This is a genomic window from Polaribacter sp. KT25b, from assembly GCF_900105145.1.
Lineage (GTDB): Bacteria > Bacteroidota > Bacteroidia > Flavobacteriales > Flavobacteriaceae > Polaribacter.
The window spans coordinates 2,553,015-2,783,700 of record NZ_LT629752.1 but is presented as its reverse complement, the minus strand read 5'-3'; the positions used below and the strand labels follow the sequence as shown (position 1 = coordinate 2,783,700).

Annotated in this window: 179 protein-coding genes, 8 tRNA genes and 1 pseudogene (1 of these 188 running past the window's edge); 86 read left to right on the top strand and 102 right to left on the bottom strand. The window is 29.9% G+C overall.

The annotated features are described in order from the left end of the window. Both guaA and BLT70_RS11950 read left to right on the top strand, forming a co-directional pair. Positions 1-1,101, top strand: partial view of a glutamine-hydrolyzing GMP synthase gene (gene guaA, locus BLT70_RS11955; RefSeq protein WP_091894711.1) — the 3' portion only. 435 nt of this gene lie to the left of the window's left edge; 1,101 of the gene's 1,536 nt are visible here — the last part of the coding sequence; its start codon lies off the left edge, out of view; its stop codon occupies positions 1,099-1,101. 5 nt (positions 1,102-1,106) lie between these two features. After that, positions 1,107-2,717, top strand: a complete 1,611-nt coding sequence (locus BLT70_RS11950) for a LysM peptidoglycan-binding domain-containing protein (RefSeq protein ID WP_231962690.1) — start codon at positions 1,107-1,109, stop codon at positions 2,715-2,717. Positions 2,718-2,812: 95 nt separating this feature from the next. Here BLT70_RS11950 and BLT70_RS11945 read toward each other — a convergent pair whose 3' ends face one another. The 30 genes from BLT70_RS11945 to BLT70_RS11810 all read right to left on the bottom strand — a co-directional run bounded on the left by BLT70_RS11945 (position 2,813) and on the right by BLT70_RS11810 (position 29,571). Continuing rightward, entirely contained in the window at positions 2,813-3,328 is a 516-nt protein-coding gene (locus BLT70_RS11945; protein ID WP_091894707.1) for a hypothetical protein, read from the bottom strand. Positions 3,329-3,471: 143 nt separating this feature from the next. Then, entirely contained in the window at positions 3,472-6,609 is a 3,138-nt protein-coding gene (gene ccsA / locus BLT70_RS11940; RefSeq protein WP_091894705.1) for a cytochrome c biogenesis protein CcsA, read from the bottom strand. 170 nt (positions 6,610-6,779) lie between these two features. After that, on the bottom strand, positions 6,780-8,354 hold the full coding sequence (locus tag BLT70_RS11935; RefSeq protein WP_091894703.1) for a methylmalonyl-CoA mutase family protein: 1,575 nt from the start codon (positions 8,352-8,354) through the stop codon (positions 6,780-6,782). Further along, on the bottom strand, positions 8,347-9,702 hold the full coding sequence (locus BLT70_RS11930) for a methylmalonyl-CoA mutase subunit beta (protein WP_091894701.1): 1,356 nt from the start codon (positions 9,700-9,702) through the stop codon (positions 8,347-8,349). The genes BLT70_RS11935 and BLT70_RS11930 overlap by 8 nt, the downstream gene beginning before the upstream one ends. After that, on the bottom strand, positions 9,702-10,022 hold the full coding sequence (locus tag BLT70_RS11925; RefSeq protein ID WP_091894699.1) for a septum formation initiator family protein: 321 nt from the start codon (positions 10,020-10,022) through the stop codon (positions 9,702-9,704). The genes BLT70_RS11930 and BLT70_RS11925 overlap by 1 nt, the downstream gene beginning before the upstream one ends. Continuing rightward, positions 10,023-10,628 carry a uridine kinase gene (gene udk / locus BLT70_RS11920; protein WP_091897654.1) on the bottom strand — a complete coding sequence of 202 codons (606 nt, stop codon included), beginning with the start codon at positions 10,626-10,628 and terminating at the stop codon, positions 10,023-10,025. It abuts the gene before it with no gap. 47 nt (positions 10,629-10,675) lie between these two features. Beyond that, positions 10,676-11,986 carry an AarF/ABC1/UbiB kinase family protein gene (locus tag BLT70_RS11915; RefSeq protein ID WP_091894697.1) on the bottom strand — a complete coding sequence of 437 codons (1,311 nt, stop codon included), beginning with the start codon at positions 11,984-11,986 and terminating at the stop codon, positions 10,676-10,678. Positions 11,987-11,988: 2 nt separating this feature from the next. Further along, positions 11,989-12,654, bottom strand: coding sequence for a TetR family transcriptional regulator C-terminal domain-containing protein (locus tag BLT70_RS11910; protein WP_091894695.1), 666 nt, complete (start codon positions 12,652-12,654; stop codon positions 11,989-11,991). Between the two features lie 120 nt (positions 12,655-12,774). Next, the gene (locus BLT70_RS11905; RefSeq protein ID WP_091894693.1) at positions 12,775-13,065 is read right to left on the bottom strand and encodes a hypothetical protein; all 291 of its coding nucleotides are present in this window, start codon (positions 13,063-13,065) and stop codon (positions 12,775-12,777) included. Between the two features lie 30 nt (positions 13,066-13,095). Next, a complete protein-coding gene (locus BLT70_RS11900) occupies positions 13,096-13,962 on the bottom strand; it encodes a hypothetical protein (RefSeq protein ID WP_091894691.1) in 867 nt (288 codons plus the stop codon). A 76-nt stretch (positions 13,963-14,038) separates the two neighbouring features. After that, positions 14,039-14,299, bottom strand: coding sequence for a hypothetical protein (locus BLT70_RS11895; protein ID WP_157691900.1), 261 nt, complete (start codon positions 14,297-14,299; stop codon positions 14,039-14,041). Positions 14,300-14,528: 229 nt separating this feature from the next. Then, on the bottom strand, positions 14,529-15,332 hold the full coding sequence (locus tag BLT70_RS11890; RefSeq protein ID WP_091894687.1) for a BTAD domain-containing putative transcriptional regulator: 804 nt from the start codon (positions 15,330-15,332) through the stop codon (positions 14,529-14,531). Positions 15,333-15,339: 7 nt separating this feature from the next. Next, on the bottom strand, positions 15,340-15,852 hold the full coding sequence (locus BLT70_RS11885) for a hypothetical protein (RefSeq protein WP_091894685.1): 513 nt from the start codon (positions 15,850-15,852) through the stop codon (positions 15,340-15,342). Positions 15,853-15,862: 10 nt separating this feature from the next. After that, positions 15,863-16,864 carry an NAD(P)H-dependent glycerol-3-phosphate dehydrogenase gene (locus BLT70_RS11880; protein ID WP_091894683.1) on the bottom strand — a complete coding sequence of 334 codons (1,002 nt, stop codon included), beginning with the start codon at positions 16,862-16,864 and terminating at the stop codon, positions 15,863-15,865. A gap of 13 nt (positions 16,865-16,877) precedes the next feature. Then, positions 16,878-20,123 carry an HAD-IB family hydrolase gene (locus BLT70_RS11875; RefSeq protein ID WP_091894681.1) on the bottom strand — a complete coding sequence of 1,082 codons (3,246 nt, stop codon included), beginning with the start codon at positions 20,121-20,123 and terminating at the stop codon, positions 16,878-16,880. A 2-nt stretch (positions 20,124-20,125) separates the two neighbouring features. Next, entirely contained in the window at positions 20,126-21,286 is a 1,161-nt protein-coding gene (locus BLT70_RS11870; protein ID WP_091894679.1) for an alpha/beta fold hydrolase, read from the bottom strand. A 3-nt stretch (positions 21,287-21,289) separates the two neighbouring features. Beyond that, the gene (locus BLT70_RS11865) at positions 21,290-22,231 is read right to left on the bottom strand and encodes an alpha/beta hydrolase (RefSeq protein WP_091894678.1); all 942 of its coding nucleotides are present in this window, start codon (positions 22,229-22,231) and stop codon (positions 21,290-21,292) included. Then, complete coding sequence (locus BLT70_RS17480) at positions 22,231-23,682, bottom strand: WS/DGAT domain-containing protein (RefSeq protein ID WP_197678363.1); 1,452 nt, start codon at positions 23,680-23,682, stop codon at positions 22,231-22,233. The genes BLT70_RS11865 and BLT70_RS17480 overlap by 1 nt, the downstream gene beginning before the upstream one ends. Before the next feature lie 14 nt (positions 23,683-23,696). After that, entirely contained in the window at positions 23,697-24,065 is a 369-nt protein-coding gene (locus tag BLT70_RS17475) for a wax ester/triacylglycerol synthase domain-containing protein (protein ID WP_197678362.1), read from the bottom strand. Between the two features lie 187 nt (positions 24,066-24,252). Continuing rightward, a tRNA-Thr gene (locus BLT70_RS11855) sits at positions 24,253-24,326 on the bottom strand. 79 nt (positions 24,327-24,405) lie between these two features. Next, positions 24,406-25,713, bottom strand: coding sequence for a deoxyribodipyrimidine photo-lyase (locus tag BLT70_RS11850; RefSeq protein ID WP_091897652.1), 1,308 nt, complete (start codon positions 25,711-25,713; stop codon positions 24,406-24,408). Positions 25,714-25,735: 22 nt separating this feature from the next. Beyond that, positions 25,736-26,200: an SRPBCC family protein gene (locus BLT70_RS11845; RefSeq protein WP_091894676.1), complete on the bottom strand. Its 465-nt coding sequence runs from the start codon at positions 26,198-26,200 to the stop codon at positions 25,736-25,738. A gap of 1 nt (position 26,201) precedes the next feature. Continuing rightward, a complete protein-coding gene (locus tag BLT70_RS11840) occupies positions 26,202-26,663 on the bottom strand; it encodes a TspO/MBR family protein (RefSeq protein ID WP_091894674.1) in 462 nt (153 codons plus the stop codon). Further along, positions 26,663-26,833, bottom strand: coding sequence for a Lacal_2735 family protein (locus BLT70_RS17170; protein ID WP_157691899.1), 171 nt, complete (start codon positions 26,831-26,833; stop codon positions 26,663-26,665). Before BLT70_RS17170 ends, BLT70_RS11840 begins: the two co-directional genes overlap by 1 nt. Positions 26,834-26,838: 5 nt before the next feature. After that, positions 26,839-27,309: a glutathione peroxidase gene (locus BLT70_RS11835; RefSeq protein ID WP_091894672.1), complete on the bottom strand. Its 471-nt coding sequence runs from the start codon at positions 27,307-27,309 to the stop codon at positions 26,839-26,841. Positions 27,310-27,326: 17 nt separating this feature from the next. Beyond that, complete coding sequence (locus tag BLT70_RS11830) at positions 27,327-28,010, bottom strand: SDR family NAD(P)-dependent oxidoreductase (protein ID WP_091894670.1); 684 nt, start codon at positions 28,008-28,010, stop codon at positions 27,327-27,329. Positions 28,011-28,016: 6 nt separating this feature from the next. After that, complete coding sequence (locus tag BLT70_RS11825) at positions 28,017-28,232, bottom strand: hypothetical protein (RefSeq protein ID WP_091894668.1); 216 nt, start codon at positions 28,230-28,232, stop codon at positions 28,017-28,019. A 77-nt stretch (positions 28,233-28,309) separates the two neighbouring features. Beyond that, on the bottom strand, positions 28,310-28,537 hold the full coding sequence (locus BLT70_RS11820) for a hypothetical protein (RefSeq protein ID WP_091894666.1): 228 nt from the start codon (positions 28,535-28,537) through the stop codon (positions 28,310-28,312). A gap of 3 nt (positions 28,538-28,540) precedes the next feature. After that, positions 28,541-29,239, bottom strand: a complete 699-nt coding sequence (folE, locus tag BLT70_RS11815; RefSeq protein WP_091894664.1) for a GTP cyclohydrolase I FolE — start codon at positions 29,237-29,239, stop codon at positions 28,541-28,543. 59 nt (positions 29,240-29,298) lie between these two features. Further along, positions 29,299-29,571 carry a TIGR03643 family protein gene (locus BLT70_RS11810; protein ID WP_091894662.1) on the bottom strand — a complete coding sequence of 91 codons (273 nt, stop codon included), beginning with the start codon at positions 29,569-29,571 and terminating at the stop codon, positions 29,299-29,301. 271 nt (positions 29,572-29,842) lie between these two features. Between BLT70_RS11810 and BLT70_RS11805 the strand changes: the two genes are divergently transcribed. From BLT70_RS11805 to BLT70_RS11725, 17 genes are all read left to right on the top strand, one after another. Then, positions 29,843-30,229, top strand: a complete 387-nt coding sequence (locus tag BLT70_RS11805) for a hypothetical protein (RefSeq protein ID WP_091894660.1) — start codon at positions 29,843-29,845, stop codon at positions 30,227-30,229. Between the two features lie 14 nt (positions 30,230-30,243). Next, positions 30,244-31,932 (top strand): AarF/ABC1/UbiB kinase family protein, encoded by a 1,689-nt coding sequence (locus tag BLT70_RS11800; protein ID WP_091894659.1) that lies wholly within the window; start codon positions 30,244-30,246, stop codon positions 31,930-31,932. A gap of 24 nt (positions 31,933-31,956) precedes the next feature. Continuing rightward, positions 31,957-33,225, top strand: a complete 1,269-nt coding sequence (locus BLT70_RS11795; RefSeq protein WP_091894657.1) for an MgtC/SapB family protein — start codon at positions 31,957-31,959, stop codon at positions 33,223-33,225. A 180-nt stretch (positions 33,226-33,405) separates the two neighbouring features. After that, the gene (locus BLT70_RS11790) at positions 33,406-33,915 is read left to right on the top strand and encodes a ferritin (RefSeq protein WP_091894655.1); all 510 of its coding nucleotides are present in this window, start codon (positions 33,406-33,408) and stop codon (positions 33,913-33,915) included. 47 nt (positions 33,916-33,962) lie between these two features. Continuing rightward, the gene (locus BLT70_RS11785) at positions 33,963-34,778 is read left to right on the top strand and encodes a DUF1269 domain-containing protein (RefSeq protein WP_091894653.1); all 816 of its coding nucleotides are present in this window, start codon (positions 33,963-33,965) and stop codon (positions 34,776-34,778) included. 47 nt (positions 34,779-34,825) lie between these two features. Beyond that, positions 34,826-35,536: a 2,3-diphosphoglycerate-dependent phosphoglycerate mutase gene (locus tag BLT70_RS11780; protein WP_091894651.1), complete on the top strand. Its 711-nt coding sequence runs from the start codon at positions 34,826-34,828 to the stop codon at positions 35,534-35,536. 10 nt (positions 35,537-35,546) lie between these two features. Further along, positions 35,547-36,047 (top strand): hypothetical protein, encoded by a 501-nt coding sequence (locus BLT70_RS11775; RefSeq protein WP_157691898.1) that lies wholly within the window; start codon positions 35,547-35,549, stop codon positions 36,045-36,047. Between the two features lie 20 nt (positions 36,048-36,067). Continuing rightward, positions 36,068-36,637, top strand: a complete 570-nt coding sequence (locus BLT70_RS11770) for an HdeD family acid-resistance protein (protein ID WP_091894647.1) — start codon at positions 36,068-36,070, stop codon at positions 36,635-36,637. Positions 36,638-36,829: 192 nt separating this feature from the next. After that, the gene (locus BLT70_RS11765; protein ID WP_091894645.1) at positions 36,830-38,422 is read left to right on the top strand and encodes an oleate hydratase; all 1,593 of its coding nucleotides are present in this window, start codon (positions 36,830-36,832) and stop codon (positions 38,420-38,422) included. Positions 38,423-38,476: 54 nt separating this feature from the next. Further along, positions 38,477-40,069 (top strand): oleate hydratase, encoded by a 1,593-nt coding sequence (locus tag BLT70_RS11760; protein ID WP_091894643.1) that lies wholly within the window; start codon positions 38,477-38,479, stop codon positions 40,067-40,069. Between the two features lie 27 nt (positions 40,070-40,096). Beyond that, positions 40,097-40,726, top strand: a complete 630-nt coding sequence (locus BLT70_RS11755; protein WP_091894641.1) for a DUF2238 domain-containing protein — start codon at positions 40,097-40,099, stop codon at positions 40,724-40,726. A gap of 128 nt (positions 40,727-40,854) precedes the next feature. Continuing rightward, positions 40,855-41,331 carry a Dps family protein gene (locus tag BLT70_RS11750; RefSeq protein WP_091894640.1) on the top strand — a complete coding sequence of 159 codons (477 nt, stop codon included), beginning with the start codon at positions 40,855-40,857 and terminating at the stop codon, positions 41,329-41,331. Positions 41,332-41,456: 125 nt separating this feature from the next. Then, complete coding sequence (locus BLT70_RS11745) at positions 41,457-42,806, top strand: ferric reductase-like transmembrane domain-containing protein (RefSeq protein ID WP_091894638.1); 1,350 nt, start codon at positions 41,457-41,459, stop codon at positions 42,804-42,806. Positions 42,807-43,319: 513 nt separating this feature from the next. After that, positions 43,320-43,973, top strand: coding sequence for a BON domain-containing protein (locus tag BLT70_RS11740; protein ID WP_091894636.1), 654 nt, complete (start codon positions 43,320-43,322; stop codon positions 43,971-43,973). A gap of 258 nt (positions 43,974-44,231) precedes the next feature. Continuing rightward, the gene (locus BLT70_RS11735; protein ID WP_091894634.1) at positions 44,232-45,128 is read left to right on the top strand and encodes a 3-hydroxyacyl-CoA dehydrogenase; all 897 of its coding nucleotides are present in this window, start codon (positions 44,232-44,234) and stop codon (positions 45,126-45,128) included. 31 nt (positions 45,129-45,159) lie between these two features. Further along, positions 45,160-45,813 (top strand): BON domain-containing protein, encoded by a 654-nt coding sequence (locus BLT70_RS11730; RefSeq protein ID WP_091894632.1) that lies wholly within the window; start codon positions 45,160-45,162, stop codon positions 45,811-45,813. 6 nt (positions 45,814-45,819) lie between these two features. Continuing rightward, positions 45,820-46,587, top strand: a complete 768-nt coding sequence (locus tag BLT70_RS11725) for an exodeoxyribonuclease III (protein ID WP_368086337.1) — start codon at positions 45,820-45,822, stop codon at positions 46,585-46,587. A gap of 316 nt (positions 46,588-46,903) precedes the next feature. On the opposite strand, the gene BLT70_RS11720 is transcribed toward BLT70_RS11725, so the two are convergent. Next, positions 46,904-47,548, bottom strand: a complete 645-nt coding sequence (locus BLT70_RS11720; RefSeq protein WP_091894628.1) for a carboxymuconolactone decarboxylase family protein — start codon at positions 47,546-47,548, stop codon at positions 46,904-46,906. 151 nt (positions 47,549-47,699) lie between these two features. Beyond that, on the bottom strand, positions 47,700-47,885 hold the full coding sequence (locus BLT70_RS11715; RefSeq protein WP_368086356.1) for a dodecin family protein: 186 nt from the start codon (positions 47,883-47,885) through the stop codon (positions 47,700-47,702). Positions 47,886-48,165: 280 nt separating this feature from the next. Here BLT70_RS11715 and BLT70_RS11710 point away from each other — a divergent pair, with 280 nt between their 5' ends. Together BLT70_RS11710 and BLT70_RS11705 are read left to right on the top strand one after the other, a co-directional pair. After that, positions 48,166-48,711 carry a hypothetical protein gene (locus tag BLT70_RS11710; RefSeq protein WP_091894626.1) on the top strand — a complete coding sequence of 182 codons (546 nt, stop codon included), beginning with the start codon at positions 48,166-48,168 and terminating at the stop codon, positions 48,709-48,711. A gap of 197 nt (positions 48,712-48,908) precedes the next feature. After that, positions 48,909-49,769: a universal stress protein gene (locus BLT70_RS11705; protein WP_091894624.1), complete on the top strand. Its 861-nt coding sequence runs from the start codon at positions 48,909-48,911 to the stop codon at positions 49,767-49,769. A gap of 50 nt (positions 49,770-49,819) precedes the next feature. Here the strand turns inward: BLT70_RS11705 and BLT70_RS11700 are convergent, their stop codons facing one another. Then, complete coding sequence (locus tag BLT70_RS11700) at positions 49,820-50,314, bottom strand: hypothetical protein (RefSeq protein ID WP_091894622.1); 495 nt, start codon at positions 50,312-50,314, stop codon at positions 49,820-49,822. 221 nt (positions 50,315-50,535) lie between these two features. On the opposite strand from BLT70_RS11700, the gene BLT70_RS11695 reads away from it, so the two are divergent. Genes BLT70_RS11695 through BLT70_RS17605 form a run of 3 tightly spaced genes read left to right on the top strand, consistent with a single transcriptional unit; the run spans position 50,536 to position 51,429 of the window. Continuing rightward, positions 50,536-50,862, top strand: a complete 327-nt coding sequence (locus BLT70_RS11695) for a YtxH domain-containing protein (protein WP_091894620.1) — start codon at positions 50,536-50,538, stop codon at positions 50,860-50,862. Between the two features lie 5 nt (positions 50,863-50,867). After that, positions 50,868-51,227, top strand: coding sequence for a hypothetical protein (locus BLT70_RS11690; RefSeq protein ID WP_091894618.1), 360 nt, complete (start codon positions 50,868-50,870; stop codon positions 51,225-51,227). After that, positions 51,211-51,429, top strand: coding sequence for a DUF6327 family protein (locus tag BLT70_RS17605; protein ID WP_368086336.1), 219 nt, complete (start codon positions 51,211-51,213; stop codon positions 51,427-51,429). The genes BLT70_RS11690 and BLT70_RS17605 overlap by 17 nt, the downstream gene beginning before the upstream one ends. 51 nt (positions 51,430-51,480) lie before the next feature. Here BLT70_RS17605 and BLT70_RS11680 read toward each other — a convergent pair whose 3' ends face one another. The 11 genes and pseudogenes from BLT70_RS11680 to BLT70_RS11625 form a co-directional block, all read right to left on the bottom strand. Then, positions 51,481-52,551 (bottom strand): response regulator, encoded by a 1,071-nt coding sequence (locus BLT70_RS11680; RefSeq protein ID WP_091894615.1) that lies wholly within the window; start codon positions 52,549-52,551, stop codon positions 51,481-51,483. Further along, on the bottom strand, positions 52,529-55,318 hold the full coding sequence (locus BLT70_RS11675) for a PAS domain-containing protein (protein ID WP_091894613.1): 2,790 nt from the start codon (positions 55,316-55,318) through the stop codon (positions 52,529-52,531). Before BLT70_RS11675 ends, BLT70_RS11680 begins: the two co-directional genes overlap by 23 nt. Before the next feature lie 380 nt (positions 55,319-55,698). Beyond that, positions 55,699-57,120, bottom strand: coding sequence for an SDR family oxidoreductase (locus BLT70_RS11670; RefSeq protein WP_091894611.1), 1,422 nt, complete (start codon positions 57,118-57,120; stop codon positions 55,699-55,701). Then, positions 57,117-57,749, bottom strand: a complete 633-nt coding sequence (locus BLT70_RS11665; RefSeq protein WP_091894609.1) for a flavin reductase family protein — start codon at positions 57,747-57,749, stop codon at positions 57,117-57,119. Before BLT70_RS11665 ends, BLT70_RS11670 begins: the two co-directional genes overlap by 4 nt. Positions 57,750-57,840: 91 nt before the next feature. Further along, positions 57,841-58,133 (bottom strand): annotated as a pseudogene (locus BLT70_RS11655) (RteC domain-containing protein). Positions 58,134-58,851: 718 nt separating this feature from the next. Next, entirely contained in the window at positions 58,852-60,666 is a 1,815-nt protein-coding gene (locus BLT70_RS11650) for an arylsulfatase (protein ID WP_091894603.1), read from the bottom strand. A 58-nt stretch (positions 60,667-60,724) separates the two neighbouring features. After that, complete coding sequence (locus tag BLT70_RS11645; RefSeq protein WP_091894601.1) at positions 60,725-62,128, bottom strand: sulfatase; 1,404 nt, start codon at positions 62,126-62,128, stop codon at positions 60,725-60,727. A 7-nt stretch (positions 62,129-62,135) separates the two neighbouring features. Then, positions 62,136-63,677 carry an arylsulfatase gene (locus BLT70_RS11640; protein WP_091894599.1) on the bottom strand — a complete coding sequence of 514 codons (1,542 nt, stop codon included), beginning with the start codon at positions 63,675-63,677 and terminating at the stop codon, positions 62,136-62,138. A 4-nt stretch (positions 63,678-63,681) separates the two neighbouring features. After that, the gene (locus tag BLT70_RS11635) at positions 63,682-64,830 is read right to left on the bottom strand and encodes a putative glycoside hydrolase (protein ID WP_091894597.1); all 1,149 of its coding nucleotides are present in this window, start codon (positions 64,828-64,830) and stop codon (positions 63,682-63,684) included. 11 nt (positions 64,831-64,841) lie between these two features. Beyond that, positions 64,842-66,647, bottom strand: a complete 1,806-nt coding sequence (locus tag BLT70_RS11630) for an alpha-L-fucosidase (protein WP_091894594.1) — start codon at positions 66,645-66,647, stop codon at positions 64,842-64,844. A gap of 113 nt (positions 66,648-66,760) precedes the next feature. Next, complete coding sequence (locus BLT70_RS11625; RefSeq protein WP_091894592.1) at positions 66,761-69,880, bottom strand: TonB-dependent receptor; 3,120 nt, start codon at positions 69,878-69,880, stop codon at positions 66,761-66,763. A 314-nt stretch (positions 69,881-70,194) separates the two neighbouring features. Here BLT70_RS11625 and BLT70_RS11620 point away from each other — a divergent pair, with 314 nt between their 5' ends. From BLT70_RS11620 to BLT70_RS11570, 11 genes are all read left to right on the top strand, one after another. Next, a complete protein-coding gene (locus tag BLT70_RS11620) occupies positions 70,195-71,712 on the top strand; it encodes an alpha-L-fucosidase (protein WP_091894590.1) in 1,518 nt (505 codons plus the stop codon). A gap of 12 nt (positions 71,713-71,724) precedes the next feature. Beyond that, positions 71,725-72,918, top strand: a complete 1,194-nt coding sequence (locus tag BLT70_RS11615) for a putative glycoside hydrolase (RefSeq protein ID WP_091894588.1) — start codon at positions 71,725-71,727, stop codon at positions 72,916-72,918. Between the two features lie 39 nt (positions 72,919-72,957). Then, a complete protein-coding gene (locus BLT70_RS11610) occupies positions 72,958-74,883 on the top strand; it encodes a sulfatase (protein ID WP_091894586.1) in 1,926 nt (641 codons plus the stop codon). Between the two features lie 11 nt (positions 74,884-74,894). Next, entirely contained in the window at positions 74,895-76,823 is a 1,929-nt protein-coding gene (locus BLT70_RS11605) for a sulfatase (RefSeq protein ID WP_091894584.1), read from the top strand. Between the two features lie 101 nt (positions 76,824-76,924). Further along, entirely contained in the window at positions 76,925-78,403 is a 1,479-nt protein-coding gene (locus tag BLT70_RS11600) for an arylsulfatase (protein ID WP_091894582.1), read from the top strand. A 12-nt stretch (positions 78,404-78,415) separates the two neighbouring features. After that, a complete protein-coding gene (locus BLT70_RS11595) occupies positions 78,416-80,296 on the top strand; it encodes an alpha-L-fucosidase (protein WP_091894580.1) in 1,881 nt (626 codons plus the stop codon). A 13-nt stretch (positions 80,297-80,309) separates the two neighbouring features. Further along, positions 80,310-81,917, top strand: a complete 1,608-nt coding sequence (locus BLT70_RS11590) for an arylsulfatase (protein ID WP_091894578.1) — start codon at positions 80,310-80,312, stop codon at positions 81,915-81,917. A gap of 33 nt (positions 81,918-81,950) precedes the next feature. Continuing rightward, positions 81,951-83,447 carry a sulfatase-like hydrolase/transferase gene (locus BLT70_RS11585; RefSeq protein ID WP_091894577.1) on the top strand — a complete coding sequence of 499 codons (1,497 nt, stop codon included), beginning with the start codon at positions 81,951-81,953 and terminating at the stop codon, positions 83,445-83,447. 15 nt (positions 83,448-83,462) lie between these two features. Continuing rightward, entirely contained in the window at positions 83,463-84,602 is a 1,140-nt protein-coding gene (locus BLT70_RS11580) for an alpha/beta hydrolase fold domain-containing protein (protein ID WP_091894575.1), read from the top strand. 193 nt (positions 84,603-84,795) lie between these two features. Beyond that, positions 84,796-86,349, top strand: coding sequence for an arylsulfatase (locus BLT70_RS11575; RefSeq protein ID WP_091894573.1), 1,554 nt, complete (start codon positions 84,796-84,798; stop codon positions 86,347-86,349). 18 nt (positions 86,350-86,367) lie between these two features. Then, positions 86,368-88,371 carry a T9SS type A sorting domain-containing protein gene (locus BLT70_RS11570; RefSeq protein ID WP_091894571.1) on the top strand — a complete coding sequence of 668 codons (2,004 nt, stop codon included), beginning with the start codon at positions 86,368-86,370 and terminating at the stop codon, positions 88,369-88,371. Between the two features lie 126 nt (positions 88,372-88,497). Here the strand turns inward: BLT70_RS11570 and BLT70_RS11565 are convergent, their stop codons facing one another. The 4 genes from BLT70_RS11565 to BLT70_RS11550 form a co-directional block, all read right to left on the bottom strand. Next, entirely contained in the window at positions 88,498-91,275 is a 2,778-nt protein-coding gene (locus BLT70_RS11565) for a chitobiase/beta-hexosaminidase C-terminal domain-containing protein (RefSeq protein ID WP_172824414.1), read from the bottom strand. 94 nt (positions 91,276-91,369) lie between these two features. Continuing rightward, positions 91,370-92,953, bottom strand: a complete 1,584-nt coding sequence (locus tag BLT70_RS11560) for a hypothetical protein (protein WP_197678360.1) — start codon at positions 92,951-92,953, stop codon at positions 91,370-91,372. Positions 92,954-92,998: 45 nt separating this feature from the next. Continuing rightward, positions 92,999-95,554, bottom strand: coding sequence for a right-handed parallel beta-helix repeat-containing protein (locus tag BLT70_RS11555; RefSeq protein WP_091894568.1), 2,556 nt, complete (start codon positions 95,552-95,554; stop codon positions 92,999-93,001). Between the two features lie 42 nt (positions 95,555-95,596). Then, on the bottom strand, positions 95,597-97,120 hold the full coding sequence (locus BLT70_RS11550) for an arylsulfatase (RefSeq protein WP_091894566.1): 1,524 nt from the start codon (positions 97,118-97,120) through the stop codon (positions 95,597-95,599). 326 nt (positions 97,121-97,446) lie between these two features. Between BLT70_RS11550 and BLT70_RS11545 the strand changes: the two genes are divergently transcribed. The 5 genes from BLT70_RS11545 to BLT70_RS11525 all read left to right on the top strand — a co-directional run bounded on the left by BLT70_RS11545 (position 97,447) and on the right by BLT70_RS11525 (position 108,444). Then, a complete protein-coding gene (locus BLT70_RS11545) occupies positions 97,447-99,822 on the top strand; it encodes a glycoside hydrolase family 95-like protein (RefSeq protein WP_091894564.1) in 2,376 nt (791 codons plus the stop codon). Positions 99,823-99,830: 8 nt separating this feature from the next. Further along, on the top strand, positions 99,831-101,366 hold the full coding sequence (locus BLT70_RS11540; RefSeq protein WP_091894562.1) for a sulfatase-like hydrolase/transferase: 1,536 nt from the start codon (positions 99,831-99,833) through the stop codon (positions 101,364-101,366). Between the two features lie 24 nt (positions 101,367-101,390). Next, the gene (locus BLT70_RS11535; protein ID WP_197678359.1) at positions 101,391-103,229 is read left to right on the top strand and encodes a sulfatase; all 1,839 of its coding nucleotides are present in this window, start codon (positions 101,391-101,393) and stop codon (positions 103,227-103,229) included. Positions 103,230-103,326: 97 nt separating this feature from the next. Beyond that, positions 103,327-105,318 (top strand): T9SS type A sorting domain-containing protein, encoded by a 1,992-nt coding sequence (locus BLT70_RS11530; RefSeq protein ID WP_091894560.1) that lies wholly within the window; start codon positions 103,327-103,329, stop codon positions 105,316-105,318. Between the two features lie 138 nt (positions 105,319-105,456). Beyond that, positions 105,457-108,444, top strand: coding sequence for a sulfatase-like hydrolase/transferase (locus BLT70_RS11525; RefSeq protein ID WP_091894558.1), 2,988 nt, complete (start codon positions 105,457-105,459; stop codon positions 108,442-108,444). 610 nt (positions 108,445-109,054) lie between these two features. Here the strand turns inward: BLT70_RS11525 and BLT70_RS11520 are convergent. From BLT70_RS11520 to BLT70_RS11485, 8 genes are all read right to left on the bottom strand, one after another. Then, the gene (locus tag BLT70_RS11520; RefSeq protein WP_091894556.1) at positions 109,055-110,968 is read right to left on the bottom strand and encodes a sulfatase; all 1,914 of its coding nucleotides are present in this window, start codon (positions 110,966-110,968) and stop codon (positions 109,055-109,057) included. A gap of 205 nt (positions 110,969-111,173) precedes the next feature. After that, positions 111,174-112,604 (bottom strand): T9SS type A sorting domain-containing protein, encoded by a 1,431-nt coding sequence (locus BLT70_RS11515; protein WP_091894554.1) that lies wholly within the window; start codon positions 112,602-112,604, stop codon positions 111,174-111,176. A 148-nt stretch (positions 112,605-112,752) separates the two neighbouring features. Beyond that, positions 112,753-112,926: a T9SS type A sorting domain-containing protein gene (locus BLT70_RS17600; protein WP_368086355.1), complete on the bottom strand. Its 174-nt coding sequence runs from the start codon at positions 112,924-112,926 to the stop codon at positions 112,753-112,755. Positions 112,927-113,591: 665 nt separating this feature from the next. Further along, positions 113,592-116,897 carry a T9SS type A sorting domain-containing protein gene (locus BLT70_RS11505; RefSeq protein WP_091894550.1) on the bottom strand — a complete coding sequence of 1,102 codons (3,306 nt, stop codon included), beginning with the start codon at positions 116,895-116,897 and terminating at the stop codon, positions 113,592-113,594. Positions 116,898-117,396: 499 nt separating this feature from the next. Then, positions 117,397-117,738, bottom strand: coding sequence for a hypothetical protein (locus tag BLT70_RS11500; protein ID WP_091894548.1), 342 nt, complete (start codon positions 117,736-117,738; stop codon positions 117,397-117,399). A 318-nt stretch (positions 117,739-118,056) separates the two neighbouring features. Next, positions 118,057-121,011 carry a T9SS type A sorting domain-containing protein gene (locus BLT70_RS11495; RefSeq protein ID WP_157691896.1) on the bottom strand — a complete coding sequence of 985 codons (2,955 nt, stop codon included), beginning with the start codon at positions 121,009-121,011 and terminating at the stop codon, positions 118,057-118,059. A gap of 654 nt (positions 121,012-121,665) precedes the next feature. Then, positions 121,666-125,796 (bottom strand): two-component regulator propeller domain-containing protein, encoded by a 4,131-nt coding sequence (locus tag BLT70_RS11490; RefSeq protein ID WP_091894544.1) that lies wholly within the window; start codon positions 125,794-125,796, stop codon positions 121,666-121,668. A gap of 480 nt (positions 125,797-126,276) precedes the next feature. Beyond that, positions 126,277-126,351: transfer RNA gene (locus BLT70_RS11485), tRNA-Pro, on the bottom strand. Between the two features lie 190 nt (positions 126,352-126,541). Between BLT70_RS11485 and trxB the strand changes: the two genes are divergently transcribed. Further along, positions 126,542-127,489 (top strand): thioredoxin-disulfide reductase, encoded by a 948-nt coding sequence (trxB, locus tag BLT70_RS11480; RefSeq protein ID WP_091894542.1) that lies wholly within the window; start codon positions 126,542-126,544, stop codon positions 127,487-127,489. A 127-nt stretch (positions 127,490-127,616) separates the two neighbouring features. Here the strand turns inward: trxB and BLT70_RS11475 are convergent, their stop codons facing one another. After that, the gene (locus tag BLT70_RS11475) at positions 127,617-128,063 is read right to left on the bottom strand and encodes a KTSC domain-containing protein (protein ID WP_091894540.1); all 447 of its coding nucleotides are present in this window, start codon (positions 128,061-128,063) and stop codon (positions 127,617-127,619) included. Between the two features lie 235 nt (positions 128,064-128,298). Between BLT70_RS11475 and BLT70_RS11470 the strand changes: the two genes are divergently transcribed. Beyond that, positions 128,299-129,066, top strand: a complete 768-nt coding sequence (locus tag BLT70_RS11470) for a sigma-70 family RNA polymerase sigma factor (RefSeq protein ID WP_091894538.1) — start codon at positions 128,299-128,301, stop codon at positions 129,064-129,066. A 141-nt stretch (positions 129,067-129,207) separates the two neighbouring features. On the opposite strand, the gene BLT70_RS11465 is transcribed toward BLT70_RS11470, so the two are convergent. The 7 genes from BLT70_RS11465 to BLT70_RS11435 form a co-directional block, all read right to left on the bottom strand. Continuing rightward, positions 129,208-130,023 (bottom strand): 5'-nucleotidase, lipoprotein e(P4) family, encoded by an 816-nt coding sequence (locus BLT70_RS11465; RefSeq protein WP_091894536.1) that lies wholly within the window; start codon positions 130,021-130,023, stop codon positions 129,208-129,210. A gap of 181 nt (positions 130,024-130,204) precedes the next feature. Further along, a complete protein-coding gene (locus BLT70_RS11460) occupies positions 130,205-130,447 on the bottom strand; it encodes a hypothetical protein (protein WP_091894534.1) in 243 nt (80 codons plus the stop codon). Positions 130,448-130,605: 158 nt separating this feature from the next. After that, a complete protein-coding gene (locus BLT70_RS11455; RefSeq protein WP_091894532.1) occupies positions 130,606-131,565 on the bottom strand; it encodes a M28 family peptidase in 960 nt (319 codons plus the stop codon). Positions 131,566-131,706: 141 nt separating this feature from the next. Continuing rightward, positions 131,707-133,515, bottom strand: coding sequence for an acyl-CoA dehydrogenase family protein (locus BLT70_RS11450; RefSeq protein ID WP_091894530.1), 1,809 nt, complete (start codon positions 133,513-133,515; stop codon positions 131,707-131,709). Between the two features lie 20 nt (positions 133,516-133,535). Beyond that, the gene (locus BLT70_RS11445; RefSeq protein ID WP_091894528.1) at positions 133,536-134,726 is read right to left on the bottom strand and encodes an acetyl-CoA C-acyltransferase; all 1,191 of its coding nucleotides are present in this window, start codon (positions 134,724-134,726) and stop codon (positions 133,536-133,538) included. 4 nt (positions 134,727-134,730) lie between these two features. Further along, positions 134,731-137,136 (bottom strand): 3-hydroxyacyl-CoA dehydrogenase/enoyl-CoA hydratase family protein, encoded by a 2,406-nt coding sequence (locus tag BLT70_RS11440; RefSeq protein WP_091897640.1) that lies wholly within the window; start codon positions 137,134-137,136, stop codon positions 134,731-134,733. Positions 137,137-137,155: 19 nt separating this feature from the next. Further along, positions 137,156-137,617 (bottom strand): MarR family winged helix-turn-helix transcriptional regulator, encoded by a 462-nt coding sequence (locus BLT70_RS11435; RefSeq protein WP_091894526.1) that lies wholly within the window; start codon positions 137,615-137,617, stop codon positions 137,156-137,158. Between the two features lie 259 nt (positions 137,618-137,876). Between BLT70_RS11435 and BLT70_RS11430 the strand changes: the two genes are divergently transcribed. The 4 genes from BLT70_RS11430 to BLT70_RS11415 all read left to right on the top strand — a co-directional run bounded on the left by BLT70_RS11430 (position 137,877) and on the right by BLT70_RS11415 (position 142,274). Then, positions 137,877-138,806 carry an ABC transporter ATP-binding protein gene (locus tag BLT70_RS11430; RefSeq protein ID WP_091894524.1) on the top strand — a complete coding sequence of 310 codons (930 nt, stop codon included), beginning with the start codon at positions 137,877-137,879 and terminating at the stop codon, positions 138,804-138,806. 4 nt (positions 138,807-138,810) lie between these two features. Further along, positions 138,811-140,136, top strand: a complete 1,326-nt coding sequence (locus BLT70_RS11425; RefSeq protein WP_091894522.1) for an ABC transporter permease — start codon at positions 138,811-138,813, stop codon at positions 140,134-140,136. After that, positions 140,137-141,000, top strand: a complete 864-nt coding sequence (locus BLT70_RS11420; RefSeq protein ID WP_091894520.1) for a mechanosensitive ion channel family protein — start codon at positions 140,137-140,139, stop codon at positions 140,998-141,000. Positions 141,001-141,110: 110 nt separating this feature from the next. Beyond that, positions 141,111-142,274 carry a sigma-54 dependent transcriptional regulator gene (locus BLT70_RS11415; protein WP_091894518.1) on the top strand — a complete coding sequence of 388 codons (1,164 nt, stop codon included), beginning with the start codon at positions 141,111-141,113 and terminating at the stop codon, positions 142,272-142,274. Here BLT70_RS11415 and BLT70_RS11410 read toward each other — a convergent pair. Continuing rightward, positions 142,252-142,752 carry an ankyrin repeat domain-containing protein gene (locus BLT70_RS11410; RefSeq protein ID WP_091894516.1) on the bottom strand — a complete coding sequence of 167 codons (501 nt, stop codon included), beginning with the start codon at positions 142,750-142,752 and terminating at the stop codon, positions 142,252-142,254. The genes BLT70_RS11415 and BLT70_RS11410 overlap by 23 nt on opposite strands. A 64-nt stretch (positions 142,753-142,816) precedes the next feature. After that, on the bottom strand, positions 142,817-144,991 hold the full coding sequence (gene katG, locus BLT70_RS11405; RefSeq protein WP_091894514.1) for a catalase/peroxidase HPI: 2,175 nt from the start codon (positions 144,989-144,991) through the stop codon (positions 142,817-142,819). A gap of 296 nt (positions 144,992-145,287) precedes the next feature. Between katG and BLT70_RS11400 the strand changes: the two genes are divergently transcribed. The 3 genes from BLT70_RS11400 to BLT70_RS11390 all read left to right on the top strand — a co-directional run bounded on the left by BLT70_RS11400 (position 145,288) and on the right by BLT70_RS11390 (position 146,592). Then, positions 145,288-145,929 (top strand): peroxiredoxin, encoded by a 642-nt coding sequence (locus BLT70_RS11400; RefSeq protein WP_091894512.1) that lies wholly within the window; start codon positions 145,288-145,290, stop codon positions 145,927-145,929. Positions 145,930-146,023: 94 nt separating this feature from the next. Next, positions 146,024-146,332 carry a co-chaperone YbbN gene (locus tag BLT70_RS11395; protein ID WP_091894510.1) on the top strand — a complete coding sequence of 103 codons (309 nt, stop codon included), beginning with the start codon at positions 146,024-146,026 and terminating at the stop codon, positions 146,330-146,332. Between the two features lie 2 nt (positions 146,333-146,334). Continuing rightward, entirely contained in the window at positions 146,335-146,592 is a 258-nt protein-coding gene (locus BLT70_RS11390) for a hypothetical protein (RefSeq protein WP_091894508.1), read from the top strand. A 54-nt stretch (positions 146,593-146,646) separates the two neighbouring features. Here the strand turns inward: BLT70_RS11390 and BLT70_RS11385 are convergent, their stop codons facing one another. Next, positions 146,647-147,423, bottom strand: coding sequence for an SGNH/GDSL hydrolase family protein (locus tag BLT70_RS11385; RefSeq protein WP_091894506.1), 777 nt, complete (start codon positions 147,421-147,423; stop codon positions 146,647-146,649). Next, positions 147,413-147,586, bottom strand: a complete 174-nt coding sequence (locus BLT70_RS17240; RefSeq protein WP_172824413.1) for a hypothetical protein — start codon at positions 147,584-147,586, stop codon at positions 147,413-147,415. Before BLT70_RS17240 ends, BLT70_RS11385 begins: the two co-directional genes overlap by 11 nt. A gap of 161 nt (positions 147,587-147,747) precedes the next feature. Between BLT70_RS17240 and BLT70_RS11380 the strand changes: the two genes are divergently transcribed. From BLT70_RS11380 to BLT70_RS11365, 4 genes are all read left to right on the top strand, one after another. Continuing rightward, complete coding sequence (locus BLT70_RS11380; RefSeq protein WP_172824412.1) at positions 147,748-148,605, top strand: PPK2 family polyphosphate kinase; 858 nt, start codon at positions 147,748-147,750, stop codon at positions 148,603-148,605. A 101-nt stretch (positions 148,606-148,706) separates the two neighbouring features. Further along, positions 148,707-149,534 (top strand): 3'-5' exonuclease, encoded by an 828-nt coding sequence (locus BLT70_RS11375; protein ID WP_091894502.1) that lies wholly within the window; start codon positions 148,707-148,709, stop codon positions 149,532-149,534. Between the two features lie 96 nt (positions 149,535-149,630). Further along, positions 149,631-150,116 (top strand): ABC transporter ATPase, encoded by a 486-nt coding sequence (locus BLT70_RS11370; RefSeq protein ID WP_091894500.1) that lies wholly within the window; start codon positions 149,631-149,633, stop codon positions 150,114-150,116. Positions 150,117-150,253: 137 nt separating this feature from the next. Beyond that, positions 150,254-153,172 carry a glycoside hydrolase family 3 N-terminal domain-containing protein gene (locus BLT70_RS11365; protein ID WP_091894498.1) on the top strand — a complete coding sequence of 973 codons (2,919 nt, stop codon included), beginning with the start codon at positions 150,254-150,256 and terminating at the stop codon, positions 153,170-153,172. A gap of 58 nt (positions 153,173-153,230) precedes the next feature. Here BLT70_RS11365 and BLT70_RS11360 read toward each other — a convergent pair whose 3' ends face one another. The 6 genes from BLT70_RS11360 to BLT70_RS11335 all read right to left on the bottom strand — a co-directional run bounded on the left by BLT70_RS11360 (position 153,231) and on the right by BLT70_RS11335 (position 158,953). Continuing rightward, positions 153,231-154,322: a lysophospholipid acyltransferase family protein gene (locus tag BLT70_RS11360; RefSeq protein ID WP_091894496.1), complete on the bottom strand. Its 1,092-nt coding sequence runs from the start codon at positions 154,320-154,322 to the stop codon at positions 153,231-153,233. Between the two features lie 4 nt (positions 154,323-154,326). Further along, on the bottom strand, positions 154,327-155,235 hold the full coding sequence (locus BLT70_RS11355; RefSeq protein WP_091894494.1) for a bile acid:sodium symporter family protein: 909 nt from the start codon (positions 155,233-155,235) through the stop codon (positions 154,327-154,329). A gap of 113 nt (positions 155,236-155,348) precedes the next feature. Then, on the bottom strand, positions 155,349-155,990 hold the full coding sequence (locus BLT70_RS11350) for a DUF4159 domain-containing protein (protein ID WP_091894492.1): 642 nt from the start codon (positions 155,988-155,990) through the stop codon (positions 155,349-155,351). Between the two features lie 44 nt (positions 155,991-156,034). Beyond that, positions 156,035-156,742, bottom strand: a complete 708-nt coding sequence (locus tag BLT70_RS11345; RefSeq protein ID WP_091894490.1) for a 16S rRNA (uracil(1498)-N(3))-methyltransferase — start codon at positions 156,740-156,742, stop codon at positions 156,035-156,037. A gap of 64 nt (positions 156,743-156,806) precedes the next feature. Continuing rightward, the gene (locus BLT70_RS11340; RefSeq protein WP_091894488.1) at positions 156,807-157,928 is read right to left on the bottom strand and encodes a GTP cyclohydrolase; all 1,122 of its coding nucleotides are present in this window, start codon (positions 157,926-157,928) and stop codon (positions 156,807-156,809) included. Between the two features lie 14 nt (positions 157,929-157,942). Beyond that, the gene (locus tag BLT70_RS11335) at positions 157,943-158,953 is read right to left on the bottom strand and encodes a transporter (RefSeq protein WP_091894486.1); all 1,011 of its coding nucleotides are present in this window, start codon (positions 158,951-158,953) and stop codon (positions 157,943-157,945) included. 177 nt (positions 158,954-159,130) lie between these two features. Here BLT70_RS11335 and BLT70_RS11330 point away from each other — a divergent pair, with 177 nt between their 5' ends. Continuing rightward, positions 159,131-159,385: a DUF4834 family protein gene (locus tag BLT70_RS11330; protein WP_091894484.1), complete on the top strand. Its 255-nt coding sequence runs from the start codon at positions 159,131-159,133 to the stop codon at positions 159,383-159,385. A gap of 88 nt (positions 159,386-159,473) precedes the next feature. Then, positions 159,474-161,885, top strand: a complete 2,412-nt coding sequence (locus BLT70_RS11325; RefSeq protein ID WP_091894482.1) for a YfhO family protein — start codon at positions 159,474-159,476, stop codon at positions 161,883-161,885. Here the strand turns inward: BLT70_RS11325 and BLT70_RS11320 are convergent, their stop codons facing one another. Then, entirely contained in the window at positions 161,886-163,574 is a 1,689-nt protein-coding gene (locus BLT70_RS11320) for an AraC family transcriptional regulator (protein WP_091894480.1), read from the bottom strand. A gap of 399 nt (positions 163,575-163,973) precedes the next feature. Here BLT70_RS11320 and BLT70_RS11315 point away from each other — a divergent pair, with 399 nt between their 5' ends. The 3 genes from BLT70_RS11315 to BLT70_RS11305 are packed head-to-tail and all read left to right on the top strand — an operon-like array spanning position 163,974 to position 167,924. Further along, a complete protein-coding gene (locus tag BLT70_RS11315) occupies positions 163,974-165,164 on the top strand; it encodes a glycosyltransferase family 4 protein (RefSeq protein WP_091894478.1) in 1,191 nt (396 codons plus the stop codon). Continuing rightward, positions 165,161-166,420, top strand: coding sequence for a glycosyltransferase family 4 protein (locus BLT70_RS11310; protein WP_091894476.1), 1,260 nt, complete (start codon positions 165,161-165,163; stop codon positions 166,418-166,420). Before BLT70_RS11315 ends, BLT70_RS11310 begins: the two co-directional genes overlap by 4 nt. Before the next feature lie 7 nt (positions 166,421-166,427). Further along, positions 166,428-167,924 (top strand): lipopolysaccharide biosynthesis protein, encoded by a 1,497-nt coding sequence (locus BLT70_RS11305; protein ID WP_091894474.1) that lies wholly within the window; start codon positions 166,428-166,430, stop codon positions 167,922-167,924. Here BLT70_RS11305 and BLT70_RS11300 read toward each other — a convergent pair. The 10 genes from BLT70_RS11300 to BLT70_RS11255 form a co-directional block, all read right to left on the bottom strand. Continuing rightward, positions 167,905-168,210, bottom strand: a complete 306-nt coding sequence (locus BLT70_RS11300) for a DUF6122 family protein (RefSeq protein WP_091894472.1) — start codon at positions 168,208-168,210, stop codon at positions 167,905-167,907. The genes BLT70_RS11305 and BLT70_RS11300 overlap by 20 nt on opposite strands. Before the next feature lie 126 nt (positions 168,211-168,336). Continuing rightward, positions 168,337-168,912 (bottom strand): Crp/Fnr family transcriptional regulator, encoded by a 576-nt coding sequence (locus tag BLT70_RS11295; protein WP_157691895.1) that lies wholly within the window; start codon positions 168,910-168,912, stop codon positions 168,337-168,339. A 69-nt stretch (positions 168,913-168,981) separates the two neighbouring features. Further along, entirely contained in the window at positions 168,982-169,578 is a 597-nt protein-coding gene (locus tag BLT70_RS11290; RefSeq protein WP_091894469.1) for a WbqC family protein, read from the bottom strand. Positions 169,579-169,586: 8 nt separating this feature from the next. After that, positions 169,587-171,287: a signal peptidase I gene (gene lepB, locus BLT70_RS11285; protein ID WP_091894467.1), complete on the bottom strand. Its 1,701-nt coding sequence runs from the start codon at positions 171,285-171,287 to the stop codon at positions 169,587-169,589. Between the two features lie 78 nt (positions 171,288-171,365). Next, the gene (gene dapB / locus BLT70_RS11280) at positions 171,366-172,067 is read right to left on the bottom strand and encodes a 4-hydroxy-tetrahydrodipicolinate reductase (protein WP_091894465.1); all 702 of its coding nucleotides are present in this window, start codon (positions 172,065-172,067) and stop codon (positions 171,366-171,368) included. 1 nt (position 172,068) lies between these two features. After that, positions 172,069-172,668: a DUF5683 domain-containing protein gene (locus BLT70_RS11275; protein ID WP_091894463.1), complete on the bottom strand. Its 600-nt coding sequence runs from the start codon at positions 172,666-172,668 to the stop codon at positions 172,069-172,071. Beyond that, on the bottom strand, positions 172,669-173,553 hold the full coding sequence (locus BLT70_RS11270; protein WP_091894461.1) for a ParB/RepB/Spo0J family partition protein: 885 nt from the start codon (positions 173,551-173,553) through the stop codon (positions 172,669-172,671). Then, a complete protein-coding gene (locus tag BLT70_RS11265; protein ID WP_091894459.1) occupies positions 173,554-174,318 on the bottom strand; it encodes a ParA family protein in 765 nt (254 codons plus the stop codon). Between the two features lie 184 nt (positions 174,319-174,502). Further along, positions 174,503-175,969 (bottom strand): aminoacyl-histidine dipeptidase, encoded by a 1,467-nt coding sequence (locus BLT70_RS11260; RefSeq protein WP_091894457.1) that lies wholly within the window; start codon positions 175,967-175,969, stop codon positions 174,503-174,505. A gap of 84 nt (positions 175,970-176,053) precedes the next feature. Further along, positions 176,054-176,686: an NAD(P)H-dependent oxidoreductase gene (locus BLT70_RS11255; protein WP_091894455.1), complete on the bottom strand. Its 633-nt coding sequence runs from the start codon at positions 176,684-176,686 to the stop codon at positions 176,054-176,056. Positions 176,687-176,795: 109 nt separating this feature from the next. Between BLT70_RS11255 and BLT70_RS11250 the strand changes: the two genes are divergently transcribed. Next, the gene (locus BLT70_RS11250; RefSeq protein WP_091894453.1) at positions 176,796-178,070 is read left to right on the top strand and encodes a DUF2851 family protein; all 1,275 of its coding nucleotides are present in this window, start codon (positions 176,796-176,798) and stop codon (positions 178,068-178,070) included. Between the two features lie 21 nt (positions 178,071-178,091). Here the strand turns inward: BLT70_RS11250 and BLT70_RS11245 are convergent, their stop codons facing one another. From BLT70_RS11245 to BLT70_RS11220, 6 genes are all read right to left on the bottom strand, one after another. Beyond that, entirely contained in the window at positions 178,092-180,518 is a 2,427-nt protein-coding gene (locus BLT70_RS11245) for a zinc-dependent metalloprotease (RefSeq protein WP_091894451.1), read from the bottom strand. 125 nt (positions 180,519-180,643) lie between these two features. Next, a complete protein-coding gene (locus BLT70_RS11240) occupies positions 180,644-183,097 on the bottom strand; it encodes a thiamine pyrophosphate-dependent enzyme (RefSeq protein WP_091894449.1) in 2,454 nt (817 codons plus the stop codon). Between the two features lie 183 nt (positions 183,098-183,280). Then, a complete protein-coding gene (locus BLT70_RS11235) occupies positions 183,281-184,918 on the bottom strand; it encodes a hypothetical protein (RefSeq protein WP_091894447.1) in 1,638 nt (545 codons plus the stop codon). Between the two features lie 10 nt (positions 184,919-184,928). Then, positions 184,929-185,609 carry a hypothetical protein gene (locus tag BLT70_RS11230; protein ID WP_091894445.1) on the bottom strand — a complete coding sequence of 227 codons (681 nt, stop codon included), beginning with the start codon at positions 185,607-185,609 and terminating at the stop codon, positions 184,929-184,931. 107 nt (positions 185,610-185,716) lie between these two features. Beyond that, positions 185,717-188,527, bottom strand: coding sequence for an aminopeptidase (locus tag BLT70_RS11225; RefSeq protein WP_091894443.1), 2,811 nt, complete (start codon positions 188,525-188,527; stop codon positions 185,717-185,719). A 45-nt stretch (positions 188,528-188,572) separates the two neighbouring features. Then, positions 188,573-189,280, bottom strand: coding sequence for a TIGR00730 family Rossman fold protein (locus BLT70_RS11220; RefSeq protein ID WP_091894440.1), 708 nt, complete (start codon positions 189,278-189,280; stop codon positions 188,573-188,575). A gap of 140 nt (positions 189,281-189,420) precedes the next feature. Here BLT70_RS11220 and BLT70_RS11215 point away from each other — a divergent pair, with 140 nt between their 5' ends. Further along, complete coding sequence (locus BLT70_RS11215) at positions 189,421-193,200, top strand: transglutaminase domain-containing protein (protein ID WP_091894438.1); 3,780 nt, start codon at positions 189,421-189,423, stop codon at positions 193,198-193,200. A 2-nt stretch (positions 193,201-193,202) separates the two neighbouring features. On the opposite strand, the gene uvrA is transcribed toward BLT70_RS11215, so the two are convergent. Continuing rightward, positions 193,203-196,025 carry an excinuclease ABC subunit UvrA gene (uvrA, locus tag BLT70_RS11210; RefSeq protein WP_091894436.1) on the bottom strand — a complete coding sequence of 941 codons (2,823 nt, stop codon included), beginning with the start codon at positions 196,023-196,025 and terminating at the stop codon, positions 193,203-193,205. A 112-nt stretch (positions 196,026-196,137) separates the two neighbouring features. Between uvrA and BLT70_RS11205 the strand changes: the two genes are divergently transcribed. The 25 genes from BLT70_RS11205 to BLT70_RS11085 all read left to right on the top strand — a co-directional run bounded on the left by BLT70_RS11205 (position 196,138) and on the right by BLT70_RS11085 (position 218,506). Further along, complete coding sequence (locus tag BLT70_RS11205; RefSeq protein ID WP_091894434.1) at positions 196,138-196,365, top strand: PspC family transcriptional regulator; 228 nt, start codon at positions 196,138-196,140, stop codon at positions 196,363-196,365. A 3-nt stretch (positions 196,366-196,368) separates the two neighbouring features. After that, positions 196,369-197,373 (top strand): TrkA family potassium uptake protein, encoded by a 1,005-nt coding sequence (locus tag BLT70_RS11200; RefSeq protein WP_091894432.1) that lies wholly within the window; start codon positions 196,369-196,371, stop codon positions 197,371-197,373. A 62-nt stretch (positions 197,374-197,435) separates the two neighbouring features. Next, on the top strand, positions 197,436-198,335 hold the full coding sequence (locus BLT70_RS11195) for an NAD(P)-dependent oxidoreductase (RefSeq protein WP_091894430.1): 900 nt from the start codon (positions 197,436-197,438) through the stop codon (positions 198,333-198,335). 89 nt (positions 198,336-198,424) lie between these two features. Continuing rightward, on the top strand, positions 198,425-200,005 hold the full coding sequence (locus BLT70_RS11190; protein WP_091894428.1) for a sodium:alanine symporter family protein: 1,581 nt from the start codon (positions 198,425-198,427) through the stop codon (positions 200,003-200,005). Between the two features lie 642 nt (positions 200,006-200,647). Next, the gene (locus tag BLT70_RS11185) at positions 200,648-200,905 is read left to right on the top strand and encodes an alanine:cation symporter family protein (protein WP_091894426.1); all 258 of its coding nucleotides are present in this window, start codon (positions 200,648-200,650) and stop codon (positions 200,903-200,905) included. A 32-nt stretch (positions 200,906-200,937) separates the two neighbouring features. Further along, complete coding sequence (locus tag BLT70_RS11180; RefSeq protein WP_091894425.1) at positions 200,938-201,831, top strand: helix-hairpin-helix domain-containing protein; 894 nt, start codon at positions 200,938-200,940, stop codon at positions 201,829-201,831. Positions 201,832-201,853: 22 nt separating this feature from the next. Next, the gene (locus BLT70_RS11175) at positions 201,854-203,020 is read left to right on the top strand and encodes an acyl-CoA dehydrogenase family protein (RefSeq protein ID WP_091894423.1); all 1,167 of its coding nucleotides are present in this window, start codon (positions 201,854-201,856) and stop codon (positions 203,018-203,020) included. Positions 203,021-203,399: 379 nt separating this feature from the next. Further along, positions 203,400-203,597 (top strand): 30S ribosomal protein S21, encoded by a 198-nt coding sequence (gene rpsU / locus BLT70_RS11170; RefSeq protein WP_091894421.1) that lies wholly within the window; start codon positions 203,400-203,402, stop codon positions 203,595-203,597. 117 nt (positions 203,598-203,714) lie between these two features. Then, positions 203,715-204,605 (top strand): tyrosine-type recombinase/integrase, encoded by an 891-nt coding sequence (locus tag BLT70_RS11165; protein WP_091894419.1) that lies wholly within the window; start codon positions 203,715-203,717, stop codon positions 204,603-204,605. A 3-nt stretch (positions 204,606-204,608) separates the two neighbouring features. Beyond that, positions 204,609-204,917 (top strand): ribosome-associated translation inhibitor RaiA, encoded by a 309-nt coding sequence (gene raiA / locus BLT70_RS11160; protein WP_091894417.1) that lies wholly within the window; start codon positions 204,609-204,611, stop codon positions 204,915-204,917. Between the two features lie 105 nt (positions 204,918-205,022). Then, positions 205,023-205,096, top strand: a tRNA-Thr gene (locus BLT70_RS11155). Positions 205,097-205,139: 43 nt separating this feature from the next. Next, positions 205,140-205,221: transfer RNA gene (locus tag BLT70_RS11150), tRNA-Tyr, on the top strand. Between the two features lie 15 nt (positions 205,222-205,236). Next, positions 205,237-205,309 (top strand) — tRNA-Gly (locus BLT70_RS11145). Between the two features lie 15 nt (positions 205,310-205,324). Continuing rightward, positions 205,325-205,397: transfer RNA gene (locus BLT70_RS11140), tRNA-Thr, on the top strand. Positions 205,398-205,457: 60 nt separating this feature from the next. Beyond that, a complete protein-coding gene (tuf, locus tag BLT70_RS11135) occupies positions 205,458-206,645 on the top strand; it encodes an elongation factor Tu (protein ID WP_091894415.1) in 1,188 nt (395 codons plus the stop codon). 79 nt (positions 206,646-206,724) lie between these two features. Beyond that, positions 206,725-206,796 (top strand) — tRNA-Trp (locus BLT70_RS11130). Positions 206,797-206,816: 20 nt separating this feature from the next. Continuing rightward, entirely contained in the window at positions 206,817-207,005 is a 189-nt protein-coding gene (gene secE / locus BLT70_RS11125) for a preprotein translocase subunit SecE (RefSeq protein WP_091894413.1), read from the top strand. Between the two features lie 11 nt (positions 207,006-207,016). Next, on the top strand, positions 207,017-207,565 hold the full coding sequence (gene nusG, locus BLT70_RS11120; RefSeq protein WP_091894411.1) for a transcription termination/antitermination protein NusG: 549 nt from the start codon (positions 207,017-207,019) through the stop codon (positions 207,563-207,565). A gap of 73 nt (positions 207,566-207,638) precedes the next feature. Further along, positions 207,639-208,076 (top strand): 50S ribosomal protein L11, encoded by a 438-nt coding sequence (rplK, locus tag BLT70_RS11115; RefSeq protein WP_091894409.1) that lies wholly within the window; start codon positions 207,639-207,641, stop codon positions 208,074-208,076. 20 nt (positions 208,077-208,096) lie between these two features. Next, positions 208,097-208,786, top strand: a complete 690-nt coding sequence (gene rplA, locus BLT70_RS11110; RefSeq protein WP_091894408.1) for a 50S ribosomal protein L1 — start codon at positions 208,097-208,099, stop codon at positions 208,784-208,786. A gap of 19 nt (positions 208,787-208,805) precedes the next feature. Continuing rightward, positions 208,806-209,321: a 50S ribosomal protein L10 gene (rplJ, locus tag BLT70_RS11105; protein WP_091894406.1), complete on the top strand. Its 516-nt coding sequence runs from the start codon at positions 208,806-208,808 to the stop codon at positions 209,319-209,321. 50 nt (positions 209,322-209,371) lie between these two features. Next, entirely contained in the window at positions 209,372-209,746 is a 375-nt protein-coding gene (gene rplL / locus BLT70_RS11100) for a 50S ribosomal protein L7/L12 (RefSeq protein WP_091894404.1), read from the top strand. Positions 209,747-209,890: 144 nt separating this feature from the next. Next, positions 209,891-213,700 carry a DNA-directed RNA polymerase subunit beta gene (gene rpoB / locus BLT70_RS11095; protein ID WP_091894402.1) on the top strand — a complete coding sequence of 1,270 codons (3,810 nt, stop codon included), beginning with the start codon at positions 209,891-209,893 and terminating at the stop codon, positions 213,698-213,700. A gap of 91 nt (positions 213,701-213,791) precedes the next feature. Further along, positions 213,792-218,066 (top strand): DNA-directed RNA polymerase subunit beta', encoded by a 4,275-nt coding sequence (gene rpoC, locus BLT70_RS11090; RefSeq protein WP_091894400.1) that lies wholly within the window; start codon positions 213,792-213,794, stop codon positions 218,064-218,066. A 128-nt stretch (positions 218,067-218,194) separates the two neighbouring features. Then, a complete protein-coding gene (locus tag BLT70_RS11085; protein ID WP_091894398.1) occupies positions 218,195-218,506 on the top strand; it encodes a DUF3467 domain-containing protein in 312 nt (103 codons plus the stop codon). A 183-nt stretch (positions 218,507-218,689) separates the two neighbouring features. On the opposite strand, the gene BLT70_RS11080 is transcribed toward BLT70_RS11085, so the two are convergent. Both BLT70_RS11080 and aroC read right to left on the bottom strand, forming a co-directional pair. Then, positions 218,690-219,784 carry a heparan-alpha-glucosaminide N-acetyltransferase domain-containing protein gene (locus tag BLT70_RS11080; protein WP_091894396.1) on the bottom strand — a complete coding sequence of 365 codons (1,095 nt, stop codon included), beginning with the start codon at positions 219,782-219,784 and terminating at the stop codon, positions 218,690-218,692. A 134-nt stretch (positions 219,785-219,918) separates the two neighbouring features. Then, the gene (gene aroC, locus BLT70_RS11075; protein WP_091894394.1) at positions 219,919-220,983 is read right to left on the bottom strand and encodes a chorismate synthase; all 1,065 of its coding nucleotides are present in this window, start codon (positions 220,981-220,983) and stop codon (positions 219,919-219,921) included. Between the two features lie 229 nt (positions 220,984-221,212). Here aroC and BLT70_RS11070 point away from each other — a divergent pair. Then, positions 221,213-221,297 (top strand) — tRNA-Ser (locus tag BLT70_RS11070). 172 nt (positions 221,298-221,469) lie between these two features. On the opposite strand, the gene BLT70_RS11065 is transcribed toward BLT70_RS11070, so the two are convergent. From BLT70_RS11065 to BLT70_RS11030, 8 genes are all read right to left on the bottom strand, one after another. Next, positions 221,470-222,177 (bottom strand): M48 family metallopeptidase, encoded by a 708-nt coding sequence (locus BLT70_RS11065; protein WP_091894392.1) that lies wholly within the window; start codon positions 222,175-222,177, stop codon positions 221,470-221,472. 3 nt (positions 222,178-222,180) lie between these two features. Further along, complete coding sequence (locus tag BLT70_RS11060) at positions 222,181-225,435, bottom strand: type I restriction endonuclease subunit R (protein WP_091894390.1); 3,255 nt, start codon at positions 225,433-225,435, stop codon at positions 222,181-222,183. Between the two features lie 167 nt (positions 225,436-225,602). After that, on the bottom strand, positions 225,603-226,115 hold the full coding sequence (locus BLT70_RS11055; protein WP_231962686.1) for a hypothetical protein: 513 nt from the start codon (positions 226,113-226,115) through the stop codon (positions 225,603-225,605). Beyond that, a complete protein-coding gene (locus BLT70_RS11050; RefSeq protein WP_091894386.1) occupies positions 226,115-226,852 on the bottom strand; it encodes a DUF3800 domain-containing protein in 738 nt (245 codons plus the stop codon). The genes BLT70_RS11055 and BLT70_RS11050 overlap by 1 nt, the downstream gene beginning before the upstream one ends. Position 226,853: 1 nt before the next feature. Then, positions 226,854-228,110, bottom strand: coding sequence for a restriction endonuclease subunit S (locus BLT70_RS11045; protein WP_157691894.1), 1,257 nt, complete (start codon positions 228,108-228,110; stop codon positions 226,854-226,856). A 1-nt stretch (position 228,111) separates the two neighbouring features. Beyond that, positions 228,112-229,596 carry a type I restriction-modification system subunit M gene (locus BLT70_RS11040; RefSeq protein WP_091894385.1) on the bottom strand — a complete coding sequence of 495 codons (1,485 nt, stop codon included), beginning with the start codon at positions 229,594-229,596 and terminating at the stop codon, positions 228,112-228,114. 51 nt (positions 229,597-229,647) lie between these two features. Then, positions 229,648-229,872 (bottom strand): DUF2188 domain-containing protein, encoded by a 225-nt coding sequence (locus tag BLT70_RS11035; RefSeq protein ID WP_091894383.1) that lies wholly within the window; start codon positions 229,870-229,872, stop codon positions 229,648-229,650. Between the two features lie 210 nt (positions 229,873-230,082). Next, positions 230,083-230,652, bottom strand: a complete 570-nt coding sequence (locus BLT70_RS11030; RefSeq protein WP_091894381.1) for a restriction endonuclease subunit S — start codon at positions 230,650-230,652, stop codon at positions 230,083-230,085. Between the last annotated feature and the right edge of the window lie 34 nt (positions 230,653-230,686).

Sequence of the window (230,686 nt, the reverse complement as noted above, 5' to 3'; positions counted from 1 at the left end):
AGTACTAAAGATGTAGAAAATGCAGCTTATAAAATTGATGGCGAAGATACATTTGCTATTCAGTTTCATCCAGAAGTTTATCATTCTAAAGACGGAAAACAATTATTGGCAAACTTTTTGGTAGATATTGCAAAAGTTGCACAAACTTGGACACCAGATTCTTTTGTAGAAAGTACGGTAGCAGACATTAGAGCAAAAGTTGGAAATGATAAAGTTGTTTTAGGACTTTCTGGAGGAGTAGATTCTACAGTTGCAGCTGTTTTATTACACAAAGCAATCGGAAAAAACTTGTATTGTATTTTTGTAAATAATGGTTTGTTGCGTAAAAATGAGTTCGAAAGTGTACTTACACAATACGAAGGCATGGGTTTAAACGTTAAAGGTGTAGATGCATCGCAACGTTTTTTAGATAAATTAGCAGGTATTTCTGATCCGGAAGGAAAAAGAAAAGCAATTGGTAGTACTTTTATTGATGTTTTTGATGATGAAGCTCATCATATTAAAGATGTAAAATGGTTAGCTCAAGGAACAATTTATCCTGATGTTATTGAATCTGTTTCTGTCAATGGAGGTCCATCAGCAACGATAAAAAGTCATCATAATGTTGGCGGATTGCCAGATTATATGAAGTTAAAAATTGTGGAGCCTTTAAAAATGATTTTTAAAGACGAAGTAAGAAGAGTAGGAGCATCGATGGGAATTGATCCAGAATTATTAGGACGTCATCCTTTTCCTGGGCCTGGTTTAGGAATTAGAATTTTAGGAGATATTACCGCAGAAAAAGTGCGTATTTTACAAGAAGTTGATGCTATTTTTATAAACGGATTAAAAGAGGATGGTTTGTATGATAAAGTGTGGCAAGCTGGTGCAATGTTATTACCTGTAAACTCTGTTGGAGTGATGGGCGATGAACGAACGTATGAAAAAGTTGTTGCCTTAAGAGCTGTAGAAAGTACAGACGGAATGACTGCTGATTGGGTAGATTTACCTTATAAATTTTTGCAAAAAACATCAAACAAAATTATAAATCAAGTAAAAGGAGTTAATAGAGTTGTGTATGACATCAGCTCAAAGCCACCTGCAACTATAGAATGGGAATAGAACATATGAAACATTTAAAATTTTTTATTTTTTTATGTATTTTAACGTTTACCGTTTCTTGCGGTCAACAAAATAGATACATACAGTACAAAGTTAAAAAAGGCGAAACAATCTATACTATTGCCAAGAATTTAAACATGAAAGAGAAGGATTTAATTCGTTTAAATCCTGATGTAAATGGCGGTTTAAGAGCAGATTCTTTTATAGTAGTGCCAGAAAAAAGTTTAAATTATTATAATTCTAAAAAATTAAATGAAGATACAGATATTGTTGATGCTGAATCTATTTCTGTTGAGGAAGAAATTATTGATGAGAAAACAAAACTTATCAATGAATTAAAAGAAAGGTTTGTTATTCATGAAATACAGAAAGGTGAAACTTTTTATAGTTTAAGTAAAGCTTTTAATGTTTCTAGAGGAGAATTATTATTGTTAAATCCGGAATTAGTAGAAGGTTTAAAAGTTGGTCAAATCTTAAAAATTAGAGAAATACCAGTTAGTGCTATTACAGATGTTACTTTTTATGAAGATTATATTCAGCCAAATACTTCTTTAAAAGTAGCGTTATTATTGCCTTTTAAAGCAGACCAGTATAATATTGATACTCTTGCACCAAAAGAAATATTTTCTAAAAATGCAACATTGGTAAATATTGCAACCGATTTTTATTTGGGTGCAGAAATTGCTGTAGATTCTTTAAGAAATAGAGGTGTTGCTATAGAGCTAAATGTTTTTGATACAGGAGATAGAAACACTACAGAGATAAGAAGTATTCTTGCGAATAGAGATTTTAATAATAATGATGTTGTTATTGGACCTTTATATTCAGAAGAAGTACAAATGGTTGCTAATAATGTAAATATTCCAGTTGTTTTTCCTGTATATTCTAATAAACAATCTGAGTTTTCATCTTCAAATATTGTAAAAACTTCTCCAGATAAAAGTATCTTTAGATTAGAATTAGAAAGATATATCAAAGAGAATTTTGATCACGGAAATATTATAATTGTGAGTGATGATAAAGCTGCTTCTTTAGAAACTAGTAGAATTTTAAAATCTTCTTTACAAACTAAAATTGATGCAAGTAGTATACATCTTTTAACACCAGATAAAGGGTATATTGCAAAATCTAGGTTTTCTCAGATTTTAAAACCAAATGCAAAAAATTGGGTTATTTTGGCTTCAGATAGTAATTTAATTATTGCTGATGTTATTAATAGTTTAATAAGTTTACCAGAAGAAACAACAGCTAAAGTTTTTACTTTTGATAAGAGCAGTGTTTATGAAAATGTTGATAACAGAAAATTAGCAAAAATTGGTTTTACATATGTAAGCGACGAGTTTGTTGATGAAAACTCTATGGAAACCAGCGCTTTTAATACTCAATATTATAAAAAGAATAATACGTTGCCTTCTTTTTATGCTACTAAAGGATTTGATATTACGTACGATATTTTAGTAAGATTAGCTTCTGGAAATGATTTAAAATCAACTTTTAAAGAAGGCGCAACTTCTAGAATTGAAACAAGGTTTGATTATAGAAATAACAATACAGAAAATCAAGGTTTATTTATTGTGCAATACAATAAAGATTTAACTTTAACGAAGCTTAAATAATGAGGTTTAAGTTTTAATAGTAAATTTCTTTAAAATAAGAAATAAAAAAAAATCCGCTTTTTAGCGGATTTTTTTTATATCAGAAAATGAGAAAGTTAGATTTTTTTCATCTGTTGTTTCATCATTTGTATTTGTTCTTTTAACATGCCATGTTTGTCTAATTTTTTAGCTTCAGACATTAAATTAGTTGCTTCACGTTTACGTCTTTTGGTCATTGCAATTCCTGCTAATTGTAGTTTTGCCATTGCCAAATCATGATCCATAGATAAACCTAATTTTACAGCTTTACGCAAATATTTTTCTGCTTGTGTAATATTTGTTTGGCTTAACATAATACCATGTAAATAATTATAATATCCTTGTTGCTTAGTAATTAAAGCAGCTTCTGGGTTTTTAATATAGCTTAACCATTTTTGAGCTGCAGGAAAATTTTGTTTACGTAATTGTAAAAAGGCTAATAAAATAAATTCATTTTTAAAATAAAATAAAACAAAAATTCCGGCAAGTAATAAAATGGAAATTCCGTTCATAATATTTCCTAAGCTAAATTGATAAATAGCCCAAGCTGAGATTAAACCAGCTAATACTAATTTTATGTTTTTATGAAACATTGTATGTTTTTTTTGTAACCCGATAAAACTCCTCGGATAATCGTTTTTATTAAATGAAATGCAAAAATACATTTTAAAATGAAAATACCCACAAGCTTTTTATATTGAATCGACTTCAGTGTAAGAAAACTTGTAGATATGCATTATTTTTTATAATATTTTTTATACTTTATAGAAGCAAATATCAATAATGCTATTATAAAACCAATGTATATAAAAGCTTCTTTTGGTGTTACTGCTTTATCTCCACTTGCATAAGAATGCAAACCAGATAAGTAGAAATTTACTCCAAAATAAGTCATCATTATTGATAAATAAGCAAATGCTGATGCAAAATTAAATGATAAACGACCACGTAAACCAGGAATTAAACGCATGTGCAATACAAAAGCGTAAATCATAATAGAAATTAACGCCCAAGTTTCTTTTGGATCCCAACCCCAATAACGTCCCCAACTTTCATTTGCCCACATTCCGCCAAGGAAATTACCAATTGTTAACATAACCAAACCAACAGTTACAGCCATTTCGTTAATAATTGTTAATTCTTTAATGTTTACATCCATTCGCTTTTTATTTTTTTCGGTTGTAAAAGCAATTAAAATTAAAGAAACAATTCCTAAAATCATTCCTAAAGAAAAAGGTCCATAACTAGCCACAATAATAGAAACGTGTACTAATAACCACCAAGAATTTAAAACTGGTTGTAAGTTTGCAATTTCTGGATCTAACCAATTTTGATGTGCAAAAAGTAAAATAATTGCAGCTAAAAAAGTAGTTGCACCAATAGTTAAAGCAGATTTTCGTCCTAAGTATAAACCAAACAGCATTGTTGCCCAAGCAACATAAATAATAGATTCGTAAGCATTACTCCAAGGCGCATTTCCGCTTATATACCATCTCGAAGCCAATCCGAAAGTGTGAAAAATAAAACTTAATAGAATAAGTGTAATTAAGCCTTTTATAATGTAAGTTAGTACTTTAGATTTGTAATAAAATATTTTAAGAATTTCAATAAAAATTAAAAGTAAGCCTAGAAAAAGATAGAAAAAAGCACTTAATTTAAAGATACCTAATTTGTTATAGGTAATTTCTAAATCGATTTTACTTTCTGATGGATACACTGCTGCTCCGTATTTTTTCTGATAATTTTTAATTCCATCTAAAATCTGATCTGCTTTTGTATAATCTCCAGTTCTTTTTGAAGTTTGCAAAAGCTGCATATAAAGCGGTAATAACTTCGGAATATATAAAGAATCTGATGTTTGTATAATTTTGCTATTTGCTACTTCTGGATGAGAAATCCATTTGTTATTTTCATCACCTGGAATCGGATAAATTTTTAAAACATTACCACTTAAAGCACTTGTAAATAACCAAAGTCTTCTACCTATTTTAATAACATCTTTTTCAAATTTATTTTGGATGTTTTTCTTTTGAGCTTCCGTAATATAAGAGTCAATTTTAGATTGTCCTCTTTCATCATAAAAGTCAGAAAGACGTGCATATTTTGCATCTTTTTCTACGCCAATTATTTCTCTTATTTTAGTATTTCCTTTTTCTAAATAAATAGCAGGCACTTCAAACCATAATCTTGGGCTTTCTAAAATAGATAGTAAAACTTGACTAGGTTGCATACCGTGTAAAACCTCACTCTGGCTTACTTTTCTTACCAATTCTGATGCAAAAGTATGAGCAGGTTTCATTCTACCACCAGCATCTTGAATTACCAATTTGTTAAATTTTTCTGCGTGTTTTAAAGAAACTTCATTTGCTTTTAAAATGGAATCAATTTGTTGGTCTGTAACTCTTTTTTGCTGATGTGTATCAGCCTGTTGACTGTAGCTGAAAGAAGACAGGAAAACAGCAAACATTACAGACAGTGTTAATTTCTTTTTTCTGATTTTTTTCAAAGTATTTTTTAAATCATCAAAACGTGTATGTTTAGCAAAGAGAATACAAATTAAACCAGTGTACAGCAAAGAATATCCGAAATAAGTAATAAAAGTTCCCCAAAAATCATGATTTACAGATAAATGAGTTTGTTCTTTTTCTCCTGATAAATCATAACTAGATTGAAAAAATTTATATCCTTTATGATCTAAAATATGATTCATAAAAATGCGAAAATCAAAACTTTCTTTTGCATCAATTACCGTAACTTCACTTGCATAAGACGCGGCACTTTCTGATCCTGGATATTTTTCTAATTGAAAATCATTTAATTTTACGCTAAACGGAGTCTCTAAAATTTTAGAGCCATACCACATTCTAAAATTTAGGTCGTTAACACTAACTTGTTCAAAGTTATCATTATTATATTTTCCACCAGAAAGTTCAACTCTTTTGGTTTCATTATTAGAGGTAACATCTAAGATAATAACATCTAGTTTTTTATCATCTTTTGGCCCGCTAATAGTTTGCATAGTTCCTTTACTTGGTTCATTTGGAGCAACAAATGGCAAGCCAGCAACATTGTATAGCGCACGTAATTTAAAATCTTGAATACTGTCTTTTTTTAAGCTTCCAGTAGCTTGTGTTGCCATTATTTGATAATTACCATCAGATTTTGCAACAATTTTTAAAGAATCATTTCTTTTAAAAATATTGATAGAAGCATTATTATCCGTAGAATTATAACCGACTAAAATATTATGAATATTTTGTACAGTTCCAGATTTTATATAATGTTCATGTCTACTTCCGCTAGATGATTCTACCAAAAATAGATGCTCAACGCCATTTTTATCTTCTACTAATTTTTTTTCTGCCCACGGAATGTAATCTACTAAATCTACTTTGTATTCTTTTTCTCTAAAGTCATCAGAAAACCCCCAAGAATTTGAGCCCCAAGCAGAAAGTAAAATTGGTTTATGTATTGTTTTTTGATCTTTGTTATCATCAACAATAACATTTACATAATTTGTTTCTGATAAAAACTGGTTGGTTGTTTCACCTTCATTAATTAACATAATGCCTTCGTAACCAACATATCTTGTTACACCAGCGCCAATAATTATAAATAAGAACGCTAAATGGAACATTAAAACTGCCCATTTTTCTTTTTTGTATAATCTGTATCTAAATATATTTCCAAAAAAATTGATCACAAAAAACACCATAATAGTCTCAAACCACCAAGTGTTATAAACGAGTGCTTTAGAGGTTTGTGTTCCAAAATCATTTTCTATAAAAGTTGCAACTCCCATTGATGTGGCAAAAAGGATAAATAAAACTGCCATTAATCTTGTAGAGTAGAGGAAATTAAAAATATTTTTCATCTTTATTTAGTGCTTTTTAAAGTGTTGCAAAAATAGGGATAAAAGCAACAAGACTTGATACAGAGAAGTTCTTTTTTGGTGTTAAGAACTGTTAAAAATTAAATAAAAAGTTGTTTTTAAATTAGTTTATTTTCGTAAATAAAATCAATAAAAATTATTGATTCAAAAATTTACAATTTTGTGGAAGTTTTATAGCTGTTAAATCCAATCTCTAAAGCATTAGAAATTTCACTTAAAGTAGCGCTATTTCTTGCAGCTTTTACAGTTAAATCTAAAAGGTTTTCTTTTCCTGATTTTGCAGCTTTAGTTAAATTAGCCAAAGAATTTTTAACTTTTTCTGGATTTCTATTTGCTTTTAAAAGTTGTAATTTTTCTATTTGAGATTTTCTCACGGCATCAGAATCAATTTTAGAAACACGTAAAGAATCTTCTTGTTTTAGTTGATGTTTATTTACATCAATAAGAACTTCTTTACTCATAATAATTTTTGTTTGCTTTTTTGTAGCAGTTTCTTCAATTCTCTTTTTTGGAATACCCTTTTCAATGGCTTTGGTTAATCCGCCTAAATCATTAACTTCTTTTAGTAAACTCCAAGCTCTATTCGCAATTTCTTCTGTTAGTTTTTCTATACGAAAACTGCCCGCCCAAGGATCTACAGTTTTAGTAATATGTGTTTCCTGTTGTAAAAATAGTTGTGTATCTTTAGTAAGTATATTAGAATAATCTTTAAGAAAAGCATTCGATTCGTTTAATGTATTTGTGTATAAACTTTCTGTACCGCCAAAAGCTGCAGCCATTGCTTCTATAGTAGTTCTGGCAATTTTATTAAAAGGATCTTGCGCTTTTAAAGACGAGTTATTTGTTTTGCAATGAGTTCTTAATGCAAACGAATTTTGATTTTTAGGATTGAATTGTTTTACAATTTTTGCCCACAACATTCTTGCAGCTCTTAATTTTGCTATTTCTGTAAAATGATCCATGCCAATTGCCCAAAAGAAAGATAATTTTGAGGCAATAGTATCAATGTCAATTCCTGCTTCAATGCTTTTTTTTATGAATTCTAAACCTTTAGAAAATGTATAAGCCAATTCAATTTCTGCAGTAGTATTAGCTTCTTGCATATGAAAACCAGAAATAGAAAAGGAGTTAAATTTTGGCATTTTATTACTTGTATATTTAAAAATATCAGTAAAAATTTTCATTGATAGATTAGGAGAAACAATGTCTGTTTCTTTAACCATGAGATCCTTTAAAACATCATATTGAATGATTCCAGAAAGTTGATCAAGAGGAACTTCTTGTTCTTCTGCGGCAACAATATAAAATGCTAAAAGGGGTAGAATTGCGTCATTCGATGTTATAGAAACCGAGATTTTATCTAAAGGAACTTGATAAAACAACATCTTCATGTCTTCTACAGAATCTATGTTAACACTTGTTTTGCTAACAAGGTTTTTTAGAATTTCATCATCAGAATCATAAGTATTTTGTGTTTCGACATTAAAAGTAATAGATAATTCTTTTAAGTGAGTTTCTGGATTTTTTTTGTAAAAAATATTGCCTTCTTTAGCGGAAGAAAAACTAATACATTGCCTAATTTCCCAGGGTTTTTTAATGTACATTGTTGCGTAAATACCTCTTAAATTTGGCGCAATTCCTGCTACAAAATCTTCATGTTTAAAGTTTTGTTGAGGTTCTAAATTCGAACTTTTTAGTTTGATATGTTCAAATGATTTTCTAGGCATTTTCTTGTGCTAATCTTTCTTTTTCTATAGATTCAGAAAGACGTTTTCTATTAATTGGTGTAATTAATGTTTTTATATTTCTTTGTTTTACAAAAGGATACAACTCTAATTCTCCCTTCATTTTATCAGCTGAATTAGTGTGTATATTTGTGCCCAATAAAACAATGTTTTTATTGATAAAATTTTCTTCTTCGGTTAAAGCATTTTCTTGTATTTTCTTTTGGATGATTCCCGCTTTTAATTGATGTAAAAATCCGCCAACTTTTTCTATTTGTTTAAAAATTGTTAATGCGTTCTCTGCTAATTGATTTGTAATTGCTTCAATATAATAAGTGCCGTTAGCAAAATTTTGAGCATCAGAAAAATCACTTTCTTGTTGTAAAATTAACAATTGATTTCTAGAAATTCGTTCGCCAAGTTCATTAGATTTATGAAACATAGCATCATATGAAACATTAGAAATGGTGTTTGATCCACCTATAATAGCACTCATACATTCGGATGTTGTTCGCAACATATTTACATTATAATTGTACAATGTTTTGTTTCTTAAACTTGGTTTGGTAAAAATATGAGCTTCAATATTTTTTAGATCATATTCATTTAAAAGTGTTTCCCAAAGAATTCTAAAAGCTCTTAATTTTGCAATTTCGAAAAAATAATTGCTCCCTACAGCAAAATTAAAATTTATTTTAGTGGCTACATCTTTTCCAAAATCATGTAAATATTCATTTGCGTGTGCTAAGGTATACGCTAATTGTTGAACAATATTTGCTCCTGAGTTTTGATATAAATCTGCAGAAACTGAAATGCAATTTTTAGTTGCTAAAACGATGTTTTCTAACTTTTTTTGATCTTCTTTTAAGTTGACAAACCAATTGCCACTTTCTGCTAAATTGCCAATACTATCCGTTTGAAAAAAAGTATTTTCTGAATTGCAATATTTAGAAAGTTCTATTTGAAAATGATCATCTAAAAAAGAAAACTGAAAATAAATTATAGTTGATTTTACTTCAATTTTATGTAAAACTTTATGATAATCAAATTTTTTATCTGCCTTAAATTGGATGGAATTTGCGCCTCTTTTTAAAGCATCTATTGCTAAAAAATTAGCTATTTTTTCATCATGAATAAAAATTGTTTGACAAATATTAAATTTTTTTTTTGGAAGATTTATTTTTGAATTTGTTCTGTCTTCTTTTGTGTAAAAAGGTTTTACAAGAATGCCTTCATCGGTTTTATACAATAAGGTTTCATTATAATCTGCGCCATTTAAATCTACTTGAATTTTTTGTTTCCAAGCAGCAGCAGTTACTGGTTCAAAATCATCAAATAGAAAAGTACTCATTATTTTTTTATAGTGTCAAATTCAATAATATAAATGTCTTCGTTTTCTTTTTTCATTAAATATTTTTCTCTAGCAAAACGTTCTAGTTTTAAAGAATCTTGTAAGTTTTTTATCATTTCTTTATCAGAATCAAGCTTTTCTTCATAAAAAGTAATTGTACTTTCTAAATCTTCAATTTCTTTGTTAAATTCTCTATGTGTTAAATATGAATTTTCATCAAAAAAAAGCATCCAAATTATAAAAGGAATAAAAATTATTACAAAAGTATTTGTAAGAATTTTAAAGATTGGATTCTTTTTTAAATTGCTAAAAAAACTCATTTATAAACGGTCATTTATTACTGTTCTTACAACATCTATAGCAACTGTATTGTGTTTGTTATTAGGAATAATAATATCAGCAAAATTTTTAGTTGGTTCTATGAATTGTTGATGCATAGGTTTTAAAGTGTCTTGGTATCTGTTTAAAACTTCATCAATATCTCTTCCTCTTTCGGTAATATCTCTTCTAATTCTTCTAATTAAACGCTCGTCTGTATCTGCGTGAACAAATATTTTTATGTCAAATAACTTTCTTAAAGCTTCGTTATTTAAAATTAATATTCCTTCAACAATAACCACTTTTCTAGGGTGTGTTTTTATAGTATCTGTAGTTCTGTTATGCGTTACAAAAGAGTAAACTGGTTGCTCGATCGTTTTACCTAATCTTAATTTTTTTAAGTGTTTAACTATTAATTCAAAATCGATTGCTCTTGGGTGATCAAAATTAATTTTTGATCTTTCCTCATAAGATAAATTAAACGTTTCGTTGTAGTAAGAATCTTGAGAAATTACACAAACTTCATCTGTAGGTAATTGTTTAATAATTTGATTTACAACAGTAGTTTTTCCGCTTCCTGTTCCGCCGGCAATTCCTATAATTAACATATATTTTAATTGATTTTTTTTAATTATTTGTAAAAACAATAGAGTCTTTAAAAAGTGTTAAAGTTATTGATTTTTATGTCTTTAGCTTTTAAATCGAACATTAAATTATACAAGCCAAAAAAGGTTCTGTTCATATAAATAAAATGTTTAGAACCTCTACTTGCATTGTAAGATCTCAATTCTGTGCTTTTAGAAAATCGTTCGCCAAATTCTGTTATTTGACCAAAAAATTCCTCATCAGAAAAGTCGAAAGTTTCTACATGAAAAGGTTGCGTAAAAATAGTTAACATTTCATGAAACATTGCGCTAAAAAAGGTCAATTCTTCTTTGCTATCTGTTTCTAATAAAATTTCTAATTCATACATTTTTTCTTCAAAAAGTGCTTTGTCTGCTAATGTTTCTTTGCGTGCTAAAACAAAATACGGATTGTAAAAATCTATTGGAATAGATTTCATACAACCAAAATCTAAAGCAATTAATTTATAATCTTTAGAAATTAAGAAGTTTCCAGGATGTGGATCTGCATGTACTTTCTTTAAATTGTGAATTTGAAACATGTAAAAATCCCAGAGGGCTTGCCCTAAAGCATTTCCTCTTTCTTGATTTTTGTTGATGTCTGTAAATTCTGATAAATGAATTCCATGCATCCAATCCATGGTTATGATCTGTTTTGACGATAAATCCTTATAATAATTAGGAAAAGTAAGATTAGGGATATTTTTGCAAGCATTTACTATTTCTATACTTTGTTCAACTTCTAAAACGTAATCTGTTTCTTCTAATAATTTATCTTGAACTTCAAAAAAATAATCATCAGACATTTTACCTTTCATATTAAACATTCTAATAACAAAAGGTTTTAGCATTGCTAAATCAGATTTTATACTGTCTGCAACTCCTGGATATTGAATTTTTACAGCCAATTCTTGTCCATCTTTTTCAGCTTTATGAACTTGACCAATACTAGCTGCGTTAAAAGCTTTTACATCAAATTGATCATAAATTTCTGATGGAAATTTTCCAAAACTCTTTTTAAAAGTTTTTAAAACCAATGCTTCAGAAAGCGGTGGAACAGAAAATTGTGCCAAAGAAAATTTTTCTACATAAGCTCTTGGCAAAATGCTTTTATCCATGCTTAACATTTGTGCAACTTTAAGCGGGCTACCTTTTAAATCTTTTAAGCTATCGTAAATATCTTCTGCATTCGATTTATTTAGTTTATCTCTAGCATCTTCTTCAGAATTTACAATTTTATCACCAAAATATTTTAAATAATTTACACCAACTTTAGCACCTGTTTGCACTAATTTAGAAGCACGTTGAATTTTAGAAATCGGAATTTTACTAGCTTTTTTCATATCTAATTGGCTTTTTTCTGAATTTTTTCTTTGTAAACAAACTTTCCTAGGTCAAATGCATTTTTTAAAAATTTGTTTTCTATAAGCTCAAAGCTAGTATTTATAGATTTTTCTATAAAAATATCTGTTTTTTCAAAAGATTCTGATGAGTCTTCTAACCAAAACTGAATGGTTAAGTAGAGTTGAATCCAAGCAGATTCGTTAACAAATTTTCTTTGTATTTTTTCTAAACCATCAATTGGTAAAATACTTTCTGATAAATCTAAATTATTAACAAAAGCAATAAAATGTTTCTTTAAACCAGAAAGTGCACTAAAAGATTTTAGCTGATTTTTACAGCCTTTTAATGCAATTAAAACGTATTCTCTATTAAGATTTAAGTTCTCGAAAAAAGTAAAATATAAGCTAATTAATTTGTTTTTTTTATCAAAAGAAAGAAACTCTTCACTTTCATTTAAAACTTCTATCGAGTTTTTAAAAAGTTCTTTAAAAACTGTTTTTTCTACATTTTTTAAAGATTTAAAATGACTGTAAAAGAGAGCAACATCTAAATCTACATTTTCGCAAAAGTCGTCAACATCTGTTGGTTTTTGTTTGTTTTCTATCACAAAATCCATGTATAATGTTAGCACATCTATTTTAGAAATATTTTTCTTCTTTTTAGCCATATAAAGTTTTAAAGTGCAAAAATACGAAACGTTTTGTTGTCTAAAGAAAAACAAACTAGATAAAACAAAAAAAACCAAGTTAAATAATAACTTGGTTTTTTAGAAAGTTTATAATGTTGTTTAAGCAAAAATTTTGCCCAATCTTTTTTTACCACTTACTAGTTGCTTTTTGTAAGATTCTAGCGTATCAAAAACTAAATTTTGTTGATTATCTAATAAATGAACTCCGCCTTTTAATGCTTTGTCTAAAACTTGTTGCCATTCGCTTGCGATGGTTATAGAATCTGTAACTACTTCTTCGGTAGTGTTTAAAGCAAAGTCATTTGCTTTTTTTACAGAAGTTTTAGCAGTATCTAAAACCTTATTAACTGTATCTGTAAATTTTACGTTATTTGTTTTTTTTGTGCTCATAATAGTTTTTTTTATGTGATATTATATAAATTATAATTCTCCTTTTAAAGCTAAAGTAGCTTGTGCTTTCCAACCTTCTAAGTCATAAATTTTAGCATTAATTCCTGCGCCAATTAATAAGTTTGTTAAGTCTTTAACCGTCATTTTAGAAATTTGATTATAAGCAGTAATGTTTAAATCATTTAAGTTTTTTTCTAAAACTGGTCCAATACCTTTAATTACTTTTAAATCATTGGTAACATCTGTTTTTTCAACAATTACTTTTTCTACGACTACTTCTTTTTTAACAACTACTTTCTTTTTTGGAGTTGTCTTTTTTGGAGTCGCTTTTTGGGTAGTAGTTTTTTTAGTCGAAGCTTTTTTTGGCTTAGTTATTTCGTCTATTTTTTCATCAACATCATCAAGAATATCTTCCGTGTAATCTTCAATTTTATCTTTTACATTTTCTATAGTTTCAGAAATATTCTTTTTTAATTTAGAAGACATTTTTTCTGCTTTCTTTACCAATTTATTGCTAGAAACTTCTTTCTCAATTTTGTCTTTCATCGCTTCAGCCTTTTCAATTAAAGGATTTTCTGAAATCATTTTCTTAGCATTTTCAACCATTTTTGGATCGTAACCAACCAAAGTTTTTAAACGCTCTGTACTATTTTCTAACTGACCTTTAATAGATTCTGCAGTATCGACAACCATATTAATTTGTTGTTTTGTTAAAGGTTCTGTTTTCTTTATTAATTTGGCTGTTAATTTTTGCCATTTTTCACCAGTTTTTACTGTGGTTTCGATTGCATTAAAAGAAGCGTCGATTAAATCGCTGTTTATTTTTTTAACAATTGCTTTTGCTTTGCCTAATGTATCTTCTTTTTTTATTTCTTTTTTTGACTTTTTAGTTGCCATGATATATATGTTTTTAAGTTGTTTTTTTAATTGATATTACAAATTTAATATATGTGAGTTGCAAATGAGTTACAAACTAGTTTTTGCTGAAAAAATCTAATGTTTTATTTAAGTTTCTCCAAATCATTCCTTTCTCTTTTTCTAAATTGTTAAAGAGATTATCTTGTTGTTTTGCAGAGAATTTTAAACCATGTTTTATAGTTTTTGATGTAATTTTTTGTAAATTCTCTACAGAATCAATTGACTTAGAAACTATCTTTTCGGTAGTTTTTAAAGCAAAATCGTTTAACTTTAAAGTATTTTCCTTTATGCTTTTTGTTGAGATAATTTCCATCATTTTGTGTATTGATATTTATTATAGTACAAATATAAAACGTGTGAGTTGCAAATGAGTTACAATGATGGTTATGAGAAACGAATTACACTAATTGGTAGGTTTTTTGGGTCTTTATTATTTTAGTATTTATTTTTTAAATTTCAAATTATATTCTTGAAATATGAAATTGAAGAAATAGTAAGGAATTTTTGTTATTCGTGAGATTTGTGTCTTATTTTTTCTGATAAAATCAATGTATGTTTTCAATCTCGTTCAATAGTTTTTTAGTTTCAGGAAGCGGCGAAATTCCATATTCTTCTTCTAAAATAACCTCACATTTTAGATACGTTTTTATAGCTTGTGGTCTGTTGCCTCTAATAATATAGGCTTGCATTTGTATTCTGTAAGCATCTTCCCAAGTTGCATCAATAGCCAAGGCTTTTTGTGCCAAACGAATACTTTCTAACGGGTTTTCTTGCAATAAAATTTCGGCTAATGTTATATAAGTTCCTAAAATTAAAAGTTGGGTTTTTTCTCTTTCTTCGGATGTCCAATCTTCAAAAATTCGGTTAGGTAAATAAGAGCCTTTGTATAAATCTATTGCAGCTTTGTAGGCAATTTTAGACACCGTTTTATCAATAATTAAAGATTCATTACCAATAATAATGTATTTTTCTAATGCTTCAACATCAATCCAAACTTTTTTTAAATCAATTTGATAGCTAACACCTTGTCTTATAATGTATTCAGATTCTGTTCTAGAAAGTCTTTTGGGTTCCAGCACTTTATTAATTCCGTGTAAAGCAACTTTAAAATCACGATCATTCCAATCTTCCCAAAGTCCGTCCATAATTTTTTCTTTATGAAGTGCATTTCTTTGGCGATTAGAAACTAAATATTGTAATAATTGAATTGTTTTATCTCTTGCCCATTCTTTGTTGTCAACCTTTTGGTGATTTCTCCACACACAAAAATGCCCTAAAGTTTCAATGCGAATTTTTGCATCTTTTTTAAAGGTTTGTAATTCTTGTAGTTGTAGTAGAGAGTTAGACATAGAGTAACTATTTCTTTTTTATAGCGTCTATTTTGGTAGTAAGTTTTGTTATTTCTGATGATAAGTTTTCTATCTGATTTTGAATTTTATTAAAATCAGATCTTGATGCATTTCGCCATTGATCAATTTGTACTTTCTCAGATATTTCGTCTCCAATTAAACTTATTTTATCTTGAATTTCATCTTGCAAATGAGTAAACTGTTTCTTCGGATCTTTTAACGTATCTCTAATTACTTTTGGACCAAAATCTTTAATAGTTTTCCACATAGAAAGACTTTTCTGAATAATATTTTCTTGTTCTTCAGTCGTTTTATGCTTGGTTGCTTCTTCTGTTAATTCGCTTAATTTTTGCTGCATAAAAAGCAATGCATCATTAAAATCAGAAAAACGTTTTTCATCACCATCTTGAATGTGAGAAATTTTACCACGCCATTGTAATTTAGATTCGCCATTTTCCTCAAAAATTTGTTGATTAAAACGAACCATAAAAGAGGCTGTTTGATCTTGTTTTTTTGTCATCACTTTAATTTTAACCTGGTTCTTTTTCAGAGCCAGTTTCATATTTTAATAAACCTTTAAAAGCATCATTTACATTATTGCCTTCATAAAGCACTTTGTAAATCTCTTTAGCTATTGGCATGTCAATTTTATAACGTTTAGCAAGTTCCATTACAACTTTTGCAGTTTTTACACCTTCTGCAATTTCATCCATTTCGTCAATAATTTGTTCTAAACTTTTACCTCTTCCTAATTGAAAGCCAACATGATGGTTTCTACTTTTAGAACTAGAACAAGTTGCAACTAAATCTCCCATTCCTGCTAAGCCAGCAAATGTGCTTTTTTTACCTCCCATGGCAATTCCTAATCGTGTAAGTTCTGCCAAACCTCTAGTTATAATTGCAGCACGTGTATTATCGCCAGCATTAGAACCATCACCCATTCCTGTCGCAATTGCATAAATATTTTTTAATGCTCCGCCTAATTCACACCCAATAACATCATCATTTGTGTACACGCGAAATAAACCCGAATTAAAAACAGGTTGTAAACTTTTTGCAATTGAATGATCTACCATTGCAATTACTGCAGCCGCAGCTTTTCCAAAATGAATTTCCTTGGCTAAATTAGGGCCTGTTAAAACTCCAATAGGATGTCCAGGCATTAATTCTTCAATTACTTCTGTCATTCGCATTTTTGTACTCATTTCTAAACCTTTTGCTAAATTTATTATTGGTACCCAAGGTCTAATATAAGGTTTTGCTTCTATTAAAACTTCCCGTAAACTTTGTGAAGGAACGCCCATAACAATAACATCTGCATTTTCTACAGTTTCTTTTATTGAAGTTGATGCTCTTAAAGTATCTGTTAATTTTGCGTTTGGTAAATATTTTTTATTAGTATGATGCTCGTTTATTTCATTTACTATTTCTTGGTTTCTTGCCCAAATAATAGTTGGGCTATTTTTTGCAGTTAAAGATGCAACAGTTGTTCCCCAAGAACCACCGCCTAATAAGCCAACTTTTAGTTTCATAATTTAAGTTTTATTAGTTTTCTAATTCCTTTAAAAATAAATTCCTTACATCATTTAAATATATATTTATATTTTTTGGTTTCCATTCAGAAGTATCAATTGGGTCTAAAATAACTACTTCAATGTGTGTAGGGTTAAACATTTTACTTCCTTTTGGCATTGCCATATATGCATTTTTAATAACAATTGGCACAATTGGTACGCCACCTTTCATTGCTAAATGAAAAGCACCTTTTTTAAATTCGCCTAAAGTTTTACTACCACTTCTAGTTCCTTCTGGAGCAATTGCAACAGAGGTTCCTTTTTTTAGAATTTCTGAAGCATTTTTCATTGATTCTAAAGCTTTCCTTTTGTTAGATCTGTCTATAAAAATTGCGCCCATTGCTTTAAATATTGGACCAAAAGGAGTTATTTCTAACTCTTTTTTTGCGATCCCAGTAACATCTTTTCTTAATAATTTTAAGATGATAAAAAAGTCTGCCGAAGATTGATGATTAAAACAAAAAACGGCCGGTCTGTGATCTTCTAAATTGTGTTTGTTTTTTACAACAATATCTAAACCTGCTAATCTAGTACCTAAATCGCCAATACTAGAAATAGTAGTGTTTATACCTTCTTTATGAGACATTGATAATGTTCCTTTAATAATTCCTTTTAATGCAGAAGGGTATAAACTTGAGGCAGCTAAGCCAGTTCTTAAACCGTTAACCAAAGGTATTTTTTTTGTTTCTTTAAAACGAAGAATTTTCCAATCATTTTCAAAAGCTAATTGTGATAATTTATGATCAGCGTTTGTCGCTATTGGTTTTCCTACAATTTCTAAAAGAGGATAATCGTCAATACTATCAGTATAGAAAAAACTTTTAGACAAATCAATATTATTTGCTTTTGCAAATTTTCTTCCAGCTCTTGCTTTTCCTTCTTGCCAACACATTTCTGAAATTACACCCGTAAATTTCCCTTTTCTAACTTCCATTTCTGTGCAGAAAATATCTTTTATGCCAAGCTCATTTGCAATTGGTGTTATTTGGTAGCGAGTTGCAGCAGAAATAATCACAACTTTATGTCCTTTTTCTATGTGTGTGGCTATTAAGTTTATGGCTTCAGGATAAATTGTATTTGCTAAATAATCATGATATACTTCTTCTCCTAAATCTATAAATTGTTTTTCTTTAATGCCTTTTACACCTAAAGCAGAAATTTTTGTAAGCATTTCAAAATCCCTATTTCCAGCAGCATACACTAAAACGGTTGCAAATTGAGAAAGCAATTCTTTGGCTGTAGATTTACCACTTAATAAACGTGTTTTTAAAAATTGTTTGGCAGAAAAATCATTAATTAATGTTTTGTCTAAATCAAAAAATGCAGCAATATGTGCGCCTTCTTCATCTTCTAAAACATCTTTAGAAACACTATCTAAATCTGCTCCCGGAACAGTTGCTGTTTCCCCATTTTTTTTGTTGATTAATTTCTTAGTATTTAGAATTTCTAGTTTTTGTAAAAAATGCAAACGTTCTGTAAGATTGTCTAGCAAATCCATCCAAATATCTAATTCTTTGGTGTCTATTTTTTTATCAACAGGAGTCAATTTACTGTTTTTTGCTAAACGTAAAGCACTAATTAAAAAAGGTTTGGATATACTATCTAATCTGCTTATTCTATTTTGCCAGTGTAATTCTTTTCCTTTAAAAAGACATAGTTCTATAAATTCATCTTCAGAAAAATCATCCTCTAAATCCCAAGAATGTAAAGTATGACAAACTACTTTTTTGGCTTCTAAATAAATTAATAATAATCCTTTAGAAACAAACAATTCTTGCCTAGAAAGTAAGCTGTTTATATCGCCTTTTGGGTCACTTATTATGGCTCTCCAGTTTTTATCAAACAACAATAACTCAGCTTCAATTTCGCTACTAAATTTAGGTTTGTTAGTGTAGAAAAACTCGAATTTAAAAAGATTTCTTAATCGCATTATTTCTGTCCAAAAAGAAAGAATTCTATCCGAAGATTCTTCATCTTTTATTTTAACCAAAGCCATTTCTATAAAGGCTCTGTGATACAGATGGACAGAAGCCATATTTGCATAATACGTTGCAGATAAAAATTCTGTTGGTGCTAAACTATATTGGGTTTTATAACCTGCTTTATTTTTTTGAATAATGCCTGAACTCTGCAATAAATTCAATGCTTTTTGTACGGATGCGGCTATGCTTTTACCTCGTTCAATTAAAACATCTTTTTTACGTTGTTCAATATAATTCATTAATTTAATGACACTAAATTCTATCTCACTTTTGGTCAATGAAAAGTTGTTTAGTAATACATTACAAACTAATGAAACTGTAGTTACAGGAGTAATCATGTTTGCTTTATGTATCAATTCAAAAGCAAAACGAGGCAAAGAATTAGTGTCTGAATAACTATCTTCTTCAATATCTGGAATGATGGCATTCTGATGTGCAGCAGCGTCTACAGGTTCGCCAAATCTTATGGCTGCTTTGCCATATTGATTTCCTAATTTTTTAAAATAATTGATGAAGGAACCAATATTTTCAGATTTTTTTGCAACACCTTTTCCTTCTTCTGTCATTTCTTTTACATCCGGAATTAAATCATACACAATAGAAACAGGAACATATTTTATGTTTCTTGTGCTTTCTTTTTCACCTTCCATAATGTATTTTAAAATCCCCATTTGTGGATATACAATCTTGCCTGTTCTAGAACGTGTACCTTCTATATTCCACGTTAAATGATCGCCATTTTCTATCAAACAAGAAATGTAATGCCTTAAAGCAGCTTTGTAAATTTGGTCTTCTTTAAAACTTCTTCGGATAAAAATTAAACCCGAGTTTTTTCCTAATTGTTTAAATCCAGGAACCGCTAAATTAATTCCTCCAAAAGTATACGGAATTGGCATTCCGTAACGCGCTAAAGTAGATACTAAAACAACAGTATCTAAATAGGTTTTGTGTGTTAAAATGAACGCAACTGAGTTTTGTCGCATTAATTTCATCAAACTTTTTATTTCTTTTGGATCAATATCTATTTTGTTATTATACGCTTTAGACATCATAAATTGAAACCCTTTTACAGATAACATATTTGCAATAGGATGTTGTTGCGAATATAATTCTGTAATACATTCTGCTCCTTTTTTTTGAATTTCAGAAAATAAAACTTTTTGCTCTTTAGCAATTGTTTTAAGGTTTTCTTGAAACTTCGGATGCTCTATAATGTTCTTTATGTGATGTTCCATAATTAACTAAAAAAGAGGTTCGTAAATTTTGATATTCCTTTTTGTTCCCAAAATTCAGGAAAAAATAAACTTTCTATTTTAGTTGTAATTCCCTTTGGTTTTTTGCCAGTAATATTTGTGTTTAAAGAATTGGCAACTGTTAATAAAACCGAAGCATTTGCGCCCATACCACAATGACTGCCAAAAACTTCGATATTGTTTATATCTTTTCTTAATGTTTCTGCTTCCATACAGTGTTTCCAAGGTAAAAGACCATCGGTTTTTGTATAAATACAAGTTACTGGTACATCCGGAATTTCTTCTAATTCTTTAATAAACTTATCGTTTCTTTCTCTTAGTTTTCGTCCTCTTAAAAATTCTAAAGACCTAACTAAAGGAGTTTTCATATTTTTAACGCCCCAAACAGGAGAACCAATTGTAATTAATTGTTCCACTTTTTCTGGATGTCTGTTGGCAATTATTTTAGCGAAAATACCACCGCCACTCCAGCCAACAAGACTTACTTTTTCTTGATGTTTTTCGTAAATTTCATCTAGTTTTTCTATCAATTTTGGCAATGATTTTGAGTTAATCATATTTACGCCTAAATCCCATTTGTAAGTTTTAAAACCTACGGATCTTAAATATTTTCTAACAAAAGCAGTAGAATTATCGTTGCCTAAATAAGGAGGCATCAGTAAAACGGGTTTGTTTTTGCTTGCTTTGTGTTTTGGTATAAATGGATAAACGCCAAACATTGAAACCCATTCTACAACAGATCTTGTTTCTAACAATACATTAAAGAGGGGAGGAGATTCTATTCTTTTGTTTATTTCATCAACCTTTTCTTTAAAGGTTTTTAAAACTTGATTCGCTATATCATTTGTTCCTTTTTTTGTGGCTTCAATTTTGCTAATTCTTTCTAAAACAATATTTAAAGTCACATAATCTCTGTCTGGTCCAAAATCTTCACAGACAGAAATACATTCATTTAATAAAGTATTTACTTCTTTTTTTATTAATTTACTTTCATCAATAAGGCCAACAATCATTTTTTCGAAAGGATGAAGTTCAAACTTTAAAATAACGATTTCTTTTGCTTTTTTTAAAGTCATGCCTTTAGACATTGCAACTTTTAAAGCAAGCTTTGTAAAAGATGTATAGAGTATTTTGTTATTTTCCATTTTTTAAATTTTAGCCTTCATTCTTTCTTTTAGCCAATTAATGACATCATGTTCAACTTCATCTTTATTTATTTCGTTTAACATTTCATGTCTGCCTCCTTCATACAAATTTAATGTAAGGTCTTTAATATCCGCTTTTTTGTAAGCATTTACCACTTTTATCACACCTTTTCCCATTTCACCAACAGGATCTTTATCACCAGAAAAAATTAAAATGGGTAAATCTTTTGGTGTGTTTTTAAAAGTTTTAGTTTCATTAACTTTTTTAGTTCCTTTTAAAATATCTCTAAAAACACTTAAAGAAAAATCTTCAATTCTTAACGGATCTGCTTCAAATAAATCTACTTGATGCTCATCGCTACTAATCCAGTCTACATTTGTTCTGTTGGGTTTAAATTTTTTATTAAATTGTGTAAAAAACAAATTTTTAAGTAATTCATTACTTCGGTGTTTGCCATTTAATTTTCCTAAAAATTTAGCGCTTATAAGTCCAAAAGAACCAATTCCTTTCATAAAACTTGCAGTTCCAGATAAAATTAAAGCATCTAAATCATCACCATATTTAGTAACATAATTTCTACTTAATAAAGAACCCATGCTGTGACCAAACAGAATTATTTTTTTATTCGGATGTTCTTTTTTGATGATTTCTGTAAGTTGACGCATATCATTTAAAGCATCTAAAAAATAATCATCGCCATCATAATACCCTAAATAATCATGGTTTTTTACTGATTTACCATGAATTCTATGATCGTTTGCATACACTTCATAACCTTCATTTTGTAATGTTGTTGCAAAGTGTTGATATCTACCTGCATGTTCGCCAACTCCATGAGAAATTTGTACAATTCCTTTTAAAGTACTGTTTTTTTTTGATGGCCATTTGTAATAAAAAATGGTTTTATCATCAATCGTTCTATATGTGTTGGTACTAAAACTCATTAATTTTTTTCTAAAAATTCAGAAAGTATTTGTGAGAATTTATCAATATTCTTTTTTGTACCAGTAAAAAATAATCTTTCTTGAATAATGGCTTCTTCTAATAATAAATTCTTTTTATGAAGATTGATGAGGTAATTGTCATCAATTATAATTTTTACAGAAGGTTTTGCTGTTTTTTTCTTTTTTACAGAAACGGTTTCTTTTAAAACTGCTAGTTGATAGTTAATTTCTGATTCACCTAAATTTAGATGAAAATCATACAAACCAATTATTTGTTCTCTTAGATTTTTATCAGCAATTAAATACTTTTTAAATGCGGTAAAAAATACTGAGCTTTTAATTTTTTTTACTTTTTCAACAGTTTTTTGTTTTTCTTTTGTTAAAATAAGTGCTTCTAGTTCATTTGCAGATTCTCTAATATATCTAGAAAATTTATCGGCATCTGGCATTGTTTTAGCATCAGAAGTTGTTGTTATAGAAACTAAACCATTGTAACTAAACGCGGCTATAATCAAACCAAAACCATCTAAAACGGGTGCTAAGCCAAAAATTCCTACCACTTTATGGCCTTTTAAATAAAGCGGATTTTGTGGGCCAGGAACATTGGTAATAGTAACATTAAATGGCGGTCTATGGAATTCTTTAATATTGTATTTGCTATACAAACTTGCCGCTAAATTTGCCAACCCAAAAGGCATAGCATCTGCCATTTTAGAAAGTGTTTTAGCGCCAACAGCTTTGTGTTTAGATTTTCCTAAACTAGTTTGCTCTTGTATAAAATCTAAGCGGTCTAAAGGGTTTTTAATATGTGTACCAATTTTAATGAACATATTAGAAATCTGATTATTCATTTTTTGTTCTTCGCCTTTTGTGCGAATAGAAATAGGAACATTTGCAACCAAAGGTTGTACTGGTAATTTTTCTTTTTCTTCTAAATAACGTCTAATTGCACCAGCACAAATTGCTAAAATTAAATCGTTAACACTAACATCTATAATTTTGCGAAGTTTGTTTATTCTGTCGAAAGCTAAAATAGCTGTTCCCCAAGTTCTTTTAGGAGAAACACATTCATTAAAAATAGTTTTTGGAGTAGAGTAAGAGCTTTTAAACGAAGTTCTTTTTACTCTTAATTGATTATTCATTTTTACTTTAAGGAAAGAAAATGCAGTTTCACCAATTAATTTAGGAACTTTAAACGGGTTTTTAAAAAAACTATAGGAACTTTTTATTAATAAACTAATTTCATCTGGTAAAGGTTCTGGTTCAAAAGGTTTAGGAGATGAAGGCTTTTTTTCTTTCTCTTCTTTGTTTTTATCAAATAAAATACTCATTAATCCAACTCCAGAGCTTCCATCTATCATTACATGATGTATTTTAGACAAAATTGCAATAGAACCTTTTGGTACTTGTGCAACTTCGTCTAAGCCTTCTATAAAATCAATAGACCACAAAGGTTTTCTTAAATCTAAAGGGCTGCTAAAAAAGAAGAAGTCATTTCTCTTAAAGTTTTCCAGTTTGCAGGATTTGGAAGTTTTAATCTATTGATGTGTAAATCGATGTCAAAATTAGGATCATCTACCCAATAAGGATAGTCTAAATTCATTGGTACATTTAAAAGCCTTTTTCTAAACTTTGGAATTAAATGCAGTTTTGAGGCTACTATTTCTTTAAAATCATTGAATTCTATGGAACCTTCTACTATAGTTAAAGTTGCAACATGCATAGTGCTAGTTGGAGATTCTGCATATAAAAACGTTGCGTCTTGTCCAGATATTTGTTGCATAGAACTATCTAAAACTTCTTGTAAAAGATCTTTAATTACCTTTTTAGCCATGTTTCTATGATTTTATGTTAGAATTAGTGTAAAAATTAAGGATAAAATAATTTTTATCTTAAAATTTTCACAACTCTGCAAGATAAAGAATTTTGAGCAGATTTTCTAATTTGAAAGTAGTAGAATTAAGAGGTTATTCTATAAAAAAAAGTCTCAAAAAATAATTTTTTGAGACTTTTAATATTTGAGCCGATGGAGGGACTCGAACCCACGACCTGCTGATTACAAATCAGCTGCTCTAGCCAGCTGAGCTACATCGGCTTTTATTTTGAGTGCGCAAATTAAATACTAAAATTAATATCTAGCAAGATAAAAATGATTTTTTTTCAATCAAATAAAATTAAAATTTTTGTAGAGCTGTTTTGTAGGTTTTTAAACAACGTTCTCTTGCCATTTTATGTTCTACAATTTGCGTAGAATACGTGAGTTCTTGAAACTCTGGAACCCATTTTTTGATATATTCTAAGTTTTTATCAAACTTTAAAATCTGAGTTGTTGGATTAAAAATTCTAAAATATGGCGATGCATCAACACCAGTACCAGCAACCCATTGCCAATTACCAATATTACTTGATTGCTCATAATCGTGCAATTTTTCTGCAAAATAAGCTTCACCCCATCTCCAATCTATCAATAAATGTTTGCATAAAAAACTACCAACTAACATTCTAACTCTGTTATGCATAAAACCTGTTTGGTTTAATTCTCTCATACCTGCATCAACTAGTGGGTAGCCTGTTTCTCCTTTGCACCAAGCATTAAATTCATCTTCGTTATTTCGCCATAAAATGCGGTCGTATTGCGGTTTAAAACTATCTTTTACTGTGTGTGGAAAATGCCATAGAATTTGCATAAAAAATTCGCGCCAAATTAATTCTTTTAAGAAAGTAATATTGTTGCTTTTTGAAGCTTTTTCAACCATTTTTCTGATGCTCACTGTTCCGAAACGTAAATGAGTTCCTAGTTTTGAAGTACTGTTTTTTGCAGGGAAATTTCTAGTTTCTTCGTAGCTATCAATTAAACTATCGTTTATTTTATAGGATTCAACTTTTATAGAGGATTTTGTAAACCCAATATCTTTTAATGATAAAAATTGATGAGTTTCACTTTTGATGAAATTTTCTAACTTTTCATCCGAAGGAAAAAACTGAATTCCTTTTGAGTGAAAAGCTTCCAGCCATTTTTTAGAGTACGGAGTGTACACTTTATAAGGAGTTCCGTCTTTTTTTACAATTTCATTTCTTTCAAAAATTACTTGGTCTTTAAATGTTTTAAAAATGATGTTTTTTGACGCTAAAAAATCTTTAATTTCTAAATCTCTTTTTAGTGCATAAGGCTCATAATCATGATTTGTAAAAACAGTATTAATTATATATTTTTCTGATAAATCTTTAAAAATATCCATCGGTTTTCCATGAAATACAGAAAGTCCGCTATTTATTTCTAAAAGTTGTTGGTTAATGTTTTTTAATTCCTGATGAATAAATGAAACACGTGCATCCTCTTTTGGTAGTTTTTTAAGAATATCTTCATCAAAAATAAAAATAGGAAGTACTTTTTTATCCGAAGAAAGCGCGTGAAATAAACCACAATTATCATCTAAACGTAAATCTCTTCTAAACCAAAAAATGTTAATTGTTGTTTTCATGTATTTTATAGATTTTAGTGATTTATTTATGCTCCCCAAAAAGTTCAATCAACTTTTTTTGTCTGTAAGCAAAGATTTCTTCTAGTTTTGGTTTTACTAAAAAAGGATGAATTAATTGCCCTAAAAATCCCATAGGAACTTTGTAATCAATAATATCTTCCATTTCTACGCCGCCATCAATTTCTTTAATAAAATGTTTGTGATGCCATAAAGCATAAGGTCCAAAACGTTGTTCATCTACAAAATAATTCAAGTCTTTTACATGTGTAATTTCGGTTACCCATTTGGTTTTTATTCCAAAAATTGGAGTAACAATATATTGAATTATTTGACCTGCAAACATTGGTTTTTCTGCTCCAGAAAGAATATCAAAACTCATATAATCTGGCGTAATTGTCTTTAAGTTTTTTGGACTTGATAAAAACTTCCAAGCTTTTTCTAAAGTTATTGGTAGTTTCTGTTTTCTGTGGAAAGTGTAAATTTTCATTTTAATTATGGATTAAAACATAAAGATTTAATGAGGTTGCAATACATAACCAAATCATGTAAGGCACTAATAAAAATTTATAATTGTTCGTTTTATTGCTTAGTTTAAAGAAGTAATAAAATAGGAGAGAAGTTAATAAAACAATAGTTATCAAACCAAATAATACCAAGTGTTGATTGAAGAAAATATAGTTCCAACTTACGTTTAAAATAAACTGAAATAGAAAAACGAGTTTTAATTTTTGAGAATTATCTTCTATAAATAATTTCCCTAAATAGATAGAAAAACAAATCATAATTAATGTCCAAGCAACACCAAAAACCCAACCTGGAGGTGTCCAAGGAGCTTGATTTAAATTTGTATACCATTCGGTTAAAGGTCCATTATTCATTAACCAACTTCCAATGGCTAAGCCTCCAAAATTGATGAATAAAAATAAGATGGTTAATTTAAATTGTTTCATTATTTAGCTTGAATTTTTTCTATTTTTTTAAGAATAGCATCTGCTTCAAAATATTTTTGATCGCTATCACTTCTATTTATAGATTGTAATTTAAAACCTTCTTCCATTAATTTCTTATAAGAATCTTGTAGTTTTTCAACTTCAGATTTCTTTTTAAATAAATTAAACATGATTTTTATTTTAAGTGTTTGGTAATTTTTTTGCTTAAAGGTTTTGTGATAGAAAAGTAATAATCAATCAATTTACCCTCTTTATCAACAAGGTATTTTTGAAAATTCCATTTTACAGAAGAACTCTTTTTACCATTCATTTTTTTTGATGTAAGCCAAGTATATAATGGATGTTGATTTTCTCCTCTTACATCAATTTTTTCTGTCATCAAAAACGAAACACCATAATTTACTTGACAAAATTCAGTAATTTCATCGGCTTTACCTGGTTCTTGTTTTCCAAATTGATTACAAGGAACGCCAATAACAATTAAGTTGTCTTTGTACGTTTTACTTAAAGTTTCTAAATCTTTATATTGTGGTGTAAAGCCGCATTTAGAAGCAACATTTACAAAAAGTATATATTTGTTTTTAAAGTCTAAGAGTTTGATAGGTTTACCTTGTAAACTATCAATTTTTATATCGTAAAGATTCATTAGTAAGAGTAATTAGGTTAAATTTTAAAGCTTACAATTCCGCAATCGAGTTCAAAAATTTGACCAGAAATTGATTTTGCTTTATCAGAAATTAAAAAAGTTGCCATGTCTGCAACTTCCTCTGGATTCAAGAATTTTTTAAGCGGATGACGTTCTTTAATGCTTTCTATCATTCTGTCATTTCTTAAAAGTTTTGCAGCTAAATCTGTATCTGTAACAGTTGGTGCAATTGCATTTACTCTAATTGTTGGTGCTAATTCTGCGCCTAAAGATTTTGTTAAACCTTCTACAGCAGATTTTGCAGCAGCAACACTTGCATGAAACGGCATGCCTAATTTTGCAGCAACTGTACTAAATAATAAAATTGAAGGATTTGTGCCTTTTTTTAGAGCAGGCAAAAAGTGCTGAATTGCTTTTACAGCAGCAACAACATTAATTTCAAAATCAGTCCTAAAATCTTCTAGTTTTAACCTAGAAATAGGTTTTAAATTGATGCTACCTGGACAAAAAATAAGAGTATCTATTTGGTCAGTTTTAGGTAACTCATCAGTAAGAATATTGCAAGAAAAATGAGTAAGATTATTATGAGAAAGTAGAGGTACAGACCTACTTATATTAATTACTTGGTTTTTATCAACCAAAGATTTAATAATTGCTTTTCCAATTCCTTTACTTCCTCCAATTACTACTATTTTCTTCATTTGCTTTTAAGGTCTTCCTTTCAAGCGCTTTTCTATCTTTTGTTTTACAGCAGTTAAGCGCTTCATTAGATCCATCATTTCTGGATCTTTTTCTGATTTATAAACTTCATTAAGCTCTAAAATAAGTGCTTTTACTTCTCTAGATGCTAAAATTCTGTCGCTAGTTGTTTTAAATGAGAATTTTCTGTTCTCAAATTCTATAGCTCTTTCAATTAAATTCATTTCTTGTTTTTTCCTAAATTTTACTAATTTGTGAATATAATTATAAAAGTTAGAAAAGCAAGAAAAAAATTAATTTTTTAAGCCGCCGTTAAAGGTTTTCCTTTTAAACGTTTCTCAATTCGTTGTTTTATAGCGGTTAAACGCTTCATGATGTCCATTATTTTTTTGTCTTTATTTTCTTTATAAAGCTCATTTAAACTTAATATTAATGATTTTGCTTCTCTAGCAGCCAAAATTCTGTCGCTAGTTGTAGGAAATCTCATTTTTCTATTCTCGAACTCTAGTGCTTTTTTAATTATATCCATTATTTAATATTTTAAAGTGTTTTGTAATTCTGCTATTTTTTCTGATGAGTTAAAATCGCCACCAAAATATGAAGTTACTGTAGATGATGTGTCGTCTTTTATACCTCTAGATGACACACATAAATGTTTAGCATCTATAATAACAGCAACGTTTTCTGTTTGTAAAATTGTTTTTAATTCTTCTGCAATTTGGTTTGTTAAACGCTCTTGTACTTGTGGTCTTTTTGCAAAATATTGTACAATTCTATTTAATTTTGATAAACCTATTATTTTTCCTGATGAAATATATGCAACATGTGCTTTACCAATAATGGGCACAAAGTGATGCTCGCAATTTGAGTAGAAAGAAATGTTCTTTTCTACCAACATTTGGTTGTATTGATACTTATTATCAAACAAGGCAACTTTTGGTTTATTTGCAGGATTTAATCCAGAGAAAATTTCATCAATATACATTTTTGCAACTCTTTTAGGCGTTCCTTGTAGAGAATCATCAGTTAAATCTAAACCCATAACATTCATAATTTCAGAAAAAAGGGAAGCTATTTTTTCTTTCTTTTCTTCATCAGAAATAGCAAAAGCGTTTGGTTTCATTGGGGTTTCTAAACCTGTGTATAAATGGTCGTCTCCAATTTCTTCAAAAGAAAATCCATTTAACTTTTGCTCTAATTCTTTTTCTTTAAGTGTTACTTCTGTAATCATTTTATTGTCTTTTTAATGTGCTGTCTTTAAGTACCCTAAACTTATAAGCAAAGCACGATTTATCTTTTTGATATAGAGTTATTTGTAATTGTTCGTTGTCTTGAGCATTTAAATCTACCTTTTTTAAATACTCTTAGTTTGTCGTGTTTAGTTTTTCTTTCTTGCACTCTTTGTCTCCAATTTTTAAAGCTTTTTAGCTTTAATTCTCTTCTCATTAAATCTATAACATCTTGTTCTTTTAAACCAAATTGAAATTGTATTGCTTCAAAAGTTGTCCTGTCTTCCCAAGCCATTTCTATAATTCGGTCAATTGCTATACTATCTAATTGCATTAATGATTCTATTTATATTATTAACAAAAAGAATAGTTTTCTTTTTTTTTATGTGTTGTGTTCTAAAGTTTAGTCAAATCTACAAAAATGTTTAACATTAATTATTAAATGTTAAACAAAAATAATGATGCAGCTATAAGGATTCCTTATAATTAACAATTTTGAGTTATTATTTGATCAAAAAGAATAATTGCCTTTGTACTGACACAAGTCATTTTAAAAATGCTTATAATTCTTAATCTTTGATACTTAATGTAAAAAAGATAAAATCATGGAAACAAAAATTTTATATAATTCGAATATGCATTTTGAGCATGTACTATGGAAACGTGAACTTGACTTTTGGATTGATGAGTTAAAAACATTTAATAACAGATTGAGTGAGCTTGTAACAAGATGGACTGATAAAAATGTGCTTGCACGATTAGAACATTATCAAAATGAATTTATTCTTCATGGAGGTGTAATTGAAGATTTACAAGAAGCTATTGAAGAACATGAAATGCGTATTGCAGGACAAAGTGAATCTGGATTTAATGCGATAGATACTAAATTAGCAAGAAAACATGTTGAATTTAGAAATCGCATAGAAACTGAAAGAGAGATTTATGCAGATCTTAAAAAAAAGTTTTTTAGATTTTTAGAAGAGTATATGTAAAATTAGCATTACTTATGGCAAGCATAAAACTTTTGAATAAGAAGCAAATTATAAGGTATCATAAACTTTTTGGTATACTCACAAAGTATGGTTTTGAAGATATTATGGCTCATAATAAGCTTAAGAAATTAGTTCCTAAAAGTTATCTCACAAATCATCCAGATGCTCAAAAACTACTCTCGTTTACAAAGTTTGAAAGAATAAGAATGGTTTTAGAAGAGCTTGGGCCAACGTATGTTAAACTTGGTCAGATTTTTAGTAATAGAGATGATATGCTGCCGCCAGATTTAATTAAAGAATTGGCAAAATTGCAAGACCATGTACCTGAACTTAAAAATTTTAATGTAAATGAAGTTGTAGAAAAGGAGCTTGGAATTTCTATTTCAGAACATTTTATATCTATAAATCCAAAACCAATTGCTGCTGCCTCATTGGCGCAAGTGCATAAAGCAAAATTACTAACAGGTGAAAATGTAGTTTTAAAAATTCAAAGACCAGATATTCAAGAAGTAATTGAATCAGATATTTTGGTAATGAAACAAGTTGCTAAGACTTTGCAAAAATATAGTAGTCAAGCTAAAGCATTTCAACCAATGCTAATTGTTACATCGTTTGAAAAAAGCATAAGGGAAGAACTTCAGTTTTTAAAAGAAGTTGGTAATATGGAAAGATTTACCAAAAATTTTGAAGGTAATGAAGCTATTTATGTTCCAAAAGCTTATAGAAATTTGTGTACAGATAAACTTATCTGTATGGAGTTTATCACTGGTGTAAAAGTATCAGAAATAGCAACTTTAAACTCCTTAAATATAAATCCTGTTAAAGTAGCAAAAGTTGGTGTAGATTTATATTTGCAACAAGTAATAGAGTATGGTTTTTTTCATGCAGATCCACATCCAGGAAACATTTTTGTCTTAACAGAAAATCAACAAATTTGTTTTATAGATTTTGGAATGATGGGAAGCATTATGCCAAATGATAAAGAGGCTTTAAGTAATCTTTTAATCTATTTTTTAAAAAAAGATGTTCAGAAAATTATTACCGTACTAGAAAGGGTAGCTGTAAAAGTTGAGGTTTCTGATTATAAAAAATTAAAGTATGATTTATATGAATTAGTAGAAGGATTTAGTGATACCTCTCTTCAGGATATTAAATTAAGTACTATTCTTACTCAGTTTAAAACTATTTTATATGAGAACAAAATAACGCTACCACATTATTTGTATATGCTTATAAGAGCTTTGATAATTATTGAAGGTGTTGGTCTTAAATTAGATCCTGCTTTTAGTATTACAGATAATTTACAACCCTACACTTCTAAAATTACGAAAAAGCGTTTTAGTATTAAAAGATTATTTAAAAAGAACCTAAATCGGTTACAAGATATTAGTGATCTGATAGAAGTATTACCTAATGATATTAATACAATTTTAAAGAAAATAAAAGAAGGTAAATTAGTTATTGTTCATGAGCATAAAGGACTTAACGAATTTCAGGAAACAATAAATAAATCTGTTAATCGATTGGTTTTTGCTGTTATAATAGCTGCTTTGTCTATAGGGTCTTCCATTTTAGTAATTGCAAAAATGCCTCCTTTGGTAAATGGCATACCGTTATTAGGAGCTATTGGGTTTTTATTATCAGCAATATTGGGTTTTTATATTCTGATTTCTATTTTCAGAAATAATCAATTTAAAAATTGATTCACATTAAATTGAAATAAATTTATGGATGCATTTCAAGGAGTAATTAAATTTGTAGACCCTTACATTTTAGGCGTATTAATAAGTTTGGGAATAGGACTTATAATTGGTCTGGAAAGAGAATATGACAAACTAAAAGAAGAGAAAGGTATTGCCGGAATTAGAACTTTTCCAATAGTTACCATTCTTGGTTTTTCATTAGGTATTCTTACAAAAACATTTACTGTTTGGCTATTGATTATTGGTTTAGGAGCTTTTATTTTATTTTTAGCCTCCAATCATTTTTCTCAGAAACAAGAAGAATATGGTCATGGTTTAACTACAAACTTGGCCTTAATTGCAACTTTTGTTTTAGGTACAATGGTTTCATCTCAATTTTATAGAGATGCAGTAGCAACAGCAGTTATTATAGTAACATTACTTTCTCTTAAAACCAGATTTCGTTCGGTTATTAGCAATATTACATCCGAAGAACTTTTTGCATTTATAAAGTTTTCCATAATTGCTTTGTTGATATTACCTTTTCTACCAAACAAAACCTATGGTGCAGACAAATTAATAAATCCTTTTGAAATTGGTTCCATTGTAGTTATTGTCTCTTTTTTAAATTTTATAGGCTATTTTTTAGTGAAATTTGTAGGTTCTAAAAGAGGAATTATTCTTACGGCAATTCTTGGCGGATTAATTTCAAGTACAGCAGTTGCTTGGAATTATGCATCAAGAAGTAAGGAATTTCCAGAGCTTTCTAAAAAATACAGTGCAGGAATCATTATAGCTTCAGCAATTATGTTTCCAAGACTTGCTTTATTGGCTTATATTTTTAATACTGATATTTTAAAATATTTGGCAATTCCATTTGGTATCTTAACAATAGTATGTGTTATCGCTACTTTAATATTGATGAGAAGAGATGATAATAAACCAGACACCAAAATTAAATTAGGCAATCCTTTAAATATTTTAAATGCTATTGGATTTGGTTTTATTTATGTAATTATTCTTTTTGCTGTTTTTTATAGCAATCAGTTTTTTGGAGAAAGTGGTTTATATTATTCTGCTTTAATTGCAGGTTTGGCAGATACAGATGCTATAACTATAAGTATGTCAAAATTTTCTTTAGATGGCGAAAATTTACAACTGGCATCATCAGTAATAATTGCTGCTACTATTAGTAATATGTTAGTAAAATTAATAATTACATTATTTAAAGGGTCTACATCTGCAAAGAAAATAATTGGCTGTGCGTTTGGGTCTGTTATTTTAATCGGAATTATTTATATTCTTCTTAATTAAGGGTACTAATTAACCTAATTTCTTCTCATTTCTTTTTTTGTTTCTGTAGAATGAAAAAATATTTTTATCAGATTGACCTAAGTCAGTGTGCTCTTTTCTATAACTCTTTAATTTTGATGTGTAATTACTTATTTACTATTAAGTAATCTTACTATTAGACGGATTTTAAAAATAAATAAAATGAAAACAAAATCAGAATTTTTAAGTGGAGAAATGGTTGATCTATTAAACTATAGAGTAGAGCAAGAAGAGTATTCTTCTAGATTATATTTATCAATGTCTACTTGGTTAGATGATGAAGGTTTTGCAGGTGCAGCTAAGTTATTTAAACAATATAGTAATGAAGAACTTGTACACGCAACTAAGGCAAAAAAAATGCTTTTGGCAAATGGAATAAGACCAATTACACCTGCCTTAAAACAACCAAAACAAGATTATTTAAGTCTTCCTGATGTAATTATTGCGGCATTAGCACATGAAAAAGAAATTACCAGACAATGTTATGATCTTACTAAAGTAGCACATAAAGAAGGAAATTTTATGGTAGTAGAATTAGGTTTATGGTATTGTAAAGAGCAAGCAGAAGAACTTAATAAAGTACAATATTTAATAGGTCGTTTAGAAGCTTTTGGCGAAGAATTAAGCATGTTAAGAGAGCTAGATGAAGAAATGGGAGAATTAGCAGATTAGTTTGATAATTAAATTGAGATAAATAATAATATTAAAAATCAAATAAAATGTCACACATTATAATCGTTTCTTTTAAAGAAGAAACAAAAGCAATTGATGCTTTGCATAAAATTAAAGAATTAGATGATTATGGAGATATTACGCTCTATGAAGATATGATGATTCGTAAAAAAGAAAACAATCAATACCAAGTACTAAACGATGAAACAGAAGGTGAAGGATGGAGAACTTTTACAGGAATGGCTCTTGGAGGTCTTATTGGCGCAATAGCAGGACCTGTAGGGTTAATTATAGGACTTTATTCTGGAACATTAGTAGGTGCTATTTTTGATGGTAGTCATTTTAATTTTGAGAAAAATTTTATTCAGAAAGTTAGTAATAAAATGGAAATTGGTGAAATTGTGATTATCGCAGAAGTAAATGAAGATAGTGATATTTTTATTGATAATGCTATGAAACCTTTTAGTTCAGAAATTATAAGAAGTGAAGCAGAAATAGAATATGATATTTATGTAGATGAACATATTGAAGATCTAGAAGATAAAATTGAAGATGAACGCGAAAAAATTAAAAAAGCTACAAAAGAAGAAAAAGTAAAAATTAATACTAAAATAGCCAATTTAAAAGCAAAAAGAAATGCTAAGATAGCAGAATTAGAAGCAAAAAGAAAATCGACTTTAGAGGAAATAAAGAATAAAACCAAAGTTCGAATTAACAAATTAGAAGCGAGTCTTAAAGGTTATGAGGATTCTATTTCCGATTCAATTACTAAAGCAAAAGTAAATAGAATTCAGAAAAAAATTAATAAACAAAAATCGAAATTAAGTAAACTTAACAAACTTTTAGAAGAAGTTCTTCTTTAAGGTGAAGTACTTAAAAATTCATTTTTATTAAACAATAAAAAAGGATAATGGGAAAGTTGATTCTTGTAAGACATGGAAAAAGTGTTTGGAATTTAGCAAATAGATTTACAGGATGGACCGATATTGATATAGCGCCAGAAGGTGTAGAAGAAGCCAAAATAGCTGGTGAGCTTATTAGAGATCATCATATATCAATAGACATTTGTTTTTCATCTTATTTAAAAAGAGCAATAAAAACAGGTGAAATTATTTTAGAAACTGCAAATATGATGCAAGTAGATTTTATTAAAAGTTGGAAGCTAAATGAACGTAATTATGGTGCTTGGCAAGGAAGAAATAAAGAAGATGTAAAAAACGAAGTTGGAGCAGAATTGTTTTGGAAAATTAGGAGAGGGTTTAGTACACCGCCTCCTAGTTTATCAATTGATGATGAAAGGCATCCAAAATTTGACCCAAAATACAATCATGTTTCTATAAATGATTTACCTAGAAGTGAATCTTTAGAGCAAACAAAAGAAAGAACTGTTCAATATTTCTTTGAAGCCATTGTACCAGAATTAGTAAAAGGAAAAACGGTTTTAGTTTCGGCTCATGGTAATTCTAATCGTGCTTTAATAGGTCATATTGAAAATATTGTTTCTTCGGATATGCCAAAAGTTGAAGTAAAAACGGGCGTTTTAAACATCTATGAGTTTAACAATAATATGAGTTTAAAAGAGCAATATAAATTAGAACAATTAAGTGAATTAAAAATTTAAACATAAAGATATGAAAACAAATATTTTATCCTTAACCATAATGATATTTATGGCAGGAACACTTTTAACAAGTTGTGGACAAGCATCTAAAAAAGATGCAAATTCTGTTAAAGAAGACGTAAAAGAGCTCAATAAAGATTTAGTAAAAGGAGCAAAGGATACTAATGTAGAAATTAAAACTGCTGTTAAAGCTAATTGGGAACAATTTAAAACTTCATCAGATTTAGCAATTGAAAATACAGAAAAACAGATTGAAGTTTTAAGAACTAAAATAGCTAATGCTAATAAAAGTGAAAAAGAAAAGTTAACAAAAGCTCTTGATAAGTTAGAACAAAAAAATAAAGAACTTAAAGAAAAGTTAGCAAAACGTGGCAAAGAGTTTAAAGAAAATATGATTGATTTTAATGAGTCTGCTAAAGAAAATGAGCAAAAATTCGAAAGAGAATTTACACATGATATGAATGAATTAGGAGCCGCTTTAAAGGATCTCTTTAAAAACAATGTGCAGTAATTTTTATAAAAAATAAAATTATGGCAACTACAATTATAAGTTCAGCACAATCTGTAGTAAAAAATTGGTGGATTTCTTTATTACTAGGAATTCTATACATTATTGCAGGAGTTTGGGTTTTTCAAACACCAATAGCAAGTTATGTGTCATTAAGTATTGTTTTTAGTGTATTCATATTTGTTTCAGGTATTTCTCAAATTATATTTTCAATTTCTAATAAAGATGATATTGAAGGTTGGGGTTGGTATCTCGCAGGTGGTATTTTAGATTTAATGGTAGGAATATTATTAATCTCTCATCCATTAATGACAATGACAATTTTACCATTTTACGTTGGTTTCTGGTTATTATTTCAAGGTTTTATGGTTATTGGTTTGTCCTTTCAATTTAAATCTGCTGATGTACCTAACTGGGGATGGCTTTTGTTTTTAGGAATTATGACTTTACTGTTTTCATTTCTTCTATTAGCGAACCCAATTTTTGCGGGTTTAAGTATTATTTATATGACTGCTTTTGCCTTTATAAGTGCAGGTATATCTAGAATATTTCTAGCAATTGGTTTAAAAAAAGTTAAGAACACTTTTAAATAAGAGTACTTAAAAAAAAGTAGTGTTATAACTATAAAAAGGTATAAGTTTTTTTAATTAAGTCTGTTGTTTGTTACTCTAAGGATGAACACCTGAGTTAATAACAAACATTAAAAACTGACTTATAAAAAACTCGCGACCAGTTATAACGCTACTTTTTGATACACATTATGATAATTATAAAATATAGAAATAATGAAAGTAAAAACAAAAGAAACTAAAGCCTATTTAGTAGGTGGAGGTATCGGATCTATGGCAGCTGCTTCATTTATGATCAGAGATGCTAAGATTCCTGGAGAAAATATTACAATTTATGAAGAATTACCTGTATTGGGTGGTGTTTTGGATGCAGCTGGTAATGCAGAAAGTGGTTACTCAATGCGCGGAGGACGTATGTTATGTGCGGATATTTATGAGTGCATGTGGTCACTAATGAAAACGATTCCATCATTAACAGACCCTAATAAATCTGTTTATGATGAAACTGTAGAATTCAATAAAGTAGTTAAAACAGATGCTCATGCACGTATTATCAATAAAAATCGTGCAGTTCCTGATCTTTCTTCATTGGGTTTATCAATGCACAATCGTTTTGAACTTTTGAGACTATTAGAAACTAGTGAGGAAAAACTTGGTAATGATAGAATTACAGATTGGTTATCGCCAGAACTTTTAGAATCAAATTTTTGGTACATGTGGATTACGTCATTTGCTTTTGAACCTTGGCATAGTGCTGTAGAGTTTAAACGCTATATGCATCGTTTTTTAAAGCAGTTTACACAAATTGCAACTATGGGAGGGATTTCACGTACCGTATACAATGAATATGATTCAATTGTACGTCCTCTAGAAGCATGGTTGGTAGAAAAAGGAGTTAAGATTTTAAAAGGACACAAGGTTACCGACTTAAATCTCGATTTTGATGATGAAGATGGCAAATGGGCTGTAAATAAGCTAGAATACGTTTATAAAGGAAAAACAGAAACGATTCCTATTAGTAAGAATGATTTGGTGTTTTTCCAAAATGGTTCTATGGGAGACGCAACTAGTATTGGGTCAATGACAAGCCCACCAAAACATTTAACAAAAGAAGATAGTAAAGGTTGGGTGCTATGGGAAAAACTTGCAAAAGGACGTCCAGAATTTGGAAATCCTGCTGTATTTAATTCTAGCATACCAGAATCTAATTGGGAGTCATTTATCGTAACCTTAAAAGACCCTGTGTTTTTTGATAAAATGGAAGAATTAACAGGTAACAAACATGGTACAGGTGCACTAGTTACTTTCAAAGATTCAAATTGGTTATTGTCAATAGTACTTAAACACCAAAGACGTTACCCACAACAACCAGATGGTGTACAAGTGTTTTGGGGCTATTCTTTAAGACCAGATCGCATTGGTGACTTTGTTAGTAAATCAATGACAGATTGTAATGGTAAAGATATTCTCAAAGAAATTTGTGGTCACCTTCGCTTTGATATGGATGAGGTGTTTTCAAAAGCAACTTGTATTCCTTGCAAAATGCCATATATCACTAGTATGTTTATGCCTCGTACAAATACGGATAGACCATTACCAGTGCCAAAAACATCAAGAAATTTGGCCTTTGTAAGTCAGTTTGTAGAAATACCATACGATACTGTTTTTACCGTTGAATATTCTGTTAGAGCAGCACAGATGGCAGTTTATGAATTATTGGATATTGATTTGGAAATTCCACCAATTACACGACACGACAAAAATTTAAAAGTGAATCTTGAAGCAGCTCTTAGAACATTAAAAAATTAAGTAACAAGTCCTCAAGAAAGGTAGTCGCTTTTCTTGAGGAAAAAAAATAAAATTATGAAGCGACATAAAAACAAAAATCCAAAAGACGCTAAAGTATATCTCATTGGAAGCGGAATAGCGTCGCTTGCAAGTGCTGTTTATTTGGTTAAAGACGCTGGTTTGCAAGGAAAAAATATTCATATTTTAGAAAAAGACAATATTCTTGGTGGTGCTTTAGATGGCGCAGGAAATGAAGAAGACGGTTATGTGGTTAGAGGAGGAAGAATGCACGAAAAACATTATGAGTGCTACTGGGATTTACTATCCTATATTCCATCTTTAGAAGACCCTAAGGTTTCTGTAAGAGATGAATCGTTTGAATTTAATGAGAGGTTTGTGTCAAATGGAAAAGCGAGGTTATTAAAAGAAGGAAAAAAACTAGATGTTTCTTCCTATGGACTTTCACTTAAACAGCAAGCAGATTTCTTAAAACTATTAATGACGTCTGAAAAATTATTAGAGAACAAAAGAATTGAAGATTGGTATGATCACGATTTTTTTGAAACTAATTTCTGGTACATATGGTCTACAATGTTTGCTTTTCAAAAATGGAGTAGTGTTGCAGAAATGAGAAGATACATGAGACGTTTAATTCATTTAGTAGATGGACTTTATCGTTTAGGAGGTGTAATGCGTACAAAATATAATCAGTACGATTCAGTAGTGCGTCCTATGAAAAAATATCTAGAAGACAGAGGTGTTAACTTTGATATGGAATGTGAGGTTATTGATGTCGATTTTGATTTGTCATCAGATAAAAAAACAGCGACTGTAATACATTTAAAAGATAAGAATGAAATAGTACTTGGTGAAAACGATTACGTTTTTATTACCAATGGTTCTATAACCGATAGTACAGATAATGGTGCTTGGGATAGACCTTCAAAACTCAAGGGAGTTGCAGAATCTGGGTCTTGGAAACTATGGAAAAACATAGCTAAAAAAGATGAGGCTTTTGGTAATCCTGGTGTTTTCTGTGACAATATAGATTTACAAAAATGGTATTCATTTACAGCAACATTAAAAGATAGTACTTTCCATGATTATATGGAGAATTTTTCGGGTAATGTTGATGGTACAGGTGGTTTAGTAACTATGACTGATTCTAATTGGTTGATGTCTATAGTTATTGCACGTCAACCACATTTTCCAAATCAACCCAAAGATGTTAAGGTGTTTTGGGGATATGGTTTATATCCAGATAGAAAAGGAAATTATGTTAATAAAACGATGGCAGAATGTACAGGTGAAGAAATCTTAGAAGAGCTTTGGTATCATTTAAAAATTCAGAATTTAATGAAGCCTATTGTGTCTGCAGGAAAAGTAAACTGTATACCTACAGCAATGCCATTTATCGACAGCTTATTTATGCCAAGAGCGTATGGAGATAGACCAGAAGTTTTAGTAGAAGGCGCATCTAATTTTGCCTTTTTAGGTCAGTTTGCAGAGGTACCAAAAGATATTGTATTTACGGTAGAATATTCTGTAAGAACTGCGCAAACTGCAGTTTATGGATTGTTTGAAACAGGAAAAAAAGTAATTCCTGTTTATCCTTCAATTCATGAAGCAAAATCGCTCATTAAAGCCGCGAAATCAATTAGTAGGTAGTAACTTATAATTTAGAATTATTTTGAAATGAAATTGCAAAGCAGTGTTATAACTGTAATCGGACATAAGCTTTTTTGGTATGGTTTGTTGTTTTGTATCGTTTGGGTAAATTCCCTAATAGGTACTACAGACATTAAGAATTGGCTTATAGAAAATACGTTAACCGTAATAGCACTGCTTTTTTTATTTTTTATGTATAAAAAATATCGTTTTAGTAATTTTAGTTACTTTCTTATATGTCTGTTTTTATGCCTGCATGTTTATGGTTCTAAATATACGTATGCAGAGAATTTATTTGGATTTTGGCTTCAAGATATATTTCATTCTTCAAGAAATCATTATGATAGATTAGTGCATTTCTGTTTTGGGTTTTTACTTTATTATCCTTTACAAGAAATTTTTATACAGTGGATTAAAATACCAAAGTATATCGCATTAAAAATACCAATTCTAATTATTATTTCTGCAAGTGCTTTGTACGAAATTATAGAATGGCTAGTTGCCGATGTTTTTTTTGTAGAAGAAGGTATTTCTTATTTAGGTACTCAAGGTGATGTTTGGGATGCTCAGAAAGATATGTCGGTTGCATTTTTAGGAGTTGTTTTTGCTGCTGTTTTGTGTCATGGTTGTAAACTTATTTATACAGCAAAAGATTGATGGTTAGAGTTTTACGGAATTTATTAGTTTTATTGAAAATGTTAAAAATATAATCTATCCTGACCTAGGTCAGGGTATTGTTTTTAAATATCTAATAACTTTATACGCTCATTAAAATACTTAATAAAATGAAAATAGCAAACATCGGTATTTCATCAAAAAATAAACAAAATTTAGCAGATCAACTATCAAAAGTATTAGCAGACGAATTTGTACTCTATTCAAAAACATTAAATTTCCACTGGAATATTGAAGGACCAGATTTTCATTCTGTACATCTTTATCTAGAAACTTTATATGAAGAACAACAAGAAGTTGTTGATACTGTTGCAGAAAAAATACGTATGCTTGGTCATTTTGTGCCTGCAACTTTAGAAAAGTATTTAGAATTAACACATTTAACAGAAAAAACAAAAGGAAAAAATGATAGTCAAAGTATATTTTCTGAATTGTTAGAAGATCACGAAAGTATTATTATTTTTCTTAGAGAAGAAATAAAGCCTATTGTAGAAAAATGGCATGCAGAAGGTATTAGCGATTACATTACAGGACTAATGGAGCAACATGAAAAGACTGCTTGGATGCTAAGGTCTCATTTAGAGTGAATTATTACTTACTTACTTACTTACTTACTTACTTACTTACTTATGAAGTGGATAAAAAACTCAAACAATACTTAGCTATTTGGGTTTTTGATTAGATAAAATTAAATTTTAATATTATAATAACCATGCTTAGAAATATTAAACGTTTGCTTTGGGGATTACTTGTTGGAGTAACTGTTTTGTGGATATTGGCAAATGTTCCTTTTCCTGATACAATTACAAGCAAGATTATTCGTCATTTATCTATTCAATATTCGGGTGTCATAGGTATTGGAGTTATGAGTGTTGCTATGATACTTGCACTTCGTCCCGTTTGGTTAGAACCTATACTTGGTGGATTGGATAAATCCTACAGGCTTCACAAATGGTTGGGAATTGTTGGTTTAGCAGCAGCTATTTTTCACTGGATAGCTACTAAAGCTCCCTATTGGTTATCAAGCCTTGGTTTAATAGCAGGTGGTCGAGGTCGTGGTGGTGGGCCAGATTCAAAATCAGATTCACTTAATCAGATTCAGGCATTTTTTGATGGTCTTCATAATCCAGCAAAGTTTATTGGAGAATGGGCATTCTATGGATTGGTTTTTTTAATTGTATTGGCATTAATTAAACGATTTCCCTACCGACTTTTTGCGAAGACTCACACGTTAATAGCTGTGGTTTATTTAGCTTTAGTTTTTCACACAGTTGTATTATTAGATTTTGCGTCATGGACACAACCATTGGGTATTATAATGGCACTTTTATTAGTTGCAGGTGTACTTTCAGCCATACTTGTATTAACGCGTCAAGTTGGTAAACGACGAAAGGTTGAGGGAACTATTGTAGAGCAGTATTATTATCCAAAGATGAAGGTGTTAGAAACTTTAATTCTATTAAAAGATGGCTGGAAAGGACACAAGAGTGGACAGTTTGCTTTTGTTAGTTTTGATAAAAAGGAAGGACAGCATCCTTATACAATTGCTTCTGACTGGAATCCAAATAATCCTACTATTATGTTTATCACCAAAGCATTGGGAGATTATACAAATCACTTGCCCGAAAAATTGAATATTGGAGATAAAGCAGTTATAGAAGGTCCTTATGGTTGTTTTACTTTTGATGATGAAGCGAAACGTCAAATTTGGATTGGTGGCGGAATTGGTATTACACCTTTTATTGCTCGAATGAAACATCTTGCCCATAATCCAACATCTAAACCAATTGATTTATTTCATTGTGTTAGTGAATTAGAACCAGATGCGTTGAATAAATTAACTGCTGATGCTAAAGCTGCTAATGTAAACCTACATATTACAATAGACAAAATAGATGGTCATTTATCTGGAGAAAAGCTACGTAAAATAGTACCTGATTGGAAGTCTGCTAGCGTTTGGTTTTGTGGTCCTGTTAGGTTTGGAAAAGCTATGCATAAAGATTTATTGAAAAACGGACTACCTCTTAAAAGGTTTCATCAAGAGCTCTTTAGTATGCGTTGATAAGTATAAATTACAAAAAAAAGAGATTAAGAATTAATATATAAAAAAAAATCAAAAAAATAGTAAGTATTGTATTCTTACTCACAATAATAGCTTGTGTACGAAAAGAACAAGTACCAGCATTAGATGAAAATGGAAATGAGAAAATAAAGGAAACTAAAATATATATTTTTAAAAACGCTCTTGTTTCTGTTGAACGTAGTAAAGTAGATTCATTAAAATTATCAGATGGCGAAATCCATTATTATGAAGTGATTTATCTTCTTGAAATGGGGAATTAATTGGATACAGGCCAAATCACTTTCCGAGTTGGCAGGTGGCTATTTGGTAACATTACATTCTGATTTAGAAAATGAATTTGTTTTCAATCATTATAGATTATGATAAACTACCTAAATAAAATTGTGCTCTTTGTTAAAATTTTCAAAAAATATTTTAGACTGATTTGGGTCAGTGTCAGTGTTTTATAATCACAATACCTTTGGTCTATTATTAATTAAAATATATAATATTATGAGAACAGATTTAAGTATTAAAGAAGATGTTTTGGATGAACTAGAATGGCAACCAAGCATAGATGAAACACAAATTGGTGTAATTGTTAATGATGGTATTGTAACTCTAACAGGAACTGTAGATAGTTATGCAAAAAAAAGAGAAGCAGAAAAAGCAGCTAAAAGTGTATTTGGGGTAAAAGCAGTAGCAGAAGATATTGTGGTTAAATATGCTACAACTTCGCATAAATCTGATACAGAAATTGCAGAAGCAGCAGTAAGCGCATTAAAATGGAATATTTCTGTACCTGAAAATAAAATTGATGTTAAAGTAGAAGATGGTTGGATTTATTTAACTGGAGAAGTAATGTGGGCTTTTCAAAAAAATGCTGCTAAAAAAGCTGTGCAGAACTTAACAAGTGTAAAATACGTAGTAAATAATATTACATTAAAAAATAATATTGATACTAGTGATATTAAAGACAAAATTAAAAAAGCATTTGAGCGTTCTGCAGATATTGATGCAAAAGATATAACTGTTAAAGCAGATGGTCATACTGTAAAATTAACAGGTAAAGTACATTCATTAAAAGAAAAAGATGAAGCTAGAAATACAGCCTATTATGCTCCTGGAGTTTGGACTGTAGATAATGAATTAGAAGTTGTTTACTAACTCTTAAAAAAAGATTATAAGAAATAATGATGTTATTTTTTATAGAGAATTGCCCTAATTCAGTTAAATGAGTTAGGGCAATTTTTTATACTGATTCAGATCAGTTGTTAATATAATTGACTGTATTAATTTTGAAGTAAGTTTATTTATCAGATATAAAAAAATGAAATAATATTAATGATTATTGTTTTTTAAATCAATAAAAAACTGCGTGATTATTTGAGGTAAAAAATATAAGAATAAGTTAAAACTATAAAAATGAATTATAAAAATATAACTATTGCAGGAAGTGGTGTTTTAGGATACCAAATTGCATTTCAAACCGCTTTTCATGGGTTTCATGTAACTGTTTATGATATTAATGATGTCGTTTTAGAAAAAGCAAAAAACAAATTTAATAGTTTAAGTATAGCTTATAAAAATGATTTAAATGCAACACAAAAACAGCTTGATGAAACATATCAAAACCTGAGTTACACTTCAGATTTGACGGAAGCTGTAAAAAATGCAGATTTATTGATAGAAGCTGTGCCAGAAAATCCAACATTAAAAATTGATTTTTATAAAAAGTTGGCTAAAGTAGCGCCAGAAAAAACTGTTTTTGTAACCAATTCTTCAACTCTTTTGCCTAGTCATTTTGCAGAAGCAACAGGAAGACCTTCTAAGTTTTTAGCATTGTATTTTGCAAATAGTATTTGGATTCATAATACAGCAGAAATTATGGGACATTCTACAACAGATCCAAAAGTTTTTAAAGATATAGTAGCTTTTGCTAAATCAATTAATATGTTAGCGCTGCCTTTAAAAAAAGAACAACCAGGTTACATTCTTAATTCTTTGTTAGTGCCTTTGTTAAGTGCTGCAACAAATTTATTGGTAAATGAAATTGCAGATTCTGAAATTATAGATAAAACTTGGATGAAAGCAACAGGAGCTCCATTAGGTCCTTTTGGTATTTTAGATGTTGTTGGTATTACAACAGCTTATAATATTAATAAAATGGCTGCAGAAAATACAAAAGATGAGTTAAAAATAAAAACAGCAAAATATCTAAAAGAAAATTTTATTGATAAAAATAAATTAGGGGTTTCAACAGGAGAAGGGTTTTATAAATATCCCAATCCTGTTTTTAAAAAGTCAGATTTTTTAGAATAATTTAGAAGTATAATCATGAAATTTAAAAAAAATGAAAACAGATTTAGAAATTAAAAATGATGTATTAGAAGAATTAACTTGGTTGCCATATGTTTATGAAAACCAAATTGGAGTAATTGTAAAAGATGGCGTTGTAACACTTAATGGTCTTGTTTTTTCTTATCCAATTAAACTAGCAGTTGAAAAAGCTGTAAAAAACATAGTAGGTGTAAAGGCTTTTGCAGAAGAACTAAAAGTAGGATATATTTCATCACTCAACAAAAATGACACAGAAATTGCAAATTCGGCAATAAATGCGATAGAATGGAACGCTTCTGTACCTAATAATAAAGTAATTGTAGAGGTTCAAAATGGATGGATTACACTTTCTGGAACTCTTGAGCATGCTTTTCAAAGAGATGCAGCAAAACGCACAGTAGGAGGTTTAACAGGTGTAAAAGGAGTAACAAATTTAATTATATTAGAACAAGCTGAAAAGTCAAATGATATAGAAGAAAAAATTATAAAAGCTTTTAATCGTTCTTCAATTATTGATGCAGAAGGTATAAAAGTAGAAACTACTAATCATGCTGTAAAATTATCAGGTAAAGTACATTCGCTTGCGCAAAAAGAAGAAGCTCAAAAAACAGCATTTAATGCACCTGGAGTTTATGAAGTACAAAATGAGTTGAAGGTAGAATACTAAATCTAAATGATGAAGATAGTTTCTTGGAATGTAAATGGCATAAGAGCTTTAGTAAAAAAGGATTTATTTAAAGCTATAGAAATTTTAAGCCCAGATATTTTATGTTTACAAGAAACAAGAGCACAAAATCAGGAAATTGAAGAAGCCTTATTACCACTTAAAAATTATAGAAAGTATTTTAATTCTGCAGAAAAAAAAGGATATTCAGGAACCGCTATTTTAAGTAAATCAAAATCCATTTTAAGTGATAATTTTGTAAATATTTCAGCAAAAAAACAAGAAGGAAGAATACAATGTGTAGCGTTTGAAAACTTTTATTTGGTAAATGTTTATGTGCCTAATTCTGGACAAAAATTAGAACGGTTGAATTTTAGAAAACAATGGGATATTGATTTTCTCAACTATATAAAAGATTTAGAGAAAACAAAACCCGTTATTATTTGTGGCGATTTTAATGTTGCCCATAAAGCAATAGATCTTAAAAATGACAAATCTAACTACAATAAAACGGCAGGTTATACACAAATTGAAATTGATGGAATCGATCATTTAATCAAAGCAGGTTTTATAGATTCCTTTAGATATTTTTATCCAGATAAGATTGCTTATACATTTTGGAGTTATCGTTTTAAATCGAGAGAGAGGAATACGGGTTGGAGAATTGATTATTTTCTGATAAGTAAATCTTTGATAAAAAAAGTGAAAGGAGTTGCTATTTATTCAGATATTTTTGGTTCTGATCATTGCCCAATCTCTTTAGAAATTGATGTTTGAATTGATAAAAGGAATTAAATTTTATATGATTAATTGAAATAAAGTAGAAAACAAAAGAGGCTTTTTAATGAATGTCAAATTTTGATTTTTAAAACACAATCTTTTTAAAACTGATTATCATACAAAAACATATTTAATAGATTAGAACAAATAGAAAATTCTTGTAAAGATTTTGAAGTTTCTAGAATGCGTGTTAAAAAAGCAAAATAAAAATTGAGTTTAATAGTGAAGTCTAAAAAATAAATTACTAATTAAGTTTTAGTTTATTCACTAAAAAATTACTGGGTTAAATTTTCGTGTATTAAAATTCGTTTTGTTATTCTGATGAACTTTTATCAAACCTACTATTTGGTAAGCCAATTAAACTTCTTAAAAGACCATGAATAATTGCAATTGGCAATAAAAAAACTCCTATTATTAATGTTCCAAGTTCAAAAAATAAGGAACTATCTTTATATGGTTTTCCTTTTAATCTAGCTTGAAAAGCACTAAACGGAATGCCGAATATATTACCAACAGTCATTATTTGAATAACAGAAAGTATAATATTTGCATTTTTATTTCCATATTCTTTTACAATTGAATCGAAAGCGTATTTTTTAGGATAACCTCTAGTGTCTGCATAATATTGAGCAAACATAATTGCTTTAGCTTCTTCTGGTTTTATAAAATGATTTTCACCACTTAAAAAACTACTTATTTCTTCGCCACTCATGCCTTGACGCAAAGCCATTTTAGTGTGTCCATAAGAGCAAATGACACAACCATTTACTTCAGTTACCGCTAATTGTAATCGTTTTACAAAATCATTATCAATTAATTTATTTTTACTGTTTTCCATCATTTTTATAATGGCTCTTGGTAGATAAACAGAAGCACTATACAATTCACCTAAACTAAATTTATTTTTAAACTCGGTTTGTAATTTTATAGCTTTAGGTTTTTGGGTGTCTGTTTTCATTTTTTGAAGATATCAATTATTATTTTAACTAACTTTTTTTACTTGATGTTTATAAAATAAATGAATTTAATAAAGAGGATTCTAAAAAAGCAAGGCAGTAATATATTTGCATTTTAAGAATCCTCTTTATTCATTAGTTTTTTAATTACTACTAATCCATAATTTCAAAAGTTACTTTAGTGGTTATACCATATTGTACAACTTGATTATCGCTAACTTTTGCTTCCATATCTTTTATGTAAACAGATTTAATAATTTTTACTGTTTTGGAAACTTCAGAAACAACATTTTTAACAGCATCATCAAAACTTACGGTAGAATTTCCTAATACTTCAATTACTTTTAATACTGATATAACATCTTATTTTTATTATTAATAATTATCAAAAATATAAGTAATTGATTATGTGTAAAATGACCTGAGTCAGACTGAGAATAGATTTAAAATTTATTTAGTTAAAGACTATTTTTTTGATGTTTCGTCTTTAAAAGTTTTTCACTTAATTTAAAAAAAAACACCAACTGATTGAGGTCATTTTGCCTATTTTCTAATCGTTATAAATTAGTAGTGCAATTACAGAAGCATAAAATATTTAATTAATTAAAATTTTAAAAAAATGAAAAAAATTATTCTAGGACTATTTTTAATCGGATTGGCAATACAATCTTATAGTCAAGAAGTGCTTTTTCAGGCAAAAATTAAAAAAGAAAAAGTGCCAATAGCAGTTATTGAGTCAGTTGGCGAAGAATTTGGATATTTAGAAGAAATTGAATTTTTTGCAGTACCAATAGTATTCATAGAAGAAGATGTATATATAAATAGCACTATTAATTCTGATGAAGATTATGAAACTTATCAAGTAGTTCTAAAAGCAAAAAATACTATAATTACTGCTACTTACGATAAAGAAGGTAAGTTATATAGTACTGTTGAGGTTGGTAAAGATATAGAGCCAGCTATTGAAGTTAAAGATGCAATGTTAAGTGCGTTTCCTGGTTGGGTTATAACAAAAGATCGTTATAAAATGACTCATTATTCTGGCAAACAAAAAAAAGAACGCTATAAATTTATTATTGCAAAAGGAAAAAGCGAAAAAGTAGTGTATATGAATGGAACTGGAGAAATCTTAAAAGTTCACAAAAAAATAAATTTAGAACTTTAAAATAAGTTTTAAAAAAATTACAATATTACTATTTATACTCAAAAAAAGATTGTGTAAAATTTGTTAGTTGATACGTGAACTTATTAAAATAAGTTCAGGAAAAAAGGGAGACTTTATTTGGTTGGCTCCCTTTTTTTTACAATTTAGAAATCCTTTTAGGATTTATTGATAATTTTTAATAATACATTCTGTTTAAAATGGAAAAAAGAATTTTATGTTATACTGATTTTTCTAAAAATGCATTAAATGCAATTCAGTATACAAGTAAGCTTTATGAGCAACAACCTTGCGTGTTTTATATTTTAAATGCTTTTCAAGCCGGAAAAGATGCATCAGATATTGAGGCATTAATACCAGAAACAGATAATGAAACTTATATATTAGATAAGAAAACATCCGAAGCGGGATTAAAAACAATAATAAATACTTTAAATTCTACTTCCAAAAGCACAAAGCATACTTATAAAACGATATCAAGTTTTAATTCTTTGTTATTTTCTTTAAAAGACGCTATAAAAAATAACGCTATAGATTTACTTGTTTTAGGATCTAAAAATACATTTAAGGAGGAAGAAGATGAAAATGTTCCGCTTGTAGATATAACAGAATATATTACAGAATGTTCCATTTTGATAGTTCCTAGTGATCACAAATTTAACGGACTTGATAAAATTGTACTTCCTATTGATTATGATGAAGCTTTACATGAAACCAATTTTTCTGAAATTCTTACTATTGCCAAATTACATCAATCAGAAATAAATATTTTACACATAAAAAAAGAACATCAATTGGATGAAGATCAGTTAGAAAATAAAAATAAACTAGCATCAATTTTGGTAGGACTAAAATATAATTTTCATACTCTTAAACGTATGAATGTAAATAAAGGGATTAATCTTTTTATAGAAGATGATACCTATAGTCTCATTGTTTTTATAAAAGGGAAAGTTGGTTTTATTAGTAATGAACTGCCAAGACCTTTGTTAAAAGAATTAGATTCTCATTTGTCTTTACCAGTATTGGTTATTAATGATCTTATTTTAGTAGAAAATTAGCGGTTTTTTTAGTAATAAAAAATTATTAAATTGATAAGATTATTAAGTCCTTATTTGTGGCTAAAGGAGCTTAATTTCCTTTTTATTTGATTTATTTCAGTATCATATCCTCTTACTATAAATAAATAATTTCCTCTGTGTAAAGCTTCTAAATAAAAAGAAGTTCTTTCTTTATTTATTCCTAAACCTCTTAAAATACCAAAAGGACCAGTTAACATAACGCCTATTTTTTTATGCTCTACTTCTTGTAAAAACATAGAAACAAGAAAACCTGCAATAAAAATAGTACCAATATTTGGGTTTGAAAGAATGCCAAAATCTAAAGGAGGTTCAAACAACGCAAGGCATTTTTTTTCCATTGATTTTTCTAAATTAATTTCATTTAATTTATCATCCAAATTTTCTTCATCAAGCTTACCAATAATTGTTACTTGCAGATTGTTGTTTTTTAATTTTTTAAGAATATTTACCGCTTTTTCAATTTGCTGAAATTCTGGATATGATTTTAATATAACTTCTTTATGTTGTGCTTCTGGAGTTTTCATTATAATTAAATAATGGTAATAAAATTACTCATCGTTTTTCAAATTTACTCTGATTTACTTAAAGAGGTAATGACCTAAGTCAGATGTGTGTTTTTATAGTTTTTTTAATTTTTTACTAGATTGACTTAGGTCATTCTATGAGTGTATAAGTTGAACTAAATTTGATATAGAAATTAAATTATGAACTCGCTTGCCTTTGGGTAAGTTTAAAAAATAAAATCATGTCAAACAATAATGAAAACACATTGTTAGCGCTATTAGCTGGAGCAGCAATAGGAGCAGGAATTGGCGTTTTGTATGCGCCAGATAAAGGTAAAAATACTAGAGGAAAAATTAAACACAAAGCAGAAGATATTAAGCACGATATTTCTGAACGTGTAAATCATGCCAAAGCAGATCTTACAAAATCTGTAAATGAAAAAAAACAGGAAATTAAAGAAAAACTAGATGAAACTATTTCTCACATGAATGGTAAAGCAGAAGATATCATTGCTAGTTTAGAAAGAAAGTTAGAAGAACTTAAAAAAATGGAGCCTCAGCAAAAATAATTATTATGGCTTTTAAAGAATTAAAAGAAAACGTATTAGAAGCAGATATTAATATTCAAGAATATTTTAAAAATAGTGAAGCTTATATTAAGCTTAAAAGTTTTAAAGTACTTATGCTTTGTATAACTTACATGTCTAAAATGCTGATAATTGGTGTTTTGGTAGCTATGTCTTTGTTAATAATATCTTTTGCTGTTGCTTTTAGGTTGGCACAGGTTTTAGAAAATACGTTTTATGGTTTTTTAATTGTTGGGTTATTTTATGTATTGGTAGTTTTGGTTTTTTATTTTTTTAGAGATAAACTAAATAGACCGTTGTTAAGAAAGTTTTCAAATTATTATTTTATAAATGATGATGTCAAATAGTTATAATTCTTTTGAAGAAATAAATAATCAGTTAAAAATTTTGAGTCTGAAAAAACAGATTAATAAACAACATATTAAACTTAATTTTCAAAACTCAAAAACTATCTTTAATGTTACTAATCTCAAAAACGAATTTAAAAGAGCGTTTCAAGAACAGTTACTCTCGTATGTAATTAATAATTTGTTAAAAAGATTTAGGTAACACAAAAGGGATTTTTGCTAAATAATTTTTGATGAAAATCCCTTTTTTATATTATCCAAATTCTACTATTTGTTTAAGGGTTTGTTTATCTAGTAAAACTATTTTTCTATTGGTTTCTATGCCAATTAAACCTTCGTTTTTAAATTCAGTAAGCATTCTAATTGCTGTTTCTGTAGCTGTACCAATTAGGCCAGCAAAATCTTCTCTAGGCATGCTAATTCCTTTATGATTATTATCTTTAATCATTCCTTTATGGTCTAATTCTAAAAGAGCTTTTGCAGTTCGTTGTCTAACAGTTGCATAAGCCATATCAACCAAATGCTCTTGCAAGTCAATTAAATTATTAGACATTATATCAATAAATTTATTTGAAACTTCTTTATTTTCATATAAAAGTCTGATAAAATCTGCTTTTGGAATTGAAAAAATCTCAGCATCTTCTAAAATACTTGCAGTTTCTATGTATAATCCTTTTTCACTTAATAGCGATAATTGACCTATAAAATCTCCGGCACTATATAAACCAGTAACAAATTCTTTTCCAGATTCTGTAGTTCTAAAAGTTTTTACGTTTCCGCTTTTAATTAAAAATAATTGATGTGCTGCTGTTCCTTCAGTAAAAATACAATCTTTTTTAATATACTTTTCAGCACTTTGATCTTTAGATAATTCTTCTAGATTTAAATATGCTGTTGCTTCGTTTAAAAACTCGTTAATTCCTTCAACATTTTTAGAGAATTTTTTTATTAAAAAATTATTTTTTTTAATTCTACATTCTATTGCATCGATTAATTCATTCTCTTCAAAAGGTTTCGTTAAATAGTCATCAGCGCCAAGATTCATTCCTTTTCTTACATCAATTTTTTCTGATTTAGCAGTTAGAAAAATAAAAGGAATACTTGCGGTTTTAGGTTTTTTACTTAAATTTTCAAACACGCCATAACCATCTAAAACAGGCATCATAATATCACAAATAATAATATCAGGATTAAATTCAAGAGCTTTTTCTACGCCTATTTTTCCGTTTTCGGCAGTAATAACAGAGTAATTTTCTAATTCAAGAATATCAGCAGTATTTTCTCTAACATCTTTATTGTCTTCAATTAATAATATTTTTTTCATCTTTTTTTTCTTTTAAAGGAAACTCTAAATAAAAAGTTGACCCTTTATTTAACTCACTCTTAAAGTTAATGGTGCCATCCATTAAATCTGTATACTGTTTTACAATATTTAAACCTAAACCAGTTCCTTGAATATTTGCAGCATTATCTGCTCTATAAAATCGTTGAAACATATTTGCTTGATCTTCTTGCGGTATTCCTATACCTTGGTCTATTATTTTTATGTTTACAAGTTTATTATTAGGCGTTACTTTAATAATTATTTCTTGGTTTTCTTCGGAGTATTTTATGGCGTTAGATAGTAAATTATGAATTATATGTTTTAAAAGTTTAGGGTCTAAAACCACTTTAATTATAGAATTTTCATATTGTAAAGTAATTATTTGACCATTTTTTTTGATATTATTAATTTCTTCTATTAAAAGTTTTAAGAAATCAATTAAATTAAAAGTTGTTGGTTGCGCCACAACTTTTCCTTCTTGTAATTTTCCTAAAGAAAGAAAATCATTTAAGATTACTACTAAATCTTTAACATTAGACCTAATTTTAGAAACATAATTTATTCTTTTATCTTCTTTGCCAACTCCGTTCTGCTTTTCAATTAAAATTGCTGATGATAAAATAGCACTTAATGGTGTTCTAAATTCATGAGAAGCCATAGAGATAAAACGCGATTTTAATTCACTTAATTCTCTTTCTTTTTTTAATGTATTTAGGATGTCTATTTCTACTTGTTTTTGTTCAAAAATATTATTATAAACCAATAAAGCTCGTTTAATTATTTTTTCATTGTTAAATAACGGAGTTGTATTTACCAAATAAGGTATACCTTTAAATTCTATTTCGAAAGAGAGGTGTTTACCACTAAGTGTTTTTTTTATGTTTTCTTTTAATCTAGTTTTTCGTTCTTCAGAAAAAACTTGAATCTTGTCAATTTTGGTTCCATCAACAACTACGCCTCTCATTTCCATTTTATCAAGCTCCTCACCTTCAATATAATCAATACAGTAATTCTCATTTACAACCATAATAAGACCTCTAGGAAAGTTTTTAGAAATGTTTGTTAATAATAACTTACTCGTTAATGCACTGCGTTCTGCCTCATCAGTTATTAATATTTGATCTTCGAGATTTAAATTAGATTCTACTAGTTTTTGTACTGTAGTTGTAAGTTCTTTAGTTCGTTCTGTAACTTTTTCTTCTAATTTTATAGTGTAGTTACGCAATTTCTCTTCACTTTCAATTAATTTTTCTTCAGCTTTTTTTTGCTTCGTAATGTTATTTGTTACACCTATTATTCTAATTGGTTTTCCATGATTATTTTTAAAAATTTTACCTTTTTCATGTAACCAATGAATAGAAGAATCAGCATGAATTACTCTATATTCTAGAGTGTAATTTTTAGTTTTTTTTATAGCTTCTAATATTGTTCGTTTTACTCTTTCTTTGTCTTCTGGATGAATTTTATTTAAAAAAGATTCATAAGTTGCAGTATTTTCATTGTTTTTAATGCCAAATAATGAGTTTTGATATCTGTCTCTTTCTATTTTATTGGTAATTAAATTCCAATCCCAAGAACCAAACTCACCAGCTTCTAAAGTTAGTCTTAGTCTTTGTTCTTTTTCTAAAATAAATTTTTCTACATTTTTACTTTTTGTAATATTACGTATAATAGATAAAAAATTACCTTCATCTGTTTGTACTATTCTAGCTTCTATATGTTTCAGTTTATCTTTAATGCTAAGCGAATATTCTATAATTTGAGTTTTTTTCGTTTTTTCACAATTATCAAAGCTTTTTCTTATTTTTTCACAAACATCTTTTGGTAGAATTTTATCTATATTTTGACCAATATTTTCATTGTAGGCTATTGCAAGTTCATCTCCTTCGGATGAATGAATTTCAAGATAATTACCATTTTTGTCGTAAAGAACCATTAAATCTGGCAAAGCCTCTAATATCGCTTGGTTTTTTTCTTGACTACTTTTTAGTTTATATTCAATTTTTTTATGCTTAGTAATATCTTGTATGGTTCCATACATTTCCTTTGGATTACTATCTTCATCAAATAAAATTTTTCCTTTTGCTATAATGTATCTTATTTCTCCATTTGGTCTTATAATTCTTTTTTGATATTTGTATGGTTTGTAGCTTTTAATAGCATTATCAATTTCTTTTAATGTTTTTTTTCTGTCATCTGGATGCGTAAAACTTAGAACAGTTTTGTTGTTAAGACGTTCATCACCTGGAGTTAGTCCGTAAATTCTATAAAATTCATCAGACCAGTTTCTTTCATCGGTTTTTAAATTCCAAGACCAATTGGCTACATGAGCAAGTCGTTGTGCTTCAGCCTTTCTAAACTCGCTAATTGCCAGTTTTTGTTTATCAGATTGTTGTTTTGTATTATCAATTAAAAAGACAATTACAATTGGTTTATTGTTTAAGGTTGTTAAGCTTAAATTTATTTCTATAGGAAATGCAGATCCATTTTTTTTAACTCCAATAGAATTTAAGTTTAAATTAATTCCATCTAATTTGGGTTTTTGTTCAAATTTTTCTCTTTGTTTTTTTATTGTTTTTTTAATTTTCTCTGGAATAAGAGTTTCTATCTTTTTTTCTAGTATTTCATCAGCATTATAACCAAACATTTTTTGGCATTTAGCATTTGCATTTATTATAAAATCGGCATTATTAATTACTAAGATACCTTGATGAGAAGCATTGAAAATTTTTTGTAAAAGAGCTATATTTTCTATGTTCTCATTCATTTTATTAGGTTAAGATATTTAATTTATAAATTGTTATTTATACTTTTAAACACTTCTATTTTTTTAAAGAAACAGAATCCATTTTTAAGAGAATACCCAGTAAATACAAATCAGAAAAATTAAAATTGAAGTAGTTTAATATTGATTTGTTTTTTTTTATTTAATTGATACTCAATTAACCTAACAAAATTAAAGTAACATTCTATCAATTAATATGATTTTGGTCATAAAATAAATTTAGAAACTGAAACTGTTTCAAATAAAAGATTTTTTTCTAATTTATAGAATATCAGAAATAATTAAATGCGGTAAGTTTTTTAAGTAATTTGATTATGAAGTTGCTTCTAAAGAATGTTTGAATTTTAGTATCATTCAAAAAATTATTTGTTGATGTTGTTAATCATTCCATTAAAAACAAACCAGTGAAAAGGCATTACCGAATACCAATACAATCTGCCAGCCAAGCCATGGGGTCTAAAAGTTGCTGTTTGATATAAAATTCCGTTTTCAATTCTAAACTCTAACCAAGCTTCACCAGGTAAAATCATTTCTGCGTAGAGTAGTAGTTTGCCTTTTTCTTTATCAGCATAAATAACACGCCAAAAATCTAAAGCATCTCCGGCATTTAATTCAGATGGATGTCTTCTTCCTCTGCGTAAACCTGCACCACCAAAAAGTTGATCTACAAATCCACGAATTTTCCATAGAAAAGTGCCATAATACCAACCTGTTTCACCACCAATTGCCCAAATTTTGTTTAAAACAGTTTTTTTATTTTTAACCTTTCGCTTTTTAAAATCTTTAAAACATCCATATTCTGGAACATTTATAAATTCATGCACATAATTTTTTAATTTTCCACTGCTGATGTAAGAATCTTTCCAGCTAGAAATAATACTATTTTGTTCAATTTTTTTAAAAGCCAATTCAACAGCTTCTTTGTAAGATATTGGGTTAATATCTAATATTTTATTGATATCACTTTTATTTCCAATTACTTCTACGCCCATCGAATTTACCAAAGTACGTGCTAATTTATATGAAGTTGAGGTAACAAAATAGAGCCAATAAGAAGATAATCCAGGAGTCATTACCGGAATAGTAATAATCCATCTTTTTAATTTACGTACTTCTGCAAATTGTAATAACATGGTTTTGTAGGTCATTATTTCTGGGCCAAAAATATCATAAGAAGTATTATATAATTCTTCTTTATTTAAGGCTTTGTGCAAAAATGATAACACATCTCTAATAGATAAAGGTTGGGTTTTTGTGTTTAGCCATTTAGGCGTAATCATAAAGGGCAATTTTTCTACAATATCTCGAATAATTTCAAAGGATGAACTTCCAGAACCAACTATAATTCCTGCTTTAAAAGTGGTTAAAGCATACTTTTTTGATGCCAAAGCTTCTTCTACATTTTTTCTTGACAATAGATGTTTCGAGAGTTTCGTGTCATTGGTAATTCCGCTTAAATAAATTACTTGTTTTATAGAGGTTTTTTCTGCAAATTGTTTAAAATTAAAAGCACATTTTTCTTCTAAAACATGAAATTCTTTTGCAGAATTAGACATAGAATGTATTAAATAATAAGCTGCATCAATATCTTTAGAAATTGAATCTAAAGTTTCTTTGTTTAAAAAATCGGCTTCTACAAGTGTTATGTTTTTTTGTTCTTTATAATAATTTTGAGCTCTTTTTTTATCTCTAACAGGGCACACAATTGTATGACCATCATTTAATAATAAAGGAATTAATCTTTTACCAATATAACCTGTTGCACCTGTTACAAGAATTTTCATGATATTTTATTTAAATCTTTTGGCCTTTGATATGAAAGCCTTTTTTTGAATTTAGGAATTGCATACGTGTCTAAACCATTTATTGTAGCAATATTACCTTTAGATAAATTGATAAGTCCGTCTTCTTCAAGTAATTCATCATTTATGTATAATTCTTGAATTTGAGCAACAATCAAAATAACATCATTTGAAGAAACATAAATTTCTTCAATAAATTTCATGCTCATTTGAACGGGAGAATTTTTTACAAATGGCGCTTTAAATTTGCCTTTAAATTCTGGCTCTAAATTAGTCATATTAAATTCAGAAATCTCTTTTGGGTATTTTGCGGATGTATGATGTGCGTCTTCAATACTATCTTCCCAAATATGATTAATGGTAAAAATGCCAGTTTCTTTAATGTTTTTATAAGTATCTCTGGGTACTGTAGTTGGTCTTAAAATAAAACCCAAAGTTGGTGGGTTAGAACCTAAATGAGTAACAGAACTAAAAACAGCAACATTATAAATACCATTATCAGAAATTGAACCTAATAAATTTGCCGATTTAAAACCAGAACAACTATTTATCAAGTTGATTTTGTATATTTTATTGAGGTTTAGAATGTCAGTAATATTAAAAAATTGCATGTTTTTATTTTAATTTTACAAACAAAGATACAAATTGTTTAATTTATTTAAATATAAATTAAACAAAATATATGGTTTTGATAATTATTTTTTAAAGAAACTTGGTTCTTTTTGTGCACCTATTTTTAATCTCTGAATAGGTTTTATAGTAATTGTAAAGGTGAATGTTAAACAATGAAGAGAAAAAACTAACTAATTTTTTGTATTGATATTGCCTGTATTTATTACACCAGCAATTTTTAATGCATAAATTAATTTTACTAAAACAGTTTTTGAAGCTTTCCATTTTAAAGAACTTTTAAATGTTTTATTATTATCATCAAAAATGCCTGAAGAAATATTATTAAGTGTATTGATTTCCTTTTTGTAAAAATTGGTTAGCAAATCATACGCTATTACTTCTGCAGCTAGCGTATTGTGACTTGTGTAAAAATTCTGAATCTAAATGCACTGATATATCTGAAGAAAATATATGTGGTCTAGAAAAGTACTTTTATGTTTGTAAGATCTATAGAATTCTAAATTTTTACGATTTTTTACCTCTATTTTTTTTAAGTAATTTTTTAGAATAGAATTTGTGGTATTTGGCTTACTTACTTTATATTTTAACTGATTATTATAAAAATAAAATCAGCATATACTCTGTTTTACTACTTAAAGAAATGAATTTCTTCATTTTTATTTTCAAAGTTTCTAATTCTAATATTTATTCCTAAATCGCAAAGAATTTCTTTTGATTGGTCGATTTGGAGTTTTAGTTTTACTCTTTTTGTTATTTTTTTAATTCATGTTCTTTTTGTTGAACGAAATATTGTACAACTAAAGTGATGTGATTTTTATTTTCTTTCATTTTTTTTGGTTTAATTTTCATTTAATTACTTTACATACTCTTTTTCATTTTTGTTTAAAACAAAAAAGATATGACCGTCGCCATATCTTTTTGTTATAATATTTTTTTTAAAATTAAAATTTAGCAGCTGTAATTTCGATAATTTTTTTTTGGAATTACTTAAATCACAATTTTAAATATTAGAAACTAATTTAATTTTCAACTATTAAGCTTATGAATTATCGTATTAAAAACAACTGTAAATATTTTTAATTATAGTCTGTAAACCCTTATATAAAAAGCTCCCCAATCTACATTTTTATCATTTGTAAACCATGCACTCATATTTGTCTTTCCTTTGGTAAAATTACCTTTGAAACTTAAGGTTTTTGCTCCATTTTCTATTTTTAAGGATTGTTCCCAAGCACCAATTTTTACACCACCAGATTTAAAATTCATACTTCTACCATCACTAATTGATTCTGTAGATATTGTTGCTTCCCTTCCTTTTACAGCATCATTAATAGCTATACCAGACTCAAATGGCCATCTACTTAATTCTATTTGATAAGTTCCAGATTGTTCAAATTCTACGGTAAATTCTCCTCCTAAAGGGTTCTTTTTAGCTTCTCTAATATAATTCTGATTCCATGGAATTTTAGAATCGTGAATATGTGTATCGTGACACGTTAACTCAATAGGGTTTTGATTATCTGAGCCTAAAATAATAATAGGAAACAGGTTAAATTCTGAAGATACGGAACTCCACCATTCATTATAAAAACCTCGCATTTTTTCTACCTTTTCTGGAAATTGCTTTGCAATATCATTTTCTTGACCTGGATCTTTAGCAATATCATACAATTCTGTACCATTCACCAATCTCATTTTGTCAGACATTACAGCACTTTTTCTCCATTTTATAGGACTTTGTACACGTTGAGAATCTGTAATTAAGTATTCTCTTCCAATGGTTTTTGCAGTTCCTAAAAGCAAAGAAGAAATATCTGAACCATCAATTTTCTTTTGTCTTTCTGGAAAATCCAAATCACACAAAGTTGCTAATGTTGGTAAAATATCTAAATGAGCTGTTAAATCGGTAACATCTTTTCCTCCGTTAATATTTTTACCTGGGTATGATATAAAAAACGGAACTCTATGTCCGCCTTCATACTCGCTATTTTTAGTTCCTTTCATTCCACCGTTGAAACCGTATAATTTACCTCCTACAGTTTTATACCCAGAAGCAGTTCCGTTATCTGTCATAAAAATAACAATCGTATTGTCTGCAATCTTTAAATCTTCAAGTTTCTTTTGTAGTTTCGCAAAATTGTCATCTACATTGGTAATCATTCCGTAAAATACTTTTTGAAACTCCGGAATGTCTAAATCTTTGTATTTGTTATAATAGTCTTCTGGAACATTATAAGGTAGGTGAGGTGCGTTTGTAGAAATATAAGCGAAAAATGGTTGGTCTTTCTTTTCTTCAATATATTTTATAGCTTCATCAAACCAAACATCTGTACAATATCCTTCATATTTGGTTGGTACTCCATTTTTAAAATACGTATCATCAAAATAATCATTATCCCAATAATCAGGAGTCTGGCCAACACCACCACCTCCATGAGAAATAGTGTATTTAAAACCTTTATCTTGTGGTCTAGAAGGGTAGGTGTCTCCCAAATGCCATTTACCAAACATGGCAGTTTCGTAACCATTTTCATTAAAAACATCCGCCATAGTTACCTCGTCTTTTCTTAAAATAGAAACGCCACCAATTGTATGCCAAACACCAACTCTATCTGCATATCTACCGGTCATTAAACCAGATCTAGAAGGTGCACAAGTTGGGCCAACATGAAAATCTGTTAATCTAACAGATTCATCATGAAATTTATTTAAAGCAGGCGTTTTTACCAATGTATTTCCATGCGCCCCAATATCTCCATAACCTTGATCATCTGTAATAACAATAATTACATTCGGTTTTTTGGTTACTTTAGAATCTGTAATTTTTTTAGACTGAGATGTACACGAAAATGCAATTCCTACAAGAGTAATTAGCAATACTAATTTTTTATTCATTTTAATTTATTTTAAAAAGTAGATAGTAATCTTTTGTTTTATTAAACAGTTTTTAAACCTAATTAGGCAAACTTTTTTTCCAATCTTTCCACAAGGTTTTAAGCTCGTTTACAATTTCTTCATTATTTTCTGCTAAATTATTTTTTTCAAACGGGTCTTTTGGGATATTATATAATTCTACTTTATTAATTTTATCATTAAACAACAATTTCCAATCACCTTTTCTAACAGCTCCTTCTGCCCAATGATTTGTTTTTACTTTTGGAAAACGCCATTCCCAGAACAAAGGTTTTGTTCTTTCAAAACTTTTATTATCTAAAATTGTTGCAATATTTTCCCCATCAATTCCATAGTCTTTAGGTAATTCTATCTGCGCTAAATTGGCAAATGTTGGTAATAAATCTACTGTAGAAAGTACACTTGTAGAATCTACCTTGTTTGCTGCTACACGGTTTTTCCATTTTACAATAAATGGCACAACAACTCCACCTTCGTAAATGTCTACTTTTCTACCTTTTAAACCTGCGGTAGAACCTGCTTTTAAGGAAGCTCCATAAGCAGCAGGGCCATTATCACTAGAAAAAATTACGAGTGTATTCTCATCCATTCCCATTTCTAACAAAGATTTTAATAATCTTCCAACATGAAAATCGGCATCTTTTAAAACAGCATAATACGTTTCTTTGCTTGGAGATAAACCTTTAAAATCTTTACGCTGTTCTTCTGAAGGCCAAAGTGGTGTGTGTGGATCTTTCAACCAAAGATTTATAAACATTGGTTGTTTTCCTTTGTTTTTTTTGATAAAATTAAGGGTTTCATCTACAGCAACTTTACTAGAACTTTGTACCCAAAGTGTATCATTATCCATATATCTTGTAGTTGGCCATTTTTTATCACCTTTCCAAGTTGGTCCATTCCCGTTCCAAACTCTAGCCTCATCATAACCATACGTTTTAGGTTCTGGAGCATTAGGATCGCCATTAGGCAACCCACCACCACCTAAATGCCATTTACCAAAATGAGCTGTTTTATACCCTGCTTTTTGCATGGTTTTTGGTAAATAAACAGGTAAAGAATCGTCTAAATAATCTGGCATATTTCTTTTTACATTTAAAGCATGTCCGGCTAAATGACCATGAACGCGATGTCTTGCCGGAAAATGACCTGTTATAACCGAAGTTCTACTTGGAGAACAAACACCACTAGTAACATGGAATTGTGTATACCTTGTACCCTCGGAAGCCATTTTATCTATATTTGGAGTGACGACCTCTTTGTTACCATAAACACCTAAATCTCCAAAACCCCAATCATCTGCAAAAATAAAAATGATGTTTGGCCTTTCTTCATTTGCTGCAATACTCTCTTTTTCTATTGTAGTTTCTTTTTTAGTCTTATTGCAAGAAAGCATAGTAACTAAAACTATCACCAATGATATAGACTTTAATAAACTCATTTTCATTTTAATATTAGTTTTTAAAAGTTTCTGTTTTTTGTTGATTGATGAAATCTGCTGCTAATTCTTTTACTTTTTCTGGAAATTGACTTGCTAAATTAGTAGATTGTCCGATATCGTCTTTAAGATTAAAGAGTTGTACAGTATCCTTAGCTTTTTCAAAACGTTGTCCTTCTTCAAACCATTTAGGTATTCTTGAGTGGTATCCGTCTTTATTATTAATGTACAACCAATCGCCTTTTCTAATTGCGTATTTAGATGTAAATGTATTTTGTACAAGTACCTCTCTAACTGGTTTACTTGTGTCTGTTAACCAAACATCAGAAAAATTATAACTATCGTGCTGAAAACCTTTCGGTAAATCGCTATTTGTAATAGTTGCTAAAGTATTTAGAATGTCAATCTGACTAAATAATTGAGTGTTTTTTGTTCCTGATTTTATTCTATTTGGCCATTTTACAATAAAAGGCACATGATGTCCACCTTCATAAACATCTCTTTTTACACCTCTAAAGGGATTAGAACTGTTATGATTGTAATTTTTTATGCGTTCGTAAGCATATCTTTCAGAGCCATTATCAGACGTAAAAATAACAATGGTATTTTCATCTGCTTTTATCAATTTTAAAGCCTCTAAAATTTGGCCAACTGCATCATCTGTTTGGTACATCCAATCACCATAAGGTCCTGCTTTACTTTTTCCTCTAAATTCTTCATTAGGAATTATTGGTGCATGTGGAGAAGGAAATGCCATGTACAAAAAGAAAGGTTTTTGTGCATTTTCTTGATTTTTTATAAAGGTTACAGCAGAGCTTGTAACGGTAGGTAAAACTTTGTAAAAATCCCAATCTTTAACTGCTGGTCCTGGTCTTAATTCCCAATTACCTTCTAAAGCAAATTCTTCTTTTGGATGTTGTAGTGTTAATGTTGGTACTTCTGTAACCTTGTCATTTTTGATCCAAGTATATGGAGGAAAGTTAATAGTTCCATCACCAAAATAAGAATCAAACCCAATAGATAAAGGTCCACCAGGAATTTTTTTATTCCAATCATACGCTTGTGCTGGCCAAATTTCTAATTCCTTTTTTCTTCGTATTATTTTTTCTTTCTGAGTAAAATCTTTTTTTCTGATAGCTTCCCAGTCCCAACCTAAATGCCATTTACCAATAGCTGCTGTATGATAACCATTTTCTTTAAGAATTTTAGGCAAAGTAACCTGATTTTCTTTAAAAACAGTGGGTCCCATAGAATGTACAATGTCATTAAAATCTCGCCAATGATATCTACCCGTTAAAAGTGCATATCTACTTGGTGTACAAATACCAGAAGAACTATGCGCATCTGACATTAGCATACCTTCTCTTGCTAATTGATCTAAATTTGGCGTAGGTATTTTAGATTCTGGGTTTTGAATTTCTAAATCTCCATATCCCATATCATCAGCATAAAAAATGATAATATTAGGTTTACTTATTTCGTTTGGTAATTTTGTTTTCTTTTGACAAGATGATAAAACTATCAATATCAATAAATAAAAATAGCTAGTTAATTTCATAATTCTATTTTTTCCAGTCGATTCTTGATTTCTTGTTTTCTAAATCTACCCAAACACTTGCATGTTCGTAATTTCTAGTTAAAATCCAACCGTTTGTTTGCATGTCATCTAAAGGTTTCCCTAAAGGTTTATCAAATTCTGGGTACCATAAAAGTGATCCCATTTCTAATCGATAGCCCCAATTATAAATTAAATAAGAATGTTTTTGTGCTCCTGCCAAAAAAGATGCTAAAGCAAAATTTAAGTGTTCTTTAGAAATTTGCTCTTTTTCTTTTTCTGATTTCGCCATAAAACCTTTGTTTAACCAAGCATTTTCTGGCCACGATTTAAAAACGACAATTTTACCGGTTTTGCCAGCTGCTTCCATTTCTTGAATATCTTTTAGCATACTTTCTTTTGTTTTGCTATTGAAATACCCAAAATGCTCAATCATAATAGCATCTGTATTCTCGGGAAAATCATTTCCTGCATTTCTTAGTGGAGTAGAACGAATTCCGTTGTAAACAATAATTTTATCATCACCAATTTTAGCTCTAGTTTCTTTAATTAAATCTTTTAAACCTTGCTGAATTGCATTGTATTTTTCTACGCCCCATAATCGTTTATTTCCTGGGCTGGTTACTTGATTTAGTGCATCAAAGAAAACTCCGTCTATGTTCTTATTCTCTAAATTTTCTTTGGCAACATCAGACCACCAATTTCTAAAATCAGGATTAGACAAATCATAGCGTTTCATTTTATTGTCTTTTAAATCGAACTCGCCTGTTGCTGTTTTTAGCCACCAATCTTCTTTTGTTTGATATTCGTCATGTGCTTTATACATAGAATAATCTAAAAAAGCATTCCAATAAAAAACCACTTTTACATCTTTATTCAGCTTTTTTAAAACTTTAGCATCTGCAGCAATTGATTCTTCAGAATATTTATATTTTGGAAAACCATGTGCCTTTTCTAATACCACAAAATTGGAATGGCTAGCAATAAATTTTGCCTCTTTTTTTGTTAAAAGATCTCCTTTTTTTCCGAAGTGAAAAGCTACAGGAACTTTATCCCAACTAAAAGCTGGATAATATGAGTCGTTTTGAGAAAATGCTGTTTGCACTAAAAATAAACAAATTAGTAACAAAGATATATGTGAAAAAGGGGTTTTCATTATTCTTGTATTTATTTGATTGGTCTTAATTTTAGAGATTTTAAACTTGATGTTTTTTTATCTCCTTCAACTAAAGATGTTGTAATTGTATGTAATCCTGGAGTTTTAAATTCTAAGATACCCATGCTGTAAAAAACATACTTTTCTGTAGCTGCTTGTTGGTTTTGTACTGTTATACCTTCATCTGTAACAGTTTTCCATACCAATCTTTTCTTACCTGCATACGATAAATCTAAGTAATAGTAACCGGCTTCTTTAACATCAATATTCCATGTTATTGTTCCGTTTTCTTTCCAATCACTAACTTGATCAGCATGTTTCCATTCACCAAACTTTTCCATCCAACGTTTGTTAGATTGAGTTGCATTTTTAGCTTCTCCAAATTCTGTAATTAAAACAGTATCGGTATTTGGATACACACCTAAAGAATTATCTTCTACTAAAATTGTATCATCTTCATTAAACTTTACTTCAATAACAGAAATTAAATCATCTGGTGCTTTATAAGGCACATCAAAAGAAACCCAATCAGTATCATCACTTTGATTAAACTTCACTTTTTTGTTTTTCCCTTTAGGATTAACAATATATGCTGATTTAATTTTAGTTTTTAATCCTGGTAAGTATAATTTACCGTCTGTAGGCCATTCCGAAACCGCTAAAAACATAGAGTTGTCTTTAGTTGTAACATCTCCCCAAGGTAATTTGTAACTCCATGGAGATGGATTAGCGTTATAAACAACTTGAGAATATTTCTTTAACCAATCTCCAGATTCTCTTAAGAATTTTGCGCCAATTTCTGGAATAACACCCATTTGATTTGGACCTACATTAAATAAGTAAGTACCACCTCTTGCAACAGTTTCTATAACTCTTCCTAAAATTACTTTAGGACTCTTAAAGTTGTTATCATACCAAGCATAAGACCATGAATCATTGTTTGTATCTGCAGTTTCCCATAATCCTTTAATTTTTTTTGTAGGCACCTCCATATCTCCAACACTAGCATAGTCTCCTAAACCATAACCAACTCTACTACACATCATTGCTTTTGGTTGTAATTCTCTTACCATATCAGCTAATTCTACCACATATTTTTCCTCCATATCACCTGGAGTATCAAACCAAACAAAATCAATTTGTCCGTAGTTAGAACATATTTCTTTTACTTGTGGCTTACATTTATTGTAGAAATAATCTTCAAATGTAGCTTCTTTTCCATTTTCATCAACTTTAGGGCCTCTTGTTCCACCTGGCGCAGTCCAATCTTGGTTGTGTGAGTAATAGAAACCGAAACCTAAGCCTAATTCATGACAAGCATCTGATAATTCATGCATAGGATCTCTACCAAATGGTGTAGCTTTTACAATATTAAAATCACTTGCTTTACTATCAAACATAGCAAATCCTTCGTGATGTTTACTTGTAATAATAATGTATTTCATACCAGCATCTTTTGCTAGTTGAGCAATTGCTTTAGCATCAAATCCTGTTGGATTAAAATCATTAGCAACTTTTTTATAATCCTCTACAGGAATACCTGCCATTCTTGGATTCATAATCCACTCTCCAATACCATAATATGTTTTATTCTCCCAAACACCTGCTAGGTTTGAAAATAACCCCCAATGAATAAACATTCCGTAATTACCTTCATCAAACAATTTTGCTTTTCCACTTTTTAAAGCATCTCCAGAAACTTTCGTTTCTCCCCACATTTCTTCCATTCCTTTTTCTTTAGGTTCTTGAGAATTTATATCTGAGACACCGATAAAGAGTACTAAAATGGAAAAAAATAAATATCCTTTTTTTAACATGTATGTATTCTAATTAAATTTACTTTTATTTTATATCAATTATCTTATTCTTGAGAGGCAGTAAAGACTACTTCATTAATGACTCTCAAGAAAAAATAGCATTACTTTTTTTATTAAAACTTATACCTCATCGTTAATTTCCAAATTGGGTTTCTAGCATAGTAAGCTGAAAAATTTCTAGTATCACCTCCTTGAAATCTACGAATATCTTCACCTGTAAGGTTAGATACTCCTGCACTAAGTTGTAATTTTTTATTTAATAAATTCTTTCTAACGGTAATTCCAAGAGTAGTATTTCCTTCAGTATAGTGTGGTTCATCTGCACGTGTATTTCCTCCAATAGCCCCTAAATTACTCAAGTAATCACCTCTATAAGCTGCCGTAAACCTTACAGAAAAACCAGATCGTTCATAATACAAAGTTCCATTAGCATTATGCTTAGCTGTACCAGGAAAACCATCAGCTTGCTCCCCTAAATCTCCGTCAAATTCACTTTCAACGTAAGAATAATTAGCTTTTACACCAAAATCTTTTGCAAAACCAGGTAAAAAAGAAAGGTGTTGATTCAATCCTACTTCAAAACCATAAATTTGTCCATCTGTAATATTTATTGGCTTGGTTATGTCAAACAACAAACCAGTTAAATCATCAGTACCGCCTGTTCCATCAGGTAATGCTATCCCTAATAATTCTTCTCCTGGATATGCTTGATCTGGTGTTACTGCTTTTACGATGTAATTTTTAAGATTTTTATAAAAAGCACTAAAAATAAAAGCACCTCCGTTGTTAGTATAAAACTCTAAAGTAGTATCATACATCCATGCTGTATAAGGTTTTAAATCTGGATTACCAGATACAATAGTTCCTCTTAATTCCGAATTAGCTAAGTCTGCTGCATCTGCAGGGGCAATATTAGTTAGAAAAGTAATCTCATTGTTTGGAATTAAATCAACAAACTTTGGTCTTGAAACTCCTTGGTAAGCACTAAATCTTAATTTTGTTCTTTTTTGTAACGTAAAATTGGCATTAAAGCTAGGTAATACATCCCATCTAGAAGTTTCTACTTCATAATAAAAATTCTCTATCGAAAACTCATCCAAATCATCGCCAGTATCTGCATCTTCAAATGCTACCCCACTAAATCCTCTTGATTTATTTTGTGTTCTTACAGCTCTAACTCCAAAATTAAAACTTACAGGAAGCTTAAGAAGCGCTGTTTTTATATCCATTTGTGTATAAAAATCGGTACTAGCTTCATTTGCACCGTAGGATCTTCTAGCATCAAAACCTAGATTATTTTCTTCTGCTTTTACGTCTTTTAAATCTACATCAAAATCAAAAATACTTCCTCCATCAACATCAGAATAACCTGGCATTAAATCTAGTACAGCTTGCCCCGGAACTTTAACCCATCCGTTTTCTAAACCTGCAACATTACCTTCATTAAAACCTACGCCTGTAATCTCTCCTAAAAGATCGGTATAAGCACCACTTGAATTTAGGTCAGCCACAATACCTCCATATAAACCACTTAATTGATCACTATCCGTATGTGAAGAAGTTGTTTGCCTAGCTTCAAAATCAGTTTCCGCATATCTAGCTCCAAAAGATATTATTGATTTTTTATCTAACTTATATTCAAAATCAACTTTTGCTGCATAATTATACCCTTTAGTTCTAATAAGTCTACGTGAAACTCTATTAAGATCGAAAGAAGCTGGATCAAAAGCCTCTACTGGCAGTCCATAATCAGGAGTGTTTCCTCTCAAATCAATATCCAAACTTGTTTGATCATACCCTCCATTACGTCCTTGAACTCTGTGAGTTATTTGTGTTAAATTTTGAAAATAATCTAAATCTGAATACGAAATATCTGAAATGATTTTTAATTTTCTTGTTGGTTTATATGTTGTATTTAAACCAACTATATTATTGGTTGAGTGATTGTCATAAAATTGATTTGCATTTGTAATGGTAGTCCTAACATTGTCTTCTGAAGAAGGACTAATATAAGTTAATATATTACCATTAAAATCAAGATCTCCTTCATTAAAAATATGGTTTCCTCCTAATAATTGAGTACTTCCTGTACTTCCCAAGCCTATCTGAAATTGCTGTCTATCTGAATTAGCTTCTACAGTTGTTCGAGTATAGTCTAATACCATATCTATTTCTTTTATTGGTCTCCATTGTATAGCTGCAGATGTTGCAAAACGCACTTGATTGGTTCTTAACAATGAATTATTAATGGTTCTTCCAACAATTACATCAGAATATTCTGTCCCATTTTCATCTGTAAGGTTTATACCCTGAGTAATCCCTCTTAAAGAAGCTTCATCTTTTATATTGTCTTCATCAGCATAAATAACTGAAAGAGCAACACCTAGTTTTTCATTTATTTTCGTTCCATAAACACCTGAAAATCTATGACCAAAATCAAGATCTTCAATTGTAGAATTAGATGCACCTCTTACATTTATACTGGCAAAATAATTCTTCTTTCTATATTTTGCGTCTAATGGTCTTATCGTTTGAAAATCTACAGTACCTCCAAGATTCGTTGAAACTTCTTTAGCCTGCGTTGTCTTATGAATTCTTGCTCCCGAAATAATTTCGGTAGGGATCACATTTAAATTAAACTTTCTAAAATCTGATTTCCCTTCATTACCTGCAGAGATTGGTGTACGTCCATTCATTGTTACACCAACAAATTGCGGCCCTATTCCTCTAATAGAAACTCTATCTCCAGAAACTCCATCTACATCTCTTTCTATTTGTACACCTGCAACTCTTTGCAAAGCGTCTGCTGCGTTGGTGTCTGAGAAATTTCCAATATCTTCTGGAGTAATCGCTTCTATTACTGTAGCGGCATCTCTTTTAGCTCTTACTTCAGATATATTAGAAGCACGGATTCCTGTAATCACAATTTCTGTTAAAGATTGTGTATCAGCCTTCATCTGAACATTGATTATTTTTTTACCAGCAATTACACTTTCTACTGTCTTATAACCTAAATAAGAAAACATCAATACGGCGCCTTCTTTCTTTACCTTTATTCTATATTCTCCATCCATATCAGATACTGCCCCAGTAGTAGTACCTTTAACAATGATACTTACCCCTGGTAAAGTAACATTGTTTTCATCTGTTACTACACCTGTAATTACTTTTTCTTGCGAAAAAGCAAATGATGACATCAAAAGAGCAGCAATAATAGTTAATAATTTTTTCATCTTTTTTTGTTTTAGCTTTGCATTATTTGGTGGTGCTAATTTCTAACTTATTTAAACAAATGGTCTTCTTATTTCAATCATTTCTTTGCTCATTTTAAAAAACAACTAGTAATATACCTTGGTTTTCGTACTATATATAAGGTATTTAAAGAAAATATTGGTTTTAATAGTATCTCATTTTTTTATTTTCTAAAAAGCCTTTTTCTCCTTATTGTTATTGATATTTATTTTTTACAGCAAAAAAATGATGGAATAGAGAATCGTTTGTTAATAGGTAAATAGTTACTTTGTTTACCTGATAAATGAATTAAGTAATGAAGAAATTTACAACAATCCTTTTTTTAACATTAAGTGCAACTTTTGTTTTCTGTCAGAATAATCAGTTTCAAAAAACAATTGCTCCCAATTGGGAATCCATGGCAAAAAACTATCAGGTGCCAGAATGGTTTCAAGATGGTAAAATTGGCGTTTGGATGCATTGGGGAATTCCTTCGTCTATTGATGAAAATAGAATAGAAGATGGATCGCATTATGGAAGAAGAATGTATGGTGATACAGATTACGATGCTAGAAACGAACCAGACAGAATGAGAACTGTAAAATTAACCAAATGGCATACAGAAAGATATGGGAAACCATCTGAATTTGGTTATGAAAAATTTATAAAAGACTTTAAAGCAGAAAACTTTAATGCCAATGAAATTGTAAAGTTTGTGAAAGAATGTGGTGCTCGTTTTATTATGCCAGTGGCAACGCATCATGATAATTTTGATATGTATGATTCTTTTTTTCCTTGGAACTCTGTTAAAATGGGGCCGAAAAAGGACATTCTTAGAGAATGGAAAAATGCTGCAACAAAATATGATTTAAAATTCGGAGTTTCAACTCATTTATATTGGTCTCCTCGTTTTTTTAGAACTGCAAGAAAATTTCAGAAAGAAGGTACTCCAGAATGGGAATTCTTTAATATGGATTATGATTCTTTCGAATTTGCTAGCCAAGATAGTTGGAACGAACATTGGTACAAACGTTCTTGGGATTTGATAGAGAAATATGATCCAGATATGTTTAATAACGATTCTCCTTATCCAACAATAAAAACCGGAAAAGGATTGGGTGTTAAATTATTTTCTGATTACTTAAATAGAGATTTAAAAGAGAATAACGGAAAACAAACAACCGTTTTATCTTTTAAAGATATAAAAAAGAATAAAGCGGCATTTACTTACAACTTAGAAAGAGGTATGTTTGGTGAACAACAAAAATATCCATGGATTTGGGCAACCGATTTATCTGGAAGTTGGTTTTATAGAAAGAATTCTTTTACCAAAATGTCTTTAGATGTATTAATTGGTAATGCTATTGATGCCATAAGTAAAAATGGTGTGGTTATGATTAACATTGCTTTAAAAGGCGATGGAACGATTCCTGATAATCAAATAAAAATGTTGTCTGATTTTGGTGCATTTGTAAAAATTAATCAAGATGGAATTTACAACACCAGACCTTGGAAAATTTATGGTGAAGGTCCTTTAAAAATAGTTACTAAAAGAGCCGGTGAGAATCTAAAAAAATTCTCTGAAAAAGACATTCGTATTACGACAAAAGATGGAAATCTTTTTGCTTTTGTTTTAGCAGCACCAACAGAAGATGTTTTAATTAAAACACTACATAAAGGTGGTGTTTTACAAAAGAAAATAAAAGAAATTAAATTACTAGGAAGTGATGAGAAAGTTACTTGGCAGCAAGAAAAAGAGGGATTAATTATTAAAAATAACTTTAAGAAATTACCGAATCAGCCAGCTATTTGTTTTAAAATATTTTTAAACTAATTTATATCAAAAATGGATTCTAAATTTTCATTTTTATTAATTGTTTTAACACTTACTTTAGGTTCGTGTAAAGCGCAAAATGTAGATACTTCTACTATAAATTTGGTGAAAAATAAGTTACCAGAATTTTCTTGGGATAAAATGCCATTGTATATGCATTTACGCAAATCAACTTCTTTTTCTAATAAAGAGATTCAATATTTATCAAAATTTCCATTAATCACTTTTGAAAAAACAACAGGAAGCAAAACTTTTGGGTCTACAGAAAAAGGAACTATTAAAGCGGCAAAAGCTGTAAAAAAACTCAATCCGAATGCTAAAATAGTATACTATAAGAATGTAGTTATCAATTGGGGAGGCTATTCTGAAGATGAAAATTTTTTATACGAACACCCAGAAGCTTTATTAATCAATGCCAAAGGACAAAAAGCGGTAATGCCAAATGGCAAAACAGGATTCTTTGACATATCAGAAGAATACGTGCGTAAGTATTGGTTACAACATGTGAAAAAGGTTACTGAAAATCCATTTATTGATGGTGTTTTTTTAGATGCTAATATAAAAGTACTAGTGCCAGGTTTTTTTAATAGTCGTGTTGGAGAAGAAAAGCAAGAAGCTATTAAATCTGGTTACTTATCAATGATGACTGATTTAGAATCACAATTAGGAGATGATAATTTACTCATAGCAAATATTCTTCGTGTTCGTCCAGAATTTGAAGATTCGGGTAGAGCATACTTAAAATTCTTTGACGGCTCTTATATAGAAGGTTTTGAGCATGAAAGTTTTGGCATGGCTTATGAAGATTACCTAGCACAGGGAATAGAAGCTGTACAAAAATCTGCAAGAGAAGGAAAAGTAATAGCCATGTCTCTTGGTATTGGCAAAGGATTAAAAAATGCCGAAGCAGGTATTGATGATGTTAGAAAAAAAGTAAGTAAACATGAAGATTTTTCAAAGCGCTTAGAGTATCTATTAGCTATTTTTTTAGTTTGTGCAGAAAAATACAGTTATGTTTATCCGCATGATGGCTATGGAACTGAAAAATCTGCTGTTTGGTTAAAAACGTTTCCACAATATGAAAAGCCTTTAGGAAAACCTTTGGGTTTTGCAAAACGCGAAGGCTACATCTATACCAGAAAATTTGAACATGTAGATGTCTGGTTAGATATCAAAAATAAAACATCAAAATTAAACTATAAATAAAACTTTACGTCCTAGAATTAATATAACAAATTAAAAAAAATGAAATCAATTTTAACATCACTAGCAATTTTATTGTTCTTTTCTAATCATGTTATTAGTCAAGAAAAAAAGGATTTAATAAAACCCAATGTTATTATTTTTTATGCTGATGATTTAGGTTGGCAGGATACAGAAATAAATAATTTAGACGAACCAAGCCCATGGGAAACGCCTAATATTTCAAAATTAGCTGAAGATGCTGTAAACTTTACAAACGGATATTCTCCTGCACCTACTTGTGCACCATCTAGATGTGCTGTTTTAAGTGGGTTACATCCTACTAAAACAGGAGTAACACACGTTGCTGGAGGGCAAATGCCTAACGCAGAACAAAGCCCAAACTATATATCACCTTTTTTTGAAGGAGGATTGTTTCCAAAACATTTTACAATTGCGGAAGCTTTAAAAATGAATGGATATACAACAGGACATATTGGAAAATGGCATGCAGGACATGATGATTCTCAAAAATCAAAAAACCAAGGTTTTGATTTTGTTCATGAATCTAGAGGAGCACATCAAGGACCTAAAAAACCAGACAATCGTTTGAATACATTTGCAACAAGAGCAAAGAATGATCCTTACCGTTTAAGTGATGAAAAATATCCTCCTTTTACCAAAGATTCTCCAGAAGGAATTTCATACCCATATGATGAAATTACTGAAAATGCTCTTAAATTTATTGGTGAAAGTAAAAACGAACCTTTCTTTTTATATTTAGCACATTGGATGGTTCATTCTCCAATTCACACTAAAAACCGCGAGTTATTACAATATTACTGTGATAAGTTAGGAATTGATTTTCCAACAAAAGATGTTCCTGTAACTACAGAAGGTCAAACAAATCCTTATTTTGGATCTATGGTAACCACTTTAGACTGGAGTTTAGGACGTGTTGTAGACTTACTAAAGAAAACAGACGACCCTAGAAATCCTGGTAAAAAACTTTATGAAACTACTTACATCTTTTTCTCTTCGGATAATGGAGCTGTTGAACATGTAGGTAAAGAAATTGTAACGGATAACTTTCCTTTAGATGAAGGAAAAAAATATGCGCAAGAAGGAGGTATTAGAGTGCCAATGCTAATTTCTGGACCAAGTATACCAAAAGGAAAAGTATATGATGGGTTGGTAAATCAATTAGATTTTTATCCAACAATTTTAGACCTTACAAATAGTAAGATACCAGCGAAGTACAGTTCCGATTTAGATGGATTAGATATTTCCGGAGTTTTGTTAAATAATGAAACTGTTATCAAAAATAACAATGGAGAACCAAGAAAAGATTTATGGTGGCATTTTCCTCACAATCGTGAATTTCAAATGCAATCTGCAATAAGAGCGGGAGATTATAAATTGTATAAAAACCATGTAAAAGGTAATTATGAATTATACCGTTTGTACAAAAATGGTGAAAGAGCAGATTTAGAAGAGAAATTTGATATTGCAGAACAGTCTCCAAAGATTGTTAAAGATTTATCTACAAGATTAGAAAAGTATTTAAAAGAGTACGACGCTAAATTCCCTTATAAAAATCCTTCAAAAATAAAAGGAGAACCAGAAAATGTAGCTACTATTCCAAAAATTAAAACAGATTCTTTTGATGCTTCATCACGTGAAATTACAGTTACATTAGAAAAAGGGAACTCTAAAGTTATTGAGTTTTATGGATTGATATCTTACAAAGATTTACATGCTGTTTCAAAAAATGGAAAACAAAGAAAAGTGCACGAACCTTTTACAAAATTAGAAGGAGAATTTAATAAAAATACATCAGAATATACCTTAACACTTCCTGTTGGAGTAACAGAAGCAGGTATCATTTTTATAGATGAAAACAGATTTATGGTTAAAAGTAAATTTCATGTTTTAAAAGCACCTAAAAAATCTAAAAAAGTTAAGAAAAACAGAAAAAATAAAAATTAAAACACTTACAAATGAAAAATAAAACAAATCTTTTAGGTTTATTATTCTTATCACTATTTGTATCTAATACAATGTATAGTCAAAGGAATTCTAAATTAATAAAACCAAATGTCATCATTTTTTATGCAGATGATTTAGGTTGGCAAGACGTACAATTAAATGACCTGGATGAGCCGTGTGCTTGGGATACGCCAAACATTGCAAAACTGGCAAAAGATGCCATCAACTTTACGAATGCATATTCTCCAGCACCTACTTGTGCTCCATCAAGATCTGCACTTTTAAGTGGATTGCATCCCGCTAAAACAGGGATAACCAATGTGAGTGGAGGTGGAATTCCTAAGGCTCAGAGATCTGAAAAGTACATGAGTCCTTATTTTCCTGAAGGTTTAATGCCAGAAAACTTTACCATTGCTGAAGCTTTAAAAATGAATGGTTATAAAACCGGACATGTTGGAAAATGGCATGCAGGAGCAATGGATATACAGAGCTCTAAAAATCAAGGTTTTGATTTTGCGCATGAATCTAGAGGGGCACACACAGGACCTAAAAAACCAGACACTCGTTTGACTGTATTTGCTACAAATGATGCTAATGATCCATACCGTTTAAGTAAAGAAAAATATTTTCCTTTTACAAAGGAAAACCCTAAAGGAATTTCTTATCCAACGGATGCCGTTACAGAAAATGCACTTAAATTTATTACCGAAAGTAAAGAGCAACCTTTCTTTTTATATTTAGCACATTGGATGGTGCATTATCCAATTCACTCAAAAAACCGCGCATTACTAGACTATTATTGTGATAAATTAGGCGTAGAGCTTCCAGAAGTAGATGCTGAATGGACTAAAGAAGGTCAGAACAATCCTTATTTTGGGGCTATGGTTACCACCTTAGATTGGAGTTTAGGGCGTGTTGTAGATTTGTTAAAGAAAACAGATGACCCTAGAAATCCTGGTAAAAAATTATACGAAACTACGTATATCTTCTTTTCATCGGATAATGGTGGAGCGGAAACTCGTAAGGCAGAAGTAATGTCTGACAATGCTCCTTTAGATAAAGGTAAAAAATATTCTGAAGAAGGTGGTATTAGAGTTCCAATGCTTATTTCTGGACCAAGTATTCCAAAGGAAAAAACAAAAGATGTTTTAATCAATCAATTAGACTTTTATCCAACCATTTTAAACCTGACAAATAGTGAAATACCTTCTAAATATAGTGATGATTTAGACGGATTAGATATTTCTAAGGTATTGTTAAATAACGAAAAGGATGTAAAAGATAGCAACGGAAACCCTAGAGAAGATTTATGGTGGCACTATCCTTATGGAGACGATGTTAAAAATCAATCGGCTATAAGATCTGGAGACTATAAATTGTATAAAAACTTTAATTCTGGCAAATATGTATTGCATCGTTTGTATAAAGATGGAAAGCGATATGATTTAGAAGAACAACATGATATTGCAGCAGAATCTCCTGAAATTGTTAAGAAGTTAGCTGCTAAACTAGAAAAGTATCTTAAAGATTACGATGCTAAGCTGCCATATAAAGACCCTTCTAAATTTAAAAACGAAGAAGATGCAGCCGCTATTCCGGTTATTGTGAATGATGTTTTTGATGCGAATTCTCGTACAGTTACTATTCAATTAGAGAAAGGAAAATCAAATGTGATTGAAAGTTATGCGCTTATTAAAATTTCTGATAAACCAAGTGCTACAGGAAAGAAAAAATTACACACAACATACATAAAAGTACCTTTAGAGTCTAGTAAAGATAAATTAGAATACACTGTTAATGTTCCAAAAGAGGCACATGAATGTGGCGTTATTTTTATTGATGAAAATAGATTTATGGTGAAAAGTAAATTTCATGAGTTAATAAAGGCTCCTAAAAAAGGAAAGAAAAAAAATAAAAAGAAAACGAAAAAAAAGAATTAAGCTCTTAAAGGAAGTGAAAATATAGAATAGGTCTTTCATAGAGTAATATTCTTTTTATGGAAAAAAGAATTTCATAAAGCCAAATACTAAAAACAGGAAATATGAAAAATATCGTTACTACTTGTTTTTTGTGTTTCCTGTTTTTATCAAAAATAGCGTATTTACAAGAAAACATTAAAAAACTAAAAAACAGTAAACCAAATATCATCTTTGTAATGACAGATGATCAAGGTATGGGAGATTTCTCTTGTATGGGGAATCAAGTTGTAAAAACGCCAAATATTGATGCTTTTTATCAAAAATCAACACGTTTTACAGAATACCATGTAAGCCCTACTTGCGCGCCAACAAGAGCAGCATTAATGAGTGGTAACCATGAGTTTAGAGCAGGTGTAACGCATACAATATTAGAACGTGAAAGAATGGCTTTGGACGTTTACACACTTCCACAAGTGATGCAATCTGCAGGTTATAAAACAGGTCTTTTTGGCAAATGGCATTTAGGAGATGGAGATGAATATCTCCCTCAAAATAGAGGTTTTGATGAAGTATTGATGCATGGTGCTGGAGGTATTGGTCAAGTAAGTTTAGGAGATTTCCCTGCGAATAAAGAAAACTTATATTTTGACAATGTCTTACTTCACAATAAAACGATTGTAAAAACGAAAGGCTTTTGTACGGATGTGTTTTTTGATGCAGGATTGGCTTGGACAAAACAACAAATCGATGCTAATAAACCATATTTTACGTATTTATCATTAAATGCACCTCATGCTCCATTAATTGCTCCAGAATCTTATAAAAAACGTTTCTTAGAACTGGGTTATGATGAAGGTACTGCTGGAAGATATGGAATGATTGAAAACATTGATGATAATTTTGGAAGGTTGATAAAAAAACTGAAAGAATGGGATGTTTTAGATAATACGTTAATAATTTTTACAACAGATAATGGTGCAACACATTTAGGAGGAACTTTAAATGGGAAAAAAGTAAAACATTTTAATGCCAATCTTAAAGGTGGAAAAAATTCGCCTAATGAAGGTGGAAATCACGTACCTCTTTTCTTTTACTGGAAAGGCGTTTTATCCGAAGGAAAAGATATCAACCAACTTACAGCTCATATAGATTTATACAAAACCTTTACAGAATTGGCTGGCGCTAAATTGCCAGAAACAATGCAATCTTTAAAAGGATTATCGTTAATTCCATTATTAGAAAACACAGCAACAACCTGGGAAGACCGTTTGTTATTTACACATTGTGGAAGATGGAAAACAGGGAAAGTAGAAGAAGCTAAATATACTAAAATGGCTATAAGAAGTCAGCAATGGCGTTTTGTAAACAATAAAGAATTGTATGATGTTATTAACGACCCTGGAGAACGCAATAATGTTGCAGCAGAAAACCCAGAAGTGATTACTAAATTTGAAGAACCTTATAACAAATGGTGGTCTTCCTCTATTCCATTTATGATAAACGAAAATAGAAAAAGAGTAAAAAAGCAGCCACTTCATACAAAATATTATAAGCAATTAGAGGAAAAAGGAATTTTAGAATGGAATCCTAAATTTGATTAAAATTCACCAAAGATGAATACTATAAAAAATATTTTAAGAATGAAATTAACAAGTTATACTTTTTTAATAGCGCTGTTTTTGATTTCTGTATCCTGTAAAACCAATGTTGACTCTACTGCTTTAAATCATCAAGTATTTGACCAAACTAATAATTGGATAGTATTAAATAAAGTTGATGCAAAAAAAGAAGGCAACACATATTCTTGGAACTTTAATGTAAAACATCCTTCTGAATATGTACTTCAAATGGTTTCTAGTGGAGAAATATCCGAAGATAATAATTCTGCAAAAGTAAAGATTGATAAACAAGAGTTTGAAGAATCACTCTTAGAAAACTACGTAATTAACTCGAATGAGATCGTTTCAGAATTCAAAAGCAAAATTCAATTTAAAAATACAGGAGAACAGAAGATTTCAATAACAACTGATACAAATTTTAAAACGGTAAGAATTATTCCTCATTATAAAAAACCAATTGGTTCTGGTAACTATCATCAAGAATGGTTATCAATGCACAATTCTGATGAAAAACAAAAAGCATTAAAACGTTTTAAAGAAGCAAAGTTAGGAATGTTTATTCACTGGGGATTATATTCTGAAATTGGCGGAATATGGAAAGGAACTAAAATTAATAACTCTCCTTATCCAGGTCCAAAAGTTGCAGAATGGTTAATGTATGCGTTTCAAATTCCAAGAGGAGAATATAAGGAGCTCGCAAAAACGTTTAATCCTGATAAATCATTTGCACAAAATGTAGCGAAACTAGCCAAAGATGTTGGCATGAAATACATCGTCATCACCTCTAAACACCACGATGGATTTGCTTTGTTCGACTCTAAAAGTTCAGAATTTGACATAGTTGATGCAACTCCATATAAAGCAGATATTGTTAAAGAACTGTATGACGCCTGTTTAAAAGAAGGTATCGATTTTGGAGTATATTATTCTCATGGAAATGATTGGATGGATGGTGCTGATGGTAATTATACCAACGTTAAAAAGGTAAATGATTCTTTAGGAATATATACACATCCAACAGGTAAAAACTTATGGGATCCAAGTAAAAACACACATAAAGAATACCTACAAAACAAAGCATATCCTCAAGTAAAAGAACTTTTAAATGTATTGCCCGAATTGCGTTTAATTTGGTTTGATGGAACTGGTTTTATCACCGAAGAACAAGCATTTCAGTTTTATAAATTGGTTTATGATATCAATCCAAATGTAGTAGTAAACAGAAGAGTTGGTTATGCGTTTGGAGATTATTTAGATGCTGGAGATAATAAGATTCCTTCTGCATCAGAAAAGTTAGAAAAATATTGGGAAACTTGTGGAACAACAAACAATTCTTGGGGTTATAAATCTTATGATAAAGACTGGAAAAGCCCAAAAGAATTGTTATACTACTTTGTTGATATTTTATCAAAAGGAGGAAATTACTTATTAAATATTGGACCTGATGGAAAAGGAAATGTACCAGAAACAAGCGCCCAAAATTTGCGTGAAATGGGTAAATGGATTCATCAAAATGCTGATGCTGTTTATGGAACATCTCGTTGGAAAACACCCAATGAAGGTCAAGAAGAAACACTTTTAGATGGTACAGGTCATAGAGCTGCTAAAGGTTTTGAAAGAAAATTCACTTCCAAAGATTTTTGGTTTACAACAAAAGAAAATAAAGTATATGCTATTTCTTTAACAAATACAGAGGGAGATGTCCTTATAAGATCACTGAGAAAAGGTGAAGGAGATATTGAACAAGTAAAGTTATTAGGAAGCGATAAAACCCTTAAATGGGATCAAAATAAAAACGGATTAAAAACTACTGTAATCGGATTACCAAAAAATGCGCTTGGTTATGTTATAGAAGTTACTTTAAAAAATAATTAAACTAAATTACATCATGAAAAGTATATTGACTCAAATTTTTCAAATACGATTTCTACTTTTAACAGTATTACTAATTACTACAAATTGTGCTAGTAGCCAGACATCAAAAAAGGAAGATCAAAAAAAACCAAACATTATCTACATTTTAGCTGATGATTTAGGTATTGGTGATGTTAGTCTTTATAATGAAAAAAGTAAAATACAAACGCCCAATTTAGATAAAATGGGTAAAGAAGGTATGCAATTTACAGATGCACATACCTCTTCTGCTGTGTGTACACCAACCAGATATGGTATTTTAACAGGACGATACAATTGGCGAACACCTTTAAAAGAATTTGTTACTTGGGGGAATTCACCGAGTTTAATTCAGAAAAACAGATTAACAGTTGCACAATTACTAAAAGATAATGGCTATAAAACAGCAAGTATAGGAAAATGGCATTTAGGTTTAAACTGGACAATGAAAAATGACAGTCCAGAGTTTGATCATTTTTCAGACAAATCTGAGCGTTTAAATTTCAAAAATATTGATTATAGTAAACCTTTAAAATTTGGACCTAATGATATGGGATTTGATTATTCTTATATGATTTCAGCCTCTTTAAATATGCCTCCTTTTGTGTATATAGAAAACAATAAGGCAACTATGATTCCTACAAAAATAACAGAGAGAAGCAGAAAAAAATATCCTTTTAGCAGTTGGATAAAAGGAGATGTTGCTGATGATTTTAAACATGAAGAAGTACTTCCAAATGTTGTAAAAAAATCGATTTCATTTATTAAAGAGAATGCCAATAAAGAAAAACCTTTTTTTATGTATATTCCATTGCCTTCTCCACATAATCCTGTGTTACCAATTGTTCCATGGAAAGGACAAAGTGAAATTGGCAGTCCTTATGCAGATTTTGTAATTATGATTGATGATTTAATGGGCACTATTTTTAAAACATTAAAAGAACAAGGAATAGACGAAAATACAATAGTCATTTTTACAAGTGATAATGGGTATGCTACTACCAATGATTTAAAAACTTTAAAACAGCACAAACACAGTCCTAGTTATATTTACAGCGGTTACAAAGGAAGCTTTTTAGAAGGTGGACATAGAGTGCCGTTTTTAGTAAAATGGCCTGGAAAAATTAAACCAAATTCGGTTTCTGATGTAACCTTATGTACTACAGATTTTATGGCAACTTGTGCAGACATTATTAACTATGATTTTAAAGATAATGAAGCCGAAGATAGCTACAGTATGTTACCATTATTAACAAATAAAGGAACCTTTTTAAGAGACGCAACGATTCATCATGATAAATATGGAGTTTTTGCCATCAGAAAAGGGGATTGGAAATTAATTGTATCGCCAAATTCTGGAATTTCGGCTTCAGGTGAAACTAAAAAACATAAAGATATTTCAGCAGATGAGATTCTATACAATTTAAAAAAGGATATCAAAGAGCGAAATAACGTTGCAGATCAGTTCCCAGAAAAGGTAAAAGAATTAAAAGAACTATTAAGCCAACAAATTATAAACGGAAGAAGTACGCCTGGGAAAGCTCAAAATAACGATGCTATTACAGGTGAATGGCCTCAAGCAAATTTTGCATTTAAAAAATAAAATCACATATAAAAATTAAAATAAAAGACACAAATGAAAATATTCAAATTTCTTTTCATATTAGTTTTAGCAATCTCTTGTAAGTCTCATGCTACAATCAAAAAACAAGATACTATTGTTAAAAACACCGCTCCTAATATTGTTTATATTTTAGCAGATGATATGGGGTATGGAGACCTTTCCTCTTTAAATTCAGAGTCAGGAATTCAAACACCTCATATGGATAAAATATTAAAAGAGGGCGTTCATTTTACAGATGCGCATACAAACTCTTCTGTCTGTACACCAACTAGATATGGTATCATTACAGGACGTTATGCTTGGAGAAGCTCCTTGAAAAAAGGGGTTTTAAATGGTTATAAACCAGCTTTAATTGAAGAAAGCAGACCAACAGTTGCCTCTTATCTTAAAAGCAATGGTTATACAACCGCTTGTGTTGGAAAATGGCATATCGGTTTAGATATGCAACCGAAAGATGGAGACAGATCTATAAAAGCTAAAGATGGATTGAGTAATGTAGATTTTTCGAAAAGAATAAAAGACCCAAGTTATTTAGGGTTTGATTATTCATACATTATTCCTGCTTCTTTAGACATTCCCCCTTATCTTTATATCGAAAATGGAAAAGCTGTAGAATTACCTACAGAATATACAACAGAGAAAAGAAAAGGTAGAGGTCTTAGTTGGAGACCAGGAGAAAAAGCACCTAGTTTTGTTTTTGATCAAGTATTAGATAATTTTACAAAAAAATCGGTTTCTTTTATTGATGATCAAAAAAAAACAGATTCACCTTTCTTTCTTTATTTTGCGTTAACAGCACCTCATACTCCTTGGTTGCCGGTAGGTGATGCTGTTGGTAAATCTAAAGCAGGCGATTATGGCGATTATGTTACTATGGTAGATGATGCTGTAGGTGCAGTTGTTACTGCGTTAGAAAAATCTGGTCAATTAGAAAACACATTAATTATTGTTACTTCTGATAACGGATCTAATTGGACAGAAAGAGATAAACAAAAATTTGCACACCGCGCAAATTACATATACAAAGGGCAAAAAGCAGATATTTACGAAGGTGGACATAGAGTGCCTTATATTGCAAAATGGCCAGGTGTAATTCCTGCAGGATTAGAATCGAATCAATTAATGTGTACAACAGATTTATTTGCTACTTTATCTGGTATTTTAAATCTACCAAAAGTAGAAAAAGGAGCTGATGATAGTTATAACATGTGGCCTGCTTATACTTCTAATATAAAAACACCAATTAGAGAAGCGGTAGTACATCATTCTATGTACGGCATGTTTTCTATTAGAAAAGGAAAGTGGAAATACACTCCAGAATTAGGTTCAGGTGGTTTTACAAAACCAAAAAATGTAGAAGCAAAACCCAATGAAGCTACAGGAACTTTATATGATATAATTAATGATCCAGAAGAAAAAAACAATTTGTATAAAGAAAATCCAGAAGTGGTTGCAGAATTAAGTAGTCTTTTAGAAAAGTATAAAAAACAAGGGTATAGTAATAAATAGGAATACAGCAGAATTATGACACAATCTAGAAAATTTAATTTTTCATTAGTAATTCTATGTATCACATTTCCTTTTTTAAAAGGAATTGCGCAATCAGATGATCAATCTAACGGAGCGTATCGTGAAGTTTATATTAAGAAAACTTGGGAAAGGTTAGATGAAAACAAAGACGGTGAATTTACGGAGGAGGATAACAAACGCATCTGGAAACATTTAAATAAATTATTAGACAGTAACGGAGATGCCCTAATTAGCTTTGAAGAATTTTCGACTAAAAAGCAAGTTCCGTATTTGAAGACAGAGGGAAAAAGAAAGTTAAATGTTCTGTACAAAGTTACCAAAGAAGAGGATTTATATTTAGATATTTATTATCCTAAAACGTTAAAAGAAGGAGAGAAATTACCCGTAGTGATATACACACATGGAGGTGGATGGGCAGCAGGTAGCAGACACGGAGCAGCGAATGCTTCTTTTAAAACTGTACATACAGCACTTTTAGAAAAAGGATTTTGTGTGGTTTCTGTAAGTTATAGACTTTGGAAAAATGGAGGAAACACTACCATGAGAGATTGCGTGATAGACAGTAAAGATGCTATGCGTTATTTGTCTAAACATAACAAAGAATTAGGAATTGATGCCAATCGTTTTTTCTCATTTGGAGATTCTGCAGGTGGTCAAATAGCACAAATGTTATTACTAAGTCCTCCTGAAAGTTTAAAAGGAGAAAAATCATTAGAAAAATACACCTATAAAATGATTGCAGGCGTTTCTTGGTATGGCCCTTGCGATTTTGAAGATATTAGTTTATTCAATCATGATGATAGCCCAAATTTTAAAGATAGATTTGGTGCAAGAATAACAAAACCAGATACCAAACCGAAAGATAAATTATTGCTCTATAAGGAAATGAGTCCGATTAATTATTTACATAAAAACAGTGCTCCGTTATTAATGATTCAAGGAGACAAAGACACTACCATTCCAGTAAAACACGCTTATTATATGGCAGAAAAAGCGAATGAGTTTGGCGCACCTGTAACCACATTAATTGTAAAAAATGCAGGACATAATTGGCGAAAAGTTGGTGCGGATATTAATCCTAATAGAGGAAATATTGAACAAAGTACTATTGATTATTTTGTTTCTCATTTATAATTAATTAAAGCAAATAAACGATTGAATAGAGAAACTATTGTTTTTAGTTTAGCTTTAAATTTGTTTATAGACTTGTAAAAATTATGATAAATGACACGATTGTGTATGCATTCTTAAAATACTATTAACGTTAGTAGTTTAGTCTGTTTAAAAGTATAACTATTTAAAAAGTATAACATAAAGTAAAATAATCATGAATAAATTTAGTTTTTTTAATGTAAAATTAGTTTTTTTAGTAATGTTGGTATCCGTTTTGTCCTCATGTGCACAAAATAAATCAGCAATTGCACAAAACAAATCAATTAAACCAAACATCGTATTTATACTATGTGATGATTTAGGCTATGGAGATGTACAAAGTTTAGCTCCAGAAACAAGTAAAATTAAAACCCCTCATATAGATAAGTTAAACCAAGAAGGGATGACATTTACAGATGCGCATTCTGGTGCATCCGTTTGTACACCTACACGTTATGGAATTATGACAGGGCGTTATAGTTGGCGAACAAAATTACAAAGCGGAGTAGTGTCTGGTTTTGCTCCAAACTTAATTAAAGAAGATCGCCCTACCGTTGGTAACTTTTTAGGAACTGAAGGTTATCATACGGCTATTATTGGTAAATGGCACATGAATTTTCAATACATTGATCCTATTTCGAAAGAAGTAATTAGAAAAAAAGGTAGAAATTTACCACCTGTAGGAGCTACAATTCCAGATGGACCTATCAATAGAGGATTTGATTATTACCATGGTTTTCATCATGCAGGTAGTATGAAAGCAGTTCTAGAAAACGACAAAGTAATTCTTCATGAAGATGAAATTAATATGTTGCCTCGTTTAACAACAAAATCTGTAGAATACATTAATAATCAAGCAAAAAATAAAGATGGAAAACCATTTTTTCTATATGTGCCTTTAGGGTCGCCACATACACCAATATTACCTTCTAAAGAATGGCAAGGTAAAAGTGGGCTTGGAGCTTATGCAGATTTTGTAATGCAAACAGATGCAACAGTAGGTGCAATTACAAAAGCATTAAAAGATAATGGTTTTTCTGAAAATACATTGGTAATTTTTAGTAGTGATAATGGTGCTTCTAAAGCAGCAAATATAAAAGGACTTGCTAAACAAGGACATATTGTAAGTGCGGGGTATCGTGGTTCAAAATCAGATTTATGGGATGGTGGACATCGTGTGCCTTTTATTGTAAGATGGCCAGGAAAAGTAGAAGCGGGTTCTGTAAATAATGATTTAATCTGTTTAACAGATATATTTGCTACTTTTTCAGATATCATAAATGTTGCTGTACCCAGCAAAAGTGGTGAAGATAGTGTAAGTTTTTTACCAGCACTAAATGGAGAAGCTATCAATAGCACGAGAGCTGGTGTAATCCATCATTCAATTTCTGGACATTTTGGGTATAGACAAGGAAAATGGAAATTGTTATTGTCTAGAGGTTCAGGAGGTTGGAGTTCACCACAAGAAGATGATACTACATTAGATAATATGCCAATAGCACAATTATATGATATGGAAAACGATGCAGCCGAAACAACTAACTTATATTTAGAGCGTCCAGAAATTGCTGAAAAGCTATTACAGCTTTTAGAAAATGATATTAAAAATGGAAGAAGTACAACAGGGGAGTTTTCTCAAAATGATATTGATAATATAATTTTATGGAAAAAAAGAACTGTTAGTAGAAGTAAGAAAGCAAAAAATAAAAAGAAGAAGTCTAAAAAATAATTTTATCTATAAAATTAAATGTCAAAACTAAAGATTTTATTATTGTTACTATTTTTTCTTTTATTAGGAAATAGAACTCTTGCGCAACATCTTTGGTATGAAAACGAAACAGGTACGGAAAATATAACATTTTCAAGAACAGTAGATGGTACTTTTACTACAGCTGAAACAAATCCAGATGTTAGTGGAGTAAATACAAATACAAAAAGTTCTAAGTTTGTTAGAGATGCAGATGTAAATAGAGGATTTACCTATTTTCAGTTGTTTACCCCGCTAACAACTGCTTCAAAATATACAGTAACTTTAAAAGCTTACATAGATGTTGCCACTTCAGATTTATCGTCTGAACCAAATCGTTTACGTATCTATTTACGAAATACCACTACTGGAGATTTTAAACAGATAACAAAAACATTTACAGTAGGTAAAGCATGGGAAAAGTTTTCTTTTGTTTTTGATAAAGCTGATTTCACAACAGAAGGTTTAGGAAGCGGAGGGTATAATCAATTAGACATTGGTTTTGGAAACGGACAAGAATCAACATCTGCAATAAATTATTTTATAGATCAAATTCACGGATCCATACCCCAAGTACCTTTAAAAGATGTGCTTAAAGGTTCTTGGGGAGGTCGTTTTTACGTAAGGGCTGGTGAAGATTTAGATGACTATGTTGATAATAAAGGTTATAATTATATTGCAGGAGCGCAAGAAATTGCAGACAGTTATCCTACAATGGGGCATGTAATAACCAATGCTACCAATAATGCTAATTCACAATTATGGACTTTAAGAACAAATCCTAATGTAGATGAGGTAATGGGAGCCGAAAATTCTATTGTAGATGAAGAATTTGTACCGAGTTTAGCTAATGAACAAATTATTATCGATGTTATTGACATCTTCAAAAATTCAGGTAAAAAAGTTATTTTATATGTAAATACGCAAAGTCCAGCAAATAGAGCTACAGCTGCAGGAGCAGTAGCTTGGAATAATTATGTAGATACATATTTTGCTGGTGATGGTCATGCAGCATGGATGAACTATTGTGAAGGTTATATAAAACGTTTTACAGAAATAGGAGTTGATGGATATTGGTTTGATTCATTTGGAAGTTATAATATAAATAATAGTCTTGGAAATGCTGATGTTGCTAGTACTACAGAACAAAGAGCTGAATTTGTAGCAATGATTCGTAATGCAGCTCCTAATGCTATTATCACAACGAACATTGATAAAGATTCTTTTGTTGATGAAAACGGAGATTTAATATTGGTAGATACTGATGGAATTGATGAATCGGTAGGTGTTGATGGAACTGGTGATGATCCTAATAGAGATTATACTATTATAAAGATGACAGCAACGAACTCTTGGTCAGATTTTACAGCAGGACATATTACACCTTTAGGACAAGGAGCTCCTCCTAATTCTTGGGCTTATGAAGAGTTTACAATATCAGATATTGAAGAATCATCAATATCTATATATGAAGGAACAAAACAAACATTAAAACATTTCTTTTTACCGCTAAGAGCCACTTGGTCTAGCGAAAGATCAGATTTAATGTTTGATAATGAACAAGCGTATCGTTTTGCGAAAAGAATTACAGATGCAGGAGGATCCGTTACTTTTTCAAACACAACAGCTACAGATGGTACTACATCAGAAGATGAAGTAGAAATATTAACATTTATGGATCAACAATTTGCTATTAATGCAGATGCAACTGTTTATGAACGTCCGGAAGGGGCATTTCTTGTTGGAGAAGATCAAAGCCTATCTATAGCGTCTAATTTGAGTGATGATATCTCTCTTAAAGTATTTCCGAATCCAGTAAAAGATGTTTTTAAATTATCTAAAGAATTCAATTCTCTTACAATCTATGCAATTACAGGTGAAAAAATATTACAATTTTCAGGAAATAAAGAAAGTTTTGACGTTTCAAGCTTAAATCCTGGATTCTACATAATCAAGGCATATGTAAATAATAATTTTGAAGTAATTAGATTTCTTAAAAGATAATTGTTTCAGGAAGAGTTTTCTTTCCTTTGATATAAATAAGTATATTGTAAAAAATTAAACCTCAATTAGAATTATCTAATTGAGGTTTAGTTTTTATTCATGAAATAGAATTTACTCCAAATAAACTTAAGGAATGGTTACCTCAAACACTTTAGAACCATAATCTCTTACGGCAGTAATCTTTACGGTTTGTCCTGAATATTCTTTTAGGAACTTTTGTAAATGTGCAATATTTGAAATTTTATGTTTGTTTAATTTTTGAATCACCCAATCTTTGTTCAATCCGGCATCCAACCACATTTTCGCTTTTTTATTATCTAATGACTCAATATAACAACCAAAATTATATCCACCTGTTGCATCTATTAAATCTGGATCATCTGCAATGTTAATTAACAAAGCTCCATTCACTTCTTTTTGAAGTGCTTTTTTAATTTTGGTAGTCTTTCCTTCAACAACAGTTTCTTCTGCATATTTACCAGCTAGTAAAGTGGCTAACCAACTTGGGTAGGTAACTTTTTCAACTTTTGTAAATTCAACTTCGTTTGTAAAACCAACTGGAATTCCATTTGAATCAAAGGTTCTAGCGCTCAACAATGTTGATTGGTTAATTTTAAATGGCTTTGAATATTTTAACGAACTCATTGTCGGTTCTGATCCATCTGTAGTATAATAAACATTAGATTTTTTTCCTGCTCTAATATCGGCCCTTAAGCTTACAATAGTTTCGTTTTCAAAATCACCTCCAAATGGTAATATACGTGTCATTGTATGACCGAACTGATCCATTGGGAAGTTTTTAAATCCTGTTTTTAATGCAGGAGAATTTTCTTCAACTTGATAATTTCCGTTGATTGGATCTACAAAATTTGGATTTGCTGAAACAGCGTTTAAATCATATCCTTCTTTATTCCAAGCTTCCATGTTCTGATTTGGGGACATCTCAAAATTATCAGGATAATTAACGTTCCAATACGTGTTGTTGTCATAGTTTTCACTCCATTTAACTTTTTTAGACAATCCTACTCCACGAATAAAGTTTTTAGTAGGTGTATTTTTACCAGGCAATGTACCAGCAATCACAAAAATGTTTTTATAAATTTCATCTTCTGAATGTTCAGGCCATACATGCCATCCTGAAGGAACTGCACTTACGGTAATATTATTATACACTTTACGTCCCATACCATCTCTTAATTTAATGGTAGACCCTAAGTTTAAGTTGTTATAGATTTCGTAATAACTAGAACCATCATCTAAATCAATCGTCCAGTTTCCTGCACTAATAGATTTTCTATAATTGGCTATTTTGTTATTTCGTAAAATTGTGTTGTCAATAGCATCCAATCTTGTCAATTCCTTTATAAAATGCTCATTCGTTCCTCTACCACCTTTCCATTGTCTTTCTCGTCCCCAAGAATTAAAAGGTCCATGTTCTCCTGTTTCTCTAACGGTTTCCCAAATATCATTAAATTCAATAAGGTGTCCTCCCCAAGTACCATCGTTGATACATATTCCTGCACGCGGACAGTTATAAATGGTATTATGTGAAGCTGTTATTTTATGACTCATAGAAATGTAAACACCCGCCACTTGTTTACCAACATCACCAAAATCGTGCATAATACTGTTTTCAACAACACATTCTTTTGGGTAATCAGGTGTTTTAGGTCCTGCTTCTAAATCCATGTTTTCACGCATCGCATTCCAGTTTTTCCCATGAAGTAATCTGTCATCCCACGTTTGATAAAAACGAACTGCTTTAGGAGAACCAACAAAACATACGGCACTTTCTCCGGTGTGTACAAATCGACAACCGCTTACTTTATTGTTACGATTGTAAGCACTCATAAATACACCATTTCCTCCTACATACTCAAAATTACAGTCTTCAATTAACAGGTTTTCTGTACCTTCCATAAAAATGGTTCCACCTCTGTGAACAGCCCAATCTCCACGAGCAACAGGCTCATAAGCCTCCATAAACGTATAATTGGTTTGTGTAAAATGGAATCCTTTAAACTGAATGTTTTTTACAGGTGCTTCTTTAGTTCCTTTTAATTGAATAATATCTGCTATAACGGGTACTTCAATTTTAACGTCACTTAATTTTACGTCTTGCATCGGATAATAGTAAAGCGTACTAGTTTTGTTGTCTAAAAACCATTCACCAGGAACATCTAGTTCTTCAAAAATATTTTCTACGAAATAGTAAGACGCATGATTTTTTTTACCTCCAATACCATGTGTTCTCTGTAGTTGCCAACCACCTTCGTTAAGGTATATTCTACTTTCTTCTTTATTGATTGATTTAAGTCTGTACTGCATATTTCCCCAGTTATGACTTTGGAAACTATGCACAATTCCTGTTTCAGTATTGCTCCATGTTTTATCCGAAAAAGTTTCAGGATCGTATGAAAACCATTTATCATATCGTTTGTCTGTACCACCTGTGACTTGAAGGTATCCTTTTCCGTCACGAAGTGGGTTTTCGTAATCATAATTAGGAAAACGTGCTCTTACCTGGCGAACATCATCAACAAATAATTGATCCATAGACAATCCACTTGGAACTTGAGTTTTATAAATCCCTCCTTTGTGTTTTTTCCATTTTAAAGATGCTAATTGACGAGAGCCTTTTATAACAACCTTTTCTCCTGGAATTGCAGAAAATACAACTGGTTTTTTTGTTGTTCCTGAAAATTCGCTATCCAAGGTAAGCGTTTCATCAATATAATATTCCCCTGCAGAAAACCATACGGTTACAGTTTCTTTACCTGCATATTTTTTTACTTCTTGAAAAGCTCTTTTAAAGCTTAAATAAGGACTGTTTTTTGTGCCTGAATTCGCATCATTTCCTTTGGGAGATACATAAATATCCTTCGCAAAAGAATTACTAAGCATGAACAGAACCAGAAGAATTGTTAATAAATTTCTGTTTATTATCATCTTATAAAATTTAATTTTCGTTTTAAATACGAGTGGTGATTTTTAAATCTTATTTCTCAAATGAAACAACTACCTTATCTAAAATTGGTTTTGATTCATTTTCCGTTGTATCCGTCATTTTAACCTCAAATTGAAATCCATATCCTTTAGGTAAGTCTGAAAAATTCATTTGCGCAGGAGTTTTTTCAATTTGCTTAGAGAAACCTTTGATATAATCATATTGTTCTTTCACAACTTGCCAATCACTCCACTCATTAACGAGTCCGTCATTAGTGGTATCTACACCCATTCTTACTTCTACAGTCTCCACCCAAGGACCAGTACTTACATAATCATTTCTTGTTTGCGTAAGCAAGTAATATTTACCTTCTGCAAACATGATATCTGGATCTGGATGTCCTTGACCAATGTTTCCACAAAACTCAAATTTTTTATTGATGTTATCAGACGTAAACCAAGCAACACTCATATGTTTACCACCTGTCTTACCTGCTGGATCATAATCTGCGAATAAATAATATTGACCACCAATAGAAATAGAAGCCCAATCTCCAAAAGAATTTTGTTCTGGCTCATGGATTTCGTATTTACCAAAAGAAACGACGTCTCCTTTTTTAATTCTTTGTCTCGGAATATCAACAGGTGACGCTTTTCCAGGATAGTTATCAGGGTCTTCCTTAAACCAATGCGGATGTGCATATTCAGCAAATTTACCAGTTGGTTTGGTACGTTCATCTACAGGAGGATTTAAAATTTTAAAATCATTAAAACCATCTTTACTAACAGCATGAGTTGCTAAGGGCGAATCCCAAGCATGCGTAGAAGCATCAATAGGCGACCAATCTTCAGCTATAATATGAAAATTACCTTCTAAATCTCTAATAACTGCACAATCTGAACCATCTGAAGGATCCTTAAAAGCCATGCCCATTTTTTTACCAACAATACCATCAGTTAAGTTTTCATCAATAAGTAAATGCGGATCTTGATCGTTTGGGAAATCGTAATAGAAATAAAATTTTCCATCAATATATTCTGCAGAAGTTACCCAACGAGAAGACATGTCTGATATAGGTCCATAATGCACCCAGTTTTTCATATCGATACTATGCCAAGCATGATATCCCTTTAACGGTTTTTTTAATCCTGATGGAGCATCAAATTGATTTTTAAGATGTGTTGTTTTTAACACCACATCATACCCTTTTAAGATGGTATCCTTACTTTTAAAATCATTCGGTCGTTTATTATTCTTTCTAGTATCATATTTACCAAACATCCAGTAATTTCCATCTCCTAACTGCAATGCCACAGGGGCATCACCTAAATTTGCTGGTGCTGCAGTAGGGATTTGTTCCCAATTTAACCATTCTGGTGATTGAGAAAAGGTAATGGATTTTGCAGCTCGTTTTTTTGCAAACTTTTTCATGGAGCTTTTGAAAACGGCTTCCTTTTCAGTAGGAATTACTTTTCCTTTGCTGATTTCTAAATTTGTTTTTGTAGCTATATTCGCTTGCCAGTCTTCTTGAGACTCAAGGGTCCAAGTATTTTGTGCTTGTAGCGCTCCGTTTACAGTAAATAAAGCAAATGTAAGCAGTAAAAAAGCTTTGTTTATTTGTGTTCTGTTTTTCATTTTTATTATATTATTTTTTAGATTAAAAGAATTTTACGGTATTATTTATTTTGTAAAAGAAAAAGCAACTGGTTTTTGATGTCTCCATACTTTAACATTATGTTCTTTAGCATTTAGACGGCTCATCGTTCTTACAAAAGATTTCTCATCCGCTATTTTTTCTGAATTTAATTCTATCACAACATCATCCACTTTAAATCCCATTTTAGCCAATTTACTATTCTTAGGAACAGAAACCAGTAACACTCCATAAGTGTCAAACATTCCTGTTGCAGAAAGTTCTGCTTCCGTTTCTAGTGTTTTAAATTTAGCTCCCATGAACCCTTTCAACTTTGACTTCACAAATACATTAGAGGCTATTTCTTTAGGTGCAAGAATTTTAGGTTTCATTGCCAAATTTTTCAATTTATCAGAAGTAACACCAAAACCAGACATCGGAAAGTTTTTAAATCCAAGACTTAATGCTGCTGATTTATTTGAGACGGTAAAGTCGCCATGTTGAGGTTTTCCTGCAAAAAGAACATTACCATACAAACTTTCAGCATCGTCCTGTGTTTGTTCTTGTGCACCATAAGCAGGTACAACATTTTTAGAATCAGGATTGTGAACGAAATTGAAATTTCTAGTTCCTCCCCAAAGCGTTGGGTTACTAGATTTGTACACTGTTCCGCCCCATAGAATATTTCTTTCAAAAATATCATTTGTTGGTTTTGGGTAGGGTACATTACAGGTGTATCCTCTGCCTAAAATTACATTATTTGTAACCGTACGATGATATCCTTCACGTGTTTTAATACCTCCAGATAGACTTATATTATTGTAGATCTCATAATTGGTAGATCCATCATCCAAATCAATATCCCAACCATGATCACATTGCATTCTATTGTTACGAATAATAGTGGTCTGATAAGCATCCCACAAAGGAGCATTTGGATACTTTTCTATATAATAACTAATCATTGCTTTTCCATTCTCATCTCTAAAGTCAGGTCCAGAAGGTCCAGCTCTAAACCAATAACGATCTCTTCCCCAAGAATTAAAAGCGCCATGATCGTGAGTCTCTAAAACCGTTTCAAAACAATCGTTCCATTCTATGATATGACCTCCCCAAGTTCCATCACAAATATTAATGGCAGCTCTTGGTGTGTGACTAATGGTATTATGACGAAGTGTAATTCTTGATGACATAGAAATATTAATTCCGGAGGCTTGTTTTTCAAAACGACCACAAAGCATCATTAAATTATTTTCAACAATACAATCTGCTGGATAATCTTCAGCTTTTGGACCAATAGTAGTATCTATTTCATCTAATGGTGGTGGAAGATGTTGAAAACTAAATGAAGGATCACGAACTGCAGCAAAGGAACCAACAAAGTTCACATCCGTAGAACCATTATTTTGAAAAATATTTTCTTTTATTTGAACATTACGACTATAACTATCCACAAATACTGCATTTCCTCCCAATTCTTTAAAAGAACAATGATCGATGACAATATTTTCTGTTCCTCTCATGTGAATGGCTCCACCACGGTATACACACCAATCACTTCTTAGTAAAGGCTCAATGGTTTCTCTTAAAGTTCTTTTAGTACCTGTAAAATGAATACCAGAAATCTGAATATGTTTTACCGGATTAGTAGTTTCGTAATTTTTAACAATGGTCTCTTTTTGTGCATTACCACTTTTGCGAATTACCATTTCTGCAACAGGTAGTTTATGATCTCCGTAAACTTCAATAAGGTGTTTAATTTGAAGGACAGCTTCAATTTTTGTATTGTTAAGGTTTGTATTGGCTTCTGGCATATAATACAACCAACCGTCCTTAGTATTATGATACCATTCTCCTGGAACATCTAATTCTTCAAAAACGTTTTCTATCATTCGATACCCTTTGTGAGGTGGAGCAGATCGGTTGTTTTGCCAACCCCCTTCGTAAACCAATTCGCCTTTATTGTTTTTACCAGTTACAAAATAATGCTGACTTCCCCATAAACCTCTGTGCATACCGTTTAGAATTGCTCCGGTAGGATCTTTCCATTCAGCTGCTTTTTTAGCATCCCAAGCATCTGGAGCTGCTCCTGAAAAAGGAACTGTTCCTGCTTTTTTTCCACGTACAGAAGGATCTCCATCTGTAGGTATAAAACCAGCATTAAAATTAGGATATCTTGCCATGTGTTGTCTTTTCTGATCTACAAAAAGTTGATCAATTGCATTTAAATCTCCCACATGGGTACGATAAATACCATCTTTAAATTCTTCCCATTTAGAAGTAATTAATTGTGCTCCTGTAATAACTACGTTTTCATTTTTAGCTGCCGAATAAACAACAGGAAATTGTTCACTACCACTATCTGCAGTGGTAATTTGTAAAGGCGTTATTAATCTATAAACTCCCTCATGTATAACAATGTTACATGCTTCTTTTCCTAAAAGTCCACTAGCTCTTAATTTAGCTTGTGCCGCTTTTATAGTTAACAAAGGTTTAGACGCTGTTCCATCATTGGCATCCGATCCATTGGTTGCTACATGAATATCTAGTGCATATAATGGTACAATGCACAGTACTAATAATAAGGTAATTATTTTTTTCATTAGTTTATATATTAATTTTTCATTCTTATTTTAAGCAGTAATTTATTTTGCTACATCTTCTGCATATATATTTACTTCTCTATCATTTTGTTGAAGTTTTCCAGGAGTACTTCTTCCTTTATCTACATAAGATTGAAGTAATTTTGTTAATTCTTCTACTTTTTCAGGGTATTTATCATATAGATTGGTAGTCTCTGCAATATCATTAGACAAATCAAATAATTGTAAACTAGGAGATCCTTCTGGGGTTTTACCAGCTCTTGGCGCACTCCAACCACCAGATCCAGGACAAAGCGCTAATTTCCAATTTCCTTTTCTGATAGAAAAAGAACCATTAATACTATGACTAATAATGTCTTCTCTATTTGTTATAGTTGGCTTTTTTAATGTTGATAAAAAGGAAATGGCGTCTACACCTGATGTTTCATCTAATTCTATCCCTGTAATATCAGAACAAGTAGCAATAAAGTCAGTCATACATGTTAATCTATCTGTTTGCGTTCCTGCTTCTATAACTTCTGGCCAACGAATGATAAAAGGAACGCGGTGTCCTCCTTCATAAATATCTGCTTTATTTCCTCTTAAATTTCCGCTAGGTGAGTGTCCTTTCTTTTTTAAAGCAGGAATTTTTGCAGCAGGAGAACATCCATTATCCGTAGAAAATAAAACAATGGTGTTTTCGGTTAAATGATGTTTGTCAAGTGCTTTTAAAACTTCTCCTACAACCCAATCTGTTTCCATTAAAAAATCTCCATAAGGTCCTAATTCCGATTTTCCTCTCCATTTTTCACTAGGAACAATAGGAGTATGAGGAGACGTTAATGGCAAGTATAAAAAGAAAGGTTCATTTTCTCCAGCTCTCTCGTTTATATAATCAACAGATTTTTCTGCAAAAACTTGTAAACATTCACCTGATTTAAAACTTGGAGCAGAAGGCCCTTTTCTAGAACGTATCTTTGGATCATTCATAACCGAAGGAAGTTCTGTCACCTTTTCATTTTCAATATATACATACGGAGGCATATCTAAAGAAGCTGCAATTCCATAGAAGTAATCAAAACCATTACTTGTTGGCGTTATGGCTGGTTTTGTATAATCGATATCCCATCCGCCACCAATTTGCCATTTCTCTTTTTTATAATTAGGTAACAATTCCCAACCAATACCTAAGTGCCATTTACCAACCATAGCTGTATGATAATCTGCTTGTTTTAACAAATTAGCAACCGTTGTTTCTCCTTTTTTAAGCAATGGTTTCGCAGTCGGTTTATGGATAACCCCTTTAGATAAAGTTGTTCGCCAATTGTAACGTCCTGTTAAAAGTGAATAACGAGATGGTGTACAAACAGAAGATGACGTATGTGCATCTGTAAAACGAATGCCTTCTGCTGCCAAACGATCTATGTTTGGTGTTGCAGCTTTCCCTGTTGTATGAGAAACATCACCTATTCCCATATCATCGGCATAAATAAAAATGATATTAGGACGACTTGTGTCAGCCTTTTTTTGTGTTAGTATATTTTGACTCAAAATTAAAAAAACAACTGCAATTATAGATTTGTACATTTTTAATAAGATTATATTATTTAGGTAAAATTATTATTTATCATTAATACAGGCTTACTCTAATCCTTCTTTTTGTTGCTCTTTTTGAATAGAGATAAATATCCATACTTGATGATAAGAATTCTTATCATATATGCTTATTGCTTTATAGTAAGTTGTTTAACTTTTAGGTTTATCAACTAAATGTTAGCGAAATGTTGCATTAAAGAAAAGTATTTGAATGATTAGAGTAAAGGTTTCTTTAGTGTATAGGATATATTTGTACTACATTTAATCAAGCTAATAAATTTAAGACTGATTAAAAACCTTAATTTACAATGTTTCCTATGAAGTTAAAAGTTTTATTTCTTTGTATTTTTATTTTATTTTCAATTCCGTTTTCTTCTCAAGAAAAACAAGTTGATTTTAAAGTTGATTTCGAATCATTTTTATCTAAGCATGACATGCTTTGGGATATTGTACCAGACAAATGGCAAACCGCTCCTTATTCAGGTAATGGAAATATTGGTTTTTTATTTTATCAAGCACAAGAATCAGAAAAAAATGTAATATCTCTTCATATTGGACGTCATGATTATTACGATCATAGAGAGGCAAAAACAAAGGCTGATGAAATGCTTTGGATCAAAAGAAGCAGATTGCCTCTTGGTCATTTTCAATTAACATCTAAAGGAAAAATTACAGGAGTTGACATGCGTTTAGATTTGTGGAATGCAGAATTAACAGGTACTATTAAAACCTCTAAAGGAACTTATTCAATTAAAGGTTTTACGCATAGTACAAATGATAATATCTATTTTGAAACAGATACAACTGATGAAAACGTAGAAATAACATGGCACGCAGAAGAACCTATTCCTCCTGTTTATGAAGTCTTAAAAAGTGGCGGAGGTCCAAAAGGTGGCACTTGGGATAAAATGAGAGCAGTAACTTTAGAGATGGCTCCAAAACCAACATTTAGCGAGAAAAACGGCTACTCTTTTTGTTATCAACCTTTATTTAATCATAGAGGAGAAACCACTACAGGTTATAAAATTACAGGGAATTCTTCTGGAAAACAACAATTAATAACGAGCGTTCATCATAGTTATCCAGAACGAAATTCGCTAGAGATCGTTACTGAAAATTTAGAAGTAGGAGAGAAGCTTATTAAAGAAAATAGCTTTATTTCATCACATAAAAAATGGTGGCATGACTATTATCCATTGAGTTTTTTAACCATTAATGATGCAGAAAAAGAATCTTTCTATTGGATACAAATGTATAAACTAGGATCTGCCTCTAGAGGAAATGGACCTATTTTAGATTTAATGGGACCTTGGTATAATAGAACTTTTTGGCCAATGGTTTGGGGAGATTTAAATGTGCAACTCATCTATTGGACGCATTTAACAGCCAATAGAATGTCTATTGGAGAATCTTTACCCAATAACATTGATAAATATGTAAAAAACCTAGAAAATAATGTACCTGCAAGTTGGAAAAACAGTGCTGCCGTTGCTGCTTTAATGCCGCAAGATCTTATTGCTTTTAACGGAGCAAAAGTACCAGATATGTTAGCATGGATCTTAAACGATTATTGGTTGCATTGCCAATTTGCTGGTGATGATATTCGTATGCGAGATAAACTATTTCCTATCTTGAAAAAAACGGTAAATAGTTATTTAAATTATATAAAAGACAATCCTGTTGATGCCAAAGACGGCAAAATTCATATTAAATATAGTTGGTCGCCAGAATATAAACCAGGTCGTGGTCAAGATATTAATTTTACGTTGGCTTTAATTCGTTGGAGCTGTCAAACATTAATCGATATTGATGAAAAGCATCAAATAAACGACCCTCTTAAAAAAGAATGGGAGCATTTACTAACTAATTTGGTTGATTTTCAAGTTGATGAAAATGGATTGATGGTTGGAAAAGACAGACCTTTTGCAAATCCGCACAGACATTATTCCCATTTATTAGCATTTTATCCTTTAATGGTAATTACACCAGAAAAAGAAGCTGATAAAAAATTGCTACGTACATCTTTAGATCATTGGTTGGATGTTACGTTTAATAGTGGCAAAAAGATTAAGGCCATGCCAGTTACAGGTTATACAGCAACAGGAGCCTCTTCTATGTATGCAAATTTAGGTGATGCTGAGAAAGCGTATTATTATCTTGATTTTTTAATCAAACATAAAAACATTTCATCTACAACCATGTATTCCGAAGGAAAAATTAATCCGGTTATTGAAAGTCCGTTATCTTTTGCAACTAGTGTACACGATGTGATGCTTCAAAGTTGGGGCGGAAAAATACGCGTATTTCCTGCTAGTCCGAAAAAATGGAAAGATGTGGCGTTTCACAACTTAAGAGCACAAGGCGCATTTTTGGTGAGTGCTAAAAAAATTGAAGGAACTACCGAATTTGTATCCATAAAAAGTTTAAAAGGAAACGCATGTAACGTTCAAGTAGATTTTGAAAATCCGCAGTTTTATATCGACGGAAAATCTGTTACTATTAATAAATCCGAAGATGGTTCTTATAAAGTTGATCTAAAGAAAAATGAATCGGTTATTATTACTTCCAAAGAAATAAACAAAACAGATTTAAGCATAAAAGAGTTACCAAAATCTAAAGAAGAGCAGAATCTTTTTGGGTATGGTAGCAAAACAAAAAGATTACCTGGTCATACATATTACAGTTCTTATTAAAATTAATTATGAAAACAATTTTATATCATCTATTTATTATTTCTTCTATTTTGTCATGTACTGGAGTAACACAAATTGTGCAAGCGCAAGAGAAGAAACCTAATGTTATTTTTATCTTTTCTGATGATCAAAGATTCAATTCTTTGAGTATGACTGGAGATCCTATTATTCAAACTCCAAATATTGATGAATTAGCTAAAGAAGGAGTCTTTTTTAACAATGCTTATATTACTAGCCCTATTTGTGGCCCAAGTAGAGCAAATATATTTACAGGACAATGGGAACGAAGAAATAAAATTGGATTTACGAATGTTTCTAAAAATCTTATTTCTGAAACTACCTATAAAAATAGCTGGCTGGCGCAATTAAAAAAAGCAGGATACTCAACCGCTTTTATAGGAAAACATCACACAAAAATAGGAGATAGAAATGATACGCCTTTAAGAAAAGATGTAGATTTTTGTTACTATGGAAATGGTCATTTAGGGTTTTATCCAGCAAAAAAACATAAACAGTTTGCAAACCTTAAAAACGAAACACAAGTTGAAGGAATGTTAGAGGCAACTAAGGCTTTTTTAACACAAGGAGATGCTTATGATTATTTTTATAAAAATGCTGATGCCTCTATTAAAAATCAAATTAAGAAAAGAGACCCTAACGAACCTTTTTCTGCATGGATTAACTTAAATCTACCTCATGCTTCTAGTATTGGCGGAATGGGTTCACATGAAACAGACCCAGAATATTACAAAACAGGATATGATGATGTAAAAGATAAAATTGAATTACCAGAAGGATATCCTCAAAACATTAGTTTGCCTGAAGATGTTTATGCCACCAAAGATTTAATGAAATACTACATTACATCTAAAAAGGGTAAATTACTAAATGAGAAACTAAAAATGACCAGAGCAATTCATGCTATAGATATCATGATAGGAAATTTACGTTCATTTTTAAAGGAAATTGGCGAAGCGGATAATACCGTTATTGTATTTTGTTCAGACAATGGTTTGTTTTTAGGTGAACACGGATTAGGTGGTAAAACTATTTTGTACGATGAATCTGTACACGTTCCTATGATTGTGTATTCTCCTTTTTTTACTGATAAAACACAAGGAAAAGTAATAGATGATTTGGTGGTTGGTCAAGATATTCCTGCTACACTTTTAGAAATGTGTGGTGTAAATATCCCTACATCTTATCAAGGAGCAAGTGTGCTTCCTTTGATAGAAAAGAAGAATGTAAAATGGAGAGATGACATCTTTTTAGAAAACTTATTTACAGACCAAGGATATCCGCGTCAAGAAGGCGTACGAAGTAAACAATACAAATACATTCGTTCTTTTAGTAAATTAAATGACCGAAATAAATATGTTCCAAATCAATCTTCAAATAATAACGAACAACCTATTTACGAGGAATTATTCGATATTATAAAAGACCCAAAAGAACAAAATAATTTAGTAGGTAATAAAGACTACATCAAAGTTTTAAACGAATATAGAGAACGATGTAAAACCCTTGTGTCTGAGCTAAACTAGTTTTATAATTAAGGAATTATCATCATGAAAAAAGTATTTCTATTAGTAATGGCTTGTTTAGTTACATCAAGCAGTTTTGCACAAGAAAGACCAAAAAAGCCAAATGTATTAGTAATATTAACTGATGATTTAGGTTGGCAAGATGTAAAGTGTTACGATATTGACGAACCTTCTCCATTCGAAACACCAAATATTGATAAATTAGCTACAGAAGGCGTTCTTTTTTGGCAAGCTTATTCTGCTGCAACTGTTTGTTCTCCTTCTAGAGGAGCTATTTTATCAGGTAAACATCCTGTTCGTCTAGAAAGAACTAGCGTTAGAGGAGGTCATCCACCATTGCCTTTTAATTATGGATCTTTATTAATAAGTCCTTGGATGAGAGGTGCTTTAGACACATCAGAAGTTACCATTGCAGAGTCTCTTAAAACCAATGGTTACAAAACAGGTCATTCTGGTAAATGGCATGTAGGTATTGCAGTAACAGACTATCCAGAACCGAAAGATCAAGGTTTTGATTTCTCAAAGCATGGTTTTGGATCTCATAAAAGAATGAAAGACCGCACAAAAGGGTTCTCAACTGCCGACAAATCTGATCCATTTTATTTAGATGAAGCAGGTTTCCCTTTTGATGACATTACTCAAGATGGTATTGATTTTATGGATGGAAACAAAAAAGATCCATTTTTTCTTTTTTATGCTTCTCGTTTAGTGCATACACCAATTCATACAAGAAGTGAAGCTTTATTAAAAAAATACTACCAGAAATTAGGAATAGATTATCCTAAAGAAAAGGATCTTTGGGAAGAAAAAGGACAAAGAAATGCCTATTATGCTGCCATGGTAGAAACGATTGACCATTATACAGGTTTATTGATTAAGTACCTTGAACAAACTGAAGACCCAAGATGGCCTGGACATATGTTAATTGAAAATACGTATGTGGTTTTTACTTCTGATAATGGAGGTATGGAGCAACATACTGGTGAAATTATTACAGACAACTATCCATTAGATAAAGGGAAAATCAATGCTAAAGAAGGAGGTACCAGAGTTCCTTTTATTGTAAAAGGTCCAACAATTTCTTCAAATATAGAATCTAACGTAATGGTAAATGGTCTTGACCTTTATCCTACAATATTGAGTTGGACAGGAACCCAAAAAGAAGACAATCAAATATTAGATGGTGCCGATTTGTCTACATTGTTAGATAAAGATCCAACGGATTCAAAATTAGTTTTAGATCCAGAAACTGGTAAAGCGAGAAATACGATGATGTGGCATTTTCCAAACAGTTCTATGCAATCTACGTTGCGTATTGATGGTTATAAATTGGTACGAGAATATGTTGCTACTGAAGAAAAAACGGAGTTAGCTTTGTATGAATTGTATAAAAATGAATCTGAACGTGTAGATATTGAAGAGGCTAAAAATCTTGCAAAAAAAATGCCAGAGAAAGCCAAAGAAATGAATCGTCTTTTAGAAGAACGATTAGAAAAACTAAATGCTAGATATCCTTATTTAAACCCTACAAGTAAAGCACAATTACCTAACAAAGCTAAAATACCTACTGTTGTTAAAAATGGTGTGGATGGAAAAGAAGTTTGGTTAGAATACAAAAACAATGGTGCTAAAGTTGTAAAAGCAGAGTTAATATATACTAAAAATGGAGGTGTAAAAGGTGAAATTTGGTTTCCTGTTACTATGAATCTTACCAATAATAAAGTTTCTGTAACCTTACCAAAAGGAACAACCCATTATGTATTTAATTTAGTGGATGAGAATAATTATTTGATTAGTTATCCAGATGCCGGTTACCAAAAAACCACAAAAATATTTGCAACGAAAGCAATACAAGTTAAATAATAAATTTCAATCAAAGAAAAAGGAATTTTTACTATGTCATAAATATTGAAAATTACGTTTCTAATTTAAGTAATGAACCAACCTAATCACTAACATTATGATCAAAAAAATTACGTTTTTAATAGTATTCCTTTTTTCTGTACAAATTTCTAACGCACAATTTTTGTGGTTGGAAGATGAAACAAATACGCGTAAAATTGAGTTTACAGCCGAAGAAGATGTACCCACAAATTTAACAGGAAACTTTCCAAACCCTCATACTTCAGGAATTAACACACATACTATTGTCTCTAAGTACAATAGACCTGAAGGGACCAATGATTTTTTATCTTTTAACTTGTTCAATTATGTAACAGATTTAACCGATTATACAGTTACACTAAAAGCATATATTGACATACCTACTGATGAGCTTACTACAAACAACTCAAAACTTAGAGTGTTTTTTCAAAGTTCTGATGCAGGAGGACGTGTTTATGAGCAATTGAAATTCACAGTTGGGCAAGAATGGGAAACTTTTACCTTTCATTTTCAAGATGTTGCTATTCCACAAAATGTACTAGATGTTGGAGGGTATGACCTTATGATAATTGGTTTAGCTAACGGTAGTATAGAAGAACCAGCTATGAGTTATTATTTTGATGAAATATATGGATCAACAGATCAAACTGCAACAACAGTAAATCATCCAGCGGCATGGTTAGCAGGTTCATGGGGAGGCACATTTCCTGTTTTTGGTGGAGAAAGATTAGATGAAGAAATAGCAACAGGACATGACCCAATAGGAGGTGTAAATGAGCTAGTAACAGAACTTCCTGCTTTAGGACATGTGATTACAAATCTTTCTTATTTTGCACATTCACACTATTTTACTATCAGAGATAATACAAATGTAGATGTAGCTACTGAAATACATGAAAGTTTAATACCTAGTGCTGAGAATCAAGAAATAATGTTTGAAGTTCTACAAACACTAAAAAATTCTGGAAAGAAGATTATTTTGTACATTTCTACAAATTATTTAGACAGAGCAAGTGATGAAACACAAGCTGCTTGGGTAAATTATTACACAACAAAGTTTGATGGAAATGAATATTTAGCTTACAAAAATTTAGTCCAAGGGTTTATTCCTGCAGTAGCAGAATATGCCGATGGATATTGGTTCGATACTACAACTTCGCTTCGCGACGATGGGTATTTAGAAGATTTTGTTCAAATGTTTAAAGATGCCGATCCTGGAGCTGCTATGTCAGTTTCTGAATTTGGACATTTACATTATATAGAAGGAGAACCAGTTGTGGTTGATTCTGATGGAGTTGATGATGAAGACGATAGAGACTATAATGTCTCAAACTTTAGAGGAAATAACTCTTATTCAGATTTTACAAGAGGACATGTATCTGCACTAGGTGGTGGTGCTCCTCCAAATTCATGGGGATACGAAGAGTTTACAATCCCTGCTATGGTTGGTAATCCTTGGTCAGTGTATGAAAAAAAACAAGTACTAAAACATGCATGGTTTCCTATTAGAGACAAATGGCATGTTTCTAGTGCAAATTTAATATTCGGGATAGAAGATGCATACAGGTTTTCTAAAATTCTTATCGATGCTAAAGCTGGTGTTACTTTTGCCAATACGATATCTAATAATAATAATAATGGTGTTGATGCTGGACATATTAAGGATGACGAAATGGTAATTATGAAAACAATTAATGACAGACTTTTATCTAATCCTGTGCCGGATTATGAGCCTTATGTAAGACCTGAAGGGGCTTATCTTGTTGGAGAAATCGACAAAACTCTTTCATCAACTGATGATTATATTAATTCCAAATCCAATTTACCTCAAATTAACTTGTATCCCAATCCGGTGGTTGATGCGTTAACCATTACAAAGACTGCAACTGGTATCTCAAACATAATTGTTGTGTCTGTTACAGGAACAAAAGTATTAGAAAAGTTATGGGATGATGGAGCTTTAATAACACAATTAGATTTGTCTACATTAAAATCAGGAATGTATTTTGTTAAACTTACTAACAGTAATAATCAAAGTTTAACACGAAAAATAATAATAACAAAATAAATTAATCAAACAGTATCGAATAATTATTTTACACATTAAAAGGTAATTGTAATCATAGCGTAAATAATTGATTGTTTAGAGCAAATTGATTATCGAAGATCCTTTTATTTTTGTGTCAACCATAATAAAACATAAATAATGAAAAACTCAATTTTATATTTCTTTTTGTTGATCTCAATTTTTTCTCTTAATGGGCAAGAATTAGTGAAGCCCAATATTGTTTTTATTTACGCAGACGACTTAGGTTGGCAAGATACTCAGTTAAATGATGTTGGTACTGTTGTTCCTTGGGAAACACCAAATATGTTAGCATTGGCAGAAAGTGGCGCTAATTTTTCACAAGCCTATGCTTCAGCACCTAGTTGTTCGCCATCAAGAGGAGGTACCATGAGTGGTAGAATGCCTCTTAAAAATAAAATGACTCATGTAGCTGGAGGTCAGATACCTGAAGGGAAAGCTACAAATAAAACTATAATATCGTATTTCCCTGGTAGATTACAAGTAGATGAAGTTACCATAGCTGAAGCCTTGAAACCTTCAGGATATGTATCTGGTCATATTGGTAAATGGCATATGGCAGCTAATCACAATATTTATCCAGAAGCTGTAGATCAAGGGTTTGATTACCAAGATACTGATAGAGGAATTACCAGATCTATGGGTGACAGGTCTGTTGACTTTGCTACTGATGCAGAAGATGATCCTTATCGATTAGATGAAGATGGAAGACCTTATGATGCCGTAACAGAGCTTGCATTAGATTTTATGGAAGATAATAAAGAAGAACCTTTTTTTCTATATATGGCGCATTGGTTGGTGCATTCACCAATACAAACAAGAGATTTAGCATTACTACAATATTATTGTGATAAATTAGGAATTCCTCTGCCAACAACGGATGCAGATATTACAACGCCAGGGCAAACAAATCCATATTATGGAGCAATGATTGCTAGTTTAGATTGGAGTTTAGGGAGAGTTGTGGATTATTTAAAAGAGACTGATGACCCAAGAAATCCAGGAAAAAAATTATTTGAAACTACCTATATTATATTCGCGTCAGATAATGGAGGTGCAGAAATTCATGGGAAAGAAATTATTACAGATAACTATCCTTTAGATTTAGGGAAAACAAATACCAAAGAAGGTGGTTTGCGTACTCCACTTGTGATTACGGGACCTGGTATTGTAGAAAATAAATTATATGATAACATGGTTTCTCATTTAGATTTCTATCCTACAATCATGGAAATGACAGGAGCTGATGCCATTCTTGATGAAAGTGTGTTAAATAATTTAGATGGTGTTAGTTTGTTTCCTTTTTTAAGAGGAGCTGAAACAGAAATAAAAAATAATGATGACGAAGTAAGAACTGATCTTTTCTGGCACTTTCCACATGGACAAGATGAAAAAGCAACGTCAGCTATTAGAAGTGGAAATTATAAATTGTATAAGATTTATGATAAAGGAGATTATTATCAAGCTTTTAAACTATATAATGACGATGGATCTGATAATGATATAGAAGAAATGTTTGATGTGATAGATACGATGGATGCATCGCTTAAAAATGAAATGATTCTAAAATTAGAGACTCTTTTAGCAGAGAACAATGCAAGAGTACCGCTATTTAATCCAGATTATAATGGTGATCCATTAGAACATCAAGATATTGTTCCGTCTGTTGTTTCAACAGTTTTTGATCAGGATACAGGTGTAGCCACAGCAACACTAACTACTAATGCTGGAGATGCTATTATTGAAACGGCTTATTTACTATATAGGGTACTAGAAGCAGATTCAAAAGAAATAGAGTGGTTTGAAATTTCAGCAACTGTAAATGGCAATGTGATTACTGCTGAAGTGCCAGAAGAAGCTACAGGGGTTATATTTACGTTAGAAGATGAAAATAATTTTTTAGTAAAATCGGAAGAGATATCAATATTTAACCCTCATAAGATAACACTTGCTACTTCTATTGGAGAACAACCTTTTAAAGTAGTAGATGAATATGCTGAGTTAATTGGGAATACAACTGTAGGTGGTACAGCTTATTTACAAGCAAGGACTGTAGAAGGAGGAGATGGAGCTAAATTTTATGTAAAAGCTCCTGCTGATGTTGCATCTATAACTTGTGATAAAATTACATTAGGAATTATATCTCAAGCAGGAGATACTGTAAATGTTGATATCATTATTGATGGAGAAACACAAAATTTTACCTATACAAGTACAAACAATAATACTCCAGAATTATTCGAATTTGATACTCCAGTTACATTTACACAGTCATCTAAAGAGGTTCAGGTGATAACAACCTCTCTTTCTAATTCAGAAGGTTTAGCTCCGAGAGTAAGATTTGTAAATCTTTTCTTTAATGTTTTAGGGGCTACAGAACCACTTCATGAGATAACTCTGAATAGTTCAGATTTGGAACAAACTTTTACAGCTGTAGATAATTATTCAGAATTGATTGGAGGTACAGCTGCTGGGAGTGATATTTATTTACAAATGAGAACAGAAATTGACCCTGCAGATAATCTTGAAGGAGACGGAGCTAAATTTCTTGTGAAATCTACAGAAGGTTATCAAAGTATATTAAATAAAGTAACGTTTGCCGTGAAATCACAAAAAAATGATATTGTAGACGTTGCAATTACCATTAATGGAGAGACGCAACAGCAAGCTACTTATACTAGTGGTGGGAATAATGAAGGTAATAATTTCGAGTTTGTATTTAATACTCCACTTACGTTAGCAGACGATGAGGCTACAGAAATAAAATTTGTAACAACAGGTCTTTCTAATTCAGGAGAGGATGTTGTAGGACGATTAAGACTTCAAGATGTAATACTTCATGTTTCTGAGTTTACTTTAGGAATTGATGATGTTAATAAGGAAAGTAATGAAAGGTTAAGCCTATATCCTAATCCAGTAAAAAATACTTTTAGCCTTACAAAGGAAGTAGCATCAGGTATTTTGTACAATGTGTATGGAGCAATAGCGTACAAATTCGAAAATGCAAATAAAGATATTGATATATCTAATTTAAAATCAGGTATATATCTGCTAAAAGTTATATGTAAGGATGGCAACAGAAAACATATAAAATTATTAAAAGAATAAGTTTATTATAACCCAATTAAAGAACCTCCTCTATAAATTAGTGGGGGTTCTTTTTATATTGGAAAATAATAACTATAATTTAATGATATTTAGACGAAAGGTAAGTTTGTCTAAGTAGAATTTATCTCTAAGTACCTTAGAAATATATTCTAAGAAACCTTTTTATAATCTAATGGGATATTGAAATAGAACGTCCATCACACGTACATGTAAATGTTAAATCTATTACTGAATTGTAAATGTGATACCAAGTTTGTGCAATAACTGTTATGGATGCTGTTAAAGCTAAAATAATTGTAAGTAATTGTTTTTTATGATATGAATATATTTTTACTTAATAATTTATTCATGTTTAGACTAAGAGGCTTGGGCTTGTTTACGCTGTCCAATCTAAATCATACTTATCTATCAAAACCCTCCTCAAACCTTATGAAAACTATAGTAAATACACTTTACTTTTAAAAAATTAGCAGTTAACCAATTCTAGAATAAGTAGGAGGAAAAATTAAATGAATGGTAAAGACCTTCAAATGAGTACAATTCATTTTTAAAACAAAAAGACAGGATTACCCGTCTTTTTGTTTTAAACCCAAATTAAATTAAGTACTACTTATTTACTAGATAATGCATAGTTAGAATATTGTTTTTTCTCTGTCTTAAGAGATTTTATAGTAGGCATTTCTGGGTAGCTTACTAAAAAATTGTACTCATCAATTAGGTTAATAAGATAATGCGTTGTTCCTTTTGGTAAAACGGCTGTTATAGTAGAAACTCCTTCTATATTTGCTTCTGCTTTAAACCACTCTTCATATTCATTCCCACCATTTGTAGTATAAATTAGATTGGCTTTTACAACTTTTGCTCCATTTTTTTTGTACTTAAAAGTAACCTTACCTTTCTTTATAGATTCAGAAATTACTGTTGGAACAGTTTCTTTATGCTCCATCTTTTTTAAGTAAAAAGGATTGTAAGATGGGTAACTCGCATTCATTTCTGTTAAGATTGATGTAAGCTTATCATTCATCTCTTTTGTTCTTTTAACCTCTACTTTTGCTAAGTTATTTGCTTCTTCTATATCAACACGTTCAGCAGTTCCGTTAGAGGTGTCATACAATCTGTAAAGTTCAAATTCTGGAATTTTAGGATTGTTTTTGTAATCATAATTCCTAATAATTTTATAATCACCTACACGTAATGTACTTTGATATGAGGAATGTGGAAAGTGCCACATCATCGTATTTCTCTCATTTCCTTCTTTGTCTAAAACTAATTTAGAATCTGTAGGATCTTTTAATAATAAAGTAGATAAATCATCACCGTCTAAATGTTTGTTTTTTGGTTTTTCAACATTTAATAATGATAGAATTGTAGGGTAAAAATCAAGTCCGTTTACAACAACATCCGATTGTATTCCTTTTTTTATTCCAGGTCCTGCAATAATTAAAGGAACTCTTGTACCACCTTCTTTAGCGTTTATTTTTCCTTTATCTAAAGGATAATTATCCGTAAAAACTTCACCAGGATGCCCTTCCATTCCTCCATTATCAGAAGTAAAAATAATATACGTATTTTCACTTAATTTATGACCAGGCCAACGAGGATCATCTGTAGTTTGTAAATAATCAAAAACTTGGCCTACATAATAATCTAACATTTCTACCATTGCAGCATAATACGGATTGTTTTGTCCTTTTACGTCCCAACCATGTGGATCAGTTGGATAATCTAAACCTAATTTTTTACAGTATTTTTCTAATAGCGCTTTACTTCTGGTATGTATTGGTGCATGCACTAAAAAAGTGGCGTAATACAAGAAAAATGGATCTTGTTTGTTTTCTTTTAAGAACTTTAACGCATTTTCGTTATTTTGATGAAAAGGAAACCCTTTTTCATCTAATCGATAAGGATCTGATGCTTTATTAGTTGCAAAATCTGTAAGTCTATGTGGTTTTTGAGGAATTGTAGCTCCACGATCATGCGTAGTAACATCAAAACCTTGGTCCTCTGGTTGCGGGTAAGCTAGATGGTTTATAGCCATATGCCATTTACCTGCATGCCCTGTTGTGTAACCCTTTTGTTGTAAGACTCTAGCTAATGTCGTTTCGTTTTCTGGCATACGTCCACTATACCAAGGATCCATAATACGTTGTGTTTCTTTACTAGCGTAAACTGTAGGGGGCGCACCACCCACAACATGTGTTTTTTGTGCTCTAGCAGGATGAGTTCCACTCATTATTGCACATCTACTAGGTGCACAAGTAGGAGCGGGAGAATAGGCTTGCCAAAACTGAACCCCTTCTTTTGCGAAAGCATCAATATTTGGTGTTTCGTATGGAGATGGATTATCTATGTCATACACTTTTAAATCTTGCCAACCTAAATCATCAGTAAGTAAGAGCACCACATTAGGCTCTGGCCTATCATTACTCTGTGTTTTGTTGTTGGGTGCTTTTTGTGTATTACAACTATATAGTAATACACTTGTTAAAACTAAAGGGAGGAAATTTTTGTACTGTGTTTTCATTATATAAATAATTTTATTTATTGATGATCATACTTATAATGATGATCATACTTATAATAAAGTAAAAAAGTTATTTGTCTTAACAGAAAAAGGCAGTAATATAAATTACTACCTTTTTTTTATAAATTTTATAGAATTTTGATTTAAAAAATAAATCTTATCTCAAGAGGGTTTTAATACTATTGAGTTATTTTAAAATACATATTTACTCTTTTACAATTTTTAAAGTTTTTAAACCTTTAAGAGTCTTAATATCTACAATGTAAATTCCTTTTGCTAAGTTACTAACATCATAATTAGTGTTCGCTTTAAACGTTTTTACTAAACGTCCATTAATATTATATAATTTTACATTTTCAATATCTAAACTAGAATCTATTTGAAAACTGTTTGTTGCAGGATTAGGATACGCAACAATAGAAGCGTTACTTAGTTCAAAGTTATCTACAGATAATATAGCTGCAGCTGGTCCTTGAAAAGCATCAAAATAATATACATTTCCTGTAGCAAGAAGATCAGCATCTGGTTGATCAATTAATAAATTTGCAGTACTATAAGACACTCCTTCGGTAAGGTTTACTTCTGTAAAATCAAAAGTATATTCTTGCCATGCATCAAAAACAGTAACATCAATTGTTATGTTTTTTTGCCCTGCATTATCAGTTCCATTTCGCAAATACATTCTTAACCTTCTACCAGAAGTTCCATCTACATTTGTTGACGGTACATAGGCTCTAATTTTAAAAATAGCACCAGATTGATAGTCTGTATCAATTACACCTGGTAATTGAAACTTTATTTGTGAGTGTGGATCTTCTCCTTTTGTAAACTTAGCAACTAATGGACTGCTGTTTCCTGTAGTAGTTGGTGTAGTTACTGCATCTCCTTGTTCTAAAAACACACCACCTTGTACTTCATTAACTGTTACGCCAAATGTATCTGGGCTATAGTTATGGTACCACGCATTTCCAGCATCTAAAACTGCTTCTGCATCTAAAACTGCTCCTTGGTCTAATGATAATGCTACTGAACTTGTAAACGTATCAAAGTGAAAGTCAATATCGTTATTTAAATTTGTAAATCTGTTAGATTGACCAAGGATTCTAATATAACCCGAAGTTACGTTTTCTGTATACGTTTTTCCACTAAAATCAAAGGTTAAAGTGTACCAACCATTTACATCTGTACCTTCTAAATCTGAAAGTTTTACTTGTACTTGTTGAGTCCCTAAATAAAACCTAATACGAGTTAATGAATCAAAGTTAGAGTAATTAGTTATATCTGGCATATATAAACGTACGTTTACACTCAAACTAGCGAAATCAGCTGGCGTAAGTACATAACCGTTAGGAAAACTAAAACTAAGATCTTTGTTTCCTATTTTTAATGCTGCTATTTCATCATCAGTTAATCCTGCTGTATCTAATGTTGTGTCTGCTGCAATTTTCCATAATAGTACATTTGTAGCTTCTGTATCGGTGGCGTCAGGATTTGCAACTGTTGAAACAGAACATCCATCACAAGTAGATGTAAATGTTAAATCCGTAACTCCATTATCAACGTCATACCAAGTTTGTGCAACCGTAGTTATTGATGCTAATAAAAATAAAAGGCTAGTAAGTAATTGTTTTTTCATAATTTTAAATTTATTCGATTAATAATTTATTGTAAAAATAGTTGAAATTAAGTGTTTAGCTTTGCTTAAATCAATCATTGCCTTGCTCTCTTTATATTTTAAATAAATTATAAGTTTTTGATTAGTAGTGGTTTGTATTTTTTTTTGATTAGGTGTCGTTAATAATTTTATTTACTTTTTTAACAAAACGAATAATCTTTGATTCACTATTTTCTAAAATGACTTTCATAATAAAAAAACCGCTTTTAAGACTGGAAATATCATATTGATTTCTGTTGTTAGAAAACTTCATCATTTCTTGTCCTAACATATTATAAACAATTGCAGATGTAATTTTTTTGATAAACGAAAGGTATTATTTACAGGGTTAGGATATAGATCTAATGTATCCTTAAAGCTTTGTATATCTGTAGATAAAACTGTTTTATCTTTCCAATTAAAAACAGTCTCTTTGGTTTCAATATTTGCCCTAAGATCTAAATTTTCAAAAGATCGCTCATAAATATACCCATTTTTTATAGGAGCACCTAAAGGTTCTCCTAAAAAATAATGAAACTTAGCTATAAAACTAGTGTCTCATACATCTGAACTAGAGCTTAAAGCATATACACTTGTTGTATAACTAAAATAGACGTTCTCTTCTGTAATTATTAAAAAAAAACAGCCAAAGGAAAGTATATATTTTCTTTTGCATACGCGATTAACTCATCATTATCTGTAGGCTCTTCTTTAGCTGTATTGTAACTTGGGTTTGTTTGTAAATTAATCATTTTTTACCTTTTTGCAAAGCTTCTCTCATTCATTGAATGGATACAGCAATTGCATCTGCGTTAGCTTGTTCGCTACTTGTTATATCCCATCGTTCTAAATAAGAACCATCCATAAATATGAAGATAGTGAATAGGAAATACTAGAAACCAAAAGCATTAAAATAATAGAAAAGTGCTTATAAGCGCTCATTTTTTTGAGTTTACTGACTATATCAAATTATTCTAAAATTATTTTCTTGTTCAGTACTCCTGAGGTCGTTTTTAATTGAATAATATAGATTCCTGTAGCTAAATCTGGTAAAGGAATAGTATCACTTCCACTTGACTCAAATGAAGTCTCCATCATTTGTTTACCAAGAATATTAAATAATTTAACTGTAGATTTTCCTTGAGATAAACCTGTTATTTTCAACTTAGAATTATTCGTTTTATAAATACCTATACTTTCTAAAATAGCACTATCAATACTTAATACACTATTTGTAGAAGTATGAATATAGAATCTACCAGAACCATTTAAACTTTCAGATAAGGTTACTTTATATTTAGCATTTGCTTCATCTAAACGTGTATATGTTTTTTCTTGTCTGTCTTCTAAATAAACATTTATACCAGAAGGTAAGTTTAAGGCTTCTGCAGTAAACGTAATTTCTTTACTTACTGTTGCTTTTATTCCTAAAGGAATTACAGTAGTTTCTATCTCTGAATTAGGTACTGTTTGTCTTGCAAATGCAGTTCCTTCATTGTTTTCTACTAATTGAGTATACAAACTTAATTCTGAAGAAACACCGTCAAACATTCCAATATCAAAACCTGGATCTAACCCTAGTGTTTTTTCATCTAAATAATTAATTGTTGTAGCTTTATTATTTGTGCCATCAGTTATACTTATCTCAATAGAAGTTTCTGTATTAGAACTTTTAAGAAAAGTAATATCATTTTGATGACTTTGCATTGCTGTAGTAAAAGAAGCATTTGTACCTGTAGTACTTGCACTTATAAAAAAAGCTTGACCTGGATATACATAACCAGTAGTTTTTGCTAGATAAGAACTGCCATCCCAAACATAAATTGCTTGATAAGCACCTCCAAAATTAGTAGAATTTGCTGTAATAAAAGCAGCAACATCTAAATAAGAAGTATATGAGTTTCCTATTAAATTCCAAAAATTAGTACCATTTTGACTAATGGCTGGCGCCATACTTGAAGAATTTGCTGTACCCGTAAAAGTAAAATTTCCTGTTCCAGTACTACATAATAATGAATAACCAACACCATCACCAAAAGTTGCGCTAGTACCACCTTGCATATAAAGCCAGTTTCCTGTTGCTGTTCCGTTTTGGTAGGTTGCAATTCCTCTATTTTCAGAATTAGTTGTACCTGAAGCAATTGAATTATCAGTAACCCAATCATCATTATAATTTTCTCCTGAAACAGGTGAAGTTACTAAATGCCAGTTTGTATCTGTTACTGAAATACTGTAATTTACACCTTCTGTTGCTGTTAAAGAACCACCATTGTACAATAAAGAAGCACTATTTTCTATAGAAACGCTGTTTACGGAAACTGTAGTAGTTATTGTAGGGTAATTTGGCGCATCTACAGGTATTCTAATATTGTCTGTAAGCACTGGTACTGTAGCTTTACTCCAATTTGAAGCAGTAAGCCAATTTGAATCTGAAAATCCACTCCAAGTATTTAATGTATGATCTTCTCCAACAAGAAAGGCACCTGCAGGACGTTGATAAACGGTTGCATCTGCATTGATGGCAAATTGTTGATCTATATATGTTAATATTTCTACCTCGTCATCTGAGGTAGTACCATCTGTAGATGTTGTATTTGAAAAGGTAACGGATCCTCCTGCATCTGTAATTCTTTTAGCAAAACGATACGCTTGTTCTTTATCAAACATTAAGTTAGACCTTTCGCTAGACCAAGTAGCTCTTATAGGTAAAAATAAATGTTTTAATGTTTGTTTAGAATTTTCTTCATAAATAGTTATATGATTTTCTTCAATATCTGGTACTGTGAATTCTTCATACGCCCAAGAATTAGGAGGAGCTCCTTGTCCTAAAGGAGTAATATGTCCTGCTGTAAAGTCTGACCAGGGGTTTGTTGCTTGCATTTTTATTATAGCATAATCTCTTTCATCTTCCTCAAAAGGTATATCATCATCATCTTCACCTTCAGCTAGATCATTATAATCAATACCTACCGTTTCATTAACTCCATCAGTATCAACAAGTATTAGCTCGCCGTCTTCATCTAGAAACTGATGTTTATCTTTATTATTTGCTATAATAGCATTAGGAGCTGTATTACGAATCATTTCTACAAACTCATTTTTTTCTTCATCAGTCGTATCAACACCAGCACTTCCAAGACTATTATTTCTAGCATATTGTCCAAATGTATCAAACCAGTAACCATCAACTCCTAATTCTGTAAAACGTTTAATATAACCTTCACAATAATTCATCCATGCTTCATGATTATTACCATCAAAATATGTATCTACATAGTTATTCCAGGATGCTGCCCCTTCATCTGATGCTCTATCTCCTGGGCTTAAAGAGTTTATATATAAGATTACTTTTTTACCTGATTTTTTAAAGATATCAATAACATCAATAATAATTTGTTCATTAGCTAAACTCGGTACAAATTCTTCATCTACAACAGAACCTGTAGCTCCCATTACAGCATCTACATTAGGATTTGTTCTTAAAGTCCACAAATGTGAATTTGCATTATTAGTACCATTGGTAATTACATGCCCCATTGTAGGGTAACTATCAGCAATTTCTTGAGCACCTGCTATATAATCATAGCCTCTGTTGTCAACATATTCATCTAAGTCTTCGCCTCCTCTTACATAAAAACGTCCACCCCATGATCCTTTTAGTACATTTACAAGTGGATCTTCTTCAAGTGGATCTGGCACAACTATTTCCTGTAAAACTGAACCATATATTTGATCTATATAATAAGTAACTTCTGATGTTGATCCTTGTCCATTTCCATAACCTATATATACTTGATTGTAACCATCCTCTAAAAATCCTTTAGAAGGTAAATCACCTTCGTTAAAAACAAACGAAAACTCTTCCCATTCTTGGCCTTTTGAAAATTTTAATTGAATTGCCTTAAGATCTCCTGTAGTTGTATTTTTTATATAGAAACGTATTCGATTTATACTTGTCAAATTTTCAGTTGGTATATCTACATATGCTTTAAGGCTTATCGTATATGTTACATCTTCTAAAAGGTTTTTTGATAATTCAAAATAAGAAAAACCTTTGGTAACATTTGCTTCTCTAACAAACTTAGAAGTTAATGCGTTTGTGTTTATACCACTGGTATCTGGATTGGTTTCGTTAATAGAAAAAGTACCATTTCCAGAGTTCGAAAATATAATATTCTCTGTGTCTGTTTCATTTTCGTACCAAAGATGTTGTGCTTGTAAAGAGCATATACAGATGCATGAAAATATAACTATTAAATATACCTTTTTAATCATATTTTTGATGGTTTTTTTGCAAATATTATTGAAATAGGAATGTTGTACTTTCTCTAATTAAACAATTTCTTACTGAAATCAGTCTAAAATTTGATGATAGTCAATATTTTGAAAACAAATTAAAGGTTAATTACTCCTTATGATTTACTCAATTCCATCTTTTTATTGCTCTTTATAGAATGTAAAAATAAAATGAGGCAATCTATTTAAACTTTATTGAATAGCAGTTCTCTTTATTAGTAAGAAGTTTATAAGACATAAAAACAATTATTAAACAATGTTTTTAAATTATAAGGGCATTAACAATGTGGTTTTTCAAGGCATTATACTCTTCTAACATACTAACTATTAAATGAACAATTCGAGTTTACAATTTGTTATTTATAAAAAAAGAACACCCTTTTGCCTGATTTTTTTATAATATCAGAAACACAAAAGGATGTTCTATTTTTATTCTAAAAAAGTACTTTACAGTATTACTACATACTGAAAGCTAGTTTTATTCTTTCTTCTTTTTATTTTTTTTAGATGCTTTTTTAATTTCTTGAGCTCTCTCTTTTCCAAAAGCTTTTATAAGGGCTTTAGAAAAATCCTTATTACTTGCTTTTCTTTGTTCTTTTAATTCTGGAGTACCTTTTTCATACTTTTTATTAATTTCAAAAGCAGATTGCATCTGTGCCACCTTTAAGGTTTTTAAGGTTTCTTTTTCTTTACTAGATAGTGTTATTTTACTTGCAACAGTTTCTACATAAGTATTTACCTTTTTTTCTATATTTTTTTGAGCAAATAAAGAACCACTAAGTACTAAACTAAATACTAAAAATAATATTACTTTTTTCATGATGTTTGTATTTTATAAGGTTAAAGATATTAATTCATAATTTCATATTTTTTAAAAATTATGAAATAATATCTAGTTTTTAAATTGATTATTATTTTAAATTTATTTAAAAGCCTCCACTAGCATCAGGTGGAACAGATTGTGCTTGTGCCTTTTGTGGGTGTAATATCATAAAGGTACCTAATGCCGTAAGTGCAGCATATTTTCCCATTTTTTTACAGCTTCTTTTCTTGTGATATTTTCTTGATTTTTATTCATTTTATATGTTTTAAATATTATTATTAAAGGTTTAAAGAATTTAAAGTGTTCAGTTATAATTTAATTAATGATAACTTTTTGAGTTCTTCCCTCTAACTGTATCAAGTAAATTCCTGTATTTAATGAATTAGCATTAATTACATTTGTAATATTAGTACTTTCTATTTTTTGTTCTAATACCATTCTACCTTGTATATCAAATACTTTTGCACTTGCATCCGTTTTTAATAATCCTTTAATAATAATTGATTTAGTTGCTTGGTTTGTATAAATTAACATTTCATTTACAGCAAACTCATCTGTAGACAATACTGAGCTAGCAGAGAATTCTAAAAAGAAACGTCCTGATCCACTTAATGCAGTATCTGGTGTAAACAGATAATCAGAGTCGTTTAACAAAGTAGTAGTATTTAACACATTATCTTTAAGGAATACATAGGTGTTTTCAGGTAACGTAGATGATTTTTTATCAATACTAATTGTTAATTGCTCACCTGCATCACTATTAATAGTAACTGGTACAACAATATTATTATAATCTTCATAAGGTAAAGATTGTATTGCTAATGCTAAACCTTTATTATCTTCTACTAAGTTTGTATAAATACCTGTTGCACTGCCAGAATAAGCACCAGCATCAAATCCAAAATCTAAACCTTTAGTTTTGTTTTCTATAAAATAAACGTTTGTAGCATATGTTTTAGTTGATCTACTTAAATTAATTTTTGCTAAAGCTCTATTACTGTTAGCTGATTTACCTGCAACAAAATCATCAGAATTACCAATTGTTCTCATTGCTGTTGTAAAATCTACATTACCAGTTGTAGCATCTTTAGTTCTTACAAAGAAACCTTGGCCTGGTGTTAATTTATCAGAAGAATTTGTTCCATTCCACACTGTATAATCAGTACCATTCCAACCATAAACTGCAACATTATCTAAATGAAATTCACCTGAATTTGCTGTAAAAAAAGCACCAAAATCTAAATATGAAGGGTAAGGATTCCCAATTAAATTCCATTCAGCAAGGGTACCACCTCCAGCACCACCATCTGTAATATCAATATTTAAATCTCCTATTTCAATATCTCCTACAAATCTTACAGTACTTGCTTCACCTGCTATAGTTGCTGCTCTATAGCCTTTACCAGTACCAATTACAACTGCATCATCATCAGGAGTAGTGTAAGTTTCATACAAACCAGTAGTATTATTGAAAGGTCCAAAAAAGTAGTTACCAGCTACTGAAGGATTAATAAAAAATTTATCTTCATTATTAGAAGCTGCAGCTACAGAACTAAATGGTACTCCACTTACAGGAGAAGAAATTAAATCGTTATTAGGTGAATCATTTAGCCATCTATTATAAATAAGGGTTCCTGTACCACTTAATGTAGTTGCTATTACACTAGCAAAAGCTTCAGATGTAGACTGTAAAATAAATTGACTGTTTTGCTGTAAGTCATTAACATTTAAAGAAAATCCAGCATTAATAGTAACTCTATTATTAATAATAATATTATTTATATCTACATCTGAATTAATAATTATTCCTGTATTAATAGTTACATCGTCTGAAGTTGAACTAGGTATAACTCCAGCTATCCAAGAAGAGGCATCTTCCCAATTAAGACCAGTACTATTGCCACCAGAAGTTGAAGTATACATATTATTCGTAGTTGCACTTGTAGTAACTCCTGCGCTCCAAGTTGTCCCTTTACGTGTAAATACTTCAAAATGATAAGTTGTACCTCCTTTAGTTAATCCAGTAATATCTGCTGCATTAGATGTTCCTTTAAAAACTGCATATTCACTAGTTCCTAAATCTGTTCCAGAACCAAAATCTGCATCTGCTGTATATGCTGAACCATCTCCTGTTGGTGCAACTGTAACAGCAGAACCTTCTTTAGCTACTACTAAAACTTCATCAAAACAAGTAGGGGCATCCCAACTTAAAGTTACATACTCTGCACCAGCAGTTGCTGCTAAAGTTGTAATAACATCTGGAGTTGAACAACCAGCAAAAACGATAGCACCTGTTGCATCTTGAGTTAAAGTTGCAGCTGCACCATCAAGAGTCCATGTACTTAATACTGCTGCTGGAACACTAGTAGCAGTAGTTCCTATTTTTAAAGAACCAGATACATAATTCTGTAAATCAACAACACCTTCTGTTGTTGATGTAGTATATCCTGAAAACACAACAGATGTTGCAGCAGCATCAAAATCTATTGCTAAATTTTGGGTGTCTACTGTAAGGTTATCCAAACCACTTTGGCTAGCCATAAATTCTATCTTAGAATTACCATCTGCTCCTGCTAATACTCCAATTGAACCTTCAATTGTATTTGCACCATTTACAGTTAGTAAAGCATTAGTACCATCAAAAGTTATACTACCAGTAAAACCTGTAAAATCAGCAGCGGCACCTGTAGATATATTTTGATCCTCTATATTAATAGTTCCAGAACCAGTTACAGCTCCGTTAAATTGTACCGGAATAGGAGCAGTAGTAGCAGTACTATTATTATCTACATGTACTGTATTAGTACCTATTGCAAATCCACCATCAAAAACAAGCTGTGAAGTCGCATTATTTCTAATATTAATATCTTTGCCATCAACACCCACAACTACGTCACAAGTAACAGTAATCGTTTTATTAGATCGAATTCTTATAATCTGATCAGTATTTGACACTGTAGTACCATTAAGAGTTAATGTACCATTAGAATATGTCTTAGTATTAGTATTGTTTGCACCAAGAAGTTGCCCTATTTCACGGTTAACGCCTCCTAAATCTACACTTTCTGTAAGATTTGCTACATCTCCATCACCAGCAATTGGCAAGCCATTACTCCAGTTACCTACTGTAGCCCATAACCCATCTGAAGTTGTATCTAAATAATTAGTAGTTTTTTGCGCATTTGCTTGAAAACTACACAAGCCTATAAAAGCCAGTAGCAAAAATGCTGTTTTTTTCTTTTTAAAAATTTTAAGTAAGTGTTTTTTCATGATCATTAATTTTAGTTTAAATAATTAGTGGTCACAAATTTAGATTTTAACTACTTTATCTACTTTCTGATATTCATCATTGTTTTGCTTAAAACCATCATTTTGCTTTTTAAATATCTAAAAATCAGTTGAATTAAAGGTTTTCTAATAAAAAAAGGAAAACAAGAATTAAGCATTTTACCTATTGCCCCAAAATCTAAGCAACGTAAAAACAGTATTACATGCACTTAATTCAGAAGTTTTTTACAATCAAAAACGATGTGAATATCGTTGTTTGTTTGCTGTAAAGGTCTTTTAATTTTATATGTATACGAGATAAATTCAAAATAAGTATCATAAAAAAACAAGATCTTATAAAAAATTAGTTAGGTAAATTTTACTCAATAAACTATACAATTTAATCAAAATGTTGAAATCTATTTTATCTTCTGAAGGCTTTTTTTTTACAAAAGGATACTTTATCTTCAGGTAACTTCTAAAAGATTATTAAATCAAATTTCTAAATGATTTAAAAAGAATGGGGCTCATATATACATCTATACCAAACTCAAAAACTTTAATTAAACCATATCAGCCTTCTAAAGCTTTGAAAAACAGAAATGATACCTGATAAGTTTTAAGGTAAGCTTTAATTTTATATTTTGCTAAAAACCATCATTTTGCTCTTTTTGAATATTCAGAAGGCGATACACCGTGCAGTTTTTTGAAAGATGTAGAAAAATAAGAATTAGACTCTATACCAATTTGATACATTACTTCTGCAACATTAAAACCACTATTACTAGCTAATAATTCTGCAGCTCTTTGTAATCTAAAGTTACGCAAATATACATTGGGTACTTGCCCAGTAAGTTGTTTTAGTTTTCTATAGAAATGTGCAGAACTTAAACCAGCTTCTTTAGAAAGCTCTTCTACACCAAAAGTTGAATTAGATAAGTTTTTCTCTATTACTTCTGCAATTTTCTCTAAAAATTCTAAATCTCTTTTAGATAGATTTAATTCTTTTTTATCCTTTGGAGGTAAACTATTTTTTGAAAAATAATCTTTAATCTTAAGATTATTTTCAATTAACTTTTTTAAACGAAGTTCTAAGTGTTTTAAAGAAAATGGTTTGCTAATATATTCATCTGCACCAAACTCTAACCCTTTAATTAAATCTGCATTATCACCTAAAGCTGTTAATAGAAGCACAGGTAATTGGCAAGTTTTTGTGTTTTCTTTTATTCTTTTACACAGTTCAAAACCATCCATCTCTGGCATCATAACATCACTTATAACGGTGCTAAATTCTGTTTTTTTGATTTCTTCTAATGCCTCAACACCATTGTTTGCTATTGTTATGTTATAGGTGTTTGAAAGTGCACTTTCTAGGAAATTTTGAATGTCTAGTTCATTTTCTACCACTAAAACACTATGCTTCTTTTTACTTTGTTTTTTACTAGTATTTTCTTCTAAGTTTTCAGATTGTAAAGGCACCCAATTTTTTATAAATGATTTTTTTACACTACTTTCTTCTATCTGAACCTCTTCTGTTTTAGAAGATGGAATCACAACTGTAAAACGAGTTTCCTTTTTTGGGATACTTTTTACTGAAATACTGCCCTCAAATAAATCTATTAAAGATTTACAAAAGGACAAACCAACACCACCACCACTTACATTACCTTCTTGATTTCCTAATTGATAAAACCTTTCAAAAATATTGTCTAAGTTTTCTTTGGGAATCCCTTTTCCTGTATCTACCACATCAATTTTAATGCTTTTATTATTTTCTTCAAATACAATTGACGCATCAATGCTTATAGTTCCTTGTGCTGGTGTGTTTTTAAATGAATTTGAGAGTAGGTTAAAAAGTATTCTTTCAACTTTTTCTACATCTATAACAATTTCTTCATTAGGCGAACTAATTTTATAGTAAAAATTAATATTTTTTTCTAAGGCATAATTTTCAAAAGCCTCTGTTGTTGGATATAAAAAATCACCTAAAGTGGATTTTGTATAGTTTAAATTTAAAAAACCTTGTTCTGCCTGTCTAAATGTTATTAATTGGTCTATTAAACTTAAAAGTCTGTGTGTATTCCTCTTAATAATCGTTAAAAAACGGGTATTTTCTGGGTTGATATTGTTTTCGATAACTCTGTCTAAAGGACCAGAAATTAATGTTAATGGAGTTCTAAACTCGTGAGATAAATTTGTAAAATATTTAAACTTACCTTGGTTTATAACTTCCATTTTATCTTTGTCTAATTGCTCATAAATCAATTTTTGTTTTAGTTTTTCATTACTTACAAAGTAAAAAACAATCCAAACACCAACAGCTAAAAACAAAATAATCATTATTGTATAACTCCACCAAGTTTGGTACCAAAGTGGCAAAATAACAAGTGTTAATGTTTTTGTTGAAGCGCTCCAGATACCATCTCCATTAGCCGATTTTACTTTTAAGTGATAAGTACCTGCAGCTAGGTTAGTATACGTTATTGTAGATTTTCCTTTATTTATTTCTACCCAATCTTTATTAAACCCATCTAATTTATAGGCTAATTTATTTTTAGTTGGTGCAGATGTATGTTCGGCAACTAAATTAAAAGATATAATTCGCTGACTTTTACAAACAGTAACCGTTTCAGTTTCTGAAATTGCGTTTTTAAGAATGATGATATCATTTAATTTTTCACCTATTTCTATAGGTTTATTATTAATGGATAAAGAAGTTACTAAAACTTTTGGAGGTTGTTTGTTTAAAAATATTTTATTTGGATTAAAAATAGTTAGACCATTTAACCCACCAAAATACATAAAACCAGATTTACCTTGGGCATACGCAGATTGTCTAAAATTATTTTGAATTAAACCATCGTTTACATTAAAAACATTTGCTTGGTTTGTTTCTTTGTCAAAACGAACTAAGCCCATATCTGTACTTATCCATAATTTATTGCTGTTTTCTTGAGGTAAAATTCCATAAATAGCATCATCTGGTAAGACATCGTTTTTTCTAAAATAATCTATTTTAATTGGATTATGATCATTGTCTAAGGTCAATTTATTTAACCCACCACCAAAAGTACCAATCCAAATATTCTTTTGATCATCTTCTAGCAAAGAAAAAACACTATTGTAACTAATTTTACTACTCCCCGTTTTATTTTCTTGATATTGTCTTATTACTTTAACTTCTCCTTCTTCATATTTACATTGTAATAAGCCATAATCTGTACCAAACCATAGTTGATTGTTACTGTCTTGTAAGAAACATTGTACTCTATTTGCAGCTATTTTTAAAGTAGATTTTACGTGAATTTTCGGATTCCTTTTTTCCTTTATTTCTTTCCAAGGATTTTCAATAACTACAATTTTGTTACCAGATAAAACAATATCTGTTTCATTTATTTGAGCAATTTCTCTTACCAAAACCAATGGTGATTTATCATTTTCTGATAAAAACTGAACTTCTTTAAAATCTTTTTTTATCGGATTGTAAACAAATACTTTTTTGTCAGTACCAAACCATATATAATTTCTTTGATCTTGATAAATAGACCTTATCACATCATTTTTATTAATAGGTAATTGAGCTTGTAAATCTTCAAATTTAATGTTGTCAATAGTATTTTCATTGACTATATCAATACTTCTAAATAACTTTTTATTATAACTAGAAACCCAAATTTTACCATTGTTGTCTTCTAATATCGAGGTGATTAGATTGTCGCCAATAGAAAGTTTATTAGAAGGATTATTTGTATAGGAGTAAAATGGCTTTTGAAAAAGGTCTAATTTATTAATTCCACCTTGCGCAGTACCAACCCAAATAACATTAAAACTATCTTGGTAAACTGCATTAATTTGACTACTACTAATGCTATTTTTATCGTTTAAATCATATTTAAAATGACCAAAAGAATTTAAAATAGGATTGTATTTATAAAGTCCATCTCCTGTTGTACCAATCCAAATGGTGTTTTGACTATCTTTAAAAAGACTGTTAACGAAGAATTCTGAATCTTCATTTAGAATTTTTATTTTTTTTACTAAATATTTTGAATTCGAGTCTAAATTAGAACTATATAAACCTTTTTTTGTGCCAATCCAGAATATATTATCAGCTTTAATAATTTCAGTAATTTCTTTATCATTAAAAAAAGGAAATTCATCTAAATTAAAAGAGTCTTTATTTACTATTGAAAATCCTGATTGATAACTAACTTTTTTTAATCCTTTATTTGTACCTAAAATTATAGAAGAATTCAGACCAAAAGAGAAAGTGCTAATTTTTATATTTTCTGTTTTTTTATCAAGAATATTATCAGAAACAGAGAACTTACCTTCGTTAATATCTGTTAACTTACATTTTATTAGTTCTTTAGATGATGAAATCCAAACAAAACCATCATTTTCAGAATCAATTTTATTTACATCAATTTTATATTTAAGCGGAACAGTAAAAAAACGCTCTAACCAAGGTACATATATGTTTATACCAACATTAGTCCCTATCCAAAGAATACCATCTTTATCATTAAACAAATAGGTAATATTATTACTAGAAATTGCACCTTTTCCTTTAGATTGTGTGGTAAAAGTTTTAAACTCATACCCATCATAACGTATTAATCCATTAGGTGTTGCATACCATAAAAAGCCATATTTATCTTGTTCAATGGCATTTACAGTATTTTGATTAAAGCCTTCATTATTAGAAATTCTTTCAAAATTTTGAGAATTAATTTGCTGTGTAAATAGTGTAATTACAAGGCCAATAAAGAATAAAACTCTATGCATGCTACTTTTTTAATTTGCACTAAAAATATGCATATTTTTAATTATGCTTTAATAAAATCATGTAAATATTTACTAAACTCTAAAATTTGTGTTTTAAAGACTCATTGGTTATAGAAAAACTTTTCGTTACAAGCTAATATTGGCTCTTTTGCCATTTACAGTTATTCTGCCATATACAGATACTTGGTTGTTTTTAATACGTGGTGTGTTTACTCAAAAAGATAAGGTAAAATTAATTTGCGATTGCATAGTTGTCGTCTTTTAATTAAACATTCTTCTAGACGAAAGTTTAATCAACTATTTTAATAACAGGCTATTAAGGTTTTAATTGGTTGACACTTTTTGTGTTTTGAAACTGTGAACCGAATTGTGAACCAAAATAAACTATATTAATTCAATTCTTATGATAACCCAAAAACCACAAAACCTTGTAAATCATACGATTTACAAGGTTTTAGTTTCTATTGGTATTCATTTCAGTCGGGGTGGCAGGATTCGAACCTGCGACCTCCTCGTCCCAAACGAGGCGCGATGACCGGGCTACGCTACACCCCGAAAATGATTTCTCATTTAAGGAATGCAAATATACATTCTTTTTAAATAAAATCAATATAATTTTTTAAAAATTATAAAAAAATATTAATATTATCTTCTTATCTTTTCATTATAAAAACTTATAAACATTCGTTTTAATAAGCATTAAAAAACTTTATTTTTACACATATAAAATTGATACACAATAATTATGTCAGATATAGTAGAAAAAATTAAATGTTTAATTATAGGATCTGGACCTGCAGGTTATACAGCAGCTATTTATGCAGCAAGAGCAGATATGAAACCAGTGATGTATACAGGTATGCAAATGGGAGGTCAATTAACGACAACAACAGAAGTTGATAATTTTCCAGGATATCCAGCGGGTACAGATGGTACTGCAATGATGGGAGATTTACAAAAGCAAGCAGAGCGTTTTGGTACAGAAGTCCGTTTTGGTCTGGTAACAAAAGTAGATTTAAGTGATAAAATTGGAGGAATTCATAAAATAATTGTTGATGAAACTAAACATATCGAAGCAGAAACTATAATTATCTGTACAGGTGCAACTGCCAAATATTTAGGATTAGAAAGTGAACAAAGATTAATTGGTGGAGGAGTTTCTGCTTGTGCTACTTGTGATGGTTTTTTCTATAAAGGACAAGACGTTGTGGTGGTAGGAGCAGGAGATACTGCAGCAGAAGAAGCTACGTATTTAGCAAATATTTGTAATAAAGTAACTCTTTTGGTACGTAAAGATTATATGAGAGCGTCTAAAGCAATGCAGCATAGGGTTAATAAAACTAAAAATATTGAAGTTTTATATAATACAGAAATAGATGAGGTTTTGGGTTCTAATGTTGTAGAAGGTGTAAGAGCTATTAATAATAAAACTAAAGAAACTACAGAAATTTCTGTAACAGGAGTTTTTATAGCAATTGGTCATAAACCAAATTCAGATTTATTTAAAGGTGTTTTAGATATGGATAAAACAGGGTATTTATTAACTCAAGGAAAAACTACGAAAACAAATTTGCCAGGTGTTTTTGCTGCTGGAGATATTCAAGATAAAGATTATAGACAAGCTGTAACAGCAGCTGGAACTGGTTGTATGGCGGCTTTAGATGCAGAACGTTATCTAGGTGCTTTAGAATAAAAATTACATTTTTTTTATAAAAATTAAAAAGAGATTACGTTTAGTAATCTCTTTTTTTATTATCTTACTTCGAAGAATAAAGTAATCTTTTATATTTGATTCTAGTTTTCTATGAATACGCAAAAGTTTATACTGCTACAGAAGCTTTCATAGATTTTCTGTAAGTAAAAGAATTAAAAATATTTCTTTTACCAAAATTATTCATTGATTTTGCATTTACAAATTTTCCGAAAAGTATTTTACTAACACCAAAATATTCGTATTTGTTACCATCAGTAAAAGTAACTTCTAACAACATACTTTTATGATGCCAATCTGCAACTTGAAATTCTGTAATTGTTTTTTTATATTCTTCTAAATTTGCTTCTTTCGTTTCAGGAGCAATACTTACCAAAAAATGATAACCATCTATAATTTGAGTACTAACAATATCTGCCTCTTCTTTTTCTGCTTTTTCTTGAAATTTATCTGGATGCCATTCTTTTACTAAATTTCTGTAGGATTTTTTTAATTCCTTTAAATCAATAGTACCTTCTATTTTAAATAATTTTTTGTATTCTTTTATACGCTTCATTTCTATGTTTTCAAATTGCGTGCAAAACTACTGATATTAAATGGATTGTGATGCAAAAATAATTGTTAAATTATAAAATGTAATTTCTCTCTAGAAATCAATGTATTCAATTAATATTTTTTTTCATTAAATATAATTTGATTTTTCAATTTTACACATGTTTTTTTTACTGACTATTATCATTTTTTTTCTTCTTTTTAATTTGCACCTTTATATACACATTAAATATTTTATTATGAAAACGAACATTTCTTATTACCAAAACAAAAATGAGTTTCGATTATTTGTAACTAAGTCATTTTCTAATTTAATAAACCTTAAAAAAGAAGAGAATAAAACATCTTTTAATAAATTAGTTTTAAAAATATTACCAGAAATAAGAAGCTATATAAACGAAAGATTAAATATTGCAATTGAGAAAGGGCATTTTTCTAAAATGAAATACAAAGCAGATGATTTTATAGATCAACTTTTTATTACAGTATATGATAACATAGAAGAGGTAGAAAATGAAAATGACTTCTATGTATGGTTATTTAAAAAAACGGACGAATTGTTAGAAGACATAGTTGTTGAAGAAGAATTTAATGAGTTGTTTTTTAAAAATATCGAAGATTATTCTAAACTAGAATGGGATGAAATGCAAGAAGAATTTAGTACTGATGGAGGAGGAGATTTGCTACTAATTGAAGAGTTAGACGATATGTCTTATAATCATAATGATTACACTTTAAATCATGTTTTTATAGAAAACAACGAAAAAAAAATGGCAGAAAAATTAGATAAAGAATTAACAGATGATAAAATAAATGAACATATTGAGTTAGTATTACACAATATGCCTGTTGATATGCGTATCGTTTTCTATTTATTTACTAATCAAAAATTAAAAGTAGAAGAAATAGCAGAAATACAAAAGAAAACAATTTCTGAAGTTGAAAAACTTTTAAATGATGCAAAAAAAGTACTTCAAGTAAGTTTATTTAATAGATATTCTAATTAGAAGTAGATTTTTTTATAAAAAGTAATTTAAGTCTTTTTTGTTAAATTTATATTTATTTAGTTGAAAATCAAAGATTAATTTTTTTGATCAAAATAAAGAAAACTTAAATTACCTTTTATTAAATTGAATAAAATAAAGATTTTAATAAGAAGTAATTTTTTTACGACGAATAGAATCTTTTTGAGAATTTGTCCAATTATATTTACCTTCTAAAATACCTTTTGTTTCCCAATCTCCATAAATTGGATTCGGAAAAACGATATATTTTTTTCCGAAAAAAGCTTTTAAACTATCTACACTTTTATTTCTTTGTGCTGTAGAATGGTTTTCAAATACTGATGAAAAATCAGATAAATTATCACCAAGAAACAACACAATTTCATGCGTTTTTCTTACATTATTTCTTCTAGTTTCTTTTTCGCTACTGCTAGTTTTTAGCATAACATGAGTTTCATCAGCAAAAGGGAAATCATATAATTTTAGGTTTTCAATTGTTTCTTTTGTTTGAGTTGCAGATCTATTTGAAATATAAAACACTTCTACACCTTTACTTTTTGCATAATTAAAAAATGATAAAGCTCCTGGTATTTCTTTTGCTTTAATCTTTTTTACCCATTCTGCCCATCTTGAAGAAGAATAGTTTTCATCTAACTCAACTTGTTTGCCACTGTAAGGGCTGTTATCTAAAACAGTTTCATCAATATCTGTGACAATTGCAAGAGGTTTTAAAAAATCATTTTCAGCAAGAATTTTATCTAATTGAAACTGTGCTAAATTGTATGCTTGATAAGTTAAAGCTTTATATTCTGCGGCATTTTGTTGCCATAAAAGTGCTTGAATTGTATGTTCCTTATTAGGAATGGTTTTTATGTTTTCTTGTTTAATTTTAGTTATTTGAGATTTACATCCAATTAATAATGTAAAAACACATAGCGTTATAAAAGAAATTTTTTTCATTAAGTTTTATATTTTAAGAATATTAGAAGAAGGTTAAATTAGAACCATTTATCAACATGCAAATCTACAGATTGTATTATAAATTTTAGAATTATCAAACTTTTTGTTAACGTTAAAGTTTGATAATTCTAAAATTTATAATTATTAGCAACGTAATTTTTTCTGATGTTGCTATTTTAATCTATAATCCTGCTGATTCTTGATTGATCTCTTTTGTTGCCTTATGAGTTTCTATATGATGAATTAAAAGTTGAATTAAATTCTCTAGATATTCTTGCATTACTTTTGCGTCTATATGAGGATGATTTATTGAAGGAATCGTCATTGGGTTTTCATCTAAAGACCTATATAACTCAGGGAAATTAGTCTCAATATTAGTGGTAAGTTGTGTAATTTGAGTTAAAATAGTTTGAAGATTTTTCATAAGTAATGTTTTGTTAAAAGCACTTGCAATAATACTATTTTATTTAGAATTGTGTTATGACATTAATCATTCTATTTTATTTTTCTGCCAAAAAAAAGACTATCAAAAAAGATAGTCTTTTAATTCTGAATTTTAAAAAATTGTTAACTATTAACTTATTAATCTTTTAAATATTCATCAAAATTTTCAATTGCCTGAATAATTATTTTTACAGATTCTATATAAAAATCGGTATTTATTGTTGCAAATGTATCTGTACTTCTGTGATAATCTTTATGATCTGGTACACCAAAATAAATGAAAGGTATTTTTTCTCGGTGAAAAACTCTATGATCCGAAGAAAAAGTCCAGTCTGATTGGTCTTTATCTTCAGGTGCATCATGACCAAATAATAATATTACTTTATCAGATTTTATTCTCTTTAAAGGTTTTCTTAAATCAGGATAATGGTATAATCCACAGGCAAATAACTCAGGGTCATAATCACTATGAGCAATCATATCAAGATTAATATTTAATGCAATGTTTTTCTTGTCGTTAAAGTTTTTTAAGAAATATTCAGCACCTAAAGAGCCAATTTCTTCTGCATCTACTGCTGCAAAAATTAAATTATGATAAATAGGTTTGTTTTTAAAATATTCTGCAATTGTAAATAATGCAGCTGTACCAGAAGCATTATCATCAGCACCATTAAAAATTTTTCCGTCTTTAATGCCTAAATGATCAAAATGTGCAGTAATTACAATCGATTTATTTGTTTGCCCTTTTAACATTCCTAAAATATTACCACCAATTGCAGTAGTATCAGGTACATTAGTTAAATCTTTTTTTACAGGAAAAACATCTTGTCTTTTTTGACCTTTAAAAGTATAAGAAAATGTTTGAAGATAATTATTTTGAGAAAAAGTTTTTAAGCCAATTTCTTTAAATTTGCGAATAATAAATTTTTGAGCTTTATAGTTGCCGGGAGTAGAAAAGTACCTGCCTTCTAATGTATCATTAGAAAGTATTTTTATGTTTTCTAATAATTTGTTGTTGTCAATATCTATTTCTTTAGGTCTGCTACAACTACATATTATTAGCAATAAAGCTGCAATAAAATTATAGTTAATTTTCATTTTTTTTTCTTTTTAAGATGAAAATTAGGGAATTAAAAGCAAATATATAAAAAAAAGACCATTTATTAAATGATCTTTTTTTAAACAAACAACTAATTCTAAAACTTTTAGGCTTTAAAATAAACTTTAAATATTGTATCGTTAAAAACAGTATTTATTTTCTGCTTTTAGTTTTTCTGCAATAAAATTTCTTAATTCAATTACATTAGGATAATTTGTATATTTAGTAAAACGTTTTAATCCCATTAGTAACATTCTTTGTTCATCTCCTTCAGCAAAAGAAATAATTCCTTCTTTTCCGTTTTTAGCAATAATTTCTACTGCATTGTACAAATATAATCTTGCCATTGCAATTTGACCTTCTTGAGAAGTTTCTCCAAAACGTTTTGCATTTTTTTCTGCACGTAAAATTGCCGATTCTGCCATATAAACTTCATTTAAAATATTTGCAGCATTCATTAATAATTGTTGATGAGCTTCTAAATCTGGTCCATATTTTTGTATTGCAGAACCAGCAACCATTAAGAAAACTTTTTTCAATTTGGCAATCATTTCTTTTTCTTCTGCAAATAATTCTGAATAATCTGGAGTGTCAAAAGAAGGAATTCCCATTAACTCATCGGCTACAGCCGTTGCTGGACCTAATAAATCAACATGACCTTTCATGGCTTTTTTAACTAGCATACCAACAGTAAGCATTCTGTTAATTTCGTTGGTACCTTCATAAATACGAGCAATACGAGCATCTCTCCAAGCAGCTTCCATAGGTGTTTCTTCAGAAAAGCCCATTCCTCCAAAAATTTGGATTCCTTCATCAGCACAAGCTTGTACATCTTCAGAAACTGTAACTTTTAAAATAGAACATTCAATAGCATATTCTTCTACACCTTTTAATTCTGCTTCTTGATGCGTGTTTCCATCAGCAATTCTCATTGCAATTCTATCTTCAATATTTTTTGCAGCTCTATAACTTGCAGATTCACCAGCATAAGTATTGGCTGCCATTTCTGCTAATTTAGATTTAATTGCACCAAAATCTGCAATAGGAGTTTTAAATTGTTTACGTTCTGTTGCATATTGTAAAGCTGTATCTAAAACTCTTCTTTGTGAGTCTAAACAAGCAGCAGCTAATTTAATACGTCCAATATTTAAAGCGTTTACAGCAATTTTAAATCCGCCACCTCTAATAGATAACATATTTTCTACTGGTACAATTGTATCATTGTAAAATACTTGACGTGTAGAACTTGCACGAATTCCTAATTTGTGTTCTTCTTCACCTAATGTTATTCCGTTTGGATTTGCAGCATCATATTCTACAATAAAACCAGTAATATTTTTATCATTTTCTATACGAGCAAAAACGATCATCAAATTACAGAAGCCTGCATTTGAAATCCACATTTTTTGACCGTTAATTTTATAGGATTTTCCATCCGCAGTTAATTCTGCAGTAGTTTTACCTGAGTTTGCATCAGATCCTGCACCAGGTTCTGTTAAACAATAAGCACCCATCCATTCTCCAGTAGCCAATTTAGAAACGTATTTTTGTTTTTGCTCTTCTGTACCATATAAAGTAATTGGCATTGTTCCAATTCCTGTATGTGCACCAAAAGCAGTACTTAAAGACCCATTTCCACTAGAAATATATTCGCAAGTAATCATTGTAGATACGAAACCCATTCCCATTCCTCCATATTCTTCAGGAACAGCAACGCCTAAAAAACCAAGTTCACCAGCTTTTTTCATTACCTCTTCTGTAAGCTTGTAATCTTTAGCTTCAAAACGATCTCTATTTGCAATAATTTCTCGTTCAGTAAATTCTTTTACTGCTTCTTTCATCATTATTTGCTCTTCAGAAAAATCTTCTGGAGTAAATATATCTTCACATTTTGTTTCAACTACAAGGAATTGTCCTCCTCTTAAGATTTCTTTATTTGTTGTTTCCATTCTATATGTTTTTAATTTTGTTAATTTAAAAATTCGAAAATACCAGCAGCACCTTGACCTGTTCCAACACACATTGTTACCATTCCGTATTTATTTTTCATGTCACGTTTGCGCATTTCATCAAACAATTGAACAGATAATTTTGCTCCTGTACAACCTAATGGATGACCTAATGCAATTGCACCACCATTTACATTTATGATGTTTGGATCTAAACCTAATTCTCTAATTACTGCCAAAGATTGAGAAGCAAAAGCTTCATTTAACTCAATTAAACCAACATTATTTTGTAGCAATCCTGCTTGTTTTAATGCTTTCGGAATTGCAGCAACTGGGCCAATTCCCATAATTCTTGGTGGTACACCTGCAGCAGCGTAACTTGCCATTCTTGCAATTGGTTCAAGATTTAATTCTTTCACCATATCTTCGCTCATTACCATTACAAAAGCTGCACCATCACTCATTTGTGATGAATTACCAGCCGTTACACTTCCATTCGCTGCAAAAACAGGACGTAATCTTGCTAAGCCTTCAATATTAGAACCTAAACGTGGACCTTCATCTTTATTTACTGTATAAGATTTTGTTGCTTTTTTCCCATTTGCATCAACAAAAGTTTGCTCTACTTTAATAGGAACAATTTGAGATTGAAAACGATCTTCTGCTTGTGCTTTTAATGCTTTTAAATGAGAGTTTAAAGCAAATTCATCTTGGTCTTTTCTAGAAACTTTAAATTCATTTGCAACAGCTTCGGCTGTATTTCCCATTCCCCAATAATAATCCTCATGACCAGCTGAAATTAGATCGTAATTTAATTCTGGTTTAAAACCTGTCATTGGCACAGAACTCATACTTTCTGCTCCACCAGCAATAATACATTCTGCCATTCCAGATTGAATTTTAGCAACTGCCATAGCAATTGTTTCTAATCCTGATGAACAAAAACGATTTACGGTTACTCCAGGAACATCAACAATATCTAATCCCATTAACGAAATTAATCTTGCCATGTTTAATCCTTGAGCACCTTCTGGCATTGCATTTCCTACAATTACATCATCAATTCTTTTTTTGTCGAATTCTGGCAATTCCTTCATCATGTATTGGATGGTTTCTGCCGCCAATTCATCAGCTCGTTTAAATCTGAACAATCCTTTAGGTGCTTTTGCAACTGCTGTTCTATATCCTTTTACTATATATGCTGTTTTCATTTTTTTAGTTTCTTAATGGTTTCCCAGTTTTTAACATGTGTTGAATACGTTCTAAAGTTTTACGCTCTGTACATAAACTTAAGAAAGCTTCACGCTCTAGATCTAATAAATACTGTTCAGTAACTTTAGTTGGTTCTGATAAATCTCCTCCAGCCATTACATAAGCTAGTTTATTTGCAATTTTCTGATCGTGTGCAGAAATATATTTGCTGTCTTCCATAGAATCTGTTCCTACTAAAAACATACCTAAAGCCTGTTTACCAAGAACTAAAACATCATCGCGTTTAACAGGTTGTGTATAACCAGCTTCTGCCATTAAAACTGCATGTTTTTTAGCTTGTGCAATTTGACGATCTTTATTAACAACAACTACATCTTTTCCTTTTTGAAGTAAGCCTAAATCGAAAGCTTCATAAGCAGAAGTTGCTACTTTTGCCATTCCGATAGTTAAGAAATTTTCTTGCAACACATTTAATTGAACATCGCCTTTATGAAATAAGTCTGATGCTCTTAAAGCCATTTCTTTAGAACCACCACCACCAGGAATTACACCAACTCCAAATTCTACTAATCCCATATAAGTTTCTGCTGCCGCAACTACTTTATCTGCATGTAATGATATTTCACATCCACCACCTAAAGCCATTCCGTGAGGAGCAGAAATAGTTGGAATTGCAGAATAACGCATACGCATCATTGTGTCTTGAAAATATTTGATAGCCATATTTAACTCATCATATTCTTGCTCTGCAGCCATCATAAAAATCATTCCAATATTTGCTCCAACAGAAAAGTTTGCTGCTTGATTACCAACAACCAAACCTTGATAGTTTTTTTCTGCTAAATCAATTGCTTTATTAACTGCTGCTAAAACATCACCACCAATGGTGTTCATTTTAGATTGGAATTCTAGATTTAAAATTCCGTCTCCTAAATCTTCAATTACAGCTCCAGAGTTTTTCCAAACTTCGTTTGATTTTCTAATATTATCTAAAATAATAAATGAATCTTGACCTGGTTTTTTAGCTTGTGCTTTTGCAGGAATATCATAATAATATGTTGCGCCTTCTTTTATACTATAGAATGAAGTTTGTCCATTTGCTAACATTTCAGTAATCCAAGGTGCAATTTCATGACCTTCTGCTTTCATCATTTCTACACCTTTTTCAACACCAATTGCGTCCCAAATTTGAAAAGGTCCATGTTCCCAGCCAAAACCAGCTCTTAAACCATCATCAATTCTGTATAATTCATCAGAAATTTCTGGAATTCTGTTTTGAACATACGCAAACATTGCTGCGAAACTTTTTCTATAAAACTCACCAGCTTTGTCTTTTCCAGAAACTAAAACTTTAAATCTATCAACAACATTATCAATCGATTTCGTAAGTTCTAAAGTTGCAAATTTTGCAGATTTTTTCTCTCTATATTCTAAAGTATTTAAATCTAATGATAAAATGTTTTTATTTCCTTTAGCATCTTTGGTCATTTTATAAAAACCTTGACCAGTTTTGCTACCTAACATTTTGTTTTCCATCATGTGGTTTACAAAATCAGGAATTACAAATTGATCTTTAGCTTCATCATTTGGGCAATTGTCTTTTACACCGTTTGCAGTGTGTACAAGTGTATCTAAACCAACAACATCAATAGTTCTAAAAGTTGCAGATTTTGGACGACCAATAACTGGTCCTGTTAATTTATCTACTTCTTCGATAGTTAAGCCCATTTCTTTTACAACATGAAATAAACTCATGATACCAAAAATTCCGATTCTATTACCAATAAATGCTGGAGTATCTTTAGCTAAAACAGAAGTTTTACCTAAAAATTTATCACCATACATCATTAAAAAGTCTGTAACTTCTTGTTTGCAATTTGGTCCAGGAACAACTTCAAAAAGTTTTAAATATCTTGGCGGATTAAAAAAGTGAGTTACCGCAAAATGCTTTTGAAAGTCTTCACTTCTTCCTTCGTTCATAAACTTAATAGGAATTCCAGAAGTATTAGAAGTAATTAAAGTTCCTGGAGTTCTATATTTTTCTAGTTTTTCAAAAACGATTTTTTTAATGTCTAATCGTTCAACAACAACTTCCATAATCCAATCTACATCAGCAACTTTTGCAATATCATCTTCTAAATTACCAGTTGTAATTCTTTCTGCAAATTTTTGACTATAAATAGGAGAGGGTTTCGATTTTAAAGAAGTCGTTAAAGCATCATTTACTAAACGATTACGAACTACTTTGTCTTTTAACGTAAGTCCTTTTGCTTTTTCTTTGTCGTTTAATTCTCTTGGAACGATGTCCAATAAAAGAACTTCAACACCAATATTAGCAAAATGACATGCAATACCAGAACCCATAATACCAGATCCTATAATTGCTACTTTTTTAATTCTTCTTGTCATTTGTTTATTGTTTGTTATTCTACTTCTTATTTTCTTGGTTAATAGATTCGTAAATTTTTTTGTCTGCAATTAACTTATTTATGGTAGAAGTCACTTTAAAAAAACTGTCTAGCTCTTTTTCTGTAACATATTCTCTTACAACATTATTAAACTGGTACACATGATTTTTAGAAAATTTACGCATTTCGAAACCATACTCTGTTAATTTGATAATTACACTTCTACCATCATCAGGATTTTTTTCTCTAGAAATTGCTCCTTTTTCTTCCATAGATTTTAAAATTCTAGAAAGACTTGTAGGTTCCATTCCCATTAAAGGTCCTAAAGCTGTAGAAGGTGTGCCGTTTACTTTATCAATAGTTAATAAAACAAAAGCAATGGCCATTGTACTACCATAATTAGCCGCTTGTTCGTTATACATTTTTGCAACAGCTTGCCAAGTTGCCCTGAGTTGATGATCTATCGATTTATTTTTATCCATTCCTCCAAAGATAGAAAAATTTATTATGCATGCATAATAAATTTAAAAAAAGTTATGCGTGCATAGTAAATTTTAACAAAAAATTTGACTTTTTATCTTTAAGGAAGTTAGAAGTAAGATGTTTAAATTTTAAATCCATTATTTTTTTTAAATAAAACAAAGTGAATATGAGTGTAACAAAAACCACACTTTTTAAACTAATATCTATAAAATACCTAAATTTGTAATTCATCAACATAAATAAAATCGACTTTAATCAATGAAAAACTTGCTAGAAATAAATAATGTTACTAAAAATTACGGAGATTTTAGAGCATTAAATGATGTTTCTATTCATATTCCTAAAGGAAGTGTTTATGGATTATTAGGCCCTAATGGAGCGGGAAAAACGTCTTTAATTAGAATTATAAATCAAATTACAATGCCAGATGCTGGTTCTATTTTGTTAGATGGCGAACCTTTATCACCAAAACATACAGCTGTTATTGGTTATTTACCAGAAGAACGTGGTTTGTATAAATCTATGAAAGTTGGTGAGCAAGCTTTGTATTTGGCACAATTAAAAGGGTTAAGTAAATCGGAAGCAAAAAAACGTTTAAAATATTGGTTTGATAAGTTTGATATTTCTGCTTGGTGGGGAAAAAAAATTGAGGAACTTTCTAAAGGAATGGCGCAAAAAGTGCAGTTTATTGTTACTGTAATGCATAATCCAAAATTATTAATTTTTGATGAACCTTTTTCTGGATTTGATCCAATAAACGCACAATTAATTGCCAAAGAAATTTTACAATTGCGTGATGAAGGCGCAACTATTATTTTTTCTACACACAGAATGGAATCCGTAGAAGAAATGTGTGATGAAATTGCATTGATCCATAAATCTAATAAAATTTTAGACGGAAAATTATCAGATATTAAGCGTCAATATAGAACAAACACTTTTCAGGTTGGTTTACATACTGATAATCCAAAAGAAGTTGAAGCAAAATTGAAAGAAAATTTTGAGGTTTTTCCTGCGGATTTTAAATTGTTAGGAAATGAATTAACTTTAAATGTAAAATTGGGGCAAAATAATTCTGCAAATGAGTTATTATCATTTTTAACAAATAGCGGTCAAGTGCAACATTTTGTTGAATTAATACCAAGTGCAAACGATATTTTTATTCAAGCAGTAAATAAGAACAATTAGAAAAATGAGCAAGTTAACACTAATAATTCATAGAGAGTTTATTGCTAAAGTGCGTAATAAATCATTTATAATGATGACATTTTTAAGTCCGTTATTAATGGTTGGTATGGGCGCTTTGGTGTTTTTCCTGATGAAAAAAAATGACGAAAAAGTTAAAGAAATTGTTTATGTAGATAATTCAGGATTGTTTTCAAAAGACGATTTTTCTGATTCAGAAACAATCCATTATCAAGATTATACATCTTTCGGAATTGATCAAACAAAGAAAAAAGTAGAAGAAGGCGATTATTACGGAGCACTTATTATTCCTAAACAAGATAGTTTAGAGGTTTTAGCAAAGTCCATCGAATTTTATTCTAAAGATTCACCAGGAATGTCTATTATGGATGCTTTAGAATCTAAAGTTGAAACGAAAATCAGAAATGAAAAATTAAATAATTTCGGAATTGATATCAACCAAATTAATGCTTCCAAAATTCAATCTGATATTAAAATGTATAATTTTTCTGGCGAAGAATCATCCAAATTAATAAACGGTTTAAAAATTGGAGTAGGAGCACTTGCTGGTTATATGCTTATGATGTTTGTAATGATTTACGGTACATCTGTTATGAGAAGTGTTATTGAAGAAAAAACAAGTAGAATTATAGAAGTAATTGTTTCATCAGTAAAACCCTTTCAATTAATGTTGGGTAAAATTCTAGGAAATGCTTCTGCGGGTTTATTACAGTTCTTTATTTGGGGGATTTTATTATTTATCATAGCAACTGTGGCATCTTCTATTTTTGGAGTAGATATGGTAGAGATGCAAACTGCAAAATTACCAGCAGAACAATTAGAAGCAGCAAAACAAGCTGCTGGATCTGATAAAATGCAAATGGTAGTTCAAGAAATATTAAGATTACCACTTTTAAAAATGTTCTGCTTATTTATCTTTTATTTTTTAGGCGGATATATGTTGTATAGCTCACTTTTTGCAGCAATTGGTGCAGCAGTTGATAATGAAACAGACACGCAACAATTTATGTTACCAATTATGTTGCCTTTAATTTTAGGAGTTTATGTAGGTTTTGCAACGGTTATTAATGATCCTCATGGCTCTATTGCTGTATTATTTTCATATATTCCGTTTACAAGCCCTATTGTAATGTTAATGCGAGTCCCTTTTGGCGTATCTTGGTATGAACTAGCAATTTCTATGATTTTGTTATTAGCAACATTTATATTTATGGTTTGGTTAGCGGCTAAAATTTATAGAGTAGGAATTTTAATGTATGGTAAAAAACCAACTTATAAAGATTTGTATAAGTGGTTAAAATATAAAGGCTAAATGCAAGATAATATAGAAAAAGTAGCAAATGATATTGTAGATCAAGCAACATCAATTTTAGATTATTCCTTTACTTTTAGTAAAGAAATAAGTATTTCTGTAAAAGGTCTAATATTTGTTGTTTTTGCTTTAATCGTTGCTAATTTTTTATTAAAACTAATTAGAAGTCTTGTAACTAAAAGAATGCCTAAAAACGACCAACTTAAATTTGTAAGTGTTTTTGGTTATTTAAAATGGTTTTTGTATTTAATTATTTTTTTAATTGCTATGCACACTTCTGGTGTAAATGTAACTGCCGTTTTTGCAGCATCTGCAGCTCTTTTAATAGGTGTTGGTTTAGCATTGCAAACACTTTTTCAAGATATAATTTCTGGAATCTTTATATTGGTAGATCAATCTGTACATGTTGGCGATATAATTGAGCTCGAAGGTAAAGTTGGCAGGGTTTTAGATATACGTTTAAGAACAACAAGAGCTGTTACTGTAGATAATAAGGTTTTGGTAATTCCCAATCATCTTTATCTAACAAATATTTTGTTTAATTGGACCGAAAACGGAACAGAAACTAGAGAGTCTGTAGATGTTGGTGTTGCTTATGGTTCTGATGTAGAATTGGTAAAAACAATTTTACTAAATATCGCCAAATCGCAACCTACAGTTTTAAAAAATCCAGCGCCAATGGTTTTGTTTAGAGATTTTGCTGATAGTTCTTTAAGTTTTAGAATAGCATTTACTTTAAAAGATAGTTTTGATGTGAGATTTACACAAAGTAATATTCGTTTTGAAATTGATAAAGCATTCAAAAAAAATAATATATCTATTCCGTTTCCACAAAGAGACGTGCACGTTTATCAGAATAAATGATAAGATTTTTTTTAAGAAAAAGATAATAATTGGGTTTAAATAATAAGAGTTTATTGTTGATTTTTTTCAACTTTTTTCTTTAAAATATTAAAACTTAGAAAAATAAGAGAATGAGTAAGATATTAGTAATAGAAGATGAAGCATCGATAAGAAGAGTGCTTAAAAAAATAATTTCTGAAGAAAATGAAGCCTATAATGTAGAAGAAGCAGAAGATGGATTAATGGGTTTAGAAATGATAAAAAATAACGACTATGATTTAGTTTTATGTGATATTAAAATGCCAAAAATGGATGGTGTTGAAGTGTTAGAAAAAGCTAAAAAAATAAAATCAGAAATTCCAATTGTTATGATTTCTGGTCATGGAGATTTAGACACTGCTGTAAATACAATGCGTTTAGGAGCTTTCGATTACATCTCAAAACCGCCAGATTTAAATAGACTTTTAAATACTGTTAGAAACGCTTTAGAAAACAAAGTTTTAGTTGTAGAAAATAAGCGTTTAAAGAAAAAAGTTAGTAAAAACTACGAAATGATTGGTGAAAGTGCTGCCATTTCTCATATTAAAGACATTATTGAAAAAGTAGCAGCTACTGATGCAAGAGTTTTAATTACTGGACCAAACGGAACAGGAAAAGAATTAGTAGCACATTGGTTGCATGAAAAATCAGATCGCTCTAAAGCCCCAATGATTGAAGTTAATTGTGCTGCCATTCCATCAGAATTAATAGAAAGTGAACTTTTTGGACACGTTAAAGGTTCTTTTACGGGCGCAAATAAAGACAGAGCTGGTAAGTTTGAAGCTGCAAATTCTGGAACTATTTTCTTAGATGAAATTGGTGACATGAGTTTATCTGCGCAAGCAAAAGTATTACGTGCTTTGCAAGAAAGTAGAATTTCTAGGGTTGGTTCTGATAAAGATATAAAAGTAAATGTTAGAGTAGTTGCTGCAACTAATAAAGATTTAAAAACAGAAATTGCAGAAGGTCGTTTTAGAGAGGATTTATATCACAGATTAGCGGTTATTTTAATAAATGTTCCTGCGTTAAATGATAGACGAGAAGATATTCCTTTATTGGTAGATTTTTTTACGGCAAAAATATCACAAGAACAAGGTACTCCTAAAAAAGCATTTTCATCAGAAGCAATTAATCTTTTACAAAAATACGATTGGACAGGAAATATTCGTGAATTAAGAAATGTTGTAGAGCGTTTGATAATTCTTGGAGAAAAAGAAGTATCAGCAAATGATATTAAGTTGTTTGCAAGTAAGTAGTTTCTTGTGTTTCTAATAAAGTGATAATTTCTTTAAAATCTTTGGCTTTTGCATAATCTAATGCAGTTTTATTTTCTATATCTTTTAGAGATAAATCTGCATTTTGTTTTATTAAAAATTCTACCATTTTAGGTTGATTATACAATGTTGCAAAAATTAGCGCAGAATAACCTAATTTATTTTGAGCGTTTATTTCTGCGTTATTATTTAATAAAAGTTCTGCAATTTCTACATTACCTTTAAAGGCAACACCTAATAAAGCTGTATTTCCTTTAGAATCTCTATGGTTTACATTAGCATTGTGTTTAATTAATGTTTCTGCTATTTCTTTTTTATCAAAATAAGTAGCAAAAACTAAAGGGCTAAACCCTCTTTGATCTTTTGAATTAGCTAAACTTGGGAATTTTTTTAATAGTGTTTCTATTAAATTGATATTTACATTTTGGATTGCACCGAAAAAAGTATTTAAAATATTCATAAAATTTATTTTTAAAAGGATAAGCTTTCGTAATAAAAGCTTATCCTTTTTAGTTTAGTATCATTTATTTGATGTCAAAACGATCTGCGTTCATCACTTTTGCCCAAGTTTTTACAAAGTCTTTTACAAACTTTTCTTTGTTGTCATCTTGTGCGTAAACTTCTGCATAAGAGCGTAATATTGAGTTAGATCCAAAAACTAAATCTACACTTGTAGCAGACCATTTAATAGCATTAGTTTTGCGATCTCTAATTTCATATAAACCATTTTCAAGAGGTTTCCAACTATATGTCATATCAGTTAAATTAACGAAAAAATCGTTCGTTAATGCGCCAATATTATCAGTAAAAACACCATGTTTTGAGCCTTCATAATTTGTTCCCATTACACGCATTCCTCCAATTAAAACAGTCATTTCTGGAGCGGTTAAACCTAATAGTTGCGTTTTGTCTAACATCATTTCTTCTGCACTTACAATATATTCTTGTTTTAACCAGTTTCTAAATCCATCAGCTAAAGGTTCTAAAACATCAAAAGAATCTACATCTGTCATTTCATCAGTAGCATCACCACGACCTACAGAAAAAGGAACTGTAATATCAAAACCAGCATTTTTAGCGGCTTTTTCTACTCCAATATTACCAGCTAAAACAATGGTGTCTGCAATACTTATGTTAAATTCTGTAGCAATTGGTTCTAAAATAGAAAGCACTTTTTGTAATCTTTCAGGTTCATTTCCTTTCCAATCTTTTTGAGGGGCTAAACGAATACGAGCGCCGTTTGCTCCACCACGCATATCAGAACCTCTATAAGTTCTTGCGCTATCCCAAGCTGTAGAAACCATTTCTGAAATACTTAAATCTGTATTCGCAATTTTTTCTTTTACAAGGTTTACATCATAATTAGAGTTCCCTACAGGAATTGGGTCTTGCCAAATTAAATCTTCTGTAGGAGTTTCTGGTCCAAAATATCTAGCTTTAGGTCCCATATCTCTATGTGTTAATTTAAACCATGCACGTGCAAAAGTTTCAGAAAAATAAGCATGATCATTTTTGAATTTTTCGCAAATTTCTCTATAAATAGGATCAACTTTCATTGCCATATCAGCATCTGTCATCATAGGGTCAAGTCTAATTGAAGGATCTTCAACATCAACAGGTTTGTCTTCTTCTTTAATGTTTATTGGTTTCCATTGCCAAGCTCCAGCTGGACTTTTAGTAAGTTCCCATTCATAACCAAATAAAAGATCAAAATAACCATTATCCCATTTTGTAGGTTCTGTAGTCCAAGCACCTTCAATACCACTGGTTACAGTATCTCTACCAACACCAGATCTATTTGGGTTAGACCAACCCAAACCTTGATTTTCTATAGGAGCAGCTTCTGGTTCAGGACCTAATTTGCTTGCATCTCCATTTCCGTGAGCTTTACCAACTGTATGTCCGCCTGCGGTAAGAGCAGCAGTTTCTTCATCATTCATTGCCATTCGAGCAAAAGTTTCTCTAACATGTAAAGCTGTTTTTGCTGGGTTTGGTTTGCCATTGACACCTTCTGGATTTACGTAAATTAATCCCATTTGAACTGCTGCCAAAGGGTTTTCCATTGTGTTTACATTTTCTATATCTGTATAACGCTCATCGCTAGGTGCTAACCATTCTTTTTCAGCTCCCCAATACACATCTTTTTCTGGTTGCCAAATATCATTCCTACCAAAAGCAAATCCATAAGTTTTTAAACCCATAGTTTCGTATGCAATTGTACCTGCTAAAATGATTAAATCTGCCCAACTTAATTTATTTCCGTATTTCTTTTTAATTGGCCAAAGTAAACGTCTAGCTTTATCTAAACTTGCATTATCTGGCCAAGAGTTTAAAGGCGCAAAGCGTTGGTTTCCTGTTCCACCTCCACCACGACCATCACTTAGTCTATAAGATCCTGCAGAGTGCCATGCTAAACGAATCATTAAACCTCCATAATGTCCCCAATCTGCGGGCCACCAATCTTGGCTATCTGTCATTAATTTTTTTACATCCTCTTTTAAAGTATCTATATCTAACTTTTTAAGTGCTTCATGATAATTGAATTCTTCTCCTAAAGGATTAACTTTAGTGTCATGCTGATGTAAAATATCTAAATTTAGTGAATTTGGCCACCAATTATTAGAGGTTTCATTTGTAGTGCTGCCTCCATGAAATGGACATTTACTGATATCTTCAGAAGTGTGTTTTAAGTTTTCCATTATTTATGTTTGAATGTTATCTATTTTAATTTTGACAAAACTACAATATGTTTTTAAATAATTTTTATCTATAGTTTTTATTTTAATATAGATTTAAACGATTGTGTATTGATTATGTTTTGATATTTATATGGTTAATAGTGTATAATTTATGTTTATTGTAGATGTGTCTTTGTATAGATTTTATTTATTTTAATATAAAAAGTTACCATAAACTTTTTTTCATTTTAGTACATGTATAGCTATATTTGTAGTGCAAAAAAAATAAAATAATATTAATTATAAATATAAGAAAAATGGCAACAGCAGTAGGTAAAAAATTTCCAGATTTAAATGTAAATGCAATGAATGAAATGGGAGATACATTTAAATTAAATGTATTAGAAGAAGCAGTAAATAACAAAAAGAAAGTGTTATTGTTTTGGTATCCTAAAGATTTTACATTTGTTTGTCCAACAGAATTACATGCTTTTCAAGCGGCATTAGGAGAATTTGAAAAAAGAAATACAGTTGTAATTGGTGCGTCTTGTGATACTGCAGAAGTGCATTTTGCATGGTTAAGTACTTCTAAAGATAATGGTGGAATTGAAGGTGTTACTTACCCGATTTTAGCAGATAGTAATAGAAATTTATCTTCAATTTTAGGTATTTTAGATATTACTGATGAAACTTTTGATGAAGCTTCACAAACAATTCAAGTAGAAGGAGATAATGTAACTTATAGAGCTACCTATTTAATTGATGAAGAAGGAACTGTTTTTCATGAAGGAATTAATCATATGCCAGTTGGTAGAAATGTAAATGAATTTTTACGTTTAATTGATGCGTATGCGCACGTACAATCTCATGGAGAAGTTTGTCCTGCAAACTGGGAAGAAGGTAAAGATGCAATGTCTCCAGATGCAAAAGGAACAGCAGCTTATTTAGCTTCTCACTAATTAGAAATAGTCATTAAGAGCGATAGTGAAGTAATCTTTTTAATAAAATTAGAGATTGCTTCATTTCATTCGCAATGACATAAATTACAGTATTATGTTACAAGAATTAAGTCAAGATAATTTATCAGAAATAATTTCTGATAACAATAAAGTTGTAGTTCAGTATTCTGCAACTTGGTGTGGAAACTGTAGAATTATGAAACCAAAATTTAAAAAATTGGCTTCAGAAAATGAAGAGGTTTCTTTTGTTATTGCAGATGCAGAGAAATTTCCTGAAAGTAGAAAATTAGCTGATGTTAGTAATTTACCAACATTTGCAACATTTGTTGATGGTAAATTAGTAAATCAAACTCAAACGAATAAGTTTGATGTTTTATTAGATTTAGTAAAAGAAGTTATTTAATTATGAAACTACCTGTAATAAAACATTTAACTTCTTTTATTGAAGAAAATGATCAAGATTATCTTTTAGAAACCATTGAAACTCTAGAAGCATTAACAGAAGTTCCGTCTTTAAAAGATGAAGAATTAGATGTTATTGGCGAGTTAATTTCTAATATGTATGGCGCTTTAGAAGTTGATAAGATGATTAAAGAAGGTACACCTAAAAAAGAAGCTTTAAATGCTTTTATGAAACGTGTTTTAGGTTCTATAGATAAATAATTTTCTATAATATTAAAATAAAAATCCTGAGTTTATGCTCGGGATTTTTGTTTTTTAAAAAGACTTCGGATATTTTTTCAATATAAATTCGCCTATTTCTTTTCCCCAAATTTGATATGTTAATTTTGATGGATGAACACCATCACTAAAATAAATTGTAGAATCACTGTTAGATAAAGAATGTTTTTTACTCCAATCTTTTAGGGTAATAATTTCATCATAATAAAATACATTTTCTTTATGTTGGATGCTATTCTTCAACTCTTTGCCTAATATTTCTACGAGATTTCCAATCACAAATTTTATAGTTTTTGTAAAAGCAGGAAACTCTTTTATTGGTGGCATGTTTGTGAAAAATATAGGCGTATTCGGATATTTATGCTGCAATAAATCAATTAAATTATTGATATCAGAAATCCATTTTTTTGGAGAGTTTAATGTAAATGCATCATTTCCACCCATTCCAACAACTATAATGTCTGTAGAAGTTTCTTTAATTTTAGGAATAATTTTTTCACAAACTTGTTTTACTGTGTAACCACTTCTTGCATAAACGCGCCAATTTATATTGCTTTTTAATTCAGTAGAAAGTGTATTTGCTAAAGTTCCTGTAAATCCGGTTTTATGAAAATCAATACCAACTCCAGCAATAGTACTTTCACCAATAGAAAGAATATTTATGGTTTTATTAAAACCACCATTTACAAAACCTTTTGGTTCTTTAGCTTCAGGAAGTTTTGGTACTTTTTTTCTGATATTTTTACCTTGAAAATACATGAAAGGTAAAAGCGGAATGGAAATAATTACACCTAAATAATATTTAAAGTTCATCACTTTTTTGTTCGTTCTTTTGCTCGTTTACTTTTTTTATAAGCGCTTTTAAACGGTCTTTAGTTCGTTGTTTTTCTAGCTTTACTTTGTTAATTTTTTGATTCATTAACTTTGTGTGCTTCGCTTTGTTTAAAGTGTTTTTTGCTTTTCCTTTTTTTGGCATTATTTAATTATTATATAGCAAAATTAAGAAATTTTATTGCTAAAAATGGATTTACAGAATTTTAAAAATTATGATAAATTTATTACTTTAACTTATAAATGCTTGGCTAAAACCCATAGAAACCAGACTATTTTTTTTACCTTTAAACTTTAATTAGATTGATGATGAGTTTAGACAAATATAAAGTTATTGAAGCTATTTCACTTAAAGATTCTTCTACAAAAGTAGTTGTGAAAGACGCAAAAAAAGACCTTAAAAAAAGTAGAAAAAAGTTAAGCAAATTACAAGATGCAATGTATGCAGAAGGTAAATATAGTGCGCTAATTTGTTTGCAAGGCATGGATACTTCTGGTAAAGATAGCTTAATTAGAGAGGTTTTTAAAGATGTAAATGCACGTGGAGTTGTAGTTCATAGTTTTAAAGTACCAACGGAATTAGAGCTAAAACACGATTTTTTGTGGAGACATTATATTGCGTTGCCGGCAAAAGGAAAAATGGGCGTTTTTAACAGAACACATTATGAAAACGTGTTGGTTACAAGAGTGCATCCAGCATATGTTTTTGGAGAAAATATACCAACTGTAAATAGTTTAGACGATTTAAATGATGAATTTTATCATAATAGAATGGATAGAATTAATGATTTTGAAAATCATTTGGCTAAAAACGGAACGATCATTTTAAAATTCTTTTTAAATTTATCAAAAGAAGAGCAAAAAAATAGATTGTTAAGAAGATTAGAACTTCCTGATAAAAATTGGAAATTTTCTGCGGATGACTTGAAAGAACGAAAATTGTGGGATAAATATCAATTTTGTTATGAAGATTTATTGAATAGAACATCCAAAGAAAATGCTCCTTGGTTTGTAATTCCTGCGGATGATAAAGATTCTGCAAGAATTATTTTAGCTAAAATTTTAGTAAAAGAATTAGAGAAATATAATTTTAAAGAACCAACTTTGTCTGATAAATTAGTAGCACAATTAGACGATTTTAAAGCACAATTGAATAAAGAATAAATAATAGTTTTAAAGTAGAAAGTTTAAAAGTTATAAAGTTTTGGAAACAGAATTGTAACTTTAAAAATATTAAAACTTTAAAAACATTAAGAACTAGCATAATGAACTTAAACTTAACAAAACCAATAGTATTTTTCGATTTAGAAACAACGGGTATAAATATTGCAACTGATAAAATTGTAGAAATATCAATTTTAAAAGTGTTTCCGAACGGAAATAAAGAAAGTAAAACTTGGTTGGTAAATCCAGAAATGGAAATTCCGAAAGAATCATCTGAAATTCACGGAATTACAAACGAAAAAGTAGCTTCAGAACCTACTTTTAAAGAGTTAGCCAACAAAGTAAATGAACTGATTGGCGATGCTGATTTAGCAGGTTTTAATTCAAATCGTTTTGATATTCCTTTATTGGCAGAAGAATTAATGCGCGCAGGAATTGACTTTGATATGAAAAACAGAAAAGCAATTGATGTACAAGTTATTTTTCATAAAAAAGAGCAAAGAACGTTAAGTGCAGGATATCAATTTTATTGCGGAAAAGAATTAGAAGGCGCTCATGGAGCAGAAGCAGACACGAATGCAACCTATGAAATTTTGTTAGCACAAGTTGATAAATATGGAGATATTGGGAATTCTGTTGATACGTTAAGTGAATATTCAACTCACGGGGAAAGAGCAGATTTTGCTGGTTTTATTCTGATGAATGATGACAAACAAGAAATTTTTTCTTTCGGAAAATACAAAGGAAGAACAGTAGAAGAAGTGTTTAAAGAAAACCCAGGTTATAATAATTGGATTCAGAATGCCGATTTTCCGTTATACACAAAAAAGGTATTAAGAGAAATAAAAGTAAGAATGTCTGCGCCAAAAGACACCATGTCTGATGCTGAAAAATTACAAGCTTTACAGCAGAAGTTTAATTTACGATAGGTTTTTTGAAGTCTAAAGTCTAAAGTCTATTGTCAAAAGTTAACAAGGCAAGAAATCTAAGAATCTATCAATCTATCAATCTAAAAGTGTAAAAAAATGTTTACAGAATATAAAAATTTACCAAACAATTCTCGTGTTTGGATTTACCAATCTGAAAGAGAATTTAATCAAAAAGAAATTGAAATTATATCAGCAAAAGCAGAAGAATTTATCAATTCTTGGACTAGACATGGAGATGATTTAAAAGGCTCATTTACTATTAAATACAATCAGTTTTTAGTGTTGGCTGTTGATGAAAGTTTTAACAATGTTTCTGGCTGTTCTATTGATAGTTCTGTGCGTTTTGTACAGCAATTAGAAAACGAATTTCAGTTAGATTTAATGAATAAAATGAACGTTACTTATAAAGATGGCGACAATATAAATTTATTAAAATTAACCGATTTTCAAAAGTTTGCAAAAGAGCAAAAAATAACTTCAGAAACCATTGTTTTTAATAACATGGTAAATACTAAAGAAGACTTTGAAAACAATTGGGAAATTCCTGCAAATCAAAGTTGGCACAAACGATTTTTGGTATAAAAATTGTTTTTAGATTACAAAAATAAGTTAACAAATAAGCTGCGTTAAGGATTGAAATGGCATCCTTTTTTGAGGTACGAAAAAAAGATACAATGGAAAGCCTGTTAAAACGCCCAAAAAAATAGTTATAATAAAAAATGAAAAAAGAGTTCATACTTATCTTTTTAGTAAGTCTTGTGTTTAATTTATCTGCTCAAACGGTAGATCCTTTAAGAACCAAAGATTTTGAAGCCCAAGAAATTTGGGTAGATTCTATTATAAATAATATGACGATTGACGAAAAAATTGGTCAGTTATTTATGGTGCAAGCGTATTCTAATTTAGATAAAAAACATGAAGATTTTATTACTGAAATGATTACAAAATATCATGTTGGTAATTTAATTTTTATGCAAGGAACTCCAGAAAAACAAGCAGCATTAAATAACAAATATCAAGCAGTTTCTAAGCTTCCTTTAATGATTGGTTTTGATGGCGAATGGGGTTTGGATATGCGTTTGCAAAATACATATCGTTTTCCTTGGAATATGACTTTAGGGGCAATTCAAGACGATTCTTTAATTAAAGAATTTGGAGAACATTTAGGAAAACATTGTAAACGATTGGGAATTCATATTAATTTTGCTCCTGTTGTAGATATTAATACAAATCCTGATAATCCTATTATTGGTAATCGTTCTTTTGGCGAAAGTAAAGAAAATGTAACGCAAAAAGCAATTGCTTTTACACAAGGAATGCAAAAATACGGCGTGATGGCAAATGCAAAACATTTTCCAGGTCATGGCGATACAGCTACGGATTCTCATCATACATTGCCAGTTTTAAATTTTGATAAAGCACGTTTAGATTCTATTGAATTATATCCTTATAGAAAGATTTTTGATGCAGGAATTGGGAGTGTAATGACGGCGCATTTAAGTATACCAAGTTTAGAACCGAACGCCGCTTTGCCAACTTCATTATCTAAAAATGTGGTTACAAATTTATTAAAACAAGAATTAGGTTTTAATGGTTTAATTATTACGGATGGCTTAAATATGAAAGGTGCTGCCAATTATGCAACTTCTGCAGAGATAGATTTAGCAGCAATTCAAGCAGGAAATGACTTATTGTTAATTCCGCAAAATGTGCCAGCAACAACAGACTTGATTAAAAAAGCGATTGCATTAAAAACATTGAGTTTAGAGCGATTAGATTTTTCTGTTCGTAAAATTTTAAAAGCTAAATATTGGATGGGTTTAAATAAGTATAAACCTGTAGTTTTAGAAAATTTACAAGAAGATTTAAATACAGTTGAAGATGAATTGTTACACAGAAAATTGGTAAAAAATTCATTGACTATTTTAAAAGATTCTAAACAGAATATTCCTTTTTCAAATTTAGAAGATAAGAAAATAGCGTATGTAAATTTAGGAGATGATTCTGGAGAATATTTTTTAGAAATGCTTAAAAATTACACAAAAATTGATGAAATTTCTGATAAAAACTTAGATGCTTTAATGCTAAAATTAAAACCTTATAGCCATGTAATTGTAGGTTTTCATAAATCTAATTTACATCCTTGGAAAAGTTATAAGTTTACTCAAAAAGAGTTGGTTTGGTTACAAGAAATTGCTAGAGAAAAGAATGTTATTTTAGATGTTTTTACAAGTCCGTATAGTTTATTACAAATTAAAACTTTTAAAAATATAAGAAGTGTAATCGTTTCTTATCAGAATAGTAAAATAGCACAAGAATTGTCTGCACAACTAATTTTTGGAGCATTTGAAGCAAAAGGAAAATTACCAGTTTCAATTGGTGATGAATTTAAATTAGGTGCTGGTTTACAAACGTATAGTTTGGGAAGGTTTGAATATACGATTCCTGAAGAGGCAAATTTATCATCAAAAAAATTAGCTTTGATAGACAAATTTGCAGATACTATTTTAAAAGATAAAATGGCGCCAGGATTTCAAGTTTTGGTAGCCAGAAATGGTAAAGTAGTTTTTCAAAAAAGCTACGGACATCATACTGATGAAAAATCATTAAAAGTCAAAAATTCTGATGTGTATGATTTAGCTTCATTAACCAAAATTTTAGCTTCTTTACCTTTAATTATGAAAGCAGAAGAAGAGGACGTAATTCCTCTATCAGCTAGCGTAAAAGATATTTTACCAAGTTTTAAAAACTCTAATAAATCGGCAGTTTCTGTAATGGAAATTCTTTCACATTATGGTAATTTAAAAGCTTGGATTCCTTTTTATAAAGAAACGCAAGACAGCTCAACACATAAAAATTTACCAATATTTTATAGAAATGTAAAATCTACAAATTACGACGTAAAAGTTGCAGATCATTTATTTATAAATAAGTTTTATAAAGATAGTATTTACAAGTATATTAAAGATGCAGATCAAAGAACTAAAAAAGGATATAAATATAGCGATCTTGGGTATTATATTTTTAAAGAAGCATTAGAAACTGCGTATCATAAACCTTTAAATAAATTGGTTGATGAAGGGTTTTACAAATCTTTAGGCGCAGATAGAATGACGTATTTACCTCTTGAAAAATTTAATAAATCAGAAATTATACCAACAGAAATAGACGATTATTACAGAAATCAATTAGTACATGGTTATGTGCACGATATGGGAGCTGCAATGATGGGTGGAGTTGGCGGTCATGCAGGTTTGTTTGCAAATGCAAATGATGTTGCAAAAATTATGCAAATGTATTTACAAAAAGGCTTTTATGGCGGCAGACGTTATTTAAAAGAAGAAACGGTTGATAAGTTTAATCATCGTTATTATTCTGATGAAAAAGTACGTAGAGGTTTAGGTTTTGATAAACCAGAATTAGATCCAAAAGTAAAAGCAACTTGTGGTTGTGTTTCCGATGAAAGTTTTGGGCATTCTGGTTTTACTGGTACGTATACTTGGGCAGATCCAAAAAGCGGAATTGTCTATGTTTTTCTGTCAAATAGAGTGTATCCACACGCAAATAATAGAGGTTTGATAAGAAGTAATATTCGTACAAAAATTCAGCAAACAATTCAAGATGCAATTTTAGATTAGAAGCTATTTCCAGCTTTCCACTATATCTTTTTTTCGTACCTCAAAAAAGGATGCCGTTTCAATCTGGGCTAAGTCTTTTTGCCAGCTTTGTTAAATACTCCTCATTTTCAGTATTTGTTGGCGAAAACTTAGAATACACTAAAATTAATAAAAGAGAAATTAGTAAATAAGAAATTGCAATTTTCCAATTGAAAAACAACCAAATAATCCAAGTTTGTAAACCATAAAAAACAGGGAAAAGAACTAAGTTTATAGCAAATCTAAAAGTATCTATAAATTCAGCTTCATCAATTTTTTTAACAATTTTTTTCCAAATCAAGACAGGAAAAATACTGTTTAAAAGAATAATGTAATATAGCGGTTTTAGGAAGTTTGTTCGTCTTTTATTTTTATCAGTAAAACTATTTTTAGCAATCATTTTGTTTACGAAATCAACATTCGTAAAATCTACATTTAGATTGTTAAGTTGAGTTAATGTTGAATCGTAATTTTCATCATCAGTAATATGAACACTCAGTTTTTTTAACTGATTACTAACTTCATTTTTTAAACTATTGATAGATACATTGAGCTCATTTATAGTATAGAATTCATCAACAGCAATTGGTTTTCCATAATTTATAGCCACTTTCGAAGGATAAAAAGAAGCATTTTGATACGTTAATCCTACAGGAATAATTGTAATTTTTAAATCAGGATATTTATCTAAAGCGCCAAAAACAATTCTTGTAAATCCTTTGCTTAAAGGTCTAATTGTTCGTTTTCTATTGTGGCTAGCTTCAGGATAAATTAATAAAGTTTCGCCTTTTTTAAAAAGCTCAAAACAGTTTTCAAAAATTTCTTTATTTTTTCCAACTTCACTAATGCCGTCTCTAATTCTGTAAATTGGCATTAGGTTTAAACTTTCTAAAAACTTTTTGATAAGAGGATTGTTAAAAGCAGCAGCTCTTACTAAATAATGACTTACTCTTGGGCAATTTGTGGTAATCATTAAAGGGTCAAGTAAACCATCTGGGTGATTTGCACAAAACAAAACGGCACCTTTTTTAGGAATATTTTTAGCACCAGAAACTCGTATTTTTTTGCTGTAAAAAAATACTCCTGTTTTTACTAAAAGTCTAAAAAAGTGATACCAAATTTTTTGCAACATACCTTTATAATTTCGCTTTTCTTCCCCAATACGTTGCCAAAATCATTCCAGAAAACACATCCCAAATTCCCCAAAAGGCAGCTAATAAAGCCATTCCGCCTAAACCACCAAAAAAACCAAAGATTAAAAGTAAACCTAAACCGCCATTTTGTATTCCTGTTTCCATAGAAATTGTTTTGCAATCTTGTTTATTTAGTCCAAAGCTTTTAGCGGTGAAATAACCAAGAATAAATGCAAAAATATTATGAAAAATAACTAAAAATAAAACATGGTGAATATGATTCATAAAAACATCTAAATTTTGTGAAAATGCAACAAAAATTAAGATGATAAAAACCAGCATTGATAATGGTTTTAAAACTTTTTCTATTTTATCTGCCATCTCAGCATGATAATGTTTAATGAGCATTCCTAAAATTAACGGAATTCCTAATATTAAAGAAACCAGTTTAAATAAATCAAAAGGATTTAAAGAAACTGTTTTTAAAATTTCGTTTGTTGGTTCATAAAGACTTCCCCAAAACTGTAAATTAAAAGGCGTCATAAAAATACAGATTAACGTTGCAAAAGCAGTTAGACTTACAGAAAGTGCTGCATTTCCTCCAGCCATTTTACTAAAAAAGTTAGACACATTTCCTCCAGGACAAGCTGCAATCATCATCATTCCTAAAGCAAAACTTGGGTGAGGTTTAATAATTAAAATTGCCAAAAAAGTAAAAGCTGGCAACAGAATAAATTGCGATAAAACGCCAACCATTAATATTTTAGGATTTTTTAATAATCGTTTAAAATCATCAATAGTAATACCTAAAGCAACACCAAACATTATAATTGCAATGGCAATATTTAAAACCCATAAACCGCTACTATCAAAATTTATTTTTATGGAATCTATATCAATTTCGTTTTGCATGTTGTTTTAGTTTACAAATATCTCAAGCACAGACGAGAGGTTAATTATTTAGGTCTCGACTGCGCTCGACCAGACATTTAGATATTAATTTAATTACGTGAATTCATCAGAATTTAATTTTTAAAAGCATATTCAATAATATTTGAGCCCATTTTTAAGGCTTTTTCTCGCACTTCTTTAGGGTTATTATGAATAATTTCATCTTCCCAACCATCACTTAAATCTGTTTCATAATCATAAAAAATAAGTAATCTACCTTCATAAAATAAACCAAAACCTTGTGCTGGTTTTTTATCATGTTCGTGAATTTTGGGTATTCCTTCTGGAAATTTAAAAGTCTGATTATAAATAGGATGATTGCTTGGGATTTCTTGTAATTCTAATGCTGGAAATATTTTTTTAAGTTCAGGTCTTATATATTTATCTAAACCATAATTATCAGAAATATGTAAAAATCCGCCAGAAATTAAATAATTTTTTAGGTTTGTAGCTTCTTCATCAGAAAATAAAACATTTCCATGACCTGTCATAAACACAATTGGAAAGCTAAAAATATCTTCGCTTTCTGCACTAACTGTTTGTGGATTTTTAGAAATATTGGTTTTTATATTCGCATTTGCAAAGGCAACCAAATTAGGAATAGCAGTTGGGTTTGCATACCAATCTCCACCACCATTGTATTTTAAAATAGCAACGTCTTGAGCGTTTGTAGTAAGAAAGATTGAAAATACTAATAAGAATAAAAACTGCTTCATAAATATAATTGAAATGAATTTGAAGCAAGATAGTAAAAATGATTTTATTGATTGATAAAAGACACGTTTTGTACAGCAACTAAACCAGCAGTTTCTGTTCTTAATCTACTTTCTCCTAAAGAAATTGGAATCCAATTTTTTTCTAAAGCTTTTGTAATTTCTTGAATAGAAAAATCGCCTTCTGGACCAATCAAAATAGTTGTTTTTTCTGATGGATTTACAACTGATTTTAATAAGTTCTTCTCTTGATCTTCACAATGTGCAATACAAAGTGTTCCCTCAAAATCTTGGTTTATAAAATCATTAAATTTTACAGGTTTATTAATTTGGGGGAGCGTAAACTTCAAAGATTGTTTCATAGCAGATTGAATTATTTTTTCAAATCGCTCAAGTTTTACAATTCTTCTTTCAGAATTATTGCAAATAATTGGTGTAATTTCATCAATACCAATTTCTGTGGCTTTTTCTAAAAACCATTCCATTCTGTCGTTTAACTTTGTTGGTGCAATTGCGATGTGCAAATAGTATTGCCAAGGTTTTGGTTTTTCTTCAACAGAAATAATTTCTGCAATACATTTTTTATCACTTGCAACTGTAATTTTGGCTTCGAACAAAAAACCTAATCCATTTGTAATATGTAAAATGTCACTTTCTTTTTTTCTTAAAACCCGCACAATATGTTTACTTTCAATTTTATCAAAAGTTAATTGTGTGGTATTTTTAGTAATATCAGCATTGTAAAAAAGTTGCATACTTGTAAGTTCTATGTTTAAAGTTCAAAGTGAGGTTTTAATATCAAAAAATAAATCAATTAAACTAAGAAATATTTTTTCTGTATGTTCTTCTTCTTTTATGAGTTACAGGATTAAAATCTGCCCAAATCTTTTTTATAGCTTCATTATCTTCTAGTTCTGGAGTTCTAATGCAATTTACAATTCCTTTTTTAGTGAAAGTTTTTGTGTATTGATCAAAAATAATAGCAGTAACGCCTTTGTTTTGATAATCTGGATGAACACCAATTAAATAAAAAGTAACGTCTTTTGCTTGTCTTTTAGCTTTTAGCATTCTTAATACTCCTAAAGGAAATAGTTTTCCTCTGGCTTTTTGTAATGCTGTTGAAAAAGAAGGCATTACAATTGCAAACGCAATTAATTTATCATTTTCATCCATCACAAATTTTATATATTCTGGATTGATGAAAGTGATATATTTTTTCTTAAAATAAGTTATTTGCTCTTGAGAAATTGGTACATATGTAGAGAGTTTAGAGTAGGTTTTGTCAAAAACATCAAACATTTCATCTACCAACGGTAATATATCTTTAGTTTTTTTAAAGTCTAATGCTTTTAATTTAAAACGAGATTTTAAAATTTTACTTACTCTATTGTAATAAGCTGCATCTACATTTTGAAATTTAAACTTATTTTCTAGATATTCTTTTTCTTTTACAAAACCTAATTGCTCTAAATGATCTTTATAATAAGGATGATTATACCAAGTAATCATTGTGCCTAATTGGTCAAAACCTTCAACTAAAACACCTGTTTTATCTAAATTGTTAAAACCTACAGGGCCTTCCATAAATTCAAGGTTATTGTGGCGACCAATTTCTCTTACTTTGTCTAATAATGTTTTACTAACTTCAAGGTCATCAATCATATCAAACCATCCAAAACGAATTTTTTTTATATTTTGGTTATTTACTTCAGACCAGTTTATAATTGCAGCAACTCTTCCAACAATTTTCTTGTTTTTGTAAGCTAAAAAGAACTGTGCATCAGCATTTTTAAAAACAGGATTTTTTTTAGGGTTAAAATTATCTACTTCTTCTTTAATTATTGGTGGAACCCAAAATTTGTTTTTTCTATAAAGATTGAAAGGAAACAATACAAAACGTTTCATTTCTAGGTTGTTAGTAACTTGTTTTAAGGTTATCATAATTATTAGGGGAATTAATTATTCCTTTTTCTTTTAGGTCGTTTTCTTGTAGTTTTCTTTTTAGCAAAAATACCAAAAATTCTACTAAAAAAGCCCTTTTCTTTCTTATTGTAACTAGAAATAGGTGTATTGCCAACTTTAGTTCTACTATTGTTTTTTTCTTTGAAAGAATCTTTATGTTTATCAATTCTATAAGAAACCCCAAAAGCAGCATAAAAACCTTGTTCTCTGCCATCTAGATAATATCTTGCAGAGCTATTTATTTGTAAATTTTTGTTATACAAAAAGGCTAAACCTGTTCCGAAATTTGTTGTATTTTGATGTTCTTGAAACTCTGTTTGATTTTCGAAAAACGTAGACCATCGATTGCCAAATGTGTAAGTAGCTGTAATTATAAAAGAATAATCAAAAAATTCTGTTCCAATTTTATCATAATAAAAATTTGAAACTAAATTAAAATCAGTACTTAAGTCTTGCTGAAATAGTAAACCTATTTTAGAAGAAATACTTCCCATTTTATAAATATCGTTTATAAAATCAGTATTTATACCTACATAAATTGCAATAGAAGGTGTTAATCTATTTATATCAAAAGCATGCTTTCTTTTCCAACTTCTTATTTCTTTGCTTTTATCTTTATACTCTTGTTGAAAAATTAAATATTTAGCACCAATTGTAAATTCTCGAAAACCAGAAGTAGAATAATCAGGAATAGAAATATCGTTGGGTACAATTTTGTCTTTTTGATAACTAACATGTGTATTTAGTTCTAACTTTTCAAAAAAAAGACTAGTTCTAAAAAGCATATCAAAACCAAAAGAATTAGGTACAGAAAAAGTTGGTTCAATATTGTTGTTTCTTAAAAATAAATTACTTTCAAATTGATAAACACCTTTACCAACACTATAAGGGCTTTCTGAAAAACCAGGTTTATTACTATTTATAACCTCTGTATATTGACCATAAATAGAACAAAAACCAAGTAGAAATAATAAAGAAAAGAGTTTTAATTTACGGTTTTTCATTAGTCAAAAAAAGAGATTTTAAATAAGAATTTAATTCGTTAAACAAACATAGAACAAAAATGCTGTTTTTAAAAGTAATGTATACTTTTTTACTTTTCTTAAAGTTTTATAGTTTGTTAACGTTACAATTGTTATCAAATTATTATTTTTGATAGATTTTTTAACAAATATTTTAAAATGGGTTTACTAAAGACTATCCTTTATATATTAGTATTTTATTATGCTTTTAAATTTTTAGCACGTTTACTCGCTCCTTTTTTAATGAAAAAGGCGGCAGAAACTATACAAAAAAAAGCTGAGCAACAATTTGGTAATCAGCAACCTAATGGTTCTGTAAAAGAAGGTGAAACAATAATAGATAAAACACCGAGAAAAGATCAACAAGGAAAAAGCTCTGTTGGCGAATACGTAGATTTTGAAGAAATAGATTAATCTCATTAAAGTATTTAGTATATTTAACTAATTGGTTTCTTTTTAGAAAACAATACATTTTATTCTTAAAATTAAAATTTTAAAAAATTTGAAGGCAAAGAAATTTTTACCTTATATTGTTGCTGTAGTAATATTTATTATAGCATCTTTAGTTTATTTTTATCCTGTTTTAAAAGGACAAAAAATAGCACAATCAGATATTACTCAGTTTCAAGGAATGGTTAAGGAAATTAACGATTTTAGAGCTGATAATAATACAGAACCTTATTGGACAGGAGCTTCCTTTAGTGGAATGCCAGCGTATCAAATAAGTGCGTATTATCCTTATGATTTTGTTAGATCTATAGATAAATTATTACGGTTTTTGCCAAGACCTGCTGATTATACATTTTTGTATTTTTTAAGTTTTTTTGTGTTGATGTTGGCCTTAAAAGTAAAATGGAGGTTGGCTATTTTAGGAGCTCTTTCCTTTGGGTTTTCTACCTATTTAATTATTATTTTTATTCCAGGTCATAATGCAAAAGCACATGCAATTGCTTACATGCCTTTAGTTTTGGCTGGAGTTTTATGGGTTTTTCAGAAAAAATATGTATTAGGTTTTTTAGTAACGGGTGTAGCGATGGCGTTAGAAATTTATACAAACCATATACAAATGACTTATTATTTAAGTTTTTGTTTAATAATTTTAGGAATTGTAGAACTCATAAATGCAATTAAAGAAAAAAAACTTACAACTTTTTTAAAGCAGGCAGCAGTTATTATTGCAGCAGTTTGTTTAGGTATTGGAGCAAATTCGCCTAGATTAATGGCGATGAAAGAATATGCAGATTTTAGTACTAGAGGAAAATCTGAATTAACAATAAATGTAGACGGAACTAAAAAAGAAGCTACAAAAGGTTTAGATAAAGAATATATTACGCAATTTAGTTATGCAAAATTAGAAACTTTTAATTTGTTTATTCCACGTTTTATGGGTGGCGGAACTGTAGAAAAATTAAATAAAAATTCTAATTTTTATAAATTAATAGAAAAACAAGCAGGTAAAAAAGTTGCTGATGATTACTCAGAACAAGTACTTACTTACTGGGGAGATCAAACAATTGTAGAAGCGCCAGCTTATATTGGAGCGGTAATTTTCTTTCTTTTTTTCTTAGGGATTTTCTTAGTGAAAGGAAAATTAAAACAATGGTTAGTTGCTGCAACAGTATTTTCAATTTTATTAAGTTGGGGTAGAAATTTTGAAGGATTAACTAATTTTTTTATAGATTATATACCGTTGTATAATAAATTTAGAGCAGTTTCTTCTATTCAAGTTATTGCAGAATTATGTGTGCCAATTCTTGGGATTTTGGCTTTAAAAGAATTCTTTTCTTCTAATGTTTCAAGAAAAAAGAAAAGGAGAGCACTTAAAAAAGCAGTTGTAGTTTTTGCTGGTTTAATTGTTTTTGGTTTTATTTTAGCACATGTTTTCTCAACTTTTGAAGGTTTAAGAGATAGCAATTATAAAGATTTATCAGGTTTAATAGATGCTGTAATTGCAGATAGAAAAGCAATGTTATTAAAAGATACTTTACGTTCTTTAGCGTTGGTTTTAATAGCAGCAATTATTTTAAAGTTTTCTCTAAAAAACAAAATCAAACAGAAGTTTACAATTTTGGCTTTGGCCGTTTTTTTATTGTTAGATTTAATTTCTGTGGATAAAAAATATGTAAATGCTACTGATTTTATCTCATCAAGAAAAGTAGAAAAACCTTTTACAGCTTCTAATGCAGATAAATTAATTTTGCAAGATAAATCGCATTTTAGAGTTGCTAATTTTACAACAGATCCAATGCAAGATGGTTCAACTTCTTATTTTCATCAATCAATTGGTGGTTATCATGCTGCAAAAATGGGACGTTATCAAGAATTGTTTGATTATCAGATAGCTAAAAACAACATGCAAGTTTTAAACATGTTAAATACCAAATATTTTATTATTGCTGATAATAATAATGAAAAACAAGCACAACAAAATCCAGATATAAATGGCAATGTTTGGTTTGTAGAAAATGTAAAAGTAGTTAATTCTGCTAATGAAGAAATGCAATTATTAGATTCTTTAAACACTAAATTTACTGCTGTTTTAGATAAAAGTAATTTATCAGAAAATATTAGTTTTAATTTTGAGAAAGATTCAACTGCAATTATTAGTTTAGTAAAATATGATGTTACAGATTTAATTTATCAATCAAAAACAGCAAAAGAGCAGTTTGCCGTTTTTTCTGAAATTTATTATAAAGATGGTTGGAATGCTTATGTAGATGGTAAATTAACTCCTCACTTTAGAGTAAATTATGTTTTAAGAGGAATGAAAATTCCTGCGGGAGAACATAAAATAGAATTCAAATTTGAACCAAAAGTAATTCAGCAAGGAGGTCTAATCTCTTTATCTTCTTATGCAATTTTAATTCTTGTTTCTGTTGGATGGTTTTTTTATGATAAAAAGAAAAAGAAATAATTAATTTTCTTTTAAAGATTTAATAAAATCAGAAGGTGTTATTCCTTTATATTTTTTAAAAGCTCTTGTAAAAGCAGAAGCATTTGTATAACCAATTTCTTCTGCTAGAGATTTAATTGTGTAATTTCTAAACTTTTTTTCTTCGATCAATCTTTTGATTAAATACTCTATCCTTAATTCTGTTATATATTGTTTAAAAGATTGATTAGATTCTTTATTTATAATGTAAGATAAATAAGAAGTATTTGTGTTTAATTTTTTTGCAAGCCCATTAATACTAAAGTTTGGATCTAGAAAATCTTTGTTTTTTTCTAGCTCATTTATTCCATTTAAAAGAGTTTTCTCTAATTTTTCATCAATATTATATTCCTTTTTTTGGGGTAAAGGTTTTTCATTAATTTCTGTTTTAATTTCTGTGAGGTCTTTTGATGTTTTTTTGTTTCTTTTTAACAGAAAATACACGGTAAAAATTCCTAATAGAATAATAATAAGTAATATTATAATATAGTAGTTATTGGTTTTTTTACCTTTTTTTAGTATTAATTTGTTTAATTCTTGTGCATTTTTATAGTCGTATAAATAATGAGATTTGTTAGCTTCGTTTTTATTTTCATTTAAAACTTTTAATTCGGCAATAGTTAATTCAGAATATTTATACGCACTATCTATTTGTTTGTTTTTATAATATTGATTTGCTAAAATATCATAAATAGAAATTACACTTTTTTTAACAATCGATTTCTTAGAATGTTCTTTTAAAAACTGTTTGCTATAATAAAGAGTAGAATCATTGTCTTTAAGCTGATAAAAACAGATTGCTTTTAATGAGTTTATGAGTTGATTAACTCTAAATTCTTTATGTATAATATCGTTTTTTTGAATAATTTTTAAAGCTTCTTTAAAATCTTCTTTAGCTATTAAAATTTCTGCTATTCTTAATTGGTATAGTACCTCTGAGTTTTTATGAGGTGGATTAAATGTTTTTGCAACTTCAAAAGCCTTTTTAAAATAAACACTTGCAGAATCTAAATAATTTTTAGTATTTTCTTTATTAGATTCTAAATAAGATTCTCCTATTGTATTTAAAGTTGATGAAATATTTAGTTTTAAAGTATAATCATTCTCATTAAAACCTTTGTAAATAGAAGGGAGTTTTGGAAGCATTTCTTTTAATATCGTTCTAGCTTCTTCGTGTAAACCTAATATTTTTTTTATTGTTGCTAAGCTTTTATCTAATGAAATATTGTTAACGTTAAAGTAATTATCTTTTATAGGTAAGCTATTAAGAACTTTTCTTCTTTTAATAATTACATTAAAAGCTTCTTGAAATTTATTTTGATTTTTATAAATCCAAAAAAGTCTATTTAAGGCTGTATTTTTATTTTTTATAAAGCAAATTTCTTCTTTGTTTTCTAGACTATCTAAAATTCTTAAAACGTTAACTTCTGCTTTTTTTAAATTTCCTTTTTGATAAAAAGCAGTTGCTTCTGTATTTAATGCGTGATAATAATTGCATAAATTTTTAGAGCTCTTTAGCTTATTAGCATAGTATATTAAACTATCATTATTTATATCTTTAAAATCGATTATTTTTTTAATATTAAAATTATCTTCCTTTATAGTTTGAGAAAAAACAAGTCCAGAAAATAAAAAAAGTAGAAGTAATAATAAACTTTTCTTTTTTACCATTTATTAAATTAATTATAAGCTTAATTACAAGTATAATAAATATTTACAAACAAACAAACAATTAGAATTTATAATTTAGATGGTTAATTTTTATCATATTTAAGGTGTGCTTTTTATAAAAAGACGAATATACTGTTAGTTTTTACCCTTTTTATATTCTATATTCGCCTAAGCTTTGGGGGAAGCTATTTCTTATGTACATTAAGAGAGGAAAAAAAAGGGATAAATTTATTATCTCTTTTTTTTTGCTTATAATTGTAAGATTACTACTTTAATTCTTTCTGATTTTTATTAAATTTACGTTTTATCTAAATTAGATTTTTTGAAAAATAAAATACTACATAAATTCTTTCTTCAATATTCATTAAATAGTTTTAATTTTCATTTAAATAAAATCAAATGAAAATAGGAATGATATTAGATGCTTCTTTTCCTCCAGACCCAAGAGTTGAAAACGAAGCTGTTTCATTGGTAAATGCTGGGCATCAAGTTTTTCTTTTTTGTTTAAAATATGCTGATGAAAAATCGTCAGAAATTATAAACGGAATAGAAGTAAGAAGGTATAAATCTAATAAGTTAGAATATAAACTTTCTGCTTTGGCGTACACTGTTCCTTTTTATACTTTTTTGATGCAAAGTAAAATTTACCAATTTATAAAAGATACTAAAATTGAAGCTTTACATATTCATGATATTAAAATTGCACAAGCAGTTTTTAATGCTAATAAAAAATACAATTTACCAATTGTTTTAGATTTGCATGATAATATGCCAGAAGTAATGAAATTGTATCCTCATCTTCAAATATTTCCAGGAAAGTATATTATATCACCAAAAAAATGGAAACAAAAAGAGGAAGAATTTATTTTAAAAGCAGATAAAGTAATTTCTGTTTCTCCTGAGTTTTTAGAAACGTTAAAAACTAGAATTCCATCAGCAAAAAATAAGCTTGTTTTAGTGCCAAATACAATTAGAAAATCTTTTTTTGAAGATTATACAATTGATACATCTATTATTGAAAGATATAAAAACAAGTTTGTAATTTTATATTTAGGAGATACACATATTCGAAGAGGCTTACAAACTGCAATTTCATCCGTAGAAAAATTAAAAGATATAATACCTAATTTAAAACTCGTTATTGTTGGTAAAAACACAACAGATATTATTTTAAAACAACAAGTTCAAGATTTAAAAATTCAAGAATTTGTAGATTTTGAAGGATGGCAAAACGTTTCTCTTTTTCAATCTTATATATTTTCTAGTGACGTTTGTATTTCTCCTTTGCACAGAAATTTACAACATGATGTTGCGTATGCAAACAAAATTTTTCAATATATGAGTTTAGCAAAATCATTATTGGTAAGTGATGCAATTGCTCAAAAAAAACTGGTTGAAAGAACAAATTCTGGCTTAATACATCAAGAAAAAAATGTGGAAGATTTTACTGATAAAGTTTTAAAATTATATGCTGATGAAAAACTAAGAAATGAATTAGGCGAAAATGGAAAAAACTTTGTTAGAAATGAATTTTCTTGGGAGCAAACATCAAAAAAACTCTTACATTTATATGATAATCTTCTAAATTGAAAGTATTAATTATTACATATTATTGGCCTCCAGCAGGCGGAAGTGGCGTTCAGCGTTGGTTAAAATTTGTAAAATATTTACAAAATTTTGACATTGAACCTATTGTTTATACGGTTGATAATGCTAATTATCCAAAAGAAGATAATTCATTAATTAATGAAATTCCTAAAAATGTAACAGTTTTAAAACAACCAATTTGGGAACCAACAGATTTATTATTTTGGAAAAAGAAAAATCAGCAAAAAAGCGATGTTTCTAATGCTGTTAATAATGGTTTATTATCATTTATAAGAGGCAATTTTTTTATTCCAGATCCTAAAGTATTTTGGGTGAAATCTTCGGTAAAATATCTTAATAAGTATCTAAAAGATAACAAAGTTGATGTTATAATTTCTACTGGGCCGCCACATAGTATGCATTTAATTGCTCAAAAATTAAAGCAAAAAAATAAAATTAAATGGATTGCAGATTTTAGAGATCCTTGGACAGATTTGTATTATAATAACGAGTTTAAACAATTATCTTTTGCAAAAAAAAGAAATCTAAAATTAGAAGCTTCAGTGTTTAAAAATGCAGATTGTATTTTAACAGTAAGTAATTCTTTAAAGAAAGATTTTGCTAAAAAAGCAACTAGAGTAGAAGTAATTACCAATGGTTTTGATGATGAAGTATTAAGAAATAATAGTGTAAGATTAAATAAAAAATTCTCTTTTTCTTATATTGGTTTGTTGCCAAAACAAAGTAATCCTAAATTATTATTTAGAGTTTTAAAGAATTTATGTGTAGAAAATACCGATTTTAAAAATGATTTAGAACTCAATTTTATTGGTGATATTTCTGAAGATGTAAGACAAGAAATTGAAGCGAATAATTTATTAGAAAACACTAATTTTAGTGGTTATGTTTCTCATATAGATGCTATTAAGTTTCAGAAAAAAGCACAGGTGTTATTACTTCTAATTCCTGATGTAGAAAAATCTGAAGGAATTTTAACGGGTAAATTATTTGAATATTTAACAGCAAAAAGACCTATTTTAGCAATGGGATCAGAAAATGGAGATTTATCAGAAATTTTAGAAAATACAAATGCTGGTGTTGTTGTTGGCTTTAGAAATGAAATAAAATTAACATCAGAAATAACGAAGTTGTATCAACAATATAAATTAGGAAATTTACAAGTAGATTCTATAAATATAGAACAATATCATAGAAAAGAATTGACTAAAAATTTATCAGAAATTATAAAAAACCTTTAAAATATACATGGGAATTGTAATAAAACAATCTTTTAAAAATACCCTGTTTATTTATTTAGGTTTTGCCGTTGGTGGTATAAATACATTAGTTTTATATACTCGTTTTTTAGAAGATGAATATTATGGTTTAGTTACTTTCTTATTGGCTACTTCCAATATATTAATGCCTTTAATTGCACTTGGCATTCATCATACAATTGTAAAATTTTTCTCAAGTTATTTTACCAAGATTGATAAAGATAAATTTTTGTCGTCAGTATTATTTTTACCTTTATTAATTGCAATTCCTATAGGTTTTTTTGGCGATCTTTTTTATGAACAAATAAGCAATCATTTATCAGTAAAAAACCCGATTATAAAAGAGTACACTTTTGTAATTTATTTGGTTGCTTTTGCTTGTGCATATTTCGAAGTTTTTTATGCTTGGGCAAAAGTTAATTTTCAAACTGTTTTTGGAAATATTTTAAAGGAATTATATAACAGAGTTGCTGTAATGATTTTGTTATTTGCTGTTTATTTTCAATGGATTACAAAATCAGAATTTATTTACTATTTAACTGGTGCTTATTTTATTAGAATGTTACTAATGATGTTTTATGCTTTTAGATTGTATTTACCGAAATTCACATTTCAAAGACCAGATAATTTTAAAGAAGTTTTGAGTTTTTCTTTCTATATAATTTTGGCGGGAAGTGCTGGTGCAATTATTTTAGATATTGATAAATTTATGATTCCGGGTAAAGAATCGTTAGAAACTGCTGCTTATTATACGGTAGCAGTTTTTATTGGTTCTTTTATAGAAGCGCCAAGTAGAGCAATGTTAAATATTTTACAACCTTTAACTTCTAAAACGTTAAATGAAAAAAATCATTTAGAAGTTGCGTCTTTGTATAAAAAAAGCTCTATTAATTTGTTAATAATTAGTGGTTTTTTCTTTGTGTTAATTAACGCAAATATTAATGAGTTATTTCGTTTATTACCAGTTCAATATGCTGGCGGAGCTTTGGTGGTTTTTATGATTTCTCTACTAAAATTGTACAATGGTTTTTTAGGAAACAATGGTGCAATTATTAATAATTCTAAATATTATAAAATTACGTTACCTTATAGTTTAATAATGGCTATTTCTGTATACTTTTTAAATAAACTCTTTTATTATGAGTTAGATATGGGAACAGACGGATTAGCTTTAGCAACTTTAATTGTAATTTTTTCTGCAAATACAAGTAAAATATTTTTTGTAAAAAGGAAATTTTCAATGACACCTTTTACTGATAAATCATTTATTATGGTTTTAGTAATTGCAGTTTTATACTTGCTTTTTAATTTTTGGGATTTTCCAATACATAATATAAATGTGTTTAATTTTCCGATTGATCCAATTATAAACATCATTTTAAAGAGTGCAATAATTGCTGTTATTTACCTCTTTTTAATAATAAAATTGAATATCTCTACAGAAATATCTGGTCTTTTTAAACGATTTATAAGTAACAATCTATAAAATCTGTGAGCATGTGTAATAATAATGCAATTGCTAAAATTCTTGTTTTTTTAAAGAAGAGCCCTAAAAAGTAAATAGCTATTGCAATATATGAATGTAATGGATGAAAATTAATACTACATCTATTTTTTTCAAATATTGGGTTTGCCAATAAATGATCTAAATCTACCAGCATAGAAAGTAAAAAAATTAGATATACTTTTTTCCAATTATCTCTAAAAAAGAAATAAGAAATTAAAAGAGGTGCTAAAAAGTGAAGGAAATAGTGAATTGTAAATTTAATCATATAAAAAGGCTTTTCTTAAAATAAGATAAGCCTTTTAATATAATCTGTAATATTATTGGGGGAAACAATATTAGGACAAAAGTAATAGTTTATTATCTTATAAATGTTTACATATGTTAAGAGATTCTATTTTGAATACATTTCTTTTCTAATTCTACTAAGTTGAACTGGTGAAACATTTAAATAGGATGCAATATGATATTGTGGAATTAGATTATCTATATCTGGTATTTCTTTTTTTAATTTATAATATCTTTCTGTGGCATTTAAAGCAGATAAATCATATATTTTAGATTCCATAACTAAAAAGATAAATTCTAACATTTTACTATATAAATTTGCCATTGAAATATCTTTTTTTGCTAGAGCAACAAATTCATTATAATTTATTTTATAAACAGTACAATCAGATAAACATTCATATGTTAACTTACTAGGTTCTCCTGTTATAAGTGTAGCTAAAGGTCCTGTTGTTTTTTGTTTTGTAAAAATAGTTCTAGTAAATTCTTTTCCTTTTTCATCAGTATAAAAAGATCTAATAATGCCAGATTCGATAATATAAAAATAGTGGGTTTTCTCACCTATTTTAGCAATTAGGTCATTTTTTTTAAATTTTTCTTTTGATGCTAAACTTAAAAATAAATCAATTTTTTTTTGTGGAATATTTTTAAAGTTAGCTGTAAATTCTTTTAGATTATTCATAGAATAATACATTTTAAAGTTATCCTTTTAAGATGATAAATAAGTTTTTTATAAAACTAAGAAAAAAAATTATAAGTAACTAATGGTGTTTGGGCCTTCCATAAATAATAAATCTAAAATTGATAAATTGGGGATAAATCCATGTTTATCATCAAACATTTGAATGTATTTTTCAACTAATTTTTCTGGCTGATGTTTTATTTCTGCTAATAATCTAAAGTCTTTTTCAGTAGTTTCAACTTGATATTCTTTAGTTAAAGAGAAATCTGTTTCTAATTGTAAAGCGTCTTTTAAAAATAAAAAAGTATCAATATTTATATCTTGAAGATATTTGTATTTTTTTTCAAAAATAGGAACAAGATCATCTTCGTAAAACTCAAAAAAAGGTGATGTCCTATAGGCAATTTGTAGTGATTTAAAATGCTGGTCTTGCCAAGGGAAATTGTTCTCTACTAAAGTGTCTTTTGTTTTTTTTCTTTTATCTTTTGTAAGGTGTTTTACAGGAATACTTAACAATTGTTTACCGTTGCTATTATAAATATAACAACGATTTCTATAACCTTGTTTTTGAAAATTATCTTCCATTTCAAAAACTATTTCATCTGCTTTTACTATTTCTGAATATTGAGAAATAGGAGAGAAGTAGGTTGGAATAAACAAAGACATGTTAATTCTTATTTTTTAGATTTTTTCTTTCCTTTATAAAAACTATAACCTATGTAAAGACCAATTAAAGCCAAAACAAAATATCTGTAAGAAACAGGTTCTCCATCTCCATGTACAGTTGTAAACATTCTGTCCCATCTTATAGATTTTATTTTAGCAGTAAAACTTGGCGCATTAGCATCCCAACTAAACCAAATCATTACTGGTTTTCCTAAAACGTGATCAAAAGGAACAAATCCCCAATAACGAGCATCTAAAGAGTTGTGTCTATTATCTCCCATTAACCAGTAATAGTCTTGTTTAAAAGTATAAGAATCTGCTTTTTGCCCATTTATAAAAATATTATTTCCGTTAATTACTAAATCATTATTTTCATAATTTTTAATAATTTGTTCATAAAAAGGAATTGATTCTGAATCTAATTTTACAGTTGCACCTTTTTTAGGAATATAAATAGGTCCAAAATTATCTTGACTCCATTTTAATTTTTCTACATGAGGAAAAACAGCAATATCTGGCGCGTGATTTACCTTTTTAACAGAAACGGTTAAAGGGTATTTTTCTAGCCTTGAAACTTCTTCTTCAGTTAAATTAATATTGATTTTATTCTCAACATTAATCATTTTTAGTTTTCTAGCAAAGTTTTGGTTTATGCCTCCAACAACCTCTGTATATAATGAGTCTTCTCCAATTTTAGAAAGATTTCCATTCACTTTTATAGAATCTTGAACTCTATCATTGTTCCAATATTCTGATAAAATTTTATAAACACCTGTTCTTTCTTTATCTAATAAAAATTTTGGATACGTACTTTGACTAATAGGTTCTTTACATTCAAACGTGTAATAAAATTGTATTTTAGCTCTATAAGGTAATTCGTTCTTTTTGCCATTAATATATACATAACCATCTTTTAATTCTAGAGAATCGCCAGCAATACCAACAGCACGTTTTACATAATTTGTTTTTTTATCAACAGGTTTGTATGTGAATTTTCCAGAATGATCACCCCACATTGTAGCCAAAGAATCCGCAGGCCAGTTAAAACAAACAATATCGTTATTTTTAATTTTTTGTAATCCAGGTAAACGTGTATAAGGTAATTGTGGTTTTTTAAGATAAGAAGCTGTACCTGTAAAAGGTAAAGAATCATGAACCATTGGTGCAGCAATTACTGTTGATGGAACTCTTGCTCCGTAATGAAATTTGCTCACAAATAAATAATCACCAACTAATAAAGATTTTTCTAAAGAAGATGTTGGTATTGTAAATGGTTGCATAAAATAGGTGTGCACCAAAGTTGCAGCAATAATTGCAAATGTAATAGAACTTACCCATTCACCAAGTTCAGAACGTGGTTTAGAACTTCTACCTTTATTATATGCTGTGTCCGTTGCATAATTGATGTAAAAAATATAAAAACCTAAAGTTACGATTACTAAAAAGGAATCTAATTTTTTGTAAAAGCCAAAAGTTCTAATGGTTTCAATCCAAATAACAGGAAACATTAATAAGTTTACAATTGGTATAAATAAAAGAATAATCCACCATTTTGGACGATTAATTATTTGCATTAAAACAATACCATTATAGATTGGTATTGCAGCTTCCCATGCTTTTCTACCTGCTTTTACATACAGTTTCCAAGTTCCTAAAAAATGTAGCACTTGAACTGCTAAAAAAAAGATAAACCATTGAGTATATGTCATAATGATATTTTTGTAATCCTTTAAAAGGATGAATTTTATTGATTTATAAGGCGCAAAATATAAAAAATGTTACAGTATTTAACGGATGTTTAACACATCTTTCATAGAAAAAACTCCTGTTTTATTTGCAATCCATTCTGCAGCAATAACAGCGCCTAAAGCAAATCCTTTTCTGCTGTGTGCTGTGTGTTTAATTTCTATAGTATCAACTTCAGATTCATACCAAACAGTATGTGTTCCTGGAACATCTGGAATTCTTTTTGCCACAATTGGTATATTTTCTTCGGATGCTTTTTCGCCTAATTCCCAATTGATTTTAGAAGAATTTTCTATAATTCCTTCTGCTAAAGTAATTGCAGTTCCACTTGGCGCATCTAATTTTTTTGTATGATGAATTTCTTCCATAGAAATGTTATAACCTTCTACGGTTTTCATCATTTTTGCTAATTGTTTATTTAACTCAAAAAAGATATTTACACCCAAACTATAATTTGATGCATAAATAAAAGCTCCTTTTTTTTCTGTACATAAAGCAACTGCTTCTTTATATTTATCTAGCCAACCTGTAGTTCCAGAAATTACAGGAACATTGTTGTTTAAACAATTTGTAATATTGTTAAAAGCAGAAGTTGGTACGCTAAAATCGATAGCTACATCAGCTAAAGTAATGTCAATTATATCATCAACATCTTTTCTAATTACTATTTCATGACCTCTAGAGATTGCAATTTTTTCAATCTCTTTTCCCATTCTTCCGTAACCTAAAAGTGCAATTTTCATTTTAAAAACTATATTTTATTGTTAATCCAACAGAAGGTGTTTGTATTCTAATTGGATCCATTATCATTGCTGGTTTAAATGATAAATTATCATCTGTATTAAATTGAAGTAAATGTGCATTAACACTCGCTTCAACAATTTGTAATATATAAATAATAACGCCAGATAATAAAGACATATCTCTATTTTCACTTAGCTGTTCTTGTGCAGTTTCTAACGTTGTTAAAGAAACAGAAGAAACTCCATCATCATCAGTAAACTCATCTTGCAAACCATTTTTTCTTAATTTGTAAGCAGTTCTATATCGTTTGTAATCGCGATTATTTATTTGATAGTAATAAGTTGGTATTGCTAATGCTGCCCAAACAATGGGAACTTTCCAATATTTTTTATTGTACAATTGTCCCATTCCTGGAAAAATTGCAGAATAAAAAGCAGCTTTAGATGGCGCTAAAGGATCATAAATCCCTTCTTTAGTAGTATTTATATTTCCTTCAATTTTAACGTCTTTAATTTTTACTTCTGTAGAATCTTTTTGTGCAAAAAGAGTCGCAGTAAATAAAGCGAGCGTAAAAAATAATATGGTTTTTTTAAAAAACACTTATTTTAATAAGTTTTTAATGCGGTTAAAATCTTCTTCAGAATTAAAAGGGATTGAAATCTTACCTTTGCCATTGTTACCAACAGAAATATCTATTTTATTGCCAAAGTAATCGCCAATATCTTTTATACTTTCTTTAATATATGGAGGGATAATTTTCTTTTTTGGTTTTGCAATTGCACCAGATTTTAAGTTTTTTACTAAATCTTCTGTTTGTCTTACAGATAATTTTTCTCGTAAAATTTTCTCATAAATTGCAAGTTGATCTTCTGTGTTATCAACATTTATCATTGCACGCCCATGACCCATAGAAATAAAGCCATCTCTCATACCAGTTTGTAAAATTGGGTCTAATTTTAACAAACGTAAATAGTTTGTTACTGTAGATCTTTTTTTACCAACTCTTATACTTAAATCTTCTTGTGTTAATTGAATCTCATCAATTAAACGTTGGTAAGAAAGTGCAACTTCTATTGGATCTAAGTTTTTACGTTGTATGTTTTCAACCAAAGCCATTTCTAGCATTTCTTGGTCATTTGCCAAACGTATATAAGCAGGTACTGTAGCGTTTCCTAATAATTTTGATGCTCTAAAACGACGCTCACCAGAAACTAATTGAAATTTATTTCCTTCTAATTTTCTTACTGTAATTGGTTGTATTACCCCTAACTCTCTAATTGATCCTGCGAGTTCTTGTAATGATTCTTCATCAAAATAAGTTCTTGGTTGAAAAGGGTTTACTTCAATTGAACTTAATTCAATTTCAATAATATTCCCCACAACTTTATCAGCATTTTTATCTGATGCAGAATTGATATTTGATGATTCTTGTAATAAAGCAGATAATCCTCTTCCTAAAGCTTGTTTCTTGGTTGCTTTTGCCATTTACTTATGCTTTTTTATAATTTCTTGGGCTAAATTTAAGTAATTTACAGCTCCTTTACTAGTAGCGTCATAAGCAATAATGCTTTCGCCATAACTTGGTGCCTCACCTAAACGTGTATTTCTTCTAATAATTGTATCAAAAACCATGCTAGAAAAATGTTTTCTAACTTCATCTACAACTTGATTTGATAAGCGTAAACGAGAATCAAACATTGTTAATAATAAACCTTCAATATCTAAATCTGTATTATGAATTCTTTGAATACTTTTTATTGTATTTAATAGTTTTCCTAAACCTTCTAATGCAAAATATTCACATTGAATAGGTATAATTACAGAATCTGCGGCAACTAAAGAGTTTAATGTTATTAAACCTAAAGATGGTGCACAATCAATTAAAATATAATCATAATCATCTTTAATTTCTGCCAATGCCCTTCTAAGCATAAATTCTCTATCTTGCTTATCTACTAATTCAATTTCAATAGCAACTAAATCTATATGAGCAGGAATTAGGTCTACATTAGGAGACGTTGTTTTTACAATTACATCTTTTGCAGAAACCGTATGTTCTAAAACTTGATAAGTTCCTATTTCTAAACCTTCTACATCTATGCCTAAGCCAGAAGATGCATTCGCTTGAGGATCAGCATCTATTAATAATACTTTTTTTTCTAAAACACCTAAAGAAGCTGCTAAATTTATGCTTGTTGTAGTTTTACCTACACCACCTTTTTGATTCGCAATTGCAATTATTTTCCCCATTAAAAAATGATATTTATAAGAGGTAAAATTACAATTTATTATCTTTTAATAAAGTGAAAGATGTTAACAAAAATATAATTTTTTAAAAATTTGATTATTAGGTGTTTATGTTGATATTGTTTTAGTTTTTAAACAATTTTTTTAAAATAAAACGAATGTGCTAAAAAATGTTATATTTTTAAGTTTAATTACTTTTTAAAGGTGTGTTTTTAAGGATTTCAATTAATAGTTTCCAGAATTTTTGGGTTGATGAAATTTGAGCACGTTCATCAGGAGAATGAGCTCCCCTAATAGTTGGTCCAAAAGAAACCATATCCATTTCTGGATAATTCTGACCTAAAATTCCGCATTCTAATCCTGCATGACAAGCTGCAACAATTGGTTTTTCTTTAAATAAATCTGTATAAATATTGGTTACAATTGTTAAAATTTCTGATTTTACATTTGGTAGCCAACCAGGATACGTTCCAGAAAAATCAACTTCTAAACCAGCTAATTCAAAAGCAGAACGAAGAGAGTTTGCTAAATCCCATTTGTTACTTTCTGATGAAGAACGTGTTAAACAGCCAACTTTTATTCTTCCGTCTTTTAGAATTATTCTCGCAATATTATTTGAAGTTTCAACTAAACCAACAACATCCGGACTCATTCTATAAACGCCATTTAAAGCAGCATAAATTGATTTTGTAAATCCTTCTTGAACTCCTAATTCCATTACTTTTTTAGGTGATTCAATTTCTTTAATTTCTACGGATAAGTTTTTTTCTAATGTTGAAAACTCTGCTTTTATAGTGTTAATAAGTTCGTTTGTTTCAAACAAAAAAGGCTCTTTAGAAATGTTGTCAACTACAACAGTAGCAACACTTTCTCTAGGAATTGCATTTCGTAAACTTCCTCCATTTATTTCAGAAATTCGTAAACCAAAATTAGCAAAACCATCAAACAAAATACGATTCATAATTTTGTTCGCATTTCCTAAACCTTTAATAATATCCATCCCAGAATGACCACCATTTAAACCTTTTACAGTTATTGAAAATGCTGTAGTATTTTCTGGAGTTTCCTCTTCTAAATAAGTTCTAGTTGCAGTAATATCAACGCCACCTGCACAACCCATTCCAATTTCATCATCTTCTTCTGTATCTAAATTTAGTAAGATTTCTCCTTCTAAAACACCACCTTCTAAACCCATTGCTCCAGTCATTCCTGTTTCTTCATCAATAGTAAATAAAGCTTCAATTGTTGGATGATCAATTTCTGTTGATGATAAAATAGCCATAATTGCAGCGACTCCTAAACCATTATCTGCGCCTAAAGTTGTTCCTTTTGCTTTTACCCAATCTCCATCAACAAACATTTTAATTCCTTCTTTATCAAAATCAAAAATAGTATCAGCATTTTTCTGATGAACCATATCTAAATGACCTTGCATTACAACTGTTTTTCTGTTTTCCATTCCAGAAGTTGCTGGTTTTTTTATGATTACGTTACCAACTTTATCAACAAAAGTTTCAAGATTTAGTTTTTTACCAAAATCAACCATAAATTGGATAACTCTTTCTTCCTTTTTTGAAGGACGAGGAACAGCATTTAAATCTGCAAAATGATTCCAAACTGACTTTGGTTGTAAGTTTCTTATATCTTGATTCATGTTGATTTTATTAAAATTTAGACATCAAAAGTACTATTTTTAAAGAGTATAAAAAAACCTTCTTTATAAGAAGGTTTATAAAATTTAGTTAATTTCTATGATTATATCATCAATATTTTTACGTACTTTTTTTAAATCTTTCATGTAGTCATCATCAGCTCTAAAACCAACAGGTAAAACTAAAATAGAAGTTAAATTTTGTGTATCTAATTTTAAAATTTCATCATATTTTTCTGGAATAAAACCTTCCATTGGGCAAGAATCTATTTTTTCAGTAGCACAAACTGTTAACAAATTCCCTAAAGCTAAGTAAGCTTGATTTTTGTTCCAAATTAATAATTCTTCTTGTGTTTTTTTTTCAATTTCATCCGTTAAAAACTTTTTGAAAGGGTTTAAAATTGCATCTGGTGTATTTCTAATTTCTTTAACTAAAGTAAAATAATTTCTTACGTCTTCTGATGTGTAGTTTTTAGGAATACAAATTACTAAAAGGTGAGATGCTTCATGCACTTGAGGCTGATTCCAACTGTGTTCTATTAATTCTTTCTGAATATTTTTATTCTGAATAACCACTAACTTTAAAGGTTGCAAACCATAAGAAGTTGCTGTTAAATTAAACGCTTCTTTTAATGTGGTAATTTGTTTTTCTGAAAGTATTTTATGTTCATCAAATTTTTTAACAGCGTAACGCCATTGTAAACTTTCTATAGTATTCATTTTCATTATTTAGATTACAAAAATAAGAGATTATTTAAAAAGTAAAATTGAATTTGTATTGGTAAAATTTATAAGGAAATAAATTTTTTGTAACTTTAAACAAAAAAGCATGACAGAAGAATTTTTGTACTATGTATGGCAGTATAATTTATTTTCTAAAACAGCATTATTTACTTCGGATAATCAGGAAATAATTATTTTGAAATCTGGAATTCAGAATAAAAATTCGGGTCCTGATTTTTTAAACGCTCAATTAAAAATTGACAATCAACTTTGGGTAGGAAATGTAGAAGTGCATGTGAAATCTTCTGATTGGTATTTGCATAATCATGAAGAAGATACAAATTTTGATGCTGTGATTTTGCACGTTGTATGGGAAAATGATGCGGTAGTTTTTATGAAAAACAACAAGCCATTACCAACTTTTGAAATTAAAAGTTTTGTTGATGAAAAATTATTATCAAATTATAATGGGTTGATATATAGTAAACAAAACTGGATTCCTTGTGAAAATCAAATTAAAAATGTGGATGATTTTCTCGTTAATAATTGGTTAGAAAGGTTATATTTTGAACGATTAGAACAAAAATCAGTTTTTATAAAAGAAGTATTAAAGCAAGCAAATAATGATTTTGAAGCCGTTTTATTTCAGCTATTAGCGAAGAATTTCGGATTAAAAGTAAATGGAGATTCTTTTTTGCAATTAGCAAAATCAATTGATTTTTCTGTGGTTAGAAAAGAACGTTTTGATGAACAAAAATTAACTGCTTTATTTTTTGGGCAAGCAGGTTTTTTTGAGGCTGATGTTCAAAATGATTATTTTTCTTTGCTAAAAACAGAATATGAATATTTGAAACACAAGTATAACTTACATTCGATTTCAAATAAGAATTTTCAATTTTTTAGAATGCGACCTCAAAATTTTCCAACGATACGAATTGCACAATTAGCTTCTTTATTTTTTATACATCAAAATTTATTTTCAAAATTGATGAGTATCCATAAAAAAGAAGATTTTTACACCTTGTTTTCTTTTGATATTCAAGAATTTTGGAAAACCCATTATACTTTTGAAAGTGAGTCTAAAAAATCAGCAAAGAAATTATCAAAATCATTTATAGATTTATTACTGATTAATACAATTGTTCCTTTAAAATTTGTGTATTTACAAAGTAGGGGAGCGGTTGATGAAGAAGAAATTTTGCAATTAGTTAGACAAATTTCATCAGAAAAAAATAGCATTATTGATCAATTTTCAAAACTGGAAATTAAATCTAAAAATGCTTTAGAAAGTCAGGCTTTATTAGAACTTAAAAACCACTATTGCACAATGAAACGATGTTTACAATGTGCAATAGGTAATGATTTATTAAAAAGAAAATAAATTTATTAAATGTCTAAGTTGTTAATTTTTAGGGTTTAATAGTTGTTTAATTATAGTTAAACAATCTCTATAATGATATTTTGTCATTCTATTTATACTTCTATTTTTAGCAATAGTTAATTGAAAATTCATCATTTCTAATTCACCTCTAATTATTGAAGTTATATCAGTGTTTTTTGCTTCTTCTGATGTTAATAAAGAGCCTAATTTATCAATAAAATACTTTTGTAAATTTCGTCTAAAAAGATCTACATTTCTTGTGTAATTTGCTTCAATAAAAATGCCGGTTCTTAAATCTCTAATCATATCCGAAGCGGCATAATAATTATCTTCAATAATTTCGGTATCAATCATTCTTTTTAATGTTGAAATTCTTAAAATTGAATTTAATTGTCGTTTTTGTAAATTGGATATTAAATCTGTGTATCCATCTTCTTTATAGTTGCTTAAAATCTTTTTGTCTAACAACCAATCTTGTGTTTTAAATACATTTTTATGAAGCCAGGCTATAGACTCTTTTTGTTTTTCTTTGGTAACAGGAACGTAAATGTTGCCTGTTTGATTTGGTTTTTTGTTGAATTCATACACTCCACCAATATTACCAGAAACATGACCAGCATATCTACTCCAAACACTTAAAAGTTCACCATACAATTCAGACAAATCTTCATAATTATTGGTTTTATCTGATGTCCAATTTGGTAAATTTTCGGCAACAATTTTCAGATTTTTTATTCCGTAGGTAGATGCTTTTACTTGGTCATTTCCTATTCCTTCAGTTTGAGAAGAAGGGTCAAAACGTGCGCCGCCAAATCTATAAATAGGATTATCAATTTTTTCTTCAATCCAAGAATCTAACGTTATAATTTCTTGTTCTGGGTTTTTTATATTCGGTATTTTACGATATCCCCAATTGATAGAATAGTGATCATAAGGTCCTAATTGACGAATAAATCGGATGTTTTTATCACCTGGTTGCGCAACATAATTGTAACGAGCATAATCCATAATTGTAGCAGCAACTCCCATTTTTTGAGTAAAACTTCCAGAACGTAAAGAGTCTACTGGATATGCAAAACTTGCAGCCATATTATGTGGTAAACCTAGTGCATGACCAACTTCATGAGATATTACCATCCGCATCATTTCTCCAATTTCTTCCGCAGGCGTATCTAAAGTTCTAGCAGATGGGTTTGCAGCGCCGGTTTCTAATAAATATCTATTTCTATAAGAACGTAAATGATTGTGATACCAAATAATATCGCTCTCAATAATTTCTCCAGTTCTAGGGTCAGCAACACTTGGGCCAGTTGCGTTTCTTGTTGTGCTTGCAACATATCTTATTGCAGAATACCGAATATCTTCCATACTAAACTCTGGGTCTTCTTCTTTTGTTGGCGCATATTTTGCCATAATTGCATTTTTAAAACCAGCAGTTTCAAAAACTTTTTGCCAATCATCAACACCTTGTTTAATGTATTTTTTTAGTTTATCTGGCGTTGCAGGATCTAAATAATACACAATTGGTTTTATTGGTTCTACCAATTCTCCGCGATTATATGCCGCTAAATCTTTTGGTTCTAAACGCCAACGTTTTATATATCTTTTGTCATCTGCTTTTAAAGCTTCAGAACTATAATCTACATTTCCTAAAGAAAAATAACCAACTCTTTTGTCGTAAACTCTTGGCATCATTTTATCTTCTGGTAATAAAATCATAGATTGATTTATGCGTAAACTTATTGTTTTTGTAGATGAATTACTTGGTGGTTCATCTGCATCAAAAGTAAAATCTTGGATAACTTCTATATTTTTTGGATAACTTTTTATACTGTTGATAAAACTTCTAGAAGCATCTAGTCTTTTTACTTTGTATCTTTTTCTAAAAGAATCTGGTAAGCCGGTTATAGCTTTTACATCAGAAGAAAAGAAATTGGAAACATCAATTAACACTGCTGTGGAATCTGTGTTTTGAATTTTAATATCAAAAGCGTAAATAACAGGTTCTAAGTTGTTTGCTGTTACAGATTTGTATATTGGTAAAGAATCGTTAGCAATTGCATTGTATGATTTTACTTTTAACAAAATCTTATTTTTAAATTGTTGCCAAACAATAACTTGTGTGTTTATTTTTGAGCCTGCATTTACATAACCACCACCTAAACCAGCGGGTAATTCTTTAATTCTAGTAACTAACAACATTTCTTTTCCAAAATATGATTTCGGAATTTCGTACATAAATTTATCGTTTGTTTCATGTACTTTAAAAACACCATCATCAGTTTTAGTTTTTGATGTTACAAAATCAGTATATTTAGGAGTTTTACTTTTTTTTGATGTGACTGTAGTTTCAGTTTTTATATCTTTTTTTGATTTTTTTCTTTGTGCATTTATTTGTGACGGAATAGTAAATGCAATAAGTAATGAGAGGAATACTATTTTTTTCATAAGTAACTTTTCGTTTAAGCTTTTAAAATAATTAAAACTGTAAGAATTTAACTAAATATAGTAATAAAATATAAAAGCCCAAACAATTTGTTTGAGCTTTTCGTAATTTTTATAAAAATATAAATTTAATACAAACTTTTAAATTTCTGCGGATTTGCTTCATTCATTATGTCGTATATTTTTTCAAAAATATCTTCTGCAGAAGGTTTCGAGAAGTAATCTCCATCTGTACCATAAGCTGGTCTGTGTGCTTTTGATGTTAATGTTGCAGGTTTGCTGTCTAAATATTGATATCCATTTTGATTTTCTAAAATCTCTTGTAAAAGATAAGCAGAAGCGCCACCCGGAACATCTTCATCAATAATTATTAATTTGTTTGTTTTGGCTAAACTTTTTACACAATCATGATTTAAATCAAATGGTAATAAGCTTTGAGCGTCAATAATTTCTATTTCAATACCATTTTGAGATAAATCTTTTGCAGCTTCTTGAACCAAGCGTAAAGTAGATCCGTAAGAAACTACTGTAATATCAGATCCTTCTTTGATGTTTTCTACAACTCCTATTGGTGTTTTAAAATCGCCTAAATTTGTTGGTAATTCTTCTTTTAAACGATAACCATTTAAGCATTCTATAACTAAAGCAGGGTCGTCTCCTTCTAGTAATGTGTTGTAAAATCCAGCAGCTTTTGTCATGTTTCTAGGAACCAAAACATGAATACCTCTAACATTATTTATTATTCCACCCATTGGTGAGCCAGCGTGCCAAATTCCTTCTAAACGATGCCCTCTAGTTCGTATAATTAATGGTGCTTTTTGTTTGCCAAAAGTTCTGTAGCGTAAAGTTGCTAAATCATCACTCATTATTTGTAAAGCATACAATAAATAATCTAAATATTGTACTTCTGCAATTGGTCTAAAGCCTCTCATTGCTAAGCCAATACCTTGACCAATAATGGTTGCTTCTCTAATTCCGGTATCAGAAACTCTTATTTTACCATATTTATCTTGTAGTCCTTCTAATCCTTGATTAACATCACCAATAAAACCAGCGTCTTCACCAAAAATTAAAATATCATCATGTTTTTTTAGTATGGCATCAAAATTATCTCTCATAATAATTCTTGCATCTACTAAATTTTTTTCTGGAGAATAGATTGGTTTTTTTTCAAGAATATTTAATACACTTATATCAGAATCATTTATTAAATGTGTTGAATATTTTTGATAACCATTATTAATTGCTGCTTTTATAAAATTTTGTAATTCTATTTTTGCAGCAAAATGTTCATCCTTTATATATCTTAAACACTTTCTAGTAGCAGCTAAAACATCCTTTCTTGTAGGTTCTGTTATTCTTAGTAAATCGTTTTTATATTTATTGATAAAAGTTCCGTTAATACTTTTGTTTGCAACTTTTTCTAATATTTCTACGGCAACTAAAAGTTCTGCTTTTATTTCATTTAAATACGCGTTCCAAGCATTTCTTTTTGCAGCTGTTACTTCTTTTTTTACTTCTTTTTCTAAGATTATTAATTCTTCTTCAGATTCTACAAAGCGAAGAATATCTCCGGTTTCTGTTTCTAATTCGAAATCTAAAATCCAGCTTCGCATTTTAGAAATACAATCGTGATCTTGTTCCCATTGTAATCTTTCTTTGCCTTTGTATCTTTCGTGAGAACCAGAAGTAGAATGTCCTTGTGGTTGTGTTAATTCTTTTACGTGAATTAAAACAGGTACATGTTCTTCTCTTGCAATTTTTGCTGCTTTTTGATAAATATCAACTAATTGCACATAATCCCAGCCATTAATGACAAATATTTCGTAGCCATCTTTTTCTTTATCTCTTTGAAAACCATTTAAAATTTCTGAAATACTTTCTTTTGTAGTTTGATATTTAGCGTGTACAGAAATACCGTATTCATCGTCCCAAATACTCATTATCATTGGTACTTGTAAAACACCAGCTGCATTTATGGTTTCAAAAAATACACCTTCACTAGTACTCGCATTACCTATTGTGCCCCAAGCAATTTCATTTCCGTTATTAGAGAAGTTGGTTTTGTGTTGTACACTTTTTTCGTCTCTATATATTTTTGATGCCTGGGCTAATCCTAATAGACGAGGCATTTGACCTGCTGTAGGAGAGATATCTGAGCTAGAATTGTATTGTTCTGTTAAGTTTTTCCAACTTCCATCTTGATGTAAACTATGAGTTGCAAAATGACCTCCCATTTGTCTACCAGCAGACATTGGATCTTCTTTAATATCAGCATGCGCATACAAACCGGCAAAAAATTGTTGAGCATTTAACTCGCCTAAAGCCATCATAAAAGTTTGATCTCTGTAGTAACCAGATCTAAAATCGCCTTTTTTAAAGGCTTTTGCCATTGCTAATTGAGGAATTTCTTTTCCGTCGCCAAAAATTCCAAACTTTGCTTTACCTGTTAAAACCTCTCGTCTACCTAGTAAGCTACATTCTCTGCTTATTTTAGCAATTCTGTAGTCGTTAAGTACCTCATTTTTAAAATCATTAAATGTAATTTCTTGATTATTAGAAGTAACCGTTTCTTGCAGCATGTTTTTTTTGATTTTTTAACCTCTACAAAGATAGCTTTTTTAATTGATATTTAAAAATATCTTGATTGTTTGAGAATATGTTAATTTAATCGTATAAAATTTTATTATTTATGAATATAACATAAAAAAAAGAGATAAAGTTTTTACAATATCTCTTTTTGAACTAAAATTCAAATTATTCAATTAAAATAACCTGCTACATAAGTCGCCGGGAACTTCAAAATCATCAATAACAATATTATCAGAATTAAAAGTGTAATCATAATCATAAGCTGTACCACCAAAGTATACTCTATATTTTTGTGACTCACCAATACGAGCATTGTAAATATAACCTCTACCAGAATATGTAAATCCAACCCATTGCCAGTAAGAATACTGTCTACCGTTATAAGTATAGGTTTCTAGCCTATATATGTACAGAAATGGTCTTAAAATCTTGTCACCACATCTTGCCGTATATTCTATGAAAATATTTTTAATTACAGGTTTTGGCGGAAGTGCGCTTGTTATTGCAGCACCATCTAAAGTTATTACGTTGCTAGAACAGCCGTCAAAAGCTTCTGAAGTGTACAATAAAACTTTTTCAGAATATCTACCATAATATACTTTTATTTTTAAACTTTGATTTGGTGTGTTATAAAAGCCTGATGAATTATTTCTAGTTTTAGATATTTGAATGCTATTTGTAGCTATTACTTGATTATTTGCGGCGTATACCAATTCAAAAGATAATTCATAAAAATTATCTGAAAGTGAAGGTGCTTTTGGAGCTGAAACTTCAGTATACCTTCCATATCTACAAACTCCCCAATAATGATAGTCTAAATTATACCAAGATAAGTGAGTAGTTGTAAATGTGATGTTAAGTTTATTTGAAGCGTTCATAGAAACAGTTCCTATTTTGTGATAGCCCCATTGACCATCTTCATCATAAGACCAAATAGGAATTTGATCTCCTACATTTATAGTATTACCAGTTTCTGGGTTTATATAATCACTAGGAATCTCTATACCTACACTTATTGGTTTAGAAAAGTTTTTTACTTCCTTACCGTCAATAAACATATCAATAGAAGTAAAACCAGCTGTTATAAAAGAAATGTCCTCGTTTTCTTCTCCATTTTCATCTATTACGCTTAGTGGTGTTAATCCTCCTGGAAAAGATGCAATTGATTCTGGTGTGTCTAAACTAAAATGAGCTACTTCACTTTTTAAAGTTCCTCCTGTTATTGTATTTCCATCTGCATCTTGAAAAACGGTACCAGATTCTATTTTTATTTCTGTTTTTGTACTAGCTTTTGTAGCTGGAGTTTCAACAGAATAATCAGTGGATAAGGTGTTGTTTGCAAGTGATTTATTGTTTTCGATAAAATCTATACCTTCAACTGTGTTTAGTTTGTTTACAATATTAATTGATCGAGTAACCAAGGTATCTTCTGGAAACATTACAAGTGGAATTGTAGTTGTTAAATAATCATCTCCACTAATTTTTAGTAAAACCTTTAATGGTTCTGTACTGGCGTGATTTGGGTTTACGGCTAGTGCAATATTACCATCAATGACTTTTAAATTACTTGTTTTTTCACCAGAATTTGTAACAAACTTATCTGCATCTGCACCAATTAACTCTACTTTTAATTTGTTATTTCCTTCTAAGTTTTCTGGATTTGTAATGTCTAATACAGAAATAAGGGCTTCTTGTTTTAAAATATTGTTAGATATCGTTATATCTACACTATCTGTTACGCCGTCTATATCACAACTTAATGCGAATAATGTCAAAAAAGACATTGTTATTAATAATTTGAATTTTTTCATAATGTTTTTTTTAAAATGAATAAGCTAATCTTAATTGTATTCTTGGGATAAATTTAAAAGTTGTTAGTGCTTCTTTTAAATTTTCTTCTTGCTCAGCGGTTGGTGCAAGAAGTTTGGTTGCTGTTAGTTTTACATCAGGAGATGAGGTAAAATAAGATCCAAATTCAATACCGAATCCTAATCTTTTTTTTGGGATAGCTCTACCAAAACCAACACCTAGATAAGGAGCAACACCGCTCCAGCTTGTATCTGCATTAATTTCTCCAATATCATTTTTGCTAACTGTAACATCTCCAAAAACTACTTCTTCGGTATAAGTTATAACTCCGTTTGCATTAACGTTAGATAAAAAACCAACACCTGCAGTAAGTTTAAAAGATGAGTTTGTAAATGGCAGATATTCAATACCAGCATCAATAATTGCTACTTCTAAATTAGCCAATATATCAACCACATCATCTTTTATTTCAACATCTTCTTGTTCAAAGTCTTTTAAGTTGAATGAATGCCAAACAAGCTTTGCATTTAATTTTGGACTTAATTTCCGTGCATATTCCAGTCCTAAACCAGGTGAGCCAAAGGAAACAGCCAATGCATTCTTTTTTTCTGATGCACTTGAAACATCTTGAGAGTGTCCCTTTAAAGAAAGTGTTAAGAAAAAAATGTAGAGTAAATAATTTTTCATTTTCATAAAATTAAATTTTTAATGTTTTTAACATTGTAAACTTAAAGATATTTATGAAAGTTCAAAATACCTACATATAGGTATATTTACTCTTTTGATGATTTTTATGGATATTATAAAAATCCTCTTCTAAAAAAATTATAAATAGAATTTATATTACCGGTTAATGTAAATCTAATTTTTTCTGGATAAGAGCCTTGGGAAATTTCCCATCCGTTGTTTGAGTAAAGTGGAAAATAGATCTCAAAAATATTATGTACAAAGTTAAATCGGATTCCATTATTGTAGCCAAAGTAAATAGGATTGTTTTTGTTTTTTAGAAAAGCAACATCATTATAAAATTCCATCCATCTCCATAAGCCAAAACTAGAATTAAATGCAAACATATATTGATTTGCAAATCTTGTTGGTAAAACAGATTTAAAGCCACCATCAGTAATAATAAATTGTTGACTAAAAAAACCAGTACTTTCAGATCGACCTAAGTAATTAAGTTGAAATAAATAATCATTTGCTCTATCTAAACCAAAACTAAAATAATCTCCTTCTGTTTTATTATTTAAAAATGCGCCTGCAAAAAATCTAAAATCAAGTTGGGTATCTGTTGTAGATAAGGAGCGAAACCTTAGGTCTACAGCAAGTTTAGAAAATTTCTCACCAGCTTCTAAACTAAAGTTGTATCTAAATTCTTTTATAATATCTGGGTTTACATAGTTGTAGCTTAAACTAAAAATACTATAATTATCTTGATCTGTTTTAATATCTATTGGTGAAATTTCTTTATCAATATGAACCAATTTTGCAGATATAGATTCTGATGTTGCATCTCTTAGCGATTTTCTTTTAAAAACAATATTTACAAAGGGCACAAAAGAGGTATAAGACAATTCTGGAGCATAATCTAAAGTTGCAGCAGAAAGACCGTACATTACTTTATAGATTTTAGTTTCTTCTAAATATTGATTGTAAAGAGCAGAGAATTGCCCTGTTATAGTGTTACTTTTTGTAGCGTATGAGGGTGCTAGTCTAAATTCTAAATTTCTTTTAATTAATGGTTTGTTGTGTATTTTTGTGCCTAAAATTAGTCCGTTATAAAAATTGTAATTAATATATGGTTGATGAAATATTTGTGTATAATAAGGGTCTTGAGCATCTTTTATTAAAGTAAACTTTAGAGGCTTATTAAATATTTTATTATCTAAACTTTTCCAATTATCTAAGGTGTTTAACTCTGGATATAAGTTCTCGTAATTTAAAGAAACTTTATTAAAATCTTCTTTAGGAATGGTAACAGTTTGAGAACTTTCTATATTTGTATACCATTTTTTATATTTAATTTCTTTGTCTTTTAAACCATAAAGTAAAACAGGAGCAGTAATATTTCTTTTGTTTTTAATGGTTACTTTTAAACTATCACCCTTTACTTTTACTTTATCGATTGTGTAGTCTATTTTTTTATTTGTTTTTACAAAATCATTAAAAAACCAATCAATTTCTTTGTTTGTTTTAGATGAAAGGATGTTTTGAAAATCTATAGTAGAAATAGTTTTTGTATTATGATGTTGATAAAATTCCTTAATGCTACTGTTTAAAATGCTGTCGCCCAAATAACCTTTTAAATATCTAAAACCCAATCCTGCCTTATATTTGCTGGCAATTTTTCTATTAAAGTTAGATAACGAATCTGCGGATGTTGTTAGCGCCTGGTCTAAAAATTTTCTTGAAACAAATTGATGTACAAAAGGATATTTATCGTTAAATTTTTGTTTAGAAATGTGAAAATTCTTTATAAACCATTTGTTAGATAATTCGCCTAAAAGTTTTACATCAGGATAAAATTCTTCAATATATTCTAGCATTAAATAATTTTGAAGTCCATCTAAAATCCAATAATCATTTCTTTTATTTAGAAGTAAAGTGTTTTCTATATACTTTCTACTAAGTGCTTTAAACATGGTTACATCCCATTTAAAAGTATCAGAAAAGGGGCGTAAAAAATTTGGTAACTGATTTAAGCCATAAACTGGATCTTTTGATTGTGTAATTTTATCTACATAAATTTCTACATGAGGATATTTTCCTAAAAATTTTTCTATAAAAAGTAACTCTCTATTTAAAATATTTGTTGCGGCATAAGTGTCAATTTCATCAGGAAAAATGTCTGTGTAAACTGTAGCTTTTTTAGTTTTAAAGGTTTTTAATTGTTTAGTTTTATTGATGCTTAAAATGATGTCTGTTTTACTTTTACCTAGCAAATAATAATTAGTAAAATTTTCATTATCAGTTTTGTACTGATATAAATTACTTTCTAAAACATATTCTTTAGGAATGTCAATGTCAACAGTGAAATCTGTGGCGCTTTCGTATAAATCATCGATATTAAGGTTGCTCATTAATTGCCAACCATTATTGTAAACTGCAGGCGTTATGTACCAAAAACGCAAGTGGTAACCTTCTTTAGTTTTCCCATAAGATGTAAATTCTGCACTAGGAATTTTTACAATATAAGTAATTGCTATTTTAGCACTATCTTTTGGTTTTAACGAATTAGTTAAAGGAATATCTATAATATCAGCCTGATCTTTAACTTCTAAAAATCGTGTGTTTTCGTAGTTTACACTAAGATTTTTTATGGTTGTTTTTCCTAAATCTTCTTCATCTGCAAAATATAAATTCTTTCTAAAATCTTTAATCAATCTTTTTGATAAAGGCGTTTTTCTATCTCTAAAACTATTTGCCCAATTATGTAGGTAAATGTTTATTAAGATAGAATCGGATGTGTTATAAAAAACAATTTCTTGTTGTATTAATAACTCATCCTTATCTGGGTTAAAAGTCGATTTTATAGCAATTTTATTCTCTTGTGCAAATGAAAAAGCAGATATGAAAAAACAACATATAATTATGTTTAAAGATGTTTTCAAATTAGATTTTCAATGTTTTAAGCATATAAATGTAAAATAATAATTTTAGAAATTCGGTTTTAATTTATATTTAGAGTAAAATTTATTAAAATGCTCAACAGCTTCATCTGCAGTATCAACTATTCTAAAGAGATTTAAGTCTTCTTCGCTAATATTTCCTTCTTCAATAAGTGTGTTTTTTATCCAATCTAATAAACCTCCCCAAAATTTTGTTCCCATTAAAACAATAGGAAAACGACCAATTTTTTTAGTTTGTATTAAAGTAATTGCTTCAAAAAGTTCGTCCATAGTTCCAAAACCACCAGGCATTACTACAAAACCTTGCGAGTATTTTACAAACATAACTTTACGAACAAAAAAGTAATCGAAATCTAAACTCTTACCTTGGTCTATCCATGGATTATCGTGTTGTTCAAAAGGTAATTCTATGTTTAAACCTACAGAAAGACCTTTACCTCTGTTTGCTCCTTTATTACCAGCTTCCATAATTCCTGGTCCTCCACCTGTAATTACACCAAATCCATTTTGAGTTAATTTAAAAGCAACTTCTTCTGCTAATTTATAATATGGATGATCTGGTTTTGTGCGTGCAGATCCAAAAATAGATACGCAAGGCCCAATTTTGCTTAAGGTTTCGTAACCTTCAACAAATTCAGCCATAATTTTAAATATTCCCCAAGCATCTTTTGTTTTAATTTCGTTCCAAGTTTTTGGCTTTAATTTTTCTTTTATTTTTCTATCGTCATTTGTCATTATCAGTAATTTTTAGAATTAATTATTTTTTCTTTAAGACAGCTTGCTAAAATAGTTCTTTTTTTGAGAAATTGTTTAAGAGAATAGATATGTTTAACAAAATATTCTAGATTTGCTAGAATTAAATTTAAAATTGATTTATGAATATTAAAAATTTATTGATAGTAATTGCCTTTTTGTTTTTTGTTGTACTTGGTGTAAAAGCACAAAATAGTTCTAAAGATTATTGGAGTATAATGCTAGAGAATAACAATAAAGAAGCATATGAGGTTTTTTTAAAATCAGAAAAAGAGTATGAAAAATCAATAGAACTGTTAATTAGTAACGAAATTTTAAGAAATGAAAATGGCTTAATAAATGGTGCTTCGGATGGATTTTTAAATAAATTAATGAAATTTAAAGATTTTGAATATTATGTTTATGCCTTGTGGAATGATCCTTTTATGTTCGAAGATTATTTAAAAACAGGTTTTCATGAAAAAAATGTAAAATCTATTAAAACAATAGAAGCTTCTAAAGTAGAAAATAAAACCATTTTCTATGCTTTAAAATATTTAAAAGGAGTTGTTGAAAGAGATCATAAAGATATAGTAAAATATGATGAAGCTGTAAAACAAGTAGATGCTATAAAGGATTGGCAATATTGTGGTGTTTTTGAAAACTTAAATAAAAGTGGTTACGATACAAGTTATGAGCCAGAGCTTTATGCAAAAAATGATAAATTATTTGATGCCAATTCTAACGGAACAATTAATTGGTACACACCAAATAAAGAATATCAGAAAGAACCATATCAATTTTTTTCTAATCATATAGAGTATGGTTATGGAGTAAATTATGCGCAAACTTTTATCACTACAGATAAAGAGCAAAGAGTGCAATTAAGAATGGGGAATTCTTCTGCGTTTAAGGTTTGGTTAAATGATGTTTTAGTGTATGAAAATGATAAAGATGTAGATACAGATTTAGATGCGTATACTGTAAATGTAAATTTATCAAAAGGTACAAACCGACTTTTAATAAAGAATGCAGAAAATAACGGAATGTCTTATTTTATGGCAAGATTATCTGATTTTGAAGGTAATAAACTTGATGGAATAACCTATTCTAGTAAATATGCTTCTTACAATAAAGCAACAATTAGTGCTGTAAATCCTGAGAAAAAATCGAATACTATTGAAGATTTTTTTGTTGAAAAGCTAAAAGAAAATCCAACTAATTTTTTCTATAAATATTGTTTGATTAAAACCTATTTTAGAAATCAAAAATACGAAGAAGCAAATGTTATTATTAATGACTTATTAAAAACGCATACAAAAAGTTCTTTATTAAGAGTTTTAAAAACTTATACTTCTAGTTTTGAAGGTGATTTTAATGCGATTAATGAGTTAAATAAAAATATTTTTTTAGAAGATCCTAACTATTATTATTCTCTAGTAAAAAAAGCATCAGATTTTCAAGAGCTAGAAAGAATGAGTATTGCTGAGTTAGAAGTGTATATAGATAAGTTAAGAAATGCAACAGATTCGCCGATACTTAAATTTATTGCTCAATTTGTTTTAGATATTAGAAATGAAGATATAAAAGCATTAAAAGCAACAATGAATGATTTAAATAATGTTGCTTCGGATAGAGTTTTTGTATTACAAAGATTTATTCCTTTATATGATAATATTTTTCAAGATCAAGAAAGATCAATTACGGAATATGAGAAAATTTTAAAGAAAAGATTTAGTCCTGCTTTATTAGGTGGTTTAGCTCGTTTATATGATAAAACGGATAGAAAAGATGACGTTTTACAACTTTATAAAGAATATGTAAAAGACTTTCCGGCAGAAAATGAGTTTTTGTTTAGTTTGATTGAAAGGTTACATCAGTATGAAAAATATCAAGAATCTTTACCTTTTATAAAGCAAGCTTTAGAGAATTATCCATATTCGTTTAAAGCGATGGAATTTATGGGTAATGCGCTAACTCAATTAAATCAAAAAGACAAAGCGGTAGATTTTTATCAGCAATCATTAATTTATAATAATGGAAATAATCAGCTTTTAAAAAAGATTGAAACGATAAAAAGAGCCCCTAATTTTTTAGAAAAATTTACTGAAAATGATGTGTATTCTTATGTAGAAAAGGAAAGAAATAAGTATTTAAAAAATAATTACGGCACAAATATTTTATTAGATAGTAAAGTGTATCAAATTTATGAAACAGGTGCTTTAAAAGCAAAATCTGTTTATTTATATGAGATTACTTCTAAAAACGGAATAGAGAATTACAAAGAATATGATTTAGGATTATCTGGTAGTTATTCTATTTTAAAATCAGAAATTATAAAGAAAGATAAAAGTGTAATTCCTGCAGAAAGAACAGGTTCTAGTTTTGTGTTTAATGGGTTAGAAGTGGGTGATGTAATTTATGTTGATTATGAAACTACTTCTGTTAGTTCAGGAAGATTTTTTAAAGATTTTGTTGATGATTATCAGTTTGATTCAGAGAGCTTTTGCTTAAAAACAAGTTATACTTTAATAACTCCTAAAAATCTTGAGTTTACACATAAAGTAACTAACGGAAAGTTAGATTATACTAAAAAATCAGAAGCGAATTACGATGTGCATCAATGGCAATTATTGAACGCGGCAGAATTACCAAAAGGAGAAGATTATATGCCAACAGCTTCTGATTATGCTAGATTTTTACACATAAGTACTATAAAATCTTGGAACGAAATTGCTAATTGGTATTCAGATTTAGTAAGATCTCAATCTGTTTTTAATGCAGAAGTTGAGCAAAAATATAATGAGATTTTTCCAGAAAAAGACGTTTTAAGTTTATCCGAAGAAGAAAGAGCAAAAAGAATTTATTATTATATAATGAATAATTTTACCTACAGTTTTGTAGATTTTAAACAAAGTGGCTTTATTCCTCAAAAACCGTCAAAAACAATTTCGTCTAAATTAGGAGATTGTAAAGATTTTTCTACACTTTTTGCAACGTTTGCAAGAAGAGCAGGTTTAGATGTAAATCTAGTTTTGGTGCTAACGTCAGATTATGGAATGAAATCTTTAATCTTGCCGTCGCAAAATTTTAATCATTGTATTGTAAAGATTAAATTAAATGGAAAAGATCAGTTTTTAGAATTAACTGATAAGAATATGCCGTTTAAATCAATCCCAAATAGTTTGCTAAATGCAACAGCTTTAGAGATTCCTTATATGGTTGATGAAAGTAAGGAGTCTACTTTATTTCATTTGTCAAATATGGATGGAAATCCATCAAACTTAATATCAGAAGTGTTTATTAAGGTTGATGAAAATAAAACTCAAAATATTACTATAAATTCGAAAGTTACAGGAAGTTTGGCTTCTATTTATTTTAATATTTTAAATCAAGATAATTTTGAATTGGTTAAAGAAGATATTTTGGCAGATTTTAATCAAAGAATAGGCGAGGGCTTAGTTTTAGACACAATCAAGGATATTGCTGCACAAAAAGGAACAGATTTTCTAACCTACACAACAAAAGTTCATTTAGATGATAAAATGAACGAAATGGGCTCGATGACCTTTTTTAAATTGCCATTAGTTGCTCATTCATATAATGGCGGAATTGTTAGTTTAGAGGAAAGAAAATATGCTATAGATTATCAAAGTTATGAAAACTCAAACTTTTACAATTCTGTTTATAATTTAGAAATTCCGGCAGGGAAAAAATTCATAGAAATACCAGAAAATCAGAAATTTAATTATAAACAACATTCATTTGAGGTTCTTTATAAAGCAGTTTCAGAAAATCAATTACAGATAACAATTGCAGCAGCTACAGATTTAAGTGATATTGCTGCAAATGAGTATTTAGATTTTAAAAGTTATGTTGAAAAAGTTTTAAAAGCAAAAGATATTTTAATCGGCTATAAATAAAATTAGATTAATTCTTTTTTCAAAAATTGAGCGGTATAACTTTTTTTATGCTTGGCAACTTCTTCTGGAGTTCCTGTGCATAAAATGGTACCGCCTTTTTTACCGCCTTCTAAACCAACATCAATAACGTAATCTGCTAATTTTACAACATCTAAATTATGCTCAATAATTAAAACAGTATTTCCTTTATCAGCAAGTTTATTTAAAACATCCATCAACACTCTAATGTCTTCAAAATGAAGTCCTGTTGTTGGTTCATCTAAAATATAAAATGTGTTACCAGTATCTCTTTTAGATAATTCTGATGCTAATTTTATACGTTGTGCTTCACCACCAGAAAGTGTGGTAGATTGCTGACCAAGTGTAATATAACCCAAGCCAACATCTTTAATTGTTTTTAATTTTCTGTGAATTTTAGGAATGTTTTCAAAGAAATCGGTTGCATCTTCAATCGTCATATTTAAAACATCAGAAATTGATTTTCCTTTGTAACGAATTTCTAAAGTTTCTCTGTTAAAACGCTTTCCTTGGCAAGTTTCACATTCTACTTGAACATCTGGTAAAAAGTTCATTTCTATGACTCTAACTCCTCCACCTTGACAAGTTTCACATCGCCCACCTTTTACATTAAAAGAAAATCTACCAGGTTTATAACCACGAATTGCAGCTTCTGCAGTTTTTGCAAACAAGCTTCTAACTTCAGAAAAAGTTCCTGTATACGTTGCCGGATTTGATCTTGGAGTTCTACCAATTGGCGATTGATCGATATCAATTACTTTATCCACATGTTCTAAACCTTCAATTTTTTTATAAGGCATTGGTTTTTTAACACCTCTATAAATATGAGCGTTTAAAATAGGATACAAAGTCTCGTTAATTAAGGTCGATTTTCCACTTCCAGAAACGCCTGTAACACAAATCATTTTTCCTAAAGGAAAGGCAACAGAAACATTTTTTAAATTATTTCCTGATGCACCTTTTAGTTTAATGAATTTACCATTTCCTTCTCTTCGAGTTTTAGGAACAGCAATTTCTTTTCTGCCAGTAATATAATCTGCTGTTAATGTATCTTGTTTCTTTAAATCTTCAAAAGTTCCTTCGCTTACAATTTGTCCTCCATGTCTTCCTGCTCCAGGACCAATATCGAACACAAAATCTGCGTGTTCCATCATATCTTTGTCGTGTTCAACAACTAAAACAGAGTTCCCAATATCACGTAATTTTAGCAAAGAATCTATTAATTTCTGATTGTCTCTTTGGTGTAATCCAATACTTGGTTCGTCTAAAATGTACAAAACACCAACTAATTGAGAACCAATTTGAGTTGCTAAACGAATTCTTTGTGCTTCGCCACCAGAAAGTGATTTTGAAGTTCTATCTAAAGTTAAATAATCTAAACCAACATCCAATAAAAACTGAATTCTTGTTCTTATTTCTTTTATAATTTCTGATGCAATGATTAATTGTTTTTCTGATAAATCTTTTTCAATCGTTGCAAACCATTCTGCCAATTCGGTAATATCTAATTGTGCTAAATCACTGATGTTTTTATCGATAATTTTAAAATGAAGTGCTTCTTTTTTTAGTCTTTTTCCTTCGCAAGTAGTACAAGAAACTTCATCCATAAAAGCTTTTGCCCAGCGTTTTATAGTGGTGCTCTCTGCATTTATATATTGATTGTTGATAAAAGCCAAAATGCCTTCAAAGTCAATTTTATAATTTCTAGTTACACCAACAGTTTTAGATTCTATAGCAAAAGATTCATTTCCACCATTTAAAATAATATCTAAAGCTTCTTTTGGAATGTCTTTAATTGCATCCGTTAATTTAAATTGATACCGTTCTGCAATATTCTGAATTTGTTTAAAAATCCAGCTATTTTTTTGTTCTCCTAAAGGTACAATTCCGCCATTTTTTATGGAAATACTATCATCAGGAATTACCTTTTTCAAATTAATTTCATTGATAATTCCTAATCCGTTACAAGTATTACAAGCTCCTTTTGGCGAGTTAAATGAAAAATTATTTGGCTCAGGATTTGGATATGCAATTCCGGATGTTGGGCACATTAATTCACGGCTAAAATATCGAGGATTATTATCATCAATATCAATAACCATCATAATATTATTGCCAGAATACAAGGCCGTTTTTATGGTTTCTTCTAATCGGTTTTCTGCGGATTCGTTTATTAATAATCGATCAATAACTACTTCAATATCATGCGTTTTATATCTATCTAAACGCATTCCTTTTTCTATTTCTTTGATTTCGCCATCAACTCTAACTTTTACAAAACCTTGTTTAGAAATTTGTTCAAAAAGCTCGCGATAATGCCCTTTTCTAGATTTTATTAAAGGTGCTAAAACGGCTATTTTTTTATCAGCAAAATCGGTAAGAATAAGTTCTTTTATTTGTTCATCAGAATAACTTACCATTTTTTCTCCAGTATTATAAGAGTAAGCATCAGCTGCTCTTGCAAATAATAATCTTAAAAAATCGTAAATTTCTGTAATGGTACCAACTGTAGAACGCGGACTTTTATTAGTGGTTTTTTGTTCAATTGAAATAACTGGCGAAAGACCGTCAATTTTATCAACATCTGGTCTTTCTAATCCGCCTAAAAACTGACGAGCATACGCAGAAAATGTTTCTATATAACGTCTTTGTCCTTCAGCATAAATAGTATCAAAAGCTAAAGAAGATTTTCCACTTCCGCTTAAACCAGTAATAACGACTAGTTTTTCGCGTGGAATTTTTACATCAATATTCTTTAAATTATGAACTCTGGCTCCGTAAACTTCTATATATTGTTGGTCTTTCAAAAAAAAGTGATTTTTGCAAAAGTGCAAAGTTAATCAATATTAAATCAAATTTGATTGAAAAGTATTTAACAAATAATATAGTTTGTAGTATCTTGCAGTAAAAAGGAATTAGATGAATTTAATACATGCTGTACGTCATTTTTTTGAAAGACATGGTTTTGGAGTTTTCTCTAGATTTGCAGATAAATTAGGAATGCGTGCAAAAAATGTACGTATTTTTTTTATTTATATTTCGTTTGTAACTGTAGGTTTGTCTTTTGGTTTATATTTAACATTAGCATTTTTATTGCGTTTAAAAGATATGGTTTATACAAAAAGAAGTTCGGTTTTTGATTTATAATTTATGAGGATAAATGTATTAGAATCTAAAATTAATAAAACTTTATTCTTAGTTGTAACTATTATTTCTATAGGTACAATTGGGTATATGTTGCTTTCGCATTATTCTTTTGTAGATGCATTATACATGACTGTAATTACTGTAACTACAGTTGGTTTTGGTGAGTTAAGACCATTTTCGCCAGAAGAAAAAATTTTTACAATATTTTTAATTTTAACAAGTATTACTGTTTTTGGTTACGCTGTTTCAGCTTTTTCAGAATATTTAGTAAGTGGTAGATTATTTAAACATTTTAAGCACAGAAAAGTGGAGAAAAAAATAGCAAATTTAAAAGGACATACCATTGTTTGTGGTTATGGCAGAAACGGAAAGCAAGCAATTTTAAAACTAACAAATTACAATAAAGAGTTTGTTGTTGTAGAAAAAAATAAAGAAAGAACAGAAACTTTAGATACATTAGGTGTTTTAAATATTAATGGAGACGCAACTTTAGACGAAACTTTGCAAGCTGCTGGTATAGAAAAAGCAGCATATTTAATTACTGCTTTGCCTTCTGATGCTAATAATTTATTTGTTGTTTTAACAGTAAGTCAATTAAATAAGGATTGTAAAGTTATAAGTAGAGCATCCAACGAATCATCTTATAGTAAATTAAAAATAGCTGGAGCAAGTAATGTTATTATGCCAGATAAATTAGGAGGAGATCACATGGCGTCTTTGGTAACAACGCCAGATGTTATCGAATTTGTAGATAGATTAACAATTGAAGGAGAAACAACCGCAAATTTAGAAGAAGTTGCTGTTAATGATTTGCCTGGAAAATATTTAAATCAAACACTCTTAGACCTAGATTTAAGAAGACAAACTGGTTGTACAGTTATTGGTTTTATTGGTCCTAATAAAGAATATATTATAAATCCAGAATCTGATTGTAAGTTAATTGAAGATTCTCATTTAATTGTTTTAGGACGCAGAAGCCAAATTTTAAAATTAAGAGAATTGTTTTAAAATATAAAAAGTCTAACATTTTTTGTGTCTAAAACAATCTTATAAAATATAACCATTTATTTATGATAAAAGTTGTAATTACAGGAAGTAATGGTTTATTAGGGCAAACTCTAGTAAAGTTATTACTTTTAGAAAAAGAAAAATACCAAGTCATAGGTTTTTCTAAAGGTAAAAATAGAAGCGGAAGAGAAGATTTTAATTACATTTCTATTAATCTTACTGATGAGCAAAAACTTAAAAAAACACTTTCAGAAATACAGCCAGATTTTATAATTAACACAGCGGCAATGACACAAGTTGATGATTGTGAAAATAATAAAGAAGCGTGCGACTTGTTAAATATAACAGTTGTAAAATGGCTGTCAGAAATTTCTGAGGAATTAGGTACGCATTTAATTCATCTTTCAACAGATTTTGTTTTTGATGGATTAAAAGGAAATTATAAAGAAACAGATGCTCCAAATCCAGTAAGTTATTATGGATTATCTAAGCAAAAATCTGAAGAAGTATTAGGCAACTCAAAAATAAATTATACAATTCTAAGAACTATTTTAGTTTATGGGAAAGTGTTTGATATGAGTAGATCTAACATTGTACTTTGGGTAAAAGATATGCTAGAAAAAGGAAAAGAAATTACAATTGTTGATGATCAATATAGAGCACCAACGTATGTAGAAGATTTGGCTTTAGCATGTGAAATTTCTATGGATAAAAAAACGAAAGGCATTTATCATATTTCATCAAAAGAATTATTTAGTGTTTATGAAATTGCACAGCAAATAGCAGAAACTTTTAATTTGGATAAGAATTTGATAAAACCAATTTCATCATTTGCATTAAACCAAACAGCAAAAAGACCTCCAAAAACAGGTTTCGATTTATCTAAAACAAATAAAGTCTTAGAGTTTTATCCTAAATCATTTATAGAAGATTTACAAAGATTTAAAGAAGTCGTAATATAAAATTTACTTTTAACGGCTAAAACTTGTAGAAAAAGCATTTTTTTATCATCTTGCAGGCTACTAAATGAAAAACTAACAATTTATATATTATGAAAAAAAGAATTCTTTCAATGTTTTTATTGGCTATCCCCATGTTAACATTTGCTCAAGAAAAAGGATTGGACCAACAAATAGATGAAGCCTTTGGAAATGCAACAGGATGGTTTGTAGATATTATTTTTTATCAAATTCCTTTTACTGATACAATAAGTATTTACTGGGTTTTATTTCCACTTATTTTAGGGGCAATGTACTTTACATTTTATTTCAACTTTATAAACTTTAAAGGTTTTTTTACTTCAATAAACATTGTTAGAGGTAAATATGATGATTTAGAAGAAAGATTAAATCATAAAGTAGAAATTTCTAAATCTAAATTTTCTGATGAAGAAGATAATCCAGATACAATAAGAATAGAAGGTCATGAAGGTGAGGTTTCTCATTTTCAAGCGCTAACAGCTGCATTATCTGCAACTGTTGGTTTAGGTAATATAGCAGGTGTAGCAATTGCAGTTTCAATTGGTGGTGCAGGTGCTACTTTCTGGATGATTATTGCTGGGTTTTTAGGAATGGCATCTAAATTTGTAGAATGTACTTTAGGTGTAAAATATAGAGATATTGAAGAAGACGGAACCGTTTATGGTGGTCCAATGTACTATTTAACAAAAGGTTTAAAAAATAAAACATTAGGAAAAATATTGGCAGGTTTATTTGCAATCTTTGTTATTGGTGGTTCTTTTGGGGGTGGAAACATGTTTCAAGTAAACCAAGCTTTTCAATTAGTACAAAATATAACAGGTGGTTCAGAATCAGTATTAGCAGGTAAAGGATGGTTGTTTGGTTTAGTAATGGCTATTTTAGTTGGTATTGTTATTATTGGCGGAATCAAAAAAATAGCAAAAGTAACTGATAAGATCGTGCCTTTTATGGTTGCTATTTATGTAGGTGCTGCTTTGTTTGTTATTTTTGCTAACTACAACATGATAGGAGATGCTTTTTCTCAAATATTTAATGGAGCATTTAGTCCAGAAGGAATTGCCGGTGGAGCTGTTGGGGTTTTGGTGCAAGGATTTAGAAGAGCAGCTTTCTCAAACGAAGCGGGTATTGGTTCTGCGTCAATTGCACATTCTGCTGTAAAAACAAAATATGCAGCAAGTGAAGGTATGGTTGCTTTGTTAGAACCTTTTATTGATACAGTTGTGGTTTGTACAATGACAGCTTTAGTGTTAATTATTACTGGTAATGTTACTGCAGAAAATGCATCTTTAAACGATGCGCAGGCAATTTTATTAACTTCAGGTGCATTTGAATCTGCAATTTCTTGGTTTCCTTATGTGTTAACTATTGCTGTTGTATTATTTGCTTTTAGTTCTATGATTTCTTGGTCTTATTATGGTTTTCAAGGTTGGGTATTTTTATTTGGTAGATCTAAAAAAATGGAATACACATATAAAGTTATTTTCTGTATTTTCGTTGTAATTGGTGCTGCTGCAAGTTTAGGTTCTGTAATTGGTTTTTCTGATGCAATGGTTTTTGCTATGATGGTTCCAAATATGATAGGTTTAATTATTCTTGCTCCTAAAGTAAAAGAGGAGTTATCAAAATATATGACAGCTATAAAATCAAGATAATAATATAAATACATTTTTAAAAACATATTTAATCCCATTTCTGGTCCAATAAAAACCATAGAAATGGGATTTTTTTGATAATAGCTAGTAACTAAATTCAAATTTCTGCTTCTTTACTATGAAGAAAAAAACTTTTAATTCTTTTCTTAGTAATGCCTATATTTCATTTGCTCAAGAAAAAGGTTAGGCAAATAAGTAAATGATATGTATAAACCATTTCAAACTGGTTTATAAAATTTGGTTTTAGCTACATTGCTAATAGCGGGTTATAATATTCTTTTCGTAGTTTTATTATTAGTTTTTGAGGCAAACTTTTTACTCTAAATTTTCAAGTATCACAAAATTTATCAGAGTTATAAATACTTTAAAAGATAAATATGTAGATATCGAAAAACATTGGGTAGATAAATTATATATCAGCGATGATATTTTTTTAATATTTATGTTTAGACGCTTAATCTATGTTTAATTATACAGCATAAGATGTAAGTAGTTGAAATTTAGGTGCTACAGTTCAAACAATCAATAACATAGATTTAATTACAATAGTATTCAGTTTTGTAATTCCCATTTTCATAATAGTTAATAATCGCCGTGGTTTTTTTGCGTTTTCAACAATGACTTTTTAGTCCTAATTATAGCTTGCAATCTTGGGGAAATTTATTTGCTAAAGGAAAAGTTGCAGATATTACATATAAAATACTATTTTTACTATTCGTTGTTATTGGTGCTGAAGCAACTTTAGTTGTTGTAATTAAGTTTTCTGATGTTATGATATTAGCATTAGTTTTTCCTAATATGATTGGTTTATTATTCTTATTTCTAAAAGTAAGACATGAAATAAAATGTTATGTTGGTGCAATTTCAATCAAAAATAAGCAATTCAAGACGGTGCAATAGATGTAACTAAACACATGTAAAATATCAATATTATGAAAATATTTAAATCTCATTTCTGGTATAACAAAAGCCAAAGAAATGGGATTTTTCTTTTAGTTACATTGATTCTCATTTTACAAGTATTTATTTTTTCTGATGTTTTTTCTTCGGATGAAATTATAGATACAAATACATCAGAAATTATAGCCTTTCAAAATCAAATTGATAGTTTAAAAGCAATTGAAATTGAAAATAGAAAGCCTAAAATATATCCTTTTAATCCAAATTATATAACAGATTATAAAGGAGAACAATTGGGAATGTCTTTGGCGGAAATAGACAGATTACTCGCTTTTAGAAAAACGAATAAATTTGTCAATTCTAAAAAAGAATTTCAGCAAGTAACAAAAGTCTCTGATTCTCTATTAATTAAAATTTCTCCTTACTTTAAATTTCCAGACTGGGTTGTAAAACAAAATCAGCCTTATAAATCGTCATTGCGAGAAACGAAGCAATCTTTTAATGAAAAGGTAAAGCACAAATTATCAACTACAGATATCAACAAAGCAACAGCAGCAGACTTTAAAACAATCAACGGAATTGGCGTTGCTTTTTCTGAACGTATTATTCAGTATCGATTAAAATTACAAGGTTTTTCTTTTGATAATCAGTTATATGATGTTTGGGGATTAGAAAAAGGTGTTGCAGACAAAGTTTTAACAACCTTTAAAATTGTTGAGAAACCTATCATCAAAAAGCAAAATGTAAACACGGTTACTTTTAAAGAATTGCTTAAAAATCCGTATATCGATTATGATTTATGTAAAAAAATATTTAATTACAGAGATGAAGTTGCTGAACTTCAAGATATTTCAGAATTAAAAAACATCAAAGATTTTCCTTTAGAAAAGTATGATAGAATAGTCTTATATTTGTTAGCTAAATAATTAAATAAACTAAAATTAGCTTATGAACAGTATGTATTTTACTGAAGAGCATGAAGCATTTCGCTCAAGTTTTAAAGAATTTTTACAAAAAGAAGTAGTTCCGCATATCGAAAAATGGGAAAAACAAGGATTTGTAGATCGTTTTATTTGGAAGAAATTTGGTGAAATGGGTTATTTTGGATTATCAACTCCAGAAGAATATGGAGGATTGGATCTAGACCTTTTTTATACCGTTATCTTTTTAGAAGAATTACAAAAGATAAATTCTGGCGGATTTGCAGCTGCAATGTGGGCGCATGAATATTTAGCGATGACACATTTAAATAAAGAAGCGTCCGAAGCTACAAAACAAAAATATTTACTACCAAGTGTAGAAGGCGATATGATTGGTTGTTTGTGTATTACAGAACCTTTTGGCGGAAGTGATGTTGCAGGAATGCGCACTACAGCAATCAAAAAAGGAGATACTTATATTATAAATGGCTCTAAAACATTTATTACAAATGGGGTTTATTCAGATTATTTAATTGTTGCTGCAAAAACAGATCCATCAGATAAATACAAAGGAATAAGTCTTTTTATAGTTGATAGAGAATCAAAAGGTTTATCTGCAACAATGTTAGATAAATTAGGTTGGAAAGCCTCAGATACAGGAGAAATTGCTTTTGATAATGTAGAAATTCCTGCAGAAAATTTATTGGGCGAAGAAGGAAAAGGTTTTCCATATATTATGCAACATTTTGCATTAGAACGTTTAGTTATGGGAATAAATGCTCATGCTAGAGCAGAATTTGCTTTAGATTATGCCGTAAATTATATGCAAGAACGCGAAGCTTTTGGTAAATCTTTAAATAAATTTCAAGCATTAAGACACAAAATTGCAGAAATGGCAAGCAAAGTTGATATATGTAGAGAATATAATTATTCAATTACAAAACGTTTAAATGACGGTCAATATGTAGTAAAAGAAGCAAGTATGTCTAAATTGTTATCAACAAAAATGGCAGACGAAGTTATTTATGATGCACTACAATTGTTAGGTGGTTATGGTTATATGGAAGAATATCCAATGGCACGTTTATTAAGAGATAGTAGATTAGGTCCAATTGGCGGCGGAACATCAGAAATTTTAAAAGAGATTATAGCAAAAATTGTAATTGATAAAAAAGAATATAAACCAGCGACATAATTTCTTACTACATAAGGACATATAATTCTACAAGATTTTAAAATTTTGTAGAATTTTTATTTTATTTAAGACACATAAGTGTCAAAATTTTTAGTTTTGCTAACTGCTAACTGCTAACTGCTAACTGCTAACTGCTAACTGCTAACTGCTAACTGCTAACTTGGGCGTTCCCTAAAGGTCGGGCTTTACGCTATATCTTTTTTGTGAAAAACAAAAAAGGATGCCGCTTCAATCCCTAACGCAAATTAGGTGTTAAAATATTTTTAAATAACTAATTGCCAATTCATATTTTGTAATTACATTTGCAGTCCAAAAAATAAACCAAATAGTTTAAATACTATTCAAAATATAAAGATACGATGAAGGGAGGTGCATACTTATGTTAATTATACCTGTAAAAGAAGGAGAAAATATCGATAGAGCTTTAAAGCGCTATAAGAGAAAATTCGATAGAACCAAGACAATGAAAAACTTGCGTAACAGAAAAAACTTTACGAAGCCATCTGTAGCGAAAAGAGCTCAAAGAATTAAAGCGTCTTACGTTCAAAAATTAAGAACACAAGAAGAAGTAGGTTAGTAATAACTTATTTTAAGAATATTAAACTCGTATTGATTTTATCAATACGAGTTTTTTTATATCTAATTTTTTGTAATTTTACTAACAACTAACAACTAACAACTAACAACAAATAATTTGATAACTCATTTCTTAGATTACTTATCGCTAGAGAAAAAATATTCTATTCATACTGTAACTGCGTATAAGAATGATTTAATTTCATTTAGAGACTTTTTAATTACAGAATATAATCAGGAAGAATTAGTATCTGTTAGTTACCCACAAATAAGAAATTGGATCGTTTCTTTAGTTGATAGTGATATTTCTAATAGAACAATCAATAGAAAAGTAAGCTCATTAAAATCATTTTACAAGTTTCTTCAAAAAAGTGAACAGATAACAATAAATCCACTTTCAAAACACAAAGCCTTAAAAGTTGCAAAAAAGGTGCAAGTTCCATTTACATCCAAAGAAATTAATTCTGTAATTAATATTATTAATGAAGAAAATGATTTTATATCCGTAAGAAATAAATTAATTGTAGAGCTATTTTACTCTACAGGTATTAGAAGAATTGAGTTAATTAATATAAAAGAAAAAAATATTAGTTTTTCAAATAAGACGATTAAAGTTTTGGGAAAAAGAAACAAAGAACGTTTTGTACCTCTTTTGCAGTCTGTTGTGTGTACGTTAAAAAACTACTTAGAGCTTAAAAAGGAATTTTCTATAGGTTTAGAGGAAGTTTTTATTACAGAAAAAGGAAATAAAATTTATGAAACCCTTGTCTACAGAGTTATAAATTCATACTTTAGTAAAGTTTCTTCGAAGGTAAAAAAGAGTCCTCATATTTTAAGGCATTCTTTTGCAACACACCTGTTAAACGAAGGCGCAGATTTAAATTCAGTTAAAGAATTGCTAGGGCATTCCTCTTTAGCCTCCACTCAAGTCTATACACATAATAGTCTTGAAGTAATAAAAAAGGTATATAACCAAGCTCACCCTAGAGGGCAACATAAAAAAGAATGATTTATGAAAGTATTCACACAATCAGTAAACTTTAATGCAGATAATGAATTAATTAAGTTTGTAGAAAAGAAAGTACAAACATTAGAAAAGTTTCATGATAAGATAGTAGATGCCGAAGTTTTTTTAAAAGTTCAAAATACAAGCGATAAAGAAAATAAAATAACAGAAATAAAAATAAATATTCCAGGAAGCGAATTAATTGTTAAAAGAGAAACAAAAACCTTTGAAGAAGGTGTTAATGCTGCTGTTGATAATTTAAAAAGACAATTAAAAAGGTCAAAAGAGAAGCTTCGAGATTCGTTAATTTCATAAAAATGAAAAAAAATGAAAAAATAATCACAAAAAGTTTTAGAAATTAAAATAAACTTTATACATTTGCAATCCGTTAGAAATAGCGGGTTGTTTTTTACAACAAAAGCCGATGTAGCTCAGCTGGCTAGAGCAGCTGATTTGTAATCAGCAGGTCGTGGGTTCGAGTCCCTCCATCGGCTCTTAAAAAAGTAGAAAAAAGTTCATTAAAATAGTAAATTTAAAGGGGAGATACTCAAGCGGCCAACGAGGGCGGACTGTAACTCCGCTGACTACGTCTTCGCAGGTTCGAATCCTGCTCTCCCCACAAAATTTACATATTGCGAAAGTAGCTCAGTTGGTAGAGCGTCAGCCTTCCAAGCTGAATGTCGCCGGTTCGAACCCGGTCTTTCGCTCAAAATTATCAACAGGCCGGTGTAGCTCAGTTGGTAGAGCGCATCCTTGGTAGGGATGAGGTCGTGGGTTCAAATCCCATCGCTGGCTCATTTATTATGTATTATTAGACACTAAATATATTTAAACTAAGAATTAAAATTAATAATTATGGCAAAAGGAACTTTTGACCGTTCGAAACCACACTTAAACATTGGTACTATCGGACACGTAGATCACGGTAAAACAACTTTAACTGCGGCTATTACTAAAGTATTAGCTGATGCAGGATTTTCTGAGGCTAGGTCTTTTGATCAGATTGATAATGCTCCAGAAGAGAAAGAAAGAGGTATTACTATTAATACTTCACACGTAGAATATCAAACATCTAAACGTCACTATGCTCATGTTGATTGTCCTGGTCACGCGGATTATGTTAAGAACATGGTAACTGGTGCTGCACAAATGGATGGAGCTATTTTAGTTGTTGCTGCTACAGATGGTCCTATGCCTCAAACTAGAGAGCATATCTTATTAGGTCGTCAAGTAGGAATTCCTCGTATGGTTGTTTTCTTGAATAAAGTAGACATGGTTGATGATGAGGAGTTGTTAGAGTTAGTTGATATGGAAGTAAGAGAATTATTATCTTTCTATGAGTATGATGGAGATAATGGTCCTGTAGTTTCTGGTTCTGCTTTAGGAGCTTTAAATGGTGAGAAAAAATGGGTTGATACTGTTTTAGAGTTAATGGAACAAGTTGATGCTTGGATTGAAGAACCTTTAAGAGAAGTTGATAAAGATTTCTTAATGCCAATCGAAGATGTATTTTCTATTACTGGTCGTGGAACTGTAGCGACAGGTCGTATAGAAACTGGTATTGCTAATACAGGTGATGTTGTAGATATTATTGGTATGGGAGCTGAAAAAATGACTTCTACTATTACTGGTATTGAAATGTTTCGTCAAATCTTAGATAGAGGTGAAGCAGGAGATAATGCAGGTATCTTGCTAAGAGGTATTGCTAAAGAAGATATTAAGAGAGGTATGGTAATCTGTAAGCCAGGTTCTGTAACTCCACATGCTAAGTTTAAAGCTGAGGTTTACGTTCTTAAGAAAGAAGAAGGTGGTCGTCACACTCCATTCCATAATAACTATCGTCCACAGTTTTATGTAAGAACTACAGATGTTACAGGTACTATTAATTTACCTGCAGGGGTTGAAATGGTAATGCCAGGAGATAACTTAACAATTACAGTTGATTTGATTCAACCAATTGCATTAAACGTTGGTTTAAGATTTGCAATCCGTGAGGGTGGTAGAACAGTTGGAGCAGGTCAAGTAACTGAATTATTAGACTAATAAAAATATTAGTTTATTAATAAACAAATTATAAGGGTGTTTCGTTTTTTAACGGAACGCCTTTATCAATGAATAAGAAACGGGCGTAGTTCAGCGGTAGAGCACTGGTCTCCAAAACCAGCTGTCGGGAGTTCGAATCTCTCCGCCCGTGCTATAAAACATAAAAGTAAGATGAACTTTATACAATATATCAAAGATTCTTTTGTCGAATTGAATAACCACATGACGTGGATATCTAAAGAAGAAGCTCAAAAATCAACTGTTACAGTAGCTGTGTTTACAATTGTGTTTGCATTAGCTGTTGCTGGTATAGATTATGTTTTTCAAACTGGATTAGATAACTTTTTCAAATTATTTTAAGAGAATAAATTATGGCTGATACAGTGATGAAATGGTATGTTGTTAGAGCCATTGGTGGGCAAGAAAATAAAGTAAAAGCTTATATTGAAACAGAAATTTCTAGAGTAGGATTGTCAGATTATGTGAGTCAAGTAATTGTGCCTACAGAAAAAGTGGTTCAAATTAGAAACGGTAAGAAAATAAATAGAGAAAGAGTTTATTTTCCTGGTTATATAATGGTTGAGGCAAATCTCTCAGGAGAAGTTCCTCATGTTATTAAATCTATTACTGGTGTTATTGGTTTTTTAGGAGAAACTAAAGGTGGTGAACCTGTTCCTATGAGAAAATCAGAAGTTAATAGAATGTTAGGTAAGGTTGATGAACTTTCTGTTCAAGATGAAAACATTGCAATACCATTTAATTTAGGAGAAACAGTAAAAGTTGTAGATGGTCCATTTAATGGGTTTGACGGAACTATTGAAAAAGTGAATGAAGAAAAGCGTAAACTTGAAGTAATGGTGAAAATCTTTGGAAGAAAAACACCGTTAGAATTAAGTTATATGCAAGTAGAAAAGATATAATTGTTACACAAGTATATAAATAACGATTTGTTTTAAGCTTCCAAAATTAAAACAAATCATTAAACATTTTAAAATGGCAAAAGAAGTTAGTAAAGTAGTTAAGTTACAAGTAAGGGGAGGCGCAGCGAATCCATCGCCGCCGGTTGGACCCGCTTTAGGAGCTGCTGGTGTTAACATTATGGAGTTTTGTAAACAGTTTAATGCAAGAACGCAAGACCAACAAGGTAAAGTTTTACCAGTGGTTATTACTGTTTTCAAAGATAAATCGTTTGATTTTGTTGTAAAAACTCCTCCTGCAGCAGTTCAGTTACTAGAAGCGGCCAAAATTAAAAAAGGTTCAGGAGAACCAAACAGAAAGAAAGTAGCATCAGTTACTTGGGATCAAATTAAAGTTATTGCAGAAGACAAAATGGTAGATTTAAATGCCTTTGAAGTTACTTCAGCAATGAAAATGATTGCAGGTACAGCTCGTTCTATGGGATTAACAGTAAAAGGTAATGCACCAGCATAAACTTTATAAAAAGTAGTAATATGGCAAAATTAACAAAAAAGCAAAAAGAAGCACACGCAAAGTTAGATCGTTCTCAATCGTATGATTTAGCAACAGCTTCAGCTCTAGTCAAAGACATTACCAATGTAAAGTTTGATGCATCTGTAGATTTAGCAATTCGTTTAGGAGTAGATCCACGTAAAGCTAATCAAATGGTAAGAGGGGTAGTAACTTTACCTCATGGAACAGGAAAGGATGTAAAAGTTTTAGCATTAGTAACACCAGATAAAGAAGCAGAAGCTACAGAAGCTGGCGCAGATTATGTTGGGTTAGATGAGTATCTTCAAAAAATTAAAGGAGGATGGACTGATGTAGATGTAATTATTACAATGCCTAGTGTAATGGGTAAATTAGGTCCTTTAGGAAGAATTTTAGGTCCTAGAGGTTTAATGCCTAATCCAAAAACTGGTACTGTAACTATGGATGTTGCAAAAGCTGTTCAAGATGTAAAAGCTGGTAAAATCGATTTTAAAGTTGATAAGACTGGTATTGTTCATGCAGCAATTGGAAAAGTATCTTTTGATGCTAAGAAAATTGAAGAAAATGCGAACGAGTTAATTCAAACAATTATTAAATTGAAACCAACAACCGCAAAAGGAACGTATGTAAAAAGCGTTTTTATTTCTAGTACAATGAGTCCTAGTATTGCTGTTGAAGTAAAAACTGTTTAATACGTTAAAACTTATAATTATGACTAGAGAAGAGAAATCACAAGTAATACAAGATTTAACAGCAGTATTGGCAGGTACAAATACGGTATATTTAGCTGATATTTCTGGGCTTAATGCTCAAAATACTTCTAACCTACGTAGAGCTTGTTTTAAAGCAGGTGTTCAGTTATCAGTTGTTAAAAATACATTACTTGCAAAAGCAATGGAAGCATCAGACAAAGATTTTGGTACACTTCCATCAGTATTAAAAGGTAATACATCAATGATGATTGCCGAAGCATCTAATGCACCAGCAAAATTAATAAAAGAGTTTAGAAAGAAATCTAAAAAACCTTTATTAAAAGGTGCTTTTGCAGAAGAATCTATATATATCGGTGACGAACAATTAGACGCTCTTGTAGATATTAAATCTAGAGAAGAGCTTATTGGAGAAATCATTGGATTATTACAATCACCAGCTAAAAATGTTGTATCAGCATTACAATCAGGTGGTCAAAAACTTTCAGGTATTATTAAAACTTTATCTGAAAAATAATTTCGCGCACAAATAAACTATAATAAACAAAATTTTTAAAAACAATTAAAATGGCAGATTTAAAAGATTTCGCAGAGCAATTAGTTAACTTAACAGTAAAAGAAGTTAATGAATTAGCTACTATTTTAAAAGACGAATATGGTATTGAGCCAGCTGCAGCAGCAGTTGTAGCAGGACCGGCAGCAGCAGGTGGTGAAAGTGAAGCTGAAGAGCAAACTGAATTTGATGTAATCTTAAAAGCAGCAGGTGGTTCTAAACTAGCAGTTGTAAAATTAGTTAAAGAATTAACTGGGTTAGGATTAAAAGAAGCTAAAGGTGTTGTAGATAGTGCACCAGCACCAGTTAAAGAAGGTATTTCTAAAGCTGAGGCAGAAGGTCTTAAAGCTGCTTTAGAAGAAGCAGGAGCAGAAGTAGAGCTTAAATAAGCTTTTAATCCTGACTGCACATTTGTGTGGCAGGAAAACAAATTTAGGTTTAGGCACTAAGAATTCGTTTTTAGGCCTAAACCATTTTGTGTATATATTCGTTCTTTATTTTAATTCAGATTTTAATCAAAAAAATATTCTCTTTTGGCAACGAAAAACACTACTGAAAGAATCAACTTCGCAACTTCGCAAATGATTAAAGAATATCCAGACTTTTTGGATATTCAGGTAAAATCTTTCCAAGATTTTTTCCAACTTCAAACTAAAGCAGAAGAAAGAGGTGAAGAAGGTTTGTATAAAACCTTCATGGATAACTTTCCAATTACAGATACAAGAAATCAGTTTGTATTAGAATTTTTAGATTACTTTGTAGATCCTCCAAGATATTCAATTCAAGAATGTATTGAAAGAGGTCTTACCCACAGTGTGCCTTTAAAAGCACGACTAAAACTATATTGTACAGATCCAGAGCATGAAGATTTTGAAACTATTGTTCAAGATGTTTATCTTGGTACTATTCCTTATATGACAAATTCAGGTACCTTTGTAATAAATGGTGCAGAGCGTGTTGTAGTTTCTCAATTACACAGGTCTCCTGGTGTATTCTTTGGGCAATCTTTCCATGCAAATGGTACAAAATTATATTCAGCAAGGGTAATACCTTTTAAAGGTTCTTGGATAGAATTTGCTACCGATATCAATCAAGTAATGTACGCTTATATTGATAGAAAGAAAAAATTACCAGTTACAACATTATTCAGAGCTATTGGTTTTGAAAGAGATAAAGATATTTTAGAAATTTTTGACCTCGCAGAAGAAGTTAAAGTTTCTAAAGCTGGATTAAAAAAAGTATTAGGGCGCAAATTAGCAGCAAGAGTTTTAAAAACTTGGCACGAAGATTTTGTGGATGAAGATACTGGAGAAGTTGTATCAATTGAGAGAAATGAAATCATTTTTGATCGTGATACAATTCTTGATAAAGAACATATAGATGAAATAATAGATGCAGGTGCTAAAACGGTTTTACTTCATAAAGAAGATAACCATATGGCAGATTATGCTATTATACATAATACATTACAGAAAGATCCTACAAACTCAGAAAAAGAGGCTGTAGAACATATTTATAGACAATTACGTAATGCAGAACCGCCAGATGAGGAAACTGCAAGAGGTATTATAGATAAGTTATTCTTTTCTGAACAAAGATATAATTTAGGTGAAGTAGGTCGTTTTAGAATGAATACTAAACTTCAATTAAATGAACCAATTGATCAAAAAGTATTAACTAAGCTTGATATTATTACGATTATTAAATATTTAATTGAATTAATCAATTCTAAAGCAGAAGTTGATGATATCGATCACTTATCTAATAGACGTGTAAGAACTGTTGGTGAGCAATTAGCAGGTCAATTTGGTGTTGGTTTAGCTCGTATGGCTAGAACAATTCGTGAGCGTATGAATGTACGTGACAATGAGGTTTTTACTCCTATTGATTTGATTAATGCTAAAACATTATCATCTGTAATTAATTCATTCTTTGGAACAAATCAATTGTCTCAATTTATGGATCAAACGAATCCATTAGCAGAGATAACTCATAAGCGTAGATTATCGGCACTTGGACCTGGAGGTTTATCAAGAGAAAGAGCAGGTTTTGAGGTACGTGATGTACACTATACTCATTATGGTCGTTTATGTCCAATTGAAACTCCTGAAGGACCAAATATTGGTTTAATTTCATCACTTTCTGTTTTTGCAAAAGTGAATAACTTAGGTTTTATTGAAACTCCGTACAGAAAAGTTAATGATGGTGTTGTAGAAACAGTAGAACCAACTTATTTAAGTGCTGAAGAAGAAGAGGGAATGAAATTCGCTCAATCTAATTTAGAGTTAAATGAAGATGGAAGTTTTGTTACAGATAGAGTTATTGCACGTGAAGGTGGGGATTTCCCTGTAGTTAGTCCTGATGCGATAAATTATATGGATGTTGCACCAAACCAAATTGCATCAATTTCTGCATCTTTAATTCCTTTCTTGGAACATGATGATGCGAATAGAGCTTTGATGGGATCTAACATGATGCGTCAAGCGGTACCATTATTAAGACCAGAATCTCCAATTGTAGGTACAGGATTAGAACGTAGAGTCGCAAAAGATTCTCGTATTTTAATTAATGCAGAAGGTGCTGGTGAAGTTACTTATGTAGATGCTAATAAAATTACAATTAAGTATGACAGAACTGACGAAGAAAGACTAGTAAGTTTTGATTCTGATGAAGTTTCTTATAACTTAATTAAGTTTAGAAAAACCAATCAAGGTACCAATATTAACCTTAAGCCAATTGTACAAAAAGGTGATAGAGTTGAAGAAGGACAAGTGCTTTGTGAAGGTTATGCAACACAAAAAGGAGAATTAGCTTTAGGTAGAAATATGAAAGTGGCCTTTATGCCTTGGAAAGGGTATAACTTTGAGGATGCAATCGTAATTTCAGAAAAAGTTGTTCGTGAAGATATATTTACATCTATTCATATCGATGAGTATTCTTTAGATGTTAGAGATACAAAATTAGGAACTGAAGAGTTAACTAATGATATTCCTAACGTTTCTGAAGAAGCTACTAAAGATTTAGATGAAAATGGAATGATTAGAATTGGTGCAGAAGTAAATCCTGGTGATATCTTAATTGGTAAAATTACACCAAAAGGAGAATCTGACCCAACTCCAGAAGAAAAATTATTACGTGCTATTTTTGGTGATAAAGCTGGTGATGTTAAAGACGCATCATTAAAAGCTTCTCCATCATTAAGAGGTGTAGTAATTGATAAAAAGTTATTTAAGAGAGCTTTAAAAGATAAGACTAAGAGATTAAGAGATAAAGAGGCAGTAGCAACTTTAGAAGCATCTTTTGTATCTAAGTTTGAAACTTTAAAAGATGAGTTAATTGATAAGTTATTTACTCTTATAAGTGGTAAAACTTCTCAAGGTGTTTTTAATGATTTAGGTGAAGAAGTTTTACCAAAAGGTAAAAAATATACACTTAAAATGTTGAACTCAGTAGATGATTATATTCATTTAACTGGATCTTGGACAACTGATAAAGAGTTAAATGATTTAGTAGGAGAATTAGTTCACAATTACAAAATCAAGGTAAACGATTTACAAGGAAATTTACGTCGTCAAAAATTCACTATTTCTGTAGGTGATGAGTTACCAGCAGGAATCTTGAAACTGGCTAAAATCTATATCGCTAAAAAACGTAAGTTAAAAGTAGGTGATAAAATGGCGGGACGTCACGGTAATAAAGGTATTGTTGCTAGAATTGTAAGAGCAGAAGATATGCCTTTCTTAGAAGATGGAACTCCTGTAGATATCGTGTTAAATCCGTTAGGTGTACCTTCTCGTATGAACATTGGTCAAATTTATGAAACTGTTCTTGGTTGGGCAGGTCAAAAATTAGGAACTAAATATGCAACACCAATTTTTGATGGAGCATCTTTAGATCAAATTAATGGAATTACAGATGAAGCAGGTGTGCCAAGATTTGGTCATACACACTTATATGATGGTGGAACAGGAAAACGTTTCGATCAACCAGCAACAGTTGGTATCATCTATATGATTAAGTTAGGACACATGATTGAAGATAAAATGCATGCACGTTCTATAGGACCATATTCATTAATTACTCAACAGCCTTTAGGGGGTAAAGCACAATTTGGAGGCCAGCGTTTTGGAGAGATGGAAGTTTGGGCATTAGAAGCATATGGTGCATCAAGTATCTTAAGAGAAATCTTAACTGTTAAGTCTGATGATGTAATGGGTAGAGCTAAAACTTACGAGGCAATCGTAAAAGGTGAAACTATGCCAGAACCAGGTTTACCAGAATCGTTTAACGTATTAATGCATGAACTGAAAGGTTTAGGTTTAGACGTTAGATTAGAAGAATAAAATTTTTTCAGTACCAATTTTCAGTAGTTATTAGCAATTTGCGAAACCTACTGAAAATTGTATACTGCCAACTGAATACTTATTAAAAGACATGGCAAGAAATCAAGAGAAGTACACTGTAAAAAAGTTTGACAAAATCTCAATAGGTTTATCATCACCAGAAGCTATTTTAGAAATTTCTAAAGGTGAAGTTTTAAAACCTGAAACTATAAATTACCGTACACATAAACCAGAAAGAGATGGTTTATTTTGTGAGCGTATTTTTGGTCCTGTAAAGGATTATGAATGTGCTTGTGGAAAGTACAAAAGAATTCGTTACAAAGGTATTGTTTGTGACCGATGTGGAGTAGAAGTAACAGAAAAGAAAGTACGTAGAGATAGAGTAGGGCATATTAATTTAGTTGTTCCTGTAGCTCATATTTGGTACTTTAGATCATTACCTAACAAAATGGGTTACCTTTTAGGTTTACCATCTAAAAAGTTAGATATGATTATTTACTACGAAAGATACGTAGTAATTCAACCTGGTATTGCTAAAAATCCAGAAGGAGAACCATTACAAAAAATGGATTTCTTAACAGAAGAAGAATATTTAGATATTGCAGATGAGCTACCTCAAGATAATCAATATTTAGATGATTCTGACCCTAATAAGTTTATTGCTAAAATGGGTGCTGAATGTTTAATTGATTTATTAGCACGTATCGATTTAGATGGTTTATCTTTTGAATTAAGACATAAAGCAAATACAGAAACGTCTAAACAACGTAAAACTGAAGCATTAAAACGTTTAAATGTTGTTGAAGCATTTAGAGATTCTCAAAAAAATAGAGAAAATCATCCAGAATGGATGATTATGAAGGCTATACCAGTAATTCCACCAGAATTACGTCCTTTAGTTCCATTAGATGGAGGTCGTTTTGCAACTTCAGATTTAAATGATTTATATAGAAGAGTTATTATTAGAAACAATCGTTTAAAAAGATTGGTTGAGATAAAAGCTCCTGAAGTTATCTTACGTAATGAAAAACGTATGTTACAAGAATCTGTAGATTCATTATTTGATAACACACGTAAATCATCAGCAGTAAAAACTGAATCTAACAGACCTTTAAAATCTTTATCAGATTCATTAAAAGGTAAACAAGGACGTTTCCGTCAGAATTTATTAGGAAAACGTGTTGATTATTCTGCACGTTCTGTAATTGTTGTTGGACCAGAATTAAAATTATCAGAATGTGGTATCCCAAAAGATATGGCAGCTGAACTTTACAAACCTTTTGTTATTAGAAAATTAATTGAAAGAGGTATCGTAAAAACAGTTAAATCTGCTAAGAAAATAATAGACAGAAAAGAACCAGTTGTTTGGGATATTTTAGAAAATGTAATTAAAGGACATCCAGTTTTATTAAACAGGGCTCCTACTTTACACAGACTTGGTATTCAGGCATTTCAACCTAAATTAATTGAAGGTAAAGCAATACAGTTACACCCATTAGCGTGTTCTGCATTTAATGCCGATTTTGATGGGGATCAAATGGCTGTTCACTTACCATTAGGACCAGAAGCTATTTTAGAAGCACAAATATTAATGTTAGGTTCTCATAATATCTTAAACCCAGCAAATGGTGCGCCAGTAACTGTTCCTTCTCAGGATATGGTACTTGGTTTATATTATATGACAAAAGAAAGAATTTCTACTCCAGAAGTACCAATTAAAGGAGAAGGATTAACTTTCTATTCACCAGAAGAAGTTACAATTGCTTTTAACGAAGAAAGTGTTGACTTAAATGCTGGAATTAAAGTAAGAACTCAAGATGTTGATGAGAATGGAGAGCAAGTAACAAGAATTATAAAAACTACTGTTGGTAGAGTTTTATTTAATGAAAAAGTTCCTGCTGCTGCTGGTTATATCAATGAAGTATTAACTAAGAAAAACTTACGTGGCATTATTGGTGGTATTTTAAAAGCTACTGATATTCCTACTACTGGAGATTTCTTAGATGATATAAAAAATATGGGATATAAATTTGCCTTTCAAGGTGGTTTATCTTTCTCATTAGGAGATATTATTATTCCTAATGAAAAACAATCTATGATAGATGAAGCTAATAAAGAAGTTGATTTAATTGTAGGTAATTATAATATGGGTATGTTAACGCAAAAAGAGCGTTACAATCAGGTAATTGATGTTTGGGGTTCTACCAACAACAGATTAACTGAATTATCTATGAAGCGTTTACGTGAAGATCAACAAGGTTTCAACTCAGTATATATGATGCTTGATTCTGGTGCAAGGGGTTCTAAAGAACAAATTCGTCAGTTAACAGGTATGCGTGGATTAATGGCAAAACCTAAAAAATCTACAGCTGGTGGTGGAGAAATTATTGAGAATCCGATTCTTTCTAACTTTAAGGAAGGTTTATCAATTCTTGAATACTTTATTTCTACTCACGGTGCGCGTAAAGGACTTGCCGATACAGCTTTAAAAACTGCGGATGCTGGTTATTTAACTCGTAGATTAGTAGATGTTTCTCAAGACGTTATTATTAATGAAGAAGATTGTGGAACATTAAGAGGTTTAGAAGTTAGTGCTTTAAAGAAAAATGATGAGATTGTAGAATCTTTATCAGACAGAATTGAAGGAAGAGTTTCTTTAAATGATGTTTTTGATCCTGTTACAGACGAATTATTGTTAGAAGCTAACCAATCTATAACATCTAAATTAGCTGATAGAGTTGAAGCTTCTGGAATTGATGCTGTTGAAGTAAGATCTGCTTTAACTTGTGAATCTTCAAGAGGAATTTGTTCTAAATGTTATGGTCAAAGTTTATCTACTCGTAATAAAGTTCAAATTGGTGAGTCTGTAGGTGTAATTGCTGCACAATCAATTGGAGAACCTGGTACTCAATTAACATTACGTACTTTCCACGTTGGTGGGGTTGCAGGTAACATATCAGAAGATAATAAATTAATTGCTAAGCATGAAGGTAGAGTAGTTATAGATGATTTAAGAACCGTTGTAGGTAAAGATAGTGACGGTAAAGAAATTGATATTGTAATTTCTAGAACTGCAGAGATTAAAATTATTGACAAAAAAACAGATATTACTTTAAGTACGAATATACTTCCTTATGGATCTATCATTTTTGATAAAGAAAGAAAATCTATTAAAAAAGGAGATGTAGTTGTGCAATGGGATCCATTTAACGGTGTAATTGTTTCTGAATTTGGAGGTAAAGTTAAGTTTGACAATTTAGAGCAAGGTGTAAACTACTCTGTAGAAATTGATGAACAAACAGGTTTTCAAGAAAAAGTAATGATTGATTCTAAAAACAAGAAATTGATTGCTTCTTTAATTATTGAAGATAATGATGGTAATGCTTTACGTTCTTACAGTTTACCTTTAGGTGCTCATCTAATGGTTAGTGATGGAGATAAAGTTGTTGCTGGACATACATTAGTGAAAATTCCTAGAAAATCTGGTAAAGCAGGAGATATTACTGGAGGTTTACCACGTGTAACAGAATTGTTTGAAGCACGTAATCCTTCTAATCCATCTGTGGTTTCAGAAATTGATGGTGTTGTTTCTTTCGGAAAAATAAAACGTGGAAATAGAGAAATTATCGTTGAATCTAAAACAGGAGATGTTAGTAAGTATTTAGTAAAACTTTCTAATCAAATTTTAGTTCAAGAAAACGACTTTATTAAAGCAGGTATGCCTTTATCTGATGGAGCAACAACTCCTTCTGATATTTTAAGAATACAAGGACCATCAGCAGTACAAGAATACTTAGTAAATGAAATACAAGAAGTATATCGTTTACAAGGTGTAAAAATTAATGACAAACATTTTGAAGTTGTTGTTCGTCAAATGATGCGTAAAGTTAAAATTATTGATTCTGGAGATACATTATTTTTAGAAAATCAATTAATTCATAAAAATGACTTTATAGAAGAAAATGATGCAATTTATGGGATGAAAGTTGTTGAAGATGAAGGAGATTCTGAAAACTTAAAAGCTGGTCAAATTATTTCTGCTCGTCAATTAAGAGATGAAAATTCTTTATTAAGAAGAAATGACAAAAACTTGGTTACAGCTAGAGATGCAAAACCAGCAACAGCAGAACAAGTTTTACAAGGTATTACAAGAGCATCACTACAAACTAAATCGTTTATTTCTGCAGCTTCTTTCCAAGAAACTACAAAAGTATTAAACGAAGCAGCTGTAAGTGGTAAGATAGATACATTAGAAGGATTAAAAGAAAATGTTATCGTTGGTAAGAGAATTCCTGCAGGAACAGGTATGAGAGCTTATGAAAACATTTTAGTTGGTCCTAAAGACGAAATAGAAAAGAGTTTCTAATAAACGTTTAAACGTTAAAATTTTAAAAGTTGAATTGTTTACTGTAACTTAATTACATTATTCAATTCAACTTTTTCTTTTTTATGGATTAAGCTATTTCACGAATAAATAATCACACAATTTAAATTATGGAAGAAAATCAAAACAAAGATGGTCAATTAAATATTGAATTAGATCAAGAAGTTGCAGAAGGAACCTATTCTAACTTAGCAATTATTAATCATTCAATGTCAGAATTTATTGTAGATTTTATAAATATAATGCCAGGAGTACCAAAAGCAAAAGTAAAATCTAGAATTATTTTAACACCACAACACGCAAAAAGATTAACAAAGGCTTTGGCAGATAATGTTAGAAAATTTGAACAAGCTCACGGAGAAATTAAAGATTATGAACAGCCTCCAATTCCAATGAATTTTGGACCAACTGGTCAAGCATAAATTAAATATTATTTGCTATATAATGTTTTTAAATAAGAAGTATTTTACAAAATACTTCTTATTCTTCTTTCAAAACCATTTAAGTGAATTCAAATAGTTAAAGTTTATACTGTTTTAAGTTGCTAGCTGGTTAAAAGCTCTTTTTGTAAAGCAATAATTATATCTATAGAACTTAATTAAAATCTAAAATAGACTTTTAGTTTTTTCAAATATGCGTCTTAAATTGGCATATAAAAAAGTATTAGTTCGTACATAAAAGAATGATAGAAAACACACAGTAATTAAGAATACTATTGCCCCCAAAATGGCTTGTATTGGTGTTAAATTTCTACCAATAATTGTATTTAAACCAAGACCTGTAAAACTTCCATAAATAATTATAAAATGAATTACATAAATGGATAATGTCTTTTGTCCTATTTTTAAAACTAAAGGAAATTTCAAGTATTTTTCTAAAGCATAGAAAAAGGCAAAATATATTAAAACATTACCTAACCTTGTAAATAGATAATTATAACTAGCAGATTTTAAAAATATTTCTATGTGTGTTAACTTATAAATAGATACTAAAATATGCGAAGAATAAAAAATTAAAACACAACCAGTAACAAAAAAAGAGAATATTATATTTGTTTTAAACTTAGGTTTTTTAAGATATCCATGAAATAAAGTAGCAATAAAAGCACCAAAAGCAACATAGCCAAACCAAGGTATGATTGTAAAAATAGAGCCATTATTTTTTGAAATATAATTACTGAAAACTATAGGAATATTTTCATAGTTTAAATCATAATACATTCTTTCAGTTAAAAAAATAATTATTCCTAAAAAAAAGTTTGTAACAGAAAAAATAAGTGTGTTTTTAGCACATAAAAAGTATAATGTAACTATTAATATTAAACTTAACCCAATACACTGTAAAACATCAATAACTAAAAAATAAGTGTTAAAATCTCCAGTTATCCAACGAAGAAAAGGAATACGTAATAAATAACCTACAAAAATTAAAAAAAAGCCTCTAATTAGACCTTTTCTCATTCTTAAATTTGTTTCACCTCTTTCTTTTGCCTTAAGTAATAAATAGGTAAAAATTAATCCTGATATAGTAAAAAATGTAGGAGCTGTAATTCCTCTAAAATAGGACCAAATTGAAAATGGGATAGAAGTTAAATCTCTATATTCTGTTGCTAAAAGTGTATCGATAAAATGACCTTGCAACATCATTAATATTGCAAAAGCTCTAATTATATCAATAAAATACAGTCTTTTTTTATGCACAGATATATGATTTCTAAATTAAAATAAAACATCATTTTTAATAATGATGCAAGTATTTTTTTTACATCAAAAAGCATAAAAATAAACTAAATTTATTTATTTCTGATAAACTTAATCATTAATTGGAACTTGAATTAGATTTTTCTAGTTCTATTTATCAACCAAAAATCTGCTAAAACTAAGGCTGTTAAAGCTTCTACAATTGGTACAGCTCTTGGTACAACACAAGGATCATGTCTTCCTTTTCCTGTAATTTCTGTAAGTTCGCCTTCAGAATTAATTGTTTGTTGATTTGTCATTATTGTTGCTACAGGTTTAAAAGCAACTCTAAAATAAATATCCATACCATTGCTAATTCCACCCTGAATTCCTCCGGATAAATTAGATTGTGTAGATCCATCAGCATTAAAAATGTCGTTATGTTCAGAACCTTTCATTTTTGCACCACAAAACCCACTACCAAATTCAAAACCTTTTACTGCGTTTATAGAAAGCATTGCTTTACCTAGTTCTGCATGTAATTTATTAAAAATAGGTTCTCCTAAACCAACAGGTACATTTTTAGCAACACAAGTTACAGTTCCACCAATTGTATCTCCGGATTTTCTAATTTCCTGAATTTTGGTAATCATTTTTTCTGCTGACAATTCATCAGGACAACGTACAATATTGTTTTCTGTTTTAGAAAAATCTAAATCTTGATATGGTTTATCAATAAAAATTTCTCCAACTGAAGAAGTAAAAGCATTAATACTTATATGCGCAATTAATTGTTTTGCTAAAGCACCAGCAACTACCCAGTTAGCTGTTTCACGAGCAGAACTTCTACCACCACCTCTATAATCTCTAATACCATATTTTTTATCATAAGTATAATCTGCATGAGAAGGTCTATAGATATTTGTATTGTGATTATAATCTTTAGATTTTTGATTTGTATTGTTAATTACAAATCCGATAGAAGTACCTGTAGTAATTCCTTCGAAAATACCAGAATGGAATATTACAGTATCTGGTTCTTTACGTTGTGTTACAATTTTAGATTGTCCAGGTTTACGTCTGTCTAATTCTGCTTGTATTGCATCAAAGTCTACTTTTAAACCTGCAGGAAATCCATCTATAACCCCACCAATAGCAGTTCCATGAGATTCTCCATACGTTGTAACTTTTAAAAGATTTCCAAAAGAATTAAAAGACATATTTTTTAGATTATAATTTGTTGCAAATATAGTAAACAATATAGTAGAATTAATAAAATTACAATTTCTAAATGATTTCTAAATTTTATTTTAAATTAAATGTTGCTGATTAACAGGGAAGTATAAAATATTTTAAATGATACTCAAAAAAGATGAAATTTTATTTTTCTATAATGAAAAAGGTTTATATATTTGCATCCGCATTCAGGGAATACCTGATGAGACTTCTGGAGAAATGGCAGAGCGGTCGAATGCGGCAGTCTTGAAAACTGTTGACTGTAACAGGTCCGGGGGTTCGAATCCCTCTTTCTCCGCAATGTCAACTGATAATCAGTTAGTTATGAGTTTGACACCCAATATTACACCCAATTCTATTTGAATTGGGTGTTTTTTTTGATTTAAGTTTAATGATTAAGAAAATTAATTGTTTAAGGTGATATACAAATTTTGATAATAATCCCTTTATACTAGGTTCTATAATTCCAACTAAGATAAAAGCTTCTCTAATTTGTCTTTTGACATTTTCCATTTTGGCAACTTCTTTGTTAGAAGTTTATAAAAAGAAGTACTATGATTGTGATGGTCAAGATGACAAATCTCGTGCACAAGAACGTAATCAATACATTCTTTAGGTGCTTTTATAAGTTCCAAATTAAGATAAATAGTTCCATCAATAAAACAACTTCCCCATCTGTTATTTAGCCATTTATATTTTAATGAAACTTCCTTATTTGATAATTCTTTAGCTAAATCTAATCTATTATGATAAAGATTTTCAAAATGTATCATAGCCTTAGATTTGTACCACTTTTTCAGTTCCTTTTCAATAGCATTTTTATTATGCTTATCTTTTATATCAATTAATATATAGCCCCCTTTTAATTTGACTGAATTTGTATTTGACTCTGTAATTTTTAATCTATAATTTTTCCCCAGATACAAATGGCTTTCACCACTTTCGTAAAGCTTTTCTTTTGTTCGTGGTTCAAAGAGCATAAAGAAGTCTTTTTGCTTATTTATCCATTGCGCTTTAGACTTTACTTTCACAGCTATTTTATCATAAGGTGTTTCTATAGGGGCTGTTACAACCGTAGAGCCGTTAGGATATACCTTAATACCTAGCGTCTTCCTTTTATTTCGCTTTAAACAAAAATCAATTCTTGAATTACCATATGGAATACTCTTTAACTCCATAAGTTACTTGTATTTAAGTATTGCAATTTTCAAGCACTCACTAATGAGGTAATCTATTTTATCCCAGTCTGTGTCAATGTCAAATTTCTGATGTAAATCATAAATTACGTCTCCTAATTCGATATTTATTTTCCCTGTGATATCTTCATTTTTATGCCAATCAATAATCTTTTTCTCGTTTAAGTAAATATGTTCCTTTACAGTTTTATCAATCGCTAAACTTACTTCAATATGAAATGGTGTATTTAATAACTCAACATTTTCAAATACTGACCTACTAAAGTTGTAAAACGCTAATGCAACTGTATTGTCTGCCAACTCATCTGGTGCATCTTTTGAGCGACCATTAAAGAATTTATCTTCGTTTTCCTTAGCTCTTTTTAAATATTCTGCTTCGTCTATACGTTTTTGATGATAAGCTGCAATAGTCTCTTTAATAAGGTCTGCAAGTTTTCTATAATAAATAGGATCTTCTTGCATTTTTAAATTAATAGCCTTAACCGTTCTGCTAGCAATATGGTCTGCTTGAGCAGCTTTTCCCTTAATGTTTTCTACCTGTGCATCACGTTCCTCTTTGTTAAATATATCAACTAACTCAGTAATTTTCATTATTTCGCCATCAGTTGTAATATGCTTATTAATAAGCTTCTGAATTTGTGGCTCAAACTCTTTGTATGCAATATCATCATTGTAACGTCTAGTTACATCTACACGTAATTTCAGAAAAAACTTAGCATCTCTCTTATAGGTATCGATCTTCTTTTCATCTGTATTTGTAACAAAATCAACCGAAGAAAGTGCCAATTTTAAGAGTCTTGCGAACTGAGAAACTTTGGTATAAAACTTGTTTCTTACATCTTCTGGCGATAAGTGTTCTTCGTAGGCTGTTGCTTCAAGATTTCTACCTTTTAATGTTTTAAAAATATCCCACAATTCTGAATGTGCTTGAGATAACTTACCAATTTCATCACTGATATTAGTTAGCGTTCCTTCTAAGTCTTCTTCCTCGAACCCTTCTAAATTCGAGTAAGTACTTAAAGCAGTGTCTAGGTTTTCAAGATTCCCGTAATAATCTACAATGTATCCATAATCTTTACCAGGATATACACGGTTAACACGAGCAATTGCTTGCAGTAATGTATGTTCTTTAAGCGAACGGCATAAATATAATACTGTATTGTTAGGTGCATCAAACCCAGTTAAAAGCTTTGCTACTACAATTAATATTTCAGGTTTATCACGCTTTTTAAACTGATTTATAATACTCTTTTCGTATTTTTTTAAATCCCCATACTTATCTATCATTGCATTTAGATACTCATCTTCTCTCCTCTTATCTTCGTTCTCATTAAAATATCCATCTTCTGTTCCTTCTCGTTGGTCAGATTGTGTTACAACAACCTCAGAATCTACCAAACCAATTTCATCCAAATATTTTTTATATAATAAGGCACTTTTAATCGTTGGTGCAACTAACTGTGCTTTTGGCTTGTAATTATCACTATGTGTTTGAAAAAATTCTGTGTAATGTTCACTGATATCCCAAGCTCTAGCATATATTACTTGGTCTGTTTTATTTAGCTCATTTACGGTATTAAATTTTTGCTTCAATTTAGCACGACCTCTTTCTGAAAGGTTATTGCGCTCTGCAAGTTTTTCAAAATAGGTATTTATTGGTGCTTCGTTAAGTGTAATTTGATTATGTCTTCCTTCATACAATAATGGCACTACAGCACCATCTTCAACAGCATCTTTTACAGTGTATGCTTTACCAATATAACCACCAAATTTACTAGCAGTACTTTTTTCCTTTTTCATCAAAGGAGTTCCTGTAAAAGCAAGAAAACAAGCATTAGGAAATACACGTTGCATACTTACATTAATTGTACCGTATTGTGTTCTGTGTCCTTCGTCAATAAGCACAAATATATCAGAAGATGTAAATGGTTTTTTGTTATTCTTTACAGCGGCCTCAAACTTGTTTATGATGGTTGTTATAATAGCATCGCTATTATCTTCAAGTAGTTCCGTAAGATGTGCACCTGTCTTGGCTTGACGTACTTCTTTTTTACACTTTTTAAAGGTGTCTGAAATCTGGTCATCAAGGTCAACACGGTCTGTGACTAGCACAATTTTAGGATTTGAAATATGCGGATTTGATGCCAACATTTGAGCAAGCATTACCATAGTCAATGATTTACCACTTCCTTGTGTATGCCAAATAACGCCTCCTTGACGTTTACCAGTTTTATCAAATTTAGTGACACGATTAATAGTGTTGTTAACTGCAAAATATTGTTGGTATCTGGCTATTTTCTTTATGCCATCATCATAGAGCGTGAAATTTAATATTAAATCTAATAAGCGTTCTGGCCTACATAAGTTGAACAATAACTTGTCTTGTTCTGTAAGTAACCTATCTTCAGTATCAATGCCATCAAAGGTTTTACGCACGTACTCCGCTCGTTCTTCAAAAACCATATTTTTTTGGTCTTCTTCTAAAGTTTTATTTTTTAGCTTTTTGAGTGCTGTCCAATACTTTTTTTCCGTTTCGCTTGAGGTAAATTGTTCTGTCCATTTTGCCCAAAACTCTTTACTTGTTCCAGTAGTTGCATAACTACTTTCATTAGTAGCTATACTTAAGAGTAAATTAGAATAGACATATAATGACCTGATGCCATCTTTACTAAAATTTCTTGTATGTTGCTCTATAGCCAGAGTTACTGGCGATTTTGTTCCTCCTAACGATGGGCTTTTACATTCTATAATTACAGAAGGAATACCATTAATAAACAACACTAAATCTGGTCTGTAGGTATCTGTTCTAGCTGTTCTTAGTACAGGAAATTCCTCAGTAACGTGAAATATATTATTTTCTGGATGTTGCCAATCTATATAGTTTATAGTATGGCTTTTTTTGTCTCCATCTATGCTTTGCTCAAAGGCTTTACCTAGCGTAATTAAATCATAAAATGCTTTGTTTGCATTTATAAAACCATCTTGTATAGGTAAGTCTTTTGCGGCTATAACAGCCGAATTTATATTAGCATCTGAAAAAGCATACTCCTTACCACGACGATGAATAGTGTTAATTTTAGCTAGCTGAGTACGTAATATTTCTGTAAACAATACTTGCGATTTCCCGCCTCTCCATTGTTCTGCTTTTTTAGGACTTACATAGGTATAGCCCATATTGATGAGCAATTGCAACGCAGGTATTTGAGATACATTGTCTTCTAAATATGATGGTGTACTCATAGTGTGTTTTTTAATATAATTGTTAATAACTTTGTTTATAATGCAAATTTGTGTAATTTTGCAATGTCATTACCCAAAGGGTAAAGGACTTGGCTTAGCACTTGTTGCATCAGTCGTATTGCCTTAAGATACGTACCTCGCTTACGAAGTGAGGTTTTTTTTTGCCTTTATTTTTGGTAATCATTATACCAATTGTTAAACCTAGGTTTTTCTAAATTATCTACTTTAAATGCTGTAACTAATTGCAATTTTTCGGTTACCTCTCTAATAATTACCACATAATCTTTTTCGTGTAACCAATAATATTGTTGGTTTTTACCATTGTGATGTTCACGTTCAAAATAACGAACTCTCGCATCTTCTTTAAAATGAACTACAGGCTTTATCCAGTGAATTTTATTAGTTCTCTCAGGGTCAAAATATCGTTTTTTGGAATGCTTACTTTCCCGTGTGCAGATATGTTCAAAACCTACAGGTTTTCCTTTAAATAGGTAATGTCTAGATTTTTTTTTATCATAGACCACTTGTACGTTATTGATGAAAATAGGCTCATCAATCATATCTTTTTTAAATACACCGTAAAGCTGATACATTTGTTCTTTATCTGGACCGTCTAAATCTAAATATTCAAACAGATCGTCTACAATATCTAATTCGTGTTCTTCCTCAAAATAATTCATTATTGCTTGTTTTGAGTTTGAATTTGAAAATCGAAAATATTAAACTTTTCTTCAAAGGGTGCAGTGCCATCATCTAATTGATAGCCTGATTTTTGTTCTAAATAGGCTACCACTTCTTTTTTAACTTGCGATGATTTTTCTAGCAAATGCAGACCTCTTGCTTTGTAAGTAATAGCACCTATAAAAAAATCTGCTAGTTGTAAAAACTCACTCTCGTCTGAACGGATGTGTTGAAAAAAATTAAAAGGAGAATCTCTATTGTATTTTTGCCTGTATTCTTCATTTAAACGAGTATCTAATTTAGTTAAACGCTCCTTACCACGTGTATCTTTAATGTCCAAAATAACTTTATGTGGATTTTCTAGATAATTTACCCAAGGGTTTCTAAGTAATAAAAATACCAGTGTATAATAAAAAGAATTATGATCTCCTCTGTTAAACTTAGTATGATCTAACTGGGCTTTGTTTTTGACTAAAATGGCTCTAAATTCAATATTGCTATCAAAAAAGAAATCTATAATGGCTTTGTAAAAGGGCAAGCGGTTATTAGAAAGCTTATTCCACTTTAGTTCTGTAGGTGTTTTATGTGTAAGCTTGATTTTTTTTAACTCATTTTTATACAGCTCATAATCTTTAGCTGCTATTTTTGTATAACCAATACACATTAATGGGTGTATGTCGTTTTCTAAATGGCAACTTTCATCTATATAAATATTATGCTGGTATATTTCTGCCATATCAATTTAATTTTACTCGTTTTTTACCCGTTAATAATTGCTGCATTAAACCTTTTTTCTGTTCCTTCAATTTCAACAGATAGGTTTTCTTTTCTTCAATTTCTACATCTGCTAGACCAATAATTTTTGAAATTGCTTTTTGCTCTTCTAATGATGAAGGCGCATTGAATTTTACAATCTTAAGGTCTTTGAATTTACACATCCAAGTATCACTAACCATTCCTTGTGAATTTCTGTAAAACTTATGAATCATATCGTCAAGCTTAAAAAGGTGACTGAAAAAAACTGAGTCACAATTTTCTTTAGGTTTTAATATGGTATAAACGGGACTAACAATGCCTTCAAGTTGTGACAATGCACTTCTACCTTGCCACATTCGCATTGTATTGTAACCAATATCTCCTTTACAGATTCTTTTGTATTTAGATTTATTAGAATTCGAAGTATCTTTTTTGTTGGAATCATCTTGCGGGTAAACTCCTTCTTTACCAACTGATAACAACTGTAAATTATCTAAACCTGTTTCTTTTCGTTCGGTAAAATAACTTCCTAATTTATCTTCTTTCCACTCCTCACTAAACCCAGTCAATCGCTTCTTACCAGATAACAAGGCTTGCATTAAACCTTTTTTACGCAATTGTAATTGGTCAATAAGCGTTTGTGTGGTTTCTATTGCTTCATCCCATTGTGAGAGGATTTCTGCTATTTTTTGTTGTTCTTTTAGTGGTGGAAGACTAATTTTTAATTGTTTTAAATCTGAATTGTAAACATTACTAATACTAGTACCCTTAGCTAAACGCGCTATATTGTTTCTTAAAATATGACTGATGTAGTGAGCTACATAACTTTGGTTATAAACACCATCTTTAAGAGGTTTTAAAACATTTATTGTTCTTCCAATTGCAACACCTTTAACCATAAGAGCAGACGCAGACCCTATATCTAAGGGGTCTTCACCAGCAGAAGGAAGTAGTATTTCGTTCCCTTCGCTAAATATCAAATCTTCTTTTTTAAGATTGGTATAGTTTATTACATCAGTTATGACTTCGTTGTACATATGATATAACTCACCATATCTAACACAAGGAATTGAAAAATATGGAGACGCTTGATTCTGTTTAATATTTTTACCTGTTGAAAAAGTAAAAAGCTTTTGAAAGCCAATTTTTTTCCATTTCCTTGAACCAGTATTAGTTTGTATTCGCTTATTTGATTGAACATCTTGACGGTAGGTCATATTGTTATCATTATTCCCCATCCTAATATCCCATTTCTTTAAGATAAACCTCCATCTGAGATTCTACATCGTTTAATTTCGCTTTCAAGGCAACTATCTCTTTTTGAGTTTCAACAATATCAACGGGTTCTTCTTCAACAAACGTATCTACATATCTAGGAATATTTAGGTTGTAATCGTTTTCTTGTATCTCTTCTAATGTAGCAATGTGGCTGTATTTATCAACTGTTTTCCATTCAGAAAAGGTATTATAAATCTTGTCAACATCTTCATCACGTAATCGATTTTGGTTTTTACCATTCTCAAACTCATTACTGGCATCAATAAAAAGTATCTCTGTATTGTCTCCTTTATTTTTGTCAAAAATTAAAATAGAGGCAGGAATACCTGTGCCATAAAATAAATTTGCAGGCAAACCAACCACAGCTTTTAATAAATTTTCATCAATAAGTTGCTTACGTATTTTACCTTCGCTACTTCCTCTGAATAAAACTCCATGAGGCAAAATAACACCAGCTTTTCCGTGTTCATTTAAGGTTTCTATCATATGCGTAATAAATGCATAATCACCTTTGCTCTTAGGTGGTACACCTCTATGAAAACGGCTGTATCTATCAGAAGAAGCATCTTCTGCTCCCCATTTATCTAAAGAAAATGGTGGATTTGCTACTACTATATCAAATTTCATTAAAGCATCATTCTCAACCAATTTTGGTGAGTTTAAGGTATCTCCCCATTCTATATTGGCATTATCCATTTCGTGCAAGAACATATTCATACGAGCCAATGCATAGGTAGAGCCATTTACTTCTTGACCATTCAGCGAAACATTAGTGCTGCCTACTTCTTTTGCTACTTTAAGTAAAAGAGAACCAGAACCACAAGTTGGGTCGCAAATACGGTCTCCTGCTTTTGGCTCCACCAGTTTTGCTAATAATTGCGATACTTGGGCTGCCGTATAGAATTCTCCTGCTTTTTTACCTGCTCCAGCTGCAAAATTTCCAATCAAATACTCGTAAGCATCTCCAATAACATCGTTATTATCTAGGTTAGATGGTCTTAGGTCTAATTCTCTGAAATCGTTTAGAAGATGCTGCAAACGTCTGTTTCTATCCGTTGTTTCTCCAAGATTAGCTTCACTATTATAATCGATGTTTCTAAATACCTTTTCCAGTTTGCTTCTATTGGCTTCTTCTAAGACTTCTAGTCCAATATTAATAATGTCACCTAAATTGCTTTCGTTACGTTTTTCATATAGATAATCAAAAGACGACTTTTCAGGCAATGAAAAACGCTCGTGTTTTAAAGCTCTTTCTATACGTGCTTTATCACCATTATACTTTTTCTTGTATTCGGCTTTCTTCTCTTTATTTACATCGCTTATGTATTTAATAAAGAGCATTGTAAGTATGTAGTCTTTATATTGCCCTGCATCTACTGTACCTCTAAAGGTATCGCAGGCTTTCCATACTTTATTGTTAATATCACTTTGTGTTAGTTTACTCATTTTTTATTTTTTTAAAGGAGCGATAGCTTAGTATCGCTCCTGATTAGTTAATTATCCTTTTGGTGGAAATTTGTCGTTTCCGTGAGAATCTTTTCTTTGAATTTTACCATCTTTTTTATGAATGACTAATTCTGTTTTTTGTTTTTTAGACAATTCTCTACTATAATCTACTGCATCTTGTTTATTATCAAAATGTTTTGAAGCTCTTTCTGCTCCTCCTTTTTTAGAATCCCAACCCCCATCTGGGTTTGGAACTACGTGTCTTGTATTGCTCATTTAAAATATTTAAAAATACACTCAATATCTCGGAGTAGAGTGTGTGAATCCGAGTCTAGACTTATCGTTATTTTGATATGTCGAAAGATTGGTATACTTTTGTTTTTCCAAGAACATTGTTTTTATCAGTTCGGTGACAAGCCACTGAGAGCAAACAATACCAATCTAAAGTCTTCAAGGCGACCAGCTTTAAAGGCTTTTTTTTGTGTCTTATAATTCTATTTTATTTGTTATTAATTCGTTTAAAACGCCCTTTTTCAGCGCTTTTTTCTTTTCTAATAGTTGATTTGTTAATGATATCTCCTCTTCCAGAAGCGCTAGTACATTGATAACTTTTTGTTGTTCTTCTATACTCGGTAACGGTATTTCAAAATCTAAAACATCATTTTTAGCAATAGATATTATAGAAGAACCCACACCAAGTAATTCTAACTCATAACGTTTTCGTCCAGAATTAAGAACAGCAGCCAAATAGCGACTATCAATCAATGCTGCATCTGCTCTAATAATGTAAAATAATGAGCTAGGAACAACCTTGCCAAATGATTCATCGTAACTCCATGCAAAAATTCGTTGTCCTTTTCCAGTAAGAATCACATCATTAGGTTGTAATAAAAACTTTGTATCTTTACCTGTAATGTTGATAAAACTATCATCAAATAGCGTTGGATTTAAGAAATTGTCAAAATGGCCAGTAGTAAGATATTTAGTATCTCCTTTTTTGCTTTTTTTCTTATAAAGTCCAAATTGAACTTCTGCTATTTGATTAATTTTTATCATAAAATTTCTTTGTAATCATTTTCTAATTCACACA

Bases quoted from the DNA above. Each gene is read 5' to 3' on its own strand.
- BLT70_RS11950 (WP_231962690.1), top strand. From the start codon at position 1,107: ATGAAACATTTAAAATTTTTTATTTTTTTATGTATTTTAACGTTTACC.
- BLT70_RS11945 (WP_091894707.1), bottom strand. From the start codon at position 3,328: ATGTTTCATAAAAACATAAAATTAGTATTAGCTGGTTTAATCTCAGCT.
- ccsA (WP_091894705.1), bottom strand. From the start codon at position 6,609: ATGAAAAATATTTTTAATTTCCTCTACTCTACAAGATTAATGGCAGTT.
- BLT70_RS11935 (WP_091894703.1), bottom strand. From the start codon at position 8,354: ATGCCTAGAAAATCATTTGAACATATCAAACTAAAAAGTTCGAATTTA.
- BLT70_RS11930 (WP_091894701.1), bottom strand. From the start codon at position 9,702: ATGAGTACTTTTCTATTTGATGATTTTGAACCAGTAACTGCTGCTGCT.
- BLT70_RS11925 (WP_091894699.1), bottom strand. From the start codon at position 10,022: ATGAGTTTTTTTAGCAATTTAAAAAAGAATCCAATCTTTAAAATTCTT.
- udk (WP_091897654.1), bottom strand. From the start codon at position 10,628: ATGTTAATTATAGGAATTGCCGGCGGAACAGGAAGCGGAAAAACTACT.
- BLT70_RS11915 (WP_091894697.1), bottom strand. From the start codon at position 11,986: ATGAAAAAAGCTAGTAAAATTCCGATTTCTAAAATTCAACGTGCTTCT.
- BLT70_RS11910 (WP_091894695.1), bottom strand. From the start codon at position 12,654: ATGGCTAAAAAGAAGAAAAATATTTCTAAAATAGATGTGCTAACATTA.
- BLT70_RS11905 (WP_091894693.1), bottom strand. From the start codon at position 13,065: ATGAGCACAAAAAAAACAAATAACGTAAAATTTACAGATACAGTTAAT.
- BLT70_RS11900 (WP_091894691.1), bottom strand. From the start codon at position 13,962: ATGGCAACTAAAAAGTCAAAAAAAGAAATAAAAAAAGAAGATACATTA.
- BLT70_RS11895 (WP_157691900.1), bottom strand. From the start codon at position 14,299: ATGATGGAAATTATCTCAACAAAAAGCATAAAGGAAAATACTTTAAAG.
- BLT70_RS11890 (WP_091894687.1), bottom strand. From the start codon at position 15,332: ATGTCTAACTCTCTACTACAACTACAAGAATTACAAACCTTTAAAAAA.
- BLT70_RS11885 (WP_091894685.1), bottom strand. From the start codon at position 15,852: ATGACAAAAAAACAAGATCAAACAGCCTCTTTTATGGTTCGTTTTAAT.
- BLT70_RS11880 (WP_091894683.1), bottom strand. From the start codon at position 16,864: ATGAAACTAAAAGTTGGCTTATTAGGCGGTGGTTCTTGGGGAACAACT.
- BLT70_RS11875 (WP_091894681.1), bottom strand. From the start codon at position 20,123: ATGGAACATCACATAAAGAACATTATAGAGCATCCGAAGTTTCAAGAA.
- BLT70_RS11870 (WP_091894679.1), bottom strand. From the start codon at position 21,286: ATGGAAAATAACAAAATACTCTATACATCTTTTACAAAGCTTGCTTTA.
- BLT70_RS11865 (WP_091894678.1), bottom strand. From the start codon at position 22,231: ATGAGTTTTAGTACCAACACATATAGAACGATTGATGATAAAACCATT.
- BLT70_RS17475 (WP_197678362.1), bottom strand. From the start codon at position 24,065: ATGGCTAAAAAGGTAATTAAAGATCTTTTACAAGAAGTTTTAGATAGT.
- BLT70_RS11850 (WP_091897652.1), bottom strand. From the start codon at position 25,713: ATGAAAACAACAATTAACATTTTTTGGTTTAGAAGAGATTTACGTTTA.
- BLT70_RS11845 (WP_091894676.1), bottom strand. From the start codon at position 26,200: ATGAAAATTTACACTTTCCACAGAAAACAGAAACTACCAATAACTTTA.
- BLT70_RS11840 (WP_091894674.1), bottom strand. From the start codon at position 26,663: ATGAAACAATTTAAATTAACCATCTTATTTTTATTCATCAATTTTGGA.
- BLT70_RS17170 (WP_157691899.1), bottom strand. From the start codon at position 26,833: ATGTTTAATTTATTTAAAAAGAAATCTGAAGTTGAAAAACTACAAGAT.
- BLT70_RS11835 (WP_091894672.1), bottom strand. From the start codon at position 27,309: ATGAATCTTTACGATATAAAAATTGATAGTTTACAAGGTAAACCTATC.
- BLT70_RS11830 (WP_091894670.1), bottom strand. From the start codon at position 28,010: ATGAAGAAAATAGTAGTAATTGGAGGAAGTAAAGGAATTGGAAAAGCA.
- BLT70_RS11825 (WP_091894668.1), bottom strand. From the start codon at position 28,232: ATGAATTTAATTGAAAGAGCTATAGAATTTGAGAACAGAAAATTCTCA.
- BLT70_RS11820 (WP_091894666.1), bottom strand. From the start codon at position 28,537: ATGGATATAATTAAAAAAGCACTAGAGTTCGAGAATAGAAAAATGAGA.
- folE (WP_091894664.1), bottom strand. From the start codon at position 29,239: ATGATTACAGAAGTAACACTTAAAGAAAAAGAATTAGAGCAAAAGTTA.
- BLT70_RS11810 (WP_091894662.1), bottom strand. From the start codon at position 29,571: ATGCAATTAGATAGTATAGCAATTGACCGAATTATAGAAATGGCTTGG.
- BLT70_RS11805 (WP_091894660.1), top strand. From the start codon at position 29,843: ATGGAAACAAAAATTTTATATAATTCGAATATGCATTTTGAGCATGTA.
- BLT70_RS11800 (WP_091894659.1), top strand. From the start codon at position 30,244: ATGGCAAGCATAAAACTTTTGAATAAGAAGCAAATTATAAGGTATCAT.
- BLT70_RS11795 (WP_091894657.1), top strand. From the start codon at position 31,957: ATGGATGCATTTCAAGGAGTAATTAAATTTGTAGACCCTTACATTTTA.
- BLT70_RS11790 (WP_091894655.1), top strand. From the start codon at position 33,406: ATGAAAACAAAATCAGAATTTTTAAGTGGAGAAATGGTTGATCTATTA.
- BLT70_RS11785 (WP_091894653.1), top strand. From the start codon at position 33,963: ATGTCACACATTATAATCGTTTCTTTTAAAGAAGAAACAAAAGCAATT.
- BLT70_RS11780 (WP_091894651.1), top strand. From the start codon at position 34,826: ATGGGAAAGTTGATTCTTGTAAGACATGGAAAAAGTGTTTGGAATTTA.
- BLT70_RS11775 (WP_157691898.1), top strand. From the start codon at position 35,547: ATGAAAACAAATATTTTATCCTTAACCATAATGATATTTATGGCAGGA.
- BLT70_RS11770 (WP_091894647.1), top strand. From the start codon at position 36,068: ATGGCAACTACAATTATAAGTTCAGCACAATCTGTAGTAAAAAATTGG.
- BLT70_RS11765 (WP_091894645.1), top strand. From the start codon at position 36,830: ATGAAAGTAAAAACAAAAGAAACTAAAGCCTATTTAGTAGGTGGAGGT.
- BLT70_RS11760 (WP_091894643.1), top strand. From the start codon at position 38,477: ATGAAGCGACATAAAAACAAAAATCCAAAAGACGCTAAAGTATATCTC.
- BLT70_RS11755 (WP_091894641.1), top strand. From the start codon at position 40,097: ATGAAATTGCAAAGCAGTGTTATAACTGTAATCGGACATAAGCTTTTT.
- BLT70_RS11750 (WP_091894640.1), top strand. From the start codon at position 40,855: ATGAAAATAGCAAACATCGGTATTTCATCAAAAAATAAACAAAATTTA.
- BLT70_RS11745 (WP_091894638.1), top strand. From the start codon at position 41,457: ATGCTTAGAAATATTAAACGTTTGCTTTGGGGATTACTTGTTGGAGTA.
- BLT70_RS11740 (WP_091894636.1), top strand. From the start codon at position 43,320: ATGAGAACAGATTTAAGTATTAAAGAAGATGTTTTGGATGAACTAGAA.
- BLT70_RS11735 (WP_091894634.1), top strand. From the start codon at position 44,232: ATGAATTATAAAAATATAACTATTGCAGGAAGTGGTGTTTTAGGATAC.
- BLT70_RS11730 (WP_091894632.1), top strand. From the start codon at position 45,160: ATGAAAACAGATTTAGAAATTAAAAATGATGTATTAGAAGAATTAACT.
- BLT70_RS11725 (WP_368086337.1), top strand. From the start codon at position 45,820: ATGATGAAGATAGTTTCTTGGAATGTAAATGGCATAAGAGCTTTAGTA.
- BLT70_RS11720 (WP_091894628.1), bottom strand. From the start codon at position 47,548: ATGAAAACAGACACCCAAAAACCTAAAGCTATAAAATTACAAACCGAG.
- BLT70_RS11710 (WP_091894626.1), top strand. From the start codon at position 48,166: ATGAAAAAAATTATTCTAGGACTATTTTTAATCGGATTGGCAATACAA.
- BLT70_RS11705 (WP_091894624.1), top strand. From the start codon at position 48,909: ATGGAAAAAAGAATTTTATGTTATACTGATTTTTCTAAAAATGCATTA.
- BLT70_RS11700 (WP_091894622.1), bottom strand. From the start codon at position 50,314: ATGAAAACTCCAGAAGCACAACATAAAGAAGTTATATTAAAATCATAT.
- BLT70_RS11695 (WP_091894620.1), top strand. From the start codon at position 50,536: ATGTCAAACAATAATGAAAACACATTGTTAGCGCTATTAGCTGGAGCA.
- BLT70_RS11690 (WP_091894618.1), top strand. From the start codon at position 50,868: ATGGCTTTTAAAGAATTAAAAGAAAACGTATTAGAAGCAGATATTAAT.
- BLT70_RS17605 (WP_368086336.1), top strand. From the start codon at position 51,211: ATGATGATGTCAAATAGTTATAATTCTTTTGAAGAAATAAATAATCAG.
- BLT70_RS11680 (WP_091894615.1), bottom strand. From the start codon at position 52,551: ATGAAAAAAATATTATTAATTGAAGACAATAAAGATGTTAGAGAAAAT.
- BLT70_RS11675 (WP_091894613.1), bottom strand. From the start codon at position 55,318: ATGAATGAGAACATAGAAAATATAGCTCTTTTACAAAAAATTTTCAAT.
- BLT70_RS11670 (WP_091894611.1), bottom strand. From the start codon at position 57,120: ATGAAAATTCTTGTAACAGGTGCAACAGGTTATATTGGTAAAAGATTA.
- BLT70_RS11665 (WP_091894609.1), bottom strand. From the start codon at position 57,749: ATGCAATTTTTTAATATTACTGACATTCTAAACCTCAATAAAATATAC.
- BLT70_RS11650 (WP_091894603.1), bottom strand. From the start codon at position 60,666: ATGAATAAAAAATTAGTATTGCTAATTACTCTTGTAGGAATTGCATTT.
- BLT70_RS11645 (WP_091894601.1), bottom strand. From the start codon at position 62,128: ATGAAAATGAGTTTATTAAAGTCTATATCATTGGTGATAGTTTTAGTT.
- BLT70_RS11640 (WP_091894599.1), bottom strand. From the start codon at position 63,677: ATGAAATTAACTAGCTATTTTTATTTATTGATATTGATAGTTTTATCA.
- BLT70_RS11635 (WP_091894597.1), bottom strand. From the start codon at position 64,830: ATGAAAACCCCTTTTTCACATATATCTTTGTTACTAATTTGTTTATTT.
- BLT70_RS11630 (WP_091894594.1), bottom strand. From the start codon at position 66,647: ATGTTAAAAAAAGGATATTTATTTTTTTCCATTTTAGTACTCTTTATC.
- BLT70_RS11625 (WP_091894592.1), bottom strand. From the start codon at position 69,880: ATGAAAAAATTATTAACTATTATTGCTGCTCTTTTGATGTCATCATTT.
- BLT70_RS11620 (WP_091894590.1), top strand. From the start codon at position 70,195: ATGAAGAAATTTACAACAATCCTTTTTTTAACATTAAGTGCAACTTTT.
- BLT70_RS11615 (WP_091894588.1), top strand. From the start codon at position 71,725: ATGGATTCTAAATTTTCATTTTTATTAATTGTTTTAACACTTACTTTA.
- BLT70_RS11610 (WP_091894586.1), top strand. From the start codon at position 72,958: ATGAAATCAATTTTAACATCACTAGCAATTTTATTGTTCTTTTCTAAT.
- BLT70_RS11605 (WP_091894584.1), top strand. From the start codon at position 74,895: ATGAAAAATAAAACAAATCTTTTAGGTTTATTATTCTTATCACTATTT.
- BLT70_RS11600 (WP_091894582.1), top strand. From the start codon at position 76,925: ATGAAAAATATCGTTACTACTTGTTTTTTGTGTTTCCTGTTTTTATCA.
- BLT70_RS11595 (WP_091894580.1), top strand. From the start codon at position 78,416: ATGAATACTATAAAAAATATTTTAAGAATGAAATTAACAAGTTATACT.
- BLT70_RS11590 (WP_091894578.1), top strand. From the start codon at position 80,310: ATGAAAAGTATATTGACTCAAATTTTTCAAATACGATTTCTACTTTTA.
- BLT70_RS11585 (WP_091894577.1), top strand. From the start codon at position 81,951: ATGAAAATATTCAAATTTCTTTTCATATTAGTTTTAGCAATCTCTTGT.
- BLT70_RS11580 (WP_091894575.1), top strand. From the start codon at position 83,463: ATGACACAATCTAGAAAATTTAATTTTTCATTAGTAATTCTATGTATC.
- BLT70_RS11575 (WP_091894573.1), top strand. From the start codon at position 84,796: ATGAATAAATTTAGTTTTTTTAATGTAAAATTAGTTTTTTTAGTAATG.
- BLT70_RS11570 (WP_091894571.1), top strand. From the start codon at position 86,368: ATGTCAAAACTAAAGATTTTATTATTGTTACTATTTTTTCTTTTATTA.
- BLT70_RS11565 (WP_172824414.1), bottom strand. From the start codon at position 91,275: ATGCTTAGTAATTCTTTTGCGAAGGATATTTATGTATCTCCCAAAGGA.
- BLT70_RS11560 (WP_197678360.1), bottom strand. From the start codon at position 92,953: ATGAAAAACAGAACACAAATAAACAAAGCTTTTTTACTGCTTACATTT.
- BLT70_RS11555 (WP_091894568.1), bottom strand. From the start codon at position 95,554: ATGAAAAAAATAATTACCTTATTATTAGTACTGTGCATTGTACCATTA.
- BLT70_RS11550 (WP_091894566.1), bottom strand. From the start codon at position 97,120: ATGTACAAATCTATAATTGCAGTTGTTTTTTTAATTTTGAGTCAAAAT.
- BLT70_RS11545 (WP_091894564.1), top strand. From the start codon at position 97,447: ATGAAGTTAAAAGTTTTATTTCTTTGTATTTTTATTTTATTTTCAATT.
- BLT70_RS11540 (WP_091894562.1), top strand. From the start codon at position 99,831: ATGAAAACAATTTTATATCATCTATTTATTATTTCTTCTATTTTGTCA.
- BLT70_RS11535 (WP_197678359.1), top strand. From the start codon at position 101,391: ATGAAAAAAGTATTTCTATTAGTAATGGCTTGTTTAGTTACATCAAGC.
- BLT70_RS11530 (WP_091894560.1), top strand. From the start codon at position 103,327: ATGATCAAAAAAATTACGTTTTTAATAGTATTCCTTTTTTCTGTACAA.
- BLT70_RS11525 (WP_091894558.1), top strand. From the start codon at position 105,457: ATGAAAAACTCAATTTTATATTTCTTTTTGTTGATCTCAATTTTTTCT.
- BLT70_RS11520 (WP_091894556.1), bottom strand. From the start codon at position 110,968: ATGAAAACACAGTACAAAAATTTCCTCCCTTTAGTTTTAACAAGTGTA.
- BLT70_RS11515 (WP_091894554.1), bottom strand. From the start codon at position 112,604: ATGAAAAAACAATTACTTACTAGCCTTTTATTTTTATTAGCATCAATA.
- BLT70_RS11505 (WP_091894550.1), bottom strand. From the start codon at position 116,897: ATGATTAAAAAGGTATATTTAATAGTTATATTTTCATGCATCTGTATA.
- BLT70_RS11500 (WP_091894548.1), bottom strand. From the start codon at position 117,738: ATGAAAAAAGTAATATTATTTTTAGTATTTAGTTTAGTACTTAGTGGT.
- BLT70_RS11495 (WP_157691896.1), bottom strand. From the start codon at position 121,011: ATGAAAAAACACTTACTTAAAATTTTTAAAAAGAAAAAAACAGCATTT.
- BLT70_RS11490 (WP_091894544.1), bottom strand. From the start codon at position 125,796: ATGCATAGAGTTTTATTCTTTATTGGCCTTGTAATTACACTATTTACA.
- trxB (WP_091894542.1), top strand. From the start codon at position 126,542: ATGTCAGATATAGTAGAAAAAATTAAATGTTTAATTATAGGATCTGGA.
- BLT70_RS11475 (WP_091894540.1), bottom strand. From the start codon at position 128,063: ATGAAGCGTATAAAAGAATACAAAAAATTATTTAAAATAGAAGGTACT.
- BLT70_RS11470 (WP_091894538.1), top strand. From the start codon at position 128,299: ATGAAAACGAACATTTCTTATTACCAAAACAAAAATGAGTTTCGATTA.
- BLT70_RS11465 (WP_091894536.1), bottom strand. From the start codon at position 130,023: ATGAAAAAAATTTCTTTTATAACGCTATGTGTTTTTACATTATTAATT.
- BLT70_RS11460 (WP_091894534.1), bottom strand. From the start codon at position 130,447: ATGAAAAATCTTCAAACTATTTTAACTCAAATTACACAACTTACCACT.
- BLT70_RS11455 (WP_091894532.1), bottom strand. From the start codon at position 131,565: ATGAAAATTAACTATAATTTTATTGCAGCTTTATTGCTAATAATATGT.
- BLT70_RS11450 (WP_091894530.1), bottom strand. From the start codon at position 133,515: ATGGAAACAACAAATAAAGAAATCTTAAGAGGAGGACAATTCCTTGTA.
- BLT70_RS11445 (WP_091894528.1), bottom strand. From the start codon at position 134,726: ATGAAAACAGCATATATAGTAAAAGGATATAGAACAGCAGTTGCAAAA.
- BLT70_RS11440 (WP_091897640.1), bottom strand. From the start codon at position 137,136: ATGACAAGAAGAATTAAAAAAGTAGCAATTATAGGATCTGGTATTATG.
- BLT70_RS11435 (WP_091894526.1), bottom strand. From the start codon at position 137,617: ATGGATAAAAATAAATCGATAGATCATCAACTCAGGGCAACTTGGCAA.
- BLT70_RS11430 (WP_091894524.1), top strand. From the start codon at position 137,877: ATGAAAAACTTGCTAGAAATAAATAATGTTACTAAAAATTACGGAGAT.
- BLT70_RS11425 (WP_091894522.1), top strand. From the start codon at position 138,811: ATGAGCAAGTTAACACTAATAATTCATAGAGAGTTTATTGCTAAAGTG.
- BLT70_RS11420 (WP_091894520.1), top strand. From the start codon at position 140,137: ATGCAAGATAATATAGAAAAAGTAGCAAATGATATTGTAGATCAAGCA.
- BLT70_RS11415 (WP_091894518.1), top strand. From the start codon at position 141,111: ATGAGTAAGATATTAGTAATAGAAGATGAAGCATCGATAAGAAGAGTG.
- BLT70_RS11410 (WP_091894516.1), bottom strand. From the start codon at position 142,752: ATGAATATTTTAAATACTTTTTTCGGTGCAATCCAAAATGTAAATATC.
- katG (WP_091894514.1), bottom strand. From the start codon at position 144,991: ATGGAAAACTTAAAACACACTTCTGAAGATATCAGTAAATGTCCATTT.
- BLT70_RS11400 (WP_091894512.1), top strand. From the start codon at position 145,288: ATGGCAACAGCAGTAGGTAAAAAATTTCCAGATTTAAATGTAAATGCA.
- BLT70_RS11395 (WP_091894510.1), top strand. From the start codon at position 146,024: ATGTTACAAGAATTAAGTCAAGATAATTTATCAGAAATAATTTCTGAT.
- BLT70_RS11390 (WP_091894508.1), top strand. From the start codon at position 146,335: ATGAAACTACCTGTAATAAAACATTTAACTTCTTTTATTGAAGAAAAT.
- BLT70_RS11385 (WP_091894506.1), bottom strand. From the start codon at position 147,423: ATGAACTTTAAATATTATTTAGGTGTAATTATTTCCATTCCGCTTTTA.
- BLT70_RS17240 (WP_172824413.1), bottom strand. From the start codon at position 147,586: ATGCCAAAAAAAGGAAAAGCAAAAAACACTTTAAACAAAGCGAAGCAC.
- BLT70_RS11380 (WP_172824412.1), top strand. From the start codon at position 147,748: ATGATGAGTTTAGACAAATATAAAGTTATTGAAGCTATTTCACTTAAA.
- BLT70_RS11375 (WP_091894502.1), top strand. From the start codon at position 148,707: ATGAACTTAAACTTAACAAAACCAATAGTATTTTTCGATTTAGAAACA.
- BLT70_RS11370 (WP_091894500.1), top strand. From the start codon at position 149,631: ATGTTTACAGAATATAAAAATTTACCAAACAATTCTCGTGTTTGGATT.
- BLT70_RS11365 (WP_091894498.1), top strand. From the start codon at position 150,254: ATGAAAAAAGAGTTCATACTTATCTTTTTAGTAAGTCTTGTGTTTAAT.
- BLT70_RS11360 (WP_091894496.1), bottom strand. From the start codon at position 154,322: ATGTTGCAAAAAATTTGGTATCACTTTTTTAGACTTTTAGTAAAAACA.
- BLT70_RS11355 (WP_091894494.1), bottom strand. From the start codon at position 155,235: ATGCAAAACGAAATTGATATAGATTCCATAAAAATAAATTTTGATAGT.
- BLT70_RS11350 (WP_091894492.1), bottom strand. From the start codon at position 155,990: ATGAAGCAGTTTTTATTCTTATTAGTATTTTCAATCTTTCTTACTACA.
- BLT70_RS11345 (WP_091894490.1), bottom strand. From the start codon at position 156,742: ATGCAACTTTTTTACAATGCTGATATTACTAAAAATACCACACAATTA.
- BLT70_RS11340 (WP_091894488.1), bottom strand. From the start codon at position 157,928: ATGATAACCTTAAAACAAGTTACTAACAACCTAGAAATGAAACGTTTT.
- BLT70_RS11335 (WP_091894486.1), bottom strand. From the start codon at position 158,953: ATGAAAAACCGTAAATTAAAACTCTTTTCTTTATTATTTCTACTTGGT.
- BLT70_RS11330 (WP_091894484.1), top strand. From the start codon at position 159,131: ATGGGTTTACTAAAGACTATCCTTTATATATTAGTATTTTATTATGCT.
- BLT70_RS11320 (WP_091894480.1), bottom strand. From the start codon at position 163,574: ATGGTAAAAAAGAAAAGTTTATTATTACTTCTACTTTTTTTATTTTCT.
- BLT70_RS11315 (WP_091894478.1), top strand. From the start codon at position 163,974: ATGAAAATAGGAATGATATTAGATGCTTCTTTTCCTCCAGACCCAAGA.
- BLT70_RS11305 (WP_091894474.1), top strand. From the start codon at position 166,428: ATGGGAATTGTAATAAAACAATCTTTTAAAAATACCCTGTTTATTTAT.
- BLT70_RS11300 (WP_091894472.1), bottom strand. From the start codon at position 168,210: ATGATTAAATTTACAATTCACTATTTCCTTCACTTTTTAGCACCTCTT.
- BLT70_RS11295 (WP_157691895.1), bottom strand. From the start codon at position 168,912: ATGAATAATCTAAAAGAATTTACAGCTAACTTTAAAAATATTCCACAA.
- BLT70_RS11290 (WP_091894469.1), bottom strand. From the start codon at position 169,578: ATGTCTTTGTTTATTCCAACCTACTTCTCTCCTATTTCTCAATATTCA.
- lepB (WP_091894467.1), bottom strand. From the start codon at position 171,287: ATGACATATACTCAATGGTTTATCTTTTTTTTAGCAGTTCAAGTGCTA.
- dapB (WP_091894465.1), bottom strand. From the start codon at position 172,067: ATGAAAATTGCACTTTTAGGTTACGGAAGAATGGGAAAAGAGATTGAA.
- BLT70_RS11270 (WP_091894461.1), bottom strand. From the start codon at position 173,553: ATGGCAAAAGCAACCAAGAAACAAGCTTTAGGAAGAGGATTATCTGCT.
- BLT70_RS11265 (WP_091894459.1), bottom strand. From the start codon at position 174,318: ATGGGGAAAATAATTGCAATTGCGAATCAAAAAGGTGGTGTAGGTAAA.
- BLT70_RS11260 (WP_091894457.1), bottom strand. From the start codon at position 175,969: ATGAATCAAGATATAAGAAACTTACAACCAAAGTCAGTTTGGAATCAT.
- BLT70_RS11255 (WP_091894455.1), bottom strand. From the start codon at position 176,686: ATGAATACTATAGAAAGTTTACAATGGCGTTACGCTGTTAAAAAATTT.
- BLT70_RS11250 (WP_091894453.1), top strand. From the start codon at position 176,796: ATGACAGAAGAATTTTTGTACTATGTATGGCAGTATAATTTATTTTCT.
- BLT70_RS11245 (WP_091894451.1), bottom strand. From the start codon at position 180,518: ATGAAAAAAATAGTATTCCTCTCATTACTTATTGCATTTACTATTCCG.
- BLT70_RS11240 (WP_091894449.1), bottom strand. From the start codon at position 183,097: ATGCTGCAAGAAACGGTTACTTCTAATAATCAAGAAATTACATTTAAT.
- BLT70_RS11235 (WP_091894447.1), bottom strand. From the start codon at position 184,918: ATGAAAAAATTCAAATTATTAATAACAATGTCTTTTTTGACATTATTC.
- BLT70_RS11230 (WP_091894445.1), bottom strand. From the start codon at position 185,609: ATGAAAATGAAAAATTATTTACTCTACATTTTTTTCTTAACACTTTCT.
- BLT70_RS11220 (WP_091894440.1), bottom strand. From the start codon at position 189,280: ATGACAAATGACGATAGAAAAATAAAAGAAAAATTAAAGCCAAAAACT.
- BLT70_RS11215 (WP_091894438.1), top strand. From the start codon at position 189,421: ATGAATATTAAAAATTTATTGATAGTAATTGCCTTTTTGTTTTTTGTT.
- BLT70_RS11205 (WP_091894434.1), top strand. From the start codon at position 196,138: ATGAATTTAATACATGCTGTACGTCATTTTTTTGAAAGACATGGTTTT.
- BLT70_RS11200 (WP_091894432.1), top strand. From the start codon at position 196,369: ATGAGGATAAATGTATTAGAATCTAAAATTAATAAAACTTTATTCTTA.
- BLT70_RS11195 (WP_091894430.1), top strand. From the start codon at position 197,436: ATGATAAAAGTTGTAATTACAGGAAGTAATGGTTTATTAGGGCAAACT.
- BLT70_RS11190 (WP_091894428.1), top strand. From the start codon at position 198,425: ATGAAAAAAAGAATTCTTTCAATGTTTTTATTGGCTATCCCCATGTTA.
- BLT70_RS11180 (WP_091894425.1), top strand. From the start codon at position 200,938: ATGAAAATATTTAAATCTCATTTCTGGTATAACAAAAGCCAAAGAAAT.
- BLT70_RS11175 (WP_091894423.1), top strand. From the start codon at position 201,854: ATGAACAGTATGTATTTTACTGAAGAGCATGAAGCATTTCGCTCAAGT.
- rpsU (WP_091894421.1), top strand. From the start codon at position 203,400: ATGTTAATTATACCTGTAAAAGAAGGAGAAAATATCGATAGAGCTTTA.
- raiA (WP_091894417.1), top strand. From the start codon at position 204,609: ATGAAAGTATTCACACAATCAGTAAACTTTAATGCAGATAATGAATTA.
- tuf (WP_091894415.1), top strand. From the start codon at position 205,458: ATGGCAAAAGGAACTTTTGACCGTTCGAAACCACACTTAAACATTGGT.
- secE (WP_091894413.1), top strand. From the start codon at position 206,817: ATGAACTTTATACAATATATCAAAGATTCTTTTGTCGAATTGAATAAC.
- nusG (WP_091894411.1), top strand. From the start codon at position 207,017: ATGGCTGATACAGTGATGAAATGGTATGTTGTTAGAGCCATTGGTGGG.
- rplK (WP_091894409.1), top strand. From the start codon at position 207,639: ATGGCAAAAGAAGTTAGTAAAGTAGTTAAGTTACAAGTAAGGGGAGGC.
- rplA (WP_091894408.1), top strand. From the start codon at position 208,097: ATGGCAAAATTAACAAAAAAGCAAAAAGAAGCACACGCAAAGTTAGAT.
- rplJ (WP_091894406.1), top strand. From the start codon at position 208,806: ATGACTAGAGAAGAGAAATCACAAGTAATACAAGATTTAACAGCAGTA.
- rplL (WP_091894404.1), top strand. From the start codon at position 209,372: ATGGCAGATTTAAAAGATTTCGCAGAGCAATTAGTTAACTTAACAGTA.
- rpoC (WP_091894400.1), top strand. From the start codon at position 213,792: ATGGCAAGAAATCAAGAGAAGTACACTGTAAAAAAGTTTGACAAAATC.
- BLT70_RS11085 (WP_091894398.1), top strand. From the start codon at position 218,195: ATGGAAGAAAATCAAAACAAAGATGGTCAATTAAATATTGAATTAGAT.
- aroC (WP_091894394.1), bottom strand. From the start codon at position 220,983: ATGTCTTTTAATTCTTTTGGAAATCTTTTAAAAGTTACAACGTATGGA.
- BLT70_RS11065 (WP_091894392.1), bottom strand. From the start codon at position 222,177: ATGGAGTTAAAGAGTATTCCATATGGTAATTCAAGAATTGATTTTTGT.
- BLT70_RS11060 (WP_091894390.1), bottom strand. From the start codon at position 225,435: ATGAGTACACCATCATATTTAGAAGACAATGTATCTCAAATACCTGCG.
- BLT70_RS11055 (WP_231962686.1), bottom strand. From the start codon at position 226,115: ATGAATTATTTTGAGGAAGAACACGAATTAGATATTGTAGACGATCTG.
- BLT70_RS11050 (WP_091894386.1), bottom strand. From the start codon at position 226,852: ATGGCAGAAATATACCAGCATAATATTTATATAGATGAAAGTTGCCAT.
- BLT70_RS11045 (WP_157691894.1), bottom strand. From the start codon at position 228,110: ATGGGGAATAATGATAACAATATGACCTACCGTCAAGATGTTCAATCA.
- BLT70_RS11040 (WP_091894385.1), bottom strand. From the start codon at position 229,596: ATGAGTAAACTAACACAAAGTGATATTAACAATAAAGTATGGAAAGCC.
- BLT70_RS11035 (WP_091894383.1), bottom strand. From the start codon at position 229,872: ATGAGCAATACAAGACACGTAGTTCCAAACCCAGATGGGGGTTGGGAT.
- BLT70_RS11030 (WP_091894381.1), bottom strand. From the start codon at position 230,652: ATGATAAAAATTAATCAAATAGCAGAAGTTCAATTTGGACTTTATAAG.